This is a genomic window from Thermoanaerobaculia bacterium (assembly GCA_035593605.1).
Lineage (GTDB): Bacteria > Acidobacteriota > Thermoanaerobaculia > UBA2201 > DAOSWS01 > DAOSWS01.
On record DAOSWS010000001.1, the window covers coordinates 1 to 230,686 of the forward strand.

Annotated in this window: 178 protein-coding genes, 2 tRNA genes and 2 pseudogenes (1 of these 182 cut by a window edge); 92 read left to right on the forward strand and 90 right to left on the reverse strand. The window is 53.7% G+C overall.

The features are described 5' to 3' along the window. Positions 1 to 67: 67 nt before the first annotated feature. A complete protein-coding gene (locus PLD04_00005; protein ID HXK66700.1) occupies positions 68 to 1,354 on the reverse strand; it encodes an aminopeptidase P N-terminal domain-containing protein in 1,287 nt (428 codons plus the stop codon). Positions 1,355 to 1,430: 76 nt separating this feature from the next. On the opposite strand from PLD04_00005, the gene PLD04_00010 reads away from it, so the two are divergent. From PLD04_00010 to guaB, 7 genes are all read left to right on the forward strand, one after another. Beyond that, on the forward strand, positions 1,431 to 2,594 hold the full coding sequence (locus tag PLD04_00010) for a cation diffusion facilitator family transporter (GenBank protein ID HXK66701.1): 1,164 nt from the start codon (positions 1,431 to 1,433) through the stop codon (positions 2,592 to 2,594). Continuing rightward, positions 2,591 to 4,438: an HD domain-containing phosphohydrolase gene (locus PLD04_00015; protein HXK66702.1), complete on the forward strand. Its 1,848-nt coding sequence runs from the start codon at positions 2,591 to 2,593 to the stop codon at positions 4,436 to 4,438. The genes PLD04_00010 and PLD04_00015 overlap by 4 nt, the downstream gene beginning before the upstream one ends. Continuing rightward, a complete protein-coding gene (locus PLD04_00020; protein HXK66703.1) occupies positions 4,399 to 5,016 on the forward strand; it encodes an endonuclease V in 618 nt (205 codons plus the stop codon). The genes PLD04_00015 and PLD04_00020 overlap by 40 nt, the downstream gene beginning before the upstream one ends. Further along, positions 5,013 to 5,435: a secondary thiamine-phosphate synthase enzyme YjbQ gene (locus PLD04_00025; protein ID HXK66704.1), complete on the forward strand. Its 423-nt coding sequence runs from the start codon at positions 5,013 to 5,015 to the stop codon at positions 5,433 to 5,435. Before PLD04_00020 ends, PLD04_00025 begins: the two co-directional genes overlap by 4 nt. 138 nt (positions 5,436 to 5,573) lie before the next feature. Next, on the forward strand, positions 5,574 to 6,428 hold the full coding sequence (locus tag PLD04_00030; GenBank protein ID HXK66705.1) for a M23 family metallopeptidase: 855 nt from the start codon (positions 5,574 to 5,576) through the stop codon (positions 6,426 to 6,428). A gap of 41 nt (positions 6,429 to 6,469) precedes the next feature. Beyond that, positions 6,470 to 9,181: a preprotein translocase subunit SecA gene (secA, locus tag PLD04_00035; protein ID HXK66706.1), complete on the forward strand. Its 2,712-nt coding sequence runs from the start codon at positions 6,470 to 6,472 to the stop codon at positions 9,179 to 9,181. Beyond that, positions 9,178 to 10,665 (forward strand): IMP dehydrogenase, encoded by a 1,488-nt coding sequence (guaB, locus tag PLD04_00040; protein HXK66707.1) that lies wholly within the window; start codon positions 9,178 to 9,180, stop codon positions 10,663 to 10,665. Before secA ends, guaB begins: the two co-directional genes overlap by 4 nt. On the opposite strand, the gene PLD04_00045 is transcribed toward guaB, so the two are convergent. Next, a complete protein-coding gene (locus tag PLD04_00045) occupies positions 10,629 to 11,675 on the reverse strand; it encodes a lysylphosphatidylglycerol synthase transmembrane domain-containing protein (GenBank protein ID HXK66708.1) in 1,047 nt (348 codons plus the stop codon). The genes guaB and PLD04_00045 overlap by 37 nt on opposite strands. Before the next feature lie 125 nt (positions 11,676 to 11,800). Between PLD04_00045 and PLD04_00050 the strand changes: the two genes are divergently transcribed. From PLD04_00050 to gyrA, 9 genes are all read left to right on the forward strand, one after another. Then, the gene (locus PLD04_00050) at positions 11,801 to 13,531 is read left to right on the forward strand and encodes an Ig-like domain-containing protein (protein HXK66709.1); all 1,731 of its coding nucleotides are present in this window, start codon (positions 11,801 to 11,803) and stop codon (positions 13,529 to 13,531) included. A 72-nt stretch (positions 13,532 to 13,603) separates the two neighbouring features. Continuing rightward, positions 13,604 to 14,062 carry a transcriptional regulator NrdR gene (gene nrdR / locus PLD04_00055; protein ID HXK66710.1) on the forward strand — a complete coding sequence of 153 codons (459 nt, stop codon included), beginning with the start codon at positions 13,604 to 13,606 and terminating at the stop codon, positions 14,060 to 14,062. Beyond that, a complete protein-coding gene (locus PLD04_00060; GenBank protein HXK66711.1) occupies positions 14,059 to 14,493 on the forward strand; it encodes an Hsp20/alpha crystallin family protein in 435 nt (144 codons plus the stop codon). Before nrdR ends, PLD04_00060 begins: the two co-directional genes overlap by 4 nt. Further along, positions 14,490 to 16,838, forward strand: a complete 2,349-nt coding sequence (lon, locus tag PLD04_00065) for an endopeptidase La (protein ID HXK66712.1) — start codon at positions 14,490 to 14,492, stop codon at positions 16,836 to 16,838. The genes PLD04_00060 and lon overlap by 4 nt, the downstream gene beginning before the upstream one ends. Continuing rightward, positions 16,835 to 17,815 carry a thiamine-phosphate kinase gene (thiL, locus tag PLD04_00070; GenBank protein ID HXK66713.1) on the forward strand — a complete coding sequence of 327 codons (981 nt, stop codon included), beginning with the start codon at positions 16,835 to 16,837 and terminating at the stop codon, positions 17,813 to 17,815. Before lon ends, thiL begins: the two co-directional genes overlap by 4 nt. An 88-nt stretch (positions 17,816 to 17,903) precedes the next feature. Further along, positions 17,904 to 19,007, forward strand: a complete 1,104-nt coding sequence (gene dnaN, locus PLD04_00075; GenBank protein ID HXK66714.1) for a DNA polymerase III subunit beta — start codon at positions 17,904 to 17,906, stop codon at positions 19,005 to 19,007. Next, positions 19,004 to 20,026 carry an AAA family ATPase gene (locus tag PLD04_00080; GenBank protein ID HXK66715.1) on the forward strand — a complete coding sequence of 341 codons (1,023 nt, stop codon included), beginning with the start codon at positions 19,004 to 19,006 and terminating at the stop codon, positions 20,024 to 20,026. Before dnaN ends, PLD04_00080 begins: the two co-directional genes overlap by 4 nt. Further along, a complete protein-coding gene (gyrB, locus tag PLD04_00085) occupies positions 20,023 to 22,425 on the forward strand; it encodes a DNA topoisomerase (ATP-hydrolyzing) subunit B (protein HXK66716.1) in 2,403 nt (800 codons plus the stop codon). The genes PLD04_00080 and gyrB overlap by 4 nt, the downstream gene beginning before the upstream one ends. A gap of 1 nt (position 22,426) precedes the next feature. After that, on the forward strand, positions 22,427 to 24,874 hold the full coding sequence (gyrA, locus tag PLD04_00090) for a DNA gyrase subunit A (GenBank protein HXK66717.1): 2,448 nt from the start codon (positions 22,427 to 22,429) through the stop codon (positions 24,872 to 24,874). Between the two features lie 74 nt (positions 24,875 to 24,948). Here gyrA and PLD04_00095 read toward each other — a convergent pair whose 3' ends face one another. Next, positions 24,949 to 27,261, reverse strand: coding sequence for a PEP/pyruvate-binding domain-containing protein (locus PLD04_00095; protein ID HXK66718.1), 2,313 nt, complete (start codon positions 27,259 to 27,261; stop codon positions 24,949 to 24,951). Positions 27,262 to 27,349: 88 nt separating this feature from the next. Here PLD04_00095 and PLD04_00100 point away from each other — a divergent pair, with 88 nt between their 5' ends. Then, positions 27,350 to 28,174 carry an ion transporter gene (locus tag PLD04_00100; GenBank protein HXK66719.1) on the forward strand — a complete coding sequence of 275 codons (825 nt, stop codon included), beginning with the start codon at positions 27,350 to 27,352 and terminating at the stop codon, positions 28,172 to 28,174. A 74-nt stretch (positions 28,175 to 28,248) separates the two neighbouring features. Here PLD04_00100 and gdhA read toward each other — a convergent pair whose 3' ends face one another. The 14 genes and pseudogenes from gdhA to PLD04_00170 form a co-directional block, all read right to left on the reverse strand. Further along, on the reverse strand, positions 28,249 to 29,610 hold the full coding sequence (gene gdhA / locus PLD04_00105; GenBank protein HXK66720.1) for an NADP-specific glutamate dehydrogenase: 1,362 nt from the start codon (positions 29,608 to 29,610) through the stop codon (positions 28,249 to 28,251). Positions 29,611 to 29,818: 208 nt separating this feature from the next. Then, the gene (locus PLD04_00110; protein ID HXK66721.1) at positions 29,819 to 31,105 is read right to left on the reverse strand and encodes a Glu/Leu/Phe/Val dehydrogenase; all 1,287 of its coding nucleotides are present in this window, start codon (positions 31,103 to 31,105) and stop codon (positions 29,819 to 29,821) included. A gap of 135 nt (positions 31,106 to 31,240) precedes the next feature. Continuing rightward, positions 31,241 to 32,191: pseudogene (locus tag PLD04_00115) on the reverse strand (cysteine synthase family protein). Further along, complete coding sequence (locus tag PLD04_00120; GenBank protein HXK66722.1) at positions 32,188 to 33,204, reverse strand: NAD-dependent epimerase/dehydratase family protein; 1,017 nt, start codon at positions 33,202 to 33,204, stop codon at positions 32,188 to 32,190. The pseudogene PLD04_00115 and the gene PLD04_00120 overlap by 4 nt, the downstream one beginning before the upstream one ends. Then, a complete protein-coding gene (locus PLD04_00125; protein HXK66723.1) occupies positions 33,201 to 34,949 on the reverse strand; it encodes a chloride channel protein in 1,749 nt (582 codons plus the stop codon). Before PLD04_00125 ends, PLD04_00120 begins: the two co-directional genes overlap by 4 nt. Next, complete coding sequence (locus PLD04_00130) at positions 34,946 to 36,880, reverse strand: molybdopterin-dependent oxidoreductase (GenBank protein ID HXK66724.1); 1,935 nt, start codon at positions 36,878 to 36,880, stop codon at positions 34,946 to 34,948. Before PLD04_00130 ends, PLD04_00125 begins: the two co-directional genes overlap by 4 nt. After that, complete coding sequence (locus PLD04_00135) at positions 36,877 to 37,959, reverse strand: DegT/DnrJ/EryC1/StrS family aminotransferase (GenBank protein HXK66725.1); 1,083 nt, start codon at positions 37,957 to 37,959, stop codon at positions 36,877 to 36,879. Before PLD04_00135 ends, PLD04_00130 begins: the two co-directional genes overlap by 4 nt. 7 nt (positions 37,960 to 37,966) lie before the next feature. Beyond that, positions 37,967 to 38,611 carry a hypothetical protein gene (locus tag PLD04_00140; protein ID HXK66726.1) on the reverse strand — a complete coding sequence of 215 codons (645 nt, stop codon included), beginning with the start codon at positions 38,609 to 38,611 and terminating at the stop codon, positions 37,967 to 37,969. Continuing rightward, positions 38,608 to 39,504, reverse strand: a complete 897-nt coding sequence (locus PLD04_00145) for a hypothetical protein (protein ID HXK66727.1) — start codon at positions 39,502 to 39,504, stop codon at positions 38,608 to 38,610. The genes PLD04_00140 and PLD04_00145 overlap by 4 nt, the downstream gene beginning before the upstream one ends. 1 nt (position 39,505) lies before the next feature. Then, the gene (locus PLD04_00150) at positions 39,506 to 41,206 is read right to left on the reverse strand and encodes a methylmalonyl-CoA mutase family protein (protein HXK66728.1); all 1,701 of its coding nucleotides are present in this window, start codon (positions 41,204 to 41,206) and stop codon (positions 39,506 to 39,508) included. A 135-nt stretch (positions 41,207 to 41,341) separates the two neighbouring features. Further along, positions 41,342 to 41,995 (reverse strand): nitroreductase family protein, encoded by a 654-nt coding sequence (locus PLD04_00155; protein ID HXK66729.1) that lies wholly within the window; start codon positions 41,993 to 41,995, stop codon positions 41,342 to 41,344. A 58-nt stretch (positions 41,996 to 42,053) separates the two neighbouring features. After that, a complete protein-coding gene (locus PLD04_00160; GenBank protein HXK66730.1) occupies positions 42,054 to 43,115 on the reverse strand; it encodes a DUF933 domain-containing protein in 1,062 nt (353 codons plus the stop codon). 180 nt (positions 43,116 to 43,295) lie between these two features. After that, on the reverse strand, positions 43,296 to 44,726 hold the full coding sequence (locus PLD04_00165) for an ABC transporter substrate-binding protein (GenBank protein HXK66731.1): 1,431 nt from the start codon (positions 44,724 to 44,726) through the stop codon (positions 43,296 to 43,298). Positions 44,727 to 44,790: 64 nt separating this feature from the next. Continuing rightward, the gene (locus PLD04_00170) at positions 44,791 to 45,180 is read right to left on the reverse strand and encodes a hypothetical protein (protein HXK66732.1); all 390 of its coding nucleotides are present in this window, start codon (positions 45,178 to 45,180) and stop codon (positions 44,791 to 44,793) included. Positions 45,181 to 45,310: 130 nt separating this feature from the next. Between PLD04_00170 and PLD04_00175 the strand changes: the two genes are divergently transcribed. Next, positions 45,311 to 45,811, forward strand: coding sequence for a hypothetical protein (locus tag PLD04_00175; GenBank protein HXK66733.1), 501 nt, complete (start codon positions 45,311 to 45,313; stop codon positions 45,809 to 45,811). Here PLD04_00175 and PLD04_00180 read toward each other — a convergent pair. The 14 genes and pseudogenes from PLD04_00180 to fusA form a co-directional block, all read right to left on the reverse strand. Next, entirely contained in the window at positions 45,795 to 46,496 is a 702-nt protein-coding gene (locus tag PLD04_00180) for a hypothetical protein (protein ID HXK66734.1), read from the reverse strand. The genes PLD04_00175 and PLD04_00180 overlap by 17 nt on opposite strands. A gap of 3 nt (positions 46,497 to 46,499) precedes the next feature. Further along, the gene (locus tag PLD04_00185) at positions 46,500 to 46,850 is read right to left on the reverse strand and encodes a hydrogenase maturation nickel metallochaperone HypA (protein HXK66735.1); all 351 of its coding nucleotides are present in this window, start codon (positions 46,848 to 46,850) and stop codon (positions 46,500 to 46,502) included. A 1-nt stretch (position 46,851) separates the two neighbouring features. After that, entirely contained in the window at positions 46,852 to 47,340 is a 489-nt protein-coding gene (locus PLD04_00190; GenBank protein ID HXK66736.1) for a hydrogenase maturation protease, read from the reverse strand. A 138-nt stretch (positions 47,341 to 47,478) separates the two neighbouring features. Next, entirely contained in the window at positions 47,479 to 48,939 is a 1,461-nt protein-coding gene (locus PLD04_00195; protein ID HXK66737.1) for a Ni/Fe hydrogenase subunit alpha, read from the reverse strand. Between the two features lie 11 nt (positions 48,940 to 48,950). Continuing rightward, positions 48,951 to 49,916, reverse strand: a complete 966-nt coding sequence (locus PLD04_00200) for an oxidoreductase (GenBank protein ID HXK66738.1) — start codon at positions 49,914 to 49,916, stop codon at positions 48,951 to 48,953. Further along, on the reverse strand, positions 49,903 to 50,370 hold the full coding sequence (locus PLD04_00205; protein HXK66739.1) for a hydrogenase iron-sulfur subunit: 468 nt from the start codon (positions 50,368 to 50,370) through the stop codon (positions 49,903 to 49,905). Before PLD04_00205 ends, PLD04_00200 begins: the two co-directional genes overlap by 14 nt. Further along, complete coding sequence (locus PLD04_00210) at positions 50,363 to 52,117, reverse strand: 4Fe-4S binding protein (GenBank protein HXK66740.1); 1,755 nt, start codon at positions 52,115 to 52,117, stop codon at positions 50,363 to 50,365. Before PLD04_00210 ends, PLD04_00205 begins: the two co-directional genes overlap by 8 nt. Before the next feature lie 11 nt (positions 52,118 to 52,128). Continuing rightward, entirely contained in the window at positions 52,129 to 54,024 is a 1,896-nt protein-coding gene (locus PLD04_00215; protein HXK66741.1) for an NADH-ubiquinone oxidoreductase-F iron-sulfur binding region domain-containing protein, read from the reverse strand. A gap of 12 nt (positions 54,025 to 54,036) precedes the next feature. After that, positions 54,037 to 54,426, reverse strand: coding sequence for a (2Fe-2S) ferredoxin domain-containing protein (locus PLD04_00220; protein HXK66742.1), 390 nt, complete (start codon positions 54,424 to 54,426; stop codon positions 54,037 to 54,039). Position 54,427: 1 nt separating this feature from the next. Beyond that, on the reverse strand, positions 54,428 to 54,919 hold the full coding sequence (locus tag PLD04_00225) for an NAD(P)H-dependent oxidoreductase subunit E (GenBank protein ID HXK66743.1): 492 nt from the start codon (positions 54,917 to 54,919) through the stop codon (positions 54,428 to 54,430). 124 nt (positions 54,920 to 55,043) lie between these two features. Then, positions 55,044 to 55,838 (reverse strand): annotated as a pseudogene (locus tag PLD04_00230) (FAD-dependent oxidoreductase). Beyond that, entirely contained in the window at positions 55,825 to 56,736 is a 912-nt protein-coding gene (locus PLD04_00235) for a CoB--CoM heterodisulfide reductase iron-sulfur subunit B family protein (GenBank protein HXK66744.1), read from the reverse strand. Before PLD04_00235 ends, PLD04_00230 begins: the two are co-directional and overlap by 14 nt. Further along, positions 56,733 to 57,350, reverse strand: coding sequence for a 4Fe-4S dicluster domain-containing protein (locus tag PLD04_00240; GenBank protein HXK66745.1), 618 nt, complete (start codon positions 57,348 to 57,350; stop codon positions 56,733 to 56,735). Before PLD04_00240 ends, PLD04_00235 begins: the two co-directional genes overlap by 4 nt. 294 nt (positions 57,351 to 57,644) lie before the next feature. Continuing rightward, complete coding sequence (gene fusA, locus PLD04_00245) at positions 57,645 to 59,714, reverse strand: elongation factor G (protein ID HXK66746.1); 2,070 nt, start codon at positions 59,712 to 59,714, stop codon at positions 57,645 to 57,647. Positions 59,715 to 59,837: 123 nt separating this feature from the next. On the opposite strand from fusA, the gene PLD04_00250 reads away from it, so the two are divergent. Next, the gene (locus PLD04_00250) at positions 59,838 to 60,131 is read left to right on the forward strand and encodes an HU family DNA-binding protein (GenBank protein ID HXK66747.1); all 294 of its coding nucleotides are present in this window, start codon (positions 59,838 to 59,840) and stop codon (positions 60,129 to 60,131) included. Positions 60,132 to 60,175: 44 nt separating this feature from the next. Here the strand turns inward: PLD04_00250 and PLD04_00255 are convergent, their stop codons facing one another. The 5 genes from PLD04_00255 to PLD04_00275 are packed head-to-tail and all read right to left on the reverse strand — an operon-like array spanning position 60,176 to position 62,959. After that, positions 60,176 to 60,592 carry an ATP-binding protein gene (locus PLD04_00255; GenBank protein HXK66748.1) on the reverse strand — a complete coding sequence of 139 codons (417 nt, stop codon included), beginning with the start codon at positions 60,590 to 60,592 and terminating at the stop codon, positions 60,176 to 60,178. Next, positions 60,592 to 61,308: a PHP domain-containing protein gene (locus PLD04_00260; GenBank protein ID HXK66749.1), complete on the reverse strand. Its 717-nt coding sequence runs from the start codon at positions 61,306 to 61,308 to the stop codon at positions 60,592 to 60,594. Before PLD04_00260 ends, PLD04_00255 begins: the two co-directional genes overlap by 1 nt. A gap of 1 nt (position 61,309) precedes the next feature. Then, complete coding sequence (locus PLD04_00265) at positions 61,310 to 61,642, reverse strand: serine kinase (protein HXK66750.1); 333 nt, start codon at positions 61,640 to 61,642, stop codon at positions 61,310 to 61,312. A 2-nt stretch (positions 61,643 to 61,644) separates the two neighbouring features. Beyond that, the gene (locus PLD04_00270; protein ID HXK66751.1) at positions 61,645 to 62,562 is read right to left on the reverse strand and encodes a CBS domain-containing protein; all 918 of its coding nucleotides are present in this window, start codon (positions 62,560 to 62,562) and stop codon (positions 61,645 to 61,647) included. Positions 62,563 to 62,596: 34 nt separating this feature from the next. Continuing rightward, positions 62,597 to 62,959: a hypothetical protein gene (locus tag PLD04_00275; GenBank protein ID HXK66752.1), complete on the reverse strand. Its 363-nt coding sequence runs from the start codon at positions 62,957 to 62,959 to the stop codon at positions 62,597 to 62,599. 117 nt (positions 62,960 to 63,076) lie between these two features. Here PLD04_00275 and tatA point away from each other — a divergent pair, with 117 nt between their 5' ends. From tatA to PLD04_00300, 5 genes are all read left to right on the forward strand, one after another. Continuing rightward, the gene (gene tatA, locus PLD04_00280; protein HXK66753.1) at positions 63,077 to 63,256 is read left to right on the forward strand and encodes a twin-arginine translocase TatA/TatE family subunit; all 180 of its coding nucleotides are present in this window, start codon (positions 63,077 to 63,079) and stop codon (positions 63,254 to 63,256) included. A gap of 8 nt (positions 63,257 to 63,264) precedes the next feature. Continuing rightward, the gene (locus PLD04_00285) at positions 63,265 to 63,771 is read left to right on the forward strand and encodes a DUF523 domain-containing protein (GenBank protein ID HXK66754.1); all 507 of its coding nucleotides are present in this window, start codon (positions 63,265 to 63,267) and stop codon (positions 63,769 to 63,771) included. Next, positions 63,768 to 64,487: a ZIP family metal transporter gene (locus PLD04_00290; protein ID HXK66755.1), complete on the forward strand. Its 720-nt coding sequence runs from the start codon at positions 63,768 to 63,770 to the stop codon at positions 64,485 to 64,487. Before PLD04_00285 ends, PLD04_00290 begins: the two co-directional genes overlap by 4 nt. A gap of 103 nt (positions 64,488 to 64,590) precedes the next feature. Beyond that, positions 64,591 to 66,555, forward strand: coding sequence for a thioredoxin domain-containing protein (locus PLD04_00295; protein ID HXK66756.1), 1,965 nt, complete (start codon positions 64,591 to 64,593; stop codon positions 66,553 to 66,555). Continuing rightward, positions 66,552 to 67,022, forward strand: a complete 471-nt coding sequence (locus PLD04_00300) for a nucleoside deaminase (GenBank protein HXK66757.1) — start codon at positions 66,552 to 66,554, stop codon at positions 67,020 to 67,022. The genes PLD04_00295 and PLD04_00300 overlap by 4 nt, the downstream gene beginning before the upstream one ends. A 27-nt stretch (positions 67,023 to 67,049) precedes the next feature. Here the strand turns inward: PLD04_00300 and PLD04_00305 are convergent, their stop codons facing one another. Beyond that, complete coding sequence (locus tag PLD04_00305; GenBank protein HXK66758.1) at positions 67,050 to 67,610, reverse strand: TIGR02265 family protein; 561 nt, start codon at positions 67,608 to 67,610, stop codon at positions 67,050 to 67,052. A gap of 140 nt (positions 67,611 to 67,750) precedes the next feature. Between PLD04_00305 and PLD04_00310 the strand changes: the two genes are divergently transcribed. The 3 genes from PLD04_00310 (at position 67,751) to PLD04_00320 (ending at position 74,038) form a co-directional block, all read left to right on the forward strand. After that, complete coding sequence (locus tag PLD04_00310) at positions 67,751 to 70,018, forward strand: NADP-dependent malic enzyme (GenBank protein ID HXK66759.1); 2,268 nt, start codon at positions 67,751 to 67,753, stop codon at positions 70,016 to 70,018. A gap of 207 nt (positions 70,019 to 70,225) precedes the next feature. Beyond that, positions 70,226 to 70,675: a peptidylprolyl isomerase gene (locus tag PLD04_00315; protein HXK66760.1), complete on the forward strand. Its 450-nt coding sequence runs from the start codon at positions 70,226 to 70,228 to the stop codon at positions 70,673 to 70,675. A 303-nt stretch (positions 70,676 to 70,978) separates the two neighbouring features. Next, on the forward strand, positions 70,979 to 74,038 hold the full coding sequence (locus tag PLD04_00320; protein HXK66761.1) for a PKD domain-containing protein: 3,060 nt from the start codon (positions 70,979 to 70,981) through the stop codon (positions 74,036 to 74,038). 399 nt (positions 74,039 to 74,437) lie between these two features. Here the strand turns inward: PLD04_00320 and PLD04_00325 are convergent, their stop codons facing one another. The 6 genes from PLD04_00325 to PLD04_00350 all read right to left on the reverse strand — a co-directional run bounded on the left by PLD04_00325 (position 74,438) and on the right by PLD04_00350 (position 81,564). After that, positions 74,438 to 74,968 carry a hypothetical protein gene (locus PLD04_00325; GenBank protein ID HXK66762.1) on the reverse strand — a complete coding sequence of 177 codons (531 nt, stop codon included), beginning with the start codon at positions 74,966 to 74,968 and terminating at the stop codon, positions 74,438 to 74,440. A gap of 152 nt (positions 74,969 to 75,120) precedes the next feature. Next, positions 75,121 to 76,404: a DUF92 domain-containing protein gene (locus PLD04_00330; GenBank protein HXK66763.1), complete on the reverse strand. Its 1,284-nt coding sequence runs from the start codon at positions 76,402 to 76,404 to the stop codon at positions 75,121 to 75,123. After that, a complete protein-coding gene (rfbD, locus tag PLD04_00335) occupies positions 76,395 to 77,234 on the reverse strand; it encodes a dTDP-4-dehydrorhamnose reductase (GenBank protein ID HXK66764.1) in 840 nt (279 codons plus the stop codon). Before rfbD ends, PLD04_00330 begins: the two co-directional genes overlap by 10 nt. Further along, on the reverse strand, positions 77,231 to 78,241 hold the full coding sequence (gene rfbB, locus PLD04_00340) for a dTDP-glucose 4,6-dehydratase (protein HXK66765.1): 1,011 nt from the start codon (positions 78,239 to 78,241) through the stop codon (positions 77,231 to 77,233). The genes rfbD and rfbB overlap by 4 nt, the downstream gene beginning before the upstream one ends. 33 nt (positions 78,242 to 78,274) lie before the next feature. Next, positions 78,275 to 80,383, reverse strand: a complete 2,109-nt coding sequence (lptD, locus tag PLD04_00345) for an LPS assembly protein LptD (GenBank protein ID HXK66766.1) — start codon at positions 80,381 to 80,383, stop codon at positions 78,275 to 78,277. Further along, complete coding sequence (locus tag PLD04_00350) at positions 80,380 to 81,564, reverse strand: thiolase family protein (protein ID HXK66767.1); 1,185 nt, start codon at positions 81,562 to 81,564, stop codon at positions 80,380 to 80,382. Before PLD04_00350 ends, lptD begins: the two co-directional genes overlap by 4 nt. 45 nt (positions 81,565 to 81,609) lie before the next feature. Here PLD04_00350 and ruvX point away from each other — a divergent pair, with 45 nt between their 5' ends. Both ruvX and mltG read left to right on the forward strand, forming a co-directional pair. After that, positions 81,610 to 82,011: a Holliday junction resolvase RuvX gene (ruvX, locus tag PLD04_00355; protein HXK66768.1), complete on the forward strand. Its 402-nt coding sequence runs from the start codon at positions 81,610 to 81,612 to the stop codon at positions 82,009 to 82,011. Then, on the forward strand, positions 81,995 to 82,996 hold the full coding sequence (mltG, locus tag PLD04_00360) for an endolytic transglycosylase MltG (GenBank protein ID HXK66769.1): 1,002 nt from the start codon (positions 81,995 to 81,997) through the stop codon (positions 82,994 to 82,996). The genes ruvX and mltG overlap by 17 nt, the downstream gene beginning before the upstream one ends. A 7-nt stretch (positions 82,997 to 83,003) precedes the next feature. Here mltG and PLD04_00365 read toward each other — a convergent pair whose 3' ends face one another. Both PLD04_00365 and PLD04_00370 read right to left on the reverse strand, forming a co-directional pair. Continuing rightward, complete coding sequence (locus PLD04_00365) at positions 83,004 to 83,852, reverse strand: glycosyltransferase family A protein (GenBank protein ID HXK66770.1); 849 nt, start codon at positions 83,850 to 83,852, stop codon at positions 83,004 to 83,006. Further along, the gene (locus PLD04_00370) at positions 83,849 to 84,514 is read right to left on the reverse strand and encodes a PilZ domain-containing protein (GenBank protein HXK66771.1); all 666 of its coding nucleotides are present in this window, start codon (positions 84,512 to 84,514) and stop codon (positions 83,849 to 83,851) included. The genes PLD04_00365 and PLD04_00370 overlap by 4 nt, the downstream gene beginning before the upstream one ends. Positions 84,515 to 84,603: 89 nt before the next feature. On the opposite strand from PLD04_00370, the gene recN reads away from it, so the two are divergent. Both recN and PLD04_00380 read left to right on the forward strand, forming a co-directional pair. Beyond that, entirely contained in the window at positions 84,604 to 86,277 is a 1,674-nt protein-coding gene (recN, locus tag PLD04_00375) for a DNA repair protein RecN (protein HXK66772.1), read from the forward strand. Continuing rightward, entirely contained in the window at positions 86,274 to 86,885 is a 612-nt protein-coding gene (locus PLD04_00380; protein ID HXK66773.1) for an L-threonylcarbamoyladenylate synthase, read from the forward strand. Before recN ends, PLD04_00380 begins: the two co-directional genes overlap by 4 nt. 35 nt (positions 86,886 to 86,920) lie before the next feature. Here PLD04_00380 and PLD04_00385 read toward each other — a convergent pair whose 3' ends face one another. Genes PLD04_00385 through PLD04_00395 form a run of 3 tightly spaced genes read right to left on the reverse strand, consistent with a single transcriptional unit; the run spans position 86,921 to position 90,638 of the window. Beyond that, positions 86,921 to 88,546, reverse strand: coding sequence for a M23 family metallopeptidase (locus PLD04_00385; GenBank protein ID HXK66774.1), 1,626 nt, complete (start codon positions 88,544 to 88,546; stop codon positions 86,921 to 86,923). Continuing rightward, entirely contained in the window at positions 88,516 to 89,115 is a 600-nt protein-coding gene (locus PLD04_00390) for a DedA family protein (protein ID HXK66775.1), read from the reverse strand. Before PLD04_00390 ends, PLD04_00385 begins: the two co-directional genes overlap by 31 nt. Then, positions 89,064 to 90,638, reverse strand: coding sequence for a S41 family peptidase (locus PLD04_00395; GenBank protein ID HXK66776.1), 1,575 nt, complete (start codon positions 90,636 to 90,638; stop codon positions 89,064 to 89,066). The genes PLD04_00390 and PLD04_00395 overlap by 52 nt, the downstream gene beginning before the upstream one ends. A 107-nt stretch (positions 90,639 to 90,745) precedes the next feature. On the opposite strand from PLD04_00395, the gene PLD04_00400 reads away from it, so the two are divergent. Genes PLD04_00400 through secG form a run of 5 tightly spaced genes read left to right on the forward strand, consistent with a single transcriptional unit; the run spans position 90,746 to position 94,236 of the window. After that, positions 90,746 to 90,955: a dodecin family protein gene (locus PLD04_00400; protein ID HXK66777.1), complete on the forward strand. Its 210-nt coding sequence runs from the start codon at positions 90,746 to 90,748 to the stop codon at positions 90,953 to 90,955. A gap of 1 nt (position 90,956) precedes the next feature. Next, positions 90,957 to 91,946 (forward strand): type I glyceraldehyde-3-phosphate dehydrogenase, encoded by a 990-nt coding sequence (gene gap, locus PLD04_00405; GenBank protein HXK66778.1) that lies wholly within the window; start codon positions 90,957 to 90,959, stop codon positions 91,944 to 91,946. Continuing rightward, positions 91,943 to 93,121: a phosphoglycerate kinase gene (locus PLD04_00410; protein HXK66779.1), complete on the forward strand. Its 1,179-nt coding sequence runs from the start codon at positions 91,943 to 91,945 to the stop codon at positions 93,119 to 93,121. Before gap ends, PLD04_00410 begins: the two co-directional genes overlap by 4 nt. Next, entirely contained in the window at positions 93,118 to 93,852 is a 735-nt protein-coding gene (gene tpiA / locus PLD04_00415) for a triose-phosphate isomerase (protein HXK66780.1), read from the forward strand. Before PLD04_00410 ends, tpiA begins: the two co-directional genes overlap by 4 nt. Further along, positions 93,853 to 94,236: a preprotein translocase subunit SecG gene (gene secG / locus PLD04_00420; GenBank protein HXK66781.1), complete on the forward strand. Its 384-nt coding sequence runs from the start codon at positions 93,853 to 93,855 to the stop codon at positions 94,234 to 94,236. It begins immediately after the preceding gene. A gap of 70 nt (positions 94,237 to 94,306) precedes the next feature. Here the strand turns inward: secG and PLD04_00425 are convergent, their stop codons facing one another. The 10 genes from PLD04_00425 to PLD04_00470 all read right to left on the reverse strand — a co-directional run bounded on the left by PLD04_00425 (position 94,307) and on the right by PLD04_00470 (position 110,184). Beyond that, positions 94,307 to 95,473, reverse strand: coding sequence for an acyl-CoA dehydrogenase (locus tag PLD04_00425; protein HXK66782.1), 1,167 nt, complete (start codon positions 95,471 to 95,473; stop codon positions 94,307 to 94,309). A 115-nt stretch (positions 95,474 to 95,588) separates the two neighbouring features. Beyond that, positions 95,589 to 96,056 carry a response regulator transcription factor gene (locus PLD04_00430; protein HXK66783.1) on the reverse strand — a complete coding sequence of 156 codons (468 nt, stop codon included), beginning with the start codon at positions 96,054 to 96,056 and terminating at the stop codon, positions 95,589 to 95,591. A 36-nt stretch (positions 96,057 to 96,092) separates the two neighbouring features. After that, positions 96,093 to 101,177 carry a hypothetical protein gene (locus PLD04_00435; protein HXK66784.1) on the reverse strand — a complete coding sequence of 1,695 codons (5,085 nt, stop codon included), beginning with the start codon at positions 101,175 to 101,177 and terminating at the stop codon, positions 96,093 to 96,095. A gap of 132 nt (positions 101,178 to 101,309) precedes the next feature. After that, complete coding sequence (locus PLD04_00440) at positions 101,310 to 101,951, reverse strand: response regulator transcription factor (protein ID HXK66785.1); 642 nt, start codon at positions 101,949 to 101,951, stop codon at positions 101,310 to 101,312. Continuing rightward, positions 101,948 to 103,294, reverse strand: coding sequence for an ATP-binding protein (locus tag PLD04_00445; GenBank protein ID HXK66786.1), 1,347 nt, complete (start codon positions 103,292 to 103,294; stop codon positions 101,948 to 101,950). The genes PLD04_00440 and PLD04_00445 overlap by 4 nt, the downstream gene beginning before the upstream one ends. A 194-nt stretch (positions 103,295 to 103,488) precedes the next feature. After that, on the reverse strand, positions 103,489 to 106,623 hold the full coding sequence (locus PLD04_00450) for an efflux RND transporter permease subunit (protein HXK66787.1): 3,135 nt from the start codon (positions 106,621 to 106,623) through the stop codon (positions 103,489 to 103,491). A 13-nt stretch (positions 106,624 to 106,636) separates the two neighbouring features. Beyond that, entirely contained in the window at positions 106,637 to 107,770 is a 1,134-nt protein-coding gene (locus PLD04_00455; protein ID HXK66788.1) for an efflux RND transporter periplasmic adaptor subunit, read from the reverse strand. Continuing rightward, positions 107,767 to 109,083, reverse strand: a complete 1,317-nt coding sequence (locus tag PLD04_00460) for a TolC family protein (protein HXK66789.1) — start codon at positions 109,081 to 109,083, stop codon at positions 107,767 to 107,769. Before PLD04_00460 ends, PLD04_00455 begins: the two co-directional genes overlap by 4 nt. Beyond that, positions 109,080 to 109,703: a TetR/AcrR family transcriptional regulator gene (locus PLD04_00465; protein HXK66790.1), complete on the reverse strand. Its 624-nt coding sequence runs from the start codon at positions 109,701 to 109,703 to the stop codon at positions 109,080 to 109,082. The genes PLD04_00460 and PLD04_00465 overlap by 4 nt, the downstream gene beginning before the upstream one ends. A 407-nt stretch (positions 109,704 to 110,110) precedes the next feature. Beyond that, positions 110,111 to 110,184, reverse strand: a tRNA-Met gene (locus PLD04_00470). Between the two features lie 213 nt (positions 110,185 to 110,397). Between PLD04_00470 and PLD04_00475 the strand changes: the two genes are divergently transcribed. From PLD04_00475 to rpoD, 6 genes are read left to right on the forward strand one after another with little or no spacing between them, the layout of a single operon-like run. Further along, entirely contained in the window at positions 110,398 to 111,162 is a 765-nt protein-coding gene (locus PLD04_00475; protein ID HXK66791.1) for a hypothetical protein, read from the forward strand. Continuing rightward, positions 111,135 to 111,911, forward strand: a complete 777-nt coding sequence (larB, locus tag PLD04_00480) for a nickel pincer cofactor biosynthesis protein LarB (protein HXK66792.1) — start codon at positions 111,135 to 111,137, stop codon at positions 111,909 to 111,911. The genes PLD04_00475 and larB overlap by 28 nt, the downstream gene beginning before the upstream one ends. A 13-nt stretch (positions 111,912 to 111,924) precedes the next feature. Further along, the gene (gene rpsU / locus PLD04_00485) at positions 111,925 to 112,134 is read left to right on the forward strand and encodes a 30S ribosomal protein S21 (protein ID HXK66793.1); all 210 of its coding nucleotides are present in this window, start codon (positions 111,925 to 111,927) and stop codon (positions 112,132 to 112,134) included. Position 112,135: 1 nt separating this feature from the next. Then, positions 112,136 to 114,430, forward strand: a complete 2,295-nt coding sequence (locus PLD04_00490; GenBank protein HXK66794.1) for a Smr/MutS family protein — start codon at positions 112,136 to 112,138, stop codon at positions 114,428 to 114,430. Next, a complete protein-coding gene (gene dnaG, locus PLD04_00495) occupies positions 114,430 to 116,157 on the forward strand; it encodes a DNA primase (protein HXK66795.1) in 1,728 nt (575 codons plus the stop codon). The genes PLD04_00490 and dnaG overlap by 1 nt, the downstream gene beginning before the upstream one ends. A 16-nt stretch (positions 116,158 to 116,173) precedes the next feature. Then, on the forward strand, positions 116,174 to 117,838 hold the full coding sequence (gene rpoD, locus PLD04_00500; GenBank protein ID HXK66796.1) for an RNA polymerase sigma factor RpoD: 1,665 nt from the start codon (positions 116,174 to 116,176) through the stop codon (positions 117,836 to 117,838). A 75-nt stretch (positions 117,839 to 117,913) separates the two neighbouring features. On the opposite strand, the gene PLD04_00505 is transcribed toward rpoD, so the two are convergent. Then, a complete protein-coding gene (locus tag PLD04_00505; protein HXK66797.1) occupies positions 117,914 to 118,987 on the reverse strand; it encodes a hypothetical protein in 1,074 nt (357 codons plus the stop codon). A gap of 171 nt (positions 118,988 to 119,158) precedes the next feature. Here PLD04_00505 and PLD04_00510 point away from each other — a divergent pair, with 171 nt between their 5' ends. The 9 genes from PLD04_00510 (at position 119,159) to PLD04_00550 (ending at position 129,686) form a co-directional block, all read left to right on the forward strand. Next, positions 119,159 to 120,316 (forward strand): peptidoglycan DD-metalloendopeptidase family protein, encoded by a 1,158-nt coding sequence (locus tag PLD04_00510; GenBank protein ID HXK66798.1) that lies wholly within the window; start codon positions 119,159 to 119,161, stop codon positions 120,314 to 120,316. A 47-nt stretch (positions 120,317 to 120,363) separates the two neighbouring features. Next, positions 120,364 to 121,290 (forward strand): hypothetical protein, encoded by a 927-nt coding sequence (locus tag PLD04_00515; GenBank protein HXK66799.1) that lies wholly within the window; start codon positions 120,364 to 120,366, stop codon positions 121,288 to 121,290. A 14-nt stretch (positions 121,291 to 121,304) separates the two neighbouring features. Beyond that, positions 121,305 to 123,356, forward strand: coding sequence for a hypothetical protein (locus tag PLD04_00520; protein HXK66800.1), 2,052 nt, complete (start codon positions 121,305 to 121,307; stop codon positions 123,354 to 123,356). Then, positions 123,343 to 125,589 (forward strand): methyl-accepting chemotaxis protein, encoded by a 2,247-nt coding sequence (locus tag PLD04_00525; protein ID HXK66801.1) that lies wholly within the window; start codon positions 123,343 to 123,345, stop codon positions 125,587 to 125,589. The genes PLD04_00520 and PLD04_00525 overlap by 14 nt, the downstream gene beginning before the upstream one ends. Continuing rightward, complete coding sequence (locus PLD04_00530; GenBank protein ID HXK66802.1) at positions 125,582 to 126,082, forward strand: chemotaxis protein CheW; 501 nt, start codon at positions 125,582 to 125,584, stop codon at positions 126,080 to 126,082. The genes PLD04_00525 and PLD04_00530 overlap by 8 nt, the downstream gene beginning before the upstream one ends. Then, entirely contained in the window at positions 126,066 to 127,142 is a 1,077-nt protein-coding gene (locus PLD04_00535; GenBank protein ID HXK66803.1) for a peptidylprolyl isomerase, read from the forward strand. Before PLD04_00530 ends, PLD04_00535 begins: the two co-directional genes overlap by 17 nt. A 15-nt stretch (positions 127,143 to 127,157) precedes the next feature. Beyond that, on the forward strand, positions 127,158 to 127,310 hold the full coding sequence (locus PLD04_00540) for a hypothetical protein (GenBank protein ID HXK66804.1): 153 nt from the start codon (positions 127,158 to 127,160) through the stop codon (positions 127,308 to 127,310). 76 nt (positions 127,311 to 127,386) lie between these two features. Beyond that, the gene (locus PLD04_00545; protein HXK66805.1) at positions 127,387 to 128,934 is read left to right on the forward strand and encodes an L-glutamate gamma-semialdehyde dehydrogenase; all 1,548 of its coding nucleotides are present in this window, start codon (positions 127,387 to 127,389) and stop codon (positions 128,932 to 128,934) included. Then, positions 128,931 to 129,686: a Nif3-like dinuclear metal center hexameric protein gene (locus PLD04_00550; GenBank protein ID HXK66806.1), complete on the forward strand. Its 756-nt coding sequence runs from the start codon at positions 128,931 to 128,933 to the stop codon at positions 129,684 to 129,686. The genes PLD04_00545 and PLD04_00550 overlap by 4 nt, the downstream gene beginning before the upstream one ends. Before the next feature lie 3 nt (positions 129,687 to 129,689). Here the strand turns inward: PLD04_00550 and PLD04_00555 are convergent, their stop codons facing one another. Further along, positions 129,690 to 130,124 carry a GNAT family N-acetyltransferase gene (locus PLD04_00555; GenBank protein ID HXK66807.1) on the reverse strand — a complete coding sequence of 145 codons (435 nt, stop codon included), beginning with the start codon at positions 130,122 to 130,124 and terminating at the stop codon, positions 129,690 to 129,692. A 36-nt stretch (positions 130,125 to 130,160) separates the two neighbouring features. Here PLD04_00555 and PLD04_00560 point away from each other — a divergent pair, with 36 nt between their 5' ends. Then, a complete protein-coding gene (locus PLD04_00560) occupies positions 130,161 to 131,696 on the forward strand; it encodes a glycosyltransferase family 39 protein (protein ID HXK66808.1) in 1,536 nt (511 codons plus the stop codon). On the opposite strand, the gene PLD04_00565 is transcribed toward PLD04_00560, so the two are convergent. Then, positions 131,668 to 133,170 (reverse strand): hypothetical protein, encoded by a 1,503-nt coding sequence (locus tag PLD04_00565; protein ID HXK66809.1) that lies wholly within the window; start codon positions 133,168 to 133,170, stop codon positions 131,668 to 131,670. The two genes, PLD04_00560 and PLD04_00565, sit on opposite strands and share 29 nt — an antisense overlap. Positions 133,171 to 133,175: 5 nt before the next feature. Further along, positions 133,176 to 134,804, reverse strand: coding sequence for a serine/threonine-protein kinase (locus tag PLD04_00570; GenBank protein ID HXK66810.1), 1,629 nt, complete (start codon positions 134,802 to 134,804; stop codon positions 133,176 to 133,178). A gap of 26 nt (positions 134,805 to 134,830) precedes the next feature. Between PLD04_00570 and PLD04_00575 the strand changes: the two genes are divergently transcribed. Genes PLD04_00575 through PLD04_00585 form a run of 3 tightly spaced genes read left to right on the forward strand, consistent with a single transcriptional unit; the run spans position 134,831 to position 138,079 of the window. Then, positions 134,831 to 135,859, forward strand: coding sequence for a serine hydrolase domain-containing protein (locus tag PLD04_00575; GenBank protein ID HXK66811.1), 1,029 nt, complete (start codon positions 134,831 to 134,833; stop codon positions 135,857 to 135,859). A gap of 4 nt (positions 135,860 to 135,863) precedes the next feature. Next, a complete protein-coding gene (locus PLD04_00580; protein ID HXK66812.1) occupies positions 135,864 to 136,301 on the forward strand; it encodes a DUF296 domain-containing protein in 438 nt (145 codons plus the stop codon). Further along, positions 136,298 to 138,079: a long-chain fatty acid--CoA ligase gene (locus tag PLD04_00585; GenBank protein HXK66813.1), complete on the forward strand. Its 1,782-nt coding sequence runs from the start codon at positions 136,298 to 136,300 to the stop codon at positions 138,077 to 138,079. Before PLD04_00580 ends, PLD04_00585 begins: the two co-directional genes overlap by 4 nt. Before the next feature lie 3 nt (positions 138,080 to 138,082). On the opposite strand, the gene PLD04_00590 is transcribed toward PLD04_00585, so the two are convergent. The 3 genes from PLD04_00590 to PLD04_00600 form a co-directional block, all read right to left on the reverse strand. Further along, positions 138,083 to 139,816 carry a M28 family peptidase gene (locus tag PLD04_00590; protein HXK66814.1) on the reverse strand — a complete coding sequence of 578 codons (1,734 nt, stop codon included), beginning with the start codon at positions 139,814 to 139,816 and terminating at the stop codon, positions 138,083 to 138,085. Between the two features lie 4 nt (positions 139,817 to 139,820). Continuing rightward, positions 139,821 to 140,735 carry a hypothetical protein gene (locus PLD04_00595; protein ID HXK66815.1) on the reverse strand — a complete coding sequence of 305 codons (915 nt, stop codon included), beginning with the start codon at positions 140,733 to 140,735 and terminating at the stop codon, positions 139,821 to 139,823. Between the two features lie 100 nt (positions 140,736 to 140,835). Continuing rightward, positions 140,836 to 142,119, reverse strand: a complete 1,284-nt coding sequence (locus PLD04_00600) for a citrate (Si)-synthase (GenBank protein HXK66816.1) — start codon at positions 142,117 to 142,119, stop codon at positions 140,836 to 140,838. Between the two features lie 195 nt (positions 142,120 to 142,314). Between PLD04_00600 and PLD04_00605 the strand changes: the two genes are divergently transcribed. Beyond that, positions 142,315 to 142,557, forward strand: coding sequence for a hypothetical protein (locus PLD04_00605; GenBank protein ID HXK66817.1), 243 nt, complete (start codon positions 142,315 to 142,317; stop codon positions 142,555 to 142,557). A 66-nt stretch (positions 142,558 to 142,623) separates the two neighbouring features. Then, positions 142,624 to 142,708, forward strand: a tRNA-Leu gene (locus PLD04_00610). Between the two features lie 356 nt (positions 142,709 to 143,064). Here the strand turns inward: PLD04_00610 and PLD04_00615 are convergent. Continuing rightward, positions 143,065 to 143,223 carry a hypothetical protein gene (locus tag PLD04_00615; GenBank protein ID HXK66818.1) on the reverse strand — a complete coding sequence of 53 codons (159 nt, stop codon included), beginning with the start codon at positions 143,221 to 143,223 and terminating at the stop codon, positions 143,065 to 143,067. 486 nt (positions 143,224 to 143,709) lie between these two features. On the opposite strand from PLD04_00615, the gene PLD04_00620 reads away from it, so the two are divergent. The 9 genes from PLD04_00620 to PLD04_00660 all read left to right on the forward strand — a co-directional run bounded on the left by PLD04_00620 (position 143,710) and on the right by PLD04_00660 (position 158,209). Further along, positions 143,710 to 145,461 carry a NapC/NirT family cytochrome c gene (locus PLD04_00620; GenBank protein ID HXK66819.1) on the forward strand — a complete coding sequence of 584 codons (1,752 nt, stop codon included), beginning with the start codon at positions 143,710 to 143,712 and terminating at the stop codon, positions 145,459 to 145,461. Positions 145,462 to 145,486: 25 nt separating this feature from the next. Continuing rightward, the gene (locus PLD04_00625) at positions 145,487 to 145,930 is read left to right on the forward strand and encodes a ubiquinol-cytochrome c reductase iron-sulfur subunit (GenBank protein ID HXK66820.1); all 444 of its coding nucleotides are present in this window, start codon (positions 145,487 to 145,489) and stop codon (positions 145,928 to 145,930) included. Next, the gene (locus PLD04_00630) at positions 145,930 to 146,985 is read left to right on the forward strand and encodes a cytochrome bc complex cytochrome b subunit (GenBank protein HXK66821.1); all 1,056 of its coding nucleotides are present in this window, start codon (positions 145,930 to 145,932) and stop codon (positions 146,983 to 146,985) included. The genes PLD04_00625 and PLD04_00630 overlap by 1 nt, the downstream gene beginning before the upstream one ends. Positions 146,986 to 146,994: 9 nt before the next feature. Continuing rightward, positions 146,995 to 148,233: a cytochrome c3 family protein gene (locus PLD04_00635; GenBank protein HXK66822.1), complete on the forward strand. Its 1,239-nt coding sequence runs from the start codon at positions 146,995 to 146,997 to the stop codon at positions 148,231 to 148,233. A gap of 11 nt (positions 148,234 to 148,244) precedes the next feature. Then, positions 148,245 to 151,007, forward strand: a complete 2,763-nt coding sequence (locus tag PLD04_00640) for a hypothetical protein (protein ID HXK66823.1) — start codon at positions 148,245 to 148,247, stop codon at positions 151,005 to 151,007. Between the two features lie 268 nt (positions 151,008 to 151,275). Continuing rightward, positions 151,276 to 153,258, forward strand: a complete 1,983-nt coding sequence (locus PLD04_00645; GenBank protein ID HXK66824.1) for a cytochrome c3 family protein — start codon at positions 151,276 to 151,278, stop codon at positions 153,256 to 153,258. A gap of 97 nt (positions 153,259 to 153,355) precedes the next feature. Then, positions 153,356 to 154,321, forward strand: a complete 966-nt coding sequence (hybA, locus tag PLD04_00650) for a hydrogenase 2 operon protein HybA (GenBank protein HXK66825.1) — start codon at positions 153,356 to 153,358, stop codon at positions 154,319 to 154,321. Next, a complete protein-coding gene (hybB, locus tag PLD04_00655) occupies positions 154,318 to 157,584 on the forward strand; it encodes a Ni/Fe-hydrogenase cytochrome b subunit (protein ID HXK66826.1) in 3,267 nt (1,088 codons plus the stop codon). Before hybA ends, hybB begins: the two co-directional genes overlap by 4 nt. Before the next feature lie 43 nt (positions 157,585 to 157,627). Then, on the forward strand, positions 157,628 to 158,209 hold the full coding sequence (locus PLD04_00660) for a PaaI family thioesterase (protein ID HXK66827.1): 582 nt from the start codon (positions 157,628 to 157,630) through the stop codon (positions 158,207 to 158,209). Here PLD04_00660 and murB read toward each other — a convergent pair. Further along, positions 158,206 to 159,111, reverse strand: a complete 906-nt coding sequence (gene murB, locus PLD04_00665) for a UDP-N-acetylmuramate dehydrogenase (protein HXK66828.1) — start codon at positions 159,109 to 159,111, stop codon at positions 158,206 to 158,208. The two genes, PLD04_00660 and murB, sit on opposite strands and share 4 nt — an antisense overlap. Positions 159,112 to 159,203: 92 nt before the next feature. Here murB and recA point away from each other — a divergent pair, with 92 nt between their 5' ends. The 3 genes from recA to pfp all read left to right on the forward strand — a co-directional run bounded on the left by recA (position 159,204) and on the right by pfp (position 163,399). Then, entirely contained in the window at positions 159,204 to 160,205 is a 1,002-nt protein-coding gene (recA, locus tag PLD04_00670; GenBank protein HXK66829.1) for a recombinase RecA, read from the forward strand. A 6-nt stretch (positions 160,206 to 160,211) separates the two neighbouring features. Then, positions 160,212 to 162,011: a Na+/H+ antiporter NhaC family protein gene (locus PLD04_00675; GenBank protein HXK66830.1), complete on the forward strand. Its 1,800-nt coding sequence runs from the start codon at positions 160,212 to 160,214 to the stop codon at positions 162,009 to 162,011. Between the two features lie 65 nt (positions 162,012 to 162,076). Next, a complete protein-coding gene (gene pfp, locus PLD04_00680) occupies positions 162,077 to 163,399 on the forward strand; it encodes a diphosphate--fructose-6-phosphate 1-phosphotransferase (protein HXK66831.1) in 1,323 nt (440 codons plus the stop codon). 74 nt (positions 163,400 to 163,473) lie between these two features. Here the strand turns inward: pfp and PLD04_00685 are convergent, their stop codons facing one another. After that, entirely contained in the window at positions 163,474 to 163,911 is a 438-nt protein-coding gene (locus PLD04_00685) for a hypothetical protein (GenBank protein ID HXK66832.1), read from the reverse strand. Between the two features lie 177 nt (positions 163,912 to 164,088). Here PLD04_00685 and PLD04_00690 point away from each other — a divergent pair, with 177 nt between their 5' ends. Beyond that, entirely contained in the window at positions 164,089 to 164,286 is a 198-nt protein-coding gene (locus tag PLD04_00690) for a 4Fe-4S binding protein (GenBank protein HXK66833.1), read from the forward strand. Between the two features lie 21 nt (positions 164,287 to 164,307). Here PLD04_00690 and PLD04_00695 read toward each other — a convergent pair whose 3' ends face one another. Further along, positions 164,308 to 164,676, reverse strand: coding sequence for a YccF domain-containing protein (locus PLD04_00695; GenBank protein ID HXK66834.1), 369 nt, complete (start codon positions 164,674 to 164,676; stop codon positions 164,308 to 164,310). A 107-nt stretch (positions 164,677 to 164,783) separates the two neighbouring features. Here PLD04_00695 and PLD04_00700 point away from each other — a divergent pair, with 107 nt between their 5' ends. The 3 genes from PLD04_00700 to PLD04_00710 all read left to right on the forward strand — a co-directional run bounded on the left by PLD04_00700 (position 164,784) and on the right by PLD04_00710 (position 168,423). Next, positions 164,784 to 166,250 carry a M64 family metallopeptidase gene (locus PLD04_00700; protein HXK66835.1) on the forward strand — a complete coding sequence of 489 codons (1,467 nt, stop codon included), beginning with the start codon at positions 164,784 to 164,786 and terminating at the stop codon, positions 166,248 to 166,250. After that, positions 166,251 to 167,102 (forward strand): deoxyribonuclease IV, encoded by an 852-nt coding sequence (nfo, locus tag PLD04_00705; protein HXK66836.1) that lies wholly within the window; start codon positions 166,251 to 166,253, stop codon positions 167,100 to 167,102. An 85-nt stretch (positions 167,103 to 167,187) separates the two neighbouring features. Beyond that, positions 167,188 to 168,423 carry an alpha/beta hydrolase-fold protein gene (locus tag PLD04_00710; GenBank protein HXK66837.1) on the forward strand — a complete coding sequence of 412 codons (1,236 nt, stop codon included), beginning with the start codon at positions 167,188 to 167,190 and terminating at the stop codon, positions 168,421 to 168,423. Between the two features lie 19 nt (positions 168,424 to 168,442). On the opposite strand, the gene pbpC is transcribed toward PLD04_00710, so the two are convergent. Together pbpC and PLD04_00720 are read right to left on the reverse strand one after the other, a co-directional pair. Then, entirely contained in the window at positions 168,443 to 170,731 is a 2,289-nt protein-coding gene (gene pbpC / locus PLD04_00715) for a penicillin-binding protein 1C (GenBank protein ID HXK66838.1), read from the reverse strand. Beyond that, positions 170,728 to 176,181: an MG2 domain-containing protein gene (locus PLD04_00720; protein HXK66839.1), complete on the reverse strand. Its 5,454-nt coding sequence runs from the start codon at positions 176,179 to 176,181 to the stop codon at positions 170,728 to 170,730. Before PLD04_00720 ends, pbpC begins: the two co-directional genes overlap by 4 nt. A 359-nt stretch (positions 176,182 to 176,540) precedes the next feature. Here PLD04_00720 and PLD04_00725 point away from each other — a divergent pair, with 359 nt between their 5' ends. After that, positions 176,541 to 177,203, forward strand: a complete 663-nt coding sequence (locus tag PLD04_00725) for a hypothetical protein (protein HXK66840.1) — start codon at positions 176,541 to 176,543, stop codon at positions 177,201 to 177,203. 29 nt (positions 177,204 to 177,232) lie between these two features. On the opposite strand, the gene PLD04_00730 is transcribed toward PLD04_00725, so the two are convergent. The 5 genes from PLD04_00730 to PLD04_00750 all read right to left on the reverse strand — a co-directional run bounded on the left by PLD04_00730 (position 177,233) and on the right by PLD04_00750 (position 183,787). Next, on the reverse strand, positions 177,233 to 177,565 hold the full coding sequence (locus PLD04_00730; protein HXK66841.1) for a hypothetical protein: 333 nt from the start codon (positions 177,563 to 177,565) through the stop codon (positions 177,233 to 177,235). 53 nt (positions 177,566 to 177,618) lie between these two features. Beyond that, positions 177,619 to 178,683 (reverse strand): hypothetical protein, encoded by a 1,065-nt coding sequence (locus PLD04_00735; GenBank protein ID HXK66842.1) that lies wholly within the window; start codon positions 178,681 to 178,683, stop codon positions 177,619 to 177,621. Between the two features lie 88 nt (positions 178,684 to 178,771). Beyond that, positions 178,772 to 180,865 carry a M3 family metallopeptidase gene (locus tag PLD04_00740; protein HXK66843.1) on the reverse strand — a complete coding sequence of 698 codons (2,094 nt, stop codon included), beginning with the start codon at positions 180,863 to 180,865 and terminating at the stop codon, positions 178,772 to 178,774. 156 nt (positions 180,866 to 181,021) lie between these two features. Further along, on the reverse strand, positions 181,022 to 183,145 hold the full coding sequence (locus tag PLD04_00745) for an adenylate/guanylate cyclase domain-containing protein (GenBank protein ID HXK66844.1): 2,124 nt from the start codon (positions 183,143 to 183,145) through the stop codon (positions 181,022 to 181,024). Between the two features lie 60 nt (positions 183,146 to 183,205). Further along, positions 183,206 to 183,787 (reverse strand): YdeI/OmpD-associated family protein, encoded by a 582-nt coding sequence (locus PLD04_00750; GenBank protein HXK66845.1) that lies wholly within the window; start codon positions 183,785 to 183,787, stop codon positions 183,206 to 183,208. A 167-nt stretch (positions 183,788 to 183,954) separates the two neighbouring features. On the opposite strand from PLD04_00750, the gene PLD04_00755 reads away from it, so the two are divergent. The 13 genes from PLD04_00755 to PLD04_00815 all read left to right on the forward strand — a co-directional run bounded on the left by PLD04_00755 (position 183,955) and on the right by PLD04_00815 (position 192,479). Next, positions 183,955 to 184,332 (forward strand): GntR family transcriptional regulator, encoded by a 378-nt coding sequence (locus PLD04_00755; protein HXK66846.1) that lies wholly within the window; start codon positions 183,955 to 183,957, stop codon positions 184,330 to 184,332. Then, the gene (locus tag PLD04_00760) at positions 184,332 to 185,201 is read left to right on the forward strand and encodes an ABC transporter ATP-binding protein (GenBank protein ID HXK66847.1); all 870 of its coding nucleotides are present in this window, start codon (positions 184,332 to 184,334) and stop codon (positions 185,199 to 185,201) included. The genes PLD04_00755 and PLD04_00760 overlap by 1 nt, the downstream gene beginning before the upstream one ends. After that, on the forward strand, positions 185,191 to 185,868 hold the full coding sequence (locus PLD04_00765; protein ID HXK66848.1) for an ABC-2 transporter permease: 678 nt from the start codon (positions 185,191 to 185,193) through the stop codon (positions 185,866 to 185,868). The genes PLD04_00760 and PLD04_00765 overlap by 11 nt, the downstream gene beginning before the upstream one ends. Positions 185,869 to 185,879: 11 nt before the next feature. Continuing rightward, the gene (locus PLD04_00770; GenBank protein HXK66849.1) at positions 185,880 to 186,758 is read left to right on the forward strand and encodes an ABC transporter ATP-binding protein; all 879 of its coding nucleotides are present in this window, start codon (positions 185,880 to 185,882) and stop codon (positions 186,756 to 186,758) included. Positions 186,759 to 186,794: 36 nt separating this feature from the next. Next, on the forward strand, positions 186,795 to 187,529 hold the full coding sequence (locus PLD04_00775; GenBank protein HXK66850.1) for an ABC-2 transporter permease: 735 nt from the start codon (positions 186,795 to 186,797) through the stop codon (positions 187,527 to 187,529). Beyond that, positions 187,526 to 188,239 (forward strand): ABC-2 transporter permease, encoded by a 714-nt coding sequence (locus tag PLD04_00780; protein HXK66851.1) that lies wholly within the window; start codon positions 187,526 to 187,528, stop codon positions 188,237 to 188,239. Before PLD04_00775 ends, PLD04_00780 begins: the two co-directional genes overlap by 4 nt. Positions 188,240 to 188,302: 63 nt before the next feature. Further along, positions 188,303 to 188,782 (forward strand): hypothetical protein, encoded by a 480-nt coding sequence (locus PLD04_00785; protein HXK66852.1) that lies wholly within the window; start codon positions 188,303 to 188,305, stop codon positions 188,780 to 188,782. 112 nt (positions 188,783 to 188,894) lie between these two features. Continuing rightward, positions 188,895 to 189,626, forward strand: a complete 732-nt coding sequence (locus PLD04_00790) for a hypothetical protein (protein HXK66853.1) — start codon at positions 188,895 to 188,897, stop codon at positions 189,624 to 189,626. Between the two features lie 128 nt (positions 189,627 to 189,754). Then, a complete protein-coding gene (locus PLD04_00795; protein HXK66854.1) occupies positions 189,755 to 190,420 on the forward strand; it encodes a DUF2975 domain-containing protein in 666 nt (221 codons plus the stop codon). Between the two features lie 10 nt (positions 190,421 to 190,430). Continuing rightward, positions 190,431 to 190,664, forward strand: a complete 234-nt coding sequence (locus PLD04_00800; protein ID HXK66855.1) for a helix-turn-helix transcriptional regulator — start codon at positions 190,431 to 190,433, stop codon at positions 190,662 to 190,664. 38 nt (positions 190,665 to 190,702) lie between these two features. Next, positions 190,703 to 191,044, forward strand: a complete 342-nt coding sequence (locus PLD04_00805) for a hypothetical protein (protein HXK66856.1) — start codon at positions 190,703 to 190,705, stop codon at positions 191,042 to 191,044. A gap of 16 nt (positions 191,045 to 191,060) precedes the next feature. Then, the gene (locus tag PLD04_00810) at positions 191,061 to 191,444 is read left to right on the forward strand and encodes a hypothetical protein (protein ID HXK66857.1); all 384 of its coding nucleotides are present in this window, start codon (positions 191,061 to 191,063) and stop codon (positions 191,442 to 191,444) included. A gap of 54 nt (positions 191,445 to 191,498) precedes the next feature. Continuing rightward, complete coding sequence (locus PLD04_00815; protein ID HXK66858.1) at positions 191,499 to 192,479, forward strand: acyl-CoA thioesterase; 981 nt, start codon at positions 191,499 to 191,501, stop codon at positions 192,477 to 192,479. A 20-nt stretch (positions 192,480 to 192,499) separates the two neighbouring features. On the opposite strand, the gene lpdA is transcribed toward PLD04_00815, so the two are convergent. The 3 genes from lpdA to PLD04_00830 are packed head-to-tail and all read right to left on the reverse strand — an operon-like array spanning position 192,500 to position 197,975. Beyond that, a complete protein-coding gene (gene lpdA, locus PLD04_00820) occupies positions 192,500 to 193,906 on the reverse strand; it encodes a dihydrolipoyl dehydrogenase (protein HXK66859.1) in 1,407 nt (468 codons plus the stop codon). Further along, positions 193,903 to 195,186, reverse strand: coding sequence for a 2-oxoglutarate dehydrogenase complex dihydrolipoyllysine-residue succinyltransferase (gene odhB / locus PLD04_00825; GenBank protein HXK66860.1), 1,284 nt, complete (start codon positions 195,184 to 195,186; stop codon positions 193,903 to 193,905). Before odhB ends, lpdA begins: the two co-directional genes overlap by 4 nt. Next, entirely contained in the window at positions 195,183 to 197,975 is a 2,793-nt protein-coding gene (locus PLD04_00830) for a 2-oxoglutarate dehydrogenase E1 component (GenBank protein ID HXK66861.1), read from the reverse strand. The genes odhB and PLD04_00830 overlap by 4 nt, the downstream gene beginning before the upstream one ends. A gap of 476 nt (positions 197,976 to 198,451) precedes the next feature. On the opposite strand from PLD04_00830, the gene PLD04_00835 reads away from it, so the two are divergent. Continuing rightward, entirely contained in the window at positions 198,452 to 199,057 is a 606-nt protein-coding gene (locus PLD04_00835) for a GNAT family N-acetyltransferase (GenBank protein HXK66862.1), read from the forward strand. Positions 199,058 to 199,080: 23 nt separating this feature from the next. Here PLD04_00835 and PLD04_00840 read toward each other — a convergent pair whose 3' ends face one another. Genes PLD04_00840 through mfd form a run of 4 tightly spaced genes read right to left on the reverse strand, consistent with a single transcriptional unit; the run spans position 199,081 to position 205,019 of the window. Then, positions 199,081 to 200,019 carry an OB-fold nucleic acid binding domain-containing protein gene (locus tag PLD04_00840; protein ID HXK66863.1) on the reverse strand — a complete coding sequence of 313 codons (939 nt, stop codon included), beginning with the start codon at positions 200,017 to 200,019 and terminating at the stop codon, positions 199,081 to 199,083. Further along, the gene (locus PLD04_00845) at positions 200,009 to 200,989 is read right to left on the reverse strand and encodes a peptidyl-prolyl cis-trans isomerase (GenBank protein ID HXK66864.1); all 981 of its coding nucleotides are present in this window, start codon (positions 200,987 to 200,989) and stop codon (positions 200,009 to 200,011) included. The genes PLD04_00840 and PLD04_00845 overlap by 11 nt, the downstream gene beginning before the upstream one ends. Then, positions 200,929 to 201,765 carry a peptidylprolyl isomerase gene (locus tag PLD04_00850; protein HXK66865.1) on the reverse strand — a complete coding sequence of 279 codons (837 nt, stop codon included), beginning with the start codon at positions 201,763 to 201,765 and terminating at the stop codon, positions 200,929 to 200,931. The genes PLD04_00845 and PLD04_00850 overlap by 61 nt, the downstream gene beginning before the upstream one ends. Further along, positions 201,762 to 205,019 carry a transcription-repair coupling factor gene (gene mfd / locus PLD04_00855; protein HXK66866.1) on the reverse strand — a complete coding sequence of 1,086 codons (3,258 nt, stop codon included), beginning with the start codon at positions 205,017 to 205,019 and terminating at the stop codon, positions 201,762 to 201,764. Before mfd ends, PLD04_00850 begins: the two co-directional genes overlap by 4 nt. A 32-nt stretch (positions 205,020 to 205,051) precedes the next feature. Between mfd and PLD04_00860 the strand changes: the two genes are divergently transcribed. The 3 genes from PLD04_00860 (at position 205,052) to smc (ending at position 221,678) form a co-directional block, all read left to right on the forward strand. Next, entirely contained in the window at positions 205,052 to 206,461 is a 1,410-nt protein-coding gene (locus PLD04_00860; protein ID HXK66867.1) for a cation:proton antiporter, read from the forward strand. 147 nt (positions 206,462 to 206,608) lie between these two features. Continuing rightward, the gene (locus PLD04_00865; protein HXK66868.1) at positions 206,609 to 218,101 is read left to right on the forward strand and encodes a PKD domain-containing protein; all 11,493 of its coding nucleotides are present in this window, start codon (positions 206,609 to 206,611) and stop codon (positions 218,099 to 218,101) included. 166 nt (positions 218,102 to 218,267) lie between these two features. Beyond that, a complete protein-coding gene (smc, locus tag PLD04_00870) occupies positions 218,268 to 221,678 on the forward strand; it encodes a chromosome segregation protein SMC (GenBank protein HXK66869.1) in 3,411 nt (1,136 codons plus the stop codon). On the opposite strand, the gene PLD04_00875 is transcribed toward smc, so the two are convergent. Genes PLD04_00875 through PLD04_00885 form a run of 3 tightly spaced genes read right to left on the reverse strand, consistent with a single transcriptional unit; the run spans position 221,653 to position 225,446 of the window. Beyond that, a complete protein-coding gene (locus tag PLD04_00875) occupies positions 221,653 to 222,792 on the reverse strand; it encodes a glycosyltransferase family 4 protein (protein HXK66870.1) in 1,140 nt (379 codons plus the stop codon). The two genes, smc and PLD04_00875, sit on opposite strands and share 26 nt — an antisense overlap. Continuing rightward, positions 222,779 to 224,266 carry a hypothetical protein gene (locus PLD04_00880; GenBank protein HXK66871.1) on the reverse strand — a complete coding sequence of 496 codons (1,488 nt, stop codon included), beginning with the start codon at positions 224,264 to 224,266 and terminating at the stop codon, positions 222,779 to 222,781. Before PLD04_00880 ends, PLD04_00875 begins: the two co-directional genes overlap by 14 nt. Further along, entirely contained in the window at positions 224,241 to 225,446 is a 1,206-nt protein-coding gene (locus tag PLD04_00885) for a glycosyltransferase family 4 protein (GenBank protein HXK66872.1), read from the reverse strand. Before PLD04_00885 ends, PLD04_00880 begins: the two co-directional genes overlap by 26 nt. 77 nt (positions 225,447 to 225,523) lie before the next feature. Here PLD04_00885 and PLD04_00890 point away from each other — a divergent pair, with 77 nt between their 5' ends. Further along, positions 225,524 to 227,443 (forward strand): oligopeptide transporter, OPT family, encoded by a 1,920-nt coding sequence (locus tag PLD04_00890; protein ID HXK66873.1) that lies wholly within the window; start codon positions 225,524 to 225,526, stop codon positions 227,441 to 227,443. Positions 227,444 to 227,492: 49 nt separating this feature from the next. On the opposite strand, the gene PLD04_00895 is transcribed toward PLD04_00890, so the two are convergent. The 4 genes from PLD04_00895 to murJ form a co-directional block, all read right to left on the reverse strand. Next, complete coding sequence (locus tag PLD04_00895) at positions 227,493 to 228,314, reverse strand: hypothetical protein (GenBank protein ID HXK66874.1); 822 nt, start codon at positions 228,312 to 228,314, stop codon at positions 227,493 to 227,495. 74 nt (positions 228,315 to 228,388) lie between these two features. Next, positions 228,389 to 229,120 carry a class I SAM-dependent methyltransferase gene (locus PLD04_00900; GenBank protein ID HXK66875.1) on the reverse strand — a complete coding sequence of 244 codons (732 nt, stop codon included), beginning with the start codon at positions 229,118 to 229,120 and terminating at the stop codon, positions 228,389 to 228,391. Then, positions 229,114 to 229,551 carry a D-aminoacyl-tRNA deacylase gene (gene dtd / locus PLD04_00905; protein HXK66876.1) on the reverse strand — a complete coding sequence of 146 codons (438 nt, stop codon included), beginning with the start codon at positions 229,549 to 229,551 and terminating at the stop codon, positions 229,114 to 229,116. The genes PLD04_00900 and dtd overlap by 7 nt, the downstream gene beginning before the upstream one ends. Next, positions 229,548 to 230,686 carry the 3' portion of a murein biosynthesis integral membrane protein MurJ gene (gene murJ / locus PLD04_00910; GenBank protein HXK66877.1) on the reverse strand. The gene runs 406 nt beyond the window's last position, so the window shows 1,139 of its 1,545 coding nt (coding positions 407-1,545); the start codon falls outside the window, past its right edge — the gene reads right to left on this strand; its stop codon occupies positions 229,548 to 229,550. Before murJ ends, dtd begins: the two co-directional genes overlap by 4 nt.

Sequence of the window (230,686 nt, forward strand, 5' to 3'; positions counted from 1 at the left end):
CCTATCTCATTGCGGGAAAACTGGACTTCAACTTACCCACATGAAACAGCGAGGAAACAAAAACTCTTTACCCGGTAAAAACGATATCCCTCGGGAGGTCGATGGAGAGGTTTTCCCTTCCCTCCGCCGTGACCAGCACGTCATCCTCGATGCGGACACCGATCCCGGCAAAGGGCTTTGCGGAACCTTCCGCATCCTCCGGGATATAAATTCCCGGCTCAATCGTCAGCATCATTCCCGGGGCGAGCTTCAGGCCGGGGTCCTCCATTCCGAAGGACCCGGCATCGTGGACGTCGGACCCCAGCCAGTGACCGAGCCGGTGGGGAAAGAAGGTCTTGTGGCGGTTGGAGGTCACAATCTCTTCAATATCTCCGGAAAGAATGCCCAGATCAACGAGAGCAGAGGTGACCTTTCGCTGACAGATCTGGTTCAGCTCGTAGAGAGAAATCCCGGGACGGACTTCGTCCACCATGGTCTGCTCAATGGCAAGGACTGCATCGTAAATGGCATTCTGCTCAGGAGTCGGGGCCTGGGTTTCGGGAAGAAAGGTCCGTGTAAGGTCTGAAGCATATCCGCCGTACAGGCATCCGGAATCGAGAAGAAAGAGTTCTCCGGGTTCAATCTGCTTCGAGTTCTCTACATAGTGAAGATAGGTCGCATTGACCCCGGCAGCCACAATCGTGGGAAAAGAGGGGCCGTCGCCGCCCTCAAACCGGTAGATTTCCTCCACCATGGCTTCCACCTGATATTCGAACATGCCGACCCTTGTCTCCTTTATGGCGGAAGCAAAGGCCTTCATGGCAATCTGGACCGATTTCCTTGTCAGTTCGATTTCATCCTGAGTTTTTATCAGGCGCAGGGGGTGAAGGATTTGGCCGCTGTCCACAACGGCCCCCGGATTGTTCTCGGGTTTCTGATTTCTTCGCAGATGGGTCAGGACACGCAACACCATGGCGTCATACTCGGAACGGACGCCGAATCTGTAAAAGAGACGGCGTTTTCCAAAGAGGAGCTCTGTTAACTTTTCTTCCAGAGATTCGAAGGAAAAGGCTTCATCGGCTCCAAAGACATCACGGGCACCTTCCATTCCGAAGCGGCGTCCCGTCCATCGCTCCAGGTCGGGATTTCTGGGGCGGACAAAGAGTTTGTACGGGCTGGAATCTCCGGGAATCAGGATCAGGGCGGCGTCGGGTTCTGGAAAACCGCTCAGGTAAAGGAAGTTCCGGTCCTGGTAAAAGCGGGGGGCTCCTCCCATTTCGTGGCCTTCAGGTGTGGCAAAGAGAAGAAGGACATCGCCATCCTCCATCTTTGCCCTGACCTTGTCTCTGCGTTCCATATGATGATGGGTAATCATAGGCAAAGTGTAGCACAGCAGTCCAATTCTCGTTTCCAATCTTCCCATTGCACGGTCAGGCTATAATGGTAGGAAGATGGAATCACATGTTCCTTCCGCGAGTCCTGAGACCGGCAGAGATCCCGGCCTGAAGATCACCGTAATCGGTGGTATCGTCAACCTGGTTCTGACCGGGATCAAATTCCTGGCAGGCATTGCGGGAGGCTCCTCCGTCCTCGTTGTCGATGCCATTCACTCTCTTTCCGATCTTGCTACCGATATCGTCGCATTTGCCGGACGGAGGTGGGCCCTCCTTCCTCAGGATCGAGACCACCCTTACGGGCATGGAAGGATTGAGACTCTTGCCGCCTTGATCATGGGACTCTTTCTCATTGGATTGGCTGTCTACTTTGCCGTCGATTCGGTTCAGAAATTTCTTCACCCCAGGGCGGAGTTGCCCGGATATATCACCCTGGCGGCCGCGTTGATTTCTATTATTTCAAAAGAAGTACTTTACCGTTCCACGGTTCGAGTCGGAAAAGAGATGCATTCCGGTCTCATTATTGCCAATGCCTGGCACCATCGATCTGATGCCCTTTCCTCCGTGGTGGCCTTTCTGGGAATCTTATTCGCCCGGCTCGGAACACCGGCCATGGATCCTCTGGCGGCCCTGATCGTGGTTCTCATGGTGGGTCACGCAGGCTTTGCCATCTTTCTTGATGCCTTTCGCAACCTTGCCGATACCATGGTGGAGGAAGCCCTGCAGGAGCAGATCCGGGCATCCCTCTCCCGCGTGGCGGGGGTCAGGGATTTTCACGATTTTCGCGCACGCCGGGTCGGGAGCGAAGTCTGGGTCGATGTTCATCTGCAGGTCCCTTCCGAGATTTCCGTGTCCGAAGGGCACTACATTGCAGAACGTGCGCGAAGAATGGTTCTTCAGGATATTCCTGAAGTGAGGGAAGTTCTGGTTCATATCGACCCCGAAGGAGGGAGCGACAGAGGGGAACCGCTCATGGACCGGGAAAGGCTCCGTGAGGAAATGAATCGGGCCCTGAAAGGTGTTATCAGGTTAGATACGGTGGAACATGTTACGATCGACTATCGAGAAGGCGGCATCGACCTTACCCTGAGGCTCCTTCAGCCTGCGGCCTTGACGCTGGGAGAAGCGGATTACCTGGGGGAGAGGGTTCGGCAGTGTCTGCTCGGCCTGGAAGGTGTCCGAACCGTTCAGGTCAACTATAGCCCGGGGAGTACGCCTTGACACAGGTTCATGTCTATGTTCAGAAGGGGATCAATTCATCGATGCTTCAGCAGGCCACAGCCCTGTTCCCCATGGAGTGGCATGCCTCTATTCCGGAGGGGGGAAATTATCACCTTCCAGCCCTCATTCTCTGCCTGGAACCACCGGACGGGTCTCTTCCTCGCGGTATGGGGATCTGCAGGATCGGTTCGGGAGCTCAGGATCACGGATCCTTCCGGATTCGAAATGAGAAGGATATTGAAGGTTTTTCAAGGGGGCTCTTTCGGATTCTGCCCACACTCATGGCGGCAGCGGACCATTCGTATACCAAGGAGTTTGTGGATATCGGCATCCTCCTTGCGGCGGAAAAGGATCTCGATCGCCTGCTCGACCTGATTCTGACCAAAGTGCGCCAGCTGACTTGCTCGGACGCCGCCAGCCTCTATCTCGTTCGGGGAGAAGATGCAGATCGACACCTGATTTTCAAGCTGGCCCAGAATGACTCCTGCCCCCTGTCCCTGAAAGAGGTAAAGCTTCCTCTTTCCAAGGAAAGCCTTGCGGGCTATGTGGCCATCACGGGGGAAACCCTTCGCATCGATGATGCCTACCAGCTTCCCGAAGGGGTTCCCTACTCGATAAACCGTTCCATTGACAGGTCATCCAACTATCGTTCCAAATCGATGCTGGTCATTCCCATGACCAACCATCAGGGCGAAATTATCGGAGTTCTCCAGCTGATCAACCGGAAGCCCGATTCGCACCTTCTCCTCTCCGCGCCGGAGATTGCCGAGCGGGAAGTACTTCCCTATGATGAGGAAATCCAGGAACGGATTACTGCCCTTGCCAATATGGCCGCCGTTGCCATCGAAAACAGCCAGCTCTACGATTCCATCCGCAATCTCTTTGAGGGTTTTGTTCAGGCATCGGTGACGGCGATCGAGCAGCGGGATCCGACGACAAAAGGGCACTCTCTCCGGGTCAGCATCCTGACAGTCGAGGTGGCCAAAATTATCGATCGGCTTTCCACCCGACCCTTTCGTGACGTGAAGTTTTCTTCTGCCATGATCCAGGAGATCAAATGGGCGGCGCTTCTGCACGACTTCGGAAAGGTTGGTGTCAGGGAGGAAGTTCTTGTCAAGGCTAAGAAACTCTACCCGTACGAAAGAGAACGGGTCGAACAGAGGTTCCGATACATGCGGAAAGCCGTGGAAGCCGATATCCTGAGGGAAAAACTGAACCTTCTCCTTGAGGGAAACGGAGCGGATCTTTCCAGTCTCGATCTGAAGCAGGCCGATTTAATTCATACCCTGGATGCTTACCTTGAAGCCATTCTGAAAGCCGATCTGCCGACGGTATTACCCGAGGGAGATTTTGAATTTCTCCAGAAAATACAGCGATGGATCTATGAAACTTCCAATGGCGAGCGACTCGTTGCGCTGGAACCCAAGGAGGCACAGATACTTTCGATTCGCAAGGGATCCCTCGATGAGCGGGAACGCCTGGAGATCGAGTCCCATGTGACCCACACCTACAATTTCCTGAAAAAGATCCCCTGGACGAAGGATCTTAAGCATATCCCTGAAATTGCCTACCGTCACCATGAAAAGCTGAACGGGCGGGGATATCCCCTGGGTCTGGGTGCACCGGAGATTCCCATCCAATCCAGGATTATGACGGTTGCCGACATCTTTGACGCCCTGTCCGCTTCCGATCGTCCCTACAAGAAAGCGGTGCCCGTGGATCGGGCCCTCGATATCCTCAGGATGGAAGCAGGGGATGGTCAACTGGACTCTGAAATTGTCGAGGTTTTTATCGATGCAGAGATATGGAAGCAGACTCTTCATCTTCGTCAGACTGCTTCCTGATCGGTCTCGATGCCTCCTACTCCAGGGATGACTCTCTTCAGATAGGGGCCGCTGTCGCCCTTCGATTTCCCCGGTTAGATGTCGTCTCCGTTACTGTCGCATATCAACGCGATCCTGCACCCTATCGTCCCGGATTCTTCTCGGAACGTGAGGGAGATCTCTTTCTTTCTCTTATCGATACGCTTGCGTTTCATCCAGAGGTTGTCTTTGTTCACGGTCACGGCAGGGTGCATCCGAAACGGTCCGGCCTGGCGGTTTACGTAGGCGAACGTTGTTCCCTGCCAACGGTGGGGGTGGCGGATCAGCCACTCTGCGGAACCTGGAAGGAGCCGGAGCCTTACCGTGGGGACCATTCCCTTATCGTTGCCGGGAATGAGATTCTTGGTGCCCGGGTTCGCACGGTGCGGGATGTGCGTCCTGTCACCGTATCGACCGGCTTTGGAATTCTACTTGAGGACGCCATCGATTGGGTCCTGAAAACCAGTATAAAATTCCGAATGCCCGAACCGATTCGACAGGCCCACATGGGAGCGGGAAAGGCCCGAAAAAACAAGATTCAGGAGGAGCGAAAATCATGAAATCCTATCGAAAAGAACTCTGGTTTCATATTCCGGAACGCAGGGGCTTTGTGAACATCACCGGGGAAGTGGAAGCCTGTTTGAGAGAGAGCGGAGTGACAGAGGGGCTGGTGCTGGTCAACGCCATGCATATCACGGCATCGGTATTCATCAACGATGACGAGCCTGGCCTTCACGGAGATTTTGACACATGGCTGGAACAACTGGCTCCCCATGAGCCCGTTTCCCTGTATCGGCACAATCGGACGGGTGAAGATAATGGGGATGCCCATTTGAAACGGACCATCATGGGTAGAGAGGTGGTTGTGGCGATCACCCGGGGAGCTCTGGATTTCGGCCCGTGGGAACAGATCTTCTACGGAGAATTTGACGGAGACCGGAAGAAACGGGTCCTGGTCAAGATTATTGGAGAGGGATAATCGACAGGGCAGATTCATTCCCGGCTACTATCTGTAGTAGTTTATTATCCTGGATACGCAATACCTGAGGGGGCGGATAATTTGCAAAAGTTCGCGCAACGTTGACAAAACGTACTTTGTATGATAGTGTCTTTATCCGTGGAAAGGTTGACGATTATCTTCGTTCCCCACGAGCGGGCGAAGTTCAGAAAGATACGTGTTGCACTCCCCCTTCTCTGGCTCTTTATTACGGGCTTCGTGTTGGTATTTGCGGCCAGTATCTATTTGACGTTTCAATTTTTTCACGCAAAGGTGCACCAGACCGCCATGCGTCAGTTGCAGACCAAGAACCTTGAGCTGACGGAAAAGATCGCCTACTACGAAGACCACCTCTCTCATATCGAACGACAGATGAAGGCCATTGAACGGAAGACGCAATCCCTCGCTCTCATGAGTGACTTTGAAACCGGGGGATCAAGTGAAGGGGTGGGAGGTATCGGAGGACTGGAAGCACGGCCTGTCGAACGGGGAGATGGAATTATTCTCTGGCAGAACCGGCTTCTCAAATCCCTCGATAAGATGGCGGATCTTCAGGTCGAGAATGCCAAGCTTCTCGCCACAACACCCACCATTGCGCCTGTTCAGGGAGTTCCGACAACAGGGTTCGGCATGCGGACCGATCCTTTCACGGGAAAACCTGAATTCCATACGGCTCTGGATATTTCCACGGCCCGGGGAGAAGAAGTGGTTGCTCCTGGAGATGGTCTCGTTGTTTCTGTCGGCTATGATGGTGGATATGGAAATGTCGTTAAGGTATCCCACGGGCGCGGAATGGTAACCCTCTTCGCTCATCTTTCCAGAACTTCGGTTCTTGTGGGGCAGAAGGTCCGACGTGGTGAGACCCTGGGGTTTGTGGGCTCCACAGGCAGAAGCACGGGCCCGCACCTCCATTACGAAGTTCAACTTAACGGGAAACCAGTCGACCCCGCGGCCTATATCTTAGATTCTCTGTAGGTTTTCAGGTTGGTCGGTCCCGGGAGCCCAACACTGAAACCATGATCAACAAACTCCTTGTCAAGATCATCGGAACGGAAAATGAACGCGTTTTAAAGCGGATTCTGCCTCTGGTCTCTGCGGTCAACGATGTGGAAGGACGGTTCAAGCCTCTTTCCAATGACCAGCTCCGGGCCATGACGGGGGAGTTCCGCCAGAAACTTGACCAGGGTGCGACTACGGATGACATTCTGGTCGATGCCTTTGCGGTCGTGCGGGAAGCAGCACGCCGCAGCCTCCATATGCGCCACTTCGATGTTCAGGTGATCGGTGCAAAGGTTCTCTACGATGGAAAGATCGCAGAGATGAGAACGGGTGAAGGAAAAACCCTCGTTGCAACGATGCCGGCCTACCTGCGTGCGCTGGAGGGGAGGGGGGTACACGTCGTCACGGTCAATGATTACCTGGCCCGTCGTGATACCGAATGGATGGGGCAGATCTATCGATTTCTTGGCCTTTCCGTGGGAACCATCCAGGCCGGCCTGACCGACAGTCAGAGGCAGGAAGCCTACGGTGCCGATATTACCTATGGGACCAATAACGAGTTCGGGTTCGATTACCTCCGGGATAACATGAAGTTTTCCATTGAATCGATGGTCCAGCGTCCCCACTACTACGCGATCGTGGACGAAGTGGACTCGATCTTGATTGACGAGGCCAGAACACCGCTCATTATTTCCGGACCCTCAGAAGAATCGACAGAAATCTATTACCGGGTCAATCGAATTATCCCAAAACTGGTTCGTGGAGAAGAAATCGCAGAACGACAGGGGGAAAAACGGGTGACGGGGGATTTTATCGTGGACGAGAAGGCCCGTTCCGTCACGCTCACCGAAGAAGGTGTGGCAAAAGTCGAAAATCTTCTTCGAGTCCGTAATCTCTACGACCCGTCCAATATGGATCTTCTCCATGCAGCCCAGCAGGGCCTCAAGGCTCACGCCCTCTTCAACCGGGATGTTGACTATATTGTCAAGGATGGAGAGGTCATCATCGTGGATGAATTTACGGGCCGTCTTATGCCGGGACGCCGATGGAGCGACGGACTGCATCAGGCGGTGGAAGCGAAAGAGGGAGTCAAAATCGAGCGGGAGAATCAGACCCTCGCGACCATCACTTTTCAAAACTACTTTCGCATGTATGAAGTTCTGGCGGGAATGACGGGGACAGCTGAAACGGAAGCCGCGGAATTTTCTCAGATTTATAAGCTGGATGTTGTCGTGATTCCGACCAACCGACCGATGGTCCGAAAGGACCATCCCGATATCATTTACCGGACAAAAATCGAAAAGTGGCGGGCTGTCGTTGAAGAGATCGCGCAGCTTAACGAAGTGGGACAGCCCGTTCTCGTGGGCACCATCTCCATCGAAAATTCCGAACTTCTTTCAAAATTGCTCCGAAAGAGAAAAGTGCCCCACGTCGTCCTCAATGCCAAATACCATGAACGGGAAGCGGAAATTGTCGCCCAGGCCGGGCGAAAGGGTGCGGTAACGATTGCCACCAATATGGCAGGGCGAGGGACCGATATTCTCCTGGGAGGAAACCCGGAATTTCTGGCACGAAAGGATGTGCACCCGGAGGAGGGACAGGAAAAATTTGACCGGAAGGTGGAAGATTTCCGGGAATTATGTTCCCGGGAACGGGATGACGTTCTTTCAATTGGCGGGCTTCATATTCTGGGTACGGAGCGGCATGAGTCCCGTCGGATCGACAATCAGCTTCGAGGTCGTTCCGGCCGACAGGGTGATCCCGGAACGAGTCGCTTTTACCTCTCACTGGAAGACGATCTGATGCGAATCTTCGCCTCGGACCGTGTTTCCTCCATCATGCAGAAGCTTGGTATGAAAGAGAACATACCCATAGAGAGCAAGATGGTTTCCCGCGCCATTGAGCGGGCCCAAAAGCAGGTCGAGATGCACAATTTTGACATTCGGAAGCACCTTCTCGAATACGATGACGTCATGAACAAACAGAGGGAAGCCATCTATACGATGCGGAGAGAAATCCTGGACGGGAAAATGGGGAAGGAGTATCTCCTGGAGGTAGGCCGAAATATTCTTGATTATCAGGTTGATCAAAATTGCCCGAAGAATATCGATCCCGATGACTGGACCCTTGATGCCATTATTCGGGAGATCCGTCGATACTTTGGAATCAACCTGGAAGAAGAGCTTGAAACGCTGAAAACTCTTGGAATCGATGAGCTCAAAGAACACCTGTGGAGCCGTGTTGAATCTTCTTACAATCTCCGCAGGGAAACGTACGGGGATGAGATGCTGGACAACCACGAACGCTTTATCATGCTGGCTGTCGTGGATCACCAGTGGAAGGATCACCTTCTTGCCCTGGACCATCTCAAAGAGGGAATCGGGATGAGAGCATACGGACAGAGAGATCCCCTGGTTGAATACAAGAGGGAGAGCTTCGATATCTTCCAGGCCATGATGGATCGCATTGAAGATCAGATTATTCAATATGGATTTCAAATGGAGCCTGTCGGAATGGCAGAGGCCCGGGCCATGCGAAGAGCACCCTCGGAAGTGCATTACTCGCAACCGGAACAGCCGGCTCCCACGGTACAGAGACCCCAGGAACCCAACCGACCCCAGGCGGTCGTGGAAACGATTCGCCGTGCCGGCCCCAGGGTGGGCAGAAATGATCCCTGTCCCTGTGGTAGCGGTAAAAAATACAAGCACTGCTGTGGAGTCAACGCATGAGCCTACCATCCATTCCCATCGGTTTGACCTTTGATGACGTGCTTCTGCTTCCCGGCGAATCCAGGGTTCATCCCGCGGAGGTAAGCGTACAGAGCCGCCTTACCCGCGCCATCGGATTGAATATTCCGATTATTTCGGCTGCGATGGATACGGTTACGGAAAGTCGTCTTGCCATTGCCATTGCGCAGCAGGGAGGCCTGGGGGTGATTCACAAAAACCTATCCATTGAATCGCAGGCCGCAGAAGTGGATATGGTAAAGCGATACGAGTCGGGTATGATTGTCGATCCCGTCACGGTTCGTCCGGAACAGCAGGTTTTGGAAGCCCTGGATCTGATGGAACGCTATCGGATTTCAGGTCTTCCCGTTGTGGACGATAAGGGAAAACTTGTTGGAATTCTTACTAATCGGGATCTCCGGTTCGAAACCAATAAGGATCGTCTTATTCGTGAAGTGATGACATCCGGTAATCTGGTCACCGTTCCGCAGGGTACGACCCTTGAGCAGGCAAAGGAGCTTCTCCATAAACATAAGATCGAAAAGCTTCCTGTCGTTGATAACAGGGGATTTCTCAAAGGGCTTATCACCGTTAAGGATATCCAGAAAAAGCTCGAATTTCCCACGTCATGCAAAGATCAGCAGGGGCGTCTGCGGGTTGCGGCCGCCATCGGTGTGTCTCAGGATGCCCTGGATCGGGCTGCGGCCCTCATGGACGCAAAGGTCGATTGTATCGTGATTGACAGTTCCCATGCCCACAGTAAGGGTGTCCTGGACCTCGTAGGGAAATTCAGAAACGTATATCCTTCCTTTCCCCTGATAGCCGGAAACGTCGCGACGTATGAAGGTGCCAAAGCTCTGTGTGAGCTGGGAGTGGACGGGATTAAAATTGGTATCGGTCCCGGTTCGATCTGCACGACCCGGGTCGTAACCGGTGGAGGCGTACCGCAGCTTACCGCCATTTCGGAGTGCCGCAGGGCCGTGGAAGGCCGTGATGTCACCCTGATCGCTGATGGTGGAATCAAATTTTCCGGTGACATTGTCAAGGCCATTGCGTCCGGAGCAAATGTTGTGATGATCGGATCTCTCTTTGCGGGGGCGGAGGAAAGCCCGGGAGAGGTGATTCTGTACAAGGGTCGAGCTTTTAAGTCATACCGGGGAATGGGATCCATCGGAGCGATGAAAATCGGCTCAAAAGACCGGTATTTCCAGGAGTCCAGTGAGCTGGCCAAGCTTGTACCCGAAGGTGTGGAAGGACAGGTGCCCTATAAGGGTTCTCTTGCCTCAATCATTCACCAGATGATCGGGGGTCTGCGTGCAGGAATGGGATTGTCGGGGTGTGCATCCATTGAGGAGCTTCGCACCCGTGCCCGGTTTATTCAGATCACCTTCGCAGGACTCAGGGAGTCTCATGTCCACGACGTTACCATTACGAAGGAATCTCCCAATTATCAATCGGAAAGCTGGCTTTCCGGAGGTAAAGACTGACCCTCGGATTCCATGGTTTCACCCATTCCTTCCTTCGTGTTTCTGAGAGCGAGTAGTTTTTTCCAGGACGTTTTTGCGACGACCATGTAGGCAAGCCCGATAAGGGTAAGAGGGATCATGGCAACCGCATGAAGCACCAGGGCATAGGCGGACGCCAGATCGTATCCGATTCCATAAATCTCGGTCAGTCCAATTTGCATGGCCTTGTGAACCCCTCCTACGCCACCCGGGCTGGGGACCAGAAATCCTGCTCCCATAAGTGCAATCACCATGAAACTTTCCGGAAGCCCGAGTTCTATATCAAAGGCACGAAAGGCACAATAGGCATTCAGTGCGATGCCCAGCCAGATCAGTCCGCCGAGGAGAAGGATGAGGAGCAGGGACCAGCCGGGTTTCAGAAACGTCAGGCTCCGAAAGATGTTGGAGAGGGGCGCACGTATTCTTGCCCACTTTATCTTGCCGATCAGCCATTCTCCCAGGGAAGGACGATAGACGAGAACCAGGGCAAACCCATAGGCCACGCCCAGAATTACCAGGCCCACAATAGCTCCCTGCCGAAGAGAATTTGTTAAAGCTGTAGCCCTTTCACCTCCAAGGGACATCAGGGCTATGCAGGCCAGGCCAAGCAGGAAGGTCGTGTCCATGAGACGTTCCAGGACTACCGACGCAACGGAGGAAACTCTGGAAAACCCCTCTTCGCCGGCGAGGTAGAGAGGACGGATCACTTCTCCGACCCTGGCGGGAAGAAGGGTAGAAAGGGCATAACCCAGAAATGTAGCTCCTGTGGCTCTGGTGAATGAACACCGGTGAATGGGGGAAAGCATCAGGATCCATCGGTACGATCGAAGAAGGACGGCGACAAGGTTGATACTTAACCCGAGAAGAAGCCATCCAAGGTGAACGGATTCCAGGTGGCGAAGTATTGCTCCCATATCGGTCCTGTACAGAAAGAGACCAAATAGCAGGATCCCGAGGGAAAGAGATAGCAGTGTGCCGAAAAGACGTCGCATGGGGTTGACATTTCTATTTTATCATGGTAATTTACTTGTAACTTGCTAAGGTTTTACTTGAACTTTTGGTGCGCTTTACATTCTTCCACTGGAGGGAAACAATGTCCCGTATAGTGATTTTGTTCGTGAGCACGCTCCTTTTACTGGCTGCCGCGGGCGTGGCGGGAACCATGGATTCGTGGGCTGATCGTCCCGTAAAGGAGTTAGTCAGCCTGGAATCTTCCGCATCCCCGGAGATTATCCCCGGTGTTCAGATTCTGGATGCCCTGGGAGTCAGTACCAGAACCTACACCGTTTTACGATCTGGCGAGCTTCTCTGGCATGTTGATACACCTCTGCCTGAAGATACGGTGTCCGGAGTCGTGGTCATCGCAGGGTGGGTCCTTTCCCATGAAGGCATTTCCTTTATTGATCTCTATATTGATGGAGATTATGTCGGAACCGCCAACCTGGAAGTCCCTCGTGACGATGTGATAGAGCACTACCCCGAGTATGAATATACACCGAGCCGGCATCCGGGATTTACGGTGGGGTTCAACGCTGCAGCTTATGTGGATGGTCCCCACACGTTCCACCTGGTTGTCACCGATGCCAACGATGTTCAGACTGTGATCGGAACCCGGACGGTAATGGTTGATAATGACATCAATCCGGCTCCACGCGGTTATCTTGACAGTCCAATGCCTTCGGAAACGCTGGGTGGATCCTACCCGATCAAGGGCTGGGTTCTGGATGAAGACGGCATTGACCGTATCGAGGTTATTGTTGATGGTCAGGTTGCCGGCGGCGCAGTCTATGGCGGAGAACGTCCCGATGTCTACCACGCTCTTCCCATGTTTGCCATGTCGGGACGTTCCGGGTTTATCTACAATTTCGATACAACCCGCCTGACGTCCAACCTCCACACTTTCCGGGTTCAGGCCGTGGATACCTACGGGATGACAAGGATTCTGGCGGAGCGCACTGTTCCCGTAAGCAATAACAGCGTCAACCTTGAGCCTTTCGGTCTTCTGGACTGGCCGCTTCGTGATGTTACCCTCTGGGGGTGCTGTGACCTGTCCGGAAGCTGCAAGCTTCCCGGCGGTCCATCCATTCCTCCGACGGGCCTCCATCCCCTGAACTGGGTCAAAGGCTGGGCTCTTGATGTGGGTGCCCGGGAAGATGAAGGCGGAGTAGCCTATGCTGAGTTGATGATAGATGGCGCGCTGCTGTCCAACACACGTACCGACTGCTACTTTGAAGATAATCCTTTGATCTGGGACTATGTGGACTGTTACGGGCTGTTCCGTCCCGATGTTCAGGAACTCTATGTGGGATACGTTGATTCACCCAATGCCGGTTTTCAGTTCCTTCTGGATGTAGGAGACTTGATTGCCAACTGGGGTTTTACGGAAGGATCCCATCATATTTCTATCAGGGTGGGAGATTACACCGATACAGTGACGATTATCGATGATATTCCCGTTTTCTTTGCCTGCATTGACAGAATCGATACGGCTCCGGCCTTTGGATATATTGACAGGCCAGCCAGTTATCAGGCAGTCCACGGGATGATTCACGTTATCGGCTGGGCGATCGATTACGATGGCGTTGTAGAGATCCGAGTATACGTGGACGGTGACGGTGAGCCCTATTCTCCTTATATTGAAGCTGATTATGGCTGGTCCCGCCCGGACGTGTACTCAAGCTTTGAAGCTTCGATCGTTGGACTCTACTCTGGATGGGACACCTTTATCGATACAACCCTTCTCAGCGATGGAGAACACGAGATCGTCGTAGAGGTTCTGGATCGAAAGGGGCATACCTCAATCGTCGGAGAGCGTCGTTTCGTTGTCGACAATGTCGAAGTAAAATAGGCTTCGGTTTTATCCTTTACGCGAATACAGGGATCCCCCGAAAGGGGGATCCTTTCATGTTACAATGAGTCCATGAAATGCCCCTACTGTGGCCAAATTCAGGATCGCGTCGTCGATTCGAGGGAAAGCAAGGGGGGAGAGGTTATCCGCCGGCGGAGGGAGTGTGAGCATTGTCATCGCCGATTTACCTCGTACGAGAAAATTGAGACCATTCCCTATTTTGTCATTAAGAGAAACGGGAATCGGGACCCCTTTGATCGAGAAAAGGTTATGACCGGGCTTTTGAAGGCCTGTGAAAAGAGGCCCGTGCCCATTACAAAGCTGGAGGCAGTGGCTGACGAAGTTGAGCGTATTATTTCTGGCCGGGAAGAGCGTGAAATCTCCACGGAAGAGATCGGAAAAATCCTTATGGAATCGCTGAGGAACCTGGATCAGGTCGCATATGTCCGTTTCGCTTCTGTCTATCGTCGTTTTGAAGATATCGACTCGTTTATTGAAGAGATCAGGAACCTGATTCCCCATAAACCGTGAGTCAAAGCCACCGCGATTTCCTTGCCCTGCATCATCAGCTGGAACGAGTCCTTCAGGAATTTATCCGTGAATTGCAGAAGGCGGAGGACTATCCCTCTTCTTACATACCGGCTGTCGATGTATTGAACCTGCAGGATAAAATCGTCGTTCTAATGGACGCCCCGGGCATGAAGGCTGGCGACCTGCATATCACTTTTTCGGCGGGGATCTTAACCATAAAGGGTGAAAAACGCTGGTCTCAAACGGAAGGAAGGAAGCACCATCTTCTGGAACGAACATTTGGCACTTATTCCCGCATTATCCCGATTCGAGAATCGGTAAATCTTCGGGAGTGTCGGGCGACTCTGTTTCATGGAGTCCTTGTCATTGAGTTTCCATGTATTGCGGAGCGTCGTCAGCGACTCTATCACATCCCGGTGGAGGAACCATGACCGATAAGACGGAAGCGATCCAGATCCCCGACCGGCTTCCCATCGTTCCGATCAAGGATGTCGTTATCTTTCCCTATACCGTCTTGCCTCTTTCCATCGGAAGAGAACGGTCGGTTCATGCTGTGGATGAAGCCCTTTCCGGCCATCGGATGATCTTTTTCGTTTCTCAGAAGGATGCGGAAAAGGAGGAACCCTCACCGGAGGACATTTTTGATGTAGGAACGGTTGCTGTGGTCGTGCGAATGATGAAGCTTCTTGATGGTCAGATGCGTATTCTGGTTCAGGGCGTAACCCGGGGAAAGATTGAAACCCTGACCCAGACCGATCCGTCCTTCTCTGCAAAGATTCAGATTCTTGAAGATAAGAAAGTTGAAGAGGAAACGATTGTTGTAGAAGCACTCATCCGGGCCGTCAAACAAAATCTTGAAAAGGTTGTCTCCCAGGGGAAGACGATAAGTCCGGATATCGTCGCCCTGGCCACCGACCAGAATAATCCTGGAAGGCTGGCCGATCTTGTTGCTGCCAATCTCGATTTGAAGGTATCGGAAGCCCAGACCATCCTTGAGACGTTGGAGCCCATACGACGGCTTCAGCTTGTGAATGCTCATCTGGAGAGGGAAATCCAGCTTCTGGATGTCCAGCAGAAGATCACGTCCGAGGCCAGGGAAGAGATTGATAAGGTTCAGCGCGATTATTTCCTCAGGCAGCAGCTGAAGGCAATCCAGAAGGAACTGGGAGAACGGGGTGACCTCCAGGAAGAAATTGACGAATATCGGGAAAAGATCTCAAAGCTGTTACTTCATGAGGCCGCGCGTCAGGAAGTGGAAAAGCAGTTATCCAGGCTGGAAAAGATGTCTCCCGAGTCTCCGGAGGCCCATGTCGTGCGTACCTATCTGGACTGGGTGGTTGATCTTCCCTGGGGAAAGACTTCACGCGACAACCTGAAGCTGGACCGGGCAAGGGTGATCCTGGACGAGGATCATTATGACCTCGAAAAGATCAAGGAACGAATGTTGGAGTATCTTGCCGTCAGAAAGCTTCGGGGTCCCAGGATGAAGGGACCGCTCCTCTGTTTTGTCGGTCCCCCGGGAGTGGGAAAGACATCCCTGGGACGGTCGATCGCACGCGCGCTGGGCAGGAAATTTGCCCGCATCTCCCTCGGAGGTGTCAGGGATGAGGCCGAAATACGCGGGCATCGTCGGACCTATGTTGGGGCCCTTCCCGGTCGAATTATTCAGGGGATTCATCAGGCAGGAAGCGCCAACCCCGTCTTCATGCTGGATGAGATTGACAAACTGGGAGCCGATTTCCGCGGAGACCCGTCCGCAGCCCTCCTTGAAGTTCTGGATCCGGAGCAGAACCATGCCTTCCGGGACCATTACCTCGGAGTCGATTTTGATCTCTCTCAGGTGATGTTCATTGCCACGGCCAACTACCTGGACCCCATTCATCCGGCATTTCTGGATCGGATGGAAGTGATCCGGCTGGCTGGATATACGTTGGAAGAAAAGATTCAGATTTCCCGGACACACCTTATCCCGAAACAGATCAGAGAAAACGGAATCAAGCCAAATAGAATCGAATTTACCGATGAGGGACTGGCCACCATGATCAGTCGCTACACCCGGGAGGCGGGACTCCGGAATCTGGAGCGTAACATTGCCGCAGTCTGTCGAAAGGTGGCTGTCGGAGTCGCCAGCGGAGCACAAAAGAGAAAAAAAGTCGTTACATCCAGTGTCGCAGAATCTCTGCTGGGTCCTCCGATCTTCCAGGAAGAGTCCCTTCTGAAGGAAAATCAGGTTGGTGTGGCTACAGGGCTTGCCTGGACACCGGTGGGGGGAGATATTCTCTTCATCGAATCCCAGGCTGTGAAGGGGAAAGGAGCGATCCAGCTGACCGGTCATCTGGGTGATGTCATGAAGGAATCTGCACTGGCGGCACTTACCTATGCCAAGGCTCATGCGAAGCAATTTCGCATACCGGACAATTACTTCACGACCCATGACATTCATGTTCATGTCCCGGCGGGAGCCATTCCCAAGGATGGTCCTTCGGCCGGTGTCACCATGGTGACGGCCATGATCAGTCTTATGACAGCCCGTCCGGTCCGTAGAGACGTTGCCATGACCGGGGAAATCACCCTTCGGGGAGAGGTTCTGCCTGTGGGGGGGATCAAGGAAAAGATCCTGGCGGCCCATCGGGCGGGAGTGAAGGAAATCATCCTTCCCACACTGAATAAGAAAGATCTGGAGGAGATTCCGGAGGAGATCCGGAAAACGGTCAAGCTTACCTTTGCCGATTCCATCGCCGCCGTCCTCAAACGAGCCCTTCTCCCCAAGAAGTGAACGAGGAAGAATTTCTCTCCCATATTGCCACCTGCTTTCCGTCCGGATCTTCGACCTTCTTCGGACCGGGAGATGACTGCGCCCTTATCGAAGCACCGGAGGGTCAACTCCTCGTTACGGTGGACACCTTTACTGAAACTGTACATTTTCCGGGCTGGACTGAACCGGCCGATCTCGTTTCCCGCTGTGTTGCGGCCAGCCTCTCGGACATCAACGCCATGGGGGGAGTGGGGGGGCATATCTTTGTGGCCCTGGGTCTGCCCCGGACATCTTCTTCAACTCTGATTCAATACGCAGATGAACTGGCGGCCATGGCCCGAAAGTGGGGCCTGAAGGTCGCCGGGGGCGATACCGTTGCTTCGCCGGTGCGCTATATGAGTATGACAGTTACGGGAAGACTGCCGGCCGGTCTACCTCCTGCACGGAGATGTGGCGCCCGGAAGGGGGATTGGATCTATCTCTCCGGCTCCCTGGGTGGTGCTGCTGCAGGCCTGGCACTGGTCCTCAAGGGATGGAGGAAGAAAGAGGGAGTCTGGTCCCGCGGGGAAGATCATCCTTCGGATTCTGAAAAGAGTGCGCTCAATGCCTTTTTGACACCCGATCTTCCCTATCCGCTGGGCCCGATGCTGCACGGGAGAGGTTACATGAACGCATGCCTCGATATCAGTGACGGGTTGGCCCTGGATCTGGAACGATTATGCAGAGCTTCGAAAGTCGGGGCGGAAATCAACGTTCAGGACATTCCCCGTCACGCGGGGGCTATGGATCTCGCCATTGAAAATCTTTTATCTTCCGGCGAAGAGTTTCAGCTCCTCTGGACCTCCCACCGGCACCTACCCTTTCCAACAATTGGTCGTGTTGTGCAAGGAACGAGCTCTACATATTTTGATGGATCGAGGAAAATCAGTATCCGTGAGAGGGGATACGATCATTTTTCCACCCCCGATCAAGCCGGTACGTCACCATCAGAATTGTAGCCTGAGTACGGAGTGAAATCAGGCGTGTATAATTGAACTTAACCTTTACATTTCAAGGATTTTATGATATTCTGATGTGGGAGGTAATATGCGTTTGAATGTCAGTAGAGAACACCTGTCCCGGGAATTATCCGTCGCTCAGAATATCGTTGAAAAGAAGGCAACAATTGCCATTCTGACCAATGTTCTGCTGAACGTCACCAAGAATGACATTCACCTGACTGCGACTGATCTGGATATCACCTATCAGAGCCGCGTACCTGTTGAGGTGGAGGAAGAAGGTTCCGTCACGGTTCTTGCCAGCAAAGTGAGTGAGATATTTCGTCTGATTCCCGATAAGGAAGTCCGGGTCTTTATGACGGAACATGATCGTCTTCGAGTTGAAGGAGACTCACTCTTTTACGAGTTACCCACTCAGTCTCCGGAGGATTTTCCCAAGGTTCCCGATGTGGAGGACTTTGGAGGTATGACCGTGGATCACAGGCTGTTGCGCACAGCCTTTGAGAAAGTACTGCCCAGTATCGCGCAGGATGAATATAAATACCAGTATGGTGCAATTCTGGCTAAGACAAACGAATCAGAACTGGAACTCGTTTCCATCGACGGATACCGCATGAACTTCGTGACCCTTCCGGTACGCGTTGACACTGGGGTCACGTTTCCGGACATTCTGATAACAAGGAAAGCAGCACAGGAAATAGTGAAGATCGAAGATGAAAAGGAAGTCCGGCTGGTCCAGCATGATAAGTTTATCGCCTTTCTCTACGGGGCAAGAAAGATGACGTGCCGGCAACCCCAGGTAAACTTTCCGGATTATTCGGGATTTCTTGAAAACCGAGGTTCGAAAGTATTCGTATTCGATCGAGAAGAAATGGCTGAAGCCATTAAACGTGTTTCGATCGTTTCCGCTGGAAATTATAAGGGAATCAAATTTATACTCGAAAATGGGAAACTGACCCTTGACGGATCTCATCCGGATTATGGAGAAGCTGTTGAAACGCTTTCGGTTGATTACGAAGGATCGCCAGTAACCATTATTTTCAATGCCCGCTATGTGCAGGATTTTCTCTCCACCGTTCATGTCGAACGTGTCCACGTCTACTTTACGGATCCCGAGAAGAAGGTCTTCTTTGTTCCCGATGGAGAGGAGGATATTTCCCATAGCAGCATTTTGATGCCGATTACGCTGTGACCCTGGAAAGGATCGATATCATCCGCTTTAGGAACTTGAAAAATCAAACTGTAAGCACCGCTGGCCCCTGGGTCAGTGTGTCCGGACCCAATGCTCAGGGAAAGAGCAATTTTCTGGAGGCCGTAAGCATTTTGGCCAACGGAAAGGATTTGCGGGATAACCATATTCATGCCGTCCCCCGGGGAGAGGCGTTCTGGAGCCTTCGAGGGAGGGTCAGCGGTGTGGATCGGATCGCAGCATATAAGGATTCATCTCTATCCCTCTCGTTGAATGGAAAATCCGCACGAACAGCAGATTTTATGGCCCGGGGAGGTGCGATTTACGCGGATGACGGGATATTCTGGAAGTGGTTCATGTTACCCGAGGAACGGAGGAAATTTCTGGACCGGGTTCTTCTTTTGAAAGATGCGACCTACCTTGATCACTACCAGTCCTTTTCCCGGATACTGCAACAGAGAAATACTGCGCTGAGAAAGGGGTGCGATCCCGATCTATACAGGGCGCTCACCGATCAGTTTGTGGAACACTCGGCGATGCTCAACAGGCTTCGCCAGACTCTCACGGTTGAATTGCAGGAAGGATTGAACCGGAAACTTTCAGCACAGGGTATTGATGTTCTCTTATACTACCCGACCTACAAGCTTTCGGACTATCAGAAACTGGCCCAGCGATTCAGGCCGCAGGAGGTCCGTCGCGGATTTTCTCTCTTTGGGCCTCAGAGAGAAGATCTTACGCTTCTTATTGATCGGAAACCGGCGGTGCGCATTCTCTCGCTCGGACAGAAAAAGATGCTATTTCTCTTCCTGATCCTTGTTGCTGCAGAATTACTTCCGTCCGCACTGTTAATTATTGACGATTTTGATACAGATCTGGACCCTAGTCGAATGGAACAGATCTACAGGATTTTTTCTGAAAGTCCTGTCCAGAAAATCACCGCATCACTCAGCCCCGCAAACCATGGTGGGGTTCATTTCACCGTCCAGAAAGGGCGGCTTACTCCCGCCAAGGAGTCACTATGAGTCAACAGGAATATTCCGCAAAAGAGATTAAACTTCTGAAAGGTCTGGAGGCCGTTCGAAAGCGTCCTGGCATGTATATTGGAGATACCGATGATGCCACGGGCCTTCATCAGATGGTTTTTGAGCTGCTGGACAACTCGATTGATGAAGCTCAGGTCGGATATTGCGACAAGGTTAAAGTCACGCTGAATGACGATGGTAGCGCTACGGTAGAAGATAACGGGCGGGGAATTCCCGTTGGAATGCATCCTACTGAAAAGCGTGAAACGTTGGAAATCATTATGACTGAACTTCACTCAGGTGGAAAATTCGATCATAATGCTTACAAAACCAGCGGCGGACTCCATGGAGTCGGCGTCAGCGTGGTGAATGCTCTTTCTGAGGAATTGACGATTGAAATTCATCGGGATGGCCAGATCTGGCAGCAAACCTATCGGGAGGGTCGTCCCGTTGCTCCCCTGAAAAGTATCGGGACAACAAAGCGGACGGGGACCACGGTTACCTTCAAACCGGATCCTACCATTTTCAAGGAAACTCAGTTTCAGTTTAAAACCCTTTCTGAACGACTTCGGGAACTCGCTTTTTTAAATTCCGGAGTTGAAATTGTTCTTCACCAGAAAGCCGAAGATAAAAAGGCAGTCTTCAAGTACAAAGGAGGAATTGCGTCCTTTGTTCAGCATATTTGTGAGCACCGGTCCCCGATCCACAAACGGATCATCTATTTCAGCGACACCCGACAGGAAAACGGGGCTGAGGAATCATTGGAAGTAGCCTTTCAATGGACGGGAGGCTACAACGACACAATGCTCTGTTTTACCAACACGATCCACAACAGGGATGGCGGAGCCCACATGGCCGGCCTCAGGGCGGGCCTTACCCGTGCCATTGTCAAGTACGCCCAGGACAAAAATCTCATGAAGGAAATCAAGGAAGGGCTGTCCGGCGACGACGTACGGGAAGGTATTGTCGCAATTATCAGCATTAAAATTCCCGACCCGAAATTCTCCTCTCAGACAAAAGACAAGCTGGTCTCCTCCCATGTTAAGGGCTGGGTGGAAAGCGCTGTTAATGATAAGCTTTCCCAGTTTCTGGAGGAAAATCCGGGTGAAGGGAAAAAGATTATCGCAAAAATGGTGGACGCCGCAAGGGCCCGGGAGGCTGCAAAGAAGGCACGGGAACTGGTGCGTCGAAAAGGTGTACTCGAAACAACTTCCCTCCCGGGAAAGCTGGCAGACTGTCAGGAAAAAGATCCCACTATCTGTGAGCTCTTTATTGTCGAGGGGGATTCGGCAGGAGGTTCGGCCAAGCAAGCGCGGGATCGAAAGACGCAGGCTGTTTTACCTCTCCGGGGAAAAATTCTTAACGTCGAGAAGGCCCGGGAAGTAAAAATCCTGTCCAACAACGAAATTCGAGCGCTGATCACGGCTCTGGGGGCGGGGTACGGTACCGAAGAATTTGAGGCGGAGAAGTTGCGTTATCACAAAGTCGTGATCATGACCGACGCCGACATCGACGGTTCCCACATCCGGACTCTTCTCCTTACCTTCTTTTTCCGTCAGATGCCAGACCTTATTCAACGAGGCTATCTTTACATCGCACAGCCGCCCCTCTATCGGGTTGTATCTGGAAAAGAAGTTATCTATATCAAAGATGAGTCTGATTTTACCGGCTTTCTTCTGGAGCGGATCCGAAGAAATTTTCATGTTGAATTTGATGAGGGCGAGGAGTTTCGCGACCAGGAACTGATGCGACTCTGCCGGGGGTATCTGGAATATGATCAGCACATGGACCGAATGCAGATACGCGGCTACCCGAGGGAGGCTGTTGAAATCCTTCTTGGTGTAGGGGTATCCGACCCCCATGGGTTTACCCGGGAACGATTGATGAATCTCAAACCCATTTTCGAGGAATCGGGCTTTATCGATTGCAAAGTTCTGAAGGAAGAGGAGGAAGATGAACACTTCTCCATATCCTTTCAGGTGGATGATGGAGGAGGTCCCAGGTACTCTCTTGGATCTGATCTTGTGTCATCCCACGAGTATCAGCAGCTTCTTTCTCTTCACCATCAGCTGTCTGATCTCTTCTTATCACCCTGCACCATCCGCAATGATGAAGGTCTTTCCCATCCCTGTGAATCGATGAATGAGATGTATGAAGTTCTTATGGCCCTGACCAAAAAGAGCCTCTCCATCCAGCGCTACAAAGGTCTGGGAGAGATGAACGCAGACCAGCTCTGGGAGACCACAATGGACCCTGAACGCAGGATACTTCTCAAAGTTCAGGTGGAGGACAACATGGAAGCTGATGAAATCTTCACTATCCTGATGGGAGACCAGGTCGCTCCCCGGAAGGAATTCATCACCAATAACGCCTTGAGCGTGAAAAATCTGGATATCTGATATGAGTCGACGAAGCATTATTCCGGTTCTGATCGAGGAAGAAGTCCAGAAGTCATACCTGGACTATGCCATGAGCGTTATCATCGGGCGGGCCCTTCCCGATGTACGGGATGGCCTGAAGCCTGTCCATCGAAGAATCCTCTATACCATGTTTCAACAGGGGAATGTTTCGGGAAAACCCTATAAGAAGTCGGCGCGCATCGTCGGTGAAGTCATGGGTAAATACCATCCCCACGGAGATTCCGCCATCTACGATGCCATGGTTCGAATGGCACAGGACTTCTCCATGCGGGAACCGCTTGTGGATGGACAGGGTAACTTCGGAAGTATTGATGGGGACTCAGCCGCGGCCATGCGGTACACCGAAGTACGTCTGACCCGTCTCTCAGAGGAACTGCTGAAAGGGGATATTGACAAGGAAACCGTGGAGTGGATCCCGAACTATGATGGTTCGCTTCAGGAGCCGACCGTCCTTCCTTCGGTCTTTCCCAACCTGCTCGTCAATGGCGCCTCGGGGATTGCCGTGGGAATGTCCACAAACATTCCTCCTCATAATCTGAGTGAAGTTGCAAAGGCTGCCATTCTTGTCATGGATACCCCCTCAGTCTCCATTGATGAGATCATCCATGTTCTTCCCGGACCCGATTTCCCGACCGGTGGAATTATCAATGGTCTTAAAGGTATCCACGATGCCTTCACGACAGGCAGAGGAAGCCTGCAGGTCCGGGCCAGAGCCGTTGTTGAAGTTCTGAAGGGTGACCGTCAGCGTCTCGTTGTGACGGAAATTCCTTACCAGGTCAATAAGTCCAACCTGGTTCAGGAAATCGCCGAGCTTGTCAAGGCAAAACGGCTGGAAGGAATTCAGGATATCCGGGATGAAAGTAACCGTGAAGGGTTAAGAATCGTTCTTGATTTAAAAAAGGGTGCTGTTGCGGAGGTCATTCTCAACTTCCTTTACAAGCACACCCAGCTGCAGAGCACCTTCAGCGTACAGTTCCTGGCCATTCTGAACCAGCAGCCACGCCTCTTTACAATCAAGAAGCTTCTGCTGGCCTTCATCGAACACCGAAAAATTATCATTATCCGTCGCACCCGGTTTGATTTGAGAAAGGCGGAAGAACGGGCCCACATTCTCGAGGGGTTAAAAATTGCCCTGGACAATCTTGATCAGGTCATTAAGCTGATCCGTGCCTCCAGCGATGTGGCTTCAGCTCGGGAAGGATTGATGAGCAAATTCGGGCTGTCCCGAATTCAGGCGGATGCCATTCTGGAGATGCGCCTGCAGAAACTGACCGGTCTTGAGCGGCAGAAGATCATCGACGAGTACAATGAAATTTTGAAAAAAATTGAAGATTACAAGGCAATTCTGGCTTCTGAAAGCCGGGTCAGGGATATTATTCGCGATGAACTTTTAAGCCTTTCGGAAAAGTATGGAAATGTCAGACGGACCGAGATTAGGCCCCAGAAGGAAGAATTTTCCATCGAGGATACTATTCCGGAAGAGGACATGGTGATTACCATTTCCCACCGCGGATACATCAAGCGAACAGCTCTTACGACGTACCGGGCTCAGCGACGCGGAGGGAAGGGACGGCTCGGAATGGTGACCCGGGAAGAGGACTTTGTCGAACATCTCTATGTGGCCTCCACTCATGACTACATCCTTGTCTTCACTCAGGATGGAAGGCTGCACTGGCTCAAGACCTACGATCTCCCCGAGGTCGGGGCTGCCGGGAAGGGTACGGCGGTTGTGAATCTGATCCAGGTCTCTTCCGATACGCGAATTGCCGATGTTCTTCCCGTCAAAGCATTTGATCCCCAGCAATATCTCTTTTTTGTTACAAAGAAGGGAGTAGTGAAAAGAACGGGATTGGATCAATACGGGAATGTCAGACGCGGCGGAATCCAGGCTCTCCGTGTCAATGAAGGAGATGCCCTTCTCAACGTCTCCTGCGTGAAGGATAATGATCGTGCCCTCCTGGCGACTCGACAGGGGTTCAGCATTCTATTCCCGATTCAGGATGTCCGTCCTATGGGACGTGTGGCCGCCGGTGTCCGTGGGATCCATCTCAGAAAAGAGGATGAAGTCATCGGTGTCGTGGTGGCGGATGCGGAAAAGGATGTTCTCACCGCCACGGTAAAAGGATACGGGAAGCGCACGGCCACATCGGAATACCGACTTCAGAGCCGGGGAGGCAAGGGAATCATCAATATCCGCATCACGGAAAAGAACGGTGAGGTGATCGGAGTGCTTGGAGTGACCGAGCATGACGACGTCATGTTGATCACCGAAAAAGGCAAGATTATGCGGACAGAGATCGCACACATCTCGAAATATCACCGGAGCAGCCAGGGTGTAAGGCTGGTCGATGTAGACGATGAAGATAATCTGACTGCCATCGCTCTTCTTCTGGAGCAGGAAGAAACTGAGATCGAGCTGGAAGAATAGAAACCGAACCGCATCTGGCTCACGGATCCATCCGGAGGCTGAGCCCTGATGGGCCAGGCTGTATCTCTTGAAACTCAGGAAACAGAAAGTTCGATATAGGCCAGAGCCTTATTCCGGTCCCCATCCATGGCAACGGTCAGTGTTGCATCCTCCTCCAGGTCGTGCATGTCAATCACACGAATCACGGGACTCATATCTCCGAAAGCGGGAGCATGTTGGACCAGCCGATTCCGGCCTTCCTCAAAGATATCAAGGCGAAGCATATTTTCATTATCGTCAGGATAGAGGGGAAGGTATAAGATCTGAGATTCGACCAGATCCTGGAAAAAGTGCGTCCCAAAAGATAGATCCGGAACATAATCTCCTTTTTTGCAGGCGACTTCAACCAGCATGGCTGTGTTATTGATATCGCTGTAGGCAACGGGAACACCAAGTTTAATGTCACCTCTGCTGCCCCATCGACCCGGTCCGATCAGGATGAAGGAACGTCGGTCCAGGGAGTGATTTAACGCTGCGATTCCATCGGCAACCCGTTTTATGGAATCCGCATCAGGAAGCGAGTCATAGGCTCCCGGTACGACATAGACAACATAACGTACGTTTCGTACCATCCCGCTTGTAACGAAGCGGTTGGTGGAAAACAGCACGCGGTCACGGTCAATATTCTCTGGAATTTCTGGACGTTCCTGCAGACGGGAGACTCCCTGGGGACGGCACTGAAGAAAGTAGAGGTGTTTCCCATCAGAGGCGAACTCGACATCGACGGGCCATTCGAGCGTATCCTTGAGAACCTTGAGCATGATGTCCATCTGCTTCAGAAAATCTGAATTTTCCATGAGACCCTGGAAGGTTACAACAAGATCCTCCGGGTCGTAGTCCAACAGCGTTCCCATTGTGGGGCGAAGCATGGAATCGGTATAGAGGGAAACTATCTTTTCGAGGCCGAAGATTTCTTCACTGTGCTGTTTTAAAATGCCGGACACGGGGACCGTCATGAAGGCATTGGTTCGAAGGTTGAGAACATCCATGTTTTTTTGTGCGTACTTTACGGTGTCCGCCGGATCCACGGTGACCCGAAGACCGGGTTTCCCTGGAGAGGCCAGAAAGGAGTAGTCGTCCCCGACTCGATCCACAGCTCGGGTTCCCAGACCAAAGACGATGCGGACTGCCCCGTCTTCCCTTCGAATCCGGGGACTCCAGCGGAATTCGTTGTTGGAAAATGCCACACCGGCAAAGAGGGGAAAGAAGTAATCCCCTACGTTGTTTCCCACGACTTCCTGGATCAGGATCCCCATGCCTTCATTGAAGTCCAGAAGTCCCCTTTCTTTTCGGTACTCAATCGGGTCGGGACTGAATACGCTTGCGTAGATTTCAGCTATTGCGTCAAGCAGACTCGCGAGCCGTTCATTCTTTGGGCCCGTATTGGAAAGAAAAAGGCTCTTGTATTTTCCAGAAAAGGCAGCACCGAAGCTGTCTTCCAGCAGGCTGGAAGAGCGGACAATAATCGGCTTGGGACCGATCTGATTCAACATTCCTTCCAGCTGGTTGATAATTTCTGAAGTGAAAAAACTATGTTTAAAAAGTTGCTTGAGAAATGGATATCCAGCCCTGACCTCTTCAATATCGAGATACTTGATTCCGATCAGCTCTTCCAGGGCGTTGTAGTGAATAAAATCCATCGTCGTATCGGTCGTGATGAACCAGCTTTCCGGAATGCGCACATTTTCCAGGATGGGATATTTCTTCTTCATGCTCTTGATAATTTCAAAACCGATAATCAGGCCAGCGCTTTTTCCCCCGAGCTTTCCGGTGCTCTGGGCCGACCCGATTACCCGCTTCAGGAGCTTGGAAAAATCCCGTACCGTTATAAAATGCTTGGCGCGGATAATATAGGGGAGGTGATCGGAAAGAAACCGACGGATTAAGGAAACACGGATATTGACAAACTTGTCCGGGGAGATGTGAGTTTCCCCGGGAGCAATCGTGAAAAAACGGTTCAGTGCTTCGGCAATTTCATGAAGGGTTGCATTGGGGCGATCCACGGTGAGGGAGAGAAACCGACTGCGTTCCTGAGCCAGCCATTTTCCGATCTGTCCTGAAATTTCATCCTCTGCAAGGGTATCCCCGGCAATCTTGAATACTTCTTCGACAAAAAATTTCATGGTTGCCAGATCTTTTTTTGGATGAGGAACATTCGGGTAGAGAAGATCGGACACCTGATGATCACTCTTGGATGGTTCCAGTTCCTTCATGAGAGATATGATTTCAGGAATATGGCGGGTGTAAAGGTAGTAAATCATCTTTCGCGTGATCCGGTTGAGAAGAATCGGATCCACGTTCTCCAGCAACTCAACAATGACGCGCCATTCGGGCTTTTCTTTCGCCATATCCGTCGGCATTATATCACGGGGCCTAACTCCCCGGACATCGGTTTGAGGCCCCGTGATAGGGGGAATAGAGTGTTACAATGGACTCGTGTCCGAGAGAAATTCCAATACTGCAACGATACGGGATCAACTCCATACGATTATCTTTGAAGCCGACACGTTGAGCGGAAAGCTCTTCGATATCGGTTTGATCGGGGCAATTCTTGTCAGCGTTCTGATCGTCATGATGGACAGTGTGGCGCCTCTTCGAGCTTCTTACGGCCGTTTTTTTACGATATCCGAGTGGTTTTTCACCCTTCTCTTTACCGTGGAATACATTCTCCGACTGATTTGCGTGAAGCGACCCGTTATTTATGCAAAGAGCTTCTTTGGTATTGTGGATCTTCTTGCCGTACTTCCGACCTATCTCTCCTTCATCCTTCCCGCATCCCGGTATCTTCTGGTTATACGCGTTTTGCGGGTCCTCCGAATCTTCCGGGTTCTAAAGCTCGTTCAATATCTCGGAGAGGCTCGACTTCTCCTTCTTGCTCTCAAAGCCAGCCGTCGAAAGATTGCCGTATTTCTCTTTACGGTTTTTACTGTGGTGATTATCGTCGGTTCCTTTATGTATATCCTGGAAGGAGAGATCCACGGGTTTTCCAGCATCCCCAGAAGCATCTACTGGGCTATCGTGACACTTACGACCGTGGGCTATGGAGATATTTCACCCCAGACCGCACCCGGCCAGGCCCTCGCGGCTCTGATCATGATTCTCGGATATGGCATCATTGCGGTTCCTACCGGAATTGTAGGGGTTGAACTTGCCAGAGTCTCAGAGCTCAAATCCACGTCGACTCAGGTTTGTGCCTGGTGTGGTCTCGATCGGCACGAGGATGATGCTGTCTTCTGTCGTCACTGCGGTCGCGAACTTTAACCTCATGTTTCATTTCAAAGAAAAGAAAGGGGAGGCCAAGGCCTCCCCGGTAACGACCAGTCTGAAAAGATATCTTAGATCACACCCTGGTCCATCATGGCATGTGCAACTTTCAGGAAGCCGGCAATATTGGCGCCATTGACATAGTTGCCCGGTGTGCCATATTCGTCGGCCGTTTCTTTGCAGGCCTTGTGGATGCTCTTCATGATGCCATGGAGGCGCTGATCCACTTCTTCGCGGCTCCAGGAGAGACGCAGGCTGTTCTGGGACATTTCGAGGCCGGAGGTTGCTACCCCGCCGGCATTCGCAGCCTTGCCGGGACCGTACAGAATCTTGTGATCCAGGAAGATCTGTACCGCATCGGGTGTGGAAGGCATGTTCGCTCCCTCGGAAACCACGTAAACGCCGTTCTTGATAAGGTTCTGCGCGTCTTTGGCGTTGATTTCGTTCTGTGTGGCACTGGGGAAAGCGCAATCAGCCTTGTGGTCCCATAGAGGATTGTAATCGAGGCTGGGATCCAGGGGCGTGTAGGTTGCAGAAGGATACTTGTCGGAGTATTCCTTGATTCTTCCGCGGCGCACGTTCTTGAGATCCATGACAAATTCCAGCTTTTCCCGGGTAATGCCTTCCGGATCGTAAATGTAACCGCCGGAATCGGAAAGTGTAACGGCCTTTCCACCCAGATGGAGCACTTTTTCAACCGTGTACTGGGCGACATTTCCGCTTCCCGAAACGATGCAGACTTTGCCTTCGAGGTCGTCGTCCTTGGTGGAAAGCATTTCCTGAGCGAAGTACACCGCACCATAACCCGTTGCTTCGGGACGAATCAGGGATCCTCCCCAGTTCAAGCCCTTTCCTGTCAGGACACCGGTGAATTCGTTGCGGATTTTTTTGTAAAATCCGAAAAGGAAACCGATTTCACGGCCACCAACGCCGATATCCCCTGCAGGAACGTCGGTATTAGGCCCGATGTGGCGGAAGAGCTCGGCCATGAAACTCTGGCAGAAACGCATGACTTCATTGTCGCTCTTTCCTTTGGGGTCGAAATCGGATCCACCCTTTCCGCCCCCCATGGGGAGGGTCGTCAGAGAGTTTTTAAAGACCTGTTCAAAGGCCAAAAACTTCAAAATGCCAAGGTTTACCGAAGGGTGAAAACGGAGACCGCCCTTGTAAGGTCCGATGGCACTGTTCATTTCAATTCGAAAGCCGCGGTTGACCTGGACGTATCCTTTGTCATCAACCCAGGGAACACGAAACATGATGACCCGTTCGGGTTCAATGATCCGCTCGACGATCCTTGCCTTCTTGAACTCCGGATGGCGTTCAATTACCAGCTCAAGAGACTCGACTACTTCTTCAACAGCCTGATGAAACTCAGGTTCTGCCGGGTTTTTGGCCTTAACTTCAGCCATCAGGTTTGAAACGAAATCGGACATCACAACCCTCCTAATGTAGTTTGGTACAGCGTAAAAATTGAGTCTAGCACGCGTCTGATAGTGAGTCAAGGCACAAATATAAGCGTGCCCGAAAATCGGGAAAAACATTCGGCCCCGGGCTGTTATACAGAAAAGCCGGGGCCGATAAGAGGTCGAATTGTGATGAAGCGTACAATCGAAACTATTTCCAGGAGCCAGCCCGGTTCGATTATACCCACCCGCGGAGCCTGCAGGCTTCCGCAACCCGGGAAATGGCGATCATGTAGGCTGCATCCCGCATATAGACGCGCTTCCGGCGGGCCAGATCGTGTACGCCATGAAAGGCCTCGGTCATAATCTTATCCAGACGGTCCAGGACTTCATCTTTTGTCCAGAAATAGTTCATATTGCTCTGTACCTGTTCAAAGTAGCTGCAGGTAACGCCGCCGGCGTTGGCAAGAAAGTCAGGAATGACAAAAATTCCGCGTTCCTTGAAAACAGCATCTGCTTCGGGTGTTGTGGGACCATTGGCGCCTTCTACGACAAATTTGACCCGGTTCGAAATCTTCTGGACCGTTTCTCCATTTACCTGGTTCTCAAGTGCGGAAGGAACGAGAATATCAACATCCTGCTCAATCCATGCGGAGCCGGGAAGGATTTCATAGCCCATCTCCCGGGCCTTATCTTTATTTATTCCGCCGAATTTGTCTGTAATGCCGAGAAGGGCTTTCAGATCGATTCCGTCTTTCTTTACAAAGGTATAGGAAGTCTGGTCGGTCTGGTCCCAGCAGGAAACACAGACGGCAGTTCCTCCATATTGTTGATAGAGTTCCACGGCGTACTGAGATACGTTCCCGAATCCCTGAAAGGCAGCCCGGGTATTTTTAATGTCCACTTCATGGGAGGTAAGTGCTTCCCGAAGAGTGTAGACTACCCCATAGCCCGTGGCTTCCGTGCGTCCGAGAGAACCGCCCATCCCAACCGGTTTGCCCGTGATAAAACCGGGAAATTTTGCACCCATAACTTTTTCGTATTCATCCATCATCCAAAGCATATGCTGCGCATTGGTCATCACGTCAGGTGCGGGAACATCCTGGAGAGGTCCGACATTTCGAGCGATCTGTCTGACCCAGCCCCGGCAGATCTGTTCCTGCTCACGCATGGACAGATTGTGCGGGTCACAAATTACGCCGCCCTTACCTCCGCCGAGAGGAATGTCGACAACGGCGCATTTCCATGTCATCCAGGTGGCCAGAGCGCGAACCGTATCTATTGTTTCCTGGGGGTGAAATCGAATGCCGCCTTTGCTGGGTCCCCGGGCGTCATTGTGCTGGACCCGAAACCCCTGAAAGACCTTTACACTGCCGTCATCCATCTTCACGGGGATTGTGAAGTGATACTCACGCATGGGTGTTCTCAGAAGTTCCCGAACACCGCTGTCCAGGTTTAACTGTGAAGCGACACTGTCAAATTGTTCCTGCGCCATCTTGAAGGGATTAAAGGATTTGCTCTCCATGGTGACCTCCTGTGTTCACGTGGATGGTAGCCCCCTATCATACTCCAAATTGACAGTTTGTCAATGGATTCATGACATGTGAAATTTTTCACTACATTGCTTTTTTTGTCGGGTGGAACCGGGGTAATGTTCCTCCATCCAGGCGTCAGAATAGAGCTTGCTGATATACCGATTCCCATGGTCCGGCAGGATCACGACGATTCGTTTTCCCCGGCCCCATGTGGTTGCAACTTTTTCAGCAGCCCGGATTGCCGAACCGGAAGAGCCGCCCGCAAAGAGTCCCTCTTCCCGGGCCAGACGGCGGGCCATGATAAAAGATTCTTCATCGCCAACCTGAACCATAGCATCTATGACGGAGAAATCCACGCATTTGACCAGCATGTCTTCTCCAATACCCTCAACTTTGTACACATGAGGCCGGGTCATCTTTCCGGAGGTAAAGTAATCGTAAAAGACGCTCCCTATTGGATCTACCGCGACCACCTTTATCGAAGGATTCTGATCCTTCAGATATCGAGCCGTTCCCGAGATCGTCCCTCCGGTTCCGATTCCCCCGATCAGGATGTCGATTTCTCCGGAGGTCTGATGCCAGATTTCAGGTCCGGTCGATCGATAGTGCGCCTCAACGTTATCCGGGTTATTGTATTGGTCAACGTAAAAAGCTCCCGGAGTTTCCTCTGCAATTTTTCTGGCAACGGAGTAATAGCTTTCCGGTGATTCGGGAGGCACATCGGTAGGCGTGACGATCACTTCCGCACCAAAGGCTCGAAGCTGATCGATCTTTTCCCGGCTCATCTTGTCGGGAATAGTGAAGATACATCGATACCCTTTGACGGCGGCAATCATGGCTAACGCGGCACCGGTATTCCCTGATGTATTTTCCACAATCGTTCCACCCGCCTTCAACTTCCCCTCTTCCTCTGCTTTGCGGATAATGTAAAGAGCCATTCTATCCTTGACGCTTCCCATGGGGTTCAGATATTCACATTTAGCCATCACGGTCGCTGTTGATGGGGCAATGATGGAATGCACGGTGACAAGAGGTGTCTGGCCTACGGCGTCCAGAATTGATGTTGCGAAGGTCATCGTGATCTCCGTTGAGGGGTCTCCAGCAGGGCTTCGAATTCCTTTGCGAGCGCAATTTCGTGCCTTCGTGTCGAAGAAAAGAGATCCTTTGCCGGGAAAGCTCGAAAGAGGTGAACCATCTGAGAAATCCAGGTTCGGAATGGTGTCGGGGTAAAGGCAAAAGAGGATGCAGCACGCGAGGTGTCCAGCAGGACATGGGTGCTGTTCGTTAGTGGAGAAAAGGTGGTTCCGATGGTATGGCGAAGAAGATACCCCGTTGGGATCGGTACGAACGTGGGCTTGACATCCAGTCTGTGAGCCATTGCAAGGATGGTTTCCTTCAGGGTCACAGTCTCTCTCTGTGCAAGGTTGATCCCCAGTCCATGGGTTTTCCGATCGCCAAGCCGGTCTGCAATAAAGGCTGCAATGTCATCGACATAGACAAAGCCAAAGAGATTTAACCCGTCCTCGGGGAGGATCAGCGGATGGCCATCGATAAGACGGTGGTAATAGGATGCCAGACGGCCGGTATAGTCTCTCGGTCCTGTCACGACGGGGAGGCGGATGCATGTGGATGGAAATTTCTGTTCCTCCGCCGCTCGGAGAAAGTAAAGGTCCGCCTTTCTCTTGTTGTACCCATAAGCAAATTTGCCCACATGGTCGATCGTGTCCGGCGGGTCGAGAAAGATATCTTCTTCGCGATAGGGAGGATAGTGTTTCTGATTCAAGAGGTAGACACTTGCGGAGGAAATAAATAAATAGTGACCAACTTTCCCTGAAAAGAGGCGAACCGCGAGTCTCGCATCTTTTTCCGTATACCCCGTCAGGTCCAGGACCGTGTCGAAGGTACGTCCCTTGATGGCAGCGGTAAATGCCTCTTCGTCCTCACGGTTTGCCTTTATGGAGTTTACACCCGGGATATTCAGCGGATGGTATCCCCGGTGAAGAACGGTGACATGGTGCCCACGTTCTAGAAGCGCCTGCACGCAGGCGTATCCGATAAACCGTGTCCCACCCAGAACCAGTACGTTCATCGATTCCTCCGCAGTGCATTCATCGCCTGATGGTAGGCCGACAGGAGATCCTGTCGAGAGACCATTCCTGTCATGACACCCGGGCGTTCGGGGTCGAGAACCGGCAATCGCTCCGCCCTTGTCGCCGTAAACTTCCGGAGGGCCGCATCCAGAGTCTCGTCCGGAGACAAACTGGTGAATCGATCCATTCCGAGATCCCTGGCAACAAGAATTTCCCAGACATCCCGATCGGGCAAGACCGATTTTACATCGTCCAGAGTAAAGATTGAAATCAACCGGCCCGATTCATCAACAACGGGAAATGTGGTCTGCTGGGAAGAAGTTACAACCCGAACGACCTCATCAAAGGGGGTCCCTTCATGAAGTGTGATTTCCGGAGACTGGCGAATCACGTCACGGACATGGAGTTGGCTCAGGATATCGACCGAGAAATCACCAAGATGGGCGGGTGAGTCAATCCGGGAAGGAACCTGTTGTGAAAAGATTGATTCTGAACCGGAAAGAAGGTAGGTAACCGTAACGGTAAAAATGATGGGAACAAGAAGGTCGTAGGAGTGTGACATCTCTGCCACCATGATCAAAGCGGAAATCGGTACGTTGGCCACACCGGCCAGAAAACCTCCCATTCCGACAAGAATATAACTTGTTGGATTGGAAACGAACATGGGGAACACCTGTTCCGCAGCATACCCGAATGCCCCCCCGACCAATCCGCCGATGACGACCGTCGGGGCAAAGACTCCGCCGCTCCCTCGTGATCCAATCGTGAAAGAGGTGGCCACAATTTTCAATAGAGCCAGCCCAAGCATGGCGGCAATGGTCAATTTTCCGTAAAGTGCCTGCTGAACCAGAGGGTATCCGGTGCCGATGATCTGGGGTACGAGAAGTGCGAGAAGTCCCAGGGCGAACCCACCCAGGGCGGGTTTGAGGAAGGCGGGGAGTTTCAAGGGTCCGAATACCCGGTCGTGGAAAAAATAGAACCAGCGGATGTAAAGCTTTCCCGCAAGGACCAGAAGGAGTCCGAGGACAACATAGAGCAAAAGTTCCATCGGGTGACGGAAGGCGATGGCCGGCACGTCAAAGGCCGGTTTCCAGTTTCCTGAAAGAGAACAATGCACCGAATAAGCTGTGATTGAGCTGATCAGGCAGGGAACGAGGGCATCGGTCTCAAAATCGGGTTCGGAATAGAGGATTTCCGGCCCGAAAACCGCACCCCCCAGGGGGGCGCGGAAAATGGAGCCGATCCCGCCGGCAATTCCGGCGATAAAAAGGATGTTGCGTTCTTTGGGAGTAAGACCGAAGATGTTGGAAATGACGGAACCAATTCCCGACCCCACCTGAGCCATTGGACCCTCGGGACCGGCGGACCCTCCGGAGCCGATCGTCACGGCAGAGGAGAGCATCTTCACCAGGACAACATGAGGGGGGACGCGGCTCTTCTCCCTGTGGAAGGAATGGAGAACGGAATCGGTTCCATGACCCTCGGACTCGGGTGAGAGCCATGTGACCAGAATGCCGCAGGCCAATCCTCCCAGCGTCGGGATAAGGAGGAAGAGAAAAGGCCTGAACCAGGGAAGAAATTCAGATCCCTCCCCTCCGTTTACAAAGCCGATGGTCTGAACAATCAATAATTCGTGGGTTCGCTCCATCAAAAAGACAAAGAGCGTTGTGGCAAGACCCGTAATGATCCCGACCATGACGCTGAGAAAGATCCAGCGACCTCCCACTTTGAGGGTTTGATTCATCGCAGAATAACGCCCGTTCCGTGAAATGAGATACTTTTCCCGATATCTGTGGGTGTAACGGGGACGGCGTTGTTGATGTTGCCCCCCAGATAGATCCACTTTCCGAATGGAACGATAACCGTATCCTGCCTCTGTTCGGGATCGTCCTGAACCACGACATCCACTTCTCCATCAGGCCCGATTACCCGGGCATGCTGTCCCGGTTCCAGCTTTAACTTGGCCAGTGTGTCCGGGTGAACAATCGCAAGGAGGGGTTCTTCCTGCTGATTGGGTGGTGTCACGCGGGTTTGCCATTTTCGTAGCGATGGGCAGAGGAGGATGAGGGGGAATTTTCGCTCCCGGAGAGGGGACAGGTTCCACTTGGAAATCAAAACGGCCTTCGACGATGGAGTTCGGAAGATTCCATCTGCATAGGCAACTTTTGGGGTCAGCGGATTGAGTACCATACCCTGTCGGAGACGGTCGATGGTGATTCCATGTTTCCGGAGGGGCAGAATTAGCTGGTTCATGTACCAGCCGTATGGATGAACGGGGTGGGCAAGATTCAGCCTTCGAGCCATGGCCTGGTAATAAGTGAATTCTGTCCTGCTGCTCTTTCGGGGCGGAATGACCTCTTCACAGAGCGTAATGCCAGGGTGATAAGGAGACATGACAATATCCATACGCTCCAGCATCGTGGCTGAGGGAAGAAAATGAGTGGAGCTGTCTGCTGTGTCCGTGAAAAAATGGTCCATGACTACCACGGTTGGAATATTTCGAAGCGCACGGGCAAAATAGATTCCGCCGGGCCAGTCCTGAACCGGATCCGCATGGTTGATAAAAATGACCTGGATAGGGGGATCCGATTTTTCCAGCATCGTGGGAAGCTCTGCCGGGGAAACCACTTCTTCGTGAGGATGTTCGACACTTTCCAGAAAAGCTAAATTCAGGCCCGTTTCGGGTCTGTGGAAAAAGACTCCCGATCCGGGCTGACCAATCTGTCCCGTAATGAGGGAAAGAGCGTCAATCAGACGTATGGTCTGTCCACCCCTGGGCTGTCGCACCATACCTCTGCCGGCAATGATAAATGCGGGCCGGGTTGTCGCATAGAGGCGGGCTAGATTCTCAACGACGGTGGGGGAGAGATCGGCCATTTTGCACAGTTCTTCCATGTCAAGGGATAGAACGGCGGATCGAAAGGTATCAAAATTTTCCAGCTTCCCTGAGCAGAACTTTTCGTCGTGAAGAGAGTTACGGAGAATCGATCCGGCCATGGCAAGGGCCAGAGCTGAGTCTCCACCCGGTGCGACCTGGTAATGGGCGTCCGCGTAACGGATGGAAGGGCCGACGATCGGGTCTATAAGCAGAACTTTGGCTCCGCGCTTCCGGGCCTGCTGAATGATCATATTGAAGTGAATGGCTGATTGGGCAACATTCTTTCCCCAGAGGATGATCAGCTTACTGGAAAGTACATCCATGGGATCCGACGTTTCCACCGCACCGAAGTCCTGGTGTTGACCCGTGAGGCCGGCTGCACAGTCATGATAGGGTGTAATCCGCCTCGTCCCGCCGAGGGAGCGGAAGAACAGCGTATTCAGATGCCGGGAAATACCAGGATAGGTGTCACTCTGAATGTGAAGAATGGATCGGGGACCGTATGTTTCCAGGGCGGAATGAACTCTTGAAACAATATCATCGATGATTTCATTGTGGGAAGCCACCTGCCATGTCGACCAGGTATCCATACCCTTCCGATGGGGAACCAGAATCCTGTCAGTGTGGTAAAGAACGTTTTCCAGATATAATTCCTGGGATTTGCATAATTGGCCGCGAGTATAAGGGTGTTTGGGATCCCCGGTAAGTTCCATGATGCGCCCGCCTTCCCTCCGGGCGACCATGAGGCAGGTATCCGGACAGCGTCGGGTGCAGGTTGTTTCAATTTCAGCCGTCATAGCAGGGCGTTTCGAGTGGCCTGGATGATCGACTGAATCTCTTCCGTGGACAGATTGGGATGGACAGGAAGGGAAAAGACACGCGTACAGAGGTTTTCGGTAACGGGAAGTTCGATATTACGGACAAAGGGGGCAAAGGCCTCCTGCTGATGGAGAGGGGAAGGGTAGTAGACACCGCAACCGATTCCCGCCTCACGCAGGCGCAGAATCACCGTATCCCTGGATCCATGGAGAAGGCGTCCCGTGAGGAGGTTGGGAACCGGTTCACCTTCCGGCGGGCTTACCTGCCAGGCGACCCCCTCATCTTCCATGATTGCTTCACGAAGCAACCTGTCGTGTTTCCGGCGAGCCGGGATCTGACCGTCAAAGGCGGCGAGCTGGCCGAGGCCAATCGCAGCTTCCACATCTGTCATTCGATAGTTGTATCCGAGGCATACGTGATGATAGGGTCGATCCATCCCATGGTTTCGAAGCAGACCGATTTTGTTCGCAACCTCCGCATGACGGGTCGTCACCATCCCACCTTCACCCACGAGAATATTTTTTGTGGGATAAAACGAGAAGCAGGCCGCATCACCCATCGCTGCCACTTCTTCTCCGGCATAGCGGACACCGTGGGCCTGGGCCAGATCATGAATTACCTTCAATCCGTGATTCCTGGCGAAATCCTCCACTTCCTTCACCGGAGCGGGATGGCCGAAGAGGTGAACAAGGATCAGGCCCCTTGTTCGGTCTGTCATCTGGGAAGCGGCCGATTGGATATCGAGCGTGAATGTGTCCTCCCTTACATCGCAAAAGACCGGAACACAACCTGCGAGGGCGACGGCCGATGCCGAGGCGAAAAAGGTAAAGGAGGGAACGAGTATTTCATCGCCGGGCTCGAAGAGAGCCATGATGGCCAGGTGGAGAGCCGAAGTTCCCGAGGATACAGCAAGCGCATGGTTCACCTTGAATCGTTCCGAGAAGGCGGTTTCAAATCGGTCGGTCCAGGGTCCCTGCTTCAGATTTCCCGATTTCAGGACTTCCATGGCCTGTTCAATGGATGCAGGTTCTAAACGAATGTCATAGAGTGGGATCATAGTGACCTCAATGGCCTAAGGTTATGGTACCGAATGTTGTACGCAGGTAAACTTCTCCCTTTCCTTCGGGCGTGAGGACAAAGATCCGCTTCCCGAGGGGAAAATAGGGCCGGGGCAGGATGTCTTCCATCTCCGACCGCACCGTACCAAAGACAGCTTTGGCTTCCAGATCGTGGGGAGGAGACGGGCCGATCCGGTAATGGATCTGACCATGACGCATCTTCAGAATGAATTTCTTTTCAAAGGGTCCGGTGAGAGTAATGGAACCCTTTGAAATTTCAAATCGAATATCCAGATTTCGAGGGAGTTGTACCTCAATGTCGTAGGACAGGTGACGTCTGAGGCCCCTGACCTCTCGTCCGGTCGGGATCAGAGGTTCGACGGTCAGGACTTTTTCCTGAATCCTTGTTTGCAGGGAACAATCGTGAAATCTGGGATTCGGAATATCGGATGTAATGGTCCCCCTGATGACTATTTTCCCGGACGTCGGGTTGGTGAAGAGAATATTGGCCTGATCCAGATCGAGGACAACCAGGGTTATCCCCTGCAGGGATGTGGAGAAATCAATCGGATGGCTCAGTTCGTTTTGTGCGAGCCCTGGGCAGGCGAAAAGGAGAAGCGTGCAAAGAATGAAGCCCGGAAATCGTCTCATGGGAAGAGCCTCCAGAGAAGAAGAGATGTGGGAATATTATGAGACTGGGACGGATGGCCCCAGAGAAGACCACGAGGGTCGGGTCCCTGGCTTTTGAGTGTAAACCAGAGGGCGGCGTTGAGCCCGACAGAACAGAAAAGCAGAAGGATTACGGACCGTGACCAGGCAGGTCGGGGGAAAATGGTGGTAAAGGAAGATACGAAGGGAGCAAGGATCAAAGGAAAAAAAGCAAGAAGAACCAGAAGAAGCAGAACCGGTCCGCGGATCGAAGCCCAGACGAAGCCTCCGGCAATAAAAAGGAGAAGCGGTAGAGTCCAGATGACCATCGTGAAAACTACACGTTGAAAACCATTCATGTTCAGACTGCCACAGGGAAGGCGGATCAACAGGTAGAGTGCCGTGATAAAAAAACCCGAAAAAATCAGAGCGAAAAAGATTGAAACGACAGAAACAGGAAAATTCAGGATTTCAGAAGTGAATCGAATATCATCACCCCTGAGTGTCTCTACGATGGGAAGCAAACCGCCGGTCAGGGACAGATAGAGACAGGCAAGCCTGGCAAGCAGCTGGGATATAAAGCCGGGCGGAAAGGGAAAGGCAAAGAGAAGGACCAGTGCCGTGATTGTGAGAAGAAATCCTCCCATCCAGTACCATAATGCGACAAAGGAGTTAGCGAATATGAAATTCGGGTAGTTGAGCAGAGCCAGACCATGCTGGTAGAGGGGAATATGGATTCCAATCCAGTCGGCTGAGGTGATGGCACCCAGAAGGCCATGACCCAGGGCATGAACGATCCGTCCCAGGGGTGCGAAAAGAGCCATGGCCATCAGGCCCAGAAAGAGGAATCCAAGACTGTTGCCAGCGTGGAGGCGGGATCGCCAGAGTGGTGACATATCAGAAGATGGCCGGTTCCATATAGGTTCCGAAAATGTCGCGTAAAACGTCGGAAATTTCCTGGACCGTACAGTAGCACTTTACGCAAGCAAGTATAGGAGGCATGAGATTGTCCGCCCCCTCCGCCGCCCGGCGAAGTTCGTCGAGGCAGCGGGTTACCTCCGCCCCATTGCGTTCTCTTCGGACTCGATTCAACGATTCCAGCTGTTCTCTCTCCACCCGCTCCTCGATGACGAGGGTGGGAATATTCTGCTCTTCTTTCATCTGGTAGGCATTGACTCCTACGATGAGTTTTTCGTTCCTGTCCAGAGATTGCTGGTACCGGTAGGCTGCTTCCCAGATTTCCCGCTGTGGGAATGCGGCTTCTACCGCTTCCACCATACCTCCATAGGCATCGATCTTATCGAAATAGTCGAAAGTCCCTTCCTCCATTCGGTTGGTCAGGGTTTCAACAAAGTAACTGCCTGCCAGGGGATCAATCGTATGGGCAACACCCGTTTCGTGAGCAATGATCTGCTGGGTACGCAGGGCAATGGTCACAGCATCCTCCGTGGGCAGGGCGAAGGTCTCGTCCATAGAGTTGGTATGGAGCGATTGAGTCCCTCCCAGGACTCCGGCAAGAGCCTGAATCGCCACACGAACCACATTGTTGTAAGGCTGCTGGGCCGTGAGGGAGCATCCCGCCGTCTGCGTATGAAATCGAAGACGCCAGGAATCCGGGTGTCTGGCACCGTACCGCTCCTTCATGACGCGGGCCCAGATTCTCCGGGCGGCGCGATACTTGCCTATCTCCTCAAAAAAATCATTATGGGCATTAAAGAAAAAGGATAATCTCGGTGCAAAGGCGTCCACATCAAGACCTGCGCGGACTCCATACTCCACATATTCCATTCCGTCCCGAAGGGTAAAGGCCAGTTCCTGCAGGGCCGTAGATCCGGCTTCACGGATATGGTATCCCGAAATGGAAATGGTGTTGAACTTGGGAACACGCTCTGCGGCAAAGGCAAAAACGTCTGTTATCAGGCGCATCGAGGGCCGCGGAGGGTAAATGAACTCTTTCTGTGCAATATATTCCTTCAGGATATCGTTTTGAATGGTTCCTGAGATGCGCGTATAGTCGGCCCCCTGTTTTTCCGCCACTGCGAGGTACATGGCAAAGGCAATGGGTGCCGTAGAATTGATCGTCATTGAGGTCGTAACACGCTCCAGATCGATGCCCTCAAAGAGGGTTTCCATATCCGCCAGCGTATCAATGGCAACTCCGCAACGCCCGACTTCTCCCCGGCTGAATTCGTCGTCGGAATCATATCCGTACAGTGTGGGCAAATGAAAGGCGACGGAAAGCCCTGTCTGACCGTGCTTTAAGAGATAGTGAAACCTCTCGTTGGTGTCCCGGGCTGTGCCGAAACCGGCAAACTGGCGCATGGTCCACAGCTTTCCCCGATACATGGTGGGATAGGGACCCCGTGTAAAGGGGAAATGGCCGGGAAACCCGAGATCTTGAAGGTAATCCAGATGGGACACACTGTCCGGTGTAGCAAGGATGGGAACGTCCATTCCCGATACGGTCGTGAAATCCTTTTTCCATGGTGGCCGCTGTTCAAAGGTGGGTTCGAGGGATTCGGCTGTCCATCGGTTTCGAGCCTCGGAAATCTCCTGATGATCATCTTTCTTCTGATCCGGTTTTTTGGGTATATCCATGCAGCTATTGTAACAGAAAGAAAGTGGATCCGATAAGGGATCTCCCTTATAAAATCAACGACATTGTGAATCCGGCGGCTCTCACAATCCGAAGTAAATTCATGGAGGTATGGAGGAGAGGATCCCTTCGTTTATTTATCGAAAGGTGGCAATTTCCTCAAGGGATTTTCTGGAAATATCCGGCACGTGCGTATCCGGTGCGGGATATCCGGTCACGAGCACCATGAGAGGTCTTTCATTATCCGGCCGATTCAGTATACGGTTGAGAAATCCCATCGGGCTTGGTGTGTGAGTCAGACATGCCAGTCCGGCGTTATGAAGAGAAGCAATCAGGAATCCTGTCGCAATACCCGTTGATTCCTTTGTGTAATAGTGCTTGATGGTCTCTCCATCCTGGCCTTTTCCGTGGATGATTTCAAAGATAACGATGAGAACGGGAGCTTCCTCAAGAAAGGGTTTGGATGCATGGGTACCGAGATGTTCAATGGCCTTAAGCCATGCCTCCGGGGCCCGGGATGTGTAGAACTCTCGTTCCACCTCTTCCGCGGCAAGCCGGATTTCACGGCGGATTTGAGGGTCCTGGACAACCTCAAAATGCCAGGGCTGCTGATTGGCTCCGCTGGGAGCGGTCCCGGCAGTGCGGATACAGGATTCAATGACTTCTTGAGGGACCGGTTTCGTATCGAAGGATCGCACCGATCGTCTCTGGTTCATGAGGGAATAAAACGCCTTCGCTCGCTCGATCTGTTCCTCTTGAGAATATCTTCGGTGATCCGGTAGTGGAATCATCCCTGGTCTGGACATGGTGGTCTCCCTCTTTGAGACGGTAGCGACATTATACGTCAGGTTAGACGCTGAAACGGATCGATAAAATGTCACCGTCCTGAACGATGTAATCTTTCCCTTCGAGTCGAAACTTCCCTTTTTCTCGAATGCTCCGTTCACTCCCGAGCTCCACCAGGTCTTCATAGCGGAAACATTCTGCACGGATGAATCCGCGGGCAAGGTCACTGTGAATCGTACCCGCTGCGTCTTTTGCTGTCAGCCCGCGACGCAGGTTCCAGGCCCTGACCTCATCGGGCCCGACCGTGAAGAAGGAAATATACCCCACCGTCTCAAAGATAAGCCGTACGGCTCGATCTTTTGCCGAAACACTGATGTTGAGATCGTCCATGAACATCTGTCGATCTTCCTCGTCTTCCATGGTGGCAAGATCCCTCTCAAAGAGGCCGGCACACTCTTCCGACGGATACCGTTCGTTCAGGCGACTCAGAAGACCGGGGTTTTTTCCAAAGGAGTCTTCCGATGAGTTGACCAGAACCATGAGGGGCTTTTGAGTAAGAAATCCAAATCCACGAAGATCGCCGGTGGGGGGCGTTTCCGAACTGCGCAGAGGTTTTCCCTCCAGGAGATGATCTCTGAATTCGGACAGGAATCTCTCTTCGGCTGCAATGTCCTGGCTCTTTTGGCCTCGTTTTTTTGCTGCTGCAATCCGATCCAGGCGATTCTCGACAAGGATCGAATCGGACAGGATCATTTCCTCTTCAATTTGACTCAGATCCTTTACGGGATCGGCTTCCGCACCCAGGGGGTCGGGAAAATTCCGCAGAACGACACAGAGTGCATCGGCCATGCGCATCTGAACAAGCTCGGAAGGAGACCATAGGCCGCTTCCTTCCTCTTCAAGACCTCGCGTGACATCCACCATCTCCACCACGGCCGGGGTGGTTTTGCGAGGGCGATACATGGCAGAAAGCGTCTGAAGTCGCTCGTCCGGGACCTTAACCACGGCACGTGGAGGCTCTCCGGATTTTCCGGAATAGGAGGACGGGTCGATATTCATTCCCGTCAGAGCGCTGAATATGGTAGTCTTTCCGGAACCGGGAAGACCCATAAGGACGACTTTCATTACTACCTCCAGTAAATTTGAGCATGGAATCAACGTCAGAAGCACATACCCGGGCGCGACATCATACCACAGGAATCACTCGGGGTCCTCCTTTTCCAACGTTTCTTCCCGGAAGCCCGTATATAGAGATGACCTCATACGAACCTCCCTCTCAGGCCCGTCGATTTCGACGGGTTTTTTTTATTTAAGCCCGATTTCCTTTCCAAGGACCAGACCGTCCGGTCGTGGCTCCCAATCGAGCTCACGGGAAACAGCGTACGTCTCGTAAATGTTGGCCAATGGAATCATGGGAGCATCCATGATGACCCTTTCTTCAATTTTTTGAAGAAGGGTCAATCTTTTTCGATCATCCATCGCATGGTACGCATCGTGAATAAGCCGATCCACCTCCGGATCTGCGTATCCGAAAGTATTGGAAGCACCGTGGCTTGAAAAGAGGCTGTCCAGCGTGAAGAGTCCGTTTCCGAATCCACTCACGTGGCCCGTAAAGTAACAGGCAGCCTCGCCGTTCAACATCGAAGTCAGGAGTTCATTCCAGGGCACCAGTTTTACGGACAGGTCAATGCCGATCCTCGAAAGCTGTTCGGAAACCATGGTCATGGTGCGCTCTCCCCTTCCGGCAGTCAGGACGGTCAGGTGGACGGGGAGGGGCAGCCCGGATTCTGAAAGGCTTTTCCGGGCCTGTTCCGGATCATAGGTACACGAAAGGCCGGGGTGGAAGCCATAGGCATGAAACGGGACAGGTTGACATGTGGGAAGAGCACGATGACCATATCGCTGCTGGACCAAAGATTTGCGGTCGATACCCAGAAAGATGGCTTTGCGGAGTTCCGGGGAAGTAAAGGGCGATTTTGCAATATTGAACCCAATATAAATCACGGTGAGTCCCAGAGATTCCCGCGGGAGAAAATCGGGATGGGGCTTCTCCAGCAATCGAAGAGCGTCCCGGAAAATATATTTTCCTGATCTGCCCGAGAAGTCCGCAAGTGTCCTGTCAGAGTCCAGGAGGAAAAAGGTTAGCGTGTCGATGTCGGGACAGCCCGCCCAGTAATGGGAGAAGGCCGCAAGCTGCACTTCGTTTTCAGACAGTTTTTTTACCCTGTAGGGACCGGTTCCTGTGCTACCTTCCATGTCGTCCGCAGGCAGGATGGCACCGGCGGTAAGAAGATGAAGGAGACCGCTGAAGGGTCTGGAGGTCGTTATGGTTACCGTTCCCGGCTCAGTGGCCGTTACCGTCTGAATGATCTTGAATTCCTCACTGAGGATGTGGTCCTTCGCATTGACCATATGCTGAATCGACGTCACCACGTCTTCGGAAGTCATGGGGCTTCCATCGTGAAAATAGACATCCTTTCGGAGCCTGAATTTCCAGGTCACATCAGAAAGGGTTTCCCATGATGTAGCCAGGAGAGGAATGATTTCCATGGTCGGGGAATACCCGACAAGGCCCTCGTAGATGTTGGAAGTAACCAGGGCTGTTTCCTGGTCGTTCGGAATCGGGGAAAGATCGAGAATGGGGGTTGAAATGGCTATGTGAACATCAACCGGGGAACGTGAACACCCCGGGACGATGATGCAACATAACACCAGGAGAAACCGTCTCACCATCATTACCTTTGATTGTATAGGAATGGAAGGAGAAGTCAACCGAAGATCAGGGAGTACCTGCAGTACATCAGGAGTGAATCTGTCGTACCATCCGTTGACCTGAGAGGGTCAGAATTCCTTCCTTTAACGTTACTTCGTGGTGCTGGGTCTCTCCACTGCTGAAATCGAGGATGAGACGGTTTCCGGTGAAAGGGTTGTAGCTGATGTTCCATCTGCCTTTCAGTTCGTCGGCATGTCCCGTGAGCTTTTCCTTGACCACGGACAAAATACCCCCGATCCCATGCCCTTTTAGTGAGAAGGTCCCATCATCGTGAATCTGAATATCGAAACCGCTTCCGTCCACCGACTTCCAGTAGCCTGCAAGGTCTTCCTCGTGAACCGGTTTCTGGATGACGATGGCCAGAGTGGCTGTCAGGATAATCAAAAATCCGATCAAAGCAATCCACACGGTGCGCATAAGTTCCTCCATTATTATTGTGTCATAGGCTATGATAGAGAACAAGCATCATGGTTCGCGGGTCACATCATCAGGACAATGACTTCGACTCAGGCGGGCCGACAGCGACGTTTCGACGGAGGTGTTCGTAATGGAAGAAGGCAGATTCATCCAGAATGAAGTATTCATCCTTCTCTTCACCATCCTCACAGCCATCGGCGCTATTGTTGGATTGGTTGCATGGGTGCGAAAACTTCGCAGAAGTGCGGTGCGGGAAATGCAGGAACGAATTGGAAGTATTCCTGTCGTTCGAAAGGATCCATGGGCCAATTTTTTTGGCCTTAAAAGTAAAGGAGGAAAACAGATCCGGGGAAATGGGGCTCTGGCTCTCACGACTTCCAGTCTGATCTTTGTCATGGCGCTTCCCAGGAGGTCTGTTGTGATTCCCCTTGAGAAAATATCAGAGGTCTCCCTCGTTCGCTCCCATTGCGGGAAGTCGATCCTGCGCCCGATTCTGCGGGTCGCATTTCAGACCGATTCAGGCCCGGACTCGGCCGCGTGGGCTCTTCGTGATCCGGAGGAGTGGGCAAAGATGATTACAGAAACCCTTCAAAGGAATTCGAGATGGTCTCCGGCTATGGAAGAGACATGATCCTGTCCAGGATCATTATTTTCTGCCAGATCTTACGAGAAAGACCTGTAGTGAGATTCTCCAGTTCATCCACAGCCCGAAGGGTTGCAGGATCATCAAAATTCTGGATATAGAGCGCGCCGACCTTGGAGATCAGGGCAAGCATTTCACTGCAGTAATCCAGATAGCGCGTTAATTCGTATGGAGTCATTACCCTCCGGGGAGAGGAGGGCGTATGGACTGCATGGGGCTTGATCTTCTCCGGGTCCTTTGTCAGCTGATGCATATCGATGATGTGGGCCATGGATCGGAGCTCGTGGATGGCCCGCAGCACCTTTTTCCGCTTGATCCTGCTTTCCCAGGAGATGAGAAAGAAGATTCCGATGCCGAGAAAAATGAGATCATTGACCGCCGCTTCAACGGCGGAGAGAAAGTCCAGAAGCTGAATGGATTCCATCTGAAGATCGAGCCTTGACACCATTCCTGCCAGAGCAAGACCCATGAGAGAGATACAGAAAAAGACCGCACTCCTAAGCCACAGGTTCGGTCGACGCAACCAGTTGTTCGATTGTGCCGCCTCTGCAACCAGGATCTGAAGCTCATGGGCAACGCGGGAAAGTCCTGATTCTTTAAACCGCTCTTCAATCCGAAGACGAAGGAGATTCGATGTGTCCTCAATTCGAGAGGGATCGAGCGATCGATACATGACCTACCCTTCTCCCGTCTGACGGAACGAGATGTTCACGATATCCAACTCCCTGCCCCCGGTGACTTTGAGGGGTGCTGAACATTCGGGACATACAAAGAACCACGATCCCGGGAGTCTGACCTTGACCTCTCCGCAGGATGGGCAAAACTGCCGGGACGGACAGAATTGGATGTCGAGACGGCTCCCTTCATCGGGTCCTTCCCTTGTGAGAGCTTCCCAGGCAAAATTGAGAAGGTCGGGTTCAACGGCTGAAAGTTCCCCGACTTTGATCCGAACGACATCGATACGGCCGGGGCGCAGATGGAGAACCGACCCTGTGCAGATTGAGTAGATTTCGGAAGCCACGCTCATTTCATGCACGGGAAGGTTGCCCGTCTGAATTGTGAAGCCAGTTTCGAACCTTTTCGTCTACGATATCTACAATTCTCGGAAGAGCAGCCTCGACATCCGGGGTGAGACCTTCAATCATTGTCGCCATATCCTCAACTTCCACGGAGATAATCACAAAGGAGTCTGGAAAGGATACGTCAAGCTGCCTGGCTGCTTCAATCATTTCCGGAAGCCCGGCGTAGTGGGGGGATGGGGAGAGAACACGGCCCAAACGGGAAGGATCGAGCTCTCGCACTGTCCCTGGAGGATGTTGCCCCGTCTGAATTGCATCGATCAGGATGGCATATCGGTATCCGATGAAATGATCCATGAGGGCCATTCCATGTTCGGCGCTCGACTCCAGGTCCGCAACCGACGAGAAGTGGCGTTCCAGAATATCGATGGCCCGCACTCCGATTCCATCATCCCGAAACAGGGGATTCCCCAGACCCAGAATCAGAATCTCAGCCAAGGCGGATTCCTGAGTCCATCCCGATCATCGAAGGCTGCTCTACAGGTGAAAATTCATGAATCATAAAGAGATTATACCTAATCCTGAGGGTACAAGATTACAATTTGAGTACAGCAGGAATCGAAGGCGATACTTGTATTACCGGTGAATCTGTCGAATCTCTCTTCCCCGGGTATCCCGGATGGTGATAAGTAACGGCATCTGGCCCGGCAGAGAGTGGGTCCCGCAGGCATGGCATGGATCGTAGGCCCGAAAAGCCATTTCGACCATGTTCAACAGTCCGTCATTGACGTTACCCTTCTTGATCAGACCCTTTGCGGCTTTATCCACACCCATGGCGATCCGTGCCGCGTTATTTTGCGTGGCGACGATCAGGTTGGCCTTTTTCATGATTCCGTGCTCATCCGTCTCATAGTGGTGAAAGAGTGTTCCCCGGGGAGCTTCAACAACACCATATCCTACGGTTGGAGTCTCCGTGGGAATGGTCCGGACCTCGCTGGAACGAATTTCGGGATCGTGAGAAAGCTCCTTTAGGCGCTCTGCGGAATAGAGAAGCTCAATCAGCCTTGCCCAGTGATTGGCCAGCGTGAAATGAACCGGCCTACCTCCAAGGGTTGACATATACTCCTCGTAGGCCTTTTGAGCCTCCGGGGTGGCCATCCCATCTGCTGCGTTGAGCCTGGCCAGAGGGGCCACCGCATAGATTCCACTTTCCTTTCCGTCAGTAAACCCTTTCCAGCCCACCTCTTTGAGGAATGGAAACTTGATGTATGACCAGGGCTCCACATGCTCGGCCACGGAGTCGAGATAATCCCGCGGAGAAAATTTCCTGAATTCCTTGCCGTCGGGATCGACGACCCGGATCTGTCCGTCATAAAAGTTGACTGCGTTATTTTTATCCACCAGGCCCATGTAGTACGTTTTATGGGTATAGGTGTCCGAAGTAATGACGTTAACGTAATCGGCATTTGAAAGGACGATGTCACGGAAGGCCTGAAGCGAAAAGAGACCGAATTCGATTGTGTGATCCGCAGCCTGTTTTACCCCTGCGATGATTTCGTCCGTGAGGGGCTTCGAAATGCCGCCCGGGAGACCAAAGACGGGGTGGATGGTCTTTCCGGCAATCTGTGTCATCAGATCCCTGAGTTCTTTTCTGGCTCCTATGACCTTCTTTCCGACCTCCAGCCCGACTTTCCCTAAGACGCCCAGGATGTTTCTCTCTGCTTTGGGGGCCTGCGGGCCCACGATGAAATCGGGACCTCCCAGGAAGTAGAAATGGAGGGCATGGTCCTCAACCATGAAGATGTTATAGAGAAGCTCGCGGATCTTTTTGGCTGCGGGAGGTGGTTCCACACGATAGAGGTCATCCAGAGCCTTGGTCGCCGCCATATGGTGTGCCGTCGGGCAGACACCACATATCCTGGGAGTGATCTGGGGCATGGCCTCGCAGGGCCGGCCCTCCGCGAATTTTTCAAATCCCCTGAACTCCGGAACCTGAAAGTAGGCATGGTTTACATCTCCTTCGTCGTTCAGGAAGATATGGATCTTTCCATGCCCTTCAAGGCGTGTGATGGGGTCAACGATAATCTCTCGTCCCATGGAATTCTCCTTCAGTGGTTTCTGCGGTGAAACAGCAGGGAAGCCGGAACGCTGTATCGATAAAAAGTTCCTTCGGGATCCACGAGTTTGGACAGCGCCTCTTTCGCCCTGGATTCATCATCGATGTCCAGGACGGAAGCGAGAAAGGCCAGGGCCTTGGCGCCATAGTCCTTTACCCGGCTTGTTGGTCCGAGGCATCCCGTACAGGGCATGTTTCCGTCAATACAGGGAGTGTCGCATCCAGCCCGTGTCACCGGTCCCATGCAGACCAGGCCCTGTTCCAGGAAACACTTCTCCTGATCGATGATGACTTCTTGGGGTCTCTTCAGATTCTCGATCATCAGCTTGTCGGGCTTGGTATCCTTTCGGCCGCATTCATCGCATTGAGCAATGTCGGGAGCAAGAACCGTTCCTCTGGGGGGAAGTTTGCCGGAGAGGATCGCCCCCAGGGCGTCCTTGATCAGACGAACCGGGGGAGGACATCCGGGAATGTAATATTCGACGGGAATGGTCTGGTCAAGGGTTTTGCAGCCTTCAAGAAAATGGGGAAGCGTAACGGTTCCTTCCTTTACATCCAGAGATTCAGCGGGAAGGATCCCATCGTGATTGGCTGTACTGGGAGTTTCTTTGTATGCACGGTTCAGTAGCGATTCGCGATCGTAAAGGTTTCCGAGACCGGGAATGCCTCCCGTATGGGCACAGCTTCCAAAGGCTATAACCGCCTGGGCTTTTCTTCGGAGCAGGTGCACCATCTCCTCCTGTTCCGACGTACAGATGGCTCCATTGATAAAAGCTACAGCAAATTCGCCGTCCGCCATGGCCTCCACGTCGCTGCGCTTAAAATCGAGGGCAACCGGCCAGAATAGGATATCTACGGCCGCCACCACATCCAAGACACCTTCCGCCAGATCGACAACCGTTTCTTCACAGCCTCCACAGGAGGCACACCAGTAAAAGGCGACCTTAGGCTTGGACATGAACTCCCTCCTCTCCATGAGTGCTTGGAACTGGAATGTCCGGCAGGCCAAGGGGACCCAGCTCCCGTACCGTTTCCGTCATCGTGTTAATGACCTCCTGGACCTTGTGCCCCTCGGAGGCCGAAATCCACTCCAGCCGAAGCCTGTCTTCCTCAATTCCGAAACCTTTCAACAGTTCCTTCAGGACGATGACACGGCGCATGCATTTGTAGTTTCCTTCCTGGTAGTGGCAGTCTCCGGGGTGGCATCCTCCAATCAGAACACCATCGGCACCTTCACGGAATGCCGCCAGGACGAATTGGGGATCGAGACGACCGGAGCACATGATCCGAATGACCCGGACGTTGGGTTCATACACCATGCGTGCAGTTCCGGCAAGATCGGCTGCCGTATATGTGCACCAGTTACAGAAGAAGGCCACGATTTTGGGCTCAAAGGTTTTATCGTCAGACATAGTTCAGCACCCCCTTGATCTCGTCGAAGATGAGAGAATCCATGAAGAGATGTTGCTGGGCCGCCCCGGAGGGACAGGCCGCAACGCAGGTCCCGCACCCCTTGCAGAGAGCCTCGTTAATCGTAGATTTCTTCTTTTCCCCTTCATAGGTGATCGCGCTGTAGGGGCAGAGGGGAACACAGGTTTTGCACCCTGAACATAGATCCTCTTCCACCCAGGCGGTATTGGGCTCCAGGGTTACATACCCCCGATCGATCAGGGCCAGAGCCATGGAGGCTGCGGCTCCAGCCTGAGCTACCGTTTCCGGAATATCCTTGGGTCCCTGACAGGTTCCCGCAAGAAAGATTCCATCGGTAAAGGTGCTGACTGGAGCGAGCTTGGGGTGCTGTTCAAGGAACCATCCCTCCTGGCTGCAGGAAATGTTAAAGAGCCGCCGGACATCTTCGGCGTCCGGGCGGGCTTCGAGTCCCACGGCAAGGACGACCATATCCACCGGCACACGTCGAACCGATCCGACCAGCGTGTCCTCCGCGCGAATCACGAGTTTTCCCTTTTCCTCATCGGTTACGGCCCAGTCGGTCACCTCGGCTACCCTGCCTCGGACAAAGTGAGTTCCCTCTTCCTTCAGACGGTCGTAAAATTCTTCATACCCTTTTCCTGGCGTCCGCATATCGATGTAAAAGTTGTACACCTCCGCTCCCGAACGCTCTTTGACCAGGTGGGCCAGCTTCAGGGAGTACATGCAGCAGACTTTGGAACAGTGCGTATTATATCTGTCGTCGCGGGAGCCCACACAGTGGATGATCCCGACCCGTCTGGGAGCACCCCCGTCTTTTAAAAAGACCTTGCCCCCGGTGGGACCGGACGCGTTGAGCATCCGTTCCATGTCAAGGCTCGTGAAGACATTGGGAAGCTTGCCATACCCGTATTCGGGGATTCGCTTCGCGTCGAATGTCTGGAATCCCGTGGCAAGGATGATGCTTCCCACATCAACCTCCTCGAAAGAATCCTCCTGTGTATGGTTAATGGCTCCCGGTTCGCATACCGATTCGCAGACCTTGCATTCTCCCGTCTTGAAATGGATGCAGGAGTCCCGATCGATCACGGGCATGTGGGGTACAGCCTGCATGAAGGGAATGTGTATCGGGGTGCGCGGACCCAGAGGAAGGACTTCTCGAACGGCCACTTCCTCGTTCTCAATCGTAATGCAGTTTGTCGGGCAGACATAGGCACAGGCACCGCAGGCAATGCATTGCTCCGAAGTTCGGTCGTATGCTGTAGAAACGTATCGTTTCGGTCCCCGGTTGAAGAAACTGAGTACATTCGCACCGACAACATCCGAGCACACGCGAACGCATAACCCGCAGAGGATACAGTCGTCATCCCCCCGGCCGAACCTCGGTTCCACGATGCCATACTCTTCCGCCAGTTCTTCAAGAATGGCAACATGTCCCGACTGAGCCATAAGCCATTCCAGGATTAATTTACGATTTCTCCTGACGCGGTCTGTATCGGTCAGAACTTCCAGACCCTCTGTCACAGGATAATTGCAGGACGTGACAATTCTTGTTCGGTTTCGGATCTTTACTTCGACACCGCAGATACGGCACGCCCCATAGGGTTCAATGATGGGGTGGTGACAGAGTGTGGGAATCTTGATCCCCATCTTTTCCGCCACGCTGAGAATTGTAGCCCGTTCCGGTGCTTCGGTCTGGATTCCATTGATCGTTAACGTAACTGTTTTCATGGCCGTCCCCCTTACGCGTGCATGACGGCGTCCCGTTTGCAAACCTCAACACAGGCACCGCACTTGATACATTTGCTCTCAATAATGGAGTGGGCTTGCTTCACCTCACCAAGAATTCCGTTTGTCGGGCAGGCACGAACGCATGCATGGCACCCGTCGCACCGGTCCGGATTGATGTAGTAAGAAATCAAATCCTTGCAGACACCACCGGGGCATTTATGGTCCTGAATATGACATTCGTACTCGTCCCTGAAATAGCGGATGGTCGTGAGTACCGGATTCGGAGCAGAGGTGCCCAGGGCACACAGACAGCAATCCTGCATGACTTCGCCCATCTCCTCCAGGATTTCTACATCACCATCCCTTCCCTTACCTTCGACAATCCTGTCCAGAATTTCCGTGCTTCGTCGAAGGCCTTCCCTGCACGGGACGCATTTTCCACATGATTCGTCTGCAAGAAATTTGACGAAAAATCGAGCTGAATCCACAAGACATGTGCCTTCGTCCAGTATGACCATTCCCCCGGACCCCATCATGGTTCCGGCATCATTCAGACTGTCGAAATCGACGGAACGATCAAGGAACTGTGCCGGGAGAAACCCTCCGGAAGGTCCTCCGGTCTGTACGGCTTTAAAATCTCTTCCCCGGGGGATGCCACCTCCGATGTCGTAAATGATTTCTCTGAGCGTGATTCCCATGGGTACCTCAATCAATCCCGTATTGTTCACGGTTCCAGACAGGGAAAAGACTTTGGTTCCCGTGCTTCCTCCCCACGGGTTTTCACTGACGTCTCCCGTTCCCATTGAGGTAAACCATGAAGCTCCGCGCAGAATGATCAGGGGGATATTGGCGAGAGTTTCAACGTTATTGAGCAGGGAGGGGCCATCTTTATATCCATACTCAACCGTATGAATATACTTAGCCCTCGGCTCACCTACCTTTCCCTCCAGAGATGCCATAAGCGCTGTTGACTCGCCACAGACGAAGGCGCCGGCTCCCTGAACGATCTTAATGTCGAACTCAACTTTCGTGCCAAGAATGTTTTCACCCAGAAGTCCGAGGGCCCGTGCCTGCTCGAGGGCTTTTTCCAGTCGCTTTCTTGCCAGGGGGTATTCCTGGCGTACATAGACGAAACCCCTGCGAGCCCCTACAGCGTAAGCCGCGATGGTCATTCCCTCAATCACTGCGTGGGGATCGCATTCGATAATACTTCGATCCATAAAGGCACCAGGATCTCCTTCGTCTGCGTTGCAGATTACGACCGGTTCGATCGGGCGCTGGGTTAGAGGCTTTGTAAAACGGTCTCCTCCTGCTTCTTTTGTCAGCTGTTCCATACGCTCGGCGTTCTGTTTTTTGGCCGCATGACGGCATGTTTCCCATTTAATACCTGCCGGAAAGCCACCACCCCCCCGTCCCCGCAGAGCAGAAGCTTTAATCTCGGAAATGACATCCTCCGGGGTCATTTCCGTGAGGGCTTTCGCCAGGGCCATGTACCCGTCCGCTGCGATATAGTCCTCAATTCGTTCTGGATCGATCAGACCCCGGTTGCGCAACACAACAATTTTCTGTTTTGCAAAGAAGGGGATTGTATTCAGTGTGGGAACGGGTGCAGTCTCGTCGGGTGGGGTATAAAGAAGTTTTTGGAGAGGTCGACCCTTGAGGAAGTGCTCCTCAACAAGGATAGGTACGTCCTTGGGTGTGACTTTGCAATACAGGACGCCATCGGGCTGAACGATCACAATCGGCCCTTCGGCGCAAAATCCCTGGCAACCCGTCGCGATGACCTGAACTTCCTCTTTCAGGCCCTTTCGTTCAATCTCACGCTCCATATCCAGCTTCAAATTGAAGGAACCGCTGGATACACAGCCGGTACCTCCACATAAGAGAACATTCATTCGGTAGGGCATCGCTATTCCTCCTTACCCCGTGGTCTCACTGCCAACTCCGAGAGCATATTCCTGAACGATGGCGCCTCCAAGGATATGGTCTCGGAAAATCGTGACGATTTTTTCTCCGGTAAGGTCCACGTATTTGACGGGAGCGTGGCCCTTGATCTCCACCGTAGCCATCGGTTCGCGGCTGCAGAGACCGGCACAGCTTGATGACGTCACAATGACGTCCGTTACGTTTTGTGCCTCGATTTCTTTCATGAGAGCATTCAGCACATCCCGGGCACCTGCTGCGATTCCACAGGTCCCCATATGGACAATGATTCGAGCCCGTGCGGCACCGGAACGGACCGTCATCTGTCTCCTGTGCTGCTCCTTGATCTTCTTTAAATCCTCAATCGTGATCTTTCTGAGTTCCATGTCAGGCCTCCTCTCCCGCCCGATCCGTTTCTGCTTTCTTTCGATACCGTTCTACAATTTTGGGAACCTGAGCCTGGGTAACCTTCCCGATTACATCCAGACCCACCGTGACAACAGGAGCAAGTCCGCAGCAACCGGGACAATTGATCGTATGGAGGCTGAAGAGTCCATCTTTGGACCGCTGGTTTTCCTCGATCCCAAGCTCCCTGGAAAAGGCGTCCACCAATTTGGGAGCTCCCAGAACATAACAGGCAGTACCCATGCAGACGTGAATCGGATATCGGCCAACCGGTTCGAGGCTGAAAGCACGGAAAAAGGTCGCAATGCTTAAGACGCGCGTGAGCGGGACACCGACCCGGTCTGCCACTTTCTGAATCAAAGGCTCCGGAAGATGGTAGAACTCATCCTGGCAGTCAAGCAGGATGGCGATGATATTTTCAATGTCCGCGTCATGTTTGTTGATGATTTCGTTTACTCTGGCTAGGTCGACCATATTGCCTCCTTTAATTCTTCGGAGATTCGCCGGAAGGAGGATCGGTGATGGGAATGACCCTTGCCAGGGGGGGAGTCTGACCGATCGTCAGGGCTCCCTTTCGAATGACCCGGGTTTCGGGGATCATCTTGGCGGGGCAGGCCTCCCAGCACGCTCCACAGCCGGTACATTTGGTCGTGTCGACATAGCGTGATTTATGTCGAATTCTTACCTTGAAATTTCCAACGTAGCCCGATACTTCCTCAACTTCCGAATAGGTCATGAGATTAATTCCGGGGTGCTTGTCAACCTGGACCATTTTGGGAGTAAGAATGCAGGCAGAGCAGTCCAATGTGGGAAAGGTCTTGTCGAACTTGGCCATGTGGCCACCGATCGAGGATTCCCGTTCCACCAGGTAAACATTCTTTCCGGAATCAGCGAGGGTCAGGGCAGCCTGTATCCCTGCAATACCGGCACCCACAACCATGACATCGGGATGAACATCCACCTTTCGAACTTCCAGGGCTTCATGGCCGGCCACGCGGTACACGGCTCCTGCGACGAGGGCCATGGCCTTCCGGGTAGCCTTTTCCGGATCACGGGTGACCCAGGATACATGTTCACGAATATTGGCCATCTGAAAGAAGAAGGGATTTTTCCCGGCGTCCCCCAGGGCACGACGAAACGTGGGCTCGTGCATAAGCGGAGAACAGGATGCAACGACGACACGGTCCACGCCATGATCGCGGACATCATCCTTGATCGTGACCTGGCCCGGATCCGAACACATGAATTTGTACTCTCGAGCTACAGCGACGTGGGGAAGGGTGGATGCGAATTTCACAACTTCTGTCACATCCACTTTGCTGGCAATGTTGATGCCGCAATGACAGATATAGACTCCGATTCGAGGTTCACTTCCTCCGTTACCCTTGGACATGGACGCCTCCCTTTGTGTAGGTCGACATCGAGAACGGAACAAATAACCGCTTGAATCCCAGCTTGCTTTCGGGAATTCCCAGAGCCAGACCGATTAGTTGACTGAAAAATACGACGGGGATCGTGATGTCCTCGCCATAGGCTTTATTGATTTTTTTCTGAAAACACTCCAGGTTGAACTGGCAGAAGGGGCAGGCCGTGGCAATGACATCGGCCCCGCGTTCCTTTGCCTCCTTGAGCAGGATGTAATTCAGGCGCATCCCAACCTCATCCAGTGTCCCCATGAGCGATCCACCGCAGCATCGTGTCTTCAGGGGCCAGTCAATGGTTTCCGCTCCCAGCGCCGAAAAGAGCCGGTCCATGGAAGTGGGATTGACTGGATCGTCAAAGGTTGCATAGGGACGAACCAGGAGGCATCCATAATAGGAGGCCACCTTCAGAGGGGCCAGAGATCGTCTTGTCTGGCTCTTTAGCCGTCCGAGGTCGTATTCATTCAGAAAGACATCCAACGGATGGCGGACTCCCGTCGATCCCGTATAAGATAATCCTGCTTCATCCAGAGCTCCCATGACGGTAGTATGGACTTCTGGATATTCATTGATGTAATGCTGGGTTTTGTTCAGAACCATGTAGCATGCGCTGCACGGTGTAATGAGTGCGTTCACATCCTTGTCTCCGACAGCAAGCTGTGATTCAGCGATGGCCAGATTTCGGGCCGCAAGACCAAAGGCCTTGTACTCATCAATGGCCATATATGCAGTCGCCCCGCAGCAGTTCCAGTCCTCAAGCTCTTCAATTTCGATGTTCAGATGCCTCCAGACGGCAAGGAGGGATTCCCTGTAAGCTTTGGACGTGGTTTTCTGGGTACAGCAGCACCCCGGATAGACCAGGTATTTCATAGAGCCTCCTTTACGGGAAACCGGAGCACGGCGGCCCGGCGATCCAGGGCGGTCAGGAGACGTTTCAGCTGTTTCCGGTTTTTGATTGTGTCCTGGTTCATAGCCATTCTGCCCTTCAGGAAGAGCTTCAGCCCCAGGAAAGATTTTCCAATGTGCTTCAAGGGATTCGTTTTGAGGTACATCCTCATGACAACCCTGCCCTCACTCATCCTGCCGTGCTTGGCGACGCTGGCGAAAAATTCTTTCGCCAGGACGGGAATCGTGAACCCCGGTGGATGGGTTTTTTCCCGGATTGCCTCCCGCTTGAGGTTGTACATCAGATCGGTGATTTTGATCTCCTTCGGACAGGAGGCCGTGCAGGAGTAGCAGGAGGCGCAAAGCCATATCGTAAAGGATTTCAACACTTCATCTCGAAATCCTTCCCGAACCATTGCAATGATCCGTCGGGGCGTGTAGTCCATGTAAATGGAGAGAGGGCAGGTGGCACTACACGTCCCGCACTGAATGCATTTAGACAGGGTTTCACCACCGGGCTTACTTGTGAATTCTTTAGCAAAACTGGATGTAAGGTCACCTTCGTAGGTGATCTTTCGTGGAAAGCATTCCTTTACCATAGAGGCACCTCCTGGGATGCTCTCTGGCGCACGAGTCCTCTAAATGTCTGTATTTGCTGAGTATTCTTGGCGCAGTGTCCGGGGTGTGGCCATTGGCATCTCCTTGTATGAATTCATCATAGACCTGTGATTCCGACTTGTCAAGTAAATGTGAAAAAATAGACATATTGATCCATGGTCATGATCTCAAGTGGCAATACAGCAATTCCTCCCGCGGGGAGGAATTGAAGTGGATTGGGTTGGGAGGCTGATCCGTCAGAGGAGGCTCGAACGGATCAAAGGGACAAAAGAGGGCTAGTCTTCTTCCTCTTTCTCGCGCCTGGCTTCGGCAATAATCTTGTCCTGAACCTGTTTCGGGGCTTCTTCGTAATGGGAAAACTCCATGTGGAAGGAACCCTGGCCCTGGGTAAAGGAACGAAGATCAGAGGCGTAGGAAAGGACTTCGGCCAGGGGGACCTGTACATGAATAACCCGCACGTCTCCTTCAATATCCATACCGGAAACCCTTCCTCTGCGTCCATTCAGATCGCCCATTACGTCGCCCATGTAGTCTTCCGGGGTAAAAACGTCCATATTCATGATCGGTTCCAGGATGGTGGCCCCGGCACGGTCGCAGGCCTGTTTGAATCCCATCGATCCGGCAATTTTGAATGCCATTTCCGAAGAGTCGACCGGGTGCTCCTTTCCGTCGATGAGCGTTACCTTGAAATCGATCACGGGGTACCCTGCCAGAAATCCCTTGGCAGCGGCTTCCTGAATACCCTTATCCACGGCAGGCCGGTAACTATGGGAAATGGAACCGCCAAAAATCTTGTCCACAAATTGGTACCCCTCCCCTCGAGGCTGGGGCTCGACAATAAAAGCACATTCCGCGAATTGACCGCGCCCACCTGTTTGTTTTTTGTGCCTGTAGGTGGTCTCCGCCTTCTTTGTTATCGTCTCTTTGTAGGGAACCTTGGGAGGCTTCAGATTTACCTCGACACCGTAGCGCTTCTTAAGCTTGGCCACAACGATTTCAATATGGAGCTGTCCGGTACCGGACAGGATCTGCTCCTTGGTCTGGAGATCACGGCTCACGTGAAGAACGGGATCTTCCTCACAGATCCGGAGAAGGGCAGCGGCGATCTTGTCCTCATCGCCCTTGCTCTTGGGTTCAACGGCAAAGGAAATCGCAGCCTCCGGAAAAACTACGGGAGGATACTTGACGGGATTGGATTTTTCGCAGAGAGTATCTCCCGTGAGGGTTTCCTTGAGCTTCATCACGGAACCAATATCGCCCTGATGAGCATCGGAGACGGAGGTGGGTGTCTTGCCGTCAAGGAAGTTAATGGCTCCGAATCGTTCGATATTCTCGGTCCGGGGATTCAGGAGCTGGGCATCGGATTTCAGGGCACCCGTGATGACGCGGAAGATGTTGATCCTCCCTGCAAAGGGGTCGGAGATGGTTTTAAATACATAGAGCGACGTACCGGAAGGGTCCTTGTCCTCTCCGCTGACCGGGTTGACTCCCCTGTACGTACGATGGGTGGGATCAGGGGCAAAGGTGATCAGGTGGTCCATGAGGGTATGAATTCCAAGGATCTGATAGGCGGATGTGAAGACGACCGGCATGATGTCACCCTTCAGAATGCCTTCCCTGAGCCCCTTAAGGATGTCATCCTCAGGCAGGTCACCCTCTTCGAAATAGCGCTCCATCAGGGCTTCATTGCTTTCTGCGATCTTTTCCACGAGGGCTTCCCGGGATGAGTTTAGTGATTCACTGATTTCCCCGGGTACGTCACCTTCGGTAACAACTGCTTTACCGTGTTCTCCAAGAAAAGCTTTCTTTGATAGAACATCGGCAACGCCCGCAAAAGAAGATTCCTTTCCAATCGGCAGATTCAGAGGAATCACACCATTTCCGTACTTATCCTGAAGCTTCTGAAGGACGGCGAGAGGATCGGCATGCTCCTTGTCGACTTTGTTGATGATAAAGAAGATGGGTAAACCGTTCTCCCTGGCAAGCTTAACCGCTTTATCGGTCTGAATTTCCAGGCCGTTGACAGCGTTTACGACGATTCCCGCCACGTCTCCCGCCCTCATGGCGGAGCTGGTCTCTGCAAAGAAGATGGCGTAACCCGGAGTGTCAATCAGATTGAACTTGTGGTTCTTGTATTCACAGAAGGCAACCGCGCTCTGTATGGATATTTTTCGTTCCACCTCATTCTCATCGAAGTCGGTGGGCGCGTTTCCATCGTCCACGGTCAATAACCGATTCACCTTGCCCGATGCGAAGAGAAAGCTGGATGTAAGCGTTGTCTTACCGGAAGCGTTGTGACCGGCAAGCACGAGGTTGCGGATATGGGGCGTCTCATAGACTTTCATGGGGGACCTCCCGAACAAATTGAGGAGCCATTATACCATTCCATGCAAGGGGATGATAGTTGACACGTTAGTGAAAAGGTGTATACTCGGACCGATGTAGAGACTAACTTTTAAGGAGGCATTATGAACAAAACTGAACTGGTGAAGAAGCTTGCCAAACAGACGGGTCTTTCCCAGGTCAAGGCTGCCGAGGTTGTGGATGCGCTTTTTGACGCACGCCCAAAGAAGGGGATCATTGCAACAGAACTGGATGCCGGACGCAAGGTAATCGTTCCCGGCTTCGGATCCTTCTTCACACGCCGCCGAAAAGCCCGTGAGGGAAGAAATCCCGCCACCGGATCCACCATCAAGATTCCTGCCCGGAACTACCCGGTCTTCAAGCCCGGAAAGACCCTCAAGGAAAGAATTGAAAAGTAAGTTTCTCACTATGTAAATGACAACCGCCCCCAGGGGCGGTTTTTTTATGCTTTCTTGAAATCCAGATCAACGTTGATGTCCGGATGAGCATTTACCAGAACCTTCAGGGTAGTGTTCAGATCCCCCAGAGGAATCATATCAATATGGTCAGTGTGAAACCGTGCGGTGACCCGGGTTCCGGTTCCGGCTTCACTCGATAACTGAAGATCTCCTCCGGTCTGCTCCGCGGCCTGAGACAATAGCGGGAGTCCCATTCCAATTCGTTTCCCCTTTTTTGTTGTGAAAAACGGATCCCTGGCCTTTTCCATTTCATCGGAACTCATTCCTCGACCGTTGTCTTCGATGACCAGGGTCAGCAGGGAATTTTCCTCATCCACAGTGAAGGTAATCCTGATACGGGTTGCGCCTGCAAGGATGGAATTTTGAACAACGTCCAGGATATGAAGGGAGAGATCTTCCATCAGATTTTGATCTGACGACCGTCTCGGCTGTGGATCGCCAAAAATAATTCCTGAAATGAAAGGGTGTCCATGAAACATCGAGTGACACGGTCACCAATCTGTGCAGGTTCATGGGCATCGGAAGATGCAAGGATCGTATATCCTTCCAGTTCGGGAGGAATCAACTTTGAATTCCGAAGCTCTACCGCGTCCAGCTTTAGATCTGGAGGAACAAACCCCAGTTGTCCCAGTAACCCAAACCCTTCTCTGTCCGCATGAGCTGAGATTGCAATCCCGTCTCTCGCGTGGATCTCAGACACGGTTTCTTCCAGAGAAAGAGTGGTGGCTCCCATAAGAAGCTTATCGTGAAATCCCTGAACCTCATGGTCTGCATTGGCAATTACCTGATCTCTGCGCATCCACTCATCGGTGCACATCGAAAGGCCCCGTTCCACAAGGACTCCCATGGAATCAAGGGTCTTTTCATCCGGAAAGATTCCCAGAATATGAACTTCTTCCCTCGTAGTGATCTCAATTCCACCAAAAACAGTGAGGCCCTCCCGGGCGCCAGCTTCAACCAGAGCGGGAACGTTCCTCACCGTATTATGGTCACAAATAGCCAGACCGTCGATCCCTTTACCCTTTGCACGGGCAGCAATCGTGCGGGGAGCCATGTCGAGCGATGCGCAGGGCGAAAGACAGGTGTGAATATGCAGATCCAGTATGTACCATCTCATTTCATGGCTGAAAACCGAGCTCCCAGAGCCTTCCCGATATTTCGTAGGCAGAGAGTGGAGTGCCCAGCAATACGACGCGTTCGTTCTCCGCTTTTGAAATGACTTCAGGTTCGGGGATTCTTCCATTCACGATCAGGATTCCTGGAAACTCCTTCATTACCGCAACCGGAATAATGTTCGGATGCATCTGAATTGTAATCCAGAGACACCCGATACAGGCACGGGCCAGGACATCACTGAGAAGATCTCCCGAATAGCACCCCTTTATGGATCGATCCAGAGACAGGTTCTGCGTATACAGCGTCAGGTTTAAGGATGAAACAATGGATTTCATGATCATGGTACCTTTACCTCAAACTCCAGATGGGTATACCGACCCATTTCGGAAGTCAACTGCATCCAGTCCGAATGTTTCCTAATATTGGGAAGTCCCATTCCCGCACCAAATCCCAGCTCCCTAACCCAGTCTGGAGCTGTGGAGTACCCGGCTTCCATTGCTTTCTCAATGTCCGGAATCCCGGGACCCTGATCCAGTACGCGAATCTGGATAAGATCCTTTTGAAGATCCGCTACAATCCGTCCTCCATGTGTGTATATAACAAGATTCATCTCTGCCTCGTAGGTGGATATAGCGATACGGCGGACGATTTCCGGATGGATTCCCAATCTGAGAAGGTTCGTTCTCAACTGGCTGGAAGCTTCTCCGGCTCGATCAAAATTCCCTCCCCGGACGGAAAACTCAAAGATCAGATGAACCTCATCGGCGGTCACATCGTTAAAAATGTGACTTGCCCTGTACCGTAATATTTCTTCCTCCCGGTAGTCGACATCCATCTTCTTCAGCAATGCTCGGATGATGTCGCCCTTCGTTAAAATTCCGACCACGGAATGATCATTTCGATCCAGTACCGGAAGCCGTCCATATCCAAAACGCTCAAAAATCTGAATGGCTTTTACAACAGGTTCGTCGGAATAAACTGTGACAACCGACCGTGTCATTAAAGAGGAGACACGGCGATTAAGTTCATTATTTACGAGACATTTAATGACATCCTCGATGCTGATTAACCCGCACAACTTTCCCTTGTCAATAACGGGAAGGCCGGATATGCGGCGTTTTCGTAATATCTGGCTTACCGTGGAGATCTGGGTTCGGGGATGGATGGTAAGAACGTTTCTTGTCATTGCCTGGGCAACGTGAAGCTCGTATGCCAGTTCCTGGACCCGGGTTGCTACTTCTTCCCTGGGGTTCATGACACCATGCGTTCCTTGAATCGATCTCTTTGCCTCATAATGCGGAGATGAGTCTGGTGGGCTGACCCAGGCCTGCAGAATAAAGCTTTCCGCAGCTGTCAAAGAGAAAGAGGTTCGTGGAGAGCAGGATAATTCCTCGTTCTCTGGCCATATCTATCATTCGTTGCGTAGGATGTTTTCCGCGGACAAAACAAATTACCTGAATGGAAGCCATTTCTGCTGTGTAGATAACCTGTGGGGTCGCAAGTCCCGTCAGGAGAATGGTGTTGGGCTTGACCAGAGACAGGACATCACTCATAAGATCGGATCCGCAGCCATTCAGAATATCAAAATTTGGATTTTCGGGCTCTACGTGAATTTCCGCCTCAAGAATATCCCGGATTTGTTCCAGCTTCATAGTCCCTCCCTATCGTATATGATAATGCACCTTTGGAATCTTTCCTAGTGAGGTAAAGTGAGGCCTCAGTCGAGGTATAATGTTCAGTAGTATCGCCGTTGAGGAAAGGAGCCCATCATGGGAAGCCTGGGATTTCAAGAACTTCTGATTATTCTTCTTATCCTTGTGATTATCTTTGGTGCCAAGAAGCTGCCCCAGCTCGGCAAGGGCCTCGGAGAAGCGTTGAGGAATTTCAAAGGTGCCGTAAAGGGAGAGGGAGAGGACGAGGATAAGAATAAAAACGGGAAGGAAAACTGATCCGGTTCATGTCTTCACCCCGGAATTGTCCTTCTGAGAAAAGACAGTCCAGAATTACCCACCTGGTTGTATCTTCCTGTCTCACGGGAGAGCGCTGCCGGTATGACGGCCGCGGAATCGATGTTCCCAGGCTGATACCCCTGATGAAAGACCGGACTGTTATAAAAGTATGTCCAGAAGTCGAGGCGGGTTTAGGCGTCCCCCGCGAACCCATTCATATTCGGGGGAATAGCGGGCACCAGGTGCTTTCCGGGCAGGGAGAGGTTTTGCGGGTGCGCACCGGCGGAGACGTGACTGTGCCTCTGCTGGAGGCCTGTACACGAATTGCTCTGACGTTGAATCGACTGGATCCGTCATCGACCCTGGTGGTGCTGAAGGAACGGTCTCCTTCATGCGGAGTTCATTCGACCCATACAGATAAGGGAATAACGGCGGCTCCGGGACTCTTTGCCGCATTCTGTATCGAGAAGGGATTTCAACCGATATCCGAAGAAGATCTGGAGGAATCATCGTGACGTCGATCTTTATCTATGCCTTTCTTGTATTCCTGGCTTCTCTGGCCGGAGGTCTGGCCGTCGTGATCCGGCACTGGCATCCGAAAATGCTGTCCATCTTTATCTCCTTCGGGGCCGGGGTTATCCTGACAACCGCTCTGATTTTCCTGATTCCTCCGGCCATTCACGATACTTCGGCCCTGTGGATCCTGGCCGGTTTTCTCTTTATCTTTCTTGGAGAAAATTTCATCATGATGCATGGATGTATGGCGGATGACTGCCAGGTACACAATGTGGGGCTCGCCGCCTTTATCGGCCTGTCATTTCACGCCCTCGCCGCAGGTCTTGCCATCGGAGCCGGTGTTCTCCATTCGGAAAATCTGGGATTCATGACCTTCCTGGCGATCATCCTCCATAAAGCTCCAGAGTCTCTCACCCTCTCCTCCGTCATGCTGCACGACCACTATTCCCGCAAGCGGACCACCCTCTTGATTCTCCTCTTTTCCCTGATCGTACCCTTCGGCGCCCTTCTCTCCTATTTCATCCTGAAGGATGTGACCCTGTCTGTTGTTCCCGCAGCCCTGGCCTTCTCCGCCGGGACCTTCCTTGAGGTTGGCGCTTCCGATCTGTTACCCCAGGTCCATCGACCGGGACCTCTTCGGATTCCCCGTCTTCTGGGCTTTCTTGCGGGGATTGCTCTGACCGTCGCCATCTCAGCGATCCATCACCACCACTGATCGTCGGGAGGGGGAATTCAGGAGCCCCGGCACCCGTTCTCCCGGGGATGACATACCATACATCCAGTCTGAATCTGCTCCGTTCTATCGGGAGTTTTCGACCGTGAACCGCCTCTCCCGGGAACAGTCTCCCTATCTTCGTCAGCATCGGAAAAATCCGGTGGACTGGTATCCATGGGGCGAGGAAGCACTCCAAAAGGCGCGGGACATGGATCGTCCCATCTTCCTCTCCATCGGGTATGCGGCATGCCACTGGTGCCACGTGATGGAACGGGAGTCCTTTGAGAATCAAACCATTGCGGGCGTGCTGAACGAGCACTTTGTTCCCGTCAAGGTGGATCGGGAGGAGAGACCGGATATCGATCACCTCTATATGACCGCCGTGCAGATGATGACCGGAGCGGGAGGATGGCCCCTGACCGTTTTCCTGACACCCGAAGGGAAACCCTTTTTCGGAGGAACGTATTTTCCTCCGGAGGATCGATGGGGCCGACCGGGACTGCTTTCGGTTTTACGGGAGGTGATGCGTGTATATCGGGATTCCCCGGAAGATCTGGAAAGAACAGCCCGGACGATCCTGGCGCATCTTGAAGTTTCGATGGGGATGAAGGCGGGTACTCCGGACGCGAAATCCTGGATGGAAACGTACAGAAAGCACCGCGGGCAGCTTGAGGATGTCGAATACGGAGGATACGGGCAGGCTCCCAAATTTCCGTCTGTCCCCGATCTGGAAGCGGCGATTGTTCTGGATCCCGGTTCCCATGGTCACATTCTCCTGACCCTTGAGCGGATGGCTCTTGGCGGAATTCATGACCACGTGGGAGGGGGATTTCACCGCTACTCAACCACGGTGGACTGGAGAGTTCCCCATTATGAAAAGATGCTGTATGACCAGGCTCTATTAATTCCTCTCTATATGTGGGCCTTTCAACGGACAGGATCCGCTCTCTTTGAACGGACCCTGCGGGGAACGATTGACTTCATGAATGGTGAACTCTTCAAAAAGGATCTGGGTTATATCACCTCGCTCGATGCCGATTCGGATGGCGAAGAAGGTACCTATTATCTCTGGAGGCGGAATGAAGTCCTGGAGGTCTCGGGGAAAGACGAAGGAACCTGGTTTGCCGATCTGGCCCATCTGGAAGAAAATCCATCTCCCATTCACCTGCAGGAATCGACGTCCGATCCGGAGCGTTTTACCGGACTCCTGGGCCGATTGCGGAAACGGAGGCATCGAAGAGTTCGACCCGCAGAGGATACCAAGGTCCTGACATCACTGAATGGTCTGGCCCTTCGAGCCCTTGCACTGGCGGGTGCAGGTCTGTCCGATGAGAGGATTCGAAACCAGGCTGTCCATCTTGCCCATACGCTCAGTGCTTGGAACAGGAGAGACGGGACTCTTCTTCATGCCGCTCCGGGAACAGGCGCGGAAGTGATGGGGATGATGGAAGACTATGCTTACCTTGCCTGGGGATTTCTTACGCTCTTTGAGACAACCGGGGAGCCGGATTTCCTCGGGAATGCACGACAGCTTATCGAAGAAGCGAAGATCCAAATCCCGGGATTTTCCCTGTCGGCATCCGAAGATCTTCCTCTCGCCCCTCGAAACCTCTCCGATGGAGCCCTTCCTTCCCCTCTGGCGGTTTTCCTCCTTGTCTCGTTGAAGATTCAGAGAATCGAGGGAAAGACCGAATATCCGGACATCCAGAGGCGGATCGAAGAAATGGCGGGTACGATCGGGCGAGCACCGGCATCTTATCCGACCATGGTACGGATTGGAGAGTGGATCGAAGGATCCAAATCTCTGCTCGTTGTCGCATGCAGGGACAGAAAAACGCTCCTGAAAGCCCTGCAACCCGTTCGGTTTGCCGAAGCGGAGCCCCACGCGGTTCTGCCTGTCTTTGAAGGAGGAGTCAGGGGCCTTTCGTCCCTTGAAGGGCGAAATTTCTCTTCCCCTCGACCCCTCTATTTCCTGTGCAGGGATCGTACCTGTCTCCCGGAAACCACCCGGTACGAAGATCTGCCTCTTTCCTGTGGACCCGATCTTCGTGGTAAAGTCAGGAAATGAATGACTCTCAGTTCATGAAGTGCGCCATCGATGCGGCAGGGAAGGGAATTCTGCGAGGGCAGACACCCTTCGGGGCCTGCATCGTAAAGGATGGAAACGTGATCGTTTCGGCCCATAACCGGGTCTGGGAATCGCGGGACATCACAGCCCATGCGGAGGTGGTTGCCATAAGGAAAGCCTGCCGTATCCTCGATTCCATCCATCTCGAAGGATGCTCAATCTACTCCACCTGCGAACCATGTCCCATGTGCTTCTCGGCCATTCACTGGGCCAGGGTGGATCGAATTGTCTTTGGCGCCTCGATTGAAGATGCTGAAATGGCAGGGTTCAACGAGCTTCCCATATCCAACGAGACCCTGAAGGATCTGGGGCAAGGTTCGGTTCAAATCGTTTCGGGCTGTCTGAGGGAGGAGTGCAGGGCCCTGTTTACCTCCTGGAAAGCTTCAGGGAATTACAGGGCGTACTGACGGTTCTTTTCGATCGGAGGCTGAGGATTACTCCATGGTCCAGGAAAAGTGATACTGGCAGAAATCGGCACCTTCAGCACGACAGGAAGATTCTGAAGCCCTGACATCCGTCGCTCCGCACAATTCAAGACCCTCTTTGTACCATCCGATTACCGTCAGACAGTCTGCGGCAGAAAAAGTTTCCGCTTCAAACGTCGTCAGGGTGCCGGATGTCGGACCAGTCCGCTCATAGGTCCGGTATCCCACGTCATAGTAGAACTTGTAGATCATGGGGGATTTTTCCATGAATGCCTGTGGGTCCCCATTGGAAAGAAAGCTCTTGTGGACTCCCATCAGGTTTTCCCTTGCGGAAGCCCGGCCGATGCGTTCAAAAAAAGATCGGTCTCCCTTTCCAAGAACGGCGATGATCGCATCATCGAGTCGTTTTCCCAGATCAAAGGAGTACCAGGAAAGACCGGTTAACAGGCCTTCCAGCTGATGGCGGTCATCTTCGGGAAGGGCCTGGAGTACCTTCTTCCATCCTTCATCCCCGGAATGAGTCTTTATGAAGGCAATTCGGGATTTTATAATGTTTCCCTTGATTTTCATGACGCCCTTTCCTGGAGCTGCCGTAAGGACAATTCCTCATTCATCTTACCAGAGGCCATGGCTGATCTCAAGTTGACCTCCGTTTTCGCGGGGTGTACAATGCTGTTTTGTGAAAATTTTCATTAAAAAAGAGGTGACGCATGGGATTGATTACACGAGATGACGCACTGGAATACCATTCAAAAGGAAGAAAGGGCAAGATCGAAGTTGTCAGCACCAAACCGTGCATGACGCAGCGCGATCTTTCCCTCGCCTACACGCCGGGCGTCGCGGAACCCTGCCTCGATATTGAAAAGGATCCATTAAAAGCCTTCGAGTATACGGCGCGTGGAAACCTTGTTGCCGTCATCTCCAATGGTACGGCGGTCCTTGGCCTGGGAGACATTGGCGCTCTGGCGGGAAAGCCGGTCATGGAGGGAAAGGGTGTTCTCTTCAAACGCTTTGCGGATATTGACGTCTTCGATATCGAACTCGATTCGAAAAACGTGGAAGATATCATCAAGTGTGTCAAGATGCTGGAACCCACCTTTGGCGGCATCAATCTGGAAGACATCAAGGCGCCCGAGTGCTTCGAGATCGAAACACGCCTCAAGGCCGAGATGGACATCCCGGTCTTCCATGACGATCAGCACGGCACGGCGATCATTTCCGGTGCCGGCCTGATCAACGCCTGCGAAATCGTGGGAAAGAAGCTCTCCGAGCTGAAAATCGTCTTCAGCGGTGCCGGCGCCTCGGCCCTGGCCTGCGCCCGCCACTACGTCAACCTGGGGGCAACCAAAGAGAATATCACCATCTGTGATACCAAGGGCGTCATCTATAAGGGCCGTACCGTCGGTATGAACAAGTACAAGGACGAGTGGGCGGTGGAAACCGACGCAAGAACCCTCGCCGATGCGGTAAAGGGGGCCGATGTGCTCACCGGCCTCTCCGTAAAGGGAATGTTTACCCAGGACATGATCCGCTCGATGGCGGACGACCCCATCGTCTTCGCCATGGCGAACCCCGATCCGGAAATTACCTATGACGAAGCCGTGGCGGCACGATCCGACGTGATCATGGCCACGGGCCGAAGCGACTACCCCAACCAGATCAACAACGTGCTCGGATTCCCCTTCATCTTCCGGGGAGCCCTGGACGTCCGGGCGAAGGCCATCAACGATGAGATGAAGCTGGCGGCATCTTACGCCCTGGCCAAGCTGGCCAAGGAAGACGTCCCCGATTCGGTCATTAAGGCCTACGGAGGGAAGCCCTTCCACTTCGGCCGGGAATATATCATTCCAAAGCCCTTTGATTATCGTGTTCTTCTCTGGGAAGCCCCGGCCGTGGCCAGAGCCGCGATGGAGACCGGTGTGGCTCGGCATCCCATCCAGGATTTCGATGCCTACGTGCAGGAGCTGGAAAACCGGATTTTCCGGTCCCGGCAGGTTCTTCATGAAATTTTTGAAAAGGCAAAAAGCCAGCCCAAGCGGATCGTCTTCCCGGAAGGCGAAAATGAAAAGATAATCCGTGCGGCCAAGATTCTCGTCGACGAAGGCATCGCGAACCCCATTCTCCTGGGAGACAGGAGCAAGATCGAAGCCTCCCTGGACGCCCACAGAATAGACAAAGACAAGATCCAGATCGTCGATCCCGCGTCGGATCCCAAGCATACTCTTTACATTCAGAAATTCCACGAACGGCGGAAACGGCGCGGAATTACCCCCTCCGAAGCCAGGACATACATGAGAATGCCCAATTACTTCGGGTGCATGATGGTGGCGGAAGGCGACGCCGATGGCATGATTTCCGGTCTCACGATGCACTATCCCGACACGATCCGCCCCGCCCTGCAGGTCGTTCAGACACGGGAGGACATCCAGAAGGTGTCCGGCCTCTATATTCTCGTGCTCAAGAATAAGATTTACTTTTTCGCCGATACGACCGTCATCAACGATCCGACGGCGCAGGATCTGGCAGAGATCGCCAAGCTCTCCGCAGAAGTTGCCCGGAAGTTTGACGTCGAACCCCGGATTGCCATGGTCTCCTTCTCCAATTTCGGATCCAACGAGTACCCGGAGACCCTGAAGGTGCGCGAAGCCGTCAAGCTGGCCAAGGAACTCTGCCCCGGTGTTCCCATCGAGGGCGAGATGCAGGCCGATCGGGCCGTTACACCCGAACTGACGAAGGAAGACTATCCCTGGAGCGTGATTCAGGGCGATGCCAACATTCTTATTTTCCCGAACCTCGACGCCGCCAACGCTGCGTACAAGCTGGTATGGCGCCTGTCCAACGCAGAGGTCATCGGCCCCATCCTGATGGGCATATCCAGGCCGATCCACGTACTGCAACGCGGTGTCGAAGTCAATGACATTGTCAACATGTCCGCCCTCTGCGTCGTGGACGCCCAGGAGCTGGCCGCGAAGAAGTAGTTCAGCCTGTCCGTAAACCAGACCTTTTACCGCCGGGGTTTCCCGGCGGTTTTTTTGAGTTCAGACAGGAGGATCGCGGTGCGACGATCCTTCACCGTTTTCTCATCTACGATCAGCGACTGAGGCCGGAGGGTAAGGTCTGTGGTAGAATCGATCGTCCGGTTATGGAATGTATGTGGCCGGCCACTTTGATCGAGGAGATACACCATGTCGAAAGTCAAATCCGGGGACACCGTAAAAGTTCATTTCACGGGAAAGCTCTCCGATGGAAGCATCTTTGATTCTTCCCAGGAGGAAGGCCCCCTTGAGTTCACGATCGGGGAAGAGACCCTGATCCCCGCCTTCGAGCAGGCCCTCATCGGGATGAAGCCGGGCGAGTCTAAGACGATCACGATTGCCTGCGAGGATGCCTACGGACCCAGAGACGAGGAACTGGTCTTTGAAGTGGACCGTTCCGAGATTCCGGGAGACGAAGTCCCCAAGGTCGGCGAGGAGCTGGAACTCGTTCCCGACGGCGTGTCGGAGGAGGAAGAGGACGACGAGGCGATTCCCTGCCTCATCATCGACGTCAACGACGAGGTGGTCGTCCTGGATGCCAACCACCCCCTGGCCGACGAGGACCTGACCTTCGAGATCGAGCTGATCGAAATCCTCTAATCTGCTGTTTTTTTGGGATAAGAGAGCAGGATCGGGCCATCGTCCCGGTCCTGTTTCTTTTCTGTGTATGGAAAACGTTCATTTACAAAGAAATATCCAATAAATTTGTATCGTATTAAAGATATAAGTTCTGACCTTGGTTACTCTTCTCTTACCTCAGTACACAAGTCTTCAGGCAGGAAAAGATTACCTTACAAGAAAGAAAATTGCCCAAATCGCCTCCGGCGGTGATGGTGAATCCGGATCCATGGATCGTAATTTGACTATAAACCTATTGAGCAATAAAATGGGTGTGGAGGATTCATGGCTAGAAAAATTATTCTGAGCACAATATTTATCTTAGTAACATCTATGGCATTCTCTCAGGATTGTCCAGAACTAGTTAGTAAATGGAACAAGGGACCTGTTTCAACTGTAACTTCGCAGGGGAATTATCTTTATCTCGGAGCAGGTGCAAACTTCATAATTGCGGATGTTAGGGATCCATCTAATCCAATAATTCTATCAAAGGTCTCACTTGAGGACTATATTCAAGATATAAATATTAAGGGCGAACATGCTTATGTTTCGAATGAATCGACAGGATTCTGGATTATCAATATCTCTGATCCTTCCGATCCAATAGTTGAAGGAATCTACAATCCATATAATGCTGTTCTAACTTCGCAAGTGTCAGGATCATATGTGTTCTTAGGATGCCAGCCACATTTTGGATTACAGGTGGTGGATCTTGGAAATGTTTCATCCCCTTCATGGGTGACAGCAATAGATATTGATTCGTCTGTTTATGCAATGAAAATACATGGTGACATACTTTACTTGTTGGACCAATATTGGGGATTATTCCTCTATGATATTTCAAATCCTTTTATTCCGTTACCGCTGGGTTCTATCAGGGTAAGTGCCCCATATAGTATGGACATCCAATGGCCATTCGTAATTGTAGATCGTATCTATGAATTCTATGTGTTTGATGTTACAGATCCAATGAATCCAGTGGAGGTCAGTAATTGCTTTCATGAGAAGCCAATGGGAATTATGCAGGCGAATGAATCGACACTATATTTTTCATGGTCAGGATTAACAGCTTGGGATATTACTGATCCAAAACAACCTGAGTTGATTGGACGTGTGCTTAATAGTGATCTAATTGTAACTGATTTTTATATAGAAGAATCGATACTTTATGCTGTCGTAGATGGTCAGGTCGTTATCTTTGATATAACAAATCTCATTGATCCTGTCCAAGTTGGGGAAATTAACTTTTCCGGAAGAAGCAAAGGAATATCATGTAATGGAAATACAGGGTATTTGGCGAATGGCACAAGTGGATTAGAAATATTTGAACTATCCGACCCGGATAATCCACAAGTTATTGGTTCGTATAATGCTACAGGTGATATCGCCGATGTTTTGGTAGAAGGCAATTATGCATATCTGGCAGATGAAGGATTTGGTTTAAGAGTGATAGATGTCTCTAATTCTGCACAGCCGGTAGAAATGGGAAATGTTAGTTTTGATCTTTTTCCATCAATTATGCAGGAAGAGATTAAGCTGTATAAGGGAAACAATATAGTTTATATTCAAGGAGCAAGCACTTATTATGTGGATGTGTCTGTTCCTGGTAATCCTATATATTTAGGAGCGCTATCCGGAGCATACGATATGGATGTTGATAGCAGATATGTTTACATCGCGAACCGTACCTGGTTTGAAATATGGGACATGAGTGTTCCCCAGAATCCTCAGCAACTAACGACTTATTTGGGCGATGGTGAGATGTCTTATTTTGACTATGTTGCTGTTTACGGCATTTATGCTTATCTTAAGGGAAAAGATGGACTTTATGTTGTAGATATTTCAGACAAACAACACCCCGTTCAAGTGAACCTTCTCAATTCGTTTGCTGCTGATGACCTTATTGTGATGGAAATCCATTATCCATACCTTATTGCCGGATACGGTTGGAGGTATAGGGATAACCTTAAAATATATGATTTAGCTGATCCTATTAATCCTGCATACATGGATGCAGTAATAATCCCTGAGAGAATTAGTGATTTGGATAGTTCTGGTAGTCAACTTTACATTGCAGCGGAAAGTGTAGGATTTTACCAGTATAATCTATCAGGCTGTTCACAAATCAACAGAGATGCACCTATTTGTGATTTAAGTTTCGACTATGGTGGTTGGAATTATCCATTTTACCCTGGGGTGCCAGTTGAGTTTAAAGATATATCTACTAATTATCCTACTAGCTGGGTGTGGGATTTTGGGGATGGAACAATTTCAACTGAAAAAGATCCCATTCATACTTTCACAGAATCGGGGCTCTATAAAGTGACGCTAACTGTTGGTAATGCATATGGATCCGATTCTAAATCGTGTTACTGGATTGTATATGACATTTTTGGAATGGGATGTCCTCGCCATCTTGGGACACTGTTAACAAATGAAACTATAGAAACCTGTGAGATAACGAATGATACTCTATATCTATCAGAAGGTAAGGATAGCTTCCTGGTTGTTGATGTCTCTACGCCATCTTTTCCAAAATATTTAAATACTATTGAAATAGAAGGTGATGTTAGGGATTTTCTTGCCTACAACGAAATACTTTATGTAGCCTCAGGTACACGATTATATATTTTTGATATTTCCACCCCGTCGAATCCTATTGTGCTGTCCGTCATTGAAACAGAAAGTGAACTTTACCATATATCCTATTCGGCGAATATCCTGATCACGCTTAGTTTGAATGATCTAACTACGTACGATTTCTCAAATCCGATCAATCCTGTTTTTAGAGGATCATGTGAAATATCTGATTGGTTAGATATTTATACTGCACCAACTATGAACGTACGAGGAGATTTCGTTTTTGTGTTTTTTAACCGTGATCTTTTTATTTATGATGTAGTATCTCAAATGAACCCTATTCTGATAAGTATTTATGGAGACGGAGATTGGCATCCAATTATTGCCGCTGGAGCTGTTGAAAAAACGATGGCATATGTCAATCAGGGTGAATCCGATGGTATCGATATCGTGGATGTTTCAAATTTGGAAAATCCAGAAATAGTGGGAAATCTTCAAGTACCATTAATCTGGAATTCGATAGTTGATATTGATAGCACAGAAGGGTTACTTTTTGTCGGTGGAAATATTCTATTGGTCTATGATCTTTCAAACCTTCAAGCACCCTATCCAATCGGTGAATATGTGGAGCAAGTGAGTAAAATATTTGTTATGGACAATATGTTAGTTGTGATCGGACCCTATGCGGGAAATACAGGCGTCCATCTATTTGATCTATCAGGATGCAGTATGCGAAAACATGTGAGACCATTTTCTGGCCCATAGAAGGGCGTTAGAATTTCACCTCGCAGCCCCTAAAACTCCAATACAGTCTCTGGTACTGTCAATAATCTTGCGCATTTTTATGGTGAGTAGTCCCTTATGAGCGGGGGGTACTGTCAATAAGGTACTGTCAATAATCTTGCGCACTTTTATGGAGAGTAGTCCATAGCGAGCGGGGAGGTACTGTCAATAATCTTGCGCACTTTTATGGAGAGTAGTCCATAGCGAGCGGGGAGGTACTGTCAATAATCTTGCGCACTTTTATGGAGAGTAGTCCATAGCGAGCGGGGATGCGAAGTGGAGCGTAGCGGAACGGAGCCTTCCCCGGAATTTATGATTCCCATACTATCATTGTGGCAACATACTTTTCCTGGAATATTTTTTGGTAAATTACAAAAAGTCTTATTTATCTAAGTCTCCTATGCTGATTAACAACTCCCTTAATTTATTATCATAAGGTGAACCTGATAGACAAACACAACCGCATGGATCTTTTCTTCGATACAAACAATCTTCTATTACTTCAATAGCCTCTTTATATTTTCCCATCTGAATCAGACATTCTGCTAATTTACTTTCTCTAAGAGTGATATTCCAAGGTGTTCCAAAATCACAGACGTCTATCCCGCACAAATTCCAATTATCCCATAATTTATAAGCCTTTTTCCAATCATTTCTTTCCATGTAGTACTCAGCCATTTTGGGTAATACATCGTTCATTGACAGGGACGAACAGCATTTACCGGGTTGTTTCATCGGGTTATAACCAGCCAGAGAGAATGCTTTATTGAAAGACTTCATCATGTTCGTTTTTTGGCTCATTTTTTCGTATAAATTCCCGAGTTGTATGTAAAGAACTATTCTATCTTTGTTACTTCGTGATTTTCTTAATTGTGCACGATATTTATTTTCGAGCCTTTGAAGATTCTGCATCCTTTCATTATCTGATTTTGTATTTCTCGCGTAGGTATAGAGATCTCTGTCACTTTGTGACTCATATGATGTAGTACATGCATACGTCCCGATTGCCAAAAAGAAAACCGGGATCAGTATGGGGGTCAGTTTTATAGAGAGGGTCATGTTCTTCAAAGGAGCCAGGCGGCGGCGAGGCAGGCCACGGCGGCGCCCACCGCCGTGTTGATGAAGTTCAGGATCTCATTGTCCCAGGAGCCCAGCGATCCCAGGACGCTCTCCACCATCGATCCGGAAAAGGCCGCAACCGCCACGATGAGAACTGCCCGGCCCGGGTACCATCCCCAGATCAGCGGGATCGAGGCAAGGATCAGGCTCCCCGCCACACCGGCGAGGGTCCCCTCCAGGGAGACGGCGCCCTCGGTTCCCACCGGGACCCGGCGCAGGGTGAGGGGGTGGATCGGTGTCTTTCCCAGGAGCTGGCCGATCTCGCTTCCCAGGGTGTCGGACAGGGCCGTGGCAAAGGCGGCTGCGATCCCCGCCTTCAGGATCATCGGTTCTGGATAGAAGGGCAGAAGAAGAGAGAGGGCGGCTCCGGTGGAGCAGTTGGCCAGGGCGTGACGGGATCCCCGCCGGCCTCCCTCTTCCTGGGCCAGGCCCATCCGGGACTTCACCGCGTACCCCAGCTTTGTTGCCGAGGTGGCGAGAACAAAGAACCCCACGAGAAGGCTCCAGGCTGGCCAGCCTCCGAATCCCAGGACGAGGGTTCCCACTACCACGCCTCCTACCAGGGCGGACGAAGAGACCAGGCCGGCCGCAAAGGAAACCAAAGCCAGGCCGAGGTTGATTCCTCCTGCCAGGAGAAGGGTCCTTCCCTCCGGCATTCCACCCGGCTGAAGTGGCGGGACGAGGGCCAGGAGGGCGGCGGCAAAGAAGGGAATCACGATGTTGTCGTTGATGGGCATGGGCATAAGCTCGATGAAGGCCAGGGCCAGCCCCACCACCCAGAATGCCCAGAGAAAGCCTTCATGGTCGCCCACAAAGTTATAAAGAAGATTGGCGGAAGCACCGCCGGCGAGGGCAAAGGCCAGGAATCCGCCCAGACTCTTCCCTCCGGCCCAGCCGGGTTTCCAGAGGGGCAGGCTCTTTCCCGTGACCGTTGCCATCCCGTCACCGAAGGCAAGGTAGCCCCATGCCGCGGCGGCAAGGGCGGGATTCTTCCAGTAGACCAGGATCAGGCCCAGGACGGCCAGGGGATAGGCGAGCAGGCCGGCATCCAGCTTCTCTCCCCTCAATACGAACCGTGCGGTATGGGGGAGGATGAATAGGTTGTGGAGAAAGGCCGCGATTGCGCAGAGGGCCGCCTGCCAGGGGGTCAGGTACTTTAGGGCCAGGGCAAAGAGTCCCATGGCCATGTGGAGAGACTTTCTTCCCAGTTCCCTGCCGGTCAGAGCCATCCGCTCCTCGTAAGAAAGTCCCGGACGGCTTCCTGCCAGGGGGGCGGTGTCTGTCCGGTAACCTGTTCGTAGCGGGTCGTGTCCAGAACGGAGTATTCCGGCCTTCGGGCAATCTGTGGAAAGGCGGAACTGGGAACAGGCTCGATGGGGTGGTCCGGCTTTCCAAGGGTTTCGGCCATCCAGCGTACCTGGTCGTATCGTGTACTCACGCCTGAATTGGCGAAGTGGACAATTCCGGTTGCCTTTCGCTCCAGGAGTGCCGCAATGGCACGGGCCGCATCCATCGAGTACGTAACCCGGCCGGTCTGATCGTCGATCACCTTCAGGTTCTTTCCCTCCCGGATCAGCCGGGCCATGAGGGAGAGAAAGTGCTCCCTGCCGAAGCCGAAGAGCCAGGAGACGCGAACGACAAGTGTGTCCGGATACAAAAGGGCCGCTTCTTCTCCCTCAAGTTTGGTTCTGCCGTAGGCACTCACGGGATGGACCGGATCGTTCTCCCGGTAGGGACGGGTACCGGTTCCGTCAAAGACGTAGTCGGTGGAGACATGAACAAACCGGGCTCCGCATTCCCTGCAGGCGTCGGCTAGGTTCTGAACACCTTCTGCGTTGACCCTGCGGGCCAGGTCCTCCCGCCCTTCACATCCGTCCACGTCGGTCATGGCTGCGGCATTCACTACCGTTGTCGGATGCACATTTGAAAAAAGGCTCCAGACCGAATCGAACCGGGTGATATCAATTTCCTCGATGTCGACAGTTATGGGAGTGGGAGCCAGAACCTCTTCCAGGGCGCGGCCCAGCATGCCTCGACCGCCTACGATCAGCGTGGTCACCCTTTCAACCGCTCCCCGTACTGAGATTCGTAGTACGCCCGGAACTCTCCCGATTTGATGGGTTCCCACCAGTCCCTGCGGTCCCGGTACCATGCCACCGTACGGGCAAGCCCATCTTCAAGGGACGTCATCGGCCTCCACCCCATCCGGGTGATCTTTGAGCAGTCCAGGGCATACCGCCGGTCGTGGCCCGGACGGTCTGTGACATGTCGGATGAGAGATTCTGGCTTACCGAGAATGGATAGAATTGTTTTTGTGATGTGAATGTTTTCCTGTTCCCGTCCGACGCCGATATTGTATGTTTCCCCGTACTGGCCGTTCTGGAGGATGAAATCGAGGGCCCGGCAGTGGTCCCGGACATCGATCCAGTCCCGCATCTGACGACCATCGCCATAGACCGGAAGGGGCTGATCTTCGAGGGCATTCGTGATAAAGAGAGGAATCAGCTTCTCCGGGTACTGGCAGGGTCCGTAGTTGTTGGAACACCGGGAAATCAATACGGGGAGCCCGTAGGTCGCATGGTAGGCATAGGCAAGGCGGTCGCCCCCGGCCTTTCCGGCGGCATAGGGACTGCGGGGTTTCAGGGGGGCTTCCTCGTCAAACCGGCCCTCCATGCATTCGCCGTACACTTCATCCGTGGAGATCTGCAGGAAGGTCTTCACCTTTCGGCGGAGCGCCTCTTCGGCCAGGACAAAGACCCCGTGGATGTCTGTGCGAAGGAACGCATCGGGCTCCTGGATCGATCGATCCACGTGGGTTTCCGCGGCGAAGTTCACGACCACCTCAATATCCTTCATGGCATCCGCCACGACCTCGGTATCGCAGATGTCTCCGTGAATGAAACGGTAATTGGGGCGCTGGTCGACACCGGCGAGATTGGCGGGGTTTCCGGCATAGGTGAGCTTGTCCAGGTTCACCACAAAGACATCGTTCCCGTACGTGTCAAAAAGGTAGTGAACGAAGTTGCTTCCGATGAATCCTGAACCGCCCGTGACCAGTACTTTCATCCTTCACCTCATCTGTTCGATATCCCTGAAGGATCAGGGTGTGCTTCCAAAGAGTTCATCCACGCCTCCGGTGATTTCCAGGAAGGAGCCCACATTTTTCAGGTCGAATGTGAACTTGTACTCCCTGTCCTGGGACGTTCCGAGGCGGTAATCCCGGTATTCGAGTGAGATAGCATAGCACGAACCGGTGTACCGCATGATGTAGCGCTGCTGCGGGGGGTAGTTGTTTTCCAGGTCGTAGTTGACCTGGGCCTGGACATCCAGGGTCCGGTGGGGTTTGAATCCTGAGTACAAGCGGATCTGGTGCTGCTTCGTTCCGCCCTCCACCTGAGGGTTGGTGCGGAAATAAATCAGATTGGCATAGTGCATTCCCACGCGCGTGCCTCCCGAAAGCTGGAGGGATTCCCACTTGTGGGTGATGGCGTGAAAGGAAGTCCTCGTGTCCAGGTTGAAAGACTTACCCGGATAGAACCGGAGGGAGAGATCGAGGGCACTCTTCTGGGATGTCTCCCTCTCTCCATCAACCGTCAGGGAGGTCAGGGGCTGGTTTTCGTTGAAACTGTGCCGCTGGGAGATTTCGAAGGACGCGATCTCCGTGGCCGTCGATTCTCCCTTCTTCAAGAAGATACGGTTAACCAGTGCGTAGCGAATCTGATGCTTGGACTGGATCGAGTCGTTTTCATCGAAGACGGGAACCTTCTGGTCTTCCAGGTTAACCAGGTTCTGATAGTTGATTCGGGGCTCGATCAGGTGCTTCAGCTGAAAGCTGGAACCGTTGAAAATTTTGGAGAAGGAGGGACCCACGAGGTCGGCCTGGAAGAGCTGGTACGTCCGCGTGTACGAGTCTCCTTCAAGGGATCCGGTTTCATCGGGCGTACGGGAATAGTACGTGGCCCGCAGGCTGGCACTGGGCCGGATCGAAAGCCAGGGAAGGCGGGCAAAGGACGTGGAGAGCGTGGGGAGGACGTCGAGACGGCCATAGGTACCCCGGTAATTCTCTCCCTTGTCGACCTTGAAGAGGTTGTAGCGGCTCTCCATGGAGAGGTAGAGGGGGAGAGCTCCTCGAAGGAGGGGCCGCTGACGCATCCGGTACTCGATCTTGGGGTACTGCTCCTGGGTGACTTTCTCGATCGAGGAACCCGAAAAGGCCGTTTCCCGGTGATCGGCCCGGAGAATGAAGGAGTTGAGACCCCAGTTCTTGGAGAGCGTAACGTGGGAGTAGATCGAACGGGTCGTGTTCCGATCGAAGGTCCGCTCAAACTCCCGGAAAAAGTCGATGTCCGATAGGAGCTCGATGTTGGCATCGAGCCTGAAATTCAGCGGAAGTGCGGTCTGGGTGTGGACCAGGTTGAATTTCCACCAGTCCGTCCCTTCCGTGTCCCGGATCGTATAGGCCTGAGCCTCCCCCTTCAGATCAACCGTGGGGGCATATCGAAAACGAATCCCCCCCCCGCTGTATCCTTCGGAGTAGTAATCTCCCATGAATGTCAGATCAAAGCTGTCTCCCATCGGAAGAAAATAGGCAAGCCCCAGATAGGCACCCCGTTTTGCGGTGTACCCGAAATGGGGGGTCAGGAGTCCCCGTGCCCGGTCCTGCTTGACCGGCCAGACCAGATAGGGAAAGTAGAGCAGGGGAAGCCGGTGAACCCGGAAGGCGATGCCGGAAAGGTACGCATATCCATCCATTTCCACGGAGGCTCGATGGATCGTGAAGCTCCAGGGGGGATGTTCCAGATCACAGGAAGTGAAGAGCCCCTCTTCCAGGACATAATGGGTTTCATCTTCCCGGATGATCCGTTTTCCCTTGAACTGGTACATGTCTCCAAAGGAACCCTCGGCTTCTTCAAAGATCCCGGAAACTTCCTCCAGATTGTAGGTCATCCTGCGGGAGGTGATGGTGTCCCGGCCCTGACGCAGGGTGATCTTTCCTTCCGCCTCAACGGTTTTGTTCAGCCAGTCCAGTCCGACCCAGTCGGCTTCGATTCGAATGGAGCCGTAGCGGATTTTGACATTTCCCGAACCTTCCCAGTAAAGGTCTTCCACCCAGCGCTGGTTTACGGCCTCCAGTTGAACATCCTCTTCCTGACCGACCATGATTCCGGCCAGGAGGAGGAGAAAGAGACCGAAAAAGCGAAACTTCAACGGAGCAGATTCTCCACCAGGACGGCTACGGCTTCACCGCCTCCTATGCAGATGCCGGCCATGCCGTAACGGAGTCCGTTTTTCTGCAGGGCATAGAGGAGTGTTGTCAGAATGCGGGCTCCCGAACATCCGATCGGATGGCCCATGGCGACGGCTCCACCGTGAATGTTGACTTTGGAAGCATCCAGGCCAAGCTCCTTCATGGTCACCATGGTCACGACCGAGAAGGCTTCGTTAATTTCGTAGAGATCCACATCGGCAGCCTGGAGGCCGGCTTTATCCAGCACCTTCTGCATGGCTTTGGCGGGAGCCGTTGTAAACCAGTCGGGTTCTTGGGCATGGGATGCCTGTGCCACGAGACGTGCCATAGGCTTGAGCCCTTTGGATGTAACAACCTCTTCAGAGGCCAGGACAAGTGCTGCGGCGCCGTCATTGATTTTCGAGGCATTGGCTGCGGTGATGGTGCCTTCCCTGGCAAAGGCGGGCTTCAGCTTGGCCATCTTGTCCAGAGACACCCGGAAGGGTTCTTCATCCTTGTCGACGATGATGGGATCACCCTTTCTCTGCGGGACCTCCACGGGTACAACCTCGGAGGCAAACCATCCCTGGTTCCAGGCTTCCAGCGCCCGTTCATAACTCTGTCGCGCAAAGGCATCCTGCTCTTCACGGGTGAATCCGTATTCCGCGGCGCATAATTCCCCGCAGTTTCCCATGTGAACATCTTTGTAGGGATCCCAGAGGCCGTCCTTGATCATTCCATCCAGGACCTGCCCATGGCCCATGCGGTATCCGTCCCGGGCCCGGTCCAGGTAGTACGGGGCCATGCTCATGCTCTCCATACCACCCGCGACGACGACGCTGAATTCACCCGCACGAATGTCGTTGGCGCCCAGCATGACCGACTTCAATCCGGACCCGCAGACTTTATGAATGGTAACGGCACCGGTCGAAACCGGATACCCGGCGTAAATCCAGGCCTGCCGCGCCGGGGCCTGCCCGATGTTGGCCTGAAGAACGCAGCCCATATAGACCTGGTCCACGATCTCGGGTGCCAGGCTGCTCTGTTCAAGGGCCGCGCGGATGGCCGTCGACCCCAGACGGGGAGCGGGAATCGAATTCAGGACGCCCTGAAATGATCCGATCGGTGTTCGTTTGGCTCCAACGATATATACATTCGACATGGTCACCCCCTCAGAGTGGATTTCTTTACCATGTTACCATTAACCATGCGTATTCTGGCCGTGGACTTTGGTACCCGAAGAATGGGTCTCGCTTCCTGGGATACTGCAGCTCCCGTGGTCATTCCAATAAATCCGATTACCGGTTCGGATGCCGGAGCCATGGAGAGGGATCTTGCCCGGATTATTCAAGACGAAGCCTTTGACCGGGTGGTTCTGGGTCTTCCGCTGAACATGGATGGAACCGAAGGCGCCATGGCGAAGACGGTTCGGGAACTGGGTTCCAGATTATCCGAAAAAGGCATCGATATCACCTATATGGACGAGCGGCTGACTTCGCGCGAAGCATCGAACAGGGTGAGCAGAAAGGCGCGGCGAAGCCGGAACGGACGACTCGATTCCATCTCGGCATCTCTCATCCTTGAGGCGTACGTTGAAACACTGGCGTAGCGCCGCCACCGTTCTCGCTGTTGCAGGGATCGGAATTCTTCTTTACGGCTATTTTCTCCTCTCCACCCCCGTTCTCCCGGGACCGGGTGTGGTGGAAATGGAAATTCCTGAAGGGACGTCCACCCGAGCCGTCCTGGATTCCCTCCGGGACAGGGACCTGATACGCTCGGTCCCGGTTTCCTACCTCTACATCCGGTACAAGGCCAGGGAGCCCAAGGCGGGGTATTACCGCTTCACCCTGCCCAGCCAGCCGGCAGCCGTTCTGAACCAGGTTTTATCGGGGCAGGTCGACCTGGTTCGCGTCACCATTCCCGAAGGATGGAACCGGTTCCAGATTGCGGAACTCCTGGAGAGATCCGGGGTGACTTCCGGGGACGAGTTTCTTGCGCTGTCCGGGAATCCGGCCATGGTGGACGATCTCGATCCGGAGGCGCCGGACTGCGAGGGGTTTCTCTTTCCCGAGACCTATCGGTTTGCCCGCGCGATTCCGGCCCGGAGAGTTCTCTCCACGCTTATCGAACACTTTCGAAGGACCTTTCGTGACCACTTCCAAACCCGCCTGCTTCAAAAGGGATTGACGGTCCATCGATGGGTCATAATGGCATCCCTGGTGGAATCGGAAGCCCAGGCACGTAAGGAAAAACCCATCATTTCAGGTGTTTTTTATAACCGGCTCCAGCGGGGCATGTTGCTGCAGTGCGATCCGACGGTGCGCTACGCTTTGATCCTGGCCGGTGAGCCGCATCGCAGGCTCGGGTATGCTCAGCTCCGATTTGATCATCCCTATAACACCTATATCTATCGGGACCTGCCTCCCGGAGCCATCTGCAATCCGGGGCGGGGTGCGCTGGAGGCCTCCCTCAGCCCTTCCGATACCCGGGCCCTCTACTTCGTGGCCCGGAATGACGGAACCCATGCCTTTTCTTCCACGCTGCAGGAACACACTCGATACGTCAATCAGTACCAGAGGGGCGGAGGTTCGTAAATGTGTCTCAGAGTGGGGGAAGGCGACAGTCCTCCCCCGCCCGGCACCGTCTTTCCAGGTCTTCATAAAATGCCGCGTCCGGTTTCCGGCGTTTTCTTCGGCCGGTTGCCACAATTCTGCTTTTTCTCCCAATTTCCTGAATAAGAAGTTCCCGCTGTGCAGCAGAAAGATGGGATTCATGAATAAGCTTCACTAACGCGTAAAGCCTCCAGTAGTCCAGGGCCGGAACCGTGCGGGAGAGCTGATCCCCATGGCCTCCCCGCTTTACCACGAGGATTTCCGGTATCAGTTGGACAGGGAATCGGCTGGTTACACGAAGCCACATGTCGTAGTCTTCACAGGCAGGCATCGATTCGTCAAAGGTACCCACCAGATCAAAAAGTTCACGGTGAACCATGACGGAAGAGGGGGAAATCACACATCGTTCCAGGGAACGGGAGAACTGGTCCCCGCCTCCCCGTCTATGGCAGTGCCTCTGCGGGAGGATCGCGCCATCACGAACCCAGATCTCCTCGGTGTGAACCAGCATGATTTCCGGATGAGTGCCGAGAATTTCGAGCTGACGCTGGCACTTTGAGGGTGTAAATAGATCGTCGGAATCCAAAAAAGCAAGATAAAGGCCTGTGGCTTCCGCAATACCCTGGTTCCGGGCTGCCGATACACCCCTGTGATCCTGGCGTATATACCGAACCGAAGGAAAGGCTTCTCGAACGGACTCTGCCGTTTTATCCGTGGAACCGTCATCGATGACCAGACACTCGGCACCCGAATACGTCTGACAAAGGACCGAGGCAACGGCCTGCAGGGTGAGCTCCTTTCGATTGTGGGTGGGAATAATAACGGAAAGATCGGTCACCAGCGCTTGACGAATTTCTCCAGGCGTTCCCGGTCTCTTTTATCGAGATCGACAAATTCCAATCCATAACAGGGATTGAAGGTCAGGCGTTCATGGGCGCGTCGACGGATCGCGGCATCACATCGAATCTCTTCCTTGGAATGGGGGAGGAAAAAGTGGACTTCCAGCCGGGAACCGATACTCAACTCGCGGGGAACCTGAACCAGCAGACCTGTGGATGAGATATTGAGAGTCTTCCCCATCAGGCTGCCTTCGGAGGTTTGCAGGCGAAGAAGACTCTGAAAGGGCCTTCTTTTTTCAATATTGCTGAGTTTGTCGATGACTGCCATGAACTCCTCTTCGTGAAAGGGGCTCAGAAGAAAATCATTGACACCCTGAGAGGAAATTTCATTTTCGAGGTTGTCATCCCGGTCGATCTTTAAAATAATGGAAACCCCTCGCGTTTTGGGATTTTCCCGCAATTCCTGTGTCATGACAAAACCATTTTTTCCATCCGGAGTGTGGTAATCCATGATGAGAAGATCGATAGAATGCTGAGGTATCAGGAGAAAAAGTTCTTCCCGGCTGGCCATGGGAACCGCTTTGTGCCCGGTACGGGTAAGATTCGAAATCATGATTTCTGCTTCCCGGTCCGCCCTGCAGTATAACCCCACGTGTGCCATGCTCATAGTATGCACAATTTTAGGGATTCCTGCAATATGGACGGGTACTTCCCCTTGACCTACTGAAGGGCCTTGGGTAGACTTCCTCCATGCATGTGGCAAGGATTCAGGTGCGAAATCTCGCAACCATTGATCAGGTACACCTTGATTTTGATCCGGGATTTCATGTCCTCACGGGAGAGACCGGAGCTGGAAAATCGATCCTTGTCGATGCCCTGAAACTCATTTCCGGCGGAAGGGCTGACACATCCGCCATTCGGCACGGGGCGGATACGATGGTAATTGAAGCTCTTTTTACCGATCTTCCGGAGGAGATACGTACCGAACTCGTTGGCGCGGGACTGGATACACCGGAGGAGGTTCTTATCGTCCGGCGCGAAATTTCCCGGGATTCCGTCAATCGGATCTTTGTCAACCAGTCCCCGGTCACTCTTCGCTTCCTGGAGAGTCTCCTTCAACCCTGGATCACTATTCATGGTCAATCGGACCAGCAGGGGCTGATGGTTTCATCCATCCGCCGGGATCTGCTGGATCTTTATGGACAACTGGCCGGAGAGGTTCGCACCCTGAATCAGACCGTTCAGGAGTACACAGAGATTCTGGCCTCCCTCGAAACAGCCCGTGCGACCCTGACGCGGACTTTTCAAGAACGGGACCATCTTTCGCTTCAACTTGCAGAAATCAAGTCGGCCGGGCTTTCCGAGGGTGAGGAAGAAGCTCTTCATTACCAGAGAACCCTGATCCGGGACAGAGAGGCGATTCTTCAAGCTCTCGGGTCTGCGGTAACCCGCCTTTCCGGGGAGGATCGGAACCTACTCTCGGATCTGGGCGGCCTGATGCGGGACCTGGAATCGATTCGCGGTGTCTTTCCCGAGCTGGATACGCTGTCCGGGGAGTGTGAAGGTCTTATGGACCTGCTGTCGGATCTGTCCGTGCTTGTTGACCGCCTGCTCTCCGACCTGGAGGTTCCCGATCGCTCCCTCCAGGAAGTGGAAGACCGTCTGGCTCTCCTTGAAAGTCTGAAAAGGAAATATGGCTCAACGGAGCGGGAAATCGTAGAGTTTGGAAAAGAACTGGAACGACGCCTGGAGTCTCTTGAAACGGGGAGCGCTGAACTGGACAGGCTCGAAGCAAGGCTTCATTCTCTGGAACTAACCTACAGGGAGCAGGCAGGTGCGCTCTCCACGGCCCGAAGCCGTGCGGCCCGCAGGTTTTCCGCTTCCATTCTCAAGCGGTTACGACGGTTAGATATGAAGGAAGTCGTCTTTAAAATTGAGGTGGAGAAGAAGGCGGGTCCTCCCCGGAGAGGGGGGGGGGACCGTGTCGATTTTCTCGTGTCCACCAATCCGGGAGAGCCGCCCCTTTCCTTGGAACGGGTAGCCTCCGGCGGAGAGCTTTCCCGGATCCAGCTGGCATTGATGTCTGAAGTAATCCAGCAGAAGGGTAAGATTTTACTCTTTGATGAAATCGATCAGGGCGTCGGTGGATCTGCTGCCGTGGAAGTGGGCAGCATGCTCCGGGAATTGGCCGGGGCTAACCATGTTCTGGTCGTGACCCACCTTGCCCAGGTTGCGGCCCATGCCCACCACCACCATCACGTTTTGAAAACCGTCGAGGATGGACGCACCTATACGCGGGTCCGCCTGCGGCTCTCGGATTCGGATCGGGTCGAAGTCATGGCGGAAATGCTGTCCGGATCGCGAAAGTCGGATGCGGCCAGACGACATGCCGAAGAGCTCTTTCAATCGTGTCAGACGCCGTGATTCAGATAGATCGTGTAAAGGAGATCCTTACAACGCTTCTTTCCGGCGGTATCTGTCTCCTGCCTACCGATACCCTCTATGGTCTTCATGCATCGATTCATTGCAGAGAGGCTGTGGATCGGATCTGTACACTGAAAGCGGGGGGAGAGAATCGTAAGTTTATCGTTCTCTGTCAGCTTTCCCAGGCGGAAGAACTCGGTATCACACTGACGGAGCATCAATTGCGGTTTCTGCGGAGCGTCTGGCCATCCCCCCTGACTGCCATTGTCCGTGCCTCCGGTTCCACGCTCTTTCCCGGAGGGACCGCTGCCATACGGCACCCCGACCATCCCCTGTGGAATGCCCTCTTTCAACAGGGATGTCCTCCCGTCGTTTCCACCAGTGCCAATTTTCCGGGCGAACCTCCCTGTTCCGATCTGTCCGGGCTCCCGGATGCCCTTCGAAAGGAAGTCGATCTGATCGTCGATTCGGGGCCAGTCACGGATCTCCGCCCCTCAACGCTTGTGGATCTCATGGAGGTTCCTCCAAGGATCCTTCGCAGGGGGAAAATCGAATTTCCGCAGAATGTGTGGAAGAGTCTGTGGAAAAGTGACTCCGGAATCGTCTAAGTTGCGTCCCTCTTGAAGTTCTCCGCTCTGCACAACTATTTGTGCGATCGGCGAGTCGTGTTTCCTGCGTTATCTGTTGCGGTAACCTCAAAGGGCCTTCCGGGAAGGTTTCCCCGGGCAATGTTATGGTCCGGATCGTAGATCAGAACTTCGGTGGTGCTCCCCGAGCGCGCCTTCACGCTGTTCCATGAAAGTCCGCTGAGTGCATCATTGACCTTGACGGTCAATTCTGAACCGGAGACCATGATGCGGGAAATGTCGGGAGGAGAGTCATCCACAATCGCTGCGATTTTTCCGGGAATCCAGGTATCGGCTTCGTATCGATTGTCCTTCCAGGTCCCCGCCAGGGGGCGCCACCGGCCTTTCCACTGGTACAGTCCGGCGCGGCTTTTATCAACATCGGATCCTGCCTGAAAGCCCACCCGTAGAGGATGGGTCAGGGGAAGGTCGGAGGGAAGAATTTCCATGACGGGAGAGAGAAAGGGAGATGGAGAGGGAGGAATGGTGTCGGACAGTCGAAGAATCAGGGGAAGCGGAGAGGGTTCGCGATGCATGACGTCGAGGGGACTCAGGTGAATGGAGGTCTTTGAATCGACCCGGGCTCCGAGAGTAAGTGGACTGTCTTGAATCACCGTTTGCCGTTCAGGGTAAGCGGATGCCCCGCTTGAGACGATATAGTGGTCCAGAAGGGCTTCAAAATGGTTTTTGGGAAGGGGTATGGCTCTGGACGGTTTTTCGGATCCGACCAGGGTCAGGGTGGTCGTTGCTTTCCCCGATACAATTTCGAGCTGGTGATTTCCCGGGGTAAGATCCAGGTAGGGAGAGCCTTTCATGGAAGGAACGGGACTGTTTTCCGGAGGGGTAATCCAGTACGTGTATCGGGTAGGCGAGAAGCCGGTGCGTGACCGTTGAAAGATAAACCCCGTAAAGTTCGACCACTCATAGGAAAAGGAAGATAGATCCATGGACATGATTTCCGTTCCATCGAGTCGAGCCGAAAGGTCCTGAAGCCCCCAGCGGGAAGGCCCCGATTCAACGCAGGCGGTCAGTGAAACCCTGACCGGACCCCGGACATGAATGGGCTTTCGGATGGGAAGGGTCAGGGTTGTCGGCTGCACCCCGTCATTTACCGTTGTATCCGGTCCGCCGGGAATCAGGGTTATGGATTCAAACCGGGGACTTCTTCCCCGGGAATAGGACAGGAGACGCAGAGGGTCCAGGGGCTGGTTGGATCGGCGAACTTCAAAATGGAGGTGAGGAAGGCCTTCGCCGCTTTCTCCGCTGTATCCTAAAAGATCCCCTTCTTTCAGATGTACGGGTGGTTTCAGATCCACCCAGTCGGGGAAGGGACCCCGGTCCCTGTATGCTTCAGTCAGGCGGGACTCAATGGCAGGGGAGAAACGGTCCAGGTGTGCATAGACCGAAGTGTTTCCGTCGCCATGGTCAAGGTAGAGCACCTTTCCGTAGCCACGCCAGGTAATGCGGACGCTCGCGACCTTTCCTTCGTGACAGGCGTGTACCGGGAGTCCGGTTTTTCCCCCGGTTGAGAAATCAATACCTCCATGCAGATGAGTGGTCCGATATTCTCCAAAGGAAGAGGTGATCGTGACAGGCGGGTCCAGTGGAAAGATCAGCGCGAGCAGGAGCGATAGGATAACCACAGGCGGGAAAGGATAATAACGGTGAATCCTACGGCGAGTACCGCGGTGTAGGAACGGAAGATCCGTTCGGTAACCTCAAGGTTTCCGCCGAAAAGGTATCCCAGGCCAAAGATGAGGGAACACCAGGCCAGGTTGGAGAGTGCCATGCTTGTAAAGGTATGTTTTGCCGGATGGGAGAGGATACCGGCCAGGGGAAGCATGATCCCCCGGACCCCGGGAAGAAATCGATTTCCGCAGAGAACAATTCCCGCATGGGACCGAAAGACCCGCTCCGCACGCTCCGAGTGGGAAGCTCCCAGATATTTAAAGAGGATCGAATTCAGGATCGGACGACCTACCCGGCTTCCGAGATAGTAGGCGATCATCCCACCAAGGCAGGATCCAAGGACCATCAGGATAAATGTGGTGACCGGAGGCAGAACACTGGCTCCCGCCAGCGTGCTGGCCAGAAGCATGGCCGTGTCTCCCGGTGCCGGAGGGAAAATATACTCCAGCATGGCGAAGAGGAGCAGGACCGTCAGGAGGAAGACGGGTGGGAAGTCGCCGACGAATTGGAGTAAATGTTCCATAGTTTCATTGCTTCATCGAAATGGTTGAGTGCTTCGGATACCTGGCGGTCCTCCATGATCACAGAGCGATAGCCATGTTCCATGCCGTAGCCTGCGGAGAGAATTTCCCTGCGCAGGAAGAAATTTGTGAAGGTCTGATTCTCTTCTTTTGCCAGAGCGGTGTCAAATTCATCCCCCGTGGCAATCCCCTGCTCTACCAGATAATTCCGGAAAAGATCCAGGACCGGTGCGTCGGGCCGAAAGTCCCGCGGGACCGAATGATCCTTCACATAATCCAGGGAAAAATTAAAGTAGGTTCCCCTGGCTAACAGCTTCTGCTGAAAGGGAGGAAGGGGCTGGGATTCCAGAATGACGTCGGGATGAATTCCTCCTCCTCCGTAAACGGTGCGCTTATGGTCGGTTGAAAAGTGCTCAAGCTGATTCAGGTCCGCTTTGTCGTGCCGGTAGTATTTAAAGAGATCATCATAGGGTCGCTGAATGCATCGGCCGGAAGGAGTGAAATACTTGGCTGTAGTGAGCGCAAGGGCGGCTTTGTTGTGGAGCTCATAGACCGACTGAACCAGTCCCTTGCCAAAGGTGTCCGTTCCGGCAATCAGGGCCCGGTCATGATCCTGCAGTGCTCCGGCAACAATTTCAGAAGCGGACGCCGAGCCCGCATCCACAAGGACGACAAGGGGGATTCCGTAGGTCGTATATTTTCCGGGTGCTTTAAACTCCTGATAACTTTGCGGGGTTCTTCCCTTTGTGTACACAACCATCTGATTGGGCTTCAGGAAGAAATCGGCAACTTCCACCGATTGTTCCAGTACTCCTCCCGGATTTCCTCGAAGATCCAGGATGAGACCGACCATGCCCTCGTCTGCAAGCACCTTCAGTTTGTCGCCCAGTTCTTCGGCCGTTGTCCGGTTGAATTCCGAGATTCGCACGTACCCGATGCCATCCTTCAGCATGTGGGCATATCGAACGCTTGTTTCCGGGATGACTTCCCGGACCACGGAAAAGACTAGAGGTTCATCTACCGTGTCGCGGCGGATCGTAATGGTGACTTTCGAACCTTCGGGGCCGCGCAGGAGGTCTACAACCTCGTCGATGGTCAATCCTTCGGTTACGGTATCTTCCACCTGAGTGATGATGTCCCCGGCCCGGATTCCCAGCCGATAGGCCGGTGTCCCCTCAATGGGGCTGATGACCATGATCTTTCCGTCTCGTTTGGAAACCATAATGCCCAGACCCGAAAAGCGGCCCCGCTGTCTCTGCATCATGACGTGATACTCATCGGGAGTGAGAAAGTAGGAATGGGGATCAAGATGAATCAGCATCGATCGAATGGAGTGGTACACCATACGATCCAGAGGCACTTCCTCCGCGTACCATTCGCTGGCGGCGGAGAGCAGGCCGGTGTAGGGACCGAACGCTCCCGAAGCCTCCTTGGGCTGAGTCACGCGCGGACCCAGGACCGCGCCCATCATGGTGGCCACGACAAGGATGAAGAGGGGAACAATCAGAGGGGTGGGGCGCTTCACAACGATATTATACACGATAAGATTTTCTTCCCTGTGGATGGTGACGCGCGGATAGGGTTCTGATATAATGTATGTCCATCATTTTCAGCCATTCAAGGAGGTAGACCATGAAAGTCTATAAGAAGATTACCCTTGTAGGAGTATCGGAAAAGAGTGTCGAAGATGCCATTCAGCTGGCACTGGCCCAGGCATCCAGAACCGTAAAGGGATTATCATGGTTTGAAGTCGGAGAAATCCGTGGTGCCGTAAAAGAAGGAAAGGTCATGGAGTATCAGGTCACACTGGAAGCCGGCTTCCGGGTCCTTGAGGAGGGTTGACATGAAAATCGGAATTAATGGTTTTGGAAGAATCGGTCGCGGTTTTCTTCGAGAGGTCATTTCAAGGAAAGAAACTCTGGATGTCGTTGCCATCAACGATATTACGGATGCAAAAACCCTTGCGCACCTCCTGAAATACGATTCCGTTCATGGAGTCTTTCCCCATGATGTAAAGGCGGGAGACGGAACCGTTATCGTGGATGGAAAGTCCATTGCCGTATACGCTGAACGTGATCCTTCGAACATCCCCTGGGAAAAACATGGTGTTGAGGTGGTCCTGGAGTCCACCGGTCTTTTCCGGAAGAAAGCGGATGCCATGAAGCACCTTCGCGGTAGCGTCAGGAATGTCGTCATCTCCGCACCGGCGAAAGATGAGGATATCACCGTTGTCGTCGGAATCAACGATGACAAGCTCGATGCCTCCATCCACAAAGTTATCTCCAATGCATCCTGCACCACCAACGCAACGGCGGTAACCCTGAAGCCTGTCCTGGACCGCTGGACCTTCGTGGAAGGCTATCTTCTCACCGTGCATGCCTACACCAACGACCAGCGCATCCTGGATCTGCCCCACAGTGATCCGCGCCGTGCCCGAGCCGCGGCCCTCTCCATGATTCCCACAAGCACGGGGGCGGCCAAGGCCGTAGCCCTCGTGATGCCCGAAGTCAAGGGAAAGTTTAACGGTATGTCCCTGAGGGTTCCTACTCCCAACGTCTCTTTCGTCAGCCTTACGGTAACGCTGAAGGAGTCCCCCTCGGTGGATGAGCTCAGGGAAGCCTTCCGCACTGACGCCGGAAGCCATCTCAAGGGCCTGCTGGACTACACGGAGGAACCGGTGGTGTCCATCGATATGAACGGCAGCAGAGCCTCCGCCACTCTCGATGCAACCCTGCTGGACAAGGTAGGTGACAATACCTACGCTATCTTCTCCTGGTACGACAATGAAACGGGGTATAACAACCGTCTGATCGATGTGATCCGTAAGCTATGAACATTCGAACCCTCAGCGATCTCGATCTGAAGGGCCAGAGGGTCTTTGTTCGGGCCGATCTGAATGTTCCGCTGGATGGAAAGGGAGAGGTCATGGATGAAACACGAATTCAGGCGATTCTTCCCACCCTCCGCCATCTCGCGGATCATCAGTGTCCTGTTATCCTGGCCTCCCATCTCGGGAGGCCCAAGGGGCCCGATCCATCTGCCTCACTGGTGGGGGTTGCGAAACGGCTGGCCGAACTGATTGACGGAACGGTCCTCTTTCCCGGCGAGGTGGTGGGTGAACGGGTCACGTCTACAGCCGAAGAATTAAAAGCCGGTGAGGTCCTCCTCCTGGAGAATCTCCGCTTCCATCCCGGGGAAAAGGGAGGCGACCCGGAATTTGCACGGGCACTTCGGGACCTGGCCGACATCTATGTGAATGATGCTTTCGGGACGGCCCATCGAAAAGATACATCCACCTATGATCTGGCCTTCTTATTTGAGCAGCGGGCGGCAGGTCTCCTCATTGAAAAGGAAGTAGCTGCCCTTTCCCGTATTGTTGAAGATCCGGAACGTCCCTTCGTAGCCATCGTGGGGGGAGCCAAGATCTCCGGGAAACTGGAAATACTGAAATCCCTGATCCACAAGGCGAATCTTCTGCTGGTCGGGGGCGGTCTGGCCAATACGTTTCTGGCGGCCAAGGGTTATCAGATTGGAAAATCTCTGGTGGAAGAAGATCTATTGCAGGAGGCACGCAATATCATGGCCCTCGCCCAGCAGCGTCAGGTCATGATTCGCCTCCCGACGGATGCGATCACCACCGACCGGATCGACTCAAAGAACCGGTACCACATTCAGGTCAATGTGATCCCGGTCAACCATCTGATTGCCGACATCGGGGAGCAGACGGTAGGGAAATTTCAGGCCGACATCGCCCGGGCCAAAACTGTTTTCTGGAATGGTCCCATGGGGATCTTTGAAAAGTCCGGGTTTGCGGGTGGAACCAGGGCCATCGCAAAGGCAGTGGCTGCATGCGAAGGATTTACCGTCGTGGGAGGAGGAGAGAGTGTTGCCGCCGTTCATCAGTCCAATGTTGCGGACAGGATCAACCATATTTCCACGGGTGGTGGTGCCTCCCTTGAATTTATCGCGGGGAACAGCCTTCCTGCCCTGGAGGCTCTTGCCCTATGAAGTACCCACTCCTTGCCGCCAACTGGAAGATGAACATGACCCGCGATCAGGCCCGTACCTTCTGCCGGGATCTCACGGCAAAACTGGATCCCGCCTCCCTTTCCCATGTTCTGATCGCCCCCCCCTATACTGCGATTGAGACGGTGGCATCCTGCCTGAGCGGGAGCGTCCGGATTGCTGCGCAGAACTGCCATTTCGCTCCCAATGGAGCCTTTACAGGGGAGATTTCAACCGGCATGCTGATCGATCTCGGAGTGAATGCGGTCATCATCGGCCACTCTGAACGAAGGCATGTCTTTCACGAATCCCAGGATCTGGTTACCCATCGGCTCCGGGGCGTTGTAGAGTCAGGTCTTCATGCGATCTATTGCGTGGGTGAGACCCTGGAGGAGAGGGAATCCGGCCGGACCTTCGACGTCCTGGAAGCCCAGCTTGAGCCTCTGCCGAACCTTGGATCCGCGCTCGATAAGGTCACACTGGCCTATGAGCCGGTGTGGGCCATTGGTACCGGGAAGGTCGCGTCCGTGGAACAGATTGCGGAAGTCCACGGTCGTCTGAAAGAACGATTTTCAAGCCTGGCCGTGCTCTATGGAGGCAGTGTCAAATCGGACAATATCCGTTCCATTGCATCACTTTCCTCCGTGGATGGTGCCCTGATCGGAGGCGCCAGCCTGAAAGTCGATGAATTTCTTGCTATAATCCGCGAAACGTTAATCGTTAAAGGAGTTTAAATGTTTACCGTTTTTCTGGTCATTATTCATGTTATCGTCTGCCTCTTCCTGATTGGTGTTGTCCTGCTTCAGCAGGGGAAGGGGTCGGATCTGGCGAGTGCCTTTGGCGGCGGGGGGGGACAGGCTGCCTTCGGAGCCCGGAGTGGTGCCACCTTCATGCACAAGCTGACCGTTGGAGCCTTTGTGGTCTTTATCCTTACCTCGGTCATGCTGGTTATTGTCAACCGTCAGGAAGGTCCTTCCGTCGTGGATGAAGTGAAGCAAACGGCGGTTGAAGAAGAAACGCAGGGTGCGACGGAATCCCAGGAAGCTGCTGAGACGCAGACCCCGGATACAGGCGCTGCCTCCGAAGCTCCTGCAGAAGACGCTCAGCCCCAGAACTGACAAAACCGTAAAAGTGAAACGACCGGCAGCCAGGAGGCATGCCGGTCGTTTTCTATTCCTTGGACTTGATCTATTTGGGAATGATTGCTTTGGCGATCGTCTGCAGCTGCATGTTGGACGTTCCCTCGTAGATCTGGCCGATCTTGGAATCGCGGTAAAATTTCTCCACCGGGTATTCGCGGGTAAATCCATATCCTCCGTACAGGTTGACCGCTTCCGAGGCAACCCGTTCGGCAACTTCACTGGCAACCAGCTTAGCCACGGCGGCTTCGAGAACAAAGGAAAGTCCGGCATCCTTGAGCCGGGCCGCATTGTACACGTGCAGGCGGGCCGATTCGATATCGGTGTGCATCCGGGCGAGTTCAAACTGAACACCCTGAAAGGCGTTGAGCGCCTGGTTAAACTGCTTTCTCTCGGCCGTGTAGGCAAGGGTATAGCCAAGGGCTCCTTCCGCCAGACCGAGCATTTGAGACCCGATCCCGATCCTCCCCTCGTTCAGGGTTTCAATGGCGACCTTATACCCTTTCCCTACTTCTCCCAGAAGATTTTCCCTGGGTACCCGGCAGTTTTCCATCACGAGCTCACAGGTGGAGGAGGCCCGAATCCCGAGCTTATCTTCCTTCTTTCCGACCGAAAAACCTTCAAAGCCCCGCTCGACGAGAAAGGCCGTGATTCCCTTGTACCCGAGATTCATGTCCATCGTGGCAAAGATTATAAATAGATCCGCCTCTCCTGCGTTCGTGATCCATAACTTCTGCCCGTTCAAAAGAAAGTGATCTCCCTTGTCTTCCGCTTTACAGCGAAGCGCAAAGGCATCCGAACCTGATCCGGCTTCGGAAAGAGCATACGCGCCGACAATCTCGGAAGTGAGCCTCGGAAAGTACTTCGCCTGCTGTTCCTCGGTCCCCCATCGACGGATGGCGTTGTTGACCAGGGTGTTCTGAACATCGACCAGGACGGCAACCCCCGGATCCACCTGCGATAGCGCTTCGATGGCCAGAATGCTCATGAAAAACGTTCCATCCGATCCACCAAATTTTTCAGGAACATCAATCCCCATCAACCCCGCTTCAAAGAGCTTGGACAGAAGGGCCCTGTCCAGGTGGCTCTCCTCATCCATTTTGGAAACGAGAGGGCGGATCTCGTTGTCGGCGAAATCCTTTACCATATCGAAAAACATCTGTTCTTCTTCAGTTAACACGGTCAGGGGGCGACCCTCGTCAATCGTGGGGCTCATGGAACCTCCTCGGAATTGGGATAGTGATCTATCTTGTCCCAAAATGGCCGTTCCTGTCAAACCGCGCTTTGATCGCGTTCCCGCGGGGTTTTGATTTTTCAGCTTTGGAACGGAGTTACGGTGAATGTGCAGTCCCGGGCATGCTCCAGCCGGATGCTTCTCTTTCCATGACATGAGCGACGTGCGGGCTTGCGTACGGCCGCCCTGCCAGAAGCTCCCGGATGGCGGACGTTAAAAGTCCGGCGACTTCGCGCTTCGTGACATATCCCGAGGCTCCGGAGCGGAAGGCCTGGGTAATGTGAAACGGGTCATCGTGTACGGAGTAGACCAGAAGGGGCATGGCATAGCCAAGATTCCTCAATTGTTTCAGCAGGGTAAGCCCGCTTTCCCTGCCGAGCGAAAGATCCACGATCACTAGGTCCGGTGCACAGCGCGGGATATCGTGGCATGCGGTCATGGCATCGCCCGCCTCGCCGCAGACCTGGATCCCTTCCTGTTCCAGGAGAATCTGGATCTCCTGGCGGACGATCGGATGGTCATCCACGACAAAGAGACGCGCCGGACCTTCAGGGCCTGAGATCATAAGCTCATTCTCGATCGACCGGTCCTCCTGTCCTCACTACGGGGAAACATTCCCGCACAGGTCGACCGTCACGACCCGGTATGCGACAAAGGAGGACGCCAGCGGATCGGAGGCGCCTGTGGAGGCCAGGGATCCAAGCAGGGTCCATTCCGAGGGGAACGATGCCCCGTAGGATGTCGTCCCGTAAACCTGGTATCCGGCAAGGTCTCCGCATGTCACTTCCTCCCAGGTCAGTGACGCGTCCATTCCCGATTTGACGATATCCAGTGTGCTTCCCACCTCCCCGCACGGTGCCGTGTCTCGCGTATCCGCGCCGTAGTCGGCATAACCGTAGCGTCCGTTCCCGCAGCCGTTGACGTAGTAGACCCCGTAACAGTATGAGACATCGGGTGCCGCGGTCGTGTCCAGAATGGTGGCCGGGCTCCCGTAGGGAATCCAGTCGGAGATGGGCGATGTCGTGGTGCAGTTCAGCCCGCGGATGACCTGGTATTTCCGACCGGAAGGGTTGACGCCGTTATCGCCCCAGTCCGTCGGCTCCGCCGGCCAGTCGATCCGGACCCCGGAGTAGCTGCAAGCGGATTCATCATGGGGGTTGACAGGCATCTTCGTCGCGACACCGCCCACCATATCCGCCGCCGAGGCGCCGATCGTGGTGGTACTGAAAGAACAGCCGTTGTTGAAGCGCACCTGGTAGAGATAGCTCGTTCCGTTCGTTCCCGTAGTGTCGGTGTGGGAGGTTGCCGTGGCGGCCAGCCCCGTGGCAATGGCCGTTCCGCCCCGCAGGACGTCGATGGTCCGCGTCCCGCTGCCGTTGTCGTTCCAGCTGCTGGGCGCAGACCAGGTGACGGAGACCCCGGAGTCGTCGCAGACCGATACATCCGCGGCACTGTTGTTGGCCGCCGTGGGTGTTGTAGAGACGGAGTCCGTAGCCGAAGCACCGCTGGTGGTAGTGCTGATGGAGCATCCGTTATTGAAGCGTACCTGGTAGAGATAGCTCGTTCCGTTCGTTCCCGTAGTGTCGGTGTGGGAGGTTGCCGTGGCGGCCAGCCCCGTGGCAATGGCCGTTCCGCCCCGCAGGACGTCGATGGTCCGCGTCCCGCTGCCGTTGTCGTTCCAGCTGCTGGGCGCAGACCAGGTGACGGAGACCCCGGAGTCGTCGCAGACCGATACATCCGCGGCACTGTTGTTGGCCGCCGTGGGTGTTGTAGAGACGGAGTCCGTAGCCGAAGCACCGCTGGTGGTAGTGCTGATGGAGCATCCGTTATTGAAGCGTACCTGGTAGAGATAGCTCGTTCCGTTCGTTCCCGTAGTGTCGGTGTGGGAGGTTGCCGTGGCGGCCAGCCCCGTGGCAATGGCCGTTCCGCCCCGCAGGACGTCGATGGTCCGCGTCCCGCTGCCGTTGTCGTTCCAGCTGCTGGGCGCAGACCAGGTGACGGAGACCCCGGAGTCGTCGCAGACCGATACATCCGCGGCACTGTTGTTGGCCGCCGTGGGTGTTGTAGAGACGGAGTCCGTAGCCGAAGCACCGCTGGTGGTAGTGCTGATGGAGCATCCGTTATTGAAGCGTACCTGGTAGAGATAGCTCGTTCCGTTCGTTCCCGTAGTGTCGGTGTGGGAGGTTGCCGTGGCGGCCAGCCCCGTGGCAATGGCCGTTCCGCCCCGCAGGACGTCGATGGTCCGCGTCCCGCTGCCGTTGTCGTTCCAGCTGCTGGGCGCAGACCAGGTGACGGAGACCCCGGAGTCGTCGCAGACCGATACATCCGCGGCACTGTTGTTGGCCGCCGTGGGTGTCGTGGGTGCCTGATCGGTGGCGGCGGCACCCGCGGTCGTCGCGCTCTGTCCGCAGCCGTTGTTGTATCGCACGGTGTAGGTGTAGCTCGTCCCGTTGGTGCCGGTGATGTCGGTGCAGTTCACTGTTCCGTATGCCTTATTGCCACTACAGCCACCAGATGGAATAGCAGCACCGTTCCTCAGAACAGTGTAGGTCCGCGTCCCCGTGTCGCTGTCCCCCCAGGAACCCGGATCGGCGGTCCAGGTCACCAAGACCCCCGTGTCGGCGCATACAGAGAGATCGGCGGCCGTGTTGTTGGTCAGCGAAGAGGGGACCGAAGGGAGGTTGTCGGCCGCGGCGGCCGTGGTGGTGGCATACTCTCCACAGGCGTTGTAGTATCGGACCGAATAGTTGTAGCTTGTCCCGTTGGTCCCGCCGGTGTCGGTGTAGGAGGTCGTCCCGTAGGCAAGCCCAAGAGCAATGCCGGTACCGTCCCGGTAGACGCTATACCCCCGGGTTCCATTCGTCGCGCCGTGATCACCCCAGTCCGTGGCCTCGGCCGGCCAGGTCACCGTGACCCCGGTGTCCGCGCAGCCGCTGGCATCGGCCGCCGTGATGGGGGGTACGATGGGAGTCTCTTTTTCGTAGTCCATGCCCTGGGCGGCCGGAGTGTGGGCGGAGAAGAAACCGCAGGCGTTGCGGTATACCACGGTGACGGAATGGGTGACATTCGTAGGATCGAGGTAGTAATCCATCGAGGTGATGTTCATATCGTACGGGTGGGCATCCAATTGGATTCCATCCACCCAGATCTGGTATTCCCGGTCGAACAGTCCGCCGGTGTCGTTCCAGCTGGCCGGGTCCCGGGTCCACGAAACCGTCAGCTTGTTTCTTTGACAGAGAAGCGTGTCGACCGCCACGGTGGGGGCCGTCAGCCCGGAAGGGGCGCTCCCCGTGATCGTATCGGAGGCTGTGACGGTCCCCGAGTTGGTGGAGTATCCGCAACCGCTATTGTAGCGGACATAATAGGTGTATGTGGTTCCGGCCACGGTCGTGTAGTCGATATAAGCGTTGGTGGTGGCTCCTGTGTAACTGCGGGTCGCCAGCAGGGTTCCATTGCGGTAGATTTCAAAGCTGCGGGTCCCGTACCCCGAGTCGTACCATCGGAAGGCGTCTTTCCAGGTGATCCGGATTCCCTGGGAGCAGGAGTCCAGGTCAGCGGCCGTCACGGGGCTCGATTGGAGGCTCGGTGAGAAGGTCGAACAGACGCCGTAAGAGCCACCTGCCGTCGGGTAGTTGAAGCCCGAGTCTCTTCCGCCCCAGACGATCATGTGGACACCCGCCTCTCCAATCTCGATGGCCCGATGCAGTTCTCGAGCCGTGGGTGCACCGTCTGTAGGCATGGGTGTCCAGGAGTCGGTGTCCAGGCTGTACCGTCCCCCCGTGTTGGTCTGATAGGGCGAGGCGTCCGTATAGCCACCCCAAACCACCATCTCCTGGGCATTGTGGCTCCACACCGCGGAATGGTTGTGGCGTCCCGAGGGAGCATTCGTCGTCGATGTCGGTGTCCAGGTGCCCGCTGAAACATCGAGCCGGGCCCCCGTGTTCAGGCTGTTGTAGGGACTGCTTGCCTTCATCCCTCCCCAGACGATCTGGGCCCCCCCGTAAAGACGGCGCACCATGGTGGGCCACATGCGTGGTTCCGGCGCCCCGGAGGTTGGGGTTGCGGAGATCCATAAATCCGTTCCGTTGTGACGGCCTCCGGTGTCGAGGTAGAGTCCGGACCCGGCCCAGCCGCCCCAGATGATCATCTTGTCGTTGGTGTCCCAGGTCGCGCAATGCTCGGCGCGCGGGTAGGGAGCTCCGACGTTTCCGACGACCTCCCAGCTGTCCGTCGTGGGATTATAGCGGCCGCCGGTATCGACAGGAAAATAACTGCCGTCATCTCCCCCCCATACGACAGCATCGGTTCCCGTCCAGACCATCGAAAACAACTCACGGCCCGTCGGGCAGTTCGTCCCCGTCGAGGTGGCGGTCCAGGAATTCGAAACGGGATTGTACCGACCCCCCGTCCGATTAGCGGGATCACCCGTATTTCCCCAGACGATCATCTCGCTGCCGGTCCAGACGGCCTGGCTGGCTGAACGGGCCGATGGCGCCGAGCTGGTGGAGGTTGAGGCCCAGGAATCGGTGGCCGGGTTGTAGCGCCCGCCGGAATTCAGAAGGCCGCTCCCATTGCCTCCGCCCCACACGATCATCACCGTGCCCGTCCAGACACAGGCGAATCCGGTTCGACCGGCCGGTGCTCCGGTGGTGGAGATGGCTTCCCATCCCTCCAGGCCGGATCGCATCTTCTGGGGTATGGCGGGAAGGGAGAGGTCGTAGAATTCCATCGCGTCCAGACCATTTTTCTCCGCTGGATAGTGATCCCGGGCCTTGTTCCACCAGAGGGTGAAGGGAGTTTTCCTCCAGACCATCGTCCCTACCCGGACCCGATCGGGCCCGGCGTCCACGACGGTCTGGACATAGTAGTGTTCGCCCCCGTCTTTGAGCCCACTCACGGCCCCCGACAGGTCTGAGGGCGACTGAACGAACGAACGCCCGAAGGTGTCGCCCAGCGTCTGGAGCTCTTCCCGCCACAGTTCAGGCTCACGCCAAACGATCCCACGGCGTTCTTCCTCCAGGCGGCCGGTGTTTTCTTTGTTATCGGGGATACGTCGGTATTCCACCTCGTGATAGGTGCCGCTAAGGGAGCGGAGGTCATGGGCGTCGGTGAGCCCGGAAAGTTCTTCGAGAGCGTGGGCCTTCAGGTCACCATGGATGCTCTCGTCGGCGTAGTATCGAGCCCGGAGCCGGTTCTCGGCCAGGATGGGCCGGGCCACAACTTCGGCGATCAGGGCCGGGTCGTTCCCCAGGGCGGACCAGAGCTCGCGCAGGCGCTCGGGCATCTTGGTGGCCTCCGCCTCACGTTTGAGTTCCGCCTGGAGCTGGTCCGGGGTAATGGGATCGAAGTAGAGGGCCTCCAGCGCTCCGCTCATCCGCAGAGGTTCCTCCGCACGCATGGCGAGGGTCTCTTCCGAAAGGTATTCCTCCAGGGTTGGTTTCGGTCCCGGGTTCTCGGCCGGCCAGTTCAGATGTTCAAGCTCGAGGGCGGCCACGATCCGGTGAACATCCCGGAGGACCTGGTTCATCTCCTGTCCAGATTCCCATTCAATATCTCGGAAGGAAGATGAACGGGAGGAAAGAACCTCGGCGAAAGTGATGGAACACCATGCAAGGGTGAGTGCGATAAATGCAGTCCGTATCCCTTTGAACGTGTCTGATGTGATGGATCGGAGTATGTGAGTCACGGTAGAAACCTCCCTGGGGTCAGTGACGGCCCGGTGAGAACAGATTCCGGGGTGATACAGGTATACCGTGATCGGGGGGGATTGTCTGTAGAGGAAATTACCTACACGGAGGCCGACAGGAGGGCGGGCAACCTATGGTTCCGGAAGTCTTTCTGCGGCGTGACGCCGAAGTTCTTCCATTCCCGAAAGATCAAGCTTCAAAAGAATTCGTCCGAAATAGGAGTCGACCGTGCGACGGCTTACTCCCAGTTCCGAAGCAATGCCCGCCGGGGTATAGCCCCGGCCCAGGAGCCTGTAGATCTTCAGTTCCTGGGGGCTCAGCGGCTCAGGGTGCACGGTGCTTGAGGGCATATCGGTAAGGACTCCGGCAACGCGGGGACTCAGGTAACGATTCCCTTCGAGTATCTGGCAGATGGCGTTCGTGAGAACGGTGGAGACTTCCCGCTTGGTCACGTAGCCGGACGCTCCCGAAGCAAGGGCCTGAGAAATGTGGAAGGAGTCTTCATGCATTGAGTAGACCAGCAGGTGGACCCCGGGCATGAGATCGGTGATCCTGCGCAGGAGCGGCAGTCCGCTCTCTCCACCGAGAGAAAGATCGACCATTACCAGATCGGGGGAACTTGCAAGGATGTGGTCCAGTGCTTGACCCGGGTCTTCCGCCTCTCCGCAGACAAGGATTCCTTCCTGCTCCAGAAGGAGGCGGAGGCCCTGGCGAACGACGGGATGGTCATCCACGAGAAAGATTCGGATGGGACGGTCCGGCTCCCTGATCATGGGGTTTCCTCCGGTTTTGATAATTTCTCCGGGAGGGGAGTGCTACAGAGTACCGTGGTTCCGCGGTCTGGAACCGTATGGATAGAGAGAGAGCCTCCCAGTAATCCGGCTCGATGGTGCATGATCCGAATTCCCATGCCGTCCATGGTTCTGCCGTCGGTCATACCGGTGCCATCATCCGAGATGGCTAGCTGTAGACTGTCGCTGTCTTTCCTAACTTCAATGGTGACATGGTGCGGCCTGGCGTGCTTCAGGGCGTTGTTCACCGCTTCCTGGGCCAGGAGAAACAGTTGCGTGGCCGCGTTTTTATCCCCGGGACGGATGTCACCCTCATGGTGCAGGATGCATTCGATGGTTCCGGACATGGATGCCTGGGTGGCCAGGTTGCCCAGGGCTGTAATAAATGAATCCGGCTCAAGCTCTTCCTGGCTTAATCCGTGCGCAAGATCATGTATTTCACCAACAGATTCATTCAGGATTTCAGTAATCGCCTGAACGTGGGGAATGACTTCGTTTCCCTGCGGATAGGCCTGAAGCTTGTTTTCAACCACTTTGCATCGCAGCAGAGCAGCTGTGATCTGCTGGCAGGGGCCATCGTGAAGCTGATGACCAACGTTTACCCTTGTTCGCTCCCCGGCGTTGAAGAGAAGGTGTTCAAGACGCCCCCTCTCCTGTGCGGCCTCCCGTTCTGCGGAGATCGTGCTTCTCAGGAAATGGATCAGACTGTCCATGAGAATCAAAAGTGTGACCAGGGAAAAGGCCAGCATGATCCCCTGAAAGAATAAAAAATTTACGGCAGAAATGGTATTTGTCGTTTTCGGGATGAGACTACTTCCTGTCATTGCAGTCAACGTATAGATGGATAAGCTGATTGCCGAGGCGATCCATCCGGATCTTCTTCCGACGAGAATCAGGGCATACATCGGCATGACAAGGAAAAAGATGCGGCCCACACCCTGAAATCCTGTGGAGGAAAAGATGGTTGCCGCCGCCCCGAATCCAGCCGCAAGAACCAGCCAGACGCGGAACTCATGGGGTAACCGTTTAAAGAGGAATACTCCAACCAGGATCCCATACATGGCCAGGACAAGAAGACGCTGTTTTAGCGGGGCAATCTGAGGATGATATGAAAATACCATGAAGAGGCGGACGGCTCCCGTGATTAACATGGCCCACAATAACCAGCGAAAGGCAATTTGCTGCCAGGCACGAATACCGGCTTCAACTTCAATCCCTGTTTTTGATGGTTTGTGTGCCGGGAAGGTTTCCTTCTTCAGGATCTCAGATTTTCCAATTGGAGGGCTGTTCCCGCTGGGTCGCCCAGCCATGTGAGTGATCTTCACATGAAAATCATAACATTATCAAAAAAAGAAAATCCTGATCACTCACTCTGAAGATATTGAAATCCTGTCGAATCCGATACACTTTTTGACATTGTTAATTGAAAAAACCTACTGAAAGGAGGCTTTATAAAAATCACTCGAGTGATCCACCTGCAAATCTTGCCACACTACCGTACTCTGACTGGATGCGATCCTCAAGCGCCCTGTTCCTGTGGCCGTATCCGCCGGATGAGAGAGCCTGTCCAGCTCTGAAGGTCTTCGAAGAGAGAGTAGAGGATCGGTACATAGACCATCGTAAGGAAGGTCGAGACCATGAGACCGCCGATTGCGACGATCGCCAGAGGTGACAGGCGCTCAAGACCGATGGCCCACTCCATGGCGATGGGAATCATGCCTACCGACGTGCCGACTGCAGTCATCAGGATCGGCCGCGTACGTACGCGAACGGAGCCGATGAGGGCGTCGACGCTGGTTTCCCCTCTTTCTCTGGCGGCGGCGATGAAATCAATGAGCAGAATCGAATTCTTCACCACGATGCCCGCGAGCAGGATCATTCCCATCATCGACGGCATGCAGCCGTGTTTGCCGGCGATGAGCATGCCCCACGAGGCGCCGATAAGGGCGAGCGGAATGGCCGACATGATGGTCAGGGGGTGAATCCACGATTTGAAGGCAGGCACGAGCGAGAAATAGAGCAGAATAAGGCCGAGCACCAGCGCCTTTCCGAGGCGGGCAAAGCTCTCGTTCATCTGCTTGATCTCGCCCTCATGGCTGATCCGGTATCCGGACGGCAGATTGAGTCCGGTGAGCGCGGTTTCAACATCCTCCTGAAGGTGAGAAATTGGCTGGCGCGACCGGTAGGCCTGAATATCCAGCGTGCGCTGAAGCCCCTGTCGCGTGATCACCGAAGCCACCGGCCTGTGCTCGAATCGGCCGAGCTGGACAAGCGGTATCCGCCCCACAGGCGTTGACACCGGGTAAGTTTCCAGTTCGGTCACGTCCTGCCGCTGTTCCCTGGGCAGTTGGACCCAGATGGCCAGGCCGTCCTGATTGGGCACGCGGAAAGTGGAGCTCGGCATCCCGCGCACCGCCCCGGCAACCTGGCCGAGAACGGAGGTTGGCGAAACCTGGTAGAGGGCGAGCTTCTCGGGATCGGCGATAAACGTGATCTCTTCGGAGTCCATTGTCCATGAGCGGGTCACCGAAGTGGCACCGCGCAGATGGGCGCGAAGCCTGGCCTCGACATCTTTCCCGATGGCGTCGAGGGTCTTAAGATCCGGCCCCGAGACCATGACGTCCACCGAGGCCCGAATGGTCGACAATGGGGTGGCGCCGAAGTCGAAAACATCGACGCTCCTGAGCCCCGGGATTTCCTGGAAACGCGTGTGGAGGTCCTTTTCGATGTCCCAGATGGATGCCGATCTCTGGAATCGGTCGGTCAGGTGAACCGTGATGTTTCCCTGCTGCGGCAGACGCCCGGCGCCGAAGGAGATGACGGCAGGTTCGGATCCGATTAACGAGGACACGGAGTTTACCTCCGGGCGCGAGAAGATGATCTCCTCCATCCGCGACATCACACGCTCGGTCTGCTCAAGCGAGGTGTTAGAGTCTGCCTCGAAGTTGATCTTGATAATTCCCGTGTCCATCGGCGGCATGAGATCACGCCCGATCAGAGGCATCTGGCGGGCGGAAACTGCCAGTAAGGCCAGACCGAGAATGAGAAAGAGAGCTCGGTGCGAAAGGGCAATTGAGGTAAGGCGCACATAGAAGTCGCGAATTGGATCGATCACCTTTTCGTTGAATCGGTATACGAGAAGCTCGAAGCGGTTACGGCCTTTTCCCTCGCCCCGTCTGAGCAGGGCAGGGGCGAGCAGGGGGATCACGGTGACTGACACGAGATAGGAGGCAAGCAGCGCGATCGAGAGGGTGATCGAAAGCGGACGCAGGACTGTCTGTACGAAGCCGCCGATGAAGATGATGGGCAGAAGTACCATGATCGTAGCGTAGGTACCCGAGAAGATCGCCAGCATCACTTCCTGGGTACCGCCCACGACAGCCTGGTGGATATCGGTCCCTGATTCGTGATAATGGCGTTCGATGTTCTCGAGGACTACGATTGCGTCGTCGAGCAGCATGCCGACAGCGATAATCACTGCCGTCAGCGTCACCATGTTGAACTCGAACCCGAATATCCACATGACGGCAAAGGTCAACAGGTAGGTGAAAGGAATCGAGATTGCCGCAAGGATCATGCTGCGGAGATCGGCAAGGAAGAGGAAAATCACCAGAATGGTCATGATCACCGCATCACGAAGGGCATTGAGCATATTGCCAACAGAGAGCTCGATGAGCGTGCCCTGGGTGTCCGGGATGGTAATTTCGAGGCCCGGGTAGGTGGCTTCGAGGTCGGGAATGACGGTACCCATTCCGGCGATCGTCTGCAGGGTATTGCCAGATGTGGAACGCTGGACATTGACCGCGATCGCAGGCTTTCCGTCGCCATGGTAGGCACTCTGGGGTTCAAGAGTTCCGCGGTGGATGGTGGCAATGTCTGCAAGGTGGATATCACCTCCTGGAAGATGAGCGATGGTGATTGATCCAATTTCCGAGAGACTCTGGAACTCGCCAGTGCGCTTGAGAAGGAACTGGGAATCCGAGGTGATGAATAGACCCACGGGCTGGTTGGCGTTGAGAGCCATCAGGTGCTCTCGCACTGCAGGCGGGGTGAGGCCGAAATGCTCGAGCTTGTCGCGGTCAAGCTCGATCCGGACCACCGGCTGATGGGCGCCGAAGACTTCGACGTTGGAAACCTCGGGCAACTGCAGAAGACGCTCCTTGATCTGGTTTTCAGCGATCTGGCGCACCATGGACAGATCGAGCGGCGATCCGTCTTTCGGGCGAAGGGCGAGGGTGAGTACCGCCGGTGTGGCAGAGGAAACCTTGAAGATCATCGGCGGTCGGATGGCCTGAGGCAGGCCCGCCCTGATCTTCTCGAGTCCGTTGGCTACGTCGGTGGCGGCGGAGTCGAGGCCTTTGGAATATTCAAACTCGACCATTACTGCGGACACCTCATCCTTGCTCACCGAGGTAACCCGCCGTACCTGCTCAAGAGTGTTGAGCTCCTTCTCGATGGTCCGAGAAACATCAGCCTCGACGTCGGTTGCGGAGGCCCCGGGATAGACCGTGACCACGGCGATCTGGGGCCTTTCGGAGTCAGGGAACAGGTTGACCGGCATCTGTCGATAGCCGACAAGTCCGATCACCGCGGCCAATAGCACCAGTGAAGTCAGAAGGTGTGGTTTCCTGAGATAGCTGTCTACGATATTCATGGCCGTATTTCTCTCAACTCTCACGATTCGCGATCTTCACCCTCACGCCGTCGGCCAGGGTCATGAGACGTGAGGGACGTGCGACGATTACGGTGTCACCCTGCTGAAGCGCGCCGGTGACCACAACGGTGTCGGATGATCGATCGACGATCGTGACGGTCACCGGGTGAACCGTGCTGTCAACCACTCTGAAAACCCAGGTGTCCTTTTCACCTTCCAGAAGGGAGCCGGCGGGGACAGTCAGGCCGGTAGCCGAGCTCAGGCGTATATTGACACCGACCGCCGCCCGGGAGACGAAACCTGGCGGAGGTGACGAGAGATCGGTTTCCATGGTCGCCAGATGGCTTTGATCCATGGACGGGAAGATACGCGAAACCTTGGCGTGGACCGTGTGCTCTCCAAGCGTCACCGTCACCGGACTGCCGATCTGGAGATCGGCGATATCCTCAGGCGGCAGGGAGGCGCGAACCCGAATGTTATTCTGGCGTACGATCTCGAGCAGCGGCTTCCCCGGAACCCCGAGGTCGCCGGGATCGGACGTTCGTCGGGAAACGACTCCAGAGACCGGCGCTGTGAGTTGGCAGTAGCCGAGGCGGGTCCTGGCCTGATCGAGACGGTTCGCCGCCACTTCCGCCTGGGCCCTTGCCGCCTCCAGATGGGCTGCTGATGCGGCTTCGGCCGCTCGAGAGCGATCCCATTGTTCCTGCGAAAAAGCTTTGGCTTCGAACAATCGCTTATCACGCGCCGTCGCATCCTGCTGTGCATCATATTCGATTTCGGCGGCTGCTCTCGCTACTTTGGCTGCCTGGACCCCTGCCTTGCCCTGAGCCACGGCGTCCTCAAATTCGCGGTCATCGAGCCGTACGAGCAGTTCGCCTCGGGCAACCCTGTCGCCCTCCCGGACCTTGATCTCCAGGACTTGAGCCATTACGCGGGGTGCGAGACTGGTCTCCTCGGCTCCAATAACAGTACCCAGGACGTGGCGGTTGCGGGCCACCTCCCCGGCGCGGACCGTCGCGGTCTCCACGGCCACGGTAACGGCTTCAACCAGTGGAGCATGTTCTCTTTCGTGAACCCGTAGGGTGCGGACAGCAATGAGCGCCGCGACAATCATTACGGCAATGACAATCCAGAGTGTCTTTTTCATGGTATGACCTCTCTCTCAACAATGCTGTTGATCTGTGCGCCGGCGGTCAGCGCGCGTGCGCGAGCTCCGGCCAGGTCGGAGAGGGCTTCCTCCTCACGAGCTTGAGCCCGGAGGAGATCCTCGACCGTGCCGGCTCCCGTGTTGAAGCGGATCTGCTCAATACGGGCGGCTTCAGAACCGGCATCGACGCGGGCTTTGGCTGCCTGAATGGATGTTTTGGTAGCCTCGAACTCGGCCATTGCGTCTTTCAACTCGGCCATCACTTCGAGGCGGGCCTTTTCCACAAAGTGTTCGGCTGCCTGCCGGCGGAGCTTTGCCGCTGCACGCTGTTCGGGACGGGCTCCGCCGTGGAAAAGCGGAACGACCATGTCCACAGATACCGCCCAAGTGTTGTAGGTGCGGTCCAGAGACCGGCCGTCGTTTTCCATGTAGTTGCCGCGGAGTAAAACCTTTGGCATGTATTCGCTGGTGGCAATCTTGACGTTGCTTGATGCCTGCGAGAGGGCGATCCGGGCCTGTCTCACGGCCGAAGTCTCATCGATCATGGCTGATAGCTCTGACCACTCCACTGTCCGCTCCGGCATAACCTCAGGAAGCGGATCAACAAAGATGTCGTCGGACGGATCCCTTCCCATGAGCGACAGGAGCAGTGCGCATACCTTATGGCGGTTCGCTTGAACAGCCACCTGCTTGGAACGGACGTTTTCCAGCTCTTCGACCACCTTGAGCCGGTCGATATCGGGCCGCTTCCCCTCGCTCACCATCAGCTCGAGCCTGGAATTTGTAGCTTCGAGGGCCGCAAGCCGATGGCCGAGCGCTTCGTAGATTGCATCCAGGCTCTGTGTTGTTGTGTAGAGTGAAACGATGTTGAAGCGCACCTGCCATGTGGCGCCCTGAAGCTGTGCCCTTGATCTTTCAGACGAAAGTTCGGAAATCTTAACCGAGTTCGATAGCTTACCGCCAAGATACAACGGCACTTCGGCGACCACGCCCCAGCTCCACTGCCGATCGTCGAAGGGGAGGCTCGAAAAACCTTCGGCGAGAAGCTCGGAAGATATCGGGCGGATAATGACATCGTCCTGTAACTGTCTGTAGGAGGCGACGGCATTCAGCGTGCCCCATCGTTGCCGTTGTGCGGCCCTGGCCTCGTGGCCCGCAGCCTCAGCAGTCGAATTGAGAGCTTGCAGGCCGTGACCGGAGGTGAGGGCCTCTGTTAGGGCGTCGTCCAGGCTTATCTTGACCCCTGCCGCGCCCAGGGGGTCTGCGGCGATCAATATATTGGCGAAGAGTAACAGGAGATAACGGGTACTCATGTCTCACTCCTTTCATGGGTGTCGATAATTGCTCTCAGAAACGGAATCAGGATCTCTTCAAAACGGTCCTCCGCAACGACGTCCGGCAGCAGGCGGTGGCGGATCGCGAGCCCTGATACTGCACCAAGAAGAAGAATCGCCATACAGTCCGGTTGAATGGCCCCGATAATCTGCCCGGTCGCCTGCCCTTTCAGCACGACCTCCTCAAGATGGGACAGATATCGCTGGAAGATGGTCCTCATGCGGCCGACCAGGGCTTCATCCCCCGAAACCGAGGCTTCGGCGAGGAGGATGATGGGCAGGCTGTTGAACTGGAGGACAACCCTGGTGTGGTGGCGAACCATGCGCTCAAGACGCTCAGCCGCTCCAACTGTTTCATCGGCTGCAATTCCGGCGATCGGCTCGACAAGCAGATCTTCGAGCCTGTCCATCAGGCTGAGAAGCAACGCCCCCTTGGTCGGGAAGTGGCGGAAGAGTGCGGCTTCAGTAAAACCCACGTTTTCGGCAATCTTGCGGGTCGTCAGACCACTGATGCCCCTTTCACGGACCAATTCGAGAGTCCGGTCAATGATTTCCTTCCGGCGCGGTGTGAGTGGCATCCTTTTGGTGTGTTGGCTCATTCCGTCTCCCTGTGAATAAGTTAGTAAGTGCTTACTTACACTCCTACTATGGGTTGTAAAATCCCCGTTGTCAACCCTTTGTCATGGTGAGCTGTTGAAGACTCAGGGGAGTTACCTGAGCATCTCTAAATTGATTTGGAATTGGCTTTGTTGTCGATTGGTTGCAGGTCCGATCGAATTGACTGTCTTCGAGAGTGGGGGGACCGCATAATTACAGTTGATCGAAGGGTGAGGAGCTCTTCAAGCTGACCCGTGACTGCTCCATCCCGTGGCCTCTGATAAGCGACCACCCTGAGAAATGAACCCGTGAATGGTTCCTGAAATCGCAGGTTCACCGGCTCCCACAGAGAAATGTTGCTATAAATGCAATGACCTCCTCAACTTCGAGGAGGTCGTTACTTTCTGAGTTGCGGGGGGTGGATTTGAACCACCGACCTTCGGGTTATGAGCCCGACGAGCTACCTGACTGCTCCACCCCGCAGGAGGAGTCTATCGAACTCTTGCTAATGTGTCAAGGGTTCCATTTGGAAAATGTCCCAAAATCGGTGCCGGAATTTCCACCTCAGGTAAGTCAAATAACCTTTTTCTAAAACGAAGAATGTTATGCTGTGGAAGGAAAAAGACAGGTATAAGGCTGTTTGCGAAATCGTACCTTTGGTGCTACACTAAAGGTGAGAAACAAGGGAGGTGTATGATGAAACGATTCATGCTGATCCTGTTCGGTATTGGGCTTATGGTCATCCTTGCCTGTAAGCCGGGTTCCAAACAGCCCGAGTTTGACATCACTGCAGAATTTTCAAAACTGGATACGGCGCATAAAGATATTGTTGACGTAAGGACCCAGATCAATGAGCTGGATTCCAAAATCGCCACCCTGGAGGACGCAAAAGCAAATCCTCGAAAGTATAAGAAGGAAGATCTTCCAACAGAAGATCTCGCTGAACTGCAGACCAAGCGGAGTGAGATGAAGTCCCAGCTCGATGAAAAGGTAAATACCTTTATGGATAATCTCACCATGTTCCTCAATAAGGGGCTCAACGATTTTCCGGATGCTCAGGAGACAAAAAAGGCCGTTCGGATGTACAGTGACGAGAATATCCTGATTGCAGAAGAGTACATCCAGAAGGGCGGCAAATATACCAAGGCAATTGACATTTATCGACAGGCCATCCAGTTTGATCCCGAATACGATGTGCTTTTGGAGAAGATCAAACGTGCCGACGAACTGAAATACATCACGCAGGAACGGTTTGATGAGGTTAAGGCCGGGATGAGCATGGATCAGGTCAAGGAGATCTGCGGTGTCCCCAACATCAACTTTATCAAGGAGTACAATGAGGGGGGAAAGACCGTAATCGCCTGGTTCTACCAGAGGGAGGATGCATCCGCGGCTGGTTTTTATTTTAACCGGGGCAGACTCTATAACAAGAAATGGACAGCGGTCAAAAAGGAGCAGTAGATCGAGCTTCCATCCTGGCCCTTCTCAATGATGTAAAAGATGGGCGGCTGAGCCCTTCGCAGGCCGTTGAACAGTTAAAGTCCCTTCCCTTTCAGGCCATAGGCGACATTACGATGGATCACCATCGCGCTCTGAGGAGGGGTGTGCCGGAAATCATCTATGGGGCAGGAAAAACGTTGGACCAGCTCGAAGCCGTGATTCGATCGTACCGGCAGGAAACCCGTCCCCTGCTTATTACCCGCCTGGAATCGACAGTCGTTACCCACCTTCTCAGCCTCTTCCCGGATCTGCATTCCAATCCGCTGGCAAGGACCCTGCGGTCCGGTGCCTTTGCTCCGGAAGAGCCGCCCGCAGGAACTGTCGGGGTTGTGGGAGCGGGAGCCAGTGACGGTTCGGTCGTGGAAGAGGTCTGTGAGACCCTTACCTTTCTTTCCTGCCCTTTTTTTGTGGTTCGAGATGCGGGTGTGGCGGGAATGCATCGGTTTTTAAACCACTGGCAGGAACTAAGTGAGGCTCCCGTGATCGTCGCAGTGGCAGGGATGGAAGGTGCTCTTCCCTCTGTACTGGGAGGACTTTTCCCCGGTCCAATCATCGGGGTTCCCACCAGCGTAGGGTATGGTTCACACCTTGGCGGACTGACGCCTCTTCTGGGTATGTTGAATTCCTGCACGGCCGGTATCGCCGTCGTGAACATTGACAATGGAGTCGCCGCAGGGTATATTGCCTCTCTCATCAATCGCAAACGATAGGAGGTGAGGCCTCTTGGCCTTCGTCGTTGTTAAAAACGGAGAGTCTTTCGAAAATGCGTTAAAACGGTTTAAGCGCCAGTGTGAGCGTGAAGGAATCCTTTCGGAAATCAAAAAGCGCCAGCATTACGAAAAGCCCAGCGAAGTTCGAAAGAAAAAGGTACTCCAGGCGAAGAAGAAGCTTCGACGCAAAGTCCTTAAAGAGAAGCGGCGTTACCAGTCCTGACATGTGGTCGGGCTGTGACCTGGAACAGGTCCTGACCCTTATCGGCACCTTTGCCCGGACAGAGGGCGGCCGGAAGGGTGTTCTGTCTCAGAGGACCTTTCTCTCGGAACCCGAGATCAGCCTTCGCCATGCACGCATCGAAGCGCTGATTCGACAGGGCCGTGTTTCCCTGGAAGGAATCGAAGAGAACATTCATATGTTTCTCAGGATGATCCCTGAGCAAGGGGATCGTCTATCTGAAAAGGCGTCCCACGAGGTTCTCCTTTCTCTGGATCGATTGAGCCGGCTCCATCGTACCTTTCGGGAAGGCCCGGAGCCGGATTTACAGAAATGGGCCGGTGAGCCCTTTGGATTTGAACCGATCCTTGAAGCCTGGCTTCCCCGGTTTCATCCTGAAGGGATTCTTCGTAACGATGCCTTCCCGGAACTGGTTCAACTTGGACGACGGGTCGAAAGAGCCTATCGTGAACTCCAGAAGTCAATTTCGGTGGTTCAGCATTCTCACAAGGACTACCTTCAGGAAGACACGGTTGCATTTAAGGATGAACGCTATTGTCTGCAGGTAAAAGCTTCCTTCCAGTCCCATGTTCCTGGACTCTTCATGGGGGCCTCATCTTCTGGAAATACAGTGTTTATTGAGCCAATGGAGGTGGTTTCAGCCAATAACACTCACCGTCATGCTCTCGAAGACCTGCGGCTCGAGAAGGAACGGATTCTCGGGCGGCTTCTTTCAGAAATCGAACCATTTCGAGAGGATCTCCCGGGAGCTCTTGAATTTTTAGCAGAAGTCGATCTTTATCTTTGTTTCATTTCATTCATGAAAAGGGCGGAAGGAATTTTGCCTGAACAGGCCGAGCTCCGTGAACCATTTTCGATTGTCCAGGGGCGTCATCCGCTGATCGATGAACGGTTTTCAGATTTGCGATCGGACCTTTTTGCCGAAACCGGGCGGAAGGGTTGGGTCATCCCTCTGACCATGACCTTCAAACCGGAACATTCCGTTCTTATCCTCTCCGGTCCGAACGGCGGAGGAAAAACGGTGGCCCTGAAAACCACTGCCCTGATCGCCATTCTGGGCAGAATGGGCTGGCCGGTCCCGGCCGGTCCGGGAACCAGGATTCCCTTCTATTCGGATATCATGATCTTCGTCGGGGATGAACAGGATATGCTGCATGACCTTTCAACGTTTACCGCGGCCATGGGCCGCATGAAGACCATGGTGGACCGGGTAGATCGTGGAACTCTTCTTTTCATTGATGAAGCGGGATTTGGTACGGATCCGGAAGAGGGAGCAGCTCTCGCTACGGCAATCCTGGAATATATTCACAAAAGCGGGGCTCGAGCTTTTATTACAACCCATCTGATGCAGCTCAAGATGCTCGCTCTGACTCATACCTCGTTCGTGAACGCGAGCATGGAATTTGATGCGGAAACCCTTCGCCCCACCTTTACCTTCGTTCCCGGAAAGCCCGGTTCAAGCCATGCGCTCGAGATTGCCAGCTCGACCGGTCTTCGGGATGAGGTGGTTCAACGTGCACGGGCGCTTCTCGGTCCCGAGGCAACGGAAAGGGATCGCATGCTGGATCTTCTTTCCCGAATGGTGGATGAGCAGAGGGCCAGGGGTGATATGCTGAAACGGGAGCTTGACAGGCTGGAGGAAATGAAAATAAAGCTCAAGGAACAGATTCTGAATGAAAAGGAGCGTCTTCGCAACGACCTGGATCACTGGCGTTCCGATGTACTGAAAGATCTGGAACATAAAATTGAGTCCCTTCGAAAGGAAGGCGTGAAAGTCGGCCAGAAGGCGGAGCGAAAGCTCCGGAATAGCGTTCTCTCCGCGCCGGATACTCTGAAAAAATCGGCGGAGACCATCCCGCAGTTTCGTATCGGTCAGGCTGTACGGATTCGAGGAGGAAAGCTCAAGGGGACGGTGCGAGACCTTACAGCGGATGAGCTGCTTCGCGTTGAAATCGAGGGAAAGCAGGTATGGATTCCCGCAGCAGAGGTGCAGACAGATGGAGGTTCGTCAGCCGCTTCGGGAACTGTTGAGTATGAGTCGGCCTCGGAACCTGCCACAAATGTAATGGTCATCGGTATGGATGTCGAGGCATGCCTGGACACGGTGGATGAGGCAATCGATCATGCCCTCCGATCCGGTCTGGGATCCCTCATCATCATCCATGGGCATGGAACGGGAAGACTTCGCCGCGCAGTCCGGGATCATCTGAAACGGCACAGGCAGGTCTCCTCCTTTCGCCCGACTTCGGATAACGGAGGAACGGAGGTGGATCTCTAATGACCCAGGATCGATACCTCCTTGATGAAATCCGGCGTGCCATCAACACGATTAGTGAAATTGGAAGCTACGTAGAGCTGAAAAAGAGCGGATCACGCTGGAAGGGATTGTGTCCGTTTCACAGGGAAAAGACACCGTCTTTCTATGTCGATGAAACGTTGGGTCTTTTTAAATGTTTTGGGTGCGGAAAGGGTGGAGATATCTTCACCTTTGTGATGGAAATGGAGCGTGTCTCCTTTCCCGAAGCTCTGGAGATCCTTGCACGGAAGGCTGGAATCACGCTTCCGGAGAGCCGAAAAGATTCAAAAGAACCGCGAAGTGGTGATGTGGAGGACGTTCTCAAAAGTGCAGCTGAGTTTTTCCATCGAAGCCTCCATGCGGAACGTGCAGGCGTGAGGGATTATTTAACGGGACGTAACTTTGGCGAGGAAATATGGAATCGCTGGCGCATCGGCTGGTCACCCGGCGGCAGCAACCTCTATCGATACCTTCATGGTCGCATTCCGGAGCCTCTCCTTCTTCAGACCGGACTGATCCAGGTGAAGGGGAACGATCGATATGATTTTTTCCGTGAGCGTGTGATGATCCCTCTCTATTCTCCCAACGGACGCATCGTCGGTTTCTCCGGGAGGATGCTGAGGGAGGGGCAGCCTAAATATATCAATTCAAAGGAGACCCGGTACTTTCAGAAGAGTCGGCTCCTTTACGGTTACCACCTGGCCCGCCGGGAAGCTTCGTCCAGAGGAGAGTGGCTGGTCGTGGAAGGATACTTTGATTGCATTCGACTCCATGAAGCAGGATTCTCCAACGCCGTAGCAACCATGGGTACGGCATTGACGGTACATCATGGCGAGCTTATGAAGCGCGTGACGCCGAAGGCCCTCCTCTGTTTCGACGGAGATGCGGCAGGGATGAAAGCTGCATCTGCCGCGATTCCGCTGCTTCTTTCGGGTGGCCTCGATGTGGATGTTCTTTTTCTGCCCGGGGGATTGGATCCCGATGATTATGTGGCACAAAAGGGAGGGGATGGTTTCAGCCGTTTTATAGCAGAGAGCCGTCGTTCCTTCCTGGATTTTCTCTTTGATCGGGAATTTCCGGATGGGGTTCGTAAGTTATCACCCCTGGACAAAACTCTGGGTATCCAGAAAATTCTCCAGGTCCTGCAAAACGTCAAGGATGACATGTTGCGATATGAGTATTTAAACCGCCTGTCCGGCAGGGTGGATGTGCCTCTGGCCATGTTGAACCAGAAAATTCAGCATCCCGCTTCATCCTCACGATCCGGAAAGGGATTGGAGTCGCTTCCCGACATGGAGCGGTCCCTTCTGGGGCTCCTTCTGGAAAATCCTTCTCTTCAGGATCAGTATTCTGACCGAATCCATCCCGATCTCTTTCAGGATGAGGATAATCGAAGAGTTGCGGAATGGCTCACCGAGATAATCCGGGAAAGGGGAGGGGTTGACATTTCTGTGTTCCGAAACCATCTTATAGAGCGTGGAGGGGATCTGAGCCTCCTGAGTCATATGTTGTTTGCGGAGCGCAGTCCTGAACTTGCGGATACTTATGTGAGTCACCTCGAATATAAATTCATCAGCCGCGAGTTGAAACGAGTACAGAAACTTCTGGAACATGCCGGTAACGAAGAAGTCAAGGCGTTGCTCCAGGAGAAGCAGCGTCTGTCCTCTCTGCTGCTGAATTTGAAGAAACACCGCGAAAGCGGTTCCTGATGAGGAGGATCTATCTTTGAACTGGGAAGAACACTATCCGGAAATTCGTTCCCTTATTCGTCTGGGCAGGGAAAAAGGTTTTGTGGTTCATGATGACGTAATTGACCATATCCCGGAGGATCTCAAGAGTGATCCCAATGCCTTTGATGACATTCTGATTCTGCTCGAAGACTATAACATCCTCGTATTTGAGGATGAACAGCAGGCGGAAACCATCCTTACACAGAAACAGCGCAGAGCGGAAGAAGAAGAATTGATGAAAGGGGAACTCGAACGAACGACAGACCCTGTCCGCCTCTATCTGAAGGAGATGGGTTCAGTCAAACTCCTGGACCGGGATGGGGAAATCTCCATCGCCAAAAGAATAGAACACGGGGAAAATAAGATTTTCAGAGCCCTGGTGCGAAACCCCCTGATCATGCAGGAGCTTCGCCGTATGTTTTATGATGTACAGGAAGGCCGGAAATCGGTCAAGGATATTCTCCGCACCATGGGTGAGGATGAGGTGATCGAATTCTCCAATGTTCAAAAGGTCTTCCAGGAAATCAATGACTGTTACGAACAGATCAGAAACCTTCGTATGCGTCAGGCGAACGCGCGAAAGGGGTCGTCCGCTGTGGACAAGATCCGCAAGGACGTCGATATGTTCCAGGAACGGATCAATCGCCGTCTGAACAATATTCAGCTTCCTTCCAAAACTCTTCGGCGTCTCGTCCGGCTGTTGAAGGATATCCAGACAAGAATTAACCGTTATAACAGTAAGATCAACCAGGCACGAAACAGTCTGAAGGGAGAACGAAACCCTGCCCGGCGCACCATGTATGAGAAGCGTATCACCAAGTATCAGGAAAAGGTGGATACAGAAGTTGTCTATATTCAGTCCCACTATAATCTTACGCCGGGAGAGCTCAAGCGAACGCTGCGCCTGATTCACCTGGGAGAACGGGAAGCCGAGGAAGCCAAGCACGATCTGATCGTCGCCAACTTGAGGCTGGTGGTTTCCATTGCGAAGAAATATACCAATCGCGGCCTCCAGTTTCTGGATCTGATCCAGGAAGGAAACATCGGTCTCATGAAAGCTGTGGATAAGTTCGAATATCGGCGGGGCTACAAGTTTTCCACCTATGCCACGTGGTGGATTCGTCAGGCCATCACCCGTGCCATTGCCGATCAGGCGCGTACGATCCGGATTCCCGTTCACATGATCGAAACGATCAATAAGCTGAACCGTATTCAACGGCAGTTACTGCAGAAGATCGGCCGCGAGCCCAGCCCGGAAGAAATTGCCAAGGCGATGGATTTGCCAGTTCATAAGGTCCGAAAGATATTGAAAGTTTCCGAACAACCGATTTCTCTCGAGACACCTGTAGGCGACGAGGACGATTCCCACCTTCGGGACTTCATTGAAGATTCCTCCATTGCCTCTCCCCTTGAAGAGGTAATCAATCGGGATTTGAGCCATCAGATCGACAGTGTTCTTCGGACGCTGACCCCAAGAGAGGAACAGGTCCTTCGCCTCCGGTTCGGAGTGGGAGACGGGCATGAGCATACCCTGGAGGAAGTCGGTCGGACATTCCAGGTTACACGGGAACGAATTCGCCAGATCGAATCGAAAGCCCTCCGAAAATTACGCCATCCATCCAGAGCAAAAAAACTCAAACAGTTTACGGCGCCGGAATAATCTTGATATGGAGCAAAAATAAACGGGGCGACAGCCATGTCGCCCCGTTGTCAACCTTTCAGGATCGATCTATACTTATGGAGTGACCTGGAGAGGTATTTTCACGATGGTTTCGCCAAGCCCGTCGCGAAGAGCCACCTCCAGGTCCTGCCGTATCCCGACCTGAGATGGATCGGGATCGAAGTAGACCTCGAATGTGGCTGCGTTTGCAATGTACATCTGCTGAGGGGGATTGATTAGAGAAATAGACACCGCATCCCCTTCCGCATCATGAACAAGAATTTTAAAGAGGAATCCAAAGGGAAATCCTGCGCTGAAGGAGACAGTCTGATCAAGAATTCCGTCGTGATTCGAATCCAGAATGTCCGGCTGACCGTCACCCGATGTGTCGATTCCGATCATATCAGGGAGAATGTTGTTCTGCAGGAGTGTCGCCCGCTGAAAGGTCCCATCATTTGTGACATTGTCCACAGTCGAACCATAGATGTACGCCCTGCCCTGTAAAACCTCGGCCTTCAACAGGCCCGGGCCCGGGTTGATCACGCCAAAGAATGAAGCAAGGCCGCTGGAAACCTGTTCATGGGTGGGCCCACTGTAGGATATTTCGCGTTCACTGATGATTTCTCCCGTATCCTTCAGTAAGACCCAGTTCACGATCGTGTCTTCCAGTGTGTCGATCCCAAAATTGAAGCGATGGCTCAGGCTCGATGGACAGGCAAGAAATAACTCCGATCCCGCTTTTGAAAAATCATCCTCGGATACGAGGGGGGTCGCCTGGCCGAACGTTCCCGATTCACTCAGGACATAGGTTCGGGCCTCCAGACCGACTCTGGACAGGGTATCCGCATCCGTATCGATCAGTACCATTCCGACACCATCGGCAGAGAGGGTCTCGACAAGATCCCCGGTGGTCCATATTTGTCCGGGGTTCAGCGTGAGTGTTGTCTGACCGGAGGGGACCGTCATCCCGGATGCGATGAATTCCAGGGTAATCTCCGTGACGTCGTGGCCGACATTGTAAAGTGTGGCGGACGTTCTCCACTCGCTGCCGGCATGGCCGGTCGTATGGGCAACAACGGGAAGGACGGCTGTGGCAGCGGAGAGGGTCAGGGGAAGAAGAAAAATGATAATGAGACTTAAATACTTCATTGTACACCTCCATTGAGTTTGATTTTACGGGGATATTTTTGAGTTCCAGGCGGGGGGTCACGATTCACATCCCTCTTACGGCCCCCCTGTTCCGGGTGTTAGATGTTAGAATTCTTAATGTATTACTTTAAGTATTGTGCGCGAGAGTACAAATTGTGATAAGATAGATCCGTGCACCGCGCTGTCCTGGCTACCTTTATCTTTCTTGTGTTTTCAAGTTTTGCAGGATTTCACTCTCGAAGTACCGTTATCGTTCCTCACCTACAGAAGCCGGATCTCATGGGAGAGATGGAGCATTTAGTAGAAACGGTCCGCAGTGGAGATGTCCTGGGGGAGATGTTGTCCCGGCATGTTCCCGCTGAGGAAGTGAATGAGGCCGTGGAAGAACTCAGGGGCATCTTTTCCCCGCGATCGGTTCATCCGGGTTGGGTAGTTACCTACCTTCAAAACAGCCACGGATTTACCGGGGCCATTGATATCAGCGCAACGGACGGCTGGACCGTGCACCTCTCCCGATGGCATGAACCCTGGACATCGTGGGTTACCGCGGGTGTCTCTCGATTTCAACCCGCCTATGCATCCGGAGAGATCAACTCAAGTCTCCTCCAGGCGTTTGAGAAAGAGGGGCTTACGGTCCGTCTGGTTGTGGAGTTTGTTTCGATTTTTCAATGGGATGTGGATTTTTTCAGGGACATCCGCAACGGAGACACCTTCGAAGTTCTCTATCTCAAGGATGATGACGGGCAGCCCGGGACAATCCTTTTCGCCCGTCTTGTCAACGATGGAAAGATCCACGCGGCTGTCCGATACGACGGAGGATATTACGATCTGAACGGAAGTCCGATGAAAAAGGCGTTTCTCAAAGCCCCCCTTGACGCGGCCAGGATTTCTTCGCGTTTTTCCTCTTCGAGAGTGCACCCTGTATTGAAGCGGCGTATGCCTCACTACGGTGTTGATTATGCTGCTCCGGTCGGCACTCCCGTTCTGGCCACCGGATCAGGAAAGGTCGTCTTTCGCGGATATCGCAAGGGATGGGGAAATACCGTCACGCTGCAGCATCCCAATCGGATTCAGACTTCTTACCTGCATCTGCATAAGTTTGCTTCCGGAATCCATGTGGGTTCACGCATTGAAGCAGGTCAGACAATCGGATATGTTGGCTCGACAGGTCTGGCTACAGGCCCCCATGTGGACTATCGAATTACGGTTAATGGAACGTATGTGAACCCTCTGGCATTTCAGGCTCCTCCCCTTCCCCCTCTTCCCGAGGAGAGAAAAAAGGATTTTGTTCTCATGGCCCAGAGGATCCTTCATCGTTGGGGAATCTGAAACTATACGGTAAAGCACCCACGCGTGCTGACCTGGCAGGCGGCACCTTGGATATCTGGCCCCTGTCCATGCTTGTTCCCAACGCCTCTACTCTGAATGTTGCTCTATCCGCATGGGTTTCCATGTCGGTTGAACACTCAAAGAACTATATTCTGTCCGATGGCCAGCGCCGGTGGAAATGGAATTCTCTTCAGTCGATGGCTGAGGATGGATTCGGGATCTACGCGGAGGTCATCGCTTCAACCGGAATAAGGGATTCTGTGAAGATCTCTATCCTGGACCGACCTCCCCGGGGCAGCGGACTGGGGGGATCTTCGGCACTCATGGTTCTTTTATCCATTCTTCTTTACCATCTTCAGGATCATGAATGGACGACACAGGCGCTTGTTTCGCTTCTTCGCGATCTGGAGGTTCGTGTTCTGGGATATCCCACAGGGAATCAGGACTATTTTCCCCCGATCGTGGGAGGAGGACTGGTAATTCACCACCGGCCGGGTGGCCCGGAGATCGAACCCCTTCCGTGGATTGATGGAATCGAAGAAATGATCTCGGTTTATGCAACGCCTGTCGAACACCATTCCGGTTCCGTGAACTGGAAGGTTGTACGAAACGCACTGGACCACAAATATGGCACGCTTGAAAAGCTCACCGCCCTCTCTGAAATTACAGCACGGATGCGATCGGCCTGGGTTGCGGCGGATGAGCGAGAACTGGGACGCCTCGTTACAGAGGAATGGACTATCCGCAAAACGCTCCACCCTGCCATGGATCATCCCTCCATACAGGAAGCATTACAAAAAGGTATGGAGGCGGGCGCATTGGGAGGGAAGGCTTCGGGTGCAGGAGGAGGCGGTACGGTACTCTTCGTTCACTCTCCCGGAATGAGGGAGACTCTGGCCGAAGCACTTTGCTCTCTGGGGGGGGGAATTCTGCCCTGCAGCCCGACTCGGCAAGGTTTTCAGCTGTGGACATAGGAGAGATGTTTTCCATGGAAGAAGGCACGGCCCTTCTTCATGCACAACGGGTCGTCCTGGCTGCCTCTCCAGGTTCAGACAGGTCGCGTTTCCTGGGTGCCCTTCTGGATAAGGTGTTCAGGGATGGGATCTCGGCTCTGATTCTGGACAGAACCGGAGACCTCCTGCGCCCCTTTCTCGCCATGGGGAGTCACCATGCGGAGGATAAGCCTGAAAACCGTATCCTTGTGACCCCTGGTAGATGTGAGGCAAGACAGATCGACATCCTGAGCTTTCTTACGCTCGTTTCTCCTTCCATCTGTAGACGCCATCCCTCCCTGATGGAAGCCGCCCTTGGGATATGGTTTGAGGCTCTTTCTGAATGGTTGGGAAGGGATGATGACTTCCCCATGGAGGACTTTCTCCCTCTCCTTGCGGAATCGATCGTAAAAAGGACAGCCGAAACCAGCGGACTGAATTACGACCGTTTTATCGAGTCTGTTTTTGAATTTCAACATGCGGATGAAAGGATTATGCTTTGTAAAGAATCATTGAATCGGTCCCTGTCGAAGGCTGACTGGACTCTGTGGAGCCGCGGGCTCTCCCTTGAAGAAAATATCTTTTACGGAAATCTTTCCCACCCCCGTCAATGCCTGGTTGATCTCTCCAGCCTGGATCGATTGGGGGGGGGCCTGGTCTCGGGATCCATCATTGGCGCTTCCATGGTGTGGAATCTGGTCCCCGATGCAGAATTGCCGGAAAGGAGAATTCTTATTCTGAACGGGCTTATGGATCCCGGACAGGAAGTCGCAACAACCCGCTCTTTGAACGGGCTGGGAAAAGCCGGCTCCGGTCCCCACCGAACCGGCTGCACGGTCATCGGTTTTCCATCCCTCGAAGGGATCCCTGCAACCTGGTGGAAACAGGACCCTCTCTTTATCATGGATTCCGTTTCGTTGAAAGCAACCGGACAAACCGGGAACGCAGACGTGGAAAAGCACCTGAGCCAGAAAGGTCTCTCAGAACAAAGGGGCAGGGATGAATCCCTGACCTTCTGGGTCTGGAAACCCGAGTCTGGCGGAAACCCCTTACCCGTGAAGATCACATGGAGTCCGGATCCGTCCAGCCCGGGTTCCAGAGAATCTTCTGCCAACGTTCGTAAGAGCAGCCGAACCACGGATGAATTGATGGCGGAAGTAAAATCCCGGAAAGGTCCACCACCTGAGCTGGAAACAAACCTCCCCATCCGCTACACGGGACAGCAGACCGATGATCCGCTCACCCTCTTTCTTGCCGTCCATCTTAAGATATCCTTTCGAACATCGGCGAATTCCATCATAGTGAAACGCCATCTGTTTCTCACTCCTCTTGAAGGAGAAATGAACTGGATTCGAGTGGAACCGCTCGAAGTCCATTCCGATCCGATTGCTGAATTTCAATATCGATCCGTTCTATATGAACCTGATGCAGAGTTTGTTTCCAGGGCCCTTGAAAACCTGATGAACCTTGTCAGTGATACGATTTCGGTTTCTCTCCCCTTTAGTGATCCCTTCCAGGAGGAGGGCAGACCGGGGGAGACGGGGGAGGAGTTTCGAAACCGAGTTGAGGATATAGCGGAAAGGGAGATACTTTCCGAAAAAAAGCGGATTGAAAAAAAGTTTGAGATGGAAATGGAACGTCTACAGGAGAGGCTGGATCGCTCCCGAATCTCAAGCGAAGAAATCGGTGCGGTCCGGCGGTTCCAGGATTCACTGGAACGTCTTTCTTCCCTGAAGCTTCGTCTGAACCGCCTGGTATCCGTTCCCTGGTTTTATTCGGAAGAATCGATGAGGGAGGAAACCAAACGGATGCGGGCTTCACCATCCGGTAAACCTTCCGTAATAAGTGAAGAAGACATAGATTCCATGGCCACGGATATGGAAGAACAGATCTTCATCCTTGAACAGAGTTTCTGGAACGCAAAAACCGATATACGCGTAAAGACCTATCGTGCAAGCCAGGAAGACATGATCGTAGACGACCTCTACCTTGCATGGCTTTCTATAGATAAGGTACAATCGCTCAGGGGGAACCATGAAATGGATTAAGGACATTAACCGAAGAGCCAGCATTAAAATCAAGTTTTTTGCGGGAATTTTTGCCCTGTTGCTCATCTTTGCCTTTCTGCTCCTCACCTCCGTGATGTTTATATCCTCAAACATTATCAAGGGGCAGGTTACGAGCCAGGGTCTTTCTCTCCGGGAAACCATTGCCTCAACTTCCAGTTATTACGTGATCTTTGCCCTGAAGGAAAACCTCCAGGATATCGTCGATACGGTATTGATGGATGAAGCGGTTGTATATGCGGATTTTGTAGACTCCAACGGCGACACCATGGCCGCCGGTGATCCGGATAATCTCCCCCGAAAATTTGAAACCATTTCTGATGGTCTGTACGAGGGAGAAATGGATCGAACCAAGGATGGGGAGGAAGTTATGGTCTTCACCTATCCGATTCTTGAAGGTCGGGTTGCAAAGGAAATGGGTCGCTTGAAGATTCGTTCGAAAAGTGATCTTCGTTGTATCTCATGCCATGCCGAAGAAGGGATGGAAAAACTTTCCCTGGAGGATCTGAACCGGGACCGAAAGGATATTCAGTCCATGCACGAACGGAAGCAGATCGATATTGAAAGTGCGACCTTTGAAATCCCCGGATACCTGCGGCTGGCACTCTCAACGAAGCGTCTGCAGAAAGCCAAAACAACGCTTCTTCTTTCCGGTGTGGGAATCACTCTTATTGCTCTGCTCCTTTCCTTTTTTCTGATTCAGCTCGCTTCCTCCGTTACGATTAAGCCAATTGTCAACCTGCAGGCCATTGCCGGACGTATCGCCCAGGGGGATCTTACCCAGCGCGTGACGTTGAACCGCGAAGATGAACTGGGAGCCCTGGCCAAGGCCTTTAACCAGATGACAGAAAATCTGGAGGTCATGGTTTCGAGAATCAAGCAGGGACATGGACAACTCACGGAAGCAATTGAAGTTATTAATACGACGTCGGAGAAGGTGTCCACACAGTCCTCCACCCAGGCTCAGGTCGTCGAATCTGCTTACGATTCAGTGGATAAGCTGAATTCAGGAATTCAGGACATCAATCAGAATGTGGAAAACCTGTCCACATCATCCGAGGAAACCTCATCCTCCGTGCTCGAGATGGTTGCCTCCATGGAGGAAGTATCCAAGCATACGGACAGCCTCTTCGCCTCGGTGGAGGAAACCGCCAATGTCTCGACCGAAATGGTGGCGTCCATTAATGAAATTGATCACAACATGGAAAATCTGGCAAACTTTGTGACCGAAACATCCGCGTCCATGATGCAGATGGACGCTACGATTTCCGAGGTTGAAAAGAATGCCGACGAAGCGTATGAACTTTCCGTGAACGTTTCCACGCAGGCAGAAGACGGCATGAGGGCGGTGCAGGAAACGATTCGTTCCATGCATACGATTCGAGATGCCGTGGGGAATACGGAAAATGTTGTTCTCCTTCTTGGGAAGCGAAGTGAAGAGATTGGCAAGATCCTCACGGTTATTGACGAAATTGCAGAACAGACTAACCTTCTTGCCTTAAATGCTGCGATTCTTGCAGCCCAGGCAGGGGAGCATGGAAAGGGATTCTCCGTTGTCGCATCGGAAATTCGTGATCTTTCAGAACGGACCGCCTCATCCACGAAGGAAATCGCGGAACTGATCAAAAACGTTCAGGCCGAGGTGACAAACGCGGTCGAATCCACGAAAAAGGGTAAGGAACAGGTGGAGGAAGGTGTAAAGCTGTCCAATACATCCGGCGAAGTGCTGGAAAAGATTCTGGATGCAAGTATGCGGTCGGCCAACATGGTGAAAGAAATTGCTAATGCCACCAAGGAGCAGGCCAACAGTTCCCAGGCAGTTACGAAGGCCGTTGAACGTGTGAGAGAGATGGTGAAACAGATCACCAAGGCGACTTCGGAACAGAGTGCGGGATCCAAGCATATTATGGACGCAGTGGAAAACATGCGCGAAATGACGAGCTACGTCAAGCAGGCTACGGAAGAACAGAAACGTGGAAGCCTCATGATCTCTGAAGCGACAGAAAAGATGATGGAGATGATCCATGGAATCCTGGAAGTCACATCCCATCAGGCAGAGGACTCCGAGAGCATCACCAAGGTGATGGAACAGGTCAAGGTTATGAATGTGGAGAGCCAGTCCGCCGTTCACCAATTGCAGGAGATCATGAAGCAGCTTTCACTTCAGACGGAAGCTCTCCAAGAGATTATCCAGCGGTTCAAGATCCGTGCCTGAGTCTGAAACTCGTCAGCTCATCATCTTTCGCGTGGGCCCGGAGAGTTTTGTTCTTGACATCCAGCCCATGGTACAGATCATTTCTTATCGTTCTCCTACCCCGGTACCCCGGGCCCCGTCCTTCATCGAAGGAATCATCGTATTACGCAACCAGGTTGTACCCGTGCTGAATCTTCAATCCCGTCTCTTTCCCGATGAAACTGTGCGGGATCCAAGACCCAAGATTCTTATTGTCAGAATTCAGGGTCAGGTAGTCGGATTTAAAGTGGAAAGTGTCCACAGGATCATCATGGTTGAGGAGAAAGACATTCTGCCGCCGCCCCCCAAATTGGCCGGTCTGGACGTATCTTTTCTTAAAGGGGTCGTGCATGTCAATGATGATGTCTTTCTCTATCTCGATATCAACCGTATGCTCAGTCCGGAAGAGATGGATCTGCTGAAAAAGAGCAGGGCTCTTACACCGAAAGGAGGGGCTCATGTCTCTGCATCGTAACCTGGGGTTCACGCTCCTGGCCCTTCTTGGAGGACTATTGGCCTGTTCCCGTGCGGAGGTGCAAAATCCACGAGAACCATGTTCGCGTCAGGGCGTAAGCCATATTCTGGTTTCTTATGGTAAGGGAGCCAAGGTTGAGGAAGCTCGATCCAGAACCAGGGAAGAAGCGGAAATTCTGGCAGAATCCATTTTGAACGAGATTCGAAAAGGAACGCTTCCCTTTGAAGAGGGTGTGGCCAGCCGTTCTGATGATGTGGAATCCAGGAAACATCAAGGATATATTGGACTGATCCGGAAGGGGTATGGAATAAAAGATCTCGAAGATTCGATCCTGCCCCTGAAGCCCGGAGATCTTTCCAATGTAATTTCACTCCCTGACGGCTTCCATATTTTCAGGATCGAGCCCATTGAGTATCGTGGTTACATCCATGTTCTTCTCTCTCATGTTGACGCAAAAAACCTGCCTCTCGGTGTATCAAGAACCCAGAAAGAAGCCCTTACTCTTGCTGAAGAAATCCGGCAGAGAGCGGTGAATGGAGAATCCATGGATGAACTGGCCCGAGAGTTTTCCAATGGGATGGAGGCCAAACGGGGCGGTTACCTTCCCGTTTATCTCCGGAACCAGCTCATTTCTCCTCTGGATCAGATCTGGGATCTTGAAGTGGGTAATGTCAGTCCGGTCCTTGAAAGTCCATACGGATTCCATCTCTTTCAGCGGGTTGAACCTTTACCGGAGTGCATCGGACTCCGCCATGTGATGGTGGCTTACGCGGGAGCTCTCATGAGCCCGATTTCTGTCACCCGGGACAGGGCAGAGGCAAGAGACCTTGCAGATCGTCTCTATAAGGAACTGACGGAGGGGGGGGCTGACTTTTCTCAGATTGCAAAGGATTACAGCGATGACAGGACTTCCAGGAGGAGTGGGGGTGATCTGGGTACGATAAGCTGGGATGAAGTTCCCATGGAGGTTGAGGATGTGGGTTTTCGTATGGAGGCGGGTACGTTGTCGGAAGTCGTGGAAAGTCCAGGCGGATTCCACATCCTTCTTCGAACACATTAGAGACAGGGAGGAATTATGGAATACGATAAAGAGCCCGATTTTATCGTTTGCAGTGAGTGTGAAACACCCTCGTACAATTTTGAATTCAAGGATGGAAGGATTCTGGTAGCCTTCTGCTCGGAATGCGGGAACGACGAAGCAGATCAGTTCTATATTCCAGCAGATTAGGATTCGTTGACAGGCTGAAGCCTGTGTGCTAAATTTCACAACCTGAATACCCATATACCAGGAGGACCTAATGACAATCGTGCCGACTTTTTCAAACGAACCTTTCCTCGATTTTTCTATAGAGACAAATCGAGCTCGCCAGCAGGAAGCTATTGATCAGGTGCTGGCTTCTGCAGGAACCACCTATCCCCTTGTAATTGGAGGGGAGCGTGTCATGGCGGGGGCAACCTTTGATCGAGTCAACCCATCAAGGAAGGACCAGGTCCTCGGAAAATTTCAGAAAGCCGACGGAGCCCTGGCTCAGAAGGCCATGGATGCCGCTCTGAAGGCCTATGACTCATGGAAATGGTTTTCCGCAAAAGAGCGAGGGCTCTTTCTGATTCGGGTTGCGGCCATCATGCGAAAGAAACGTTTTCTCCTGAATGCCTGGATGATCGTGGAAGAAGGGAAAAACTGGCTGGAAGCCGATGGCGATACGGCAGAAGCCATTGACTTTTGTGAGTTTTACGGCAGGGAAATGATTCGTCTGGCGGAACATCAGGAATTGACCACCCGTAGCGGTGAGGCTGTGGAATTGAAGTACATTCCTCTGGGTGTGGGTGCTGTGATTCCTCCCTGGAACTTTCCCAACGCGATTCTTACCGGTATGACAACAGCCGCGATTGTAACGGGGAATACGGTAGTGTTAAAGCCCGCATCTTACAGTCCTGGAATCGCCTATCAGGTCTTTTTGATCCTCGAAGAAGCCGGGATGCCTCCCGGAGTCGTGAATTTCCTCACCGGTCCGGGATCCATCGCGGGGGATGTTCTGGTCAAGCATCCAAAGACACGCTTTATTGCCTTCACAGGTTCGATGGACGTGGGGCTCATGATCTGTGAAAATGCAGCCCGCCTTTCTGAAGGTCAGATCTGGATCAAGCGAACCATTCTCGAGATGGGCGGGAAAGATTTTATTATCGTGGATGACGAGGCGGATCTTGATTCAGCCGTACCTCAGGTGTTGAGTGCGGCTTTCGGGTTTCAGGGACAGAAATGCTCAGCCTGCTCACGATTGATCCTCCATGAAAAAATCTATGATCGATTCATGGAGCGTTTCCTTCCCATGGTCCAGAACATCAAAGTGGGAGATCCTGTGAATCGTGATAACTATATGGGACCCGTAATTGCGGAAAGCGCATTCAAAAGCATCATGCGATATATCGAGATTGGCAAAGAGCAGGGGAAACTTCTTACGGGAGGGAACCCTGGCTCTGATTCAGGATACTTTATTCAACCCACAGTGATTGCGTCGAGTCCGGGGGATACGATTGTCCGGGAGGAAATTTTCGGACCCGTAGTTGCCGTTCTTAAAGCGAATAGCTTTGACCATGCAATCGAGCTCGCCAACGATTCCATCTACGGACTCACAGGTGCAGCCTTTACCCGCTCCCGCGCAAAGATTCATCAGGCGAAGAGACAGCTTCATGCCGGCAATCTGTATATCAATCGAAAATGTACAGGTGCTCTTGTCGGAGTTCACCCCTTTGGCGGATTCAATATGTCGGGAACCGACTCCAAAGCAGGAGGACGGGACTACCTCCTTCTCTTTACACAGGCCAAGAGCATTTCCGAGACCTTTTCATGAAGCTGACGTCCCTCCTCGAACAACTGGATCGTTATCTGGCTGTATCGACCTGGCCGGATCCCGGTGTTAACGGTCTGCAGGTCGAGGGAGGGAAGGATGTCAACCATGTGGCCACCGGGGTTTCAGCCTCGGTGGCCTTCATTGATCAGGCAATCCGGATGGGTGCGGACACCCTGATGGTTCACCACGGTCTGCTATGGGAAAAGTCTGATCCGGTAATCCGGGGACCGCTACGGCAACGTCTGCAGCTTCTTCTCCAGCATGATCTCTCCCTTCTTGCCTATCATCTCCCGCTTGATGGACACCCTGTCCTGGGGAATAACGCCCAGATTGCGAAAAAACTCGGATTTACTGACGTTGAACCGGCATTTCCCTATCACGGCTCTCCGCCCATTGGCCTGATCTGTCAGACTGAGGATCTTCCAATTCATGAGCTGATCCGTCGTCTGGAAGATCTCTTCGGATCTCCTCAGATCCATCTGGCCGAAGGTCCGGAATTGGTGAATCGTGTCGGGATTGTTTCAGGAGGGGCTCAGAGTGAATTTCCCGAAGCCCTGGTAAACGGATGTGATGCATTTATCACGGGAGAAATCAGCGAATATGTCGTCGATCTTGCACGGGAATCGAAAACTCATTTTTTCTCCTGCGGGCACTATCGAACAGAAACCCTGGGGATCCAGGCTCTTGGAGATTATGTTGCGGAAAAATTCGGTCTTACGGTTTCCTTTATCTCGCTGCCTCACCCCTACTGAACGTCAGGGACACGGTAATTCATAAAACCGCACGGAACCAACGGATCGTGAAAAGTAAAACCCCATTGATTGAACGAGACGTATCATGGGGTGATTATCTCCTCGGACTTCCAGGGAGACCGAAGAAAGCTGCCGTTCACATGCCAGGGAAAAGGCACGAGCCAGGAGCCTCTGTCCGGCCCCCTGCCTCTTGTGTTGATCATCCACCGCAAGAGCCTGAACAAAGAGGCTCTTTCCTCGAACTTCGAGCCAGATAAATCCCATGCATGCTTTCCCATCCCAGGCAAGGAGCAGTTCTGAAGCGTCAAGGAGCATGGTTTCCAGACGATCCATGGCCGGTTCTCGTATCGGAAGAAACCCGGCCATGGATTCCAGATTATCGACAACCAGGGAGAGGACCTGCGGAAGATATTCAGGTGAAAACGGCGTGAGTTTCATGGGTTATGGATTGATTCCCCCTCTTTCGATGCATTCATGAAAAAGTATTTCATAGTTGCGTTCCTGATTTCAAGTGTGTTTCTGGTTGTCAATCTAAGGACCAGGACCTTTTTTGAACCGGATGAATGCCGTTACGTTGAGGTTACCCGTGAAATGGGACAATCGGGGAATCTGATTGTTCCCACGTACAACCGTGAACCCTATTCACAGAAACCGCCTCTCTTTTTCTGGCTTCTTCTCCTCTCCTGGAATAGTCTGGGAGAGGCAGGTGCGGTTTCCACCCTGCTCCCCGGCATGGTTTTTTCGATGCTTGCCCTCCTCCTCACCTGGAAGCTCGCTGCACGATTTGGTCAGGAAGAAGAGTCACCGGCGATCCTGCTGGTTCTCGCATCCTCTCTTCTCTTCTTCATTATGAGCCGTACCATACGGATGGACATCATTCTTCTGTTCTGGGTCCTGCTGGGGATATATGCGGTAATCTCCCGTGAGAGGACCTGGACGGGCATTTCCTGGAAGGTTATCTTCGGTCTTGCTCTGGCCGGCGGCCTTATGACCAAGGGACCGGTCATATTGATCTGGATCTATGGAGTACCCGCCGTAACGTTTCTTTTCGAGCGGGATAAAAAGTCTCTTAAGGAATTATTTAATCCGATCAGCCTTCTTCTTGGAACGGGCCTGTTTGCCTGCTGGCTCGTTCCGGCATTGCTTACCGGCGGTGATGCATACCGGAACGAACTTCTCTTTGCGCAGAATGTTTCCCGGGTTGTTTCCAGTGAAGATCACAAGGAACCACTTACCTATTACCTCGTGACCCTGCCGGCCGCCGCACTACCCTTTACGTTTCTTGCGCTTCTGGGAATGATCCATCTCTGGCGTGAGAGGAAAAAGTACCTATTTCTCTATGTCTGGGTTTTCTTTCCCCTTCTTTTATTCAGTCTGTTCAGCGGAAAGCTGATTATTTACCTTCTTCCTGTTCTGCCTGCACTCGCGATTTTCACCCTGGAATCGACCCGTTCGCGGGCCTACTCCCTGGTTCTTGGTGTTACCGGATTCTTCTTTGCTTCTATGGGGTTTGCTGCGCATTCCGCTGCGCACCGTTTTTCCATCGGGCATAACCCTTTTCTGTGGATCCTGCCTCTGGCCGGAGCGATTCTAGCCTGTCTGACGGGGGTGCGGTTCCGACGAGCCGGGATCGTTATCCTCTCCCTCGTGACCCTGTCATGGTTGGCCTTCCCGCTCTATTCTTCTGCAGTATCCCACTTCGGTCAGGATACGACCTATAGCATCGCCGAAGATCTTGTCCGCCTCTATCCCAACGAATCATCCTATGCATGCTTTCGGGAGTTGCGGCCCTCTTACCTCTGGGTCACGAATAAACCGTTCAGGGTGCTAATGGATTTTCACGAATTGGAAGAGTTCGGCAGGGATAATCCGGGGCGCCCCTTTCTTATAAACAAGCAGAGGGTGGACATGTTGCCGAAAAAGTTGATGAAATCCTTTTCCATAGTGGCTGAGCAGAAGGTTCGGAGGGATACCTACTGGGTTATGGTTGCATCGCCTGAATCGCCTTGAGGGTGCGATCCGCTATATCCTGCACCATGGCATCAATCCCCGGAGTCTGGAGAAGGTGTTCCAGTCCCTTTTCCTTCCACCCGTTGACCATGGCGATCACGCTGCGATCCTGTGCGGTTTGAGGGTCCGTAAGCGTGTTCCGGTCCATTGCTTCCTGAGCCTCGGAAAAGCGGCCCCGTTCCATGAGACAACGTGCAAGAATCCTCTGGCCCATCTCCTTCGCGGATGGTTCAAGAACCCGGATGCACTGTTCCGTCTTTCCTGCTTCCAGAAAAGCCAGACCCAGCAATTCCTTTGACCAGGAATCCGACGGATGATTCATGACATATCCCTCAAGGATGGAGATCGCACGTGCCGGTTCTCCACTTTCTCGAAGGGCAAGGGCGTACCAGGGGATAATTTCAGCACTGCCCTCCGATCCTGATGCGAATTGGTAGGCTGCCGACAGGCGTTCTTTTGCTGCATCCACGTCTCCCCTGAGGAGAAGGAAAATCCCAAATTCCTTCAGGTACGATGGATTTGTAGGTTCAAGAAGGATGACCTGACTGTAATAGGAAGAGGCAAGATCGAGATTGTTTCTGGACCAGTACAGCCTGGCCAGTGCCAGCCGGGGTTCAACCCAGAATCGGTCCTGTTTGACAAGTTCGGTGAAGGCGGCCTCCGCTTCTTCAAAGAGGTTCATTCGGGTCAGGATGGTTCCATAGAGAAAGCCGAAATCACGGTGATCCTGACGAAATTGCGGATGAGAAGCGAGATATGCCATGAGTTTATCGTACTTCTTCAACTGAGCGAGAAGCGAAAGTCGGAAGGTGACAAGCCCGGGGGAATCATCGGTCTCTGGAAGAAGCTCCAGGGCCTTGATGGCGTCCCCGCCTCGATAGGCTTCCGCAGCCCTGAAAAGCCTGTACTGAGGGTCCTCTGCCCGGTTTCGCGCAAGAATACTCTCTGCGCTCTTCGCCTTTTGGTAGATACTTTCTGCTTCTGCGAATTTTTCCATCTGAACGTAGGTGTCCCCTAAGAGTCGATAGACCTCCTGAAAACCATACCCGGCATCGATCAGGGATTGAAGATCATTCCGGCAGGCGTTGACCTGACCGTCGTGAAGCTTGGTCTCCGCCATAAGGAGGTTGGATTCCAGTTCGACCGGAGGACGGGACTTAAGTTCATGATAAAGGGCAAAAAAGCCTTCTGTCGTGGCCCATGCACCCGGCTCACGGGATGGATCGACCATAATACACAATCGAATAAGACTTCGTGAAGCCTCCATGTCATTCTGGAGAAAACGCACATACGCAGCTCGAAGATACGCCTCACTCTGAAGGATGGGGTCGGATTCCAGGTGGGCCGAAGAAAGAAAAACTTCAAATGCCCGATCCAGCTGTCCGGACTGAAGATAGGTTTCACCTTTCTCCCAGGGAACTGAAGCCTGGAGTGCTGCGGCCAGGAAAAGGAAAGACAGAATTAGGTGTCTCATCCCCTCTATTCTACAGGATAGAGCGTCACGGGCCAATCCAGAATTTTTCCCTCCAGGATGTCGACATCTCGAATCTGGGTTTTATACCCATCTCTCCGTACTTCGAGGCGATGAGTTCCCGCCTGCAGCTTGATTCCATTCTGCGGTGTCGGACCGATTTCTTCGCCATCGACGTAGAGGATGCCCCATGGAGATCCAATGGGTGTTCGAACCGTAAGACGACCATAGCTCAGAACCGGGAAGCTGTGGTGGGCAAGCTTCACCTTTCCTCCTTCAAGGGTGACGGTTTCCCGGTAGGATCCTTCCTCGCTCACCCACTCCAGAGCATACGTTCCGGCCGGCAGGGATAGTTCCATTCGAGGTGGAAAGGAACCTCGCTTTTTCCCGTTAATCATAATGGTGCTTTCCCTGTTCGAGGTCACGACAAGGGTGCCGGCTTCCGGGACGGGCTTTGTGGGTGGAGGAGGGGTGGGGTCTTTTTGTGTTTGGGGAGGGGGCGTTTCTTCGGGTAGGGGAGCTCTTTCCGGAACCCCGGCAAGGGTATCTTCCTTTGTCTCCATAGATAGGGGGTTGAGTACGGATATCTCTGGCCGGGATGGTTCGGAATTCCGGTGGCTTCCAAATGTGATGGCGTAGGTGACCACGAGCAAGGCAATAATGAGAACTCCCGCGATGGCAGCTCCGATTTTTGCCCAGGGACGACCCCTCTGGATGCCCCTGGCCGGGGTTTCCAGCGTGGGCCGAAGATCCTCAAAGGAGGCTGAAATGGGACGAGTCGGACGATGGGAAGTTGTTTCGATAACGAGATCATCAATATTCAGGGAGGTGAATTGCAGGAGAACCTTCTCGATTTCTCTGACGATCTCAAACATGGAGAGGTATCGCTCCTGAGCCCGCTTCTTCAGACAGCGGAGGATAATCGTTTCAAGGTCTTTGGGGAGGTCAGGAAGGACTCTTGTTGGCAGAACTGGATCGGTATGGATGATCTGATAAATAACCTGAGAAATGTTGTCACCGGTAAAAGGCTTGATTCCGGTGAACAGTTCGTACATCATGACGCCAAAGGAAAAGATATCCGTTCGCGGATCCACAGACGATCCCTGAATCTGTTCGGGTGCCAGATAGGCGGCCGTACCAAGAGTTATTCCGGTCTGCGTTAACTTACTGGCCATTCGTGACGATTTTGCAATCCCAAAATCCATGATCTTGGTTTCACCTGCATCGGTAATGCGAATATTGGAAGGTTTGACATCACGATGGATTACACCGCACTCATGAGCGTGGCCGAGGCCTTTGGCAACCTCAAGGAGAATCTGGAGTTTTCTTCTCAGCGTAAGACGTTCGCCCCTCTTGATAAGTTTGTCCAGATCCTCGCCAGTCAGAAATTCCTGGACAAGATAGGGTGTATCGTTCTCGATGCCAAAATCATAAATAACGGTGATGTTTGGATGGTGAAGATTCCCCGCCAGTTCGGCCTCACGAAAAAATCTCCCCTTGACTTCTTCATCATCCACTTCACAGGTCTTTACCGCTACGATCCGCTTGATATGCGGATCTCTCCCCTTAAAGACCACGCCAAACCCGCCGGTCCCGATCTTTTCCAGGATCTCGTATTTTCCAATTTTATCCGGCATTCGGATCAATGGTAATATAATTGCCCATGCAAGGCAACACGGATACAATCCTCTTTCTTCGTAATCTCAGGCGACAGGTGCCGGGCTATGCCTTCTCTGTCGGCCGCCCGGGAGAGGATCCGGAAGTGTTCGCGGGGGGGCACGCTGTAGAAATCCCAAGTCCAATCGACGCACATGCCGGTACGCTGTTTGATTGCGCTTCCCTGACGAAGCCGCTTATTACCGCTGCTCTTGCTCTCACTCTGGCAGGGGAAGGGATCATTTCCCTTTCAAAAAGGATCAGATTCGATAGGGATATGCTGCCCTTTCCCTTTTCCGCGCCGACAGTCCGTGAGCTTCTGGAACATCGGGGAGGTTTTCCGTCCTGGGTTCCCCTTTCCCTTCTCGGAAGCCCGGAAGAGGTTCTAAGAATGTTACCGGCTTTACAGGAGCGTCATCCAGGAAAAGAAGCCGTCTATTCCTGTCCCGGGTACATCCTTCTCGGCATCTGGATGGCCCGTATTACATGTTCCAGCCTTGAACAGCTGGCAAAGGTCCATCTGTTTCAACCGCTGCATCTGACGGAATCTGCCTTTTTTCCGTTGCCGGACTATGCGAAATCGACCCTGCCCATTGCCGCAACGGAATTGGGAAATCAAATCGAGCAATCCATGGCCGGCGGACAGCTGAACGAACGGCCTTCGCCCATCCATGGAGAAGTTCACGACGGAAATTGTCATTTTCTAGGAGGCGCATGCGGAAACGCCGGGCTCTTTGCGACGTGTCAGGCCGTTCACCGTCTTGCTTCTCATTTGCTGAGACTCCTGCCTCGCCCCATCCACGGGAATCGACCTTACGTTCTTGGATTGCGAACTCATTTAGACAGCCCCGTATTTCTCCCGGGTCAGATGGGCCATACGGGCTTTACGGGTACAATGGTCGTCATCGATCCACGAAAAGACACGATAGGTGTCCTTCTGACGAACAGGCTCCATAAAAAGGACCCTCCAGACCTGACTCCAGTGCGACGGATTTTCTCGACCACTTGCCATCAATTCAAAAGGACGGTACAGTAAGCGCATGGATGTGTGGGAACTTCCCTATACGTACGTCATCAGATTGGAGAGGGGAGAAGAAGTCATTACGTCTCTGAAGGATTTTGCCGATTCGTTTCACATCCGGGGAGGTTTGTTTCTGGGCCTTGGCGCTCTCTCCGAAGCCACCCTGGGTTTTTTCCAACCGCAGGCAGGGGATTACGAAAAAAAGACATTTCACGAAGATCTGGAAATCCTGCAGATGACGGGAAGCCTGACCCTGCTGCCGGACGAAAAGCCCTTAATTCATATTCATGCCACGCTGGGACGATCGGGAATGGAGTCCATTGGAGGCCATCTGTTTAGAGCCACCATATCCATTACGGGAGAATTTTACTGTATGAAGCCCGGTGGCGCGATCTTTCGAAAAAAGAAAAGCCCGGAGGGCTTTCTTCTTCTTTCCGGAGTCGAGGAGGCCCCGTGAATACGATCAATGATATTTTTTTCAAAGCCATGGAATACAACAAACCTGTCCATGTGCGGTACCCATGTCAGGGTGTCTATCAGTCATTTTCCTCGGAGGATGTCAGGAAACAGGTTATGGCGATTGCCCTGGCACTTCAGGATCTTGGGGCAAGGGAGGGAATGAAGATTGCCATATTTTGCGATAGCTCTTATCGCTGGGCATTTGCCGATTTCGCCATCATGACATCCAGGGCAGTCACAGTAACCATTTACCCGAATCTCCTCCCACCTCAGATCGCTGCCATTCTGGAACGTGCGGAATGCGAAATGATCTTTGTGGGAAATGAACAGCTTCTTGGAAATCTCCTTTCGTTACGGGACGATCTTCCCTCCGTGAAGCATATGATTCTCATGGAAGGATCTTCACCGGAAGCGATATCCTGGGACGATCTGCTATCCCGCGGAATGGCTCTTTTGCCGGAAGGGGTGGAGAGATTTGAGCACAGGGCAAAATCCGCACATCCGGATGATGTTGCCACGATTCTCTTTACGTCGGGGACGACGGGAGATCCCAAAGGTGTGGTTCTTACCCACGGAAACATATTGTCCAATGTTGTGGCTACGGCCGACCTCTTTGATTTCGGATCGAACGATACCGCGATCATCTTCCTCCCGCTTTCCCACATTTTGGAACGAATGGTAAATTTTGTCTATTGGGCCAAGGGAATGACGATGGGATACGCTGAATCCATCGAAACCCTGGGAAAGAACCTGATGGAAATCCATCCCACCATCTTCACAGCTGTGCCGAGAATGTACGAGAAGATGTACGACAGGGTCCAGGAGAAGGCACGATCCGGTTCCTCCCTGACGCGCCGGCTGTTACGTGTGGCCGAAGCCACTGCACGGGAAGCTGCTGACTATGTCATTCATCGCAAACCATTTCCTCTGGGACTTTCGCTGAAGATGAAAATTCTGGATCGTCTTGTCTATCGAAAAATTCGTGCCAATCTTGGTGGAAACCTCCGATTCTGCATTGCGGGAGGTGCGGCTCTCAACGTGCATATTGCCAGATTCTTTATTGGTGCGGGTGTCTATATTTTTGAAGGATACGGCCTCACCGAAACGTCTCCTGTGCTGGCAGTCAATACATTTAATAACTGGAAGCTGGGTACCGTGGGACATCCTCTCGAAGGTGTTGAAATCAGGATCGCCGAGGATGGAGAAATTCTTGCAAGGGGTCCCAACGTCTTTCAGGGCTATTACAGGGACGAAACAGCCACCAGGGAATCCTTCACCGAGGATGGTTTTTTTCGAACCGGGGATATTGGACTCGTCGATGAAGAAGGGTTTCTGAAGATTACCGACCGAAAGAAGGATTTAATTGTAACGGCGGGCGGAAAGAATATTGCTCCTCTGCCGATTGAGGAAAGGTTCAAAAGAAATCTCTACATCTCCCAGGCTGTCATGTCGGGGGATGGGCGCCCCTATCCCATCATTCTTCTTGTTCCCGACTTCGAGGCTTTGATGGACTGGGCAAATCATTCCGGTATTACCTGGGAGAAAAAAGCGGATCTTCTCGAACACCCCAAGGTTCGGCAGCTTTTCGATGGAATCGTAGAAAGCGTGAATCTGCTTCTGGCCCGATACGAACAGCCCAAACGGTATGCCCTTCTGCAGGAGGAATTCACGATTGAGAATGGGCTCCTGACGCCCACGCAAAAAGTGAAGCGACGAGTTGTAGCTAAACAGTTCCAGTCTGAAATCGACAAGGTATACGCTGCCGGCTCTTCTTGAAGCTCAGGGAGTTCTTTCCTCGAGAACTGCCGAGATTGTCATGGTTTCTCCGTCTCGCAGGATAAGAATCGAAACCTGATCCCCGGGATGGTAATTTTGAAGAGCAAAGGTGAAATCGTAAATGTTCCGGACAGGAAAGGTTCCAAATCGTAAGATTATGTCTCCCTTTTTCAACCCGGCCTTCTCTGCGGGCCCGCCCTGTTTCACTCCGCCCAGACGAAAGGCATCCTCCCCGGATGCAAAGTCAGGAATCGTTCCCAGGTATACCTTGAGCCTTCCCCTGGAAGCTCTTTTCTCCTCCAGAGCTTCAGGAACTACCTGAAAGACGGGAAGAGGCTCCAGAACAGAGATGGCAATGAGGGTATCCCTTATGGTGTTGAGAATCCGCTCCATACCCCTGTAATCGAGAAACTCTGCATCGTCTCTGGAAGAGTGATATCGCTCATGTGTGCCCGTAAAGAAAAAGAGAACAGGAATATCCTCACCGTAAAAAACTGCATGGTCGGATGCTCCAAAACCTCCGTAATACAATGTGGAATCCAATCCTGAAGCCCGGAGCACCGAGGGTACAAGCGTGATCCAGTCCGGCGAAGATCCGACGCCCTGAACAATCAATTTGCCGTCGAACAGGTTTCCAACCATGTCAATATTGATCATTGCAAGAACCGAGTCCCTGGGGATGGGAAGGTGGTTTATGAAATGTGATGCTCCAAGTGTCCCCTCCTCCTCGGCACCCGGAAAGAGGAATAGAAGGTTGACGGGCAATTCCGAAGGACAGGAGAATGTTTTGGCCAGTTCAAGAAGGAGACTGACTCCGGATGCGTTGTCATCCGCCCCGTTGTGAATCGCTCCGGACGATTCATCGGTTGAGTTCATTTCTCCGTGTCCCAGATGGTCATAATGCGCAGCAAGGATGATGGTTTTATCTCCGGTTCCGCGAAGAAAGCCAGCGATGTTTTCTGTTGTGCACTGTGTTGTTTTCAAATGCACCGAAAGTTTGGCTCTTAGACCAGGGAGATCCAGAGGGGAGGCGGATTCCCATGCGTCACGAAAGGCGGATGGAGCCTGGTTGATCAGTATGGGCAGCAGATCCTGACGCCGGACCAGTACGATGGGGATTCCTGCATCGGAGGGTGAGAAATCATGTCGGAGCATCTCAAGGTCATCGTCCTGCTGGGGGGGATTGGTGATGATAACGGCCGCAGCTCCGTGAGCAAGGGCGTTAAATGCTTTATAACGGAGTGATCGAAACGGTTCAAAGGGAGTGTCGATCCGGTCGCCATCCGGGGAATCCCGCAGGATGATCACAATCTTTTCGTTTGCGTCCAGGCCGGAATAGTCGTCGTGGTTAAGATCTTCCGCTGAGATACCATACCCGGCGAAGAGTAATGGACCCTCCACCTCCCCGGAGGAAGAAAAGGACACCGGACGGAATTGGGATTCCAATTCCAGGGTGAAATCGCCGCTTTGACCGGAAAAGGTGAGAGAATTTCCTTCTTCAAGCTCTACGCCTGAAATGAAGGAAAAGGGTTGAAGGTAGGATTCACCAAACCCGGGCTCAAGACCTGCATCTCGCAGATGATCCTCAATGTATTCTGCCGCAATACGAGATCCCTCCGTACCCGGAAACCGGCCTTCCAGACGATCGTCGGCAAGAAACGTCACATGGCTTTTCAGATGGTCTGTCTGTGGGTGGAGGATCGATAACAGGGAAAACGCAAGGTAGAGACTCAGCATGGGATCACCATTTCACAAAAAAGAGACTGTGGGGAATCAGATAAACAATGGTAGTAATTACAATACCTCCATAGACCCAATAGGGAAAGTACTTAAGACGACCCTTGCGTGATAAGAGCAGAACCAGGAGCCAGTACAGGACAACCACCTCTGATTTTGTGTCGGTAATGTCCGTCCCGATAGGCCATCCACCCCAACCCTCCTGAAAGGCCTGCCAGGTCACGACAATGCCAAGGGGAATCACGGAAATGGCAAAGAGAAGCCATCCCCAGAACATGGTCGACAGAGCCCGCTGAAATGCCTGTTTCATGCCGACATGGATGCGAAAGGTGTCAAGCAGGGTGTGGATTAGAAAGAAAAGTGCTGCCACGACAAGAGTGATGTGGAGGACAAGGATGTGTTTGTTGACATGTCCTTCAAATGTCACATAAAACGGCCAGTCTCCCTTTCCTGTAAGCAATGCGGCAAACCACGGCTTTGGTTGTGTTACCTTCACGGATTCCCCGTTGGACAATTCTATGGTGAAGTAAAAGAAATACCGTTGCAGAATGTGCAGTCTGGGCATAACATACAGGTAGGATGAGGTGGGTTCGCCCTTGATTACCAGAGGTTCCATGGTATTGCGAAGGTATTCCTGTTCGCCGCTCCTGCGAATATGAATGGACACCGAATCAATGGCTGGATTTTCCTCTCGGGTGAATGCTCTGAATTCAACGCGGTAGTCCCGGTCATTATATTGATCGTCATCATGGACATAGACATAATGAACAGGGGCCCCGGGTGTAAGAAGGGTAACCATGTCGGGTGTAATGGCATCTTCGATAAAAAAGAAGAGAGCGATCCCGCATGCAAGGAGGAGACAAAGAGTGAGAATGTGAAAGATCCTGGTGGAAATGTTGGGAGATGAGGTTGAAATCATGACTGCCAGCATACGGTGAACCAGCCAGATGCGTCAAGCGCAAAAAAAGAGACCCGGACGACTTCGTCCGGGTCCTGCAATGATTTTGGCTAAAGATCGGTCAGGCTTTTTCTTTGATGAAACCTTTGATCCACTCGGTAGTAACGGATTTCGGACGGGTGATCGCCGTCATGATGGCCCGGTTGTAAATAAGCTGGGCCAACATTCCCATGGAACGTGAAACCGCAAAGAGAACCGTATAGTAGCTGAATTCTCTCAGCCCAAAGTGATAGAGAAGGGCACCGGATCCGGCGTCAACATTGGGCCACGGATTCTTGGCCTTTCCATGTTCCTTCAAAACATCGGGGACGACTTTGAAGACCCGATCAACGGCCTGGAATACGGGATCGTTCGGTAAATACTTTCTCCCGAATTCGTTAAATCCAACGAATCTCGGATCGGGACAGCGAAGGACGGCATGGCCATAGCCGGGAACAACCTGACCCGAATTGAGAGTGTCCCATGTGTACTGACGAATCTGATCCTCTGTGGGCAGGCCACCGATCTTGTCCATCATGTCAAGGATCCACTTAAGGCATTCCTGATTGGCGAGACCGTGGAGGGGACCGGCGAGGCCGTTCAGCCCTGCGGCAACCGCATAGTAGGGATCGGAAAGTGCGGAACCAACAGTATGGCAGGTATTGGCGGAAACGTTTCCACCCTCGTGGTCAGAATGAAAGTTCAGATACAGCCGCATGAGTCTGGCAAAATGTCCATGAGGGTCGGGAATACCGAGCATGTTTGCATAATTGGCTCCCCAATCCAGGCCGGGTACCCAGGGGATACGGTCTCCCTTGCCGAAACGGAGGCGATAGATGTAGGCGGCGACGGAAGGCAGTTTGGCCAGGAGCTGAAGAGCATCCTCAAGGGCTGCGACCCAGTAGTCTTCCTTCTTCATGCCTTCGTCATACATTTTGCGGAAAACGCTATCAACTTCCATGGCACAGATCGCTGTGGAGAGCATCGCCATTGGGTGGCTTTCCGGGTGCATGCTCTCAAGGACGTCCCAGACATATTCCGGAACGTGAGACCTGCGGTCAAAATCCTTCTGGAGAGCACATTTGGCCTCGTCATCAGGTTTGTCGCCGGTCAGAAGCAGGTAAAAAATCTCTTCCGGCCAGAGATCCTTGATCTCCAGCAGGGGAATTCCCCGAATGTGAAGACCCTTGTCCGGTGAAACAAAGGACGTGTCGCAGATCATAGCTTTGACGCCACGCATTCCTCCATAAGCCTGAGCAATCGTGACATCGGAAATCACCATGTCGCCATGATCTTTTCCCATCGCCTTAAGCTCTTCCCTCAAGGGAGGAATAAGCTCGGCCAACTTGTTTTGTAATGTAGCCATTCGCATCTCCTTTCTTTTAATGAGCGTGCCCCTTCTATGTTACAACTTTCACAGAGTATCGCACAAGGGCCCCGTGCGTCAATTGGGAGGTGAATGTTTTTTCCTTCAAATCTCATGGTATAATCATCGTTCCATGGAACGTGAATTGCTATCTCTACTTTGTGCAGGCCTTTACGTAAAGGAAATAATCCCGTGGTGATGTCGATCAATCGGTTTTACAGTACATTGAAGACCATTAAGATTTTTATCCAGGACCACCCGGACGTTTCGGAAGAACTCGCTTCGTCCATAAAAAAAGTTGAACAGTCCTTTCGTGCGACCTATACCTCGGAGTCTTTCAAGGAAGCCCTTATGGCCAATGCGGATATTCCCAGTGATCTCGAGGAAGAGATTACGTCCGCCAGCATTCTTTACAACAACGAAAAGGCCAGATTGTAGTGCCCTCCTTCCTGTTGGAAAGAAGGATTGCTTGAGTCTTACATTTACCTTATAATGCCTGACTGTGCCGGAGTGGCGGAACTGGCAGACGCAGGGGACTCAAAATCCCCCGGGCCTTGAGCCTGTGTGGGTTCGAATCCCACCCCCGGCACACCCTCCCGTGGGATCCGGTGATATCGGCCAATAATTCTGGCCTCAATCGGCGAATCCCACCCCCGGCACCAGACTTCGCTTTCTTAGCTTCGTCCTGGCGGACCACCCTCCCGGATTGACTTCCACCCCACCGCCCCCTCGTCGGCCTCGACGGTTAAGATCGAAAGATTTCCTCGGCTCTCACCTCCGGTTTTGCCTGCTATCCCATCCCATCCGCTCCGGCAATACCTCCGAACTAGGTTCGCGGGTTTACTCGGTCCGGCTTTCCCCCATTCCTCCCCCTCGCCGACCTTATTAGTAAATATTGAAGGGATAAGCGGTCCGAATCCCTCCCCCGGCACCAGACTTCGCTCTCTAAGCTTCGTCCAGGCAGGCCAGACTTCGCTCTCTAAGCTTCGTCCCGGCAGGCCACCCTCCCGGATTGACTTCCACCGCGCCGCCCCTCGTCGGCCTCGACGGTTCATATCGAAAGATTTCCTCGGCTCTCACCTCCGGGTTTGCCTGCCATTCCATCCCATCTGCCCCGGCAATACCCTGCAGAAGGTGTGCAGCCAGAGCCGGATCAAATCACTCCAGAATCGACAGGTCAAAAATTGGGGGATATCACCCTGATGGCGACGGAAATGGGCTATATGCCCCGGTGGGTCAACCAGGGGTCGGTTTTTTTCCTGATATTTCGGTCCCTTTCATAATGGGTCTTCGAACAGGATTTTGGCACGGGTGTTGCAGTAGGTGAGGGTGAAAGTTAGCCATGTCCGGAATTCGGTAGTCTTATTGCTGTTTGGTTATTCCCTGTTGTTTGATATGAAATTCTTGTTCAGGTGCACAAAAGCCCCTGTTTCCTTTTCTTTGTAATGAGCCCCCGGCCTGAGGGGGCTATTTCTTTATGTAAGAAGGAGTCTCAATTACATTTTTCACAAAGAGGTTATGAATCCTAATGTCTGTATTACTGTATGCTCAATTTGACAAAAAACGTTGTTTGTGCGATACTTCACAGCCATGATATCCTTTATTAAGCGCTCTCTGAAGATCCTGATGATCGGCTCGGTCGTGATGGTGATTCTGCTTGTATTCAGTGTAGAATATACCTCCCGTCCGGCCTTCTGTAACACCTGCCACATCATGGAGCCCTATTACCGATCCTGGCAGACCTCTTCCCATTCCCACGTTCCGTGTTTAAAATGCCACTATCCGCCAGGCATCAAATATAAGATTCAAGCAAAGATAGCGGGCCTCTCCCAGCTTGTTCAATATGTGACGCATACCTATGGTACGAAACCGTGGGCGGAAATCGATGATGCGGCCTGTCTCAGGGAGGGTTGCCATACAACCCAGCTGCTCGAAGGTCCCATCAATTTTCGTGAAGGTATTTTCTTTAACCACAAGGCCCATCTCCAGGATTTACGGAGGGGCAAAAAGCTTCGGTGTACTTCGTGCCATTCTCAGATCGTACAGGGTCAGCATCTTACTGTCACGCCAACTGCATGCTTCCTCTGTCATTTCAAGAATCTTCACGAGAATGAAAAGATGAGTGAATGTCGGGAATGCCACAATGTGGAAAAGATTCCGACTGCCAGGTTCGACCACAGTTTTATTACCAAACAGAACGTACCCTGCCGTCAGTGTCACGGACCGATGTACACGGGAACAGGTGACGTCCCAAAACAGCACTGTTTTTCCTGCCACGCAGAGCAGGCCAGGCTTGACAAGTATGGGGACATCGACTTCGTCCACAACATGCATGTTACCCGAAACAAGGTCGAGTGCACCGAATGCCATCTTGAAATTCAGCACAAGACCCAGAAGGTATCCATCTCGGAAGATCTCCCATGCCAGGCCTGCCATATCGATACTCATTCCAAGCAGAAGCAGCTCTTCCTTGGTTTTGGCGGGGCGGGTGTCGAGCGGGAGCCGAATATGATGCTGCAGTCCAATGTCCACTGTACCGGATGTCATCTCTATCCCATTGAAAAAATGGGGAATATCGTGCATGTCGCCCGGGGAGATTCCTGCGTGTCCTGCCATGGCAAAGGTTTTGACAAAGTTCTGGAATCCTGGAGAGAGGCATTGACGAAAGCCCTGAGCCGATCACGGGATGCTCTGGATCAGGCAAAGCCCCTTGTGCAGGGCAAGCGGCTTTCGGAAGAAATGGTTATCAAGTACAAGGAAGCAAAGGACAATGACGCACTGATACGCAGCGCCCATGGTGTGCACAATATTATCTACTCCCTGGATCTGTTGAATACGTCCATACAGTATGTGAATGAGATTCTGGCTTCAACCGGATCCAAGAAACGATTCCCGGAAATTAAAGAAGCCGCTCAGATGAAAACAAGCCCATGCGCTGCCTGTCACACGGAACCTCCTGCTGGAATCCGGACTGTTTTCGGGAAGCAATTTGACCATGGTGCCCATGCCGCCAGCAGTAAGACTACCTGTCTTTCCTGCCATACCGATTTTTCGAAGCACGGAAAGCTCACCATCACGGCCAAAGACTGTTCTCGATGTCACGGTGATATTGAAATGCCCCACCCGGAAACCTGGAAGAAGGATCATCCCGGTGTGGTGAATGAACGCGCTTCAAGCTGCTCGACATGCCATGGCTCGTCATCCTGTTCTTCCTGCCATGGTCTGGCCATGCCCCATCCAGATGACTGGATGGATGTACACTATGAAACCGTCGCTGAAAAGGGCCAGGATCTCTGTTCAAAGTGTCATGAAGCCTCGTTCTGTGAAGGATGCCACGGCTGACCCAGCTTACTTTTTGGAGGACCGTATGGATTCATCTCGACGTTCATTTTTGAACCTGCTGTTGGGGGTGACGGGAGTGGGCGCGCTGGGAAGTATCGTCTACCCTGTCTTGAAATACCTGACACCGCCTCAGAATGCAGAGCAGTCCGTTGCATCCGTTGTGGCGGCGACGGTGGGTGAGCTGAAACCCAACAGTGGAAAGATCTTCAAATTCGGAAATAAGCCTGGAATCCTTATCATGACGCAAAATGGAGAATACCGCGCATTCAGTGCGATCTGCACCCACCTGAACTGTACCGTTCAATATGATCCGGAAATTCAGCAGATCTGGTGCGCATGTCATAACGGCCACTTTGACCTGTTTGGAAAAAATGTCTCCGGTCCACCTCCCAAACCCCTGGAGAGTTTTGACGTGGAAATGAAAGGTGAGAATGTCGGGGATGAGATCGTTGTCCTGAGGAGGTCATGATGATTCAGCGCCTCCTTACCTGGCTGGAAGATCGTGTGGATCTATCCTCCATCAAGCATCTGATCCAGGAAAAGACCGTTCCCCGCCACCGCATGACCGGATTTTACTTCTTCGGGGGCGTGGCTCTCTTTTTCTTTATTGTTCAGATCATTTCGGGCATTCTTCTTCTCTTTTATTACAGGCCCACCTCGGAAGAAGCCTTTGAGAGTGTGAAGTTCATCATGACACAGGTCCCCTTTGGCTGGCTGGTTCGTTCTATTCACAGCTGGTCCGCCAACCTGATGATCCTCTCACTCTTTCTCCATATGTTCTCGACCTTTTTCATGAGAGCCTACCGGAAGCCCCGTGAGATCACCTGGATTACCGGATTTCTTCTCCTTGGGCTGAGTATGGGGTTTGGCTTCACAGGATACCTCCTCCCCTGGAACAAGCTGGCATTTTTTGCCACTCGCGTCGGAACTGACATGGTAAGCGTCGTTCCTCTGATTGGAGAATGGCTTCTTCGCGTCCTCAGAGGAGGAGAAGATGTCACGGGTGCCACGCTGACCAGGTTTTTCGGAATTCATGTCACGATTCTTCCCATGATCGTGTTTGCCCTGCTCGGAATTCACCTGGTACTGATTCAGCAGCAGGGAATGAGTGTTCCCATTGGAGCAAGGATAAAGGGACAGATTCCATTCTTCCCCAATTTTATGATGAAGGATCTTCTTGCCTGGCTCCTTGCGCTGGCCGTTCTCGCAGGTATCGCTTCCATATTTCCCTGGGAACTGGGAGTAAAGGCCGATCCCTTTGCCTCGGCACCTGCAGGTATCAAGCCTGAATGGTATTTTCTCTTCATGTTTCAAGCGTTAAAAGTGATCCCCGCCCATGTTCTGGGTATGGAAGGCGAAGTTCTCGGACTGGCCGCATTCGGGCTGTGCGGACTTCTCTTTATGCTGGTTCCCTTTCTGGATCGAAAAGCTCAACGGGAAGAACGCAGCAAGCTTATTACAGGTGCAGGCTGGGTGGCGGTCATCTTCATTGTCGCCATGACAATCTGGGCCTATCTGGATTAGGAGTCAGCCATGAAAACTATCTTTTCTCTGCTCCTCCTTACCCCGGTCATTCTCAGCGGGGCGTCGACCTGTGTTACCTGCCATAAAGATCTGGACGGCGATCTTGCTGCACCTGTATCTCTCTGGGAGACAAGTATTCATCAACGGGCTGATGTTGGTTGCGTGGATTGCCACGGGGGTGATGCGACATCGGATGATATGGATCTTGCCATGAGCCCTTCCAGGGGCTTTGTCGGGGTCCCGTCCCCCAAAATGATTCCGACGCTTTGCGCTCGATGCCACTCGGACGAACGGTACATGAAAAAATACGCACCCAGTATTCCCGTCGATCAGCTGGAGAGGTATAAGACGTCGGTTCACGGTATGGGATGGGCCCGAGGGGATGCGAACGTCGCCACCTGTGCCAGTTGTCACGGTGCTCACGATATTGTGAAGGCTACGGATCCTGCATCCCATGTCTATGTCACGAATGTCGTGAATACCTGTGCCAAATGTCATGCTGATGAAAAGCTCATGAAAACCTATAACATCTCGGCGGAGATCGTGAGCGACTATCGCAAGGGTGTTCATGCAAGAGCCATTGAAGAAAAGGGGGACCTCGCTGCTCCCACCTGCAACGATTGCCATGGAAACCATGGAGCGGCCCCTCCGGGAATCGCTTCCATCGGATTTGTCTGCGGAAACTGTCACGCCATGAATCAGAGGCTTTTCAACCAGAGCCCTCACAGGGAGCCCTGGCAGGATATGGAACTTTCCCAGTGTGAAGAGTGTCACGGAAATCACAACATCCCTCCTGCAACCGATGCCATGCTGGATTCAAAGGGCCATGCTGTCTGCCTGAACTGCCATGATCAGGGAGACGGGGGATACGAAACGATGGACAAGATCCATGCGATTCTTGTCGGTATGACAAAACGAATGGAGGAAGTTGAAACCCGGGTGCTGGAAGCCGAGCACAAGGGAATGCTGATGGATGATGCTGCGCTTCTTCTCCAGGATGCAAAAACGTCATACATCAAAGGCCGTACTGCCGTCCATGCCTTTTCCGCGGAAAAGGTCAAGGACACGGTAGGGGAAGGCCTGGGTAATATCAATAAAGCCTCAATCATGGCCGATGAAGCCTTTAAGGAACTTACCTTCCGACGAAAGGGGCTCTTTGTTTTTCTTATCATTGCGTTGACACTGGCATTCCTTCTCTGGTTAAAAATCCGGCAGATGGACCGGCGCATGCCATCGAATCCAGAGTAGCAGGAGTCCGTATGAAAAGGGTTGTCTGTATCCTTCTGGTAATGTTCATTCCACTTGTCCTCACGGGATCTTTGATGGCTGGAGATCGAGAAGAGTGCCTGGCCTGTCACGGAGACAAGGATTCTTTTTCCGTAAAGGACCCGGCCTTCATCCAGGATAAGAAGTTTGTAAACTCGGCACATGGAAAGCTGGGTTGTACGGATTGCCATATCGATCTGGATGGTGTTGATCTTCCCCACGATATTCCCGTGGAACCAGTGGACTGCGGCATGTGTCACGATGATGTCGCTCGAAAACAGGGTGAGAGCCTCCATGGGAAAGCGGCAAAGCGGGGAGATCCCCTGGCTCCCCGATGTGTCACCTGCCATGGGTCCCACTATGTCATTCCCAGGTCAGATCCCTCCTCTCCCGTCACACCTCTGAATATTCCCTTTCTCTGTGGGAAATGTCATAAAGAAGGGGCTCCGGTTCAGGCTCAGCGCAATATTCACCAGGATCACATTCTTCAGAACTACTCCCTCTCCATCCATGGAGAAGGTTTGTTTAAAAAGGGCCTGGTCGTTTCAGCCACATGTACATCCTGCCATACGGCGCACCACATCCTGCCCCATACCGACCCCAAATCTTCGATCGGTAGAAGAAATATCGCAAAAACCTGTACGACGTGTCATGCACGAATCGAAGATGTTCACCGGAAAATCATTCAGGGTAAGCTCTGGGAAAAGGAAGCCAACGTTCTTCCGGCCTGTGTCGATTGTCACCAGCCCCACGAGGCCCGGCGGGTCTTTTACGACCAGGGGATGGCGGATAAGGACTGTTTAGTCTGTCATGGAAAGACCGATTTACGATCATCGAAGGATGGAAGGTCACTCTTCGTAGAGTACGGGGAAATTCTGCAGTCCCGTCATGCCAACGTTCACTGCAGCCAGTGCCATTCGGAAGTGAACGCTTCGCATACACGACCCTGTGAGACAATCAAGAACAAGGTCAATTGCAGTTCCTGCCACGCGGAAATTGGCCAGAACTATCAGATGAGCGTTCATGGCTCGCTGGCGGCTAAGGGAGATCCAAACGCTCCCATTTGTGTCGAGTGCCACGGAACTCATGGTGTGATGGGAAAAGAAGACCCGGCATCTCCGACCTTTCCCACCAAGGTCCCCGAACTCTGTGCACGATGCCACCGGGAAGGGGAAAAAGCCGCAAACCGCTATAAGGGAGATCAGAGGGACATCATTCGGCACTATACACAGAGCATTCACGGCAAAGGCCTGTTGAAGAGCGGTCTTGTCGTTACTGCGATGTGCACGGATTGTCACACGGCTCACCTCACCCTTCCTTCGAAAGATCCCAATTCCAGTGTGAACGATGTAAATATTGCCAAAACCTGTGCCAAGTGCCACAGGGGGATCTACGAACAGTTTGTTACCAGCATCCATGTCAAGCCTTCCCGGGATCCGGAAAAAAAGAAGCCGACCTGTAAAACATGTCACTCGGCCCATTCCATTATCCGTGCGGACCAGAAAGACTTTAAGCTTCATATCATGGATCAGTGCGGACACTGTCACGAAAAGATCGCCGAAAGTTACTTTGATACCTATCACGGAAAAGTATCCCGGCTGGGGGGAACCAAAACGGCAAAGTGTTACGACTGTCACGGCTCCCATGACATTCTTCCCCCATCGGATCCCAGATCCCATCTGAGCCGGGACAACGTGGTGGCCACATGTCAGAAATGTCATCCGGGAGCCAACCGGAAGTTTGCAGGCTATCTGACCCACGCGACGCACCATGATCCCGGGAAATATCCCTACCTTTTTTACTCCTTCTGGTTCATGACCATTCTCCTTGTCAGTGTCTTTACGCTGAGCGGCCTCCACACGCTGCTCTGGATCCCCAGGGCCGTGCAGATGAGGCGTCAGCTTAAGCAAAGAGAAACGGCTGATGGCGAAACAAAGTATTTTCGACGCTTTACCACCCTTAACTCCACGCTCCATATACTCATGATCATCAGCTTTATCAGTCTTGCCATTACCGGAATGACACTCAAGTTTTCCTATACGGTCTGGGCCGGTATGATCTCAAACTTTCTGGGAGGTTTTCAGGGAGCCGGTATTATTCACCGAATAGCGGCTATCCTGATGTTTGGCGTCTTTATCACCCACCTTACCGACCTTTTCCGCCGCAAGAAGAGAGAATTCGGAAGCTGGAAGGCTCTTCTGTTCGGTTCGGCGACGATGCTTCCCACATGGAGAGACGTTAAAGAATTTTTTGCCACGATGAAGTGGTTTCTGGGACTTGGCCAGCGGCCCGATTACGGACGCTGGACCTACTGGGAAAAGTTTGACTACTTTGCCGTGTTCTGGGGCATCTTTATCATCGGGTCTACCGGGCTCTTCCTCTGGTTTTCGGAACAGTTTACGTTGATCTTTCCCGGATGGTTGATCAATGTCGCAACCATCATCCACAGTGACGAAGCCCTCCTCGCCACGGGTTTCATCTTTACGGTTCACTTTTTCAACACGCATCTCCGTCCGGAAAAGTTCCCCATGGATACTGTGATTTTTACGGGGCGGATGAGCGTGGATGAGCTTCAGCATGATCGACCCGATGAGTACCGGGACCTGATGGAAAAAGGGGAACTGGAAAAGCACCTCGTGGGCCCTCTTTCGCAGACCCGGATTCGATTCGCGCGAACGTTCGGCTGGATCGCTCTGATTCTCGGTTTCTCGATCGTCCTGCTGATCATTTACGCGATGCTCTTTGCCTATCGGTAAGAGCTACGTTTGTACGGTGCGAGAATGTGGCCCGAATGGAGTTATCCCATTCGGGCCTTTTCCTGTCCTTGAAAAGTTATATGAAACATGAATATTGGAAGATATGGGTAATGAGAGTCATTTTCATTATGAAGATGAGAAAAATTGTCCAAATAGCAATACGGTGATATTATTGACAGAATTGTAGATTCTCTGTTACTTTGTGAAGAAAATGACGAAGTAATAATTGAGATTTTATCTCAAACCAAGACGTTTTCTGAGGAGTGCCATGTCAACCTTTCGCAACCTTTTTGTTTTTTTGCTCTGTCTATTGATGTTTGCCGTGGTCGTTCCATCCATGGCCCTTCCGAACAACGAAGAATGCCTTGCATGTCACGCAATGGAAGGACTCGAAGGCGTTACTGAACGGGGAAAATCGTTAAACCTCCTGGTTCCGGAGGATGCACTCTTTGGAAGCGTACACGAAGATCTCTCGTGTACCGATTGCCATCTTGGACCCGCAAACTTTGATGAAGTCCCCCATACCAAACAGCCGATGAAGCTGGGCTGCCCGGAATGCCACTCCGATGTTATGGAGATGTACCACTTAAAGGATGTTCACGGACGGGCCGTTGAAGAAGGGAACACTATGGCTCCCTTCTGTTCCGGATGCCATGGGGGTCATGATATTATGCCCATGAGCTCACCCGATTCCAGAATGTCCAAGCAGAACCAGCCCGATACCTGCGGCCGCTGCCACGGACAGGAGGAGTTGAACCTCCAGGAAGGGATCACCAAGCGTCAACTTATTGAGCGGTATAAATCTTCCGTACACTGGGAAGCCATTCAGCGTGGAAAAAACGGTGCCTCCTGTACTGATTGCCACGGGCACCATTCCATCCTGTCTTCCGCCGAGCAGGATTCTACCGTTTCCAGGACCGGGGTTGCCTTCGTCTGCCAGAAATGTCATCCCAACGAGGCACTTTCCTTTATCGCGGGAGCCCATGGACAAACGCTGGAACATGGTAACAACGAAGTGCCCAACTGCATCACCTGTCATGGAGATCATGATATGGCCTCCCTCCGGGAACGGGTCGGGGATGCGAAGAACTGGGCCGCCACCCAGGTCTGCATCTGGTGCCACGGGAACGATCGAATGATGGCTCGCTATGGGCTGGATACCTCCCCGGTGGAAAGTTATATGAAGGATTTCCACGGTCTCACCCAGCGAGGGACGGCGGGCGCCAGCGCAACCTGCGCCGACTGCCACGATCCGCACCACTCTCTGCCCTCAGATCACCCCAGCTCCCGCATGCATCTCTCCAACCGGGGTGCGGCATGCGGAAAGTGCCATGGCCAGGTTACGCCGACCTTCGCCATGAGCTTTACTCACAAGAAAGCCCTCGAGACTGGTGGGCAGTACTTTGAAAATATTATCAAGATCCTCTACATCATTATTATCGTCATATCGATTCTAATCATGTTAGGCCACAATTCCATCATCTGGTTGTGGGCCGTGCGGGAGAAAAACCGGGAACAGAAAAAGCGTAAACACATTCGTCGAATGACGAATTTTGAGATCTTCAGTCACTTTATCCTATTCCTTACCTTCACAACGCTGGCCTTTACAGGGTTTGCTCTCAAATTTCCGGAAGCTTTCTGGGTGAAATGGCTCTTTTCCATCGGGATGACCGAGCCCATCCGGGCCTTCATTCACAGAATGGCGGCCTTTATCATGACGCTTGATTTCGTATTTTTTGCCATCTACATGGCCTTTGGCCGACGCGGGCGAATCATCTTCCGTGAACTTCTTCCCCAAAAGCGTGATTTGAAGGATACGGTTCAAACGATGAAGTACTACATGGGGACGGAAGAAAAGCGCCCGCGTTATGCGGTATTCAACTATGCTGAGAAGTTTGAATTCTGGGCGCTTGTCTGGGGAACGTTGATCATGGTCGTGACCGGATTCATTCTGTGGTTTCCCAATACGCTGCCTGGTTCCTGGCCATCCTGGATTATTAATGTTGCCCGTGTAATCCATTACTATGAGGCGCTTCTGGCCACCCTGGCCATCATCATCTGGCATGGTTTTCACACTGTTTTTCATCCGGCGGAATATCCCATGAGCACATCATGGCTTACGGGCTATATCACCGATGAAGAAGCCGAACACCATTTCGATGAACGGGCCATTATGATCATGCAGGCTGAGCCCAGTGAGTTGAATGTGAAAAAGGAACGATCCGGGGAGGGCGATTCCGAGGATTCATAATTTACACCCGCCGGGTACCGAATAGAGGGCCAGGATTCAGGGAATATGTGTATGAATTCCCCCCTGAAATTCAGGGGGGTAAATATAGGGGGGAATAATGGATCGACGAAAGTTTTTACAGGCTCTCGTTGCCTCGGGAGGTGGAGCTGCGCTCGCCGCCAGCTCCGGGTCCGAAGCGGAAACCCACGAAAAACCTGCAAATGAAAATCAGGTCGGGTGCCTTGTTGACACGACACTCTGCATCGGATGCCGGCAGTGTGAGGAAGCGTGCAACCGGAGAAACAAGCTTCCAAAACCGGAGAAAAGCTTCAAGGATCGTAGCGTCCTGCGCACCTTTCGCCGGCCTGTCGAAGGGGCATTTACAGTGGTCAATGAATTTCCCGGATCACCGTCGCCGGACCAGGAGGAAAGAGAATCCACTTACGCCAAGTTTCAGTGCATGCACTGTATCGATCCGGCCTGTGTCTCCGCCTGCATTGACGGTGCTCTGACCCGGGCCAAGGACGGTGCCGTTGTCTACAATCCGACCATCTGTCTCGGGTGCCGGTACTGCATGGTTGCATGCCCCTTTCAGATCCCGGCGTACGAGTACGATCGTGTCCTTACGCCTCGTGTTCGTAAATGTGAGTTCTGCGCGGATCGGGAAAAGGGAACGGGAGCCAACCCGGCCTGTGCAGCTGCGTGCCCGGTTGAGGCCATAGTTTTCGGAAAACGGGAGTCTCTCCTGAAACTTGCAAAGGATAGGATCAAAATTCGTCCCGACCGCTATCTTGATCACATTTACGGGGAACATGAGGTCGGGGGAACCAGCTGGATGTACCTGATAGGCCGCCCCCTGGAGGAGATATCCCTTCTTTCCCTGCCGGAAGCCGCACCTCCAAGGACCACGGAACACATCCAGCATACGATCTTTAAATACGGCATTCTTCCCGTGGCCTTTTATGGACTTCTCGGAGGGATCATGTGGCTGAACAGCCGGAAGGATCAGGTTCAGGGAGAACCTCCCCGTACGGAAACACATGAAACATCGGAAGATCGCGGTGAGAGAGGAGGTGACCAGTGAGTCCCCATACCCCCGTCCCGCAGAGAATCAAGTTTTTTTCTACCGGTACCTTTATTCTTCTGGGCCTCATGGGTGTGGGGTTTGCCTTTGGTCTGGCCAGGTTTCTCACCGGTCTGGAACCGCTCACCAACCTTTCCAACTATTATCCATGGGGCATCTGGATTGCCATCGATGTCGCCTGCGGAGTCGCACTGGCTGCGGGAGGATTTACAACGGCGGCTATCGCGGAAATTTTTGGGGGAAAGAAATTTCACCCGCTGGTTCGTCCCGCCATCCTCACAGCATGGTTGGGTTATGCGATGGTTGCCTTCGGGCTGACATTCGACCTCGGCCGTTACTGGAACATCTGGCGACCCGCCTTCAACTGGCAGGGTAACTCAGCCCTCTTTGAAGTGGCTATGTGTGTGATGGGCTACCTCACGGTCCTGACTTTCGAGATGGCTCCATCGATTCTCGAAGGACTAAAACGGTGGATCGATGAAGACGGCTGGGGCGCTGCTATCCTTACGAAGCTGGAGCGCCCCATTATGTGGGCACACAGCGCAACCAAAACGGCATTGCCCCTCTTTATCATCGCTGGTGTGGTGCTCTCCTGTATGCACCAGTCCTCCCTGGGAACCATCATGGTCCTGGTGCCGACGAAGTTGAACCCACTCTGGTATACGCCTCTTCTTCCTCTTCTTTTCCTGTTATCCGCCGTCATGGTTGGTTTCCCCATGGTGGTCTTTGAATCCCTCCTGGCCAGCCGGAGCTTTCGCCGTGAGCCCGAGATGGATCTTTTAAGCCCACTAGCCAGGTACATTCCCTGGTTCATCGGGGTCTATGCTTTCGTTAAATTTCTGGATCTTTATCTGCGCCGGGCTGATCTCTGTTTCTTAAGCTGTCCAGGACCGGCCACGGCCTTCACGATTGAGGTGGGTGTGGGAATTATTCTTCCCTTCCTGCTCCTGTCCAGCAAAACTCTTCGCCGTTCACCGGGTTGGCTCTTTTTCGGCTCCTTCTGCGTGATTCTCGGGGTAGTCCTGAACCGGATCAATGTCTACCTCGTTGGATTCAACCCGCCCTACGCCACATCATCCTATTTCCCTGCCATCGGAGAGATCGCGGTCACCGTTGCCATTATCTGTCTTCTGATGCTTCTCTATCGATTTTTTGTCGCATTCTTTCCGATCCTTCCAGGAATTCATACATCAACGGCAGAGCGCAGAGTAACTGAGCTGGAACCCGCCCTCTCCTCTACCTGGGCATGGGTCATCCGTGCGGCTGCAGTGGGTCTATTGCTGACGTTCGTTCTGCTCTACGCCCTTGTCCACAAGGAAGCCGTGGCGGGAGAGATCAGTGCCTTTAAGTGGGCAAACCGGGTCGTACCGGTAAAACATGCACCCGAGCCCACGCCGCCTACTCAACATGCCTTCCGACCGGAAGGGTACAAGAACCTCTATATCCTGAACAACGATCTCTTAAACTCCAAGACTGACTTTTACGAACCCGTCAAGTTTACCCATCGATCCCACGATGCGTACACCGACGGGGACTGTGGCGTCTGCCACCATCGCTTCTCTTTTGACGAATCGGACCGTGTCGGAGAAGACATCAAAGAGCTCCATGAAAGCTTCGATGTGACCCTGAGCGGACCCTGTTCCGGATGTCATGATATGTCTTCGATTTCCATTCTGAAATGTGCCACCTGCCACTGGGTTCCCAACGAGGAAGACGATCCAAACCGGCTGGGTCTCAAAGGTGCCTACCACCGCCAGTGCATCGGCTGTCACGAGGACCATCCCAACGTGGAGTATATTCCGACGGACTGTATTACCTGTCACCATCCCTATACTCCGGACCACCGGGGGCTGGTGGAAGTTCAGGCCGGGACGGGTCCCTTCGCAGTGACGGCTGCGTGTCTGCAGTGTCATGAATCCACCGGTCAGGATATTCTGAAGACGGCTCACTGGCGATGGGGAGGTCATTCTCCCACCGTCAAGGGGCACAAGCACAGCACCAATCTCGGGAAAGCCACCGTTCTTAATAATTACTGTATCGGCGTGAGTCCCAATTTCCAGGTTTGCGCCACCTGCCATATCGGATATGGCTGGGTGGATGAAAGCTTCAATTTTGACGATCCCTCCAGGATTGATTGTCTTGTCTGCCATGATACTACCGGAAAGTACGCCAAAGATCCGGCTTCAGGCGGTATGCCCGATGCATCGGTCGATCTCACCGAGGTTGCGTATTCCGTAGGACGGCCTTCCCGAAAAACCTGCGGATTATGCCATTTCTACAGCGGGAACGGTCCGAATTACAAACATGGTGACCTGGAACCGATTCTTGTTGATCCGCCCGATGACTTCGATATTCACATGGGCCGGTACGATATGCTCTGCCAGGATTGCCATAAGACAGAAAGCCACCGTATTGCAGGATCTTCCATGAGCGCACCGGCCGTGGAGGGCATGGTTTTCTGCGAAGTGTGTCACGGTGAGGAGCCCCATCGTATTACCGGGATCCTGGGACGCCACCTCGACGACCATGTAAAGGCCGTGTCCTGTGAAACCTGCCATATACCCTATGTGGCCAAGGATCTTCCAACAAGAGTATTTCTTGACTACTCCAAGGCGGGACAGGATCGAAGTTCCATCAAGATGGAATATGGACAACCCACCTACGATAAAAAGTTCGGAGAGATGCGCTGGAAAAAGGATCTGGTTCCGCAATATCGCTGGTACAATCACGACCACGAAATTCACACACCCGGAGAAAAAATCAATCCGCGCCGTGTGGTGGAATTGAATACGCCGCTGGGTGAGCGCCAGGATCCTCACTCCAGGATCTACCCCTTCAAAATCCACACAACGATCCAGCCGTACGACGTGGAAAATAAAATTCTTGCCGTACCCAAACTTTTCAACGGGTACTGGGAGCACTTTGACTGGAACCAGGCGCTGAAGGAGGGAATGGAAGCAGCAGGACTTACCTTCAGCGGATCCTACGACTTTGTGGAAACCCGCATGTATACCTCTCTTCACCACGAGGTGGTTCCGGCCAAGCAGGCTCTGGGATGCACCGATTGTCATGCTACCCCTGCCGTGACCTGCACACGGTGTCACAGCCGGGCCAGGGGAATGGCACAGCCGGAGCATATGCGCCGCGTCTATCCGAATCTCCCGAGATTCCTGGATTTCAAAGTCCTGGGGTATGAGGACGATCCGGCTCTGATTGGCGGACGTTTCTACACCTCCCTTGGAAGGGGGAGACCGCCGCAATAGGTACCCTATTCACAATGGAAGGGTAACGGAGTAGGATTGCTGCATGAGTAAAGAAAAGAAATTGCAAACGAATCGGAGAGGGGGAGACCTCGGCCGGGCCGAGCCCGGATGGTCCCCCCTCCGAAACCGGCGGTCTGTTGGAGGAGCGAGGCCTTATATCCGGGCAATCCAGACTGCAGATATTGTGAAAATCAAGTGGTTTGTCCGGGACGAAGATCGTGCCCTGGTTGGGAAATGTGTCTTTGGGGCCGGCGCAGAAGGCCCTCCCGGCCATGCCCACGGAGGGAGTATCGCCGCCCTGTTTGACGAGCTCATGGGGGCCTCAGCCTGGGCTGCGGGGTATCCCGTTCTGGCGGCAAGGGTCATTGCCGATTTTCACCGACCGCTTCCCCTGGGAGAAACCGTACAATGGTCCGCGTGGGTAAGAAATGTCAAGGAAAGAAAGGTCTGGACCCAGGCAAGGCTGGAAGGGCCGGACGGAACGCTTTTTGCAGAGGGTCGGGGACTCTTCATCATCGTAACCTCAAAGCACTTCGGAAAGCACGAAGCGGAAGCCCGTGTCATTTTGAAGAAAAGTGGAATTGATCCTGACGGAAAGGGTTTTTTTGAGAAAGATCGGGATTAGACCAGGGGGGGAAAACCGATAAATTTCACTTCGGGTTCTAATACGACCCCGAATCGGTCCCGGACTTCGGAAATCATTCTCCGGGCCAGAGTAAAAATATCCGTAGCAGATGCACTACCACGGTTCAGGATGACATTGGAATGGACCGTGGAGATTTCCGCCATTCCTTCCCGAAGGCCGGCGAGCCCGCAGGCGCGGATGAGTTCCCATGCCTTATGCCCTGGAGGATTCTTAAAGACGGAACCTGCGTGACGTCCCGGGGGAAGGCTCTCTTTCCTCCGGGCGAGAACTTCCTCCATCGAAGCACGAAGTGTTGAGACAGGTTGAGCGCCAAACTGAAATACGGTGTATGCGATGATTCCCCGTTCTGAAAAAGAAGAGGTACGATATTCGAATCCGGCCTCCGATCTCAACAGGGTCCGGCTTGCGCCTTCGGGTGTAATCAAAATGGCGTGATCGAAGGCCGCTTCAATCGATTGACCATAACATCCCGCGTTCATCATGACGGCGCCCCCTACCGTGGACGGAAAGCCTGCCAGCCGTTCCAGCCCCCCCAGCCCCCGTTCCACCGCACTGCAGACCATGCGATGCAGGATGACGCCGCCTCCGGCGACCACCGAATTTCCCTGGAATCGAAACTTCTCCAGTAGGCCCTTCAAACGGATAATTGCACCCGGAAAGCCTTCATCGGAAAAGATTGTATTGGCTCCCTTCCCCAGCACCATCCATGGAATTTTATGCCGGGTCAGGGCTGACATCATGGTTTCTGCATTCCGCCGACAGGTCGGGGATAGGATCCATCGAGCCGGGCCCCCGACACCCATCGTCGTGCACGTCGAGAGGGGAACATTTTCCCGGATCTCAAGTCCTGAGGCCTTCAAAACCGGGACCCATTCGTTCATCCGGTCTCCTTGACACCGGGGAGCCTTCGACGTATCCTACCTGTACGTGTGTGCTCCCCTTCTCCCGTACATTTCATGAAAAGGAGTTTACCATGTCCGAACCGAATGAGAATAAAGATCGTGCCATCAAAACCGCGTTGACGCAGATTGAGCGTCAGTTCGGAAAGGGAGCCGTGATGCGGCTCGGGGAGAAGCCCGATATCGACATTGAGATTGTCAAGACCGGATCCATCAGCCTCGATTTCGCGCTTGGAATCGGGGGAATGCCCCGGGGCAGAGTCGTGGAGATTTATGGTCCGGAAATGTCGGGAAAGACCACGCTGGCTCTTCATGTGATCGCCCAGGCGCAAAAAACGGGTGGCTATGCCGCCTTTGTGGATGCGGAGCATGCTCTGGATGCAAAATATGCGAAGAACCTTGGTGTGATCACGGATGATCTCCTTGTATCGCAGCCCGATTACGGAGAACAGGCCCTCGAGATCACCGAACAGCTCATCCGTTCGGGAGCCGTGGATGTCATCGTTGTCGATTCGGTAGCCGCCCTGGTGCCCAGAGCCGAGCTCCAGGGTGAAATGGGAGATGCCCAGGTCGGCCTTCAGGCCCGTCTGATGTCCCAGGCCATGCGGAAGCTGGCCGGTATTGTCTCAAAATCAAAGACCTGCGTAATTTTTATCAATCAGGTGAGAGAAAAGATCGGAGTTATGTTTGGAAATCCGGAAGTCACCACAGGTGGGAGAGCCCTGAAATTCTACGCTTCGATCCGTGTGGATATCCGCCGGATCGCTACGTTGAAGGATGGAGACAGGGTTACCGGAAGCCGAACCAGGGTCAAGGTCGTGAAAAACAAGCTTGCTGCCCCGTTTCAGGAATGCGAGTTTGACATCGATTATGGCGTGGGAATTTCTCACACGGGTGAGCTGATCGATCTGGGAGTCCAGCACGGCATCGTGGAAAAATCGGGATCGTGGTTCTCGTACGGCCAGACCCGGCTGGGTCAGGGTCGGGAAAATGTGAAGAGTTTTCTCCAGGAAACCCCCGAAATCGCAAATGAGATCGAGGGAAAGATCCGGGAAAAGCTGGGAATCGCCGGCTGAGATTTCGTGAGGGTCCCGTTCCTCGTTCTGGTTTCGTTTCTTTCGGTTTCATTTCTTCAGGCGGGGATTGATGCTCCCCGGGGTGCGATCGCGGGGTATCCCGTTTCGATCACGGTATCGGGAATCGATGAAGGATTAACCGCCGTTACGCTGGACGGGATCGTTCTTGAGCCTGTTCAGACCCGGGAGGGTGTGGCAACCTTCTCTCTTGAGAATCTTGACTCAGGCCGCCATGTCCTCACAGCCGGAATGGAGGAGGCCTCCATCCTTGTCATGCCCTCCTGGTTCGCCATTTTGCCACCCCTGCTGGCCATTATCCTGGCACTGGTTTTCAAAGAGGTTCTGATTGCCCTCACCCTGGGTGTCTTTTCCGGGGCTCTGCTTCTGGTCGGGTTCAATCCCTTTTCTGCGGCGGCCATGATGGCGGATCGATACATCCGCGGTGGCCTTGCCGAACCGGACCATGCCGCCATCGTCATCTTTTCCATGATGCTCGGCGGAATGGTCGGTATCATTTCCCGAAGCGGGGGATCGGCCGGAATTGTGGCCTTCCTCCTCCGGTATGCCCGGGGGAGGAGGAGCGCCCAGGTCGTTACATGGCTCATGGGTTTCTTTATCTTCTTCGATGACTATGCCAATACCCTGATTGTCGGTCACACGATGAGGCCTCTTACGGACCGGCTCAAAGTCTCAAGGGAAAAGCTTGCCTACATTGTCGATTCCACGGCGGCGCCCGTGGCTTCCCTTGCTGTGATTTCCACTTGGATCGGATATGAAGTGTCTCTCATTGCGGATGGCTTTACGGCTTCGGGAATCGATCAGAATGCCTATCTATTTTTTATTGAGTCCATTCCGTATCGCTTTTACCCGCTCCTGGCTCTCCTGATGGGGATTCTTGTGGCGGCGTCGGGAAGGGATTTTGGTCCCATGCTCAAGGCGGAGAGGAGAGCGGAGGAGGAAGGCCTTGTCCTGCGACCGGGAGCCGAACCTCTCTCGGACCTGGAGACGGAGGAGGAAAACCCTGCTCACTGGCTCCTTGCCGTCATTCCGATTCTCGTTGTAATCCTCTTTACCTTTGGAGGCCTCTACGCCAACGGGCTAAAGCACCTGGCCCCCGGGGATTCTACCTCCCTTCGGTCGGTCATCATGGCTGCGGACAGTTTCCAGGTTCTGCTCTATGCCTCTCTTCTGGGGCTGATCACCGCGTTCCTGCTCTCCGTTTCCACAAAGAGGCTCACGGTTGTCAAAACCGTTCAGGCAACCATGGAAGGATTTAAGGCCATGCTTCTGGCGATGGTCGTGCTGGTCCTTGCATGGGGAATCAATGCCGTATGTCAGGATCTTCACACGGCGGAAGTGATCGTGGGGTTTACCCGAAACTTCCTCCTCCCTTCCCTGGTGCCCACAGTCATCTTCCTTTCTGCTTCAGCGATTTCCTTTGCCACAGGGACTTCCTGGGGAACGATGGCCATCCTGATGCCCATTGCCATTCCTCTATCCAACGCATCAGGGTCCAATGCCCTTCTCCTTGCTGGCGTAGGTTCGGTTCTTGCAGGCTCCATTTTTGGAGACCACTGTTCTCCGATCTCCGATACCACAATCATGTCCTCCATGGCGTCCGGTTCAGACCATGTCGACCACGTTCGAACACAGCTTCCCTATGCCCTGGCGGCCGGGTTTGTGGGGATCCTTACAGGGACCCTGCCCGTCGGTCTCGGGATGCCCGTGGGATTTTCTCTCCTTCTTGGAACAGGAGCCATGGTCGCCATCGTATTCCTGGCGGGGAAAAGAGTCGTCCGTTCTTGATTGACATCCGGAGGCACCTGGCATAAGATGATTTCCCCCTCTCAGGGGAAAGGAGGCGGATGACGATGGTCATCACACAGAAAAAACTTGCCATTCTTGTCGGGGGAGGTCCTGCCCCGGGCATCAACTCCGTGATCGGAGCCGCCACCATCCGCTCGATTCTGGAAGGTGCCGAAGTCCTTGGAATTCGGGATGGTTTCAAATGGATCATGCGGGGTGATATCTCTCATGTTCACTCGCTTTCCATTGAGGATGTGAGCCGGATCCATTTTCGTGGCGGTTCCTTTATCGGCATCTCCCGCGATAACCCGACGAAAGATCCAAAACATCTGGAAGTTGCCGTGACGTCTCTTCTGCGTCTCAATGTGGATAAGCTGATTACGATCGGGGGGGACGACACCGCCTTCAGTGCCATGAAACTGGAGGAGATCTCCAACGGGCGGATCCGGGTGGTCCACGTTCCCAAGACCATCGACAACGATCTCGATCTGCCCCAGGGATACAGTACCTTCGGTTACCAGACCGCCCGCCACATCGGTGTGGAGATCATCAAGAACCTCATGGTGGATGCCCACACAACCTCCCGCTGGTATTTTGTCGTTTCCATGGGACGGAAGGCCGGCCATCTGGCGCTGGGTATTGGAAAGGCGGCTGGGTCGACGGTTACGGTGATCCCTGAAGAATTTCCCGAAGAAAAGATCCGGATTGGCCATATCGTCGACATCCTTGTCGGGTCGATTATCAAGCGGCTTTCCTATGGCCGTCCGGATGGCGTGGCCATTCTGGCGGAGGGTCTCGTGGAGCATATGGACGAGAGAGACCTGGAGGTCCTTCTGAATGTGGAGCGGGATGCCCACGATCACATCCGTCTCGCGGAGGTCAACTTTGGAGAGATTCTGAAGATGCGGGTTCAGGAGCGATTAGCGGAATTCGGGATTAAGGCCACGATCATCGCTAAGAATATCGGATATGAACTGCGCTGTGCCGACCCGATCCCCTTTGACATGGCCTATACACGTGACCTGGGATACTGCGCGGCGAACTACATCCTCAATGACGGAAACGCCGCCGTTGTTTCCATTCAGGGGGGTAATTTCATTCCCCTGAAATTCAAGGACATCGTCAGCCCCGAGACGGGCAGGATGAAGGTCCGTATGGTCAATGTTAACTCCGAGTACTACACGATCGGGCGGCTCTACATGCTGCGGCTCACCCGGGATGACTTTGACGATCCTCACCAGCTCGCCAAGCTGGCCGCCACGGCCAAGATGACGCTGGAAGACTTCCGGAAGCAGTTCTATTACCTGATCGAGAACGACAACCTCTACCGGGTTCCCCGGGATGTCGACCATGTCCCCGAGCAGGGGACCGGGGTGGAAATCGGCTGATTCGAGAGAAAGAGAAAAAATAACGCCCTCCACTACTCATGGAGGGCGTTATTATTTTCGGTAAGAGAATTCGATCAGTTCGGAGCCTTCAGCGGAAGGGGCTGGCCGTCTTTGACCAGCTGTACGGCTTTTGCGAACAGTTCGTGAAACCGCTTATGGGTTGTGGTCGTGAAGACATCGGTTTTCAGACGACGCTTGGTTACAAAGGTCACCTTCGTTGAGGTTTTGTCCACCTTCTCAACCCAGACACCCATCACGGCTCCATACGAGACCAGGTTCATCCCGGTGGACGTCAGCATGTATCCTTCACTCTTGTGCTCTTCAATGGCGTCGGAGCCTTCCCAGCGGAGAACCTTCAGGGAAATCTCCCAGGCCTGATCCACGGTCACCGGGTAAATTTCACTTTCACCCTTGCCTTCGGCTTTGGCTTTTTCTACGTCACTGAGGTTGGAGCAGGAAACGAGAGCGATGAGAGCCAGAATCGCAACCAGACCAGTGGTAAATCTGCGCATCGCGTACCTCCAGAGATTAGATTGATGTCTCTAATAATACAAGAATTGAGGAAAATATTCCTCACAGGGCGGTTGCCATCATTCGGCAAATTCCTCATAGGACGTGAGTTTGAAATTAAAGAAAGCAATTCTGCGTTTTTATATATGTAGGACTGCTAAGTAAAAGAGGTGAATGCCATGGCCATGAAAATTACCGACGACTGCCTCGCCTGTGGGGCCTGTCTCCCCGAGTGTCCCGTGGACGCGATTTCTGAGGGGGATCCGATCTACCTCATTGACCCGGCCATCTGTGTCGAATGTAAAGGGTATGCCGCGGCGCCCAGGTGCGTGGATGCCTGTCCCACGGATGCCATCATTAAGGCAGAGGAAGCCTGAAAGGTATCCACGGGAAGGGAATCAGCGGATTTCCCTGCCAAACGGAACAAGGGCAAGGTGGGCAAGCTTCAGGTGCTGGATGGCGAATGGGATTCCGATAATCGTAACGGCACAGAGGAGGGCGAACATGAGGTGGGTCACGACGATCCAGAAACCACCCAGAAAAATCCACAGCAGGTTCATGATCAGACCAAGACATCCGCTGACCCGTTCCTTCTGAACGACATCCCGTCCGAAGGGCCAGAGGGCCAGAATTCCCATCTTCCAGCACTGGATCCCGAAGGGAATTCCGATGATGGTCAGGCAGAGAAGAAAGCCGCCAAGCATATATTCCAGAAAGATAATAAATCCCCCGAGGATCAGCCAGAGAATGTTTCCAATCAGACTCATGTTTTTACCTCCTGTCGTCTATACGCACAGGGCGAAATCTTGTTCCCCGATTTCAGGTTCTCCGAATAGGCTACAATAGATTTGCCATCCCAATTCCGGAGGTTCCCATGTCTCGCTATCCCGTTTTCCTGATTTCAATGGTTGTTACCCTCGGTCTCTTTGCTGCCCCGACCTTTGACGAGCACTTTCTGGATGAAACGATGCGGATTGACTATTTCCACATCGGGGACAGCCAGGAGGAAATTGTCACCGTGGACCGGATCTATCGTCAGGGAACGTGGGCGGGAAGTGTGACTCAGCTGGAAGACACGTTTGACAATGGGCGTTACTACGTAAAGGTGTACGATGAAGCCGGAACGACTCTCCTCTATTCACGGGGTTTTGACAGCTATTTCGGTGAGTACCAGACGACGGAAGAGGCCGGAAAGGGAATCAAGCGAACCTACCACGAATCGGCTCTCATCCCCTTTCCCCGACACAAAGTACTCGTTACACTTGAATCGAGGGAGACAAAAACCAAGATTCTCCACCGGATCTTTCAATCCGTCATCGACCCGGACGCCTACACTGTCAATCGGGATCCCCTCCTCGACGGTGTGACGGTTTTTCCCGTCCATGTCAGCGGGGATCCCCACGTAAAAGTCGACATTGCCGTCGTCGCGGAAGGGTACACAGCGGGAGAAGCGGCCAAAGTGAAAAAGGACCTCGATCGATTCCGTGAAACCCTTTTCTCCATGGAACCCTACAAGAGCCAGACGAAGGACTTCAATATTCTCGGGGTCTTTTTCCCGTCCGCCCAGAGCGGGTGTGACGAACCAAGCTATGGCTCCTACCGGGCTACCGCTGTTGGCACGACGTTCGATTCCCTCGGTTCGGAACGGTACCTCCTTACCGAAGATAATAGAGCACTGAGAGACATTGCCGCCCACGTACCCTACGATACGCTCTTCATCATGGTTAATTCCGACCGGTACGGCGGCGGAGGCATCTATAACTTCTACTGCACCTTTACTTCGGACAACCAGTGGTTCCCGTATCTCCTTCTTCATGAATTTGGCCATTCCTTTTCCGGTCTCGCCGATGAGTATTACACTTCGTCCACCGCCTACAACGAGTTCTACCCGAAGGGGGTGGAGCCGACGGAGCCCAACATTACGGCACTGCTGGATCCGGCCCATGTGAAATGGAGCCATCTTGTCAAGCCCGGGACGCCAATCCCCACGCCCTGGGAAAAAACGGAGTTTGACGCGATGGATACGGCCTACCAGAAAATACGGCAGGAAATTAATGAAACCCTGGCCCGTATGAAACGGGAAGGCGCACCTGAGGGAGAGATTCAGGCCGTAAAAGAAAAATCGGAACGGCTCTCCAGGGAAAACGCCGAAAAAGCTGATCAATTCCTTGCCTCCAGCAAGTACGTGGGAGTGGTGGGCGCCTATGAGGGGGCAGGTTACAGCTCCGAGGGTCTCTATCGATCCGAAATCGATTGCCTGATGTTCACAAAGGGGGCCAAGCCTTTCTGTGCTGCCTGTGAAGAAGCAGTCCGCCGGGTTATTGCCCACTACACAAAGTAGATGAAGTACATCGGAGCCCATGTTTCAGCTGCGGGAGGTGTGCAGAATGCTCCTCTCAACGCCCACGCCATTGGGGCCAGGGCCTTTGCACTTTTCACAAAGAATCAGCGGCAATGGACGGCAAAGCCCCTGACCGATGACGAAATCGAATCCTTCCGGAATCACTGCCGTGAACTCGGGTATACGGCGGAGCATATTCTTCCCCACGACAGCTATCTGATCAATCTGGGAAATCCCGATCCAGATGGATTGAAACAATCCAGAGATGCATTCCTGGATGAGATGAAACGCTGCGAGCTGCTGGGCCTCACGATGCTGAACTTTCATCCAGGCAGCCACAAGAATGAGATCTCGGAAGAGCAGTGCATGTCAACGATTGCCGAATCGATCAACGGGGCTCTGGAAAAGACCCGGGGCGTAACCGCCGTTCTTGAAGGAACGGCAGGTCAGGGAGGGTACATCGGATACCGGTTTGAGCACCTGGCGGAGATCATCGAGCAGGTGGAGGATAAGAGCCGCGTCGGTGTGTGCCTCGATACCTGCCATCTCTTCGGGGCGGGATACGACCTGCGAACGCCTGAAGCCTATCGGACCACGATGGAGGCCTTTGATCGGATCGTAGGATTACCCTACCTGCGCGGTATGCACCTGAACGATTCCAAAGTGGAACTGGGAAGCCGAAAGGATCGCCACCACAGCCTGGGAGAGGGGCTGTTGGGGTGGGAAACCTTCCGTCTTGTCGTCAATGATCCCAGGCTCGACGGGATCCCTCTGATTCTGGAAACGATTGACGATTCCCTGTGGAAGAAAGAGATCGCGGCCCTCTATGGCATGATTGAAAATCGTGATTGATGTTGCTGTGTCGTGGATCGATAACCTGGAGGCCAACTTTTCGTATAATCATCGAAGAATCCAATCGATTTTGGAGGTTCGCGCCATGAAACGGTATCTACCCATGTTATTCCTGATCCTGATGGTGATGGCAGGCATCACCACCCCCCTTCTCCTGGCCGGGGATTCGGGGAAGGATATCGTGATCGGCAAAGCCTATACGATTTCCTCGAAAATACTCAATGAAGAGAGAACGATCCTGGTTTATACACCTTTCGGGTATGAAAACCCTGAGGTGCGCCTTCCCGTGCTCTACCTCCTGGATGGAGAGGCCCATTTCCATCACATTTCCGGCCTGGTCCAGTTTTTCACCAAGAATGGCCTGATTTCTCCCATGATCGTCGTGGCCATCTCCAATACCGACCGGAAGCGGGATTTTACGCCCACCCGTGTGGAAAAGCTTCCCACCGGAGGCGGAGCCGATCAATTCCTGGATTTTATGGAAAAGGAACTCTTTCCCATGGTGGAGTCGAAATTCAGGACCCAACCCTATCGAATCCTGGTGGGCCATTCCCTCGGAGGTCTCTTCGCCGTTCACGCCTTCCTGAGCCGCCCGAACCTCTTTCAGGCCACCTTTGCCATCAGTCCGTGGCTTGTTTACGATGTCCAGTCCACCATGAATGACCTGAAGGTCTTTGTAAAGAAGAAATCCCCGGGAGAGAGCTTTCTCTATATTTCTACAGGTAATGAGGAACCGGAAGTGGTTCAGAGCGTCAAATCCTTTATCCAGGCGCTGGAAGAAGCAAAAGTTCCAGATCTTGTAGACGTTTCAGAATTTTTTGAAAATGAAAACCATGGTAGTGTCGTGCACCAGAGTGTCTATAACGGCCTTCGTCACTTATACAAGAAATGGCCCATAACCTCTGATCTGGTCAACCTGGGTGTGGAAGGGATCGAAAAAAAGTTTCAAGAACTCTCTAAAGAATTCGGGTATGAAATTCCCATTCCGGAAGGTGTTCTCAATCTGATGGGATATTACCTCCTGGAAATGGACCGGATCGAGGACGCTGTCTCAACCTTTAAGCGAAATGTGGAGCTTTACCCCGAATCCGCCAACGTCTACGACAGCCTCGGGGAAGGGCTGGAAGCCCTGGAACAGCTTGAAATGGCGAAAAAGAACTATATGGAAGCCATTGAACGGGCCAAAAAACTGAAGGATCCCAACCTGCCCATCTTTCGGGAGCACCTTGAACGGGTGCGCCAGAAGCTTGAGAGTGAAATATCTATGGGGGAAAAGAAAATTCTGAAACCCGGGTCCCCTTCGAGCCACCCCATCTATTAACCGGGATAGTAAGCAATTTTCAGGAACGGCTCTTTCGATACACCTCAAAGGTAATGGCTGCGGCATGGCCGTCGGGGTCGACAATCTGTGCCTCGTGAACCCCATCTTCAAGCGAAGCGGCCAGGCTGTGATCTCCCTTCGTCACGCCGGCAAAGCGTTCATCGATGAACCAGTACATGGGTGAGTTCGTGTCCAGGTGGGCTGCACGCAGAACCACCTGCTGAGTTACGCCGTCATAGTCTCGCGGGATCCAGATCCGGCTTCCCGCCAGGGGATAAATGAATTGAAGCGTCTCCTCCCCGGAGAGAGTGGGGCAGGTCCTTTCATGAACAGGCGGCTTGTCCGTGTTGACGCCGGCCATCCGCAGGTAGGCCGAGATCTTTGGCGGAAAGATAAGGCGGGATTCGTGGCGAACCGATTCACTTTGCCAGCACATACTGCACACTTCTTTTCCCGTATGGGAATCCACGACAAAATCTCGATGATAGGGGCAGGGGCGAACCGAGGGGCTTGATCGGGGAGCCAGCACACGGCGGGTTGATGGACAGAACGGGGATGGACGGAACCCCGTATCAGCGCACACTTCAATCGTTGTAAGGTCATGGGAAGGTTCAGGAAACCAGCCCGATTTCCCGGGAAGCCGGTGATAGATCTGAAAGAGCAGAGGGCCGGCTGTCCTGGAGCCGATCAGATTGGCATTGCCCTCCCCGGTAAAATTCCCGGCCCAGACCCCGATCGTCCAGTCAGGACTGACGGCAAGAGCCCAGGCATCCCTCTGATGAAAAGAAGTTCCCGTCTTCCAGGCCAGGGGATGGGCATCATTCATGAGGACAGGAGCATACTCCCACCCGGGCCGCCGAACGTCTCGAAGGATATCCAGAACGAGATAGGAGGCCCCGGGTGAGATCATCCTGTGCTCGGCGGGAACAGGATCCCCTTCGACGACCGTGATTCCTGAAAAGAGACCGCCCCGGCCCAGTCCCCGGTACAGGGCCACGAGATCCCAGAGGCTTGTCTCCCCTCCGCCAACGACGAGCGTGAGGCCATAGGCCGATGGAGGACGCCACAGCGTGGTCATCCCCGCCTCGGCAAGAAAGTCATGGAAGGGAAGTACGCCATATTGGCGCAGGCTAAAGACGGCAGGAACGTTGAGAGAACGGGTGAGAGCCTCACGGACCGTAACGCTTCCGGAGTAGGTGTGTCCCGCGTTGGCGGGCTCAAATCGTCCGAAGCGCATGGGAACATCGGGAAGAAGGGAATCGGGAAGAAGATCACCCTTTTGAATCGACAGAGCGTAAAGAAAAGGTTTGAGAATCGACCCGGAGGACCGGGGAGCCTGGACACCGTCCACCTGTCCCTGGTGGGTGTGGTCATAAAAGGAGTTTGACCCGACATAGGCCCGGACCCTACCTGTTTGGGTCTCCGCTACCAGGAGGGAAAGATTGTGAATCCCCAGATCGGAGAGCTGCTGGCTCCATCGAAGAGCCTCGGATTCCGCCATACGCTGCAGGTCGGGATCAATTGTCGTTTGAATGGTTTCTCCCGGATGGGTTCCCCTCAGTCGAATCGCCAGGTGAGGGGCCAGGGAGGGCATGGCATAGGGGTGAGAAGGAAGCCTTTCCCGGAGGGCCGCATGGTACGTCGAATCATTCAGTATCCCCCGTGAAAGAAGCTTCTTGAGGAGAGTATCCCTTCGCTGAAGAAGGAGATCCCGGCCTTCCGTCATATTTACCGTAGACGGGGAACGGGGCAGGACGACAAGCGCACAGGTTTCCGCCCAGGTCAGATCGTCTGCGTCCTTGCCAAAGAATCGAAATGCCGCGGCACGGATTCCTTCCAGGTTGCCTCCAAAAGGGGCACGATTCAGATAGTGACGGAGAATGTCCTCCTTGGAACTGCGGAGCTCAAGACGGTAGGCCGAAAAGGCCTCCACTATTTTCGACAGGATCGTTCTTGGCCTCGGGTTGTCAATCCGAATCACCTGCATGGTAAGGGTTGATGCCCCGCTTACGATGGCGCCTGTCTGAAAGTTTTGCACGATGGCCCGAACAACGGCAATCGGATCGATGCCGTGGTGGGAGAAAAACCGCTGGTCTTCCGAGGCCACAAGGGCCGAGACCACCTTTTCGGGAAGGGGTCCGGAATCCAGTGGTAGACGCCAGTAGTCGTCTTCGGAAAGGAAGACCTTTAACACCTTCCCGTTTCGATCGAGAACTACCGTGCCGAAGGGAACCTCGCCCAGCCGGACAGGCCAGGTGACCATGGTCAGGATGGAGGCCAGGACGAGACATAGCAAAAGACGCTTCAACGGACGACCACCTCCGGGTTGGGGATCCGGGCATAGAAGCCGTGATCATACATCGTCTCCGCGTAGGTGGGAGGGAAAGTGAAGGTTCCTTTCGTAACCGTGGAGAGCCGGACGAGGAAGTGATAAGTTCGGGTACCGTGAGTCCGATCCATGAACCAGGACACCCGGTCGTCCCGGATGTCCATGTAGGAAAGATCGGTGTTCCCGGGAAAGGCCTCGGCCCAGGCCGGGGCCGCTTCACCGGTCAGACGGGTATTGGAGATCTCCCATCCCGAGGGAAAGATCTGGGTCACCGCCACGTAATCGAGATCCGCCTGAGGTTTCAGGATGATATGTGCGTAAAAGGTGACACCCTGGGAAAGGGCTGCTGGATCGATCTTTTGTCCGTCCTCTGATAGGAATTCCCGTTCCAGGACCATGCCGCGGGATTCTGCAGGTAGATCGGATTTTTCCGGAATCCCCTGATAGACAACCTCAACAAAGAGTGAGTTTTCACACTGTGACTTCACACGGAGAGTCTGTCCGATTCGATCCGTTGCCGGAAGGGTCAGGACGTAGTGGTCGGAAGAGAAGCCGATCCGGGTATCATCCTCGAAGAGTACCTGCCCCCGCATCTCCCGGGTCCCGGGTTTATGATCCGCAATATATTTTCCCATTCCCATCAGCCCCCAGGAGAGGCCATGGGTCGAGAGCCAGGAGGAAGCCTTGAGTTCCTGGTTGATCAGATCGTACAGCTCACTTGCCTTTGCTTCCTCATGGAAGAGGACTACCATCGTGAGAAGGAGGCCCTGATCTCCGACGGCGGAACCAAAACAGCTTCTCCAGGTGGTTTTATCCCTGTCGATGGCCAGGGTGAGGCTCTTCCTCAGGTCTTCCGCGATTTCCCGTGCGCCCGAAAGCTGGTAGGCTCCGGCCAGCATCCAGCGGTCTTGATTGGAAAGCTCCTTCCAGTGATTTTCCCGGATCAGGTTCAAAGCGGACAGGTTGGGCTGACCCGCCAGGGCGAGGATGTATTGCCGGTATACATTGATTCTCCAGGAATCCCCGACGGTGGGATTCAGGCCGGTCTCATGGGTCAGCCAGGTGTCCAGCATCGAGGGTACGGGATACCCGAGACGACGGGCTTCCACAAGGAAGTGGCCCGCGTAGAGGTTGCTCCACATGGAGGCGGAAGAACGCTCTCCCGGCCAGTAGGAGAACGATCCTTCAGGAAGCATGAATCGGGAAAGGCGATGAATGCCGGCGTTGATCCGGTCATCGATCGTCCGCTCGAGCCACATCTTATCCTTCACATCGGGGGCTGCCGAAAGGATATCCTTCAGGTAAAGCTGGGGAAAGACCGTGGATACCGTCTGTTCGATGCATCCGTACGGATAAGCAATCAGCCAGGAGAGATGCCGGCCGATATAGGCGGGTTTGGACGACCAGATTTTTACCTGGGCACTTCGTGTTCCCGCAAGGCCCATTTGAGGAATCGCAATTTCCACTGTTGCATTTGGTTCCAGGACAACTTCCCGGCTTTCGGTCACTGCGGGATGGACAGGCCGTACAGCGATCTCCACGGTTTCATGGACGGTGACACCGCCTCCCGTGGCAGTGACGGTGACCTTTGCCGGACCGACAGCGGAATCGACATTCATCAAGAAGGCAATATCCCCGTCCCCTGTTCTGGGGAGGTTGAGGGTCTTAGCCTTGCCTTCCTTCGGCTTCATCCCCTTCAGATCGGACAGGGAAACCTTGACCTCGCCGACACCATCCCGGGTCGCAAATACGGTTACCGGGAGGGTGAAGGATTCCCCCGGTCCCAGGACTCTGGGAAGGGTGGGCAGAATCACAAGGTCATCCTTGACCCGGATTGATTTTTCCGCAGATCCGTAAGCCCGCGACCTTGCACCCACGACCATGACCCGGACCTGTCCCATGTAGTTGGGAAGGTCGAAGGTGAGGGATGCTTTGCCCTCTCTGTCCAGCCGGACCGGTCCCTTGAAGAGAGATAGGGGAGGGAACCTTCGGACTTTGACGGGAATCGCCTGGCGGGCCTGCCCTTCGCTTAATCCGCCTCCGACCCGGAAGGTCTGAATCGTCGGTCCCCATGCGGCGCCGATCACCTTGTCAAAAATATCGAAGAACGAAATATCCAGGCCGAGCTTCCGGTAATAATACTCCCAGGGATCGGGTGTGGTGAAATTGGTCAGGGAAAGAAGTCCTTCGTCCACGACGGCGACGGTAACTACAGCGGATTTCCGATCTTCACTCTGGATCTCGACCTTCAGGGTGGTATTGGGCCGGATGACCTCAGGAGCCTTGATGTGAAGGTCGAACCGTGTGGACGGCTCTTCAACACGGAGGGGCATGACCCCATAGGTTCTCAGTGGACGGTCATTTACCGTCTGGGCATGAGGCTGGACGGCTTCCGCGAAGACGTAGACGTTGGGTACCATGTCCACCCGGATCGGCAGATCGACCGTGGTTTCGTCTGATTTCATATCTTTTCTCAGGGACGAAAGCCGCGTATCTCCCTTAACAACGCAGACATAGAGCGACCCTTCCGAGGGGGTCTGGAATTTTACATGGGCTGTATCACCGGGACGATAGAGTGATTGATCCGCTTCCATTTTCAGTGTCGTTCCGCCCCGCATGTTGGATGGATCGAAGGCCCAGGCTGAACCCCGCAGGAAAAATCCTGCGGCATGACCCCCCTGGGGATCCACAACCTCGAGCAGATATTCTCCCGGCTCCTCCAGTTTAACGGACACGGGAACCGGTTCGGTACCCGAAACGACATCAAAGGAGGAGGCCAGACGGGTGGACACATCGTCCTTGTATCGAAGGTGGTAATCGGCGGCGGAATCGTACTCCCACCACCAGTATCGTTCGTTGTAGTAGAGGTTTACCTTGAGCTTTTTTCCCTTGGCCAGCTTGCCGTCGGGATTGGCCAGAACCACGGATGTCGTAAGAAGTTCCCCGGTTTTGATCCAGTCAGCGGCCGGCTGATGAAGACCGACATAGGCGGGGTAGGGATTCAGCGTGACAGTCCGGGACTGGGACACCGGCCTGCCCCCCCTCTCCAGTACATCGGCACGGAAGGTCAGGGAGAGGGAAGAGGGAACATCCTCCAGGACTTCGGGAATACAGGTCACCTGCGCCCTGCCCTCCCCGTCCAGGGTTCCTTCTCCCAGGTCCTCCCGGGTAGGTGAAAAAGCCCGGCCTTCATGGGTAAAGGTGAAACCCCGGTAATCTTCAAGGTCGAATGGACGACTTCGGACCTCCGCACGGGCGGAATAGGAAAGCCCCGCTCCGGGAGCTCCAAAGAGGTAGTCGGCTCCAATCTGAACGGGAATGGGCTCCCCGGTCAGGGAGTAGGCGTCCTTGTCTGTGGTCAGCGTTACCTTGATTTTCGGCGGGGCCACGGTTTCGACCCGAAGGTTCTGCTGAGCCACCCTCGTGGTTCCGACCTTGAGATCGGCCCGCCAGAGCCCCGTTGGTGCATCGAGTCCTGTTTCCAGGTGAAAGACGTGAATTCCCTCCATCCCGGTTTTACTCGTCACTTCCTGAACCTTCTGCTGGATCGGGTTGGACAGGATGAGAGTAAGGGGGAGGTCAACGGGCACCTGATCGACACCTTCCCGCACCATGGCCGCCAGGTGGATCGTGTCCCCCGGACGGTAGACGCCGCGGTCCGTGTAGACAAAGGCTCGAAGTCCACCCGAGGTTGAGGTGCGCACACCCTCGATGGGAAAGTCATCCAGGGAGAGGCCATCGGAGGAGAATTTCAGGAGAACATTCTGCCCGTCTTTTTCTCCCACAAGGAGGTGCCCGGACGGCTTCATAACCGCTTCTCCCTTTGCGTCGGTCCGGGTGCGTTCCATGACCTGGTTCTGGTAGGAGTACATTGTGAGGGAAACGTCGGGTTCCGGTTTCCCCGTGAGAAGGTTGGTCGAATAGATAAGAAGAGATTGACGATCCCTGACAGCCATCAGGCCGATGTCGCTGACCAGGACCGGTTTTGTGACCCTGCCGTGCCGATAGTAATATCCACCCGAACAGGGATGCTCATAGTAATAGCGGTAGTCGTAGCGGTTACGGTCCCAGCCGGAACAGTCGTAATCGGTATCCTCCCGTGTAAAGGAGAGGGAGACAATAAAAGTTCCGCGCCCCAGCCCGGTAAAGAGGGGTTCCAGGTCGAGATCATGCTTTTGCCACGTATTCTTTTGATTCTGGATGTTGAGTTTTTTTGATACGACAACATCTCCCACACGGGAAAGTTCATAAAAAGATTCTGTCCGATCCTCCAGATCGTTGACCTGAAGAAACTGACCGATATTGTCCGGAAAGACCCGGTAAACCTCAAGCTGGAGCCGATTGAGGTTCATCGTCTTGAAACTCAGACGTTCCTTTGCGGAAGAGGTCAGGTAGACTCCCCTGGAAGTGAAGGCGACATCAGGCTTCATATCCTCAAACCGGATGAGCTTGGTTACGCCTTCAGTTGTGGATCCTCCCCAGATGTTGGCGATACCCGGCAGGATTTCCAGTGAGTAATCCTTTTCCCGTTCAAACGGGCCGGTAATGAGGATCATCGTTCCGCGGGCCGTGACCTTGAGGGGAAGATTCGGTGTCACCGAAATATAGGCGGTGTAATCGGCTGTCTCTTTAAGAGGTTCGGTGAAGTGGGCCTGGACTCCCATCTGACCCTCTTCCTCCAGGGTGGACCACGAGCGGACGGCCATGGCCTGAACCGGTTCAAGCGTAAAAGTTTTTTCTACGGTCTGAATCAATTCCAGTGGATCTCCGGGGACGATAACCTTAAGAGACTGGGATTTGTCGCCCCTTCTGATCTCCGCCGTTTTTCCGCGATAGACCGGTCTGGTTCCCTCCTGTTTCCAATCACAGGATGGCTGGACGGATGCTTTCAATACATCAAGGGGAACAGGATGGACAAAGGTAAGGGTCAGATTTAACGTCACCCGGGTGGGATCGCCCGGTTTTACCGGAAGAAACGAGACTTCCTGAGCCACGAGTTCATTTCCGGGAGTCGTAAAGGAAAAGGAAAAGGGAGCCATCCGGGAGAGAGAGCTGGACACCCTGGAGAGGTTGAGTGTGGCATGATAGGTAGTTTTTGGCTTCAGAGGTTCGTAGGGTTCGCAGATGATCGTCCGGGTGTCCATCCAGGAAATGGCTCCGCGAATTGCCGGATCAAAGGCGAACAGATCGGAAGAGGCGGCCGTTCCACCGGTGATCCCGGGAAGAGGTTGAACAAACCGTACAGCAATCCGGGAAGTGAGAGAGAGGTTTCCGGATGTAGCCTCTTCAATAACGCCTTTCCATCGCCGTCCCACATCCTGACCGGAGAGTGGGAGAGAGGGATCCGTCAGGGTGGTCTCACCTGCAGGACCGCAGCCCAGGATCGACAGCATACAGACCAGGATGGAAGCAGTGAATAGCGATCTCATGGTTTACCCCCGAACTTGGTATCGTTACAACAACTCTCCCTGATCTTCCGGGAAAGGAATAGCTCTGAATCGATGGCTACCTTCACATGGTTGGAATATGGTGTTGTCATGGTCGCACTCTCCCCGGTATCTTCACTTCCATGATGCATCAGGTTCATCACGGGACGATGAAGCCTGTGTGAACGGATTGTGCGGCCGGGAGCCGGGTACCCTCCGGATCCGGTACTGCGACAGTCTACAGCCGGCCGTTCACCTCATGGGAATATAATAAGAAACGACAGGGTACCTGAACCCATCGAAATCATAGCACATCAGAAACCTCACCCTGTTCAGGCCGTATAGTCCCAGGGAGGTACATCATGAAACACCTCATCCAGGTCCGAATCACCGGAAACCGAGTTCCGATAGCCCTTGCCGTCCTGCTGTTTCTTTCCGGCTGTTCCTCCCTTCAGGTTGAATCGGTACGGGAATCCCTGGACACGGGGGGGAAACTGAGTCACGTCCTCGTGGATGCTTCCTTTCCTTCCCTGAAGGATAGAGTTTCTGCGGAACAGGCCCTTCTACGGGAAATGAGAGAGGAAAGTCTGGAAGCAACATCGCTTACAACGTGGCTGAAGGAAGAGGCATTAACCCCGGAAAACTTTTCCCGGGTAATTGAGAATCAGGACATTGATGGAATTCTGGTGGTTTCTGAAGGAGAAATACGAACCATCCTGGATGCCCATCCCGATCTGGTGACAGAAGAGGATAGGGATAAGACCCTGCACGTGGCCATCTGTAATCCACTGGACTTTGACGGCCGGTACATGACTCCCCGCCCGGAAAAGTTTGAGGCGGAGGGGGGAAACGAGGTCGAGCTCGTCACTCTCTATTACCTTCTCCTGGATGCCCGAACCGGCCAGGTGGTGTGGAGGGCACGGGCCATTTCCCAGGGTAGACCGGATGGGCGCGGAGCTGTGGCCAGGGATCAGAGCCGGGGAATCATCAGAAAATTGAAAGAGGACGGAATTCTCAGCCGCTGATGAACGGGATGCAGGTGGTACACGATCCTTTAATGGTTTCTTTTCGGGTCGATTTCTCCCTGGATCGGGCGGCTTAAGACCTCATCGGCTTCATGGGATTTTATGGCGTCGAGCGATACGGGGGTCACGACATAGTGCGTGTACCCCTCTTCCGCGGCAACGACATGGATGAAATCGAGCAGTTCGTCCTTGGAGGAGAAAGGACCGAACTTGGGTTGAGAGGTAAAGCGGTCAGATTTCATTTCCCTGAGGTTGGAACCGCTGATACTGGCTTCGAGTATTTTTTTTCCGGAATTATCGATCGATGTATAGAGAAAGAGAGAGATCTTCCTTTCCTTCTTTTCCTTTTTTCTTCTTGGCATGGTGTCCTCCCGGGATGTGCTCACCCACAGGGTATACCATCCCCGGGTAGAATTCAATCGCCCCCGGAACGGACCGGATAGGAGAGGCGGGTGGTGAGGGTGAAGCGCAGGGCGAGACCGATGTCCCGGTCATCGATCCGGTTAAAGCGGAAGTCCCCCTTGAGGCGGACAAGGGGCGTGATCTCCCGCTCCAGGCCGACCCCGATTTCCGCGTACTTCCTGGATTGCCGGTACACATCGGGATTGTCACCCCAGGATGCATAGTTCCGATCCCCTTCGTAGGAGAGAAAGTCCTCTCCCTTCCACCAGGTCGCGAAGAAGGTCAGGTTCCGGAAGGGGGAAACCTCCAGGTTGGCCAGCAAACCCGAACCCTCCGGGGGGCGATCGGGGTAGGCGGGATCGATCGTGATCTTACTCCCAAGGTAATGAAACTGAAGGGAAGATGAGCCCACAACGGGAAGGGAACCGTGAAGTCGAAGGCCGAGGGCTCCCACATTGTTGTTGATCACGCGACCGACCCTCGTCAGTTCACCCCCCTGGTGCCACCAGTGCCACTGGAAGGATACGTCCAGAAAGGAGGCGAAAGTAAAGCGTGTCACGAGACCTGAATCGAAAACTTCACGCTGGTCGGGCGTACAGAGCTTCTGCCAGTCAATGAAGAAATGAACGTGATGCCGGGATGAGGCATGGGTCCAGGAGAGCCCCGACTCGACGGGACGGGTCAGTTCCAGGGTTGACACCTGGATGGGTTCCAGGTATCCGTGGCGCTTTTCCGGAACATAATTACCGAGGATGAACGTGGAATGGGACGTTTCCCAGGCAAAGGAAATATAGGGCCAGGTGTCCTCCATGAAATCATCGCTTCCGTGGCGTCGATTAGCCCAGAGTCCCAGGGTCAGTGCATGGGTTTCCGAGAGTTTGGCTTCCCCCAGGGCGGCCAGCCAGGCTCCAAAGATGGTTTCACCCTCCCGGTAGTCCCCTTCAAACTCGGTGTTGTCTCCATAGAGGGTCACGATTCCCTTCAGAGAATAGTCCTGGGCGGGGAGAAGGGATGGTGTCATCAGCATCATGAAAATAAGGGAAATCAGACAGGGGCGCATTCGGAAGGGCGGGTTCATGGGCCTATTATCTCAAATCGAACAAGAAAGGGTTTCCATAAAAAAATCCCCGCCCGAAGGCGGGGATAAGAATGATTCTGTATGCGGATTATTTCAGGCCGCGACGTACCAGGAGTGGATCGATGGAAGGTTCAGCGCCCCGAAACTTGACGTAGAGTTCCATGGGATCCTGTGTTCCCCCCTTCGAGAGGATGTATTTCCGGAACTTGGTTGCGGTTTCCCTGTCAAAGAGGCTGGTTTCCCTGAAAGCCTGGAAAGCATCGGCGTCCAGGACTTCGGCCCAGAGATAGCTGTAGTATCCAGCAGCATAGCCGCCGGCAAAGATGTGACTGTAATAGGGACTGCGGTATCGGACCACGATCTCGGGAATCAGGCCGATCTTATCCATTGACTGGTTTTCGAAATCGGTGGCCGAAAGTTCGGTTGATTCCGTCAGGGTATGCCAGTCCATGTCCAGGAAGGCCGCGGCGAGGAATTCCGTGGCGATGAATCCCTGGTTGAACTGGTTGGTTTTCTGAATCTTCTCGATCAGCTCATCGGGGATGGGCTCCCCGGTTTGGTAGTGCCGGGCGTAGGAGCGCAGGACTTCCGGCTCCAGGGCCCAGTTTTCCATGATCTGGGAAGGAAGCTCCACAAAGTCCGTGGCCACGTCGGTACCGGACAACCGTTCATAGGTGCAGTCGGAGAGAAGACCGTGGAGGGCATGTCCGAATTCGTGGAAGAGTGTGGTGACCTCTTCCAGCGTCAGAAGAGAGGGGCTTTCCGCCGTCGGTTTCGTGAAGTTCCCCACGTTATAGATGATGGGGGAGATGTTGGTTCCGTTTCGTTTGGACTGCTTCCGGAATGCGCTCATCCAGGCTCCGCCGCGTTTGCTGTCCCGCGGGAAGTAGTCGGTGAGCAGAATCCCGATATGGGATCCGTCAGCATCCTTCACCTCAAAGGTCTTAACATCGGGGTGGTAAACCGGGATGTCATGGCGCTCCTCGAAGGTGATCCCGTACAGCTTCGTAGCAGTATCGAAAACACCTTTGATAACGTTTTCCAGTTTGAAGTAAGGTTTCAGCTGTTCATCTTCTAGATCGTACTTGGCTTTTTTCAATTTTTCTGCATAGTACCACCAGTCCCACGGCTCCAGCTTGAAGGTTCCGCCTTCGTCCCGGATCATCTTCTGGAAGGTTGCGGCATCTTCTTTTGCCTTCGCCAGGGCGGGATCCCAGACCTTGTTCAGGAGGTCGTACACCTTCCGGGGTTCCTTGGCCATATTTTCATCCAGGATATAGTGGGCGTAGGTGGGAAAACCCAGCAGGTTGGCCTTTTCCACGCGGAGGTTTGCAATACGGGTCACAATGTCCTTGTTGTCAAACTCGTCATTGTGGTCCCCCTTTGTGATATAGGCATGAAACATCTTTTCCCTCAGGTCCCGGCGGTCGGAAAACTGGAGAAAGGGGATCAGGCTGGGTTTCTGGATCGTGAAGACCCACGTTCCTTCCTTTCCGCGGGCAGCGGCTTCTTCCGCGGCAGCCTTCACGACGGCGTCCGGCAGTCCGGACAGGTCGGATTCGTTATCGATGACCAGTTCAAAGGCGTTGGTTTCCTTCAGGACATTTTCTCCAAACTTTACAGAAAGGAGGGAAAGCTCCTTGTTGATTTCCCGGAGCCTGGCCTTCTTTCCTTCGTCCAGGTTGGCGCCGCCCCGGACAAAATCCTTGTAATACTTGTCAAGAAGCATGGCGTCCTCGGGAGAGAGGGCCAGGGTGGCCTTCCCATCATAGACAGCCTTGATTCGATGAAAAAGCTTATCGTTCAGAAGGATGTTGTCCGAGTGCTCGGAAAGCATGGGGGCAACGTCCTGGGCGATCTTCTGCATGGCCTCGTTCGTGTTGGCGGAATTCAGGTTAAAGAAGACGTTGGTAACCCGGGTCAGAAGATCCCCACTGTGCTCCATGGCAACCAGTGTGTTCTCAAACGTCGCCGGATCCGGGTTGGCCACAATGGCGTCGATGTTCTTGATCTGTTCCTCCATGCCCTTTTGTATCGCGGGCATGTAGTGCTCTTCTTTAATCTGTTCGAAAGGGGGCACACCGAACGGTGCGTCAAATTCGTTCATAAGGGGATTGGTCTCCCTGGTTGTACAGGATCCTGCAATGAGGGCGAGGATCAGGAGCGATAAGATCTTTTTCATGAAGAGTCTCCTTTTGCTCTGAGGAATTCGAGGGGAAGGCCAAGAGCCTGAGATTCTTGCCTCCCTCTCGCAGTTGTACGAAAAAAACAGGAATCGGGTTTCGTTGTTGTACTGTCATGAATGGGAATTGTATCAGGGTCATGGAGAAAGGGAGGATCAGTCTTTTACATCCAGGCCGACCCGCTTGAAAATTCGCAGGTATCGGGGATCGGTCCGTAGCGGGTCGAAGGCCGGTTCCAGATAGATCCAGGTCACGTAAAGATCCTTCTCGGAAAAGGACCGGTCAAGCCATTGGATGGCTTCATCCTTCTCTCCGAGAGCCGCATATAGAAGGGCGATCAGGGAGGGATAGGAAATTTCAGAAGAGTCATACTCTTTTATTAGGGTATCAAGAATGTCGTGCGCCTGTTTACGCTCTCCCATGGATGTGTAAATATATGCACGGATCGTATCTTTAAAGGCACTCCAGTAGGGTGTGTAATCTTTTTCGAGGCCGACTTCCGCAAGGGCTTCTTCGTACCGTTGCTGGTGCATAAGTACGAGACCCAGGGTCATGTGGGTGCCAATGAAGTTCGGATCCTGTTTGACAATCTCGCGGAACGCGCGCTCCGCCATCCCGTATTCCCGCCGATAGTGATACGCCTCGGCGAGCATGGAATGGATCACGGGGGAAAGGGGGTCCAGATCAAACGCCAGCCTGGCTTCCCTCAGAGCGCCATCCAATTTATTCGTGCTGATCAGGTGGGATGCGTACCATTGATGGAGGGTCGCGTACCCCGGCTTCAGCCGTGCCGCCTGCTCAAATTGCCGGGTGGCTTCATCCCAGTCCCAGTTCCAATCGGACTGGACCACACCCAGAGCTGCGTGGGCTTCGCCCAGAGTGGGATCGAGATCAAGAGCTTTCCTTGCGTACATCTCAGCTTTTGGATAGGCTTCGTCCCCGGACAGGCCACCAATGCTGGGAAGGACGACATAGGTTTCGGCCAGCCCCAGGTAGGGCAGGGCGTAGGTAGGATCTTCATCGAGGGCCTGTTCGAACAGATCCTGTGCCTGCAGGATGTCCTCTTCCGTTCTGAGATTCCAGTAATACCGTCCCTTCAGAAAGAGGTGGTAGGCCTGGGGGTTCAAGGTGGACGGTGCAAGGACCGGGAAATCCTCCTTGCTTTTCATGTGAATTTTCATGTTGCGGACCACGTTTCCCGCAATCGATTCCTGGATCGTAAAGACGTTATCCCTTTTCATCGTGAAGGTATCCGACCACACATGGAATCCATCGGACGCCTGAATAAGCTGGACAGAAATCTTCAGGGTGTCTTCTGCCTCCCGGACGCTCCCCTCCAGAATCATGGAAACACCCAGCTTGCGTCCAATCGTACGAATATCGATGTCACGATTCTTAAACACGAAAACGGAGGTACGGGCGCAGACTTTCAAACCCCGAACCCTTGTCAGTGCGTCGATCAGCTCCTCCGTCATTCCATCGGTGAAGTAGTCGTCGTCAGGATCAGGTGTGAAGTTTTCAAAGGGAAGAACTGCAATCGAGTCGGTCCACACGGAATGGTCGCGGGTCTCCGGGGGAGAGGGGGCAGGGGAGAAGAAAGAGGAACGTTTGCTGAACAGGAAGGCCAGGATGACAACTACGATCATGCCCGCAATGGCAAGGAGAACGATCCCCCGGTAGACTCTTCTTGCCTGTCTCCGGGAGACCGATGGTTCCATCCTGGTACCGGGTCCCGATCGCGATGGTTCCACAAGCCAGGGAAGGGTAATTGAATAGAGTTCGATGGGCGTCTCGATGTTTTTGAGTTTTTGAAGGCCCAGGGAGTCCATCGGGAGGTTAAGAATTTTTGTAATCTGATCGCGGACCTGCTTCGTGATCACTATGCCTGCCGGGGGAGCGAGGGGTTCGATGCGGGCCGCGACATTGACCGTGGTGCCGTGGAGATCGTCACCCTGGTAGATCACATCTCCCGCGTGGATCCCGATCCGCAATATGATCCTGTTTTCCAATTTCTCTTCACGATTTCGATCATGGAGTCGGGTCTGAATCGCCACCGCACACTCCACGGCGTCCACAGAACTCCCGAATTCAACCAGAAATCCGTCCCCCATGGTGCGGATTTCACGGCCCCGAAATTCATTCAGAGCGGATCTGACAATCGCACGATGCTCCTCCAGGAGCACCATGGACTTCGATTCATCCTTCTCGGTGAGAGAAGAATACCCTACCAGGTCGGTAAACATGATGGCGGCCAGTTTCCGTGAGGGTCTCATTTCCATCCGGATCTCCAGACCCGGGTGTTCCAGAAAGGCCAGGACGAAGGGAAATGGCGAATCATACTACTTGAGTCCCAGGGTCTCTCCCCGGGTCAGGCGTTCAACCGCTTCCGAGAGGCGTCGGCGCTTCGTCTCTTCTCGCACTGCCGATGTGATCCAGAGAATATAGGTGCGGCGATGGGAGGACGCGAGCCGGGTAAAGTGCTCCCATGCCGGCGGATGGGACTTCAGAGCATCGGCAATCCAGTCCGGTGTGGTAACCTCCCTTCGGCAAGGTTCAACGTGAGCCTGCGGTTCCGGTTTGTGAATCCAGGGCTCCACATGTCGCAGGCCGGCCTGTGTGAATCCCCCCTGATTCAGTACCCGCCGGGCCCTTCGGCGGTTGGTGGGGCTCCATTGACTCCCTTCTCTGCGAGGAGTGAATTTCCGCAGGTATCGATCATCATCCACCCTGCGGACAATTGAATCGATCCAGCCGAAGGCGAGGGCTTCTTCCACGGAATCTTCGTAGGAAATGGTCGGGTGATTCGTATGTTTTTTAAAGCAGACCAGCCAGATCTCCCTCTCGGAGGCATGGTGACGGGTCAACCAGGTTCTCCAGGATCCCCGATCGGGGCAATGAAGAGAGTTCTCGGGAAGGGACATCAACCCTTATTTTAACACGCTTTTTTCGCTGTTCCTCTGGACCGTGGAGGTCGGTTGGACATCCTCGCCCTTGACAGGGATGAATTTTTGCGCCATAGTGTATATGTGTGATATATACAGTATAAACGATACGAACAGAAAATACGGTTGACCGTCGGGAGAAATCGATGAAGATCATTATCGCCAATGCCTCGCCCGATCCCATCTACGAGCAGATCGCCCGCCAGATCAAAAGCCAGATCATCTCCGGTGAGCTCGAAGAGGGCGAACCTCTCCCCTCCATTCGGAAGCTGGCCCGGGAGCTTCAAATCAGCGTGATCACGACCAAGCGGGCCTATGAGGAGCTGGAGAGAGAAGGCTTCATCGACACGGTGGGAGGAAAGGGAACCTTCGTGGCCTCCCAGAATCGTGAGTTTCTGAGAGAGAAAAAGATGAAGCTCGTGGAGGAGAAGCTGGCTGAAGCGGTGGGTGAGGCTCGCGTGTTGGGAATCGAACTTCCCGATCTCGTGGAGATGCTGGAACTCCTTTACGGGGAGGAGGAATAATGGAATTTGCACTTGAAGTGAACGGGCTGCGGAAAAAGTACGGAACGTTTTCATTGAAAAATGTCACCTTCGCCCTTCCCAGAGGATACATCATGGGGCTGATCGGACCGAACGGCGCGGGAAAGACAACGATCATCAAACTCATCATGAACCTGATCCGCCGGGAGGGCGGGGATATCCGTCTCTTTGGTATGGATACTGTGGAGCGCGAGGCCGAGATCAAAGCCCGGATCGGTTTTGTCTACGATGTCCCTGCCTTTTACCAGGATATCACCCTCCGTGAGATTTCCCTTGCCATCGCTCCTTTCTACGTGAAGTGGGACGATGCGCTCTTTTGTAACCTTGTTGAGCGTTTTGAACTTCCCCTTGCGAAGAAGTTCAAGAAGCTTTCCCAGGGCATGAAGACAAAGTTTGCTTTGACCCTGGCTCTTTCCCACGACGCGGATCTGATTCTTATGGACGAGCCCACGACGGGTCTCGATCCGGTTTTCCGAAGGGATCTTCTCGGTCAACTCAGGTCCATCATGGAAGACGAAGGGAAGTCCATTCTCTTCTCGACCCATATCACCCGGGATCTGGAAAGAATCGCCGACTACATCACCCTGATTCAGGATGGTGCCGTACTCTTCTCCTCTCCGACGGATGACATTCTGAGTCACTGGGCTGTGGTGAAGGGATCGGAGGAACTTCTTCCTGTGGACCGTATTTCTTCCATTGAAGGTGTGCGAAGAGGAACCTATGGCACGGAAATGCTGATTTCCGACGTGGAGGCGGAACGAGGCCACTTACCCGAAGGTGTCGTGATCGAACGTGCCTCGCTGGAGGAAATTATGGTCTTCAAGAAGGGAGAACAGCGCCATGCTTCGTAAGATCCTGCTCTATGAATATCGCATGAACCGGACAAATCTGTTTATTAATGGAGGGCTTTATCTCTTCTATTTCGCAGGGCTATCCTTTTTTGACATGTCGGCCACGCTCTATGTATCCATCTGCGGTCTCATGTCCACCATGCTCCCCGTTACATGCCTCACGAGAGAGGATAAGTTCGGGGCCGGCAGCCTCATCGTCAGCCTTCCGATCACGCGGCGCACCATCTGGAACCACAGGTATGCGGCCGCCTGGATCTCGGCGGGTATCATGATGACCCTGGCCCTGGCCATCGGATGGCTGAACCCATGGGCCCGCGTGGATCTGAGCGGCGCCCTGACTCTGCCGGGCATCCTCCTGGCCCTGGGTTCACTGGCTGCCTTCCTGGCTCTGCTGATGCCCTTTCTGGTCCGATACGGATTCAAGGGACTCTTCTTTTCCCTTATTGGGGCCCAGTTGGTCTCCGTTCTTCTCTTTCTCCTCACGATCATGCCGGGTACTCGACGATATGTGGGGGGAGGCGTGGATGGAATCGTTCACATGGCTCGATCCATGCGAGCCATGAGTGATGATCCCGCCTATCTTCTCTCCATGGGATTCATCATTCTCGGTCTGATCCTCGTCACCTATGTCATGTCCGGCTGGCTCTATGCCCGCAGGGAACTCTAAGGAGAATCTCAATGGAAAATGTGCTTGAAATTCAGAATCTCAGAAAGGAATATGAGGGATTTACCCTCAGCGATGTCTCCTTCTCCATCCCGAAGGGATATATCATGGGTCTTATCGGTCCCAACGGAGCGGGAAAGACAACGATCATCAAACTCATTCTGAACCTTATCCTTCGGGACGCCGGTGAAATTCAAATTTTTGGAAGGGACAATCGAGCCGACGAGATCTCGATCAAGGATCGCATCGGATTTGTCCATGATGCTCCCATATTCTACGACTACCTTTCGCTTCAGAAGATTGCTTCGATTATTCGTCCGTTTTATTCCCGATGGGATGATGAGATCTTTACTCGATTGAGTGGAGAATTTGAACTTTCCCTGAAAAAAAAGTTCAAGGACCTTTCGCGTGGGATGAAAATGAAGTTTGCCCTTGTCCTTGCCTTTTCCCATCATGCCGATTTCATTATCATGGATGAACCAACTTCGGGGCTCGATCCTGTCTTTCGGCGGGAACTTCTGGAGCGGCTTTCCGAGATGCTGCAGGATGAAGAGAAATCGATCCTCTTTTCCACTCACATCACCTCCGACCTGGAACGGATTGCGGATTACATTACCTTTATCAAAGATGGAAAGATTGTATTTTCCACCTCAAAGGATGAAATTCTGGATCAATGGGGGGTTGTCCGGGGGGGGAACGATCAGCTGAATCCTGAGGTTCAATCCCTTCTCCAGGGATGTCGGGTGGGTGAGTTCGGATTTGAGGGAATCACGTCCGATGCGGCATCCGCCCGACGTTTGCTCAACGATCGCGCCGTGGTTGAAAGGGCGACGCTGGATGACATCATGTTTTTTATTGTCAAAGGAAAGGACGGAGATCATGGGTGCCCCTGACACATTTCCCGATCCCCGTGTCGTGGGGAGGATGCCATGAACGCATGGAATCTTGTTCGGAAAGATCTGATTCTAATTCTGAATAGCCATGCAACCTGGTGGATCCTCGGCACCTACTGGATTATCCTGGCTGTGTTTAAGGCCCCCTTTCAGACAAAGGGACTTCCCGAAGTGGCCAATATCCTCGTGGCCTTCGTCGTGACGGCGGTTCTGGGTGCGATAGGAGAAGCGGCTGAGGTTCGGCATCGGACCGAGATTCTCTACCTGAGCCTTCCCATTCGGCGCAGAACGATGGTTCTGGGAGGAATCCTGTCCACCGTCATGGTAATCATACTGGGCGTGTTCTACACCTTCATCGCCACTGCCCTGATCGATCGTCTTGCTCCGTCCGGGCTTCTTGTGGGAGCCGGCGTGATGCGGTGGCAGGAAATGCTGTTTGTTTTCGCCATGGTCCTCTTTGCGGCCCTTTCCAGTGCCCCTCTCCATTACCGCTATGGTTCCCTTTCTCAGAAAAAGCTTCTCAACTTATTTGTCATCTCGACGGTTATGCTCATCTGCTTTGGCGCCATCCCCTGGTTGTTGGACCATCTCTTCGGTGTCACCCCCTCGCTGGCGGACTTCCGGACCTATGGGCCCTTCGCCCCTGCAGTTCTGGCCATCGAGGTTTTCGGACAGGGGAGAGCTCTCTTCATTATTTGTCTTGCCGGGCTGGCAATGGTGGGAGCTTCCCTTGCCCTTTCCATCCATTTCTTTGAAAGGAGAGACCTGTGATCTCCGCCCTTCTCCATAAAGACTTTGCCGTTTCCCGTGGTTTCCTGTGGATCATCCTGCCCTTCTACCTGCTCTATGCGGCGATCTTTTTCAAAGTTGCCGGGGTCTATCTTCTGGTCAACATGGCCTTCACGCTCTTTCTTTCCGTGGGAGTCATTCTGATCGATGATCGATACGATGCCGATCTCTATCTGCTCAGTCTTCCCGGAAAGCGGGACATGCTGGTCCGAGCCCGCTATCTCTCTTCCATCCTGGTAACGCTTGCGGGCCTTCTGACCTGCCTTCTCTATGGTCTTCTTCTCGACCTGATCATCGAAAAGGAGAAGATGAACTTTGATCCCGTTGCTTCGCTGGAGGGCATGGTGGCCTTTCTCGTGGTTCTTCTCCTCTTCCTGTCGATCTTCTATCCCCTCTATTTCCGGCTGGGTCCATGGAGGGCTCTGGCTGCCATGTCCACCCTTCTCATTATCCTTTTCGCTTCCGTGTCCGTCATTCTCTATCTTGGGGGATGGGTCGCGGGAAAGGCGGGATTTACTGTTCCTGCATATTTTTTCAAAGATCCTGCGATGGCTCTGGTCGTCTGGATCGCCCGGGGAATGGAGAAGCTCGGCGTACCCCTCTTCCTCGCCATCACGGGATTGTGCACCCTCGCCGTGGTCTGGATCTCCATCCATGTCTCGGTGCGATTGTATGAGAAGAGAGAATTTTAATGCGACGTATACGTAGAAAGAACAGGAAATCCCTGGAAGAATTCCGAAACAGAGGAAAGGATTATGGAATACTCAACATCCTGGCTTGAAACGACGCAGCGGGATTTTACCCTGGGAAGAAGCCGGCTCGGGGATTCCGAATGCCGCCGTCTCCATCTCGATCTCTGGGAGCGGGCAGCTATGCGGATTCATCAGTTCAGTGGATCCTGCGATACCTGCCGTCAGACTCGAATCATTGTGAGCCAGCTGGCAGCGGATTGTGTCCATGACGTCCCCTCCGGGGAAAAGGCGAAGGAATGCCATCGAATGCTCGATCACGTTCTGACGCATCTCCACCACACGCATCGCCTCATCCAGGGAGGTCACTTCACCCTCAACGGACTGATTGCGGGAACCGCCGCAGGAATGACTCTTGAACTTATCCTGCTCCACCCCATTGCAGGAATACCGATCTGGTGCGGAACCCTCATCGGATTGGGCCTGGGCTGGCTCACCGGTCTGCTCCTGGATCTGGAAGCCCAAAGGGACGGCAGAATCCTCTAACGATACGATTCAGTTCTTTTGTAAATATTCAAAATTGTAAACCTGAACGGACCTTTCCCGTATCATGGAATGGTTGAGGAATATTCCTCTTCGAATCAAGGGAGGTTCGAACATGAAGAAAATGATCTTGGGATTCCTGAGCATATTTATCTGTGTTGCCTGTGCAACCCAACAGGAATCGGTCAGTGATGTTTATATTCGGCATGTCTTCTACAAGATCGCCGGGACGGGAGAGAGAACCGTCGACGTGGATCCATCGAGTGAAATGTGGATCGGAGCTGATAAAATCCGATACAGCACTCCGGGTTGGACCCTGATCCTTCACAGGAATGAACAGAAGATTTTCTTCCTGAATATGAAGGAAAAGACCTACGTTGAGGCCTCCCTCCCTTTGGACACCGCCCACATCCTCTCGGACGACATCATTCGAACGATGGGAAAATATCCCACCACGGGAGAGGTGACGGATCTTGGAAAGACGAGGGAAATATTGGGGAAAACCTGTGACGGGTACAGGATCCGTTCCTGGGTGGAATCGTCAGGGAAGAGCTTCCAGGAAAAGGAATACATTGTATGGGCGATGAGGGATGGCGGGTTTGATATGAGCCTGCATGATCAGTTACTTCGAAACCTGAGAAAGATCTATTCGAGAACAGACCAGTTTCAGGAGGAGCTGTCCAAGATCAGGGGGTTTCAGCTCGGTCTCGAATCCACGGAGACAAGGTACCCAAGGTGGGAGGAACTGGCTGTGGAGTTGACCCGGAAACGGCCCCCGGCCGGAATTTATGATGTTCCGAAAGATTTTACGAAAAAGAAGACCATAGACCTGGACGATCTATCCTGAACTGTAAGGGGATACGGACTTCAGCCCGCAGGTGTTTTGAGGAATGTATTGTATAACAATAATTAATTATTGACAAACGATAAATTTTATCCTATTGTAAGGGTGAAGTCTTTCGCCGGGAGGTATCGATGATCACATCGGATCGTTTGTCGACAGTGGTTTTTATTCAATGGGGCCTTACTCTGTTCTACTACTTCATCATGGTGGTCTGTATCCTGGTTTTCTGGGGTGTTCTGGCGGCCATGTTTAAGCCGGAAATCGCAAAAGTCGGCCTTGGCCACGACTTTGGACTGACCTACCGGATGGTCTCCCCGGACCTTGACCCATTTCTTGAGGTAAAGGAAGTTCATCCGGCCATTACGGATGTCAAAATAACCCCGCTCATCGATGTGGAGTTTCGGCCGGCAAAACGCTGGGTCATTCTAGTCTATGGCATGTTTCTGATGGCCACCCTGCTCATTGGGCTCTGGATTGTAGCCCTTCTCAGAAATTTTATGGGTTCCGTCCGGGAGGGGACTCCGTTTCTTCAGATAAATGCGAACAGGATTCGATGGGTGGGCTGGCTGATTATTGTCTATCAGATCATAAACTTTTCAGTCGGCGTATCGATTCTGTGGCTTTTCCGTCAGCCCCTGTCCCTGGCACGGGCCTCGCTTCAGGCGGATTTTCTGCCGCTGATCGACCGTTTGCAAGGCTCGATCAAAATCATATTCGTCGGGGCCATTATTCTGGTTATCGCCAAGGTATTTCAGGTCGGGGTCAGGCTCCGGGAAGAGCAGGACCTGACGGTATAGGAAGACGGCAATGGCCATAATTGTCAATCTGGATGTCGTGCTCGCTCAAAGGAAAATGAAGCTCTCCGAGCTCTCCGATCGTGTGGGGATCACTCTGGCCAATCTCTCAATCTTAAAGCAGGGGAAGGCCCGGGCCGTTCGTTTTTCCACCCTGGGTGCTCTCTGCCGGGAACTTAAATGCCAGCCCGGCGACCTTCTGGAGTACAATGAGCGGGAGGCCGAAAACACGGATTCGGATGAATGAATGGCTGTCTCCATGCGTATTTGTTACGGGAGGTAATCATGAAATGCAGGATGTGCGGTCAGGAGTTTCCCTCGGTACACTATTTTCAGACATCCCGGACCTGTACCTCGTGCTATAGATCCCTTTCACCTGGAGAACAGAAGAAGGTTCAGAAGGAAGACGCCCCCGACCTGAGCCATGCCGATGCCCGGCCTGTATCCATTGATGGAAAGGACCTGGTTTGCCCCTTCTGCGGGAACGATACCTTCTGGGCCAGACAGACTCTCATGAACACAAGGGGTCTCACCTTTGCCGGGCTGGAGTGGGCTAACCGGGAGGCGGATAACTATATCTGTAACCGTTGCGGATATGTCTACTGGTTCTTTCGTGTACAACCCTGAAAAGGAGGGTACCCTCATGGATCCATCCCCGGAGCGTTCACCCGGCGTTGCCATCCCGGTATTTGCAGTATTTAACCTTGTTTTTGCCGGTCTCAGCCTTTTGTGGCTCCTTGTTGTGGCGATGGCGGTTGCGTATGGCATCTTCATGTCCGGAGATCCAAAGTCGGAGATCTTTGCCGGTGTCATGGGGTCGGTAATCCTGTTGATTCCCTCATTGGCGGCACTGATCGTCTATTTCCTGGCAGGATTAGGATTGATCCGGCGGAAGGCCTACGGGTTTTACTTCCACATCGCGGGAGCCATTCTGGCCATCTTTACCTGTGTCGGAATCCTCTATACGATTCCGGCCATGGGCTTCGCTCTACAGCCCTCCTTCAAAGATCTTTTCCTCCGCAGGTAGCGCCATCGTATTTCAGATTTGCCGCGAATGCGGGCTTCACGTACAATACGGACCATGAATCTTCCCATTCGTGACACGATGGTAGAACTGGTCCGATTTGTCTTTCCCCGTCACGCCAATATTCGCGGTTCTCTCTACGGGGGACAGATGATGTACTGGATTGTGGAGGCAGGTATGCTGGCGGCCAGCCGGATCGCTCATGGTCCCGTCGTTCTGGCCTCCATGGAAAGCCTTGATTTTATCGAACCGGTGGGGATTGCCGATGCCCTGACCTTTCGGGCGTTCGTAGAATATGTCGGAACCTCGAGCCTCGAAGTGGCAGTCTTTACGGAGGTGAAGCACACAACGGACCCGGAAGGGGAGGGCCGGCTGGCCACATCGGCCTATTTTACCTTTGTCGCCACAGATGAATCGGGAAAGCCCCGGGAAGTTCTGCGAAAAATTGCTCCCTCAGATCCGTATGAGATCCGGGTTCAGAATGCGGCCACTGCCCGCAGAAAACAGCGTACCGATCGAATCGCACAGCGGGAAATGAAGGTCCGGGACATCCATGTCCATAAGGAAATGAAGCATGGCGTGGATTACGTGCGTCTTGTCCTTCCCGATGATACGGTCATCGCGGACACCCTCTTTGCCGGAAAGCTCCTCTTCGACCTGGACCAGGCCGCTTCAATCCTGGCTCTGCGCTTCGCCCGGGGAGGGGTCGTGACGGCATCCGTAGACGCCATGGATTTCTATGCTCCCATCTTTGTCGGGAACGCTCTCCATATCAAGGTGGCGGTAAACCATATTTCAAAGTCGTCGATGGAAATCGGAGCGAAGATTCTGGGGGAAGATATTGCACGGGGTACCCTATCCCACTGCGCCAGCGCCTATTTGACTTTCGTCCATGTCGATGAAAATGGAAGAGCTCTTCCCCTTCCCGAGCGCTTTGAACCTGAGTCCGAGGCGGAAAAAGAGCACTGGCAGGAGGCAGAGGCCCGCCGTGAACTGCGCCTCACACGAAGGAAACAGAGAGAAAAGACTTCTTCCTGAATCGCCAGGATGGACTGCCTTTACCGGTGAATTGCCCGGCCTGAAACCGCCAGGGCCGCCTCCCGAAGAGCCTCAGACAGCGTGGGATGGGCATGAACAGTCAGGGCAATATCTTCGGCACTCCCCTCGAAGGCCATCACCATGGCAAGTTCATGGATCAGTTCGGAAGCCCTCGGGCCCACGATGTGGGCGCCCAGGAGACGGTCGGTCTCCTTGTGGGCCAGCAGTTTAATCATCCCTTCTTCTTCACCCAGGCACTTCGCACGCCCGTTTCCAGCAAAAAAGAAACGTCCGGAATTGTAAGGAATCTTTTGTTCCTTTAGTTCTTCCTCTGTCTTACCCACCTGGGCAAGCTCCGGGTTTGTGTACACGACGTTAGGGATGAGATCGTATTGAATATGTCCCGGTTTGCCGGCCAGACGATCCATGAGGGCAATCCCTTCATCCGAAGCCTTGTGGGCGAGCATGGGGCCTCGAACGATGTCTCCAATGGCATAAACACCCTCCACGGAGGTTTGAAAATTCTCATCGATCTTGATCTTTCCGTCTTCCATTGCAACACCGGCGCCGGCAAGGCCGGTTCCTTCGATGGCCGCTTTTCGTCCCACGGAGACCAGAACCTTGTCCGCTGAAATCGTTTCGGCCTTTCCGTCTGAAGTTTCATAAACGAGCGTCACGGAGCGCTTCTTGATCTCCGCCGAGGTGACCTTCGTGTTGAGGCGGATGTCCAGACCCTGCCCCCGCAGGGCCTTTTCGAGAGTTTTGGATGCCAGACGGTCGGCAAAGGGCGTGATCACAGGTAAAAGTTCCAGAACCGTCACATCGGCTCCCAGTCGCTTCCATACGCTTCCAAGCTCCAGTCCAACGGCCCCCGCACCAATGACCACGAGATGGCGGGGTATGCTGCTGAAAGAGAGAGCATCCGTCGAATTGACGATCCGGTTTCCGTCAAAGGGAAGAAAGGGGAGCTCTACGGGAATTGATCCCATGGCGAGTACCACGTGCTTTGCCGCAAGGACCTTTTCCCCTTCGTCCGTAATCTGAACGGAAACACGGCCGGAGCCCAGGAGTGTTCCTTCCCCATGAAATACGGTGATTTTGTTCTTTTTCATGAGAACGGCAATCCCGTCCGTCAGGTCTTTTACAATGGCATCCTTGCGGGACATCGTGGTGGAGAGGTCGAGGAAGGTTTCCTTCACGGTAATGCCGTGCGTTCCCAGGTGATGTAGGGTTCGTGCGTAGTGCTCTGATGATTCCAGGAGGGCTTTGGAGGGAATGCATCCGACGTTCAGACACGTGCCTCCAAGACTGGAAGACCGTTCCACAACAGCTGTATTCATCCCAAGCTGTGCGGCGCGGATGGCGGCAACATAGCCTCCCGGTCCGGCCCCAATGATTACAACATCGAAGGAGAGTGAGTTATTCATAGTTCAAGCATCATCCTTTCCGGGTTTTCTATGCATTCCACGATTCTTCTCAGGAATGCCACCGATTCTCTGCCGTCGATCAGGCGATGGTCATAGGAGAGAGCAAGGTACATCATCGGTCGAATTTCTATGGCATCCCCCACAACAACAGGACGTTTCTTGATGGCGTGCATTCCCAGAATTCCGCTCTGGGGGGGATTCAGGATGGGGGTGGATAGGAGGGATCCGAATACGCCTCCGTTGGAGATGGAAAAGACGCCTCCCTGCAGTTCATCGAGGGTGATCGTCCGCTCTTTCACGCGTTCCGCAAAGTCGCTGATCGTCTGCTCAATTTCGGCAAAACTTTTCACGTCCGCATCCCGGATGACCGGAACGACAAGGCCGCGTTCCCCGCCGATGGCAATCCCGATATCGTAATAGTGATTCTGGACGATTTCATCTCCATCAATGAAGGCGTTCAGTTCCGGTACAGTTTTAAGGGCGTCCACAACCGCTTTGACGAAGAAGGACATGAATCCAAGGTCGACGCCATGCTTTTTGGCGAAGTTTTCGCGGTGCCGGGCCCGCATCTCCATGACCCTGGACATGTCTGCCTCGTTGAAGGTCGTAAGAATCGCGGCCGCATGCTGAGCCTCCACCATGCGGTCGGCAATCCGGGACCGAAGGGGAGTCATTTTCTTTCGCGTCTGTCTGGGTGCCGCAATTCGGGATGGAGTCGATACTTTTGTTATCGGAGGTGATTCCTGTTCCTCCTTTAACGAAGGTGTGCCCTGAATTTCATCCGATCTTGATTCCTCCAGAAAACGCAGGACATCTTCCTTCGTAATCCTTCCATCCTTTCCGGATGGCGGAATTGCTTCCGGGTGAAGGCCGTGCTCTTCCAGCAGCCGATGTACAGCGGGGGAAAGGGGATGTCCGGTTTTCAGTTTGGCTTCTGCCTGAGGAAATCCTGCCGGAGGGTGAAGGGGTGGGGACGGGTCCGGGGAAGATGTTTCAGATCCGCCCTTTGGCTGAAAACCGGTTACCTTTTGTGACGACGATGCCGCGGGATTGATGGATGCTACGATTTGCCCGATTTGAACCGTCGCTCCCTCTGGAGTCGCAATGGAAAGGAGCCCAGAGACTTCCGAATTAATGGTCATGGTCACCTTGTCGGTTTCCAGAACGAAAAGAGGTTCATCCACCTCCACCCGTTCCCCGTTTTTCTTGAGCCATTCAACCAGGAGGCCTTCGGTGATCGACTCTCCCATGGATGGTACAGTGACGTCGATGGTTGTCATGCTTTCCTCCCGACTTTCCGGCGCGTTGATGAACCTGCGGCCTTTGTGGCTTCGGACGGGGCCAGGGCCTCGTTGATTATGGCCTCCTGCTCCTCGAGGTGAACCTTTAATGAGCCCGTGGCCGGACTGGCGCTGGCCTTTCTTCCTGCATATCGAAGGGGAAATCCGGGAAAATGGGACTGAAGGTGATCCCGGATAAAGGACCATGCACCCCGGTTTTTCGATTCTTCCTGTACCCAGATGACTTCTCGAATCCTATTATAGCGGGCCGCGATCTCTGCCATCCGGTTCGAGTGAAAGGGGTACAACTGTTCGATTCGGAAAATGTCCGTTGTTTTTGCCCTGAGCCGCGTTCGGGCCTGAATCAGCTCGTAATAGATTTTCCCGCTGCAGAAGAGAAGACGATCGGCCTTTTGAGAGGGTTCCGGATCGTCTGGAATTTCATGAAAGGTTCCATGGATAAGCTCATCAACGGGTGAAACGGCTAAAGGGTGACGGAGAAGACTTTTGGGGGCCATGATAATCAGGGGACGGCGGAAGGGACGGGCCACCTGTCTCCTCAGGGCATGAAAGTACTGCGCGGGAGTGGTCAGGTTGCAGACCTGGATATTTTCCTCTGCGCAGGCCTGAAGATAGCGCTCGAGATAGGCGTTGGAATGCTCGGGTCCCTGACCCTCGTAGCCATGGGGCAGAAGCATGACAATCCCGGATGCCCTTTGCCATTTGGAAAGAGAGCTGACGATGAACTGGTCGATAATGACCTGGGCACCATTGGCAAAGTCACCGAATTGCGCTTCCCAGATTACAACCATCTGGGGGTCGACCAGGGAATACCCGTAATCAAATCCCAGCACTCCAGCTTCGGAGAGAGGACTGTTGTACACACAAAAGGTCGGTTGGCCCGGCTGCAGGTGGTCAAGGGGAATGTAGCGTTCCTGGTTCTGAACGTCGGCCCAGACGGCATGGCGGTGAGAAAAGGTTCCCCGCGCACTGTCCTGACCGCTTAAGCGGACAGGGTTACCCTCCATCAGGAGGGAGCCGAAGGCCAGCAGCTCCCCAAGGGCCCAGTCGACGGTTTTCTTATCCTTTACTTGTTCGAGCTGTTCCGGAAGTCTCCGGCCGACTTTGGGATTCAGGTGGAATTCCTCGGGAACTGTGGTAAGGACCCTGGCAATCTCGAGCAGGCGGTCATGAGGGACGCCGGTTTCAACAGACTCAAAGGAAAAGGGATGCTGCACCCTGGACCATTCGTCTTTAAAAGCCCGGAAATCTCTGGGTCTTGCTGCCTTGCGGGTTTCTTCGAAGGCCGATTGAAGACGGCTTTTGTATTCATCTGCCATCGCTTCGACCTGCTCCCCGGTGAGTACCCCTTCCTTCATCAGTGATGCCGTGTAAAGTTTCCGCACCGACGGGCGGTTCCGGATTTTCCTGTAGAGAACGGGCTGGGTAAAGGCCGGCTCGTCCGCTTCGTTGTGACCGTGACGACGGTAGCAGACAAGATTGACCACGACGTCATGTCTGAATGTCTGGCGAAACTTCAGGGCCAGTTCCATCACATGCACCACAGCTTCCGGATCATCACCATTCACATGGAAGATCGGGGCCTCCACCATTTTGGCAACTTCCGTCGGATATCGGGTTGACCGTCCTTCGGTGGGTGAGGTCGTGAATCCGATCTGGTTGTTTACGATCAAATGGAAGACGCCGCCGGTTTTATAACCCTTGAGCTTGGAAAGGTTGAGAATTTCGGCCACGAGACCCTGTCCCGAAAAGGCCGCATCTCCATGGATCAGCATGGGCATCACCCGGCGACGTTCATCAGAATCTCCCCGGAGTCTCTGTTTCCCCCTGGCTTTTCCTAAGACCACAGGATCCACAGCCTCCAGGTGGCTTGGATTGGATACGAGGTCAATGTGGAGGCGCTTTCCCTGCTGGTTTACATGGGTGGAACTCATCCCCCGGTGATACTTGACATCTCCTGATCCTCCTACTTGGTCGGGAAGAAAGTTATCTTCAAACTCGGAAAATATCTCAGTATAGGACTTATCCAGAATCGTGGCCAGCACATTGAGGCGACCCCGGTGAGCCATGCCCAGAACGATTTCCTCAAGTCCCAGCTCAGGGGCCAGTTCCACGACGGAGTGGAGGGCCGGAATCAAAGACTCTGCCCCTTCAAGGGAAAACCTTTTATGCCCGGGGTAGCGGCTCTGCGTGAAGCTTTCAAAGACTTCCGCATCAATAAGGTTTTCCAGGATGGCCAGCTTCTTGCCGTTGTCCAACCGAGGACGGTTTCGAACCGGTTCGATTTCAGACTGAATCCAGCGGCGAATGGCGATATCCTGTATATGAACATACTCAACGGCCACCGTACGGCAATAGGTATCCTTCAGAATTTGAATGATTTCACTCAGGGCGGCGCGTTTGGGACCTCCGAGGTGTCCGGTATCAAAAACCGTCTCCAGATCGTTGGATGTGAAGCCGAAGCGGTCCAGCTCGAGATCGGGGTGTGTGGTGAGATTGTCCCCGAGAGGATCCAGGTCCGCAATGAGATGACCCTGACTCCGGTAAGCGTAGATGAGGCTGGTTACTCTGGACTGCGCATCGGCAGCGTCACCTGAAACGCAGGTTCTGGGGCACATGGCAAGCTCAAAACCCTCGAAAAATCTCTGCCACTCACGATCCACGGAATCCTCATCCTCTTTCCATAAGCGGTAAAGATCATCGATGTAGGCACTGCTGGCCAGGGGCGCAAGGGAACGGTTTCCAGGAACAGGAGAATCTTCACTCATGGTCATCCTCTCTCAGTAATAAACCCGTCTATGTCCGGACGAGGAGATCGAGGTGAACTTCCAGGCCTCCTTCCCCGGCAATGCAGCGATGGAGAAACTCTATCGTATCAGAAGAATCAAAAGGCTGCACCTCTGTAACACGAAACAGTACGGGATCCATTGCATTGGTTTTGTAATAAACGATAAATATTGTTTTCTGAGATAGTAATTATTACGTCAAATATGACACCATTCGGATGGTTCTATTGCCAAAGCAATGAGATTATGGGGATAGCGGACGTTGGTCGTATGGATAATATGTCAAATATGGCACTTAAATGGGTGTTGTAATGGACTTCCTGGAAGAGATGGTGAATAGTGGGGATAGAAGTTGAATCAGGGGATACCTGTCCCGGTGCATATAAGATATACTCAAAGGATTCTTTCGGCGGCGTATTTGAGTCATTCGGTCCCGGTATGATTCACGGAGGTTGTTCATGCAAAAAGATTGGATGGATACGGATATCCGGGCTCACCCCCTGACACTAAAACATTGGAAAAGCTTCGAAAAACTTTTTGGAGCCAGGGGAGCCTGTGGTGGATGCTGGTGTATGTGGTGGAAAATGACCCGGTCGGAATTTGAAAAGAATAAGGGCGAATCAAACCGTGAAGCCATGAAAGCCCTTGTAAAGTCGGGAATTGAGCCAGGTATTCTTGTCTTTAACGGGAATGAACCGGTGGGATGGTGCGCCGTGGGGCCAAGGGAAAATTACCCATCCCTGGAGCGATCAAGAATCTTGCGACGGATTGACGATCAACCGGTCTGGTCTGTCGTCTGTTTTTTCATTGCGAAACCCTGGCGGAGAAGGGGGGTTGGGCTCTTTCTTCTGAAATCGGCGGGTACCTTCGCGGCTTCACATGGAGCCGCCATTCTTGAAGGATATCCGGTAGAACCGCGAAAGGAGCGAACAGCAGATGTCTTCGTCTATACCGGCCTTGCATCTACGTTTCGAAAAGCGGGATTCCAGGAAACGGCCCGAAGATCTCCAACCCGGCCGATTATGAGACTTGCTCTGGGGGGAGCCGTATCAGAAAAGAGATAAGTTTTTTTACTTCAAAAGATTACTCACGTATCAAAAATAAATCGTTCGAGAATTTTGGCGTATGCAACCTCACTGCCCTGATCTTTCAGGGCCTGATCAAAGCCGTTGAGGTGGGAGTCCAGATTGTCCAGGAAATGCAGGGCAAGGGCTTCCCGGGTTTTTGGCCGACGGGGAGATCCGTACTCGTACTCGCCATGGTGGGAGAGGATCATGTGCTGAAGCAGCTCCTTTGTTTCCATGGGGAATCCCTCGATTTCCGCACTGAACTGATCAATCATCTGGACCCCGATCGTGATGTGTCCGATCAGCCTTCCCTCCCGGGAATAGTCCATCCACCCATCGTGGGAGAGTTCCCGGATCTTTCCTATGTCATGGAGGCAGGCTCCTGCAATCAGCATGTCCCGGTTGAGATGGTCGTAATGCATGCAGATGTGATCGCATAGCTTCACAAGTGACAGGGTGTGCTCCAGGAGTCCCCCGATGTACGAATGGTGCATGGTCTTGGCTGCAGGAGCGTTTCGAAAGGCCTTTGAAATCTCATCATTTCCAAGCATTGCCTTAAGAAGGGCCAGAATATGGGAATTCTCCACCGTGGAAACCATGTCCATGAGGTCTGCATACATTTCGTTCACGTTGGCGTCGGCGGAAGGCATAAAGGCCTGCTGATCCACTTCCTCGTCGGCCATGAGCTCTATCTTGTGCAGGACAAGTTGAATGGAATTTCTGTACTTTTGCGTGCGGCCCTTGATTCGAACGACCTGCCCCGGCTGAAGCTTGGATGCGACAGGTTCAAAGTTGTCCCACATGAAAGCCGTGATGCTTCCCGAGGCATCCCGGAAGATAGCCTGGAGAAAGGTGGATCCCGTTTTACTCTGGCGGATTTCCTTCTGGACCACCATGAGAGGCAGGTCAACGGCCTGGCCCTCCATGAGTTGGGCGATATCTTTGACTTCAGTGCTCAAGAACGCTCTCCAGGAGTTCTTTATGTTCGGAAATGTAATACCGCTCCTTAAGATCCTCCAGAAAGGTATCAAACTTATCTTTGTACTTTTCCTGGAGGTACCGGTCCAGAAGCTGTGTCTTCACCTCCGCCAGCGGTGGAAGCTCAGCTTCATGGATGGCGTTCAACCTTACCCACTGGGTTCCAAAATCCTGCTCAATAGGTTCCGAAACCTCACCTGCCTTCATTCCTTCAATGATCTCGGCCATCTGCGGTGCCATATCCTTGAGCTGGATCCTCCCAAGGTTTCCCTGGGCCTCCTTTGCGGGACCATCGGTCATTTCAGCGGCAAGGGCAGCAAAATCTCCTCCCTCCGCCAGTGATGATTTCACCCTGTCAATGGCTTCCCGGTACATACTGCCGGGATGCTTGTCTTTAAGAATGAGCAGCAGGGAGACCTCATAGGTTTTTGGCTTGAGGAAATCTGCGGAATGGGAAGTATAGAACTGCTCCAGTTCCCAATCGGTTACATCCCGCTTGGTGTAAACCTCGGAATAGAGAACCTGTTCGAGAACGATATCGACAGCCAGTTTGGCCTCAATCTGTTCCATCGAAAGTCCCGATGCCTTGACTGCCTGTTCGAAATCTTCTTCCGTGGCAATATTATTCTGCTTCATCAACTGCAGTTTTGCCTGGTGGATCTGTTCCCGATCCGCCGACATGCCCCGTTCCTTTGCTCGGGCTCCAAGCAGCATTTCTTTCATAAACTGATCATAGAGCTCTTCCAGGGCTTTCATGCCATCGGGCCCCTGAACGGCCGCAGGCGAAAGGGTCTGCTTCACCCGTGCTCTGAATTCGGACATCGTCAGAATGTCATCATTCACCTGGAGAAGGATCCCATCGACGACATTGGCGCCGATGAGAAAGACCGTCAATGCCAGAGGGCATATTTTCCAGAATAGGGAAAGGGGAGATGCTGTGCGTAAATCCATATGTTGTCCTTTCGTTCCAGATCACGTACGAGATTTGCAGTCAACTGCCCGCACGCCTCTTCCTTTATATGGTGGACAATATCATCATACACGTCTTCCAATTTCAAGTCACCCGAAGGGATAATCCGGACAACCTGAAAGAGAAGAAAACCGTAGGTGACTTCCACAACGGAGGATACCTGACCTTCCTTCAGGGTTCGGAGCACATCCTGGATGTTCCTCGGCAGGTGATCCAGTTCTACCGGTCCTACGGTTCCCCCCTGGGATGCGTTGGGAGCCTTGGAATACGTCACAGCGAGTTCGCCAAATTCCTTTCCCTTGGAGAGCTCGGCAAGAATTTTTTCCGCTTCCTCCAGTTTTTCAACCAGGATCATCCGGAAAATCAGCTTGGCCTTGATTTGGTACTCTCTGCTGTGGGAATGGTAAAACAACTCGACTTCTTCTCTCCGGGGGTCGGGAAGTTTGTTGCACCTGGTAGCCATGAATGTGGTTATAACACTGGATCGAGTTTGATTCTTGCAAAGATCGGGATCTTCGGAACAGGCCTGGAGATAGAGTAATTCTTCTTCCAGGTATTGATCCAGAAGTTCGGATAAAACCTCGGAGGGAGCAGCATAGGCTTCTTCACCAAGGATGGTATTGAGATGATCTTCAAATTCAGATCGCGTAAGCCGTTGTCCTCCAACGGTGGCAATGACATCGATATCCAGCGCGGATCGCTGGCAGGCGTGCAAAAATAATCCCAGAAAGAGGGTCACGATGACGAGACGTTTCATAACAGTTCCCCGGGATTCAGACTTGCGAGAAGACGGCTGAGTGCAGGGATAAGCCTCTCGCCGGTATCCCGCACCGGCAGGAGAAATTCTCCCCGCGGGGAGAGACGGGCTCCCTGGATCTTCTGTGCGTAATCCAGAAGCTTACGGATATTGACGCGTGTGGAGGAATGAAATTGAATCGAAACACCTTCCTGAGTCAGCTGGAGAGCGGTGATTCTTAGATCTTCACATCGTTTACGCAGGGCAAATACTTTATACAGAAGGGTAACTTCAGGAGGAGGAGGACCAAAGCGGTCTTCACATTCTTCCCGCACGGCGGAAATATCTCCCTTGAGCAGCTTGCGGTAGATTGCCATGCGTTCCATTTCATCACTGATATAGCTTGCGGGAATGGCCATTGGAATTCCCAGAGAAATCTGTACGGGCGGAAGTTCTTCGACCTCTTCTCCGCGAAGGACACGTGCGGCTTTTTCCACCATACGGCAGAAGAGTTCATATCCCACGGCCTCGACATGCCCATGCTGTTCCACTCCCAGCAGGTTTCCCGCCCCCCGTATGTCCAGATCGCGTGCCGCGATTTTAAATCCCGAACCGAGCTGAGAAAATTCTTCCAGAGCCACAAGACGATCCCGGGCCTGCTCCCCGAGGGTGTGCAGTGAAGGGACAAGAAGATAACAGTAAGCCTGATGAACACTCCTTCCGACCCGTCCCCTGAGCTGATAGAGTTGCGACAGACCGAAAAAATGAGCGTTGTTCACAATCATCGTATTGGCACGCGGAATATCGATGCCGTTTTCAATGATGGTAGTGGTCAGAAGAAGATGGGCTTCTCCCCGGACAAAGGTCAGAAGGTTCCTCTCCAGGGATGCTTCGTCCATCTGTCCGTGGGTGACCACCTTGGTGACTTCGGGAATGAGCTCATCCAGAAAATGAAGGATTCGGGGGATTTCCTGAACCCGGTTGTGAATGAAAAAGACCTGACCATCCCGGGAGGTTTCGTGAAGGATTGCATCCCGAATCAGTGTCGGATTGAATGTGGCCACTGTTGTTTCAATGGCCCTTCTTCCCCGCGGAGCGGTGTTGATAATAGATAGGTCCCGAATGTCCATCAGGGACATGTAGAGCGTGCGGGGGATGGGTGTGGCACTTAACGCAAGAACGTCGACATTTTTCCTCATCTGCCGAATCTGCTCTTTCTGTTTTACCCCAAAGCGCTGTTCCTCGTCGATCACCAGCAGACCCAGACTGGAAAAGTGGATGTCCCTGGAAAGGAGGCGATGCGTGCCGATTACGATATCGACCTCTCCCCTTGCCACGGACTCAATGATCTCTTTCTGTCTCGTGGATGAAATAAATCGGCTTAGCCATTCAACTTTAACAGGGAAGTTCTGAAACCGTTCTGTGAAGGTACGGAAATGCTGATAAGCCAGGACGGTGGTCGGGGCCAGAATGGCCACCTGATATCCTGCCGCAATGGCCTTAAATGCCGCCCGAAGGGCTACCTCTGTCTTTCCGAACCCGACATCCCCGCAGAGAAGGCGATCCATCGGTTTCTGGACCTGCATATCTTCCTTGACTTCCTGAATGGCTCGAACCTGATCCTGAGTCTCTTCGAAGGGGAATGAGAATTCAAACGATCGCTGAAAATCGTCGTCCTCGGGGAATGCAATTCCCGTGGCTGCCTGTCGCTCGGCATAAAGTTCGGCAAGTTCCTGCACAATATGTTCGGCGACCTTCTGGGCTTTTCGCTTCTGACCCTGCCATACCTTCCCTCCAAGGGAGTGCAGGGGGGCTCGTTCCCCTTCGGCACCGACATAACTTGTGAGCATGTCCATGGAGTCCGTGGGCACGAAAAGTTGCCCGTCGGAATAGTCGACGGTAACAAAATCGCTTCCATCAATCAGGTGAAGTCCCTGAAACCGTCCGACGCCATGTTCAACATGGACGATAGGATCTCCCGGCTTCAACTGGTCGAGCAGAAGACGGTAGGCATGCTGAGCCCCCCGTTTCTGTCGGGGAACTGAAGTTGGTCCCAGGATGTAGGTGTCCGGAATCAGGGCCAGGTTGTGATCGGGAGTGACCCATGACTCATGAAGCCTTCCTCTCAACCATGAAATACCGGTAAGTTCCCGTTCATCCAGAAAGCGCTGAATGATGGTGCGGTTTCCTTCATTCTGAGCGGCAATATGGACGTGGAAACCACGGTGCAGGAGGTTTTGAATGTCCGAACTGATTGCAGAGGGAGTTCCCCGGACGGTCACAACGCCTTCGTTGGAAATGGTTCGGGCACGTTCCACGGATCGGAAGGGTTCCAGAATCGCGTCAGGATAGGACATCAGGTCATAGTGACGAAGGATCTCTTCAGCGCCGACGTCCAGAAACCCGCTGTCCCTCGACTGTCCATGTTCTTTCTTGTAGTGATCCAGGAGTGATTCCATCGAGGCGGAAACCGCCTCTCCGTTATAGTGAACAACCCGAACATTGCCAAGAGTCCGTTTCTCATTTACGGGGTAATAGAGGGAGAGGGGGCCAAGGCTGCGGGTTGTCAACAGGTTGTCCACCATCCTGTCTCCGCCCAGTCCCGTTATCCGTTCCCGAAGCGTGACTGCAAGATCTGCAATCGAGGATTCTGGAAGAAGGTCGAAGGTCAGCAGTAGGACGCGGTCGAGTCTGTCCCGGGTCCGTTGATCTTCCACGGAAAACGAGCGGATCGATTGGATCCGGTTTCCGTCGAATTCAATTCGGACCGGGAAGAGTGAACCGGGAGAAAATACATCCATGAGTCCCCCGCGGATCGTCATGTCTCCCCAGGTTTCACAGAGATCCACCCGCCTGTATCCCCCCGACGAGAGGAACTGAATCACCTCGTCTCGGTTGGTTACTGTCTCCGTCTGCAGTTCCATGCACCCGGGATAGAGAGGGGGATAGGCCGCAATGGAAGGTGTCATGATGCCGCATTTGGCCCGTCCCGAATGGATCCGGTTCCAGGCATCCACCCATGATGCCTGAATGGTGACGGGAAGATCGGTCAGATCGTAAGGGGTCAGGGGAAGGTCGGGGAAAAGGGTGACACCATCCCCGAGCCATAGCTCGGCGGCATCAAACAGGTGCTCCGATTCGCTGAGAGAGGATGTGACGACCAGAAGGGGCTGATCGCTTGTGCGAACCCAGGATGCAAGGATGACCCCGGCGGAGGTTGTGTTCGCTCCGCCATACCGAATTCCCGGTTCGAAGGCAAAAGAGGGCAATTGCACCATAAACCTCCCTATGGTACCATGCTGGATCGATGAAAAACGTAACGATCGTTCTAATTTTTCTATTCTTCCTTTCCGGCATGATCTGCCCGATTCACGCCGAATCCGCCGATACGCAGCCCGACCAGGGACTTCACGATGCGTCGGCCCAGTATGTGAGCCCACCACCGGAAGATGCACCGTCGCATGACGCTCACGGAGAGGCCGGGATGTCCCATGAACAGGCGATTGCCCAGGTTCTGCTCTCTCTTGTTCTCATCCTGGTTGCCGCGAAGATCGGCGGGGAAGTCGCTGAGCGGTTTCACCAGCCGGCCGTGCTGGGAGAGCTCCTTTTCGGCGTGATTATCGGGAACCTGAACCTCCTGGGCTACCACGGACTGGAGTTTCTCAAGACCGATTTTACGATTGGAGTTCTTGCGGAGATCGGCGTTATTCTCCTGCTCTTCGAGGTGGGTCTGGAAAGTAATATCAAGGAAATGATGGCCGTTGGAGGATCCGCGTTTTTGGTGGCGACGATCGGAGTTGTGACGCCGGCCCTTCTGGGGTATTTCACGGCAGTTTTCTTTATTCCCCAGGAGCCCTTTCTTGCCCACATCTTTATCGGCGCCATCCTCTGCGCTACCAGTGTCGGCATCACAGCAAGAGTTTTGAAGGACCTGAATAAATTAAACACGAAGGAAGCCCGGATCATTCTGGGAGCGGCCGTCATCGACGACATCATGGGGCTCGTAGTATTAGCCGTGGTCTCCGGTGTAATCTCCGCGGCTTCGAGGGGTACGGAGCTGGATATCCTGGGAGTCAGCGTTATCGTTTTGAAGGCAGTGGTCTTTTACGTGGCCGCCCTGATCCTTGGACAGTGGCTTTCCCCCAAGGCATTTCACCTTGCCTCAAAGCTCCGGGTTCAGGGGATGCTTCTGATCACGGCCCTGGTCATCTGCTTTTTCCTTTCCTGGGCAGCGGCCCTGATCGGACTGGCCCCGATCGTGGGTGCCTTCGCTGCGGGACTCATTCTGGATGAGGTTCATTTCAAGGACTTTCGAAAACGTGGAGAGCACAGCCTGGACGAGCTTCTGAAACCCCTGTCAGCGACCCTTGTGCCAATCTTCTTCGTTCTCATGGGCATTAAGGTCGATCTGACCTATTTTGGTGACACGAACATCCTCCTTTTCGCCATGGTCCTGACCGTTGCCGCCATTATTGGAAAGCAGGCCTGTGGACTGGGGGTCCTGGATAAGGGCGTAGACCGCATATCCGTCGGTGTGGGCATGATCCCCAGAGGAGAGGTCGGCCTCATCTTTGCCGGTATCGGGACTACGTTGATTCTGAACAACGAACCCGTTGTTTCACCAGGGGTTTTCGGGGCTTCCGTTATTATGGTGATTCTGACAACCTTGATTACGCCTCCCATTCTGAAGATTCTTCTATCCAGAAAGGATGCTTGATCGTATTTCTTGAATTTTTGTCAAAATGTATTGTAAATCCTTGACTTATCAGGGTTAATTTCTTATTATCAAGGTGAATAAACACGGTGAAAGCGCCTTCCGGACGCATAAGGGAGGCGTATGATTTGTTTTTCTTATGGAGGCGGAATGAAATATTTCTTTGGTATGGTTGTAATTTTTTGTTTTTTTGCGGCAAATATCCCTGCGCAGGATCCCAGGGTCGATCCAGCATTTCGGCCTCAGTCGGTTCCATCAGGAATACATGAGAGATTTCAGACCGTATCCGTTCCCGGCCTCCGCGCGCTCAGCTGTGCCGGAGCCACCACGATTCAGTGCGGGGATGTCGTGGCCGGCGATACCGTGGGATTACCCAATACTCAGGATGTCTATGGCGGCGTGACCGGTACCTTTTCCGGAAGTGAGCAGGTATACGCTTTGACATTGTCCGCGACCACGAATATCGATATATATCTGGAAGACCATCCCGGGAGGGGACAGTACCTCTTTTTGCTGGAACGTGGACAATGTAATCCCAATCTGGTAATCGAAGGCGGTGTCGATGATATTCACCTCGACGGAGCCATCGCCGGTACGTATTACCTTGTTGTGGACGGTCGATCTCCGGCCGACAATGGGCCCTACACATTGCGGATCGTCTGTAATACGCCGGTTTCTCCCCCTGATTGTGATGCCTTCTATACGGTTACCAATCCGGCAGCCTACTCCTGGTATGATGCGCTTGGGGGCACCCTTCACACACTGGGTGATAATGTGAATACGGGTTTCCTGCCCCTTCCCTTTACCTTCAATTACTACGGAACCGATTACAGTTCCATCGCGATCTGCTCAAACGGATGGGCCTCCTTTGTCTCCGATACAAGCTTTGCCTATTTCAACACGACCATTCCAGGGACCACCGATCCAAACGCCATGCTGGCGATCCAGTGGGACAACCTGGTTACAGACCAGGTCTATACCCAGACCATGGGTACGGCGCCAAACCGTGTGTTCGTCATGGAGTGGTATCAGGCCTATCCATGCTGCAATGCCACGCTTCCCCGCAACACCTTTGAGATCGTTCTTTTTGAATCCACGAACGAAATCCTTTTTCAGTATTCGACTATGGCATCAGGAGTATCCTCCAGCACGATCGGTATCGAGAACATCGACGGCACCTCGGGATTCCAGATTTATTACAATCAGGCGCCCAATCTCACAAATTCAGCGATTAAATTTTCACCTTCGGGTATTACCTTTCCTGACTGTGCCACAGCATCCAATCTCTATTGCAACACCACCGTTGCCGGTGACACATCGGCAGCAGGCCGTTCCAACCGGGTACTTGCATACAGCTGCGGGGTCGATACCTATGCTGGAAATGAACAGGTATACCTTCTTACCCTGACCCAGCCCGAGGTGATCCGTTTTGACCTGACCGATACCGGATCACGGGAGATGGATCTCTTTGTCCTGTCATCCTGCAGTCAGTGCGAGTGCCTCGCCGGAGGGAGGGAAGACGTTAAAGCCTCCCTCAGACCGGGAACCTATACCATCGTCGTGGATGGATTTACACCTGCAGATGACGGCCCCTTTACCCTCACGGCAACCTGCACCTCCTGTGTCGATCCGGACAAACATGAACGATGGATCATCTGTGAGAATCCCGATGATCCTTCCATTACACCTTCCACGACCTCCGCCTTCACCTGGTACTTTGATGATTGCGACTACTGCAGGGATAGCGGTAATCCATGTTTCACAAGCCCCTGTACCTTCGATATGTACATTGTGGCGGAGTGTGGAGCGGAAATGCACATGCCACTCTGGGACAACGAGAGCGGGGATCTGAGAATTTACGACATGATGGCCGAACAGTATGTCTATCTCTACGCCCAGAGCACAGGAGGATGGTCCGCCCAGGGGTATGAAATCGCATGGCAGGACTGCAGCGGAATGAACCCAAACTGGAATAATGTAACGACAGATATCTGGTTTTATGGGTCTCCCACACTCTGCGGAATCTATCGCGCCGAGTTTGTGAACTGGGGCGGATTTATCTGGGAGCTCTATTCCAACTGTACAGGGACCAGCTCCCCCGGTTTCAGGATCTTCGACAACTACTGCGAAGCGCTGGCCAATTACGATCCCTATCCTGTTCTTTCCGTGGAATCCATGACCATTTCGGGTACGTGTCCCACCTATACGGTGGATTACGCCATCTCCAATGCCGGCTGTTCTCCGGCGACGACGACGGTCGTGGTCAATTCCGATCTTGGAGGATTTGCAGAGCATGAAGAGGCAAATATTCAGCCGGGAGAGACGAGGACCGGGTCCATTACATTCAGTGTGCAGAGCTCAGGAACCGGGACAATCTACGCCTATGCAGACCTGTACAACGAGGTTCAGGAATGTCAGGAAGCCGGAGATACCGCCACCGCGTGCAGCATTTCAGGTGGAGGTCCCGTTGCAACGCAGAGCGTGACCTGCAACTGCGTGATTCCTCAATTTTCCGATGTCCAGCTCAATGATGTCTGTACGGGAATTCAGTTGACCTGGAGTCCGGCCGTATTCGGGTCCGGGGCAGGCCATTACGATCTTTACCGTTCTACCGTATCGTTCGAAGATGCCCTCCTCCAGCCTCCCATCGCCACTCTGCTGACCGCCACATCCTACCTGAATACGGGAACTGTCTTTGGAACGACCTACTACTACGTCGTGAAAGCGGAGGATTCCCAGGCCGCCCCCCCGGGATGCAGCGCCGGCCCGCATAACGGCCTGTATACCGATGTCAATGCAGGACCCATAACGGAAAATGTTACGCGACCTAACGCGACCGCTTCCAACACCGGACCCTATTGCGAGGGAGAAACCATTCAATTACTTGCCTCTCCCGACGGAATGAGCAGCTACAGCTGGACCGGGCCCAACGGCTTCACATCGACGGACCAGAACCCGACGATCCCCAATGCCACGCTGGCCATGGCCGGCACCTATAATCTGACAATCACACAATACGGGTGCACGCGAAGTGCGAAAACGGAAGTATTCATCGACACGGCTCCAGCCGTGGAAGCCGGTCCTGACGAAGATGCATGTCTCAACGATCCTGCCTTTGCTCTTTCCGGACAATCTCCTGCGGGCGGAGTGTGGAGCGGTCCCGGCGTCACCGATGGTGCTCTTGGCATCTTCTCACCTTCCGTTGCAGGTGCGGGAGTCCATGTCATTACCTATGCCTACTCAGCACCCGACGGCTGCACCATCTCTGATACGAAGAATGTCACCGTGTACTCTCTTCCTGAACCGACGATCACAGGTCCGGCAGAAATGTGCCCGGGGGAAAGTGTTTCCCTGGATGCAGGAGCCGGATATGCTTCCTATCTGTGGAATCCGGGTGGACAGACAACACGAACCGTAACGGTCAGTCCGGGATCCACGACGACATACACGGTTACCGTCACGGATGGAAACGGCTGTCAGGGGTCCGATACCCATGAAGTTGTTGTTCACTCCCTGCCGGCGATTACGGCAGGGAATACCGGTCCCTACTGTGTGGGGGAAACCATTCAATTGTCCGGAAGCCCGGATGGAATGACAAGTTATGCCTGGGTGGGACCAGCCGGCTTCACTTCTTCGTTCCAGAATCCATCCATCCCCAACGCGACCACCGCGAGGGCGGGAACCTATACCCTGACCGTGGAGACAAGCGATGGATGTACAGGCTCGGCCCAGACGACGGTGACCGTGCATGCCAATCCGACCCCCACGATCACCGGTCCGACCGAGACCTGCGAGGGGCAGAGCGTGACGCTGGATGCGGGAGCCGGATATGCTTCGTATCTCTGGAGCCCGGGAGGACAGACGACCCGGACGATCACCGTCAGCCCCGGATCCACGACGACCTATTCGGTCACGGTATCCGACAGCAACGGATGCCAGGGCAGCGACAGCCACCAGGTCGTCGTCCATGCCCTGCCGACGGCCAGTGCCTCGAATACCGGCCCCTATTGTGAGGGTGAGACCATTCAGCTCAACGGCGGACCGGCCGGGATGGCTTCGTACGGCTGGACCGGGCCCAACGGGTTTACATCGGCCCTGCAGAATCCGACGATTCCCGGTGCCACAACGGCCATGGCCGGAACCTACACATTGACCGTACAGACAAATGACGGATGCACCGACACGGCGCAGACGACGGTGACCGTGTATGCCAATCCCACGCCCACGATCACCGGTCCGACCGAGACCTGCGAGGGGCAGAGCGTGACGCTGGATGCGGGTGCCGGATATGCTTGGTATCTCTGGAGTCCGGGTGGACAAACCACGAGGACGATCACCGTCAGTCCCGGATCCACGACAACCTATAATTTAACGGTTACGGACGGCAATGGCTGTCAGGGCATCGACACCCATACGGTTGCGGTCCTTGTCCTGCCAGCAGCGACAGCCTCCAACGGCGGCCCCTACTGTGAGAGTGAGACCATTCAGCTCAATGGCGGACCGGCAGGGATGGCTTCGTACAACTGGACCGGACCCGACGGATTTTCCTCAACCCAGCAGAATCCCGCGATTCCCGGTGCCACGGCGGCCAAGGCTGGAACGTATACACTGACCGTTCAGGCTTCCAATGGATGTTTCGGAACGGCAGTTACGACCGTGACCGTAGTTCCATCCATGGATATCCATGTCCTTCCGGAAGGGCCGGAGACGCTCTGCACGGGAGAGAATGCGGACCTGACCGTTCGAATTTCCGGAGGAAGCGGCAGGTACGGACTTCAGTGGACGGAGGATGGATCCGATCTTTCGGGAGAAGCGGGAGAAGCGGCCTGGAATGAGGGCGGCACGGGAATATCCGATAACGATCCTGTGGGAACCACATTCCTGCTTGCCGGGTTTGAATCCAGTCCGCCTGTGGGAGATGCATTCCTGGACTTCAATCTGGCAGGCAGTGCCAACTTGACATCATGTGTCCGAATTGACCTCGAAGCTCCGGGAGGTGCTGTCTACACGTTGAAGAACTATGGAGAGAGCAATCAATCTCCCTATGATGTGACGACCCTCTACAATGCGGAAGGCCCCGGAGATTACCATGTCACAGTATTCGAAGATTCCGGGTGCGGGAGTGGAACGGTGGATATTGTGGATCTCTTCATGGGGATCGGATCAAATCTCTCCCGTTCGTATGGAACTCCGCAAAGTCACGCTTATTCCTGCAGTGTTACGGACCGGGGGGTCGTGTCGGGTTGTGAGGGTGAAGATACCACTCCAACAGAGGTGAGCTGGGTGGATATCACAGCCAGCGCCTCGAATACCGGCCCCTATTGTGAAAGCCAGACCATCCAGCTAAGCGGCGGACCGGCCGGGATGGCTTCGTACAGCTGGACCGGGCCCAACGGGTTTACATCGGCCCTGCAGAATCCGACGATTCCCGGTGCCACAACGGCCATGGCCGGAACCTACACATTGACCGTACAGACAAATGACGGATGCACCGACACGGCGCAGACGACGGTGACCGTGTATGCCAATCCCACGCCCACGATCACCGGTCCGACCGAGACCTGCGAGGGGCAGAGCGTGACGCTGGATGCGGGAGCCGGATATGCTTCGTATCTCTGGAGCCCGGGAGGACAGACGACCCGGACGATCACTGTCAGTCCATCGAGCACAACGACCTTTTCGGTCACCGTATCCGACAGCAACGGATGCCAGGGCAGCGACGGCCACCAGGTGATCGTCCATGCCCTTCCGACGGCCAGCGCCTCGAATACCGGCCCCTATTGTGAAAACCAGACAATCCAGCTGAACGGCGGACCGGCCGGGATGGCTTCGTACAGCTGGACCGGGCCCAACGGGTTTACATCGGCCCTGCAGAATCCGACGATTCCCGGTGCCACAACGGCCATGGCCGGAACCTACACATTGACCGTACAGACAAATGACGGATGCACCGACACGGCGCAGACGACGGTGACCGTGTATGCCAATCCCACGCCCACGATCACCGGTCCGACCGAGACCTGCGAGGGGCAGAGCGTGACGCTGGATGCGGGAGCCGGATATGCTTCGTATCTCTGGAGCCCGGGAGGACAGACGACCCGGACGATCACTGTCAGTCCATCGAGCACAACGACCTTTTCGGTCACCGTATCCGACAGCAACGGATGCCAGGGCAGCGACGGCCACCAGGTGATCGTCCATGCCCTTCCGACGGCCAGCGCCTCGAATACCGGCCCCTATTGTGAAAACCAGACAATCCAGCTGAACGGCGGACCGGCCGGGATGGCTTCGTACAGCTGGACCGGGCCCAACGGGTTTACATCGGCCCTGCAGAATCCGACGATTCCCGGTGCCACAACGGCCATGGCCGGAACCTACACATTGACCGTACAGACAAATGACGGATGCACCGACACGGCGCAGACGACGGTGACCGTGTATGCCAATCCCACGCCCACGATCACCGGTCCGACCGAGACCTGCGAGGGGCAGAGCGTGACGCTGGATGCGGGAGCCGGATATGCTTCGTATCTCTGGAGCCCGGGAGGACAGACGACCCGGACGATCACTGTCAGTCCATCGAGCACAACGACCTTTTCGGTCACCGTATCCGACAGCAACGGATGCCAGGGCAGCGACGGCCACCAGGTGATCGTCCATGCCCTTCCGACGGCCAGCGCCTCGAATACCGGCCCCTATTGTGAAAACCAGACAATCCAGCTGAACGGCGGACCGGCCGGGATGGCTTCGTACAGCTGGACCGGGCCCAACGGGTTTACATCGGCCCTGCAGAATCCGACGATTCCCGGTGCCACAACGGCCATGGCCGGAACCTACACATTGACCGTACAGACAAATGACGGATGCACCGACACGGCGCAGACGACGGTGACCGTGTATGCCAATCCCACGCCCACGATCACCGGTCCGACCGAGACCTGCGAGGGGCAGAGCGTGACGCTGGATGCGGGAGCCGGATATGCTTCGTATCTCTGGAGCCCGGGAGGACAGACGACCCGGACGATCACTGTCAGTCCATCGAGCACAACGACCTTTTCGGTCACCGTATCCGACAGCAACGGATGCCAGGGCAGCGACAGCCACCAGGTGATCGTCCATGCCCTGCCGACGGCCAGCGCCTCGAATACCGGCCCCTATTGTGAAAGCCAGACCATCCAGCTCAACGGCGGACCGGCCGGGATGGCTTCGTACAGCTGGACCGGACCCAACGGGTTTACATCGGCCCTGCAGAATCCGACGATTCCCGGTGCCACAACGGCCATGGCCGGAACCTACACATTGACCGTACAGACAAATGACGGATGCACCGACACGGCGCAGACGACGGTGACCGTGTATGCCAATCCCACGCCCACGATCACCGGTCCGACCGAGACCTGCGAGGGGCAGAGCGTGACGCTGGATGCGGGAGCCGGATATGCTTCGTATCTCTGGAGCCCGGGAGGACAGACGACCCGGACGATCACTGTCAGTCCATCGAGCACAACGACCTTTTCGGTCACCGTATCCGACAGCAACGGATGCCAGGGCAGCGACAGCCACCAGGTGATCGTCCATGCCCTGCCGACGGCCAGCGCCTCGAATACCGGCCCCTATTGTGAAAGCCAGACCATCCAGCTCAACGGCGGACCGGCCGGGATGGCTTCGTACAGCTGGACCGGACCCAACGGGTTTACATCGGCCCTGCAGAATCCGACGATTCCCGGTGCCACAACGGCCATGGCCGGAACCTACACCCTGACCGTCGAAACTGTTGACGGATGCACCGACACGGCCCAGACAACCGTCGAAGTCAACCTGACCGCAACGGCCACCGCATCAAACGGGGGACCGTATTGTGAAGGAGAAACGATCCAGCTCAACGGCGGACCGGCCGGGATGGCTTCGTACGGCTGGACCGGACCCGGCGGGTTTACATCGGCCCTGCAGAATCCGACGATTCCCAACGCCACGAATGCCATGGCCGGAACCTACACATTGACCATACAGACAAATGACGGATGTACCGGGTCCGAGCAGACAACGGTTACCGTTCATCTGAATCCCACTCCCACGATTACCGGGCCAACCGAGACCTGCGAGGGGCAGAGCGTGACCCTGGACGCGGGAGCCGGATATGCTTCGTATCTCTGGAGCCCGGGAGGCCAGACAACCCGGACGATCACTGTCAGTCCATCAAGCACAACGACCTTTTCGGTCACCGTATCCGACAGCAACGGATGCCAGGGCAGCGACAGCCACCAGGTGATCGTCCATGCCCTGCCGACGGCCAGCGCCTCGAATACCGGCCCCTACTGTGAAAGCCAGACCATCCAGCTCAACGGCGGACCGGCCGGGATGGCTTCGTACGGCTGGACCGGACCCGGCGGGTTTACATCGGCCCTGCAGAATCCGACGATTCCCAACGCCACGAATGCCATGGCCGGAACCTACACCCTGACCGTCGAAACTGTTGACGGATGCACCGACACGGCCCAGACAACCGTCGAAGTCAACCTGACCGCAACGGCCACCGCATCAAACGGGGGACCGTATTGTGAAGGAGAAACGATCCAGCTCAACGGCGGACCGGCCGGGATGGCTTCGTACGGCTGGACCGGGCCCAACGGGTTTACATCGGCCCTGCAGAATCCGACGATTCCCGGTGCCACGATGGCCATGGCCGGAACCTACACATTGACCATACAGACAAATGAAGGATGTACCGGGTCCGAGCAGACCAGCGTTACCATCTATCCGGCGGCAGTAGCCAATGCATCCAATGGAGGTCCTTACTGTGAGGGACAGACCATAGAATTAACCGGGCTTCCCAGCGGAATGGCCGGTTATGTCTGGTCCGGTCCCGACGGCTTCTCTTCCGCGCTTCAGAATCCCACCATCTCCAACGCAACAGTTACCATGGCTGGAGCCTATACGTTGACGATTCAGACATCCGATGGGTGTGTCAGCACGGCACAGACAGAAGTGGAGGTTAACCTGACCGCCACAGCTGCCGCCTCCAATGGTGGGCCGTACTGTGAGGGTGAAACGATCCAGCTCATGGGTGGTCCCAACGGAATGGCGAGCTACACCTGGTCCGGACCCAACGGATATTCTTCGTTGCTTCAGAATCCCTCGATTCTCAATGCCACCACGGCGATGACCGGGACTTATACCCTGACGGTTCAGACAACGGACGGTTGCACGGGGTCGGCCCAGACCCTGGTCACCGTTGTATCTCAACCCCTGGCAGAAGCCGGACCGGATCGCTCCCTGACCTGCACGACTCTATCCGTCACACTGCTGGGTTCGGCCGGTGGAGGATCGGGTTCATTTTCATACAATTGGGTTCCGTCGACCGGTCTGGATAATCCAAATCTCGCCCAGCCTGCGTGTTCCCAGTCGGGGACCTACACGCTGACGGTTACCGACACAGTCACAGGGTGCACCGATTCCGATACCGTGGTTGTTTCTGACGACACAACGCCGCCCCTGGTCACCGCCGGTCCCGACAAGGTCCTGACCTGTTCAGTGACCGCGGTCATTCTGGAGGGAGGTGCTTCGGGAGGATCCGGCTCCTATTCCTACAGCTGGGCGCCTGTGATCGGGCTCAGCGACCCTGCAAGCCCCCAGCCCACTTGCAACCAGCCGGGAACCTACACCCTGACCGTTACCGACAATGCAACCGGATGCGTGTCCAGTGATTCGATGACCGTCACCGAGGTGACGCTGCTGCCCGCAGCCTCCTTTTCACCGTTGAATCAGACGGTTTGTGTCAATACTGAAGTATGCTGGACCAGCACATCCCTCTATGCGGACACCTATCTCTGGAATTTTGGTACCGGTACCGATTTCTCCTCAGATCCCAATCCCTGTTTCACCTACACGGAACCTGGAACCTACACGGTGACTCTGACCGTAACTAATGATTGCGGTGTGGATGTGGAGACCGGTTCGATCACGATCGATCCCGTACCGGAAGCTTCTTTCAACTACACAACACAGAGCGGCACGTACTGCGTGGGTCGGGCTGTGAACTTTACGGACACCTCAACCAATACTCCCATTTCCTGGCAGTGGGACTTTGGGGATGGTGCGACTTCAACCCTGCAGAACCCGTCCCATACGTACTCCATCGATGGGTCCTTCACGGTCACCCTCATCGCCTGCAACGTGTGCGGATGCTCCGAACCCTATACCCGCGAAATTACGATTATCGCGGACTGCAATACGAACTGCTCCGCCAACTCCCACCCCATCGGATGCGAGGGAGGAACTCCCGTTGAAGTTCTGGGGAATACGTCCACCGATACGGACAACTACAACACCAGCTACTACGCGTGTAAGCCCGACATTAACTATGGCGGACCCAACTTCACCTATCGCCTCAACTTCGATCCCGGCGCAAATTTCATCATTACACTGGAAGAAACGGTCCCGGAGCCCAATGGCTACGAACTGGACCTGATCCTTTCGTCGGAGTGCAATCCTCCCTCTTGCCTGGCCTGGGGGGACACCGATCTCGGGTTTGACGATTTTACTCCGGAAAACGATCGTTTCTTCCTCATCGTGGATGGAAGGGACGGAACCAGCGGCCCGTACAAAATCACGGTGACCTGTCTCCCGCCGGACCAGACCGGTTCCTGTTCCGGTCCCAGCTTCAGCGGCATTACTCAGGCCTTGGACAACGACCCGTGCGGTCTGGGTGGTGTTAAGGTTGTCTGGCCTGCTGTTGTGGATTGGGGAACCGATAAAAACGGCGACGCCTGCACCGGTGGAACCTTTGAAGTTCTTCGTGCGCCCGTGAGCAGTCCTGCGAGTGAGATCACCGTGGGCTCGGGTCTTTCCGGAATCGAGTATGTCGACATCTCGGCCGTGAGGGATGAAGATTATCTTTACCGGGTAAACGCTGTCAACTCCTGTTGCGCGGAGCCGACACGTACCGGGTTGACTGATGTTGGAACCGACAAAATTAACGCTCCACCCGTCTTTACTGGTCTTGTCAGCGCAATCGATGTCGATTCCCCAACGGGATGTGCAGCCTCGGGGATCGCTCTCTCCTGGCCGTCGGCTGACTTTGGTGACGCAACCGGATCGTATCGGATCCTTCGCTCCCTCGTCATTGAAGGCACCAACCCTGTAGTTCTGGAAGAAAGCTATACCGGGACTTCATATGTAGACACCACGGCAACTCCGAACATCATGTATTACTATCGGATTGAAGCCGTGAACGAGTGCGGGATCGCGGAGGATGGTGGAGGAGGGACCGTTCCGGGAATCGACCTGGCTGGAAGCCCGGGAGCCCGGGAACCCAGTCCGATGGACCAGGAACCCGCGGCGGAGCCCTTTCTCCTCGCGAAGAGCGGCACCGATGTTACCTTTTCCTGGGAGGAAACGGGTGTGACCTACAACCTGTACCGTGGATCCCTCGGAGCCCTCCGAAGCGGGTATTACGACCATTCCGCAATTTCCCAGTGCAACATTGTGGGGAATTCGATCACCTTCAATGTCGGGGATGGCAACTACTACTATCTCATCACAGCGTCCGCCTGTGCCGGTGGGGGAGAATCGTCCTATGGCAGGGACGGTACGTCAACTGAACGCCCGACCGCCGCCGATACCACAGGAATTACCTGCCCCTGATCAACGCCAGACAGAAAATTCTTACCGGGAGAGATATCCGAATCTCTCCCGGTTTTCTGTTTAAAAAGCAAAGATACGAAGGATTTCGCCTGCGACAAGTTTCATTTTCTTAATGAATATGTATTTCTGAGCTATCCCCGGTTGATCAATCTGATACAATTCTCGGGTGCCACCCAGGATCATCATTTCCCGGCTGAACCTCAACGGTTACAAGTCCTTTCCGGATAAGACGGATATCCGTTTTGATCCGGGTGTGAGCATTGTTGTCGGCCCGAACGGGTGCGGAAAGTCCAACGTCTGCGAGGCGGTCGCCTGGGTACTGGGAAGCCAGAGCCCCAAGGAGTTCCGTACGCAGGCCATGGCGGACGTGATCTTCGCGGGAACGAGGAAGCGAAAGGCCCTGGGGCTGGCGGAAGTTTCCATTACCTTTTACTCCGGCGATTCCAGCCTTCCCGGCGCCGCCCAGGAGATGGAAGTCTCCCGGCGCGTCTTTCAGGACGGGGGCGGAGAATATCGTATCGACGGAAAGGTGGTTCGGCTGAAAGATCTTTTGGACCTTCTGGGGGATACGGGGTTCAATTACTCCTCCTATTCCATCATCAGCCAGGGACAGGTCGAAGCCTTTGTTCAGATGCGGGGCACGGAGCGGCGTCAGCTCATTGAAGAAGCCGCCGGAATTGCCCGGTTTCGAGAGAAGAAGCGCCAGACTGTTCTGAAGCTGGAAGAGACGCGGGGCAACCTTCAGCGCATCGAAGATATCCTCCAGGAGAAGGAGAAGCAGCTCCATTCGCTGAAGGTCCAGGCCGGCCGTGCCCGCCGTTACCGTGATCTCGAATCCCGCGTCATGGAGCTCCAGCGGCTTCTTCTTTTCAGCCAGTTCCATCAGTTGACGGAGGAGCGGCTTAACCTGGAGGGACAGTACCGGGATTCTCACCTCTCTGAAAGCAAGCTCTCAGCCGAGCTCGGAGAGCTGGAAAAAACTTCCGCAGAGGCAGAAACCGCTCTGCTCGCCTGGAATGAGAGAGCATCAAGTCTGGATCGGGATTACCAGGAGAAGATGTCTGAAATTTCAAAGTCCCGCGCCCTGATCGATGTACTGGAAAACCAGATACAGACTCTGGCACAGACCCGTGAACAGATCGGAGCCGAGATCGGACAGGGAGTAAAAGAGCGCCATGAGACCGGGGTTAAACTTGCCAGACTCTCGAAGGAAATAACCCGTCAGGAAACGCATGTGACTACCCTGAAGGATGCTCTTGCAACCATGGAGCAGGATGGGGCCGGATTCGATGGGGAGGAAAGAAACATACGCACCAGACTCGAAGAGGAACGCCACACCCTGGTGAGCCGTCTCGAAAAGAGAGAATCACTCAATGCACGGCTTGTGGAAACCCAGGCTTCTCTTTCCTTCGATCATCGTGAATGGGAACGGGTCTCTTCCGAACTGATGTCGATGGAAAAGGAGATTCGAACATTCGAAGAGGAAAAGTCTACTCTGGCGGTATCCCGTAAAGAGCTTGAAAAAGACCGAAAGAAAGTGCTCGATAGGATTGAGGCGCTGGATCTGGAACATGGAAGCCTGACGGAATCCAGAGAACGGGATATCCAGGAGCACGCCTCTCTTTCCACCCGGATTGACGGATGGGAGACGACACTTCTGGATCTGGAAAAACGGATTCAGATCCTGCAGGATCAAAAGCGGCTCCCCGCTCTCGTCGAGATGCCGGATTCCTGGGAGCCTTTTGCCGACACGCTCTTTCATCTTATTGCCGAGGCTTCCCTCGGGGAGATAGATTCCTCGGTCACCGTCCGGAAGACAACGATAAATCTGCCCGAAATCGAGGGGGCCACGCCGCTGAACGCCTTCCTGAAGCTTCATCCCGAAGCGCCTTCCTGGCTTCTCTCGGCACTTCCGGGAATCTACCTTGTAGAGGAGAAAAACCTCGACAAACAGGTTTCGGCTTACCCTCACGTCCTCTTTTTCTCCTCCACAGGATCTTTCGCCTGGGGCGGGCTGCGCGGGTCACCGCCCTATGCGGCCGCAGGCACCTTTTCAGAGACGATTCACTTTCGAACGATCCAGGAAAACCTTGAAAAAGCACGGAAAACGCGCGGGGAGCTGGAATCCAGAATTTCGAAGACGGAAAAGAAGATCGAAGAAACCCGCTCAAACCTCGCGGACACAAGAGATAAAGGAGCCACAGTTCAAAATTCTCTGTCTGACGCGATCCGGCGATCGGAGGAAGTAACCCGAAAGCTCTCCACCCTCCGTACATCGTGCGCTCACCTTCGGGAGGCCCGGAAGGATTTCGAAGGACGGAACAAAGTGGCTGAGACATCACTCGGAGAGATGAAAGCTCAGCTGACGGTCCTGGACAAGGAGATTGAGGAAACCAAAGTATGCATCCAGAATCTGTCCAGGGACCTGGAATCTAAACTGGGAAACCTGACAAGCTGGAGGTCCCGGCTGCAGGAGGAACGCTCAGCCTGTCAGAAAGCTGAGATGGAACTGATGAAACTGCAGGAAGAACATCGGTCTCTCCTGCGAAAGCGGGATGATCTGGACGCTCATACTGCCTCCCTCAGGGAGCGGGATGTTCAGACGGAGAAGCAAATCGACCTTGTGGGAGAGACGCGGACAGAGCAGACAGGAATCATTGAAGCTGTCGAAAGTACGGCAGGAACGTTAGCACTGGAACGGGAACGATTGAAAGCGGAAGGTGAAAAGCTCCGCGAGAAGAAGACAAAAAGTGAGACGTCATTGCGGGAAGTCCGCCACCGTCTCGATTCCGCGCGGGAACAATCGGCTCAGGTGTCGACCCGGCTTGAAGTGGCCAGGGTAAAACTTCAGGAAGTTGCGCAGCGCAGCCATGAAATTTTTCACGTCCCACCGGGCCGGCTGGAAGGGATTTCAGAGGAGATCTCGATGGAGGATGCCCAGTCGGAACTGGATAATACCCGAAATGCATTACAGCGCCTCGGAGCCGTGAACCTGCTTGCGGAGGAGGAATTCACGAGCATTGAGTCCGATGTGGAGCTGATCCGGAAGGAAAAGGGCGATCTTGTCGGATCCCTGAACGGACTGAATGCCACCGCGCAGGAGCTGGAACAGACTGCGCAGAGGATGTTTCTGGATACGTACAGTGAGGTGAATCGAATCCTGGGGACTTATATCGAAAACCTCTTCCGGGGAGGACACGGAGAGTTGAGACTTCTGGATGAGGAAAACCCCCTTGAATCGGGTGTTGATATCTTTGTTCAGCCCCCGGGAAAGCGTCTTCAGAATATGCTCCTGCTTTCCGGTGGAGAAAAGGCGCTGGCAGCCCTGGCTCTGCTGATGGCCCTCTTCCGCTTCCGGCCCTCCCCCTTCCTGATCCTGGATGAAGTTGACGCAGCACTGGACGACGCCAACGTGGAACGGTTTATTCATCTGGTCGAGGAAGTACGATCCGATACCCAGGTCATCCTGATCACCCATAACCGGCGAACCATGGATCTGGCCGATCTCCTCCTGGGAGTCACGATGGAGGAGCCCGGGTGCAGCAAGGTGATTACCCTTCCGACGACCCGGGTCTGATCAAAGACAGGAAGAGGCGTTCATAATCATCCGCTACCCGCTCCCAGGTATACCTGGTCTCCACAAGTTTTCTCCCGTGAATTCCCATTTGTTTCAGCCGGCCGTGTTGTCCGGCGAGTGATTCCATTGCCCCGCAGAGGGCTTCGACCTTACCCGGGGGAACCGTGACTCCCGCGTCCGAACTCTGGATATCTGCCGCGACTCCAACGATCGAGGTCGTAAGGACGGGACAGCCGCAGGCCAGGGCCTCAAGAAGAACGAGGCCGAACCCTTCCTGACGGGCATCGGTGGAGGGCAGAACAAAGAGATCCGAAGCCCGATAGAAGTCCGGAAGGGACTCGTCGGGTACGAATCCGGAAAACGTGACCTGGCCCTCCAGGTTCAAATTTGATACAAGCTGGCGGTAGCGGGAAAGCTCTTCCCCTTTCCCTCCCACATTCAACAGGACGATCATTCCCCTGTCTTTCAGGATCTTCATGGCGTCAAGAAGAAGATCGAGTCCCTTGTACCCGTGCTGACGATCGAGGATGCTCAAAAAGGAAAGGGTCAAAGCGGAGTGATGCACTTGATCCGGCCCGGCGGAAAACCGGCTGGTGTCCACACCCCAGGGAATGGCGGTGATTTTGTTCTGAAAGGGCCGCAGGTGGATGGAATATTTCGCGTATTCTCTGTGGGAAACGACGATTCGGTCGGTGCGGTGCAGGACCCATTTCAGGAAGATCGAATTGTAGAGCCGGGCAAGGATGGATTTGGCCCCGGATCCGTAAATATCATTGTGGTAGGTGAGAACGAGGGGCTTCTTCTGGATTCGGGCGGCGAGGGATCCCCATTCGGAGAACCAGACAGTGGGGAGGTGGATGTGCACAAGATCGGGATGAAAAGCCAGCAGGGCTGCGAGGATTCCAGGGGTCAGGTTGGTGTTACTGACCTTTCCAAAATAGGGAAGGCGTACGACTTCGATCCCGTCCACCCTGTCCGTGCCGCCCCCCTCGTCCGCGCATACCACCCGAACACGATGGCCGCGCCGGACAAGATTGCGCCCCAGGTGGTAGACCGTCTGTTCCACGCCCCCGATATAGGGTGGAAACCGGACGACCGACTCAGCGATCTTCATAGGCGAGTCCCATTGTGATGACCTGATCGTGCTCCTCACGCCCGGATGCCCGAAGATGAAGCTTCTCAAGGGTCGAAGTAAACCGGGACCATTCGTACGAATAGATGGCCCCGTGGGTCAGGCGCCCATGGCGGGCGGCGTAGCGACCGAGAAAGTATTTCGGAGGACTCTTCTGTTCGCTTCGCAAATAGGAAATCGCGGTTCGGCCGGTTACGAGGTAGAAACCGTAGGGATCGTTCACCAGGACAACCGCATCTTCGGGGAGTCGAAGGCCGGCCTCCCGTGCAACGATTCCATTCACCGAGTTCATTGTCCAGAGATCCCGGTTTTCGGCTGTTGAACCTACCAGGTAGAGAAGAATCCCGGCTGAGACAAGAACGATTCCAACGGGAACCATGCGGTGAATCCTTCGGCCTGCACCGATGATCCGGCAGATACCGGCAAGATAAAAGGGCAGAACCAGCACGAAATAACGCGGACTCACGACAGGAATGATACAGAGGAGGGCCAGGTGAATCGGGAGAAGGAAGGCAAGGAAAGAGGATTGCCGGGCCGCGGCGAGTCCTCCGATCAGGAGGAGAAGGCCAATGGGCCAGAGGGGAGGAGGGACCGAGGCGGGATCGTGATAGGAATCGGAAAAGACAAGGGACTGGGGCAGAGTCTCGTTCAGGATTCTGGCAAAGTTGGAACCGGCCCGCTGGATCAGCCTCAGATCCGTTGGCTGGAGCAGCTCCTGGGTCTCTCCCGTCCAGGTGTCAGCCAGAAGGGGAGTCCGGCTGGGCTGGAGGAGGCCCGGCTGGGCCCAGAGGGTCCATCCCACGAAGGGGAGGGAAGCCAGCAGGGCGATCAGCACGGGGACGATCGTTGCCCGGCGGCGGAGGAAACGATAGAGGCCATCCAGACCATAGGCCAGGGGAAGCATGAGGCCGATCGGTTTCAGCAGAGGAGCCAGAAGGAGAGGGAGAATCATCCATCGTTCCCTTCCTTTGACGTAGAGGACCACAGCGGCCATGATCACAAGGGCAAGGGGAATCTCTCCCTGGATCCGAAGGATATACCGGGCCAGATTTGACAGGCAGAGAAAGAGGATGATCCAGTGAGATTCGGGGGCCGGAAAGACTCGATAGACCAGGATGAGCAGCCCCAGAAAGAAAAGGATGAGGTGGATGCGTAGCAGGTTATAGTTCAGATCGAAGAGGAGGATCTGGGGTGCCAAAATGGCGGGATATGCGGGTGGATAGAGGATAAAGGAGGGAGCCTCCGGATGGCTGATTTCCGTAAGGCCTTTGCCTTCAGCAAGAGCCTTGCCGGCGACGAGAAACCCGCCGCTGTCGTACCGGGGATAGTAGGACATCTGAAAGGCCCGACCGAGGAGGAAGGTAAGTGCGGCGATTGCCAGCCAGGTGACCCAGCGGCCCTCCTTTGTTGCCCGGTTCCAGAATGAAGGGCTAGGCACCGGCGGCCGCCACTTCACGATAGAATTCTTCCAGCCGGGAAAAATGAAGTCCTGCGTCCCAGCGGGAGGAGATCTTCAGGGCTTCCCTGTGCATCGTATTCCACTCTTCACGGTTGTGATGGAGCCGGATCATGGCTTCTGAAAGTGCCTGCGCGTTCCCCGGCGGGACCAGTATTCCACTCTTTCCATCCAGAACCATTTCAGGGATACCCCCGATCGAAGAAGCAATTAGGGGAACTCCGGCCATGGCTGCCTCCACAAGAACCAGGGGATGGTTCTCTCTCCAGATCGAAGGCAGGACCAGGACATGGGACTCGTAAAGAATATCGGTAATCACACTGCCAGGAACCTTACCTCTGTATCGAATGGAAGGATTCTTCCCGGCCAGGTTTTCGATTTCCTGCCGGAGCGGACCCTCCCCGGCGATAACGAGCTTCATTCCTTCCGAAGGATCGATCCGGGCCCAGCTGTCCAGGAGGACCCTGACACCTTTCTGCAAGGTAAGGCCGCCGATATAGGTGATCTGAAAGGAGTTTTCCTGTCGCTGATCCGGGGGTGCCGGGGGCCTGGGAACGCCGAGGGGCAGATGTTCGATGCGGGATTGGCGAAAAATTCCGAATTCGGCGTGGGTATCCGCAAGATGTCGGCTTGGAGACAGAACGAGTGCGGGACCTGATCCCATGGCCCACTGCTTCGCCGCTTTATAGACCCGGCAGGGGAGGGGAAGGTCGGGACAGGGGCCCCAGGAACGGAATGGACAGGTGAAGATGGCATAGGGACAGATCGCGGCAAAATCGTGAAGAGTATGGATCGCAGGAATTCCTGACCGCTTTGCAACACGGAAAATGGCGTGCGAGAAACCGTCGATTTTATGGGTATGGAGAATATCGGGCTGAAATCGCTGAAAGATGGATCTCAACAGCGGCACCATGCGGGGATTGTAAGCGTCCAGATAGTGCCATAGAGCTTTGGTCAGGGGCGAGCTGGTCGAAAGGTTTCGGATTCGGGCTACATTTTTTTGCGGACATGAAATTACGTGAATCCCATCGATCTCGTCTTCCTGAATTTCATCCGCGTCACCCAGAACCAGCAGAGCCGCTTCGTGCTTCCCCTTCAGATGGTGCACGACGTCCCACGCATAGTTCTCAGCACCTCCCGTTCTCCACTTTCCCTGTGCTGCGGCGACTAGAATTCTCATTGAAAGGTATTGTACCCCAATCCTTGCTTGCGATAGGAACCCTCTTCCGGTAGGATACATCCGGGAAAGGAGCCTGCATGAGCGAATTTAAGCCGTATGTCCCCGCCGAGACCCGGTACCGGGATGTAACGATAAGAGCCCTGATCACCGGGGCTCTCTTTGGCGCCATCTTCGGGTCTGCGAATGCCTATCTCGGCCTGAGGGTCGGATTGACGATTTCCACGTCGATTCCCCTTGCCGTTCTCAGCGTAGCGGTTTTCAAGCTGCTGGAACGGGTTTCGCGGAAGACAAATATTCTGGAATGCAACATCGCCCAGACGATGGGGTCGGCGTCCTCTTCCCTTGCCTCCGGGGTGATCTTTACGATCCCCGCTCTATACATGTGGGGATTTGATCCTCCGCTGGTTCAGATCGGCATTCTTGCCCTCCTCGGCGGCATTCTCGGCATTCTCTTCATGATTCCGCTTCGTCCCTATCTGATCGTGAAGGAACACCATGAGCTTCCCTACCCTGAAGGAACGGCGGCGGCACAGGTGCTGATTGCGGCCGACGCCGGGGGAGCCCGGGCTCAAAATGTCTTTATCGGTCTGGTCGTCGGGGCCGTGTACAAAGTCCTCCTTTCTTTTGGAAAACTCTGGGCGGAGGAGATTAACATCAAGATTCCCTCGTTGAAGAAGGGAATCATCGGGCTCGACCCGACGCCGGCACTCCTGGGTGTGGGATATATCCTCGGGTACCGCATTGCAGGGATCATGGTGGCCGGAGGGATCCTTTCCTCCCTTGTTCTTATCCCCATGATCGCCCACTTTGGAGAATCTGCGGTTCACCCTCTCTTTCCTTCCCTGGATGTCCCCATTTCCGCCATGTCCGCCAAAGATATCTGGCAGAACTACGTCCGGTACATCGGAGCCGGCGCTGTCGCCTTTGCCGGCATCCTGACTGTGCTCCGTTCCCTTCCCACGATGATGCAGAGCCTGATGGACGGGTTGAAGGGATTTACTTCCGAGGGAAGAAAGGTGGGGGTCGCGCCGATTCGAACCCAGCACGATCTGCCCATGTCCGTTGTCCTGATTGGGGCTGCGGTTGTCGTCGGGGTTACCATGATTTCCTCGCACGTTCTGGGTGTGGGAGCCTCGATACCCCTGCGGGTCTTTGGTGCCCTCTGTATCGTTCTCTTTGCCTTCATGTTCGTAACGGTTTCCTCCCGTATCGTCGGTCTGGTGGGGGTTACGTCCAACCCTACGTCGGGAATGGCGATCGTGACACTTCTGGGAACCAGCTCAATCTTCTACCTCCTGGGATGGACGGACGATGCTGCAAAGGCCACAGTCCTCACGATCGGGACCGTGGTTTGCGTGGCGGCTTCCATTGCCGGAGATATTTCGCAGGATCTCAAGTGCGGGTACATCATCGGGGCCACCCCTTCCCGGCAGCAGATTGTTGAGCTCATTTCAAGCCTTACTTCGGCGTTTGCCATTGCCGCCGCAGTCTTTTTTCTTGGGAAGGGGCTTGGTTTTGGAACCGAAGCCCTGCCCGCGCCGCAGGCCACCTTGATGAAAACGGTCATCGAAGGTGTCCTTCAGGCCGATCTTCCCTGGGGACTCGTACTCACCGGCGCGTCCCTGGCTCTCGTTGCCTCCCTGCTGGGGGTACCTCCGCTTCCTTTTGCTGTGGGCATCTACCTTCCCGTGAAGACGATGACCCCGGTCTTTGTCGGTGGCGTTCTTCGTTCCCTCGTGGAGTACCGGGCACGCCGACGGGGACAGGACATGGATCAACGCAGGGAAAAGGGTGTTCTTCTTGCTTCCGGCATGATCGCCGGGGAAGGCCTTGTGGGGGTAGGCCTTGCCGTTTTTGCCTATATTTCAGGCCGGAAGCCGGAGGGCTGGGGCCTTGAGTTTTCGGGGTATGGAGACCAGATCGCCGCCATGGCGGCCTTTACCCTCCTGGCCTTTTTCCTCGTTCGAATGACCCGTCTAAAGCCGGAATCTGAATAGAGGCAGGGCCGACCCCTTGATCGTGAAGAGGATCGAAAAAAGAAGCAGATCAGGGTTCTTCGGACCGGAACGACCTTAATACTTCTTCAAAATCGGGCTGGTTCTTCTCAAAACGGGAAGGCAGGCTCCACAGGAGAACCTGGTGATAGTAAGATCCCAGGTCCACGGATACATGCCAGTACCGGATACGGGTATTGTTGATCGAGCCAAGGATCTCATACTTCACGGCAGGATAGTCCACGATATTCAGATTGTAGGGTCCTTCCACCTTCGGATTTTCCAGGGAATTCACGAGGATCCCGCTGGCGATCTGACTGAATTGTTCCAGATCCACATCTTCGTCAAAATCCATTTTCGATTCGCTCAGGATCGTGCAGTAGGCCTCCCGGGCCAGGTTTCCCATTTCCAGATCGGCGCTGTCATTCAGACGGCCGTTGAGAAAGGACCACGAGCCCGGCCTGGAAATCGAAAACTGTCCCTCCAGAAACTGCACCGCTTCAGGAGGTTTGTTCGCAATGGCCGTTTTGAAGAAGGAGCTGGCTACAATCACGGTCATGATGACGATGATTACGAAATTTAGGAAGATGCCGATTCCCGCGGGAATCAGGATCCCTTTCCATCCATGTTTCGAAATTCCAAAGAGGGCCGCGATTCCGCAGATGAGTCCGAGAAAATAGAGGACAAGCGCAACGGATGCAATAACAAGGCTGCGGGTTCCCGTGGCGTCATCCAGGGGAAAGGCTGCTTTGACCAGGATATTCATGCCTACAACCACGAGCGGAGCGATCCAGCTTGCCTTCGCGAGCTGGACCGAAAGTGGTGGTTTCGCTACGGCCGTTCCGGGAGATGAAATGACGGGTCCTGGCTGCATTGAGATCTCCTTCCTTGTTCCCTTCTCATCGTATGATAGCGTAACCGGGATACGAACGAAACGGTTTAGTGAATTCAGACATCGGGCCGGCGGGCGATCCAGATATCCTTGACGGCCAGTCCGTGGTAAGCATCCTTGCTGGGACACCAGGGAATCTTGTCAACGAGCCCAAGGCCTGAATTCTTCAGATTGTTCCGGATCTCCCCTGGTGTGAAATAGCGCTCCTTCAGCGTCGAGACAATTTCACCTTCCCCGTCGCGCACGGTGACGATGGCTTCGGACATTCGGGTGCCCGACGAGTAGCGGGTCTCCATGACCATGGTGAAGTCGGATTCTTCATGGATAAATGGGGTGCGGGATCCCCAGATTCGCTTAAAGGCGAGCTTGGTGTTCGTATCGAAGATGAACCATCCCCCGGGGACCAGGAGCCGGTACGTTTCGTCGAAGGTGGAAGACAGATCGGAAAGGGTCAGGAGGTGATTCAGGCTGTCATACAGGTTCAGGATGACATCAAAGGGCTGGCGGAAGGGGAGGTTCTGCATCCGGGAAACGACAAAGGGAAAGCTCTGGCGGTGGGAGGAAGCGAGACGCTGTCCGATCGAAAGATCGCACCCGGTTATGTCGAAAGCCCGATCGGCCAGGTAAGCGCAGAGATGCCCGGGACCGCATGCAACTTCCAGGATCCGGGATCGGCGGTGGATCCCGTATGTTTCAAAGATCGACATGATTGCGGGTCGAAGGAATGCGAAAAATGGGCGGGAAAGCACCCGGTTGTAATAGGGGGCAATTCGGTCGTAAATCACCATTTCCCGATAATCGTCACGGGGCCGTCATTCACCAGATCGACCTCCATCAGGGCCTGAAATACTCCCGTTTGAACGGGTACCCCCTGGGCATTCAGAGCGGCCACAAAGTTTTCGAAGAGAACCTTTGCCTCTTCGGGTGGGGCCGCCGCATCGAAAGAAGGCCTCCGTCCGCGGCGGATGTCGCCCGCAAGGGTGAACTGGGAGACGGCAAGAATCTCGCCTCCGATATCCTTTACGCTCCGGTTCATTTTGTCCTCTTCATCGGGAAAGATTCGCAGGTTTACGATCTTATCCGAAGCCCGGCCAAACTGTTCCTCCCGGTCTTTTTTTTCGATTCCGACAAGAAGGAGAAGGCCTTTTCCGATTTGCGCCACCGTCTTTCCTTCCACCCGTACGGACGCCTTCTGTACTCTCTGGATGCAGATAATCATGAGCGAATCCTCTTCATTCCCTGTCGAAGGGTTGAGAGAGTCTTCACTTTCAGGATTGAACAGAGGACCAGGAAGAGGGCAAAGCCTGCAGCAATAAACAGGGTCAATCGCAATAACGTGAGGGCGATCCCCGATCCTGCGGTGAGCGGAAAGAAGGAGAGTGCCTGGATCAGAACGAAAGCCATGACTCCGGATGCCACAATGATGCGCAGGGCTTCCGTGCCCATCGCCCTCCATGAAGGGGAAATGCCGGCCCTTCCGGCAAAGAGGATCATGACCAGAACCTGAGCGTACCCGCCCAGGCTTGTGGCCAGGGCGATACCGGACTGGGCCATCCGGGGAACGAGAAAAACGCAACCGGCTGTAAAAACCAGAAGGTCAATGGCGGTGGCGACGGCCGGGGTCCGTGTGTTCTGGTGGGCAAAGAAGGCTGAAGCCAGCATTTTGCTGATCGCGTAGGCCGGGAGAGAAAGTGCGTAGTATCCAAGGGCTTCGGCCACAAGGAGAGTATCGGAACTTGAAAACCTTCCTCCCTCGAAGAGGACCTTGATGGAAGGTTCCGCCAGGATCCAGAGTCCGGCGGCCGCAGGAATCGTAACCCATAATCCAAGGTTGATTCCGGAGGTCAGGGTCGTCAGGAACCGATCGCGATCCTTGACTTCCCGGGACATGCCGGGAAGGAATACCGTAAAGAGCGACATGACCACGCCGCCGTATACCAGGTGGTTGACCCGGTAGGCGTAGTAAAGGACACTGACGGCCGAATCCCCGATGGACGCTGCAAACCTCGTACCTACGAGCTGATTGATTTCGTAGATGCCCAGGACAAAGAGCCCCGGCACCATGAGCTTCAGCACCTTCCAGACGGCAGGGTGAGAGAAGGGGCGGACTGGATTGAGGGAGAGTCCCAGCCGACGAGCCACGACGAGCTGGCTTCCCATCTGCAGGACGCCTCCGACAAAGACGCCTGTCGCGAATCCCAGAGTAGGGTGCTGATAGACCCTCCCAAGAAGAAGACCGCATACGATCATGCTGAGGTTCAGAAAGATCGGGGTGGCGGCAGGGAGGTAAAACCTGTCGTGGGCGTTGAGGATTCCCTGAAAGAGCCCGGCGAGGGAGATGAGAAAGAGGTAGG

Bases quoted from the DNA above. Each gene is read 5' to 3' on its own strand.
- PLD04_00005 (HXK66700.1), bottom strand. From the start codon at position 1,354: ATGATTACCCATCATCATATGGAACGCAGAGACAAGGTCAGGGCAAAG.
- PLD04_00010 (HXK66701.1), top strand. From the start codon at position 1,431: ATGGAATCACATGTTCCTTCCGCGAGTCCTGAGACCGGCAGAGATCCC.
- PLD04_00020 (HXK66703.1), top strand. From the start codon at position 4,399: ATGGAAGCAGACTCTTCATCTTCGTCAGACTGCTTCCTGATCGGTCTC.
- PLD04_00025 (HXK66704.1), top strand. From the start codon at position 5,013: ATGAAATCCTATCGAAAAGAACTCTGGTTTCATATTCCGGAACGCAGG.
- secA (HXK66706.1), top strand. From the start codon at position 6,470: ATGATCAACAAACTCCTTGTCAAGATCATCGGAACGGAAAATGAACGC.
- guaB (HXK66707.1), top strand. From the start codon at position 9,178: ATGAGCCTACCATCCATTCCCATCGGTTTGACCTTTGATGACGTGCTT.
- PLD04_00045 (HXK66708.1), bottom strand. From the start codon at position 11,675: ATGCGACGTCTTTTCGGCACACTGCTATCTCTTTCCCTCGGGATCCTG.
- nrdR (HXK66710.1), top strand. From the start codon at position 13,604: ATGAAATGCCCCTACTGTGGCCAAATTCAGGATCGCGTCGTCGATTCG.
- lon (HXK66712.1), top strand. From the start codon at position 14,490: ATGACCGATAAGACGGAAGCGATCCAGATCCCCGACCGGCTTCCCATC.
- dnaN (HXK66714.1), top strand. From the start codon at position 17,904: ATGCGTTTGAATGTCAGTAGAGAACACCTGTCCCGGGAATTATCCGTC.
- gyrB (HXK66716.1), top strand. From the start codon at position 20,023: ATGAGTCAACAGGAATATTCCGCAAAAGAGATTAAACTTCTGAAAGGT.
- gyrA (HXK66717.1), top strand. From the start codon at position 22,427: ATGAGTCGACGAAGCATTATTCCGGTTCTGATCGAGGAAGAAGTCCAG.
- PLD04_00095 (HXK66718.1), bottom strand. From the start codon at position 27,261: ATGGCGAAAGAAAAGCCCGAATGGCGCGTCATTGTTGAGTTGCTGGAG.
- gdhA (HXK66720.1), bottom strand. From the start codon at position 29,610: ATGTCCGATTTCGTTTCAAACCTGATGGCTGAAGTTAAGGCCAAAAAC.
- PLD04_00110 (HXK66721.1), bottom strand. From the start codon at position 31,105: ATGGAGAGCAAATCCTTTAATCCCTTCAAGATGGCGCAGGAACAATTT.
- PLD04_00120 (HXK66722.1), bottom strand. From the start codon at position 33,204: ATGAACGTACTGGTTCTGGGTGGGACACGGTTTATCGGATACGCCTGC.
- PLD04_00125 (HXK66723.1), bottom strand. From the start codon at position 34,949: ATGAATCAAACCCTCAAAGTGGGAGGTCGCTGGATCTTTCTCAGCGTC.
- PLD04_00130 (HXK66724.1), bottom strand. From the start codon at position 36,880: ATGACGGCTGAAATTGAAACAACCTGCACCCGACGCTGTCCGGATACC.
- PLD04_00135 (HXK66725.1), bottom strand. From the start codon at position 37,959: ATGATCCCACTCTATGACATTCGTTTAGAACCTGCATCCATTGAACAG.
- PLD04_00140 (HXK66726.1), bottom strand. From the start codon at position 38,611: ATGAGACGATTTCCGGGCTTCATTCTTTGCACGCTTCTCCTTTTCGCC.
- PLD04_00145 (HXK66727.1), bottom strand. From the start codon at position 39,504: ATGTCACCACTCTGGCGATCCCGCCTCCACGCTGGCAACAGTCTTGGA.
- PLD04_00150 (HXK66728.1), bottom strand. From the start codon at position 41,206: ATGGATATACCCAAAAAACCGGATCAGAAGAAAGATGATCATCAGGAG.
- PLD04_00155 (HXK66729.1), bottom strand. From the start codon at position 41,995: ATGATTCCACTACCGGATCACCGAAGATATTCTCAAGAGGAACAGATC.
- PLD04_00160 (HXK66730.1), bottom strand. From the start codon at position 43,115: ATGAAAGTCGTCCTTATGGGTCTTCCCGGTTCCGGAAAGACTACCATA.
- PLD04_00165 (HXK66731.1), bottom strand. From the start codon at position 44,726: ATGATGGTGAGACGGTTTCTCCTGGTGTTATGTTGCATCATCGTCCCG.
- PLD04_00170 (HXK66732.1), bottom strand. From the start codon at position 45,180: ATGCGCACCGTGTGGATTGCTTTGATCGGATTTTTGATTATCCTGACA.
- PLD04_00175 (HXK66733.1), top strand. From the start codon at position 45,311: ATGGAAGAAGGCAGATTCATCCAGAATGAAGTATTCATCCTTCTCTTC.
- PLD04_00180 (HXK66734.1), bottom strand. From the start codon at position 46,496: ATGTATCGATCGCTCGATCCCTCTCGAATTGAGGACACATCGAATCTC.
- PLD04_00185 (HXK66735.1), bottom strand. From the start codon at position 46,850: ATGAGCGTGGCTTCCGAAATCTACTCAATCTGCACAGGGTCGGTTCTC.
- PLD04_00195 (HXK66737.1), bottom strand. From the start codon at position 48,939: ATGGGACGAGAGATTATCGTTGACCCCATCACACGCCTTGAAGGGCAT.
- PLD04_00200 (HXK66738.1), bottom strand. From the start codon at position 49,916: ATGTCCAAGCCTAAGGTCGCCTTTTACTGGTGTGCCTCCTGTGGAGGC.
- PLD04_00205 (HXK66739.1), bottom strand. From the start codon at position 50,370: ATGTCTGACGATAAAACCTTTGAGCCCAAAATCGTGGCCTTCTTCTGT.
- PLD04_00210 (HXK66740.1), bottom strand. From the start codon at position 52,117: ATGAAAACAGTTACGTTAACGATCAATGGAATCCAGACCGAAGCACCG.
- PLD04_00215 (HXK66741.1), bottom strand. From the start codon at position 54,024: ATGCCCTACCGAATGAATGTTCTCTTATGTGGAGGTACCGGCTGTGTA.
- PLD04_00220 (HXK66742.1), bottom strand. From the start codon at position 54,426: ATGGAACTCAGAAAGATCACGATTGAGGATTTAAAGAAGATCAAGGAG.
- PLD04_00225 (HXK66743.1), bottom strand. From the start codon at position 54,919: ATGGTCGACCTAGCCAGAGTAAACGAAATCATCAACAAACATGACGCG.
- PLD04_00235 (HXK66744.1), bottom strand. From the start codon at position 56,736: ATGAAATACCTGGTCTATCCGGGGTGCTGCTGTACCCAGAAAACCACG.
- PLD04_00240 (HXK66745.1), bottom strand. From the start codon at position 57,350: ATGGTAAAGGAATGCTTTCCACGAAAGATCACCTACGAAGGTGACCTT.
- fusA (HXK66746.1), bottom strand. From the start codon at position 59,714: ATGAAAGTCTATGAGACGCCCCATATCCGCAACCTCGTGCTTGCCGGT.
- PLD04_00250 (HXK66747.1), top strand. From the start codon at position 59,838: ATGAACAAAACTGAACTGGTGAAGAAGCTTGCCAAACAGACGGGTCTT.
- PLD04_00255 (HXK66748.1), bottom strand. From the start codon at position 60,592: ATGGAAGATCTCTCCCTTCATATCCTGGACGTTGTTCAAAATTCCATC.
- PLD04_00260 (HXK66749.1), bottom strand. From the start codon at position 61,308: ATGAGATGGTACATACTGGATCTGCATATTCACACCTGTCTTTCGCCC.
- PLD04_00265 (HXK66750.1), bottom strand. From the start codon at position 61,642: ATGAAATCCATTGTTTCATCCTTAAACCTGACGCTGTATACGCAGAAC.
- PLD04_00270 (HXK66751.1), bottom strand. From the start codon at position 62,562: ATGAACCCCAGGGAAGAAGTAGCAACCCGGGTCCAGGAACTGGCATAC.
- PLD04_00275 (HXK66752.1), bottom strand. From the start codon at position 62,959: ATGAAGCTGGAACAAATCCGGGATATTCTTGAGGCGGAAATTCACGTA.
- tatA (HXK66753.1), top strand. From the start codon at position 63,077: ATGGGAAGCCTGGGATTTCAAGAACTTCTGATTATTCTTCTTATCCTT.
- PLD04_00285 (HXK66754.1), top strand. From the start codon at position 63,265: ATGTCTTCACCCCGGAATTGTCCTTCTGAGAAAAGACAGTCCAGAATT.
- PLD04_00300 (HXK66757.1), top strand. From the start codon at position 66,552: ATGAATGACTCTCAGTTCATGAAGTGCGCCATCGATGCGGCAGGGAAG.
- PLD04_00305 (HXK66758.1), bottom strand. From the start codon at position 67,610: ATGAAAATCAAGGGAAACATTATAAAATCCCGAATTGCCTTCATAAAG.
- PLD04_00310 (HXK66759.1), top strand. From the start codon at position 67,751: ATGGGATTGATTACACGAGATGACGCACTGGAATACCATTCAAAAGGA.
- PLD04_00315 (HXK66760.1), top strand. From the start codon at position 70,226: ATGTCGAAAGTCAAATCCGGGGACACCGTAAAAGTTCATTTCACGGGA.
- PLD04_00320 (HXK66761.1), top strand. From the start codon at position 70,979: ATGGCTAGAAAAATTATTCTGAGCACAATATTTATCTTAGTAACATCT.
- PLD04_00325 (HXK66762.1), bottom strand. From the start codon at position 74,968: ATGCAGAATCTTCAAAGGCTCGAAAATAAATATCGTGCACAATTAAGA.
- PLD04_00330 (HXK66763.1), bottom strand. From the start codon at position 76,404: ATGGCTCTGACCGGCAGGGAACTGGGAAGAAAGTCTCTCCACATGGCC.
- rfbB (HXK66765.1), bottom strand. From the start codon at position 78,241: ATGAAAGTACTGGTCACGGGCGGTTCAGGATTCATCGGAAGCAACTTC.
- PLD04_00350 (HXK66767.1), bottom strand. From the start codon at position 81,564: ATGTCGAATGTATATATCGTTGGAGCCAAACGAACACCGATCGGATCA.
- ruvX (HXK66768.1), top strand. From the start codon at position 81,610: ATGCGTATTCTGGCCGTGGACTTTGGTACCCGAAGAATGGGTCTCGCT.
- PLD04_00370 (HXK66771.1), bottom strand. From the start codon at position 84,514: ATGGCACACGTGGGGTTATACTGCAGGGCGGACCGGGAAGCAGAAATC.
- recN (HXK66772.1), top strand. From the start codon at position 84,604: ATGCATGTGGCAAGGATTCAGGTGCGAAATCTCGCAACCATTGATCAG.
- PLD04_00390 (HXK66775.1), bottom strand. From the start codon at position 89,115: ATGGAACATTTACTCCAATTCGTCGGCGACTTCCCACCCGTCTTCCTC.
- PLD04_00400 (HXK66777.1), top strand. From the start codon at position 90,746: ATGAAAGTCTATAAGAAGATTACCCTTGTAGGAGTATCGGAAAAGAGT.
- gap (HXK66778.1), top strand. From the start codon at position 90,957: ATGAAAATCGGAATTAATGGTTTTGGAAGAATCGGTCGCGGTTTTCTT.
- PLD04_00410 (HXK66779.1), top strand. From the start codon at position 91,943: ATGAACATTCGAACCCTCAGCGATCTCGATCTGAAGGGCCAGAGGGTC.
- tpiA (HXK66780.1), top strand. From the start codon at position 93,118: ATGAAGTACCCACTCCTTGCCGCCAACTGGAAGATGAACATGACCCGC.
- secG (HXK66781.1), top strand. From the start codon at position 93,853: ATGTTTACCGTTTTTCTGGTCATTATTCATGTTATCGTCTGCCTCTTC.
- PLD04_00425 (HXK66782.1), bottom strand. From the start codon at position 95,473: ATGAGCCCCACGATTGACGAGGGTCGCCCCCTGACCGTGTTAACTGAA.
- PLD04_00430 (HXK66783.1), bottom strand. From the start codon at position 96,056: ATGATCTCAGGCCCTGAAGGTCCGGCGCGTCTCTTTGTCGTGGATGAC.
- PLD04_00440 (HXK66785.1), bottom strand. From the start codon at position 101,951: ATGATCAGGGAGCCGGACCGTCCCATCCGAATCTTTCTCGTGGATGAC.
- PLD04_00450 (HXK66787.1), bottom strand. From the start codon at position 106,623: ATGAATATCGTAGACAGCTATCTCAGGAAACCACACCTTCTGACTTCA.
- PLD04_00455 (HXK66788.1), bottom strand. From the start codon at position 107,770: ATGAAAAAGACACTCTGGATTGTCATTGCCGTAATGATTGTCGCGGCG.
- PLD04_00460 (HXK66789.1), bottom strand. From the start codon at position 109,083: ATGAGTACCCGTTATCTCCTGTTACTCTTCGCCAATATATTGATCGCC.
- PLD04_00465 (HXK66790.1), bottom strand. From the start codon at position 109,703: ATGAGCCAACACACCAAAAGGATGCCACTCACACCGCGCCGGAAGGAA.
- PLD04_00475 (HXK66791.1), top strand. From the start codon at position 110,398: ATGAAACGATTCATGCTGATCCTGTTCGGTATTGGGCTTATGGTCATC.
- larB (HXK66792.1), top strand. From the start codon at position 111,135: ATGGACAGCGGTCAAAAAGGAGCAGTAGATCGAGCTTCCATCCTGGCC.
- PLD04_00490 (HXK66794.1), top strand. From the start codon at position 112,136: ATGTGGTCGGGCTGTGACCTGGAACAGGTCCTGACCCTTATCGGCACC.
- dnaG (HXK66795.1), top strand. From the start codon at position 114,430: ATGACCCAGGATCGATACCTCCTTGATGAAATCCGGCGTGCCATCAAC.
- PLD04_00505 (HXK66797.1), bottom strand. From the start codon at position 118,987: ATGAAGTATTTAAGTCTCATTATCATTTTTCTTCTTCCCCTGACCCTC.
- PLD04_00520 (HXK66800.1), top strand. From the start codon at position 121,305: ATGGAAGAAGGCACGGCCCTTCTTCATGCACAACGGGTCGTCCTGGCT.
- PLD04_00525 (HXK66801.1), top strand. From the start codon at position 123,343: ATGAAATGGATTAAGGACATTAACCGAAGAGCCAGCATTAAAATCAAG.
- PLD04_00535 (HXK66803.1), top strand. From the start codon at position 126,066: ATGTCTCTGCATCGTAACCTGGGGTTCACGCTCCTGGCCCTTCTTGGA.
- PLD04_00540 (HXK66804.1), top strand. From the start codon at position 127,158: ATGGAATACGATAAAGAGCCCGATTTTATCGTTTGCAGTGAGTGTGAA.
- PLD04_00550 (HXK66806.1), top strand. From the start codon at position 128,931: ATGAAGCTGACGTCCCTCCTCGAACAACTGGATCGTTATCTGGCTGTA.
- PLD04_00555 (HXK66807.1), bottom strand. From the start codon at position 130,124: ATGAAACTCACGCCGTTTTCACCTGAATATCTTCCGCAGGTCCTCTCC.
- PLD04_00560 (HXK66808.1), top strand. From the start codon at position 130,161: ATGAAAAAGTATTTCATAGTTGCGTTCCTGATTTCAAGTGTGTTTCTG.
- PLD04_00565 (HXK66809.1), bottom strand. From the start codon at position 133,170: ATGAGACACCTAATTCTGTCTTTCCTTTTCCTGGCCGCAGCACTCCAG.
- PLD04_00570 (HXK66810.1), bottom strand. From the start codon at position 134,804: ATGCCGGATAAAATTGGAAAATACGAGATCCTGGAAAAGATCGGGACC.
- PLD04_00575 (HXK66811.1), top strand. From the start codon at position 134,831: ATGCAAGGCAACACGGATACAATCCTCTTTCTTCGTAATCTCAGGCGA.
- PLD04_00580 (HXK66812.1), top strand. From the start codon at position 135,864: ATGGATGTGTGGGAACTTCCCTATACGTACGTCATCAGATTGGAGAGG.
- PLD04_00590 (HXK66814.1), bottom strand. From the start codon at position 139,816: ATGCTGAGTCTCTACCTTGCGTTTTCCCTGTTATCGATCCTCCACCCA.
- PLD04_00595 (HXK66815.1), bottom strand. From the start codon at position 140,735: ATGATTTCAACCTCATCTCCCAACATTTCCACCAGGATCTTTCACATT.
- PLD04_00600 (HXK66816.1), bottom strand. From the start codon at position 142,119: ATGGCTACATTACAAAACAAGTTGGCCGAGCTTATTCCTCCCTTGAGG.
- PLD04_00615 (HXK66818.1), bottom strand. From the start codon at position 143,223: ATGGAATGGCAGGCAAACCCGGAGGTGAGAGCCGAGGAAATCTTTCGA.
- PLD04_00620 (HXK66819.1), top strand. From the start codon at position 143,710: ATGATATCCTTTATTAAGCGCTCTCTGAAGATCCTGATGATCGGCTCG.
- PLD04_00625 (HXK66820.1), top strand. From the start codon at position 145,487: ATGGATTCATCTCGACGTTCATTTTTGAACCTGCTGTTGGGGGTGACG.
- PLD04_00630 (HXK66821.1), top strand. From the start codon at position 145,930: ATGATTCAGCGCCTCCTTACCTGGCTGGAAGATCGTGTGGATCTATCC.
- PLD04_00635 (HXK66822.1), top strand. From the start codon at position 146,995: ATGAAAACTATCTTTTCTCTGCTCCTCCTTACCCCGGTCATTCTCAGC.
- PLD04_00640 (HXK66823.1), top strand. From the start codon at position 148,245: ATGAAAAGGGTTGTCTGTATCCTTCTGGTAATGTTCATTCCACTTGTC.
- PLD04_00645 (HXK66824.1), top strand. From the start codon at position 151,276: ATGTCAACCTTTCGCAACCTTTTTGTTTTTTTGCTCTGTCTATTGATG.
- hybA (HXK66825.1), top strand. From the start codon at position 153,356: ATGGATCGACGAAAGTTTTTACAGGCTCTCGTTGCCTCGGGAGGTGGA.
- PLD04_00660 (HXK66827.1), top strand. From the start codon at position 157,628: ATGAGTAAAGAAAAGAAATTGCAAACGAATCGGAGAGGGGGAGACCTC.
- murB (HXK66828.1), bottom strand. From the start codon at position 159,111: ATGAACGAATGGGTCCCGGTTTTGAAGGCCTCAGGACTTGAGATCCGG.
- recA (HXK66829.1), top strand. From the start codon at position 159,204: ATGTCCGAACCGAATGAGAATAAAGATCGTGCCATCAAAACCGCGTTG.
- pfp (HXK66831.1), top strand. From the start codon at position 162,077: ATGGTCATCACACAGAAAAAACTTGCCATTCTTGTCGGGGGAGGTCCT.
- PLD04_00685 (HXK66832.1), bottom strand. From the start codon at position 163,911: ATGCGCAGATTTACCACTGGTCTGGTTGCGATTCTGGCTCTCATCGCT.
- PLD04_00690 (HXK66833.1), top strand. From the start codon at position 164,089: ATGGCCATGAAAATTACCGACGACTGCCTCGCCTGTGGGGCCTGTCTC.
- PLD04_00695 (HXK66834.1), bottom strand. From the start codon at position 164,676: ATGAGTCTGATTGGAAACATTCTCTGGCTGATCCTCGGGGGATTTATT.
- PLD04_00700 (HXK66835.1), top strand. From the start codon at position 164,784: ATGTCTCGCTATCCCGTTTTCCTGATTTCAATGGTTGTTACCCTCGGT.
- nfo (HXK66836.1), top strand. From the start codon at position 166,251: ATGAAGTACATCGGAGCCCATGTTTCAGCTGCGGGAGGTGTGCAGAAT.
- PLD04_00710 (HXK66837.1), top strand. From the start codon at position 167,188: ATGAAACGGTATCTACCCATGTTATTCCTGATCCTGATGGTGATGGCA.
- PLD04_00720 (HXK66839.1), bottom strand. From the start codon at position 176,181: ATGAGATCGCTATTCACTGCTTCCATCCTGGTCTGTATGCTGTCGATC.
- PLD04_00725 (HXK66840.1), top strand. From the start codon at position 176,541: ATGAAACACCTCATCCAGGTCCGAATCACCGGAAACCGAGTTCCGATA.
- PLD04_00730 (HXK66841.1), bottom strand. From the start codon at position 177,565: ATGCCAAGAAGAAAAAAGGAAAAGAAGGAAAGGAAGATCTCTCTCTTT.
- PLD04_00735 (HXK66842.1), bottom strand. From the start codon at position 178,683: ATGAACCCGCCCTTCCGAATGCGCCCCTGTCTGATTTCCCTTATTTTC.
- PLD04_00740 (HXK66843.1), bottom strand. From the start codon at position 180,865: ATGAAAAAGATCTTATCGCTCCTGATCCTCGCCCTCATTGCAGGATCC.
- PLD04_00745 (HXK66844.1), bottom strand. From the start codon at position 183,145: ATGGAAATGAGACCCTCACGGAAACTGGCCGCCATCATGTTTACCGAC.
- PLD04_00750 (HXK66845.1), bottom strand. From the start codon at position 183,787: ATGTCCCTTCCCGAGAACTCTCTTCATTGCCCCGATCGGGGATCCTGG.
- PLD04_00755 (HXK66846.1), top strand. From the start codon at position 183,955: ATGAAGATCATTATCGCCAATGCCTCGCCCGATCCCATCTACGAGCAG.
- PLD04_00760 (HXK66847.1), top strand. From the start codon at position 184,332: ATGGAATTTGCACTTGAAGTGAACGGGCTGCGGAAAAAGTACGGAACG.
- PLD04_00765 (HXK66848.1), top strand. From the start codon at position 185,191: ATGCTTCGTAAGATCCTGCTCTATGAATATCGCATGAACCGGACAAAT.
- PLD04_00770 (HXK66849.1), top strand. From the start codon at position 185,880: ATGGAAAATGTGCTTGAAATTCAGAATCTCAGAAAGGAATATGAGGGA.
- PLD04_00775 (HXK66850.1), top strand. From the start codon at position 186,795: ATGAACGCATGGAATCTTGTTCGGAAAGATCTGATTCTAATTCTGAAT.
- PLD04_00785 (HXK66852.1), top strand. From the start codon at position 188,303: ATGGAATACTCAACATCCTGGCTTGAAACGACGCAGCGGGATTTTACC.
- PLD04_00790 (HXK66853.1), top strand. From the start codon at position 188,895: ATGAAGAAAATGATCTTGGGATTCCTGAGCATATTTATCTGTGTTGCC.
- PLD04_00795 (HXK66854.1), top strand. From the start codon at position 189,755: ATGATCACATCGGATCGTTTGTCGACAGTGGTTTTTATTCAATGGGGC.
- PLD04_00800 (HXK66855.1), top strand. From the start codon at position 190,431: ATGGCCATAATTGTCAATCTGGATGTCGTGCTCGCTCAAAGGAAAATG.
- PLD04_00805 (HXK66856.1), top strand. From the start codon at position 190,703: ATGAAATGCAGGATGTGCGGTCAGGAGTTTCCCTCGGTACACTATTTT.
- PLD04_00810 (HXK66857.1), top strand. From the start codon at position 191,061: ATGGATCCATCCCCGGAGCGTTCACCCGGCGTTGCCATCCCGGTATTT.
- PLD04_00815 (HXK66858.1), top strand. From the start codon at position 191,499: ATGAATCTTCCCATTCGTGACACGATGGTAGAACTGGTCCGATTTGTC.
- lpdA (HXK66859.1), bottom strand. From the start codon at position 193,906: ATGAATAACTCACTCTCCTTCGATGTTGTAATCATTGGGGCCGGACCG.
- odhB (HXK66860.1), bottom strand. From the start codon at position 195,186: ATGACAACCATCGACGTCACTGTACCATCCATGGGAGAGTCGATCACC.
- PLD04_00830 (HXK66861.1), bottom strand. From the start codon at position 197,975: ATGAGTGAAGATTCTCCTGTTCCTGGAAACCGTTCCCTTGCGCCCCTG.
- PLD04_00835 (HXK66862.1), top strand. From the start codon at position 198,452: ATGCAAAAAGATTGGATGGATACGGATATCCGGGCTCACCCCCTGACA.
- PLD04_00845 (HXK66864.1), bottom strand. From the start codon at position 200,989: ATGGATTTACGCACAGCATCTCCCCTTTCCCTATTCTGGAAAATATGC.
- PLD04_00850 (HXK66865.1), bottom strand. From the start codon at position 201,765: ATGAAACGTCTCGTCATCGTGACCCTCTTTCTGGGATTATTTTTGCAC.
- PLD04_00860 (HXK66867.1), top strand. From the start codon at position 205,052: ATGAAAAACGTAACGATCGTTCTAATTTTTCTATTCTTCCTTTCCGGC.
- PLD04_00865 (HXK66868.1), top strand. From the start codon at position 206,609: ATGAAATATTTCTTTGGTATGGTTGTAATTTTTTGTTTTTTTGCGGCA.
- PLD04_00875 (HXK66870.1), bottom strand. From the start codon at position 222,792: ATGAAGATCGCTGAGTCGGTCGTCCGGTTTCCACCCTATATCGGGGGC.
- PLD04_00885 (HXK66872.1), bottom strand. From the start codon at position 225,446: ATGAGAATTCTAGTCGCCGCAGCACAGGGAAAGTGGAGAACGGGAGGT.
- PLD04_00890 (HXK66873.1), top strand. From the start codon at position 225,524: ATGAGCGAATTTAAGCCGTATGTCCCCGCCGAGACCCGGTACCGGGAT.
- PLD04_00895 (HXK66874.1), bottom strand. From the start codon at position 228,314: ATGCAGCCAGGACCCGTCATTTCATCTCCCGGAACGGCCGTAGCGAAA.
- PLD04_00900 (HXK66875.1), bottom strand. From the start codon at position 229,120: ATGGTGATTTACGACCGAATTGCCCCCTATTACAACCGGGTGCTTTCC.
- dtd (HXK66876.1), bottom strand. From the start codon at position 229,551: ATGATTATCTGCATCCAGAGAGTACAGAAGGCGTCCGTACGGGTGGAA.